This is a genomic window from Microbacterium trichothecenolyticum (assembly GCF_000956465.1).
GTDB classification, from domain to species: Bacteria; Actinomycetota; Actinomycetes; order Actinomycetales; family Microbacteriaceae; genus Microbacterium; species Microbacterium trichothecenolyticum.
The window spans coordinates 1-228,361 of sequence record NZ_JYJA01000035.1 but is presented as its reverse complement, the minus strand read 5'-3'; the positions used below and the strand labels follow the sequence as shown (position 1 = coordinate 228,361).

Genomic DNA, 228,361 nt, shown 5'->3' with positions numbered 1-228,361 from the left:
GCTCGTGAGTTCGCTATGAGCCAGGTCCTGCCCGTGGCCAACGAACTGGATCCGCAGCGGGGCATAATCCCTCTAGAGCTGCGCGCCGAGATGGCCGAGCTCGGGTTCTTCGGCATACTCATCCCCGAAGAGTACGGCGGTCTGGGACTCGGCGTGTTCGAATATGCGCTCATCACTGAAGAGTTGTCCCGTGCCTGGATGAGCGTCGCCAGCATCATTACACGATCGGGGGTGGCGGCCGGTCTTGACCCATCGCACCGCGATCGAATTCTCCCGCTCGCCGCTCGCGGCGAGTGGCTGGGCGCGTTCGCTATGTCGGAACCGGGCGCCGGCTCCGACATCGCGTCCATCCGCACCCGCGCTGACAAAGTGGACGGCGGATGGCGCATCACCGGGCAGAAGATGTGGTGCACGTTTGCGGACCAGGCCGACGGCATCGTCATCGTAGCGCGGACGACACCATTCGATCCAGCTCATCGGCACGAAGGCATCCGCAGGTTCATCCTGTACAAGGATCGTGACGCCTTCCCCGAAGGGGTCGAGGGAACACCCGTTCGGAAGATCGGCTACCACGGTTGGCACACGTATGAGTTGTCTTTCGACGGATGCTTTGTGCCAGACGACGGGCTCATCGGCTTCGAACCGGTGCCGGGGCAAGAGGATCGCGGGTTCAAGCGCGTCGCCGAAGGAATGCTCGTGCCGCGGATCCACACCGCTGCTCGTGCAATCGGTCTGGCGCGCGGCGCGCTCGAGGATTCCATCAAGTACGTACAGCAACGCGAGCAATTCGGTCACCCCATCGGTGATTTCCAGGCAACCCGGTTCCGGATAGCCACGATGGCCACCGCCGTCGATACTTGCCGCGCCCTGCTGTACGAAACCGCTGCAGACGCCGACGAGGGCGTGTTGTCCGAGACCAAAGCCGCAATGCTGAAGTACGCCGCGACGGAGATGGCAGAAACCGTCACCTCAGACGCGCTGCAAATTCACGGCGGTGCCGGATACACGACTGACTTCCCCATCGAGCGCTACTGGCGAGACGCCCGTCTGACGAAGATCTTCGAAGGCACGTCGGAGATCATGCTGCGACTGATCTCCGACCGACTGCTTCCGCCGACGCCTTTCCGCTGAAATGACGACAGACCGGGCCGGCATGGCCGCGACCACTGCCGCACATCGCACAGCGAACGGGGCGGCTACTGCGATGCCGCAAGAGACACTCAATGGTCATGAGGTGCGCTCGCAGCGCTCTACGCGAGCTCTCACCCGCGCGGCTGGCGAGCTTATCGCTGAGAACGGCTATCAGGCCATGACCCTCGCGATGGTCGGCGAGCGCGCGGGCTACAGCCGCAGCCTTGCAACGGCCCGCTTCGGCAGTAAGGCAAAGTTGCTCGAGGCACTGGTCGACGAGATCGCGGTTCGCTGGAGCCTCGAGAAGATCGAGCCGGAGGCAGAGGCGCTCCCAGGCATTCAGGGGTTGCACACGCTCCTGACCGGTATTCAGGACTCGTATCGCAAGACGCCACACTCGCTCCTCGTGCTCTACGCACTCCTGTTTGAGGCGCTCGGACCCGTGCCCGAGTTGAGGGAGCGTTTCGTGACATTTCACCGGCGGATGCGTGCGGGAATTGCAGCCACCATTCGCCGCGGCATACTCGATGGATCGATCAGATCCGACGTTGATGCCGACGAGCAGGCTACGGCGATCGTCGCACAGCTGCGGGGTGTCGCCTATCTGTGGAAGCTCGATCCTGAAACCACCGACCCCGCCCGCACCCTTTCACTCTTCCTCGATCAGTGCATGAGCCACCTCGCGGTCAATCCGCGCAAGGGACGTTTCCGGGAGGTCGGACGATGACGGGTCCATTGACAGGGCTGCGGGTAGTGGAGCTCGCGAGCATCGGGCCGGGTCCGCACGCCGCCATGATTCTCGCCGACCTCGGTGCGGATGTCGTCCGCGTGGAGCGCGCCGGCGCGCCCTTCGGACTCGGGCCGCAGGGACGCGATCAGCAGCTGCGCGGTCGTCGCACCGTCACCGCCGATATGAAGTCGGACGCCGACAGAGCGCGTGTGCTCGCACTCGTGGCGGGCGCCGACGTGTTCATCGAGGGCAACCGCCCTGGCGTCGCCGAACGCCTGGGTGTCGGACCCGACGTGTGCCTCGCGGTCAATCCGCGCGTCGTGTACGGGCGGATGACGGGCTGGGGCCAAGATGGTCCGCTCGCCGAAAAGGCCGGGCACGACATCAACTACATCGCGGTGTCGGGCATCCTCCACGCCGTCGGCCGCGCCGACGAGAAGCCGGTCGTGCCGCTGAATCTCATCGGCGACTACGGCGGCGGGTCGATGTTCCTGCTGGCGGGGATCCTCGCCGCGCTCTACGAGCGCGATCGCTCGGGCTTCGGGCAGGTCGTCGACGCGGCGATGGTCGACGGCGCGAGCATGCTCGCGCACATGCTGTGGTCGATGTACGGCGGCGGCGCGTGGCACGACGAGCGCGGAAGCAACATCCTGGACGGCGGCGCACCGTATTACGACACGTATGAGTGCGGCGACGGCCGCTACATGGCGGTGGGCGCGGTCGAGCCGCAGTTCTATCGGCGCATGCTCGAAGGTCTGGGTCTCGACTCCGCCGAGCTCCCGGCGCAACGCGACGTGGCCGGGTGGCCCGTCCTGCGCGCGGCGATCGATGCGGCCTTCCGCACGCGCACGCGCGCGCAGTGGACCGAGGTGTTCGACCAGATCGACGCGTGCGTGAGCCCGGTGCTGTCGTTCAAGGAGGCGCGTGATCATCCGCACCTGCTGGAGCGCGGCATCGTCAAGGAGCAGAACGGCATCGTCCAGCCGCAGCCTTCACCGCGGTTCTCCCGCACGCAGCTCGACGAACCGGCGGCCCCGCCCGCATTCGCGTCCGACCTCGACGCGCTCATCGCGGAGTGGAACGCGCCGCGAGGCTAACCGCCGACGAGGGTAATCGGATCCAGTGCGTCGCCGGGGGCGTACACGTCTCCGAGCCACGCCACCCCCGCCGCCGTCAGCCGAGGGCGGGGAATCGAGACGCCTTGGGTGTCTGCGGAGCTCGACGCGAAGCGGGCAACGGTGATACGCGGCGCCGCGCCCGCGCTGCGCGTAGTGACCGAGCCGCTGCCGTCGGCCGCCACACGCACCTCCGGGTCGCGCAGCACGACGCGTAAAATGCCACTGTGCCCGTGGAAGGATACGCTTCCGCGGTAGGCGAAGACGCGCTCGTTATCGTTCGACACCGAGGCGCCGGGATCGGCCGGTAGGACGAACGCGCCGTCATCGGTCGCCTCGGCGCCCTCTGACACGATCATGGCGCCGTCGGGCAGCGCGCGGATGTACTCCTGGAAGCTCCGACGCACGCGCCAGCGGAGCGTGCCGACGGCAACCTTGGGCGCGATCATGACGCCGGTGGTGCGTCGCCGTTGGCCGCGGCCTCGTCGATGAGAGCCTCCCGCAGGCGTCGTGATGGGTCACGGACGACCGCCGTGTCGACGTGCCCGCCGACGATGGAGCGCGCATCGACATAGTCCTTCATCGCGTTCACGCTGTCGACGGCGCACACGCGTCCCTCGCGCAGGTAGACGACCGAGAACGAGTCGTCGCGGGCACCCTCGCGCATGATCGCCTCGTCATGCCCAGTGAAGAGACCGACGGTCTTGATCTTCAGGTCGTACTGGTGTGACCAGAAGTAGGGCTGGAGCGAGTACTCGCGCTTGTCGCCGAGGATGTCGCCAGCCACCAGCTCCCCCTGCTCGACGGCGTTCTGAAGCGACTCGAGCCGAATGCGCTCGTCGCCGCCGACTGGGAAGAACGTGCAGTCACCGGCAGCGTAGACGTCCTGCAGGCTTGTGCGGGCGCGAACGTCTACCTCCACACCGTTGCTGCAGACGGCGCCGGCTGCGGCGAGCGCCTCGACGTTCGGACGCACACCCACCGCCATTAACACGATATCGGCAGGCAGCTCTCGGCCGTCGCTCAGCATGACGCTCGCCGCGCGCCCGTCGCGTTCGCCGATCGCCGTGACTCCGGCACCCAGCTCCACAACGACGCCCTGACGACGGTGCTCGGCGAGGATGCGATCCGCGACATCGGAGCCGGTCACGCGCGACAGGAGCCGCGGCTGCGCCTCGATGACCGTGACCTGCGCGCCCCGCCCCATACCGGCACTGGCTGCCTCGAGGCCGATGTAGCCGCCGCCGATCACCGCGACACGCGTGCCGGGGCCGACGGCGTCGCGGAAGCCCACGGCATCGTCCAACGAACGCAGGACGTGTACGCCGGGCAGGTCGGATCCGGGTACAGGAATCCGGAACGGTGCGGCGCCGGCGGCCCAGACGAGAGTGGAGTAACGGAACCGATTGCCCGACTGCGTCTCGACCAGGTGCTCGACAGGGTCGAGCGACAGGACGGTCTGATCGAGGAACAGCTTGGCGCTTGATTCCCGCCAGAAAGCGGCGGGGCGCAGAATCAGCTCCTCCATGCTCACCTCGCCCTTCAGGTAGCCCTTGGTCAACGGTGGGCGCTCGTACGGTGCAGACGACTCGGCCGAGAGTAGGGCGATCGTGCCGGTGAAGGATCGCGCAACCAGCGTGGCGGCCACCTGCACGCCCGCGTGCCCTGCTCCGATGATCAGGACGTCGAACTCGTGCTCAGTCATGCGGGGGCACCTCGACCTCAACCTCGGGCGTTGCGGCCGAGAGTTTCAACTGACAGCTGAGGCGGCTGGTCTCGCGCAGGTCGTCCGACAACTCGAGGAGGTCCTCCTCGTCGGCCGAGCGCTTCTTGAAGCCCGTCTGGTCCTCTACGTACACGTGGCACGTCGCGCACGACATGTCACCCCCACACTCGCCGACGATGCCGGGGATCCCCGCCTGAACGGCGACCAGCATCACGCTGGTCCCGTCGGGTGCGTCGATTGTGCGGCTGTCGGTGTCCGCGATGCGGAAGGTGACTTTGGGCATTCGGGAACTCCCTGGCGGGTCAGCGTGCCACAGCGTCGTAGTGGCTGGTTGTCGTCGATCATGTTGCTACGCCGGTCAGACGCGGTGATGGGTAGCAGCAAGCGGATGGGGCCCAGGTGAGCTCACCCGCCTTCTGCATTGTCCGTCTCGAATCATAGTTTGTCTACACGCAAATTTCTTTTCTCACTCGAGGGTCATGGAACCAGAACGATTCTGCCCCGTAATCCGCCCGCTTCGACTATGCGGTGGGCCTCGGGTGCTTCGGCCAGGCCGAACGTGTGGGCCACGTGCGGCGTCAATGTTCCGTCATCCACCATCGCGCTCAGTTCCTCCAGCCAGCCGACGCGGTCCAACGCATGGGAGACGATCACGAACACCGTCCGCACGCGCTCGTCGGGCTGGGCGCCGGGCCTGACTACCACGACGGTGCCGCCATCGGCGACGGCGGGAAGCACTCCGGCTCCCTGGACGGAGGCGTCGAGGAGCCCAGCGACCCCGCTGGGAGCGATGCGGCGGATCTCGGTGGCGACATCCGGCCCGCGTGGCACGATGTGATCCGCGCCCATCTCGCGCAGACGCTCCTCGTCGGCCGGAGAGCTGTCGGCGATGATACGCAGCCCGCGAGCCTTGGCGATCTGGATGGCATAGCTGCCAAGGGTTCCGGCAGCGCCGGTGACGGCGAGCGTCGCCCCCGCCGGCAGGTTTACGGCCTCAAGCGCGAGGAGGGCAGTCAGGCCGTTCATCGGAACGGTGGCGGCCTGAATCAGATCCACCCCCTTTGGCGCGCGGGCGACCTGATGGGCGGAAACCACCACGCGCTCGGCGTAGGCGCCGTGCTCGACGCTCGGCACGACCATGGCCATTACGGGGTCACCGGGGCGGAATGCGCTTACGCCCTCGCCGACTGCCTCCACGACGCCGGCGAGATCCATGCCGAGCCCGAAGGGCTCCGAGGGCTCGGACACGTGCCATCCCGGTGCGCCTTTCCGCCGCATCGTGTCGGTCGGATTCACGCCGCATCCGGCGACGCGGATAGCCACCTCGCCTGCGCCCGGCGCCCGCTCCGGCACCTCGTGCACCGTCAAAACCTCCGGCCCACCGAATCCGTTGGCCTTCACCTCGAGCATCGTGTTCCCTCCGATAATCTCCGGCCTCGTTGCCGGGAGAACGGCGCTGTCGCCGCGGGCAGTCTGACACGCTGTCCGGGCTGCCGACAAAATTTGTTCGTTGACAAACATAAAAAATCCGTCATGATTGCACTATGCAGGCTCAGCGACGAGAAGTTGCCGACGCGCCCGACCTAGACTCGTTCCCCCGCGTTGCACGGGGAAACAAGTACGAGGATTTCGCGATCGGGCAGACATGGCGTCACCATTGGGGACGCACCCTGACACAGGCCGACAATGTGGGCTATTGCGTGGCTACCTGCGCGTGGTTGCCGTTGCATCTGAACGTCGAGTACGCCCGCGCCCACGGGCACCCAGACACCCTCATAAACCCGATGCTCGTCCTCAGCACGACCATCGGGCTCTCGGTGGAGGATCTCAGCGAGAGCGGTGGGCCCTTCCTCGGCATCGACGACTGCACCTTCGGTGTGTCTGTCTACCCCGGGGACACCCTCACTGCGTGGTCGCGCGTCACCGACATGCGCACTTCGGACAGCAAACCAGGCGTTGGCATAGTCACCTGGCTAACAACCGGAGTCAACCAGCGAGGCGAACAGGTCATTCAGTTCGTCCGCACAAACATGATCGCCGCGCGAGGCGACTCGACACCGAAAGCAGAAGGAATCGCTCATGACTCAGAGCCGCTTGCGTCGAAGTGAACTGTCCACCCCCGGCCACAGTACGAAGATGATTGCCAAGGCCGCGGGCAGCGAGGCGGATCTGGTGTTCCTCGACCTCGAAGACTCAGTGGTCGCCGCCCAAAAGGTTGCCGCCCGCTCGAACATCATTGACGGTCTGAACGACCTTGACTGGGGTTCCAAGACCCGTGCGGTGCGTATCAATCCGGTCAGCACGCAGTGGTGCCATGGCGATGTTGTCGACATCGTCTCTGCGGCCGGCCACAACCTCGATGTCATCATCATCCCAAAGGTCCTCGCGCCTCGCGACGTTTGGTTCGTAGACGACCTACTGACGCAGCTCGAGACCTGGCACGGCCTCGAAGTCGGCGGAATCGGCATAGAGGTACTCATCGAAGAGACCGAGGCGCTCGCACGTGTTGAGGAGATCGCGGGCAGCTCCGACCGGCTTGAGGCGCTGATTCTTGGCGTCGGCGATCTGTCCGCGAGCCAGGGTATCCGGCTAGGGCACATTGGAGCGGCGGCCGAGGGTGACTACGGATACCCGGGCGACGTCTGGCACTACGCGCGCAATCGCGTCACCGTCGCAGCGCGCGCGCATGGCCTCGACGCGATCGATGGTCCTTTCGGCGCCATCACCAACCCCGATGGGTACCGGCGCGAGGCTTCGTGGGCGGCAACGCTGGGCGCCGCCGGAAAATGGGCAATTCACCCCAGCCAGATCTCCATCGCGAACGATGTGTTTGCGCCCACTACCGCCGAAATCGAGCGGGCGACGGCCGCCGTCGAAGCCGTCCGCGAGGCCGAGGCCGCCGGGTTGGGAGCGGCATCCTTTCAGGGCATGATGATCGATGCCGCCACGGCGCGTATCTTCGAGGCGGTGCTCGTCCGCGCCCGCCAGTGCGGCGTGCTGGCATGACGAGCGACCTCGCGCGGGGACCGCTCGCGGGTGTGCGGGTGCTGGATCTCACAGCGATGCTAGCCGGCCCTTTCACCACTATGCTCCTCGCCGACCTCGGAGCCGACGTCATCAAGATCGAGCCAACGGAGGGCGATCGAACACGTGCACTCGGACCGTTCCGTCCCGGCGACCCCGCCGAGGCACTGGGGGGCTACTTCCAGTCGGTCAATCGGGGCAAGGGCAGCATCGTGCTCGATCTGAAGGCCGCCGACGACGCCGCGCTGTTCCGGGAGCTCGTCGGCGAAGCAGACGTCGTTGTAGAGAACTTCTCGACCGGTGTGATGGAGCGCCTAGGACTGTCGTACGAGGTGCTCGCGGCGATCAACCCACGCCTGGTCTACGCGGCACTTCGTGGCTTCGGCGACGCCCGCTCGGGCGCCAGCCCGTACGAAACGTGGCCGGCGTTCGACATCGTTGCGCAGGCGATGGGCGGCTTCGCGGCGATCACCGGTCCGCTCGGCGGCCCGCCACTGAAGTCGGGGCCCGGTATAGGCGACATCTTTCCGGGTGCCCTGCTGGCACTCGGCGTCGTCGCCGCTGTGCGCCACGCCGAGCACACCGGTCAGGGTCAGTTCGTCGATGTCGCAATGTACGACGCGGTTCTCGCCTTGTGCGAACGCGTCGTGTACCAGCACTCGTATCTGGGAATCGACCCAGAGCCGATGGGCAACGGGCATCCACTCCTCGCCCCCTTCGACATCATGCAAACCTCGGATGGGTGGTTGGCCGTTGCTGCTCCGAGCGACAAGCACTGGCGCATCCTTACCGAGGCGATGGGCGTTCCCGAGCTGGCGGACGACCCGCGCTTCGTCAACAACGCTGCGCGCACCGTGAATGTCGTCGCCACGCGTCAGGTGCTCGGGGATTGGCTGGGAAGGCACGCAACCGCCGAGGTCGTCGCACTTCTGGGTGGCAAAGTACCGATCGGACCGGTGAATACCGCATCCGACATCTTCAAAGATGAACACGCTCGCGTCCGCGAGATGCTAGTCGACGTCGAACAGCCCGGCAGTGATCGCCCGGTCACGATCGCGGGAGTGCCGATCAAGTTCAGCCGGACTCCGTCGGCCACTCCGACGCGTGGGCCGCTGCTCGGCGAAGACGACCCGGCGCAGATCCTCGCGCGATGGCGAGGGCAATCGCTCGCACCAGCCGCGCAGGAAGCGAACAGAGACGGAAATGCAGATGACGCGTGAAAGCGAGTTCGACCACCTTGTGGACGACGCGGGCTGGTTCGAGGACTTCCAGCAGGGGCAACGGATGCGGCACTATCGCGCCGCGACCGTGGGCGAGCTCGAGGGGAGCGGACCCGCGAAGCAGGTGATGAACACCGCTCAGGCGCACTTCAACGACCACTACCTCGTCGGATCGCCGCTCGGGGACGGCCGTGTCGTCTTCGGGCTTGCCACCGCCTCGCTGGTGTACGGCCTGGTTTCGCAGGACACTGCCGAGCATGCCATCTCGGAGTTGGGATGGTCACGGCTTCGATTCCGTGCACCCGTGCATCACGGCGACACGATCGAGGCGTTCACAGAGGTGCTCGCTACCCGGCCGGCTGATGAAGATGAGGACGCGGGAATCGTCGAATTCCGACACTGGGGACGCAATCAGGCGGGCAAGATCGTGTTCGAGGGGGATCGCATCGCACTGGTGCGAAGGCGTCCAAGCCTCGCCTCGGGGAACGACGCGTGAGTGCCCCGGCGGGCTCGCCGACGATCACCCAGCAGGTAATCGATCGCGTGCGCGCGATCGACCACCTGGATGCCGACACCGTCGCCGCGGCCGCCCACTGCATCCTCGACACGCTTGGAGCCGCCATCGGCGGGTCTCGGGAGCCGGTGGTCATGCGCCTACGAGCGGCGAGCTTGAACGAGGGAGCCGTTCCCGTCGCCGGTGTGTGGGGAACGGGCGAGCGGGTCTCGCGCTCGCAGGCGGCGCTGATCAACGGGACCGCCGCGCACGCGCTCGACTTCGACGACGTGAGCGCCGCGATGGAAGGGCATCCCTCGGCGCCGATGCTGCCTGCGCTGCTCGCAGTGGCCGAAGGATCAGCGGTCACCGGGGCCGAAGTCATCCGCGCCTTCGTGGTGGGATTTGAGACCGAGGCTCTCATCGGGCGGCTGATGTCGCCATCCCACTACGCGCGTGGCTTCCACACCACGGCAACCGTCGGCGCTTTTGGTGCGGCCGCTGCCGGCGCGCAGCTACTTGCTCTTCCGGTCGACGCCTGGTGCCATGCTTTCGGCCTCGCAGGCGCACAGGCATCGGGCTTGAAATCCATGTTCGGCACTATGGCGAAGCCGCTCCAGGTGGGCGTTGCCGCCCAGAACGGCGTGCGTGCTGTGACGTGGGCTGCCGCGGGCGTCGAGGCCGACACCGACGTGCTCGGCTCGTTGCAAGGTTTCCGCGACACGCAGTCGGAGGAGTCCGGACGTCCGGCCGCCTGGGACCGCACCTCGCTCGCCGTCAACGACGTGCTATTCAAATACCATGCGGCGTGCTATCTCACCCACTCCGCGATAGAAGGAGTGCTCGCGCTCCGAGGGGAGGGGCTCGAGGTCGACGACGTGCAGTCGATCCGTCTCATCGTTCCGCCGGGTCATCTACGCGTGTGTAACATCGAGCACCCGAGGACTCCGCTGGAAGGAAAATTCAGCCTGCGTTTCGTGGCCGCCCTGGCACTGTCGTCGGGCGACCTCAGCGAAGCCGCGTTCACCGAGGAGCGACTGGGCGATCCCGCGCTGGCGGAGACGATGGATCGGGTGCGGGTCGAGCCGCGCTCCGACGAGGTGCGATCGGCCGTGGTGTCGGTAGAGCGTTGCGACGGGACCTGGCTCACCGTCGAGGTCGACGTAAACGCCCCCACTCCGCCCGATCGACTCGGGGAACGCTGGACGGCGCTCGTGCGGAAGTTCCGATCGTTAGCAGATCCGGTCGTCGGCGCCACTCGCGCGGAGGCGATCGTGGCTGCGGTCGAACACCTCGAGAGGGCGCCTAGTGCCTCTCCCCTTCTGCGCGCGCTCGGCATGCCTGCCCCTGCGGACATCAGGGTACCGCTGTCTGAAAAAAAAGATAGTTGACAATCTAGAGTTTGACTTGCAGGCTGTTCACAGGGCAATACCCCGACGTGGTCCCGTGATCCGCGCCGGAACGATCTCATCTCGTCCGAGTTCAATGAAGAGAAGCGGAATAGCATGCGCGCAGCTGTGATTCGAGGCGTCGGCCAGGCGTTCGACGTAACCGAGGTCGAGATCGCGCAGCCGATCGACCACGAGGTACTCGTCGACGTTCGCGCCTCGGGAGTCTGCCACAGCGACATCTATGTCCAGCAGACCGGCGGAATGAATTTCGACATGCCCATCCTGCTCGGCCACGAGATCGCCGGCGTCGTGGCCGCTGTCGGCCCGCTGGTCACGCGGCTCAAGGTCGGAGACCACGTCGTCGGTGCTGCCCTGCAGCCGTGCGGCGGATGCCGCGGCTGCCTGCAAGGCAAACTGTGGGCGTGCCGCAATCCTGGTGCGCTCGGACGCACCGACGAGCAGCCGGCCCGGATCCACGACGAGCTAGGATCGATCGGCCAGCTGCAAGGCCTGGGTGGGTTTGCCGAGCAGGCGCTCATCCACGAGAACCAGCTGGTCGCCATCGATAAAGCCATGCCGTTCGAACAGGCGTCGATCATCGGATGTGCCGTCGTTACTGGCGGCGGCGCGATCTTCAACGTCGCGAAGGTTCGGCCCGGTGAGACGGTCGCGGTCTTCGGCTGTGGAGGGGTGGGGCTGAATGCCCTCCAGTCAGCCTCCCTCGCCGGGGCTACCCGCATCATCGGGATCGATGTGCAAGACAGCAAGCTCGATCTCGCCAAGCACTTCGGTGCGTCGGACGTCATCAACTCCAGCGATACCGATGTCGTCCAGGCCGTTCGCGAGCTGACCGGCGGAGAAGGTGTCGACCATGCGTTCGTCATGGTCGGCGTCACCGCCGTCGCCGACGCCGCCGTCAACGTCCTCGGCTTCGACGGCACCGTGTACCTGGTCGGTGCGACCGCAGGCGGCGCCGAACTGCCGCTGCGCATCTCGCCGGCCGACACCGTGCTCCTCCCGCACCAGCAGGGCGTACGAGGGTCGTGGCTGGGTTCGTCGAACTTCTACCACGACATCCCGATGTACGTGGATCTCTACCGCCAGGGCCGCTACAACCTGGACGACCTGGTCTCGAAGACCATTCCTCTCGACGAGATCAACGAGGCATGCGAGGCGGTGGAGCGCGGCGAAGTCGCCCGTGCCGTCATCACCTTCCCTGCCACCGATCGCGCCTAAGCATCATCGAAGGACATCGCCATGAACGCCGCCTCCGCCCTCGAACTGCACCGCCGCGTCGCCGACGCCGTGCTCCCCGAACCGTCTTTGCATATCGCCGGCTCCACCGTGACCCGCACGCAGCGCGGCACCCTCGATCGAATCGACCCGACAACCGGCGCCCTGCTGGCGACTTTCCCGCTCGCCGGTCAGCAGGAAGTCGACGACGCCGTCGCGGCGGCACGCAAGGCGTTCCCTGCGTGGCGCCGCCTCTCCGCCGACCGTCGCCGTCGCATTCTCTGGGACGTCGCGCGTGCCATCGAGGCGCACGAGGAGGAACTGAACCAGATCGTAGCGCTCGAGACCGGCTTCCCGGTGGGCGGCGGCGGGATGTCGATGGCCATCGACTACTTCGAGTACTACGCGGGGTGGGTCGACAAGTTCGAGGGCGAACTCATCACCACCTACCCGACGCGCGCGCTGGACTACGTGAAGTTTGAACCGCACGGCATCGTCGGCGCCTTCGTGCCGTTCAACGGTCCGGTGCTCAACGCAGCGATGAAGTTGGCGCCCGCCTTCGCTGCGGGCAACTGCGTGATCTTGAAGTCGCCCGAAATGAGCCCCTTCGGAGTCATGCGACTGGCCGAGATCTGCCGCGAGGCGGGCCTGCCCGACGGCGTCCTTAGCGTCCTGTCCGGCGACAAGGAGACTGGCCAGGCGATCATCCGTCACGCGGACGTGTCGAAGGTCGTCTTCACTGGCGGCGGGACGGTGGCTCGGAGCATCATGGCAACCGCGGCCGAGTCGCTGACGCCCGTCACGCTCGAGCTCGGCGGCAAGTCGGCCAACGTCATCTTCGAAGATGCAGACCTCGACGCCGCAGCTCAGGTGGCCGCGTTCGTCAGCACGGTGGCGGTCGCCGGTCAGGGATGCCTGTTCCCGACCCGCCTCATGGTGCAGGAGTCGGTCTACGACGAGGTCATCGAGCGCGTGGCGGCGGTCAGCTCTGGGGCGAAGATTGGCGACCCGCTCGACCCGTCGGTGCAGATGGGTCCGGTGATCAGCGAAGGAGCCGCAGACCGGATCCTCTCCATGGTCGAGGCAGCGCGACAGCAGGTGCGCGTCGTGACCGGGGGGGAGCGACTCGCCGAAACTGGTCTGGGGGGCAACAGCTTCTTGCGCCCCACCGTCCTGGCGGATGTCGACAACTCCAGCCCGATCGCCCAGCAGGAGGTCTTCGGACCTGTTCTCGCGGTGATGCCCTTCACCGACGAGGCGCACGCCCTGGCGATGGCGAACGACAACGCCCTGGGTCTCGCCGCTTATGTCCACACTAACGACCTCACCCGCGCCCACCGCTTCGCCGACAGCCTGGAGGCCGGCTGGGTCGGCGTCAACGGATTCCCGGACCTGACGGCATCGGCGCCGTTCGGCGGCGTGAAGGGATCGGGGTTCGGACGCGAAGGCGGACGCGCCGGCATCGAGGAGTACGTCTACCGCAAGAACGTCCACATCCCGCTGCCCTGACCGAGGCGGTGTCCGCAGCCGCCTCACGGCGGACTCGAGGTTGCTCGAGTCCGCTCTACCTGCTCGATCAGATCACCCACCGGGCGTGACCCGCACGCCCGGCAGCCACAGAAAGATGGTATGCAATGACGCTTCACCGTTTGTCCCGTCGCGCCCGAAGGCTCACCGTGGCCGGCGCGTCCATCGCCGCGATCATGGTCCTCGCAACCGCGTGCAGCACCGGCACGAGCGACCCGGGCGCCGATGCCGGTGAGCCCTCGTCGGCGCAGTCGGAGTGCGCGAAGAATGCATCGGACTTCCTCGAGGAGCGCGGACTGCTGCCCGAGACTCTCTCGCCCGAGCTCACCCCGCTGAGCAAGCCCCCGACACCCGGCCTCACCATTACGCGCCTCTACCCGGGCGCGGTTCCTTCGTCGGGCGATGTCTCGCAGACCATCGTCGACGCCGCACCCCTGCTCGGGTGGACGGGTAAGAAGGTCTCGTTCGACGGCTCGGTAGAAGACGTCAACCGCAAGCTGCTCGAGGCCATCGACAACTCCGACATCGTCGAGCTCGACGGCTTCCCGCCCGAGGCGGTGCAGCCGGCGATCGACGCGGCGAAGGAGAAGGGCGTCCTGCTGATGCTCGGGGCCATCACCAACGAGCCAGAGTCATACCCCGGTTACGGCGCGACACCGAACGGTGGTGACCTGTTCGACCAGATGGGGGAACTGGCCGGCTACCAGTTCCTCGCGCAGACGAACTGCAAGGGTGGAGTCGCCGCGTTCGGTCTGCCCTTCGACGCGTTGCGCACCGTGTCCGACAGTATGGGCGCCATCATCGAGCAGGAGTGCGAGGAGTGCACCTTCTCGTACACCGATATCCAGACGAAGGATGTCGGATCGCCCGCGGCGACGACCGCTATCGTCTCCAAGCTCCAGTCGGACTCGTCGCTCAACTTCGCGTTCTTCGCGATCGGCGACCTGGCGGTCGGTAGCCAACAGGCGCTCACGCAGGCCGGTCTCGATGTGGAGGTCGGCGGCGCTCTGCCGTCCACGGCCAACCTCGCCGAGCTCGAAGCTGGCACGAACTCCTTCTGGGTCGGCGCAGCCAGCGAAGTGACGGGTCTGGCGCAGCTCGACACAGCGGCCCGCGTTCTCGACAGCGGTGAGCCGGTCGTCGGCAACCACGTTCCGTTGCCGATCTTTACGCAGGACAACCTCGCGTCCGTCGACCCGGTGCCGGTGTACCCCACCGACATCGTGGAGCAGTTCAAGAAGATCTGGGGCGTCGACTAACTCATCGTGGCCTTTCCCCGATGCGAGCACGAAGACAGGAATGATGAGCAAGTCGATCGAGTTCTGGACCAACTTCACCGCCATGGACCCGCGTGATGCGGCCAACCAGGCCCGCCAGTTCGAGCAGGACGGGTGGGACGGGGCGGTGATGGTCGACTCGCAGTGCATGTTCACCGACGTGTGGACGTACCTCGCGTTGTGCGCTCAGGCGACCGATCGGATCCAACTCGGTACCGGTGTGACGAACATGGTCACCCGCCATCCTTCGGTCACCGCTGCGGCCGCCGCGACGTTGCAATTGATCTCGGGGGGTCGCGCCTCGCTTGGGGTGGGTCGCGGCGACTCGTCACTTGCTTACGTTGGTGCATCGCCGCAGCGCGTGAACGAATTCGAGCACTTCCTCGAGGTCACCCAGACCTACCTGCGCGGTGACGCGGTCGACATGGCCGATGCGAGCGCCATGCTTGTGGGGGCCAAGGTCGGATTCGACAACCTCGCCATCGGCTCGGCGCCTGAGGGGAGCCGCGTCAAGTGGCTGCAGCAGTACGACATGGCCAAGGTGCCGATGGAGGTGTACGCCACTGGCCCGAAGGTCATCGCCGCGGCCGCCCGTCATGCGGACAACGTGATGATGATGATGACGGCCGCTCCGGCGCGCGTGGCCTGGGGTGTCGGGATCGTGCGAGACGCCGCCGCCGAGGCCGGACGCGACGGCATCGGCATCGGGTGCGCCATGATGGTCGTGCCGCACGATGACCTCCAGACCGCTCGTGACCTCGCGCGTCCGCAGGTCGCGAGTCAGGCCCGCTTCTCCGTCATGAACAAGCGGGTGATGGGCCCGGCTACGCCGAGCCAGACGGCGACCCTCTTGAATATCGCTGACGCCTACGACATGAACCGGCACGGCTCGGTTGAGGGCGCGGCGTCTGCTCACGCGGATGCTGCCGACGACGACTTCGTCGATCAGTTCGCCGTCGTGGGCTCGGTGGACAACTGCGTGGAGCGACTCATCGAAATCTCCGAGCTGGGGGTGGACCGGATGAGCCTCTGGCTGCCTTACGCCCGCGGCGAGGTCTCGGCGCGATCGTACGACCTGCTCATGACGGAGGTGTTGCCGCGCGTGCGGGCTGCCTGAGCCACGCCAGCCAGAACGCGCAGCGCGGGCGCGGCCTCCGAGGACACAAGCAAGCAGCGCGGCTACTCTGGTGCACGCAAAAGCGTCATTTAATCAGGGAAAAACGTTCTAGGCGGGCCGTGCCCCCTCGCCGGCTTCCGTATCATCGCCGGTGTAGATGGTTGAACAACAATCAATTCTGGAGCTTTAATGGACAAGGAATCCGTCACCTTCGATTTCAGTGGCCACGCGGTCATCGTCACCGGAGCGACGCAGGGAATCGGTCTGGGTATCGCCGAGGCATTTCTCGCCGCGGGCGCCGCGGTGTGCGCAATCTCGCGCACCGAGGCCGACGTGGCGCAATTCGTGAAGGAGCAGACGGATCGCGGCGGCCGGGTGATCGGAATCGCCGGGTCCGTCGCCGAGGCCGCGGTCCGCAAGGACGCGATCGCTCAGACTCTCGACCGCTTCGGGCGGCTCGACGTCCTCGTCAACAACGTGGGCAGGGGCGAACCGACGGGTTCGATCGTGGAGGTCGCCGAAGACGAGGTGGTAAGCACCACGTTCCTGAATCAGATTGTGCCGCTCCTGTTCGCGCGCGAGGTCTGGAGCGCCGTGATGGCGGAAGCAGGCGGGACGATCGTGAACATCTCCTCGTTCGCCGGGGAGCGGCCTCGTCCGCACGTGGGCACCTATGCGGTGACGAAGGCGGCTCTCAATCATCTGACGCGTCAACTGGCGCTAGAATTCGCTCCCACGGTACGGGTCAATGCGGTCTCTCCGGGCATGACCGAGACCGCGCAGTACTGGCGTACCAGCACAGAGGCAATGCGTAACGTCGGGCTGGGGCGCCCGCTCGCGCGCGTCGGTCAGCCGAGCGAGGTAGCCGCCGCCGTCCTTTTCCTCAGTTCCGCCGCCGCGGGGTTCACGACGGGGCAGATCCTCGCCGTCGACGGCGGTGCAAGCCTCACGAGCAATTAGCCCTCACAACCCTCAAGCAGTCGATGGCCGACGGACGGCCGCGTTCCGACGGCTCAATTATGGAAGGAGTGGATGATGGCGTCCTCTCGTGTTCGGTCCCTTTCTGTTCTGGCGATCGTGTCGGTGTCGCTGTTGGCCGCGTCGTGTGCCAGCCCGTCGACGGGAGAGGACGGCGGTGTGGAGTCCATGGAACTTACCGTCGCCGTGCCCGCCGCCCAGGGCGCAATCTCGATAGCTGCCACTGAGGCGATGGCGGCGTACGTAGAGGAGGCGACAGAAGGGAAGGTGACCTTCGAGTTCTTCTACTCGGACTCTCTGCTGCCGAACCAAGAGGCCCCTCAAGGCGTTGCCTCCGGAATCGCCGACGTCGGATTCATCGGTACGCCGACGCTCTTCGCCGGCGACCTGCCGGCATCCGTTTGGATGGGCGACGCCGCGTCCTACGGTGAGCTGACCGGCGTCGCCGGCTTCGTCCAGGATTCGTTGACATACGACGAGATGATGATGAACAACGACACGATCCGCGGCGAGGTCGAGGCCATGGGGCTGACGCCAATCGCTGCGATGTCGACGGGTCAGTGGGGGTACTGGTGCAAGCAGCCGGTGCCCGACCTCGCGGCGGCGCAGGGTCTGTCGGCCGTGGTGCCGGGTGAGCCGTACGCGAGCGAACTCAGCGCTCTCGGTTTCGAGCCCGGTCACATCCCCGCGATCGAGGTGTACGAGGCGATGGAACGCGGCGTCGTCGATTGCCACTCGAACCCGATATACATCTACGACATCTTCTCGATGTACGACGTCGCGCCGAACATATACGTCCCGCAGCTGAGCCCCGGCACCATGGGGCTGATCCCGGTCATCCGCACGGACCTCTGGGAATCGTTCTCGCCGGAGCTCAAGGAGATCTTCGCGGACTCGTCGCGGGCTGCACTCGCGGGGTACATCGAGGCCTATCTCGACGCCTGGAAGACGATCACCACCAAGGCGGCCGACAGCGGGGCGGCGATCCTGCAGACCGCACCCGAGGTGGACGAGATCCTCGCGGACGTGCAGGAGCAGCGTCGCGATGCGATGGGCGGTTCCGCTCCGGCATCCGTCGAGAACCCCGAGCAGTTCCTCACCGAGTACCGCGAGGTCGCACAGCGGTGGCAGGACGCCATGGAGGAAGCCGGAGTGGTCCCGCAGTCAGGCATGTCACCGGTCGACGAAGCGGCCTACTTCTCCGACGTCGATTGGCAGCAGCTCCTCGAACAGCTGCCCGCTCCGAAGTGACCAAGCGAACACGAGGGGAAGCCATGACTGAAACGGCTGCGCCGCGGCTTCGTATCGGCGATGTCACCGTCACCAAAGTCGTCGAGGCGGTGGTTCACCCCGAAGCCGAGAGTCTGCTGCCCGGGTCTTCGAACGACTACGTGCGGGCCAGCCGGGAATGGCTCGCCCCGCACTTCATCGATGCCACGGATCGCCTGGTGATCTCCATTCACTCCTTCCTCATCGAAGCCGACGGGCGGCGATTCGTCGTGGACACCGGGGTCGGCTGGGATCTGCCCGACGGTTTCAAGCACCTGGCAACGCCGGGTGAGAAGTACCTCCGGGATCTGGATTCCGCCGGGTTCGCGCCTAACAGCGTCGACTTCGTCATCTGCACTCACCTGCACGTCGATCACGTGGGATGGAACACCAGGCAACAGGGTGAGGAGTGGGTGCCGACCTTCCCCAACGCGCGATATGTGCTGGCCGATGACGCGGTGAGCGCGTGGCGCAGATCCGGTGGCTCCGGTGCGCACTCTCATGGGAACGATCGAACGGTCGAACCCCTGTTGGCTGCCGGGGTGGTCGACCGAATCACGCCCGATCATGTTCTTACGCCCAGTGTCCGGCTGGTCTCCACGCCGGGTCACACCCCCGGTCATATCTCGATCGAGATATCGTCGGGAGATCAGCGGGGCTTGATCACCGGCGACGCCTCGCATCATCCCGTCCAGTGGAGCCAGCCACACTGGGCGAGCAAAGCCGACCTCGACCCCGAGGAGTCCACCCGCACGCGACGGCGGTTGCTCGACGAACTGGTCGACACGGACACGCTGATCCTCGGTACGCACTACGGAGGCCCGGTCGCCGGCCGTCTCGTGACGACGCCCGCCGGCGTCCGCTTCGTTACCGCCGACTGACGAGCCGCCGCGACGCAGAGGAGATGAGGAGCATGACGACCGCTGCCAGAACGAACGATCGGCTTCAGTGGCTGAAGTGGATAGACCGCCTCAATCTGACGCTCGCGGTGGTCGGGGGCCTCGCGACTGTCGGCCTCATGATCAACGTCGCGGCCAGCGTCCTCACCCGGTTCGTGTTCGGTCATCCGCTGCCGGGGGCCCTCGCCCTCACTCAGTTCGCGTGGATGCCAACCCTGGTGTCGCTGGGCCTCGGGTACGCGCTTCTACGCGGCGAACACATCCGTGTGAACCTGCTGACGGCGCCGACCGGTCCGCGGGTGCAACGCATCATCGAAGCGGTCGGCATGGCCCTCACGCTGGGCACGACCGGCTTGTTCATCTGGTTCAGCACCGAAAAGGCCGCCATGGCGACGCAGCTCGACGAGACGGCCGTCGGGGCGGAGTGGGTGGCGGTCTGGCCGTATCGCTGGGTCCTCGTGGCAGGGCTGATCGGACTGCTCCTACAGTCGACCGCCCAATTCGTGCGCGCGATCGGAACGAAGGACTTCCGGCCGATCGACGACGACGAGGCGGAGCTGGCCCTCGAAGCGGAGGAGACGGTCTTCGACGAGCTCGGGACGCGCGCACCCGATGGTGTGGCGCCGGCGGGTGGGAAAGCGGGAATACAATGACGACGCAACTGAACGAACCCTCCCCGCCCGTCGTGAAGAACCGCACGGCGACGGCGAAGGATGTGGCGACAGCGCGACGCTTCACGATCGGCCTGATCCTCGTGGCCCTCGTCACGGTTGCGCTCGTGGGCTATGTCTTCGTCGTGCCCTCCAGCAAGCTCGTCGTCGGGTTCATCGTCATCGTGCTGATGATGGCGCTGATTCTCTTGAAGATCCCGGTCGGGATAGCGATGTCGGCCGCAGCGATGCTCGGGCTCTACATTCTGGTGGGTCCCAACGCGGTGGCTGGGAGTCTGAAGGAGGTCGTCTTCGGATCGTTCGCGTCGTGGTCGCTCAGCGTCATTCCGATGTTTGTGCTCATGGGCGTGGCGATGGGCAAGAGCGGTCTCATGGCCGGCGCCTACGGCTCAGCGCGGAAGTGGCTGAGCCGTCTGCCGGGTGGCCTGGCGGTGGCCACCAACTTCGCCGGCGCCGGCATGGCCGCCGCGAGCGGGAGCACGATTGGCATCACCTACGCCATCGGGCGAGTATCGATCCCGGAGATGATCCGAGCAGGGTACAAACCCAGTCTGGCTATGGGGGCGACCGGCATGGCGGGCACGCTCGGGCAGGTCATTCCGCCCAGCATCCTGCTGGTCATCTACGCGGGCATCGCCGGGACCCCAGTCGGTCCGCAGTTGCTGGCGGGCCTCGTTCCGGGTCTCGCGTTGGCGGTGCTGTTCGCGATCGTGATCGTCCTCTGGGCGACGATCAGCCCCAGCTCGGGGCCACGCGGCGGTCGATTCACGTGGAAGGCGCGGTTCGCCTCACTGATCCACCTGGTGCCGATGCTTGTCATCATCGCGGTCGTTCTGGGCGGCATTTACTCCGGGGTCTTCACCGCGACCGAGGCCGGCGCGTGGGGCGCTTTGGTCGCCTTGCTCCTCGGTCTCGGTCTTGTCATCGCGCGATCTCAGCAGGAGGTTCGCTCGGGGGAGTCGACCGTCGCGACCCGCAGGGTGGTCGGAACGTTCTTGTCGAGCACGTTGCTGGAGACGGTATCGGCCGTGGCCACCGTCATGTTGCTCCTTGTCGGCGTGAATCTCTTGACGCGTGTCATGGCGCTTAGCGGCTTGGCGCAATGGGTGGCCGACATCGTCGTCGCGCTCGGATTGAACAAGTTCACGTTCCTCCTGCTGCTCATACCGATCTACCTCATCCTCGGGTTCTTCCTGGACACCCTGGCGATGATGTTGCTGACGATCCCGGTCTTCATGGCGCCGCTGATCGCGCTCGACGTGGACCTGATCTGGTTCGGGGTGTTCCTGATCGTCCTGGCCGAGATCGACCTGGTGGCACCACCGTTGGGCATCCTTAACTTCGTGGTCCTGGCCATATCGAAAGGGAGCACGAAGGGGATGGGCCTGAACCTCAAGATCACGGACGTGTTTAAGGGAGTGTTGCCGTTCATCGCGGCTTGCATCGTGATGCTCGTCGTTCTGATCCTCTGGCCCGACCTCGCCCTCTGGCTACCCGGCATCTCCGTCGCCGAATAGGCTCGGACGCCGAAGCACGCGATCGGGCCGCCCGGTCCTCGAACCAGGCGGCCCCGGTACGGGTGCGTCGCGTTATGGGCGCCCGTCGTTCTTCGGCGCGATCGGGATCTCGATCACTTTGGGGATCTCGAAGCGTTCGATGAAGTCCGAGATCACGTTCGCGGCGCGGCGGTCGTCACCCGAGAGATATTTCACGTTCTCCTCGGTGAAGTCGCTCGCCGTGCTCACCGCCCAGATGAAGCGGCGTCCGGGCACGTCGGCCACGGCGAAGTCGATGCAAAAGCCGGCCGCTTGGCGTAGGGCGGCCACGGCGCGCCAGCACCGCAGGAACTCGCTCCATCTGCCATCTTTCACCTGATAGATCTTCAGCTCGACGGTGCGACCGACGGCGAGCTCGTCCAACGTCTTCACCTCGGCGGACATCAGGCGCCTTCCGTCGACGCGGCGTGGGCGTCGAATCGTGAGCCTGCCCACAGGACGTGGACGAGCGCGGGGTACTTGCCCAGGTAGAACCGCTGCGTTAAATCGAAGTCGGGCGCGTAGCGGTGTACCCAGATGAGACGGTTGTTCGCCACGTCCACCGCCGAGAAGAGGATCGAGAACCCCTCGGGGCGGTAGTGATCGAACACCTCCTGGAACGCGACGACGGCGTCGTCGATGCGTCCCGGCTTCACGTCGTAGATCATCACCTCCGTCGTCGAGCCGTCGTCGACGATTCCCAGCGCGGACAGGTCGATATCCGTCTCGACGCTCCGGCTCATAGCCGTACGTCGCCGTGGTGGGAGAGGTGCAGCGAGTGCAGACCGTTATTGTTGTAGTCGGCGATCCATTCGGGCTCTGCGGTCAGCGACAGCTGTGGGAAGGCCCGCAGGAAGCGCGGGAAGAAGTGCGACAGTTCCAAGCGCACGAGGTTGCGACCGAGGCACTTATGGATGCCGTGGCCGAGGCCCAGGTGGTCGATGCGCTCACGCCCGATGTCGAACCGGTCGGCGTCGCGCCACACCTTTTCATCCCGGTTACCCGAAGCCAGCATCAGCATGATCCAGTCGCCGGCCGCGAGGTCCTTGCCCCGGAACTCGAGATCACGGTTGACGACGCGGAGAATCAGGCGCGAGGGCGAACCCCATCGCAGCACCTCTTCGACAGCATCGGCGGCGATGGCCTCGTTATCCAGTAGCAGCATGCGCTGCGCGGGGTCCCGGATGAACTGCAGCACGCCGGTGCCCATTGCGGCGCGCGTGGGCGTGCCGCCGCCGGTGATGAGGGTGCTGAACCAACTCTGCATCTCGTGAAGGCTCAGAACATCGCCGTCGATCCGCAACGAACCGATCACCGTAGCCATGTCGTCCTGCGGCTGCTCGCGTCGCGCGAGGGCCAGGTTGGCGGCATAGGTGTCGATCTCGCTGGCGGCAGCCTTCCAAGTGGCGATCGGGTCGTTGTCCACCGTGTACGCCGGGTCGGAGCTGTGCGCGTAGCGCTGGATCGAGTTGTGCAGCGACGGCCAGTCCTCCTCGGGGACGCCCAGCATCCCGAAGATCACGCGCATCGGCAGCTGCGAGGCGACGTCCTGGACGAAGTCGAATTCGTCCTTCGCTGCCACTTCCGAGATCAGGTCGTCGATGACGCGGTCGATGTGTGCGGTCAACTTCGAGACCGCCGGTACCGAGAAGTGCTTGTTAATGGGGCGGCGATACAGCCCGTGGACGGGCGGGTCGAGATTGGGCACGCGCACGTCGTGTCCGCGCATCGACCGCTCCTCGGGTGTCAGGCGCCGCGCGTTACGCGGCGGAACCGTGCCCATCCGGCTGCTGAAGTCCTCGAAGCGGTCGAACACATCCTGGATGCCGGCGAAGTCCGAGATCGCCCAGTACGGGTGACCGTAGGCGCGGTCCTCTGTCCAGTGGACGGGGTCCTCGGTGCGCAACATGCGGTAAGTGGCGTGCCAGTCGCTCTTCGCGTACCAGGCGGGATCCATCAGCAGATCATCGATCGTGCCGAGTTCGGTAAGGGTCATGACGCTCCTCGCACCCGGGTCCGACTTTGGGCCCTGAGTTCTGTTCGATTCTGATTTCCGATTAAAAGATTGTCAACCGGCCAACAATGGCACCGGCTGACGCGGCAGCGGATCATTCGCGGTGTTCCGCCAGAACGTGCCGTGCGACAGCAGCGAGGTGTTCGCTCTCGTCGCCGAGAAGGAAACGGTCGACCTTGGCGCGCCGCCAGTACAGGTGAGCCTCGTGGTCCCAGGTGAAACCCATTCCGCCGAGGACGTGGATGTAGGTCTCGGTTGCGGCATCGAACGCCTCGGCGCAGTAGGCCTTGGCCGCGGAGGCGGCGACGGGGAAGCGCGTGGGGTCGTGGTCGGCCGCCCAGGCGGCCCACCAGACGAGCGAGCGCAGCTGGTCGACAGCGACCCACGAGTCGACGATCCGGTGCTTGATCGCCTGATAGGCGCCGATCGGACGGCCGAACGCCTCGCGGTTCTTAGCGTGGTCGATCGACATCTCGACCGCGCGACCGGCGGCACCCAGGCCCTCGGCGGCGAGGATCGTCGCCGCCACTAGGCGCGCCCGCTCCCAGCGTTCGGCCACGTCCGCCTCCAAGACCTCGGCGTCGCGAATGCGCACCCGGCCCAGCCCGCGGGTCGCGTCGATCGGATCGCCGACGACGACGTCACCTTCGCCGAACACCAGGTCGCCGTCTTCGAGAGCGAGGAAGTGGCTGGCAGAGACGGCGTCGATCGCCAGCGCCGAACCGTTTCCGGGTCCGTCAACGACTGCCAATGCGAGGCTCCCCGACGCGACGTCGGCGAGTTTGTCGGGGTGTCCCTCGAGGAGGACGGCAACCCGCGCTGCGCTCGCCAGCGACGGGCCGGCGAGCTGGTAGCCGGCCTGCTCGGCCACGAGCGCCAGGTTCAACAGCGATGAGCCGACGCCGCCGGCGTCCTCGGGGATGGTCAGGGCCGAGAAGCCGAACTCGGCGAGCGCGTCACGGCCCGGGCTCAACTCGCCCGACTGCTCGAGCAGGGCGCGTGCCGCCGCCGGCCCCGCGGCGGAGGCGAAGAACTGCCGAGCGTGCTGTGCGAACTCGCGCTGCTCGTCGTCGATGTCGAAATTCATTCGGGGTCCCTATTCTCAAGAGGTGGGCGCGGCCGGTGTCGCGGTGGCCGCGGCGGGAGCGCGGACCTTGTCGGGCGGGAGGCCCAGAACGCGCTCGGCGATGACGTTGCGGAGGATCTCGTCGGTGCCGCCGGCGATCGCGATGCCCGGCACAGATGCCTGCCCGGCCGCCCAGCGCCAGTCGCCGTCGTCGCCGGCGCGGGCGAAGACGGCGTCGTCGCCGAGGAGGCGCAGACCCAGATCGGCCGTGGCGTGGGCGACGCGTACCGCCGCCAGCTTGCCCGCGCTGGCCTCGGGGCCAGGACGACCGCCCGCTTCGAGACTCGTCTGCATGCGGTAGCCGGTGTAGCGGGTCGCGAGCGACTCGACCAGCACGCGGCCCAGCGCCTCGTACGCGAGCGGCGCTCGTGCGGCCGGTACCGACGGCAGGCGCTTCGCGGCGTGGGAGATCAGCGCATCGATGCGCACCCCCACCTCGCCGCCGCCGCCGCCGACCGCCATGCGCTCGTTCATGAGCGTCGTCAGAGCGACGCGCCAGCCGTCGCCGACTTCGCCCAGCCGCTCGGAGTCGTCGATCTCGACGTCGTCGAAGAAGACCTCGTTGAAGCTGGCGTGCCCGTTCATCTGACGCAGCGGCCGCACGGTGACGCCCGGAGCGGTCATGTCGATCACGAACATCGTAAGGCCCTTGTGGCGCGCCGCTTCCGGGTCGGTGCGTGCGAGGAGGATGCCGTAGCGCGAGTACTGCGCGAGCGTCGTCCAGACCTTCTGCCCCGAGACCTTCCAGGTGTCGCCGCTGCGCACCGCCTTTGTGCGGAGAGCGGCCAGATCGCTGCCGCCGCCCGGCTCGCTGAAGAGTTGGCACCAGATGTCGTCCGCGCGCAGCAGACGTCGGATGTAGCGGTCCTTCTGGTCCTCGCTGCCGTGCGCCAGCACGGTGGGACCGCACATGCCTAGGCCGACGTGCCCTACAGGCCCGGCGACGCGCGCGCGGTGAAGCTCCTCGTTGACGATGGCCTGCAGGGCGTTGCTTCCATCACCGCCGCCGTAGCGCGACGGCCAGGTGAGCCCGATGTAGCCGGCGTCGAACAGGATTGCCTGCGTGCGCCGCAGCGCATCGATGCGGTCGCTGCCCGGGGCCTCCAGGTACGCGCCGTCGCCGTGCTCGAGCTCGTCCTCGTGTTCCGCCAGGAACGCGCGCACTTCCTGACGGAGCCTGGTCTGTTGCGGGGTGTCGTCGAAATCCATGTTCACTCTTTCGCTTCGCTTCGCGTCAGCGGCGACGACGTCGTGACCCACACGCGAACAAGTGCCGGATCGGCACCGCCCGCACGCCACGTCGCGCCGACCGCAGCCAGTATCCCCGATTGCGGAACAGAATGAAAGAGGAAAATAGTTTGTTGACCAAAAAGGCTTTGTACGACATGCTGAAGCACATGAAGAGTACGACAACGGCGTCTCTGCGGTCCGAGGCCGCATCATGAAGCGTTACGGCCACTGGATCGACGGCCGAGAGTACGCTCCCGCATCCGATGCATACGTCGCCTCGCGGTCGCCGTGGGACGGCTCCATCGTGGCCGAGGTCGCCGACGGCGTCGCGTCGGACGTTGATGCAGGCGTCGCCGCGGCATCGGCGGCACTGGCCGGCTGGCGTGCGGCGAAGCCCTCCGTCCGAGGTCGCTTGATGGTGAAGATCGCCGACGAGATCCGCGCGGACATGGAGAGCCTCGCCGCACTCGAGGGCGCCGAGGCGGGCAAACCCGGTCCGCAGTCGCTGCGTGAGATCGAAGCCGCCGCCAGCTACTTCGACTTCTACGCCGGACTGGCCCAGATCCCCTCAGGCGAGGTGATCGACCTCGGCCCGGGCTTGCTCGGCTACACCCGACACGAGCCGTTCGGCGTCATCGGTATCATCACGCCCTGGAACGCGCCGCTCAACCAGGCGGCGCGCGCCATCGCCCCTGCCCTGCTCGCCGGCAACACGGTAGTCGTCAAGCCTTCCGAGTTCACATCCACCACGACGCTTGAACTCGCCCGTCTCTCCACGAAAGCGGGCCTGCCCGACGGCGTTCTCAACGTCATCACGGGTACGGGGCTGCGCACCGGGGCACCCCTCGTCGAGAACCACGCCGTCCGCAAGGTCGCCTTCACCGGGTCTGTGCGCGCGGGTCGCGAGATCGGCCGCATCGCGGCCGAACGCATCATCCCGCTGACGCTTGAGCTCGGCGGTAAGTCGGCGAACATCGTCTTCGCCGACGCCGACTTGCGCGCCGCCGCGGCAGGAGCCATCCGCGCCTTCACGGTGAATGCCGGGCAGGTCTGCAGCGCGGGAACACGCCTGCTGGTGGAGGAGTCGGTGCGCGAGGAGTTCCTGGCGATCATGCTCGAACTGCTGCGCGGCGTCGAGCCGGGGACGACCTACGGGCAGATGACGACCGAGGACCAGTTCACGAAGGTGCAGGAGTACTTCGACATCGCTCGTGCCGACGGCGCCACTCTGGCCGCCGGAGGAGAGATCGCGAACGACGGCTGGCTCGTCAAGCCGACCGTGTACACCGACGTGACGAACGACATGCGGATCGCCCGCGAAGAGGTGTTTGGTCCCGTCCTCGCGGTGCTTACTTTCTCGTCTGAGGCGGATGCGGTGTCGATCGCGAACGACTCCGAATTCGGTCTCGCCGCGGGCATCTGGACGCGTGACGTCGGCCGCGCGCACCGCGTGGCCGCGCAGCTGGAGGCTGGGCAGGTCTACATCAACGACTGGCTTACAGGCCTGATCGAGGGGCCGTTCGGCGGCTTCAAGAACAGCGGGTACGGGCGGGAGAAGGGCCTGGAAGCCCTGCATCACTACTCCCAATCGAAGTTCGTGGCGGTCAAGCTGTGAGCCGCGTTTTCCCGCCGCTGGCCGAGCGCTACCACGAGCTGCGTGAGAGCGCCCGCGTGGTGGCCGACGCGTGCGCGCCCTTCGCCGACCGCGCGGACGAAAGCGACTCCGTCGACCCCGACATCCGCCGCCTGCTGCGCGCCAGCGGTCTGACCGCCGTTCAGGTCGCCGGTGAATTCGGCGGGCTATATGATCAGCCCGACTCGCTGGCGGTCACGATCGTGCGCGAGCAGTTCGCGATGGTCTCCAGCCACCTCGACTCGCTCTTCGCCATGCAGGGCATCGGCAGCTTCGCGATCTCGGTCGGGGGCAGCGACGAGATCAAGCAGAGCTGGCTCCCGCGCGTGGCGGCGCTCGATGTCATCTCCGCTCTCGCGCTCACCGAACCCGACGTGGGCTCGGACCTGAAGGCGCTCACGACCACCATCACCGCGGACGGCGACCACCTCATCGTCGACGGCTGGAAAAGCTTCATCACGAACGCCGGCGACGCCGACTATTACTGCACCCTGGGCAAGGAGGTGGTCGACGGAACCGTCGGCTACTCTCTCGTGCTCGTTCCCGCCGACACCGAGGGCGTCCACACCAGCCGCCCCCACCAGGTGATCGCGCCGCACGTGCTCGGCGACGTGCACTTTGACCAGGTGCGGGTGCCGGCTTCGCATCGACTCGGCGCGCCGGGTAAGGGATTCTCGCTGGTCCTTGCGACGCTGGCCACCTTCCGCGTGTCGGTCGCGGGCGCCGCGATCGGTACGGCGCAGGCGGCTCTGGACGACGCTCTCGAGCACACGACGACGCGCACACAGTTTGGCGCACCCCTCGCCCGGCTTGGGCCGATCCCGCAACTGCTCGCCCTGTCGTGGACAGAGATCGAGGTGGCCCGCGCGTTCACATACCAGGCGGCGGAGGCGGCCGCCGCCGCGCCGCGCGAGAGCCTGCATCTGTCGTCAATGGCGAAAGTCGCCGCGACCGAGATGGCCGCACACGTGGTCGATCGCAGCGTGCAGGTCATGGGCCGGTTCGGCCTGATCCGCGGATCGCGCATCGAACGGCTCTATCGCGCCGCGCGACCGATGCGTGTGTACGAAGGCGCCACCGAGGTGCTGCTCGATTCCCTGTCGAAGCAGCTGATCAAGGAGCACCGCGCATGATCATCGACGCGCACTGCCACGTGTGGCCCGACGAGATCGCAGCCAAAGTGCTCGGCGCCCGTCCAGTCGGATTGAACTCGGTCCACGACGGCACCCTTGACGGACTCCGCAAGACCCTCGACGAGGCCGGCATCGACATGGCGCTGACCCTGGCGGTGGCGAACGTGGGCCGGACAGTGTGGCGCACCAACGAGTTCGTCGGCAAGGTCGACCGCACCCGGTTCATTCCGTTCGGCACGGTGCACCCCGAGCTGAGCATCGACGAGAATCTCCGCGCACTGCGCGACAACGGCATCGTCGGGGTGAAGCTGCATACTTTGTTCCAAAGCATCGATTTCGCCGAGTCGCAGACGCGCGACATCCTCGTCGCCCTCGCCGAGAACGACGTGCCGGTGATCTCTCACGTGGGCTCGGGCGGCGACGAAGAGCAGAACCGTCGAGGTGCACCCGCACACCTCCGCGCCCTGGTCGCCGACATCCCCGGGCTGCGGTTCATCGCCGCCCACTTCGGCGGCTACCACGTTCTCGACGAAGCCGAGAAGTGGGCCGTGGGCGCCGACATCCACCTCGAGACGTCGTGGCCCCCGTCGATGGGCGAACTCTCTCGCGAACGCATCGTCGGCATCGTCCGCCGCCACGGCACCGACCGCGTCGTGTACGGCTCGGACTGGCCGATGACAGACCCCGCCGCCGAGATCACCGCCATCAAGGCGCTCGGCCTCACCGCCGACGAAGAGCGCGGCATCCTCGGCGAGAACCTCGCCCGCCTGCTCCGCATCGACACCACCTCGAAGGGCTGACCCATGACAGACGAGACGACGGAGCAGCCGCTGCTCATCCACGACGAAGACGGCGTCCGCATCATGACGCTCAATCGTCCGCAGGCACGCAACGCCGTGAACCTCGAGCTCGCGACCGCGATCGACGCGGCGGTCACCGAACTCGACGAGCGCAACGACCTGCGCGTCGGAATCCTCTCCGCCAACGGCCCCACGTTCTCGGCCGGCATGGACCTCAAGGCCTTCCTCCGCGGAGAGCGCCCGCTCACCCCCGGCCGCGGTTTCGCGGGGCTTGTCGAGAAGCCGCCGCGCAAGCCCCTGATCGCGGCGATCGAGGGCCCCGCCGTGGCAGGCGGGTTCGAGATCGTCCTGGCGTGCGACCTCGTCGTCGCGACCGAGAAGACCTTCTTCGCTCTGCCGGAAGTCAAGCGCGGGCTCGTCGCAGCCGGCGGCGGACTGCTCCGGCTTCCCGGTCGCATCCCGTACCACGTCGCGATGGAGATCGCCCTCACCGGCGAGCCCATGACCGCGGCGACCGCGCGCGAGTACGGGCTCGTGAACCGCATGGCACCGGAGGGCGAGGCCCTCGCGGTCGCGAACGAACTCGCCCGCTCGATCGCGGCGAACGGACCCCTCGCACTGGCCGTCACCAAGCGGATCCTGCAGGAGAGCCCGGCCTGGCCGGCCGACGAGGCGTTCCAACTCCAGTCAGACCTGTGCGACCCGGTGCGGTCGTCGTCCGACGCCAAAGAGGGTGCACGGGCCTTCACCGAGAAGCGTCCGCCGGTGTGGACGGGCGCGTGAACACGAACGCGGGCGCGAAGACCGCGCGCGCGGCGAGAGGGGTGTCATGGATCTGAAACTCGAGGGACGGGGCGTCATCGTCACCGGTGCGAGCCGGGGGCTCGGCTGGTCGGCCGCGCGCGCGCTGGCCGACGAGGGCGCGAACGTCCTCGCGGTGGGGCGCAGCGAAGCGAGCCTGCAGGTGCTCGCCCGCGGAAGCTACGCCGGATCGATCCATCCGCAGGTATGCGACATGCGTGATCGGGCGCAGGTCGCGGCACTCGCTGAGATCGCCGTCGAGCGTCTCGGACGCCTCGACGTGGTCATCAACAACGCCGGCATCGCTCCGGCCGCGAACTTCCTCGAGATGGACATGGCTGTTCTCGATGAGACGATGGAGGTCAACGTCGCCTCCATCGCCGTCCTCTCGCAGGCGGCCGGTCGAACGTTCATCGCTCAGGGCGAGGGCGGGCGCATCGTGAACATCGTGTCGACGTCCGGCATCCTCGGCAAGGCGACCCTCGCGGCGTACTCCGCGTCGAAGGGTGCTGCCATCCAGCTCACCAAGGCGCTCGCCGCCGAATGGGCGCGCCACGACATCCAGGTCAACGCGATCGCCCCGGGCGCCTTCTCGACCGAGGCTCAGGCGTACGTCACCGGCAACGCCGACATCCTGGCCAAGCGGGTGCGCAAGATCCCGGCCCGCCGCATGGCCGAGCCCGACGAGATCGGGCCACTGGTGTGCTACCTGTCGTCGCCGCTCGCGAAGTTCGTAACCGGTGCCATCTACGTCATCGACGGTGGCGAGACCGCCAAACAGTAGGACGGTGCGGGAAAGTCCCCGCCCGACGCAGATCCGAGGCGACGACGGCCGCAGCCGCTCGTTGCGAAGCAAGAGGAGAAGAGCATGAGAGACGCGGTCATCGTAGACGCCGTGAGGACGCCGATCGGCAAGCGCGCGGGAGGCCTGTCGGAGGTGCACCCCGCCAACTTGTCGGCCGTGGTGCTGCGCGCACTCGTCGAGCGAACCGGACTAGACGCCGCCCGGGTCGACGACGTGATCTGGGGGTGCGTGAGCCAGGTTGCCGACCAGTCGGGCAACATCGCCCGCAACGCGGTGCTCGCCGCGGAATGGCCCGAGTCCGTTCCCGGTACGTCCGTCAACCGGGCGTGCGGATCCAGCCAGCAGGCGGTGAGCTTCGCCGCCGCCGGTGTAATAGCCGGGCACTACGACTTCGCGGTCGCCGGTGGTGTCGAGTCGATGAGCCGCGTGCCCATGGGCAGTTCCGCCAAGGGCGGCCAGCCGGTGCCGACCGAGGTGCTCGAGCGCTACGGCGTCGACGGCTTCAGCCAAGGCATCGGCGCGGAGATGATCGCCGAGCGTTGGGGCTTCTCGCGTACGCAGCTCGATGAGTACGCCCTGCGTTCGCACGCGCTGACGGCTGCGGCGCTGGATGCGGGTGCCTTCGCGTCGCAGATCATTCCCACGAACGGCGTCACCGCCGACGAGGGTCTGCGTCGAGGCGGCAGCCTCGAGAAGCTCGCCACGTTGGCGACGCCGTTCAAGGACGACGGCGTGATCAGTGCGGGCAACGCCTCGCAGATCTCTGACGGCGCCGGCGCGCTGCTGATCACCACCTCCGACCTCGCGCGCGAGCAGGGCCTAACACCCATCGCGCGCATCTACAGCTCCGCTGTCGCGGGCGATGACCCCGTCATCATGCTCACGGCACCGATCCGCGCCACGCAGCTCGTGCTCAAGAAGGCCGGGCTCTCGATCGAGGACATCGGCGCCTTCGAGGTCAACGAGGCCTTCGCGCCGGTTCCTCTGGCGTGGTTGCGCGAGACCGGGGCGAACCCCGACCTGATGAACCCGCTGGGCGGGGCCATCGCGGTGGGCCACCCCCTGGGCGGATCGGGCGCGATTCTCATGACGCGACTGGTCAACCACATGCGCGATAACGGCATCCGCTACGGCCTGCAGACCATGTGCGAAGCCGGCGGCCTCGCGAACGCGACGATTCTCGAATTGATCTAGGAGAAACCATGAAGGTACAGGGATCGCTCATTGCCATCACCGGCGGCGCATCGGGCCTCGGCCTCGCCACCGCCAATCGCCTGCACGGGCTGGGCGCGAAGGTTGCGCTCGTCGACCTGCCCACCTCCGACGGAGAGGCGATCGCCGCCTCGCTCGGCGAGGGCGCCGTGTTCACGCCCGGCGACGTCACCGACGAGCAGTCGTTCGGCTCGGCTCTCGACGCCGCCGAGGAGCTGGGCGAGCTACGCGGTGTGGTGCACTGCGCCGGCGCCGGACGCCGTCTCCGACTCCTCGACAAGGAGGGCAACCCGGGCTTGCAGGAGGACTTCGAGTTCGTCATCAAGCTGAACGTGGTCGGCACCTTCAACGCGCTGCGCCTGGGCGCCGCGCGCATCGCGAAGCACGACGTCATCGAGGGCGAGCGCGGCGCGATCGTGCTCACCGCGTCGGTCGCGGCCTATGAGGGACAGATCGGACAGATCCCCTACACTGCGTCAAAGGCCGCCGTGGTGGGAATGACCCTGACCGCCGCACGGGACCTGGCCAGCCGCGGCATCCGGGTGGCGACGATCGCCCCTGGGATCATCGACACGCCGCTGCTGGCTCGCCTGCGCGACGACGTGCGCGAAGGGCTCGCCGCCAGCGTTCCGAACCCGCCGCGCCTCGGTCAGCCCGACGAATATGCGCAGCTCGCGGTGCACATCCTCGAGAACGCCTACCTCAACGGCGAGACCATCCGTCTCGACGGCGCGCTGCGCATGGCCCCTCGGTAGCCTCGTGGCCGATCTCGAGTACACCGTGTCCGACGGAGTCGGCACGATCGTGCTGAACCGTCCGCACGCCAAGAACGCCTTCACGTTCGCGATGATCGATCAGTGGGCGGCCGCGCTGCGCTCCGCGCGCACGGATCCGACGGTGCGCGCGGTCGTGCTGACGGGTGCGGGCGACGCGTTCTGCGCGGGAGTCGATCTCTCGGTGCTCGAGGCGGTCGGCGAGGAGCCGCTCGCCATCAAGCGGATGCTGACGCACGGCGTCCACGAGGTCGCACGCGCGGCCGACGACCTGGACAAGCCGCTCATCGCCGCGATCAACGGCGTGGCGGTCGGAGCCGGGCTCGATATGGCCCTCATGTGCGACATCCGCCTGATGACGCGCTCTGCGCGCGTCTCGGAGGGTTACATCAAGCTCGGCCTCGTCCCTGGTGACGGCGGCTGCTATTACCTGCCGCGGATCGTCGGGATGCAGCGCGCGCTCGAGCTGCTGTGGACGGGCGACTTCGTCGACGCGGAGGAAGCCCTGCGGATCGGTCTCGTCAGCCACGTCTACGAGGACGACGACTTCGGGGACTCTCGCGATGCGTTCCTGGCAAAGCTGGTGCGCCAGCCTCCGATCAACGTGCAGATGATCAAGCGGGCCGCGTATCAGTCGGCGGACGCCGACCTGCGGACCTCGCTCGATCTGATCTCATCGCACATGGGCGTGGTATACGCCACGCATGACGCACGCGAGGCGCGGGACGCTCTACGCGAGCGGCGGCAGCCGAGTTTCGAGGGACGCTGATGGAGAACCAGATGGCACCTGATGACGCGATCCTCTTCTCGGTTGTCGACGGCATCGCCCGCATCACCCTGAATCGTCCCGAGCGCAAGAACGCGGTCGACGAGTCGATGTGGCGTACGCTCACGCAGCTCCTGACCGAGCTGCGCATGCGTTCCGACGTCCGTGTGCTGGTGATTTCGGGCAGCGGAGACGCGTTCTGCGCCGGGGCGGACGTCGCCAAGAGCACACAGGTGGAGCATCCGATCCGCCGCCTCTCGCGGATCGGCGATGTGGCGATGGCCCTCTTCGAGCTGCCGATGCCGGTCATCGCCCGCGTCGACGGCGTCGCGGCGGGCGCGGGGGCTAACGTGGCGCTCGCATGCGATCTGGTGATCGCCTCGTCTCGCGCCCGGTTCTCGCAGATTTTCGCCCTACGGGGGCTCTCGATCGACTTCGGCGGGTCGTGGCTGCTTCCCCATATCGTCGGGTTGCAGCAGGCCAAGCGTCTCGCATTGCTGGCCGAGGTCATCGATGTCGACGAGGCGTACCGCCTCGGTCTCGTCACGTGGGTCAAGCCGCAGGACGAGCTCGACGCATTCGTCGATGAGACGGCAGCCCGGCTGGCGGCATTGCCGCCCATTGCCCTAACGCAGACCAAACGGCTCTTGAACGAAGGTGCCGTCAACGCGCTGCGCGATGCCATCGCCAACGAGACAGCCGCACAGGCTGTCAACTTCGCGACCGAAGACGTTCCCGCCGCCTTCCGGGCGTTCCTGGGCAAGTCCGACCCCCCGGCCTACACCGGCCGGTGGGCCCTGAGTTGAAGTACGGAAAGGCGGATCGATGGACTTCCTGAGTCTGCAGCCCGTATCGCTGTCGGAGGAGCTCGTAAAGCTGCGCCGCGAGGTGCGCGCGTTCTTGGCGAGCGAGCTCGAGAGCGGGGCGTTTCGAGCGCACAGCGATCAATGGCTCGCCGGGTGGGACCCGGAGTTCAGCCGACGTCTGGCCGACCGCGGCTGGCTGGGGATGGCTCTGCCCACCGAGTTTGGCGGTTCGTCGGCGAGCCCCATGGCGCGGTTCGTCGTGGTCGAGGAACTACTCGCCGCAGGGGCGCCCGTCGCCGCCCACTGGATCGCCGATCGGCAGTCGGCCCCGACCATCCTGCGTTTCGGCACGCAGGAACAGAAGGAGGCGTTCCTCCCACGTATCGCACGCGGCGAGTGCTTCTTCGCGATCGGCATGAGCGAGCCCGACACAGGCTCAGACCTGGCGTCGGTGCGCACCCGCGCCACGCGCACGGACGGCGGATGGCTGCTCAACGGCAGCAAGGTGTGGACGAGCGGCGCACACCACGCGGACGCGATGATCGCGCTGGTCCGCACCGAGGCGCCCAGCGAACGCCGTCACGCCGGACTCACCCAGGTGATCGTGGAACTGCCCCATCCGAACGTCGCGATCCGTCCCATTCGGTTGCTCAACGGCGAACACCACTTCAACGAGGTGGTGTTCGAGAACGCGTTCGTGCCGGACTCGCGCGTGCTCGGCGAACCGGGCGCCGGATGGATGCAGGTGACCAGCGAGCTCGCCATCGAGCGCAGCGGGCCTGAGCGAATCCTCTCCACCTTCCCGCTGCTGACCGCTGCGTTGCGATGGGCGGTCGATACCCAGACCTCTCTGGATGAGGTGCAGCTCGGTCGACTGGTGGCGCGGCTGTGGGCGCTGCGCCGACTCTCTCTGGCCGTGGCGGGAAAAATCGACGCGGGCGACGACCCCGCGGTAGCGGCCGCCATGGTCAAAGATCTCGGCACCCGATTCGAGGGACTGCTCATCGACACCGTTCGCTCGCTTGTCGATATCGAGCCCGATCCTCAGTCGCCGGACGAGCTGTCGCGGATGCTGGCCGAAGCTGTTCTGCACAGCCCCGGGTTCACACTACGTGGGGGAACCAACGAGATCCTGCGCGGGATTGTGGCCAAGTCACTCGGAGGAGCGGTATGAACGAGGAAACCGAAGCTTTGGTCCAGGCGGTTGCGGATGCGTGCGAGCGCCACCCGTCGACAACCGACTCGAGTGGCGGCGCCCGCTTCAACGGGGAGCTGTGGAGCGCGCTCGAGCAGATGGGCGTAACGCTTCTATCCGTGGACGAGGGCTCAGGCGGGTCAGGCGGCGACGTACAGATGACCGCGTCCGTTCTTGCGGTACTCGGCGAGCACTCCGCCACGGTGCCGTATGCAGAGACGGCTCTACTGGCTGGGTGGATGCTGGCCGCTTGTGGTGCTCCGATCCCCGCAGGTCCTCTTGCGGCCGCCGTTGCTGGGGAGCGGTTCGTTCTTGAGCGCGACGGTGAGGGCTGGCGAATCGATGGCGAGCTTTCTCGCGTCCCTTGGGCACGCCACGCAGCCGCCCTAGTCGTCCTGGTCGGCGAACACGTCGTTGTCGTCGATCGCGCGATGCTCGATGTGAGTGCCGGCGCGAACCTCGCAGGTGAGCCGCGGGACGGCGTCCGCCTCCGGGGAGTGGTCGTCGTCGACGCTGTCCGCATCTTGCCGGAGGGAACCGAAGTGACACCGGAGGCTTTTCTCGCCCGATGTGCACTCGCGCGTGCTGCATCCATCTCCGGGGCCGCGCGTCGGGCGCTCACGTTGTCGATAAAGTATGCCGGGGAACGAGAGCAGTTCGGTCGTACGCTCAAGAACTTTCAGGCGGTCCAGCAGCACCTGGCGGAGACGGCCGGCGAGGTACTCGTGTGCACCGCCGCGGCCGAGTCGGCGGCGTTGCATATCGACCGTGATCCGAGAAACATCTGGCCGGTCGCCGCCGCCAGTGTGGCGGTGCGGAATGCGGCCGGTCTGATCGCCCGTCTCTCCCATCAGGTGCACGGAGCTATCGGTTTTACCGACGAGCACGACCTGCGACTCAGCACTACCCGACTCTGGGCCTGGCGTGACGAGGCGGGGAGCGAGCCATCATGGGCGCGCCGCGTCGGCGCCGAAGCGGTCCTTGCGGGCCCTGCCGACCTTTGGGAAAAGATTGTGGGTTGACAACCTAACTTTTGTCCCCGATCATGAGAGGGCGCTCCTCCGGGGGAACACACAGTGCCGAGTAGTTGGTTCTCGACCAAAGCAGTGCCGATCGCGACGGAGGGATCAGGATGAGCGATATGGGAGCGTCATCGACGCCTCGATTGGAACTTCGCCGGATATCAAAAACCTTCGGCCTGACGAAAGTGCTGAAGGACGTCTCCCTTGACATCTCGCCCGGCGAGGTGCATGCGCTCGTCGGCCAGAACGGGTCTGGAAAGTCAACGCTTATCAAGGTTCTGGCGGGCTTTCACCAGGCCGATCCCGGAGGGGAAGCGTTTGTCGACGGAAGTCCCATCGACTTCAGCAACCCTGACGCTGTCCATGCGGCGGGCGTGCGATTCGTCCACCAGGACCTCGGCTTGGTGCCGTCGATGTCAGTCGTCGACAATCTGGCGCTTGGCCACGGATACGTCACCGCGCTCGGCGGCCGTATCCGCTGGCGCGACCAAGCGGCTCGCGCTGAAGCGGCGCTGGACGCAATTGGATACGAGGTCAACGTGAATAGCCTCGTGGACAACCTTCAGCCCGTGGAGCGTACGGCGGTTGCCATCGCGCGGGCGCTTCAGAGCGCGGCGGGAGACATGTCAATCCTCGTCCTCGACGAGCCGACAGCGACGATGCCCAACGCGGAGGTGGAGCGCCTTTTCGAGATCATTCGGAACGTCCGAAATCAGGGTGTCGGTATCCTCTATGTTTCGCACCACCTTGAAGAGGTCTTCGAGCTTGCCGACCGCGTCACCGTGCTGGTCGATGGGACACTGGTGGCGACCGAAAAGGCCAGCAATCTGACTCAGCGCTCGCTGGTGGAACTCATGACGGGCGGCGTCGTCGATCGCGTTGTCGAGCGACGGGATCGCGCTCTCGGAGAGACGCTGTTGCGTCTTCGGGGTGTCGGCGGAGCGGAGCTCGCCGAGCTCGACCTGGACGTGAGAGCCGGCGAAGTGGTCGGAGTCGCTGGCATCACCGGTTCGGGGCGTGAGGAACTCTGCTCGCTCATCTTCGGGTCCCGTTCACGCACCGGGGACGTGACAATTGACGGCGCAGCGCTAGACAAGCTGCGCCCCGATCGCGCGAGGAGGATCGGACTCGCGCTCGTTCCTGCGAATCGGTTACGCGATGGCGTTGTCATCGGTCAGAACGTACGAGAGAACGCAAACCTGGCTTCGATGAAGCGTCTCGCTCCCGGCGGATGGGTTCGTCCGCGCGCGGATCGTCGCCAGGCCCTCCAGATAGTCCGCAAGATGTCGGTCAAGACACCGTCGATCGAGGCGTCGATCGAGGCTTTGTCCGGTGGAAATCAGCAGAAAGTGGTCATCGGCAAGTGGTTGCAGACGAGTCCGAGAGTACTGCTGCTCGACGAGCCCACACAGGGAATCGATATCGCCGCTAAAGCGGAGATTCACCACCTCGTCGACGAGGTCGCGGCCCAAGGCGTTGCGGTGCTCGTGTGCTCCTCAGATGAACCGGAGCTTGAGCGACTGTGCGACCGCGTGGTGATCCTGCGCCAGGGTCGCGTGGTCGGCGAGCTGCGCGGCGACGAAATCAGGACGAGTCGGATCGTCCACATGAGCTTGGGGCTGACGGCATGAGCATCATCGACGGGAAGAACACGCCTATGACTACTTCGTCAGGAGCCGAGAAAGCACCCATGACTGCTCCGCCTGCACCTGAGGAGGGCCGCTCCCGGAAGACGTCCTGGCTCGGCGTACTGCGCTTTGACAAATTCTCGGGCTTGTATCTCGCGGTCATCCTCATCATCATCTTTTCGCTCTGGATGCCTACAACGTTCGGCACACCCGCCAACGCGCGCGTGATCGCTGCGAGCGCAGCGATCACAGGGATAATCACGCTGGCCGTCGTGGTGTCGCTCGCGGCCGGCGTGTTCGATCTCTCGCTCGCGGCGAACATGTCGTTCTCCATTTGTCTGCTCGGCGCACTCATCGCCTACCTCCACGTGCCATGGGTGCTGGCGATCCTGATCACGCTGGTCGCCGGTGGTGCCGTCGGAGCCGTGAATGCGCTGGTGATCACCAAACTGGGGGTGGACGCCGTCATAGCCACCCTTGGAATGTCGTCGATCCTCGCGGCGCTGTCGTTCTGGGTGGCCGACGGCCAGACCATCCTGCTCACGGGTACGAACCCAGGGTTCACGGCGCTGGGTTCGGCCAGCCTCATGTCGATTCCGATCACCGTGTTCTACCTGCTGATCGTCACGCTGCTGCTGTGGTTCCTGCTCGAGCACACACCGTTCGGCCGTTACCTCTACGCGATCGGCTCGAACGCGCAGGCGACACGCCTCGCCGGCATCAAGGTGGTCCGCCTGCAGTGGGCGACGCTCATCTTGACGGGCTTCCTCGCGTCGCTCGCGGGCGTCGTGCTCACTCTGCAGTTGGGCGCTGCCTCATTCGGCGCGGGTCTTCCGTACCTGCTGCCAGCATTCGCCGCGGCCTTCCTCGGCTCGACGCAGGTGCTTCCCGGCCGCTTCAACGTGCTCGGCACGATCGTGGCACTCTACCTGCTGGCCATCGCGGTGAAAGGGCTGCAACTGCAGTATCCCGATCTGCCATGGATCAAGGACCTCGTCGAAGGCCTCGTCGTGATCGTCGCCGTCGCCATCACAACGCGCACGATCAAACGACCCAAACTCGCGTGAGGCCCCGCGCATGATGCGACCGCAACGACGCAGTCTCGGGATCGTCCTGACGGACGAAGAGCGCGACGACTTTCTCAGCGCTCAGCGCACCGCCCGGGTGGCGACGCTGGGCTCGACGGGTGCGCCGCATGTCATGCCGCTCTGGTTCGTCTGGCGCGACGGCGTGCTGTGGCTGAACTCGCTCGTGCGCAGCGCCCGGTGGGAGAACGTTAGGCGCGACCCGCGGGCATCCGCGGTCGTCGACTCCGGTGAGCACCTCGGCGAGCTGAAGGGCGTGGAGATCCAGGGGGAGCTGCGCGTGGTGGGCGAGGTTCCGCGCACGACCGCGGCGGATCCGACGCTCGAGCCCGTCGAGGCGGCGTTCGCGGCCAAGTATCGGGCGAACGGGGTGTTCGAGCCCGACGGGCGACACGCGTGGCTGGCGCTGCATCCGCATCGGATCATCACATGGGACATGGGCAAACGGGGAAAGGGTCGGGCGTCGCCGCAGCGTGCGGACTGACTCGGACGTGTTTCCCGGCGAGAAGTGGACGCTCGACTATAATCAGGCATGTGCAGACCATGCAGAAACCGAACGGACATCAGGTCAGGTCCGACAAGTCGACGAAAGCCTTGCTGCGAGCTGCTGGCGAGCTGATCGCCGAGGGCGGATACCAGAGCATGACCCTCGCCCAGGTCGGCGAGCGAGCCGGCTACAGTCGGAGCCTCGCGACCGCGCGGTTCGGCTCGAAGGGGAAGCTGCTCGAGGCGCTGGTCGACGAGATCGTGGTCCGGTGGTCGCTGGAACGCGTCGAGCCCGAATCCCGGGGGCTGGACGGTCTGTCGGCGCTCCGGGTGCTGTTGACCGCTATCACCCAGTCATACGAGCGCAACCCCCGCTCGCTGACCACTCTGTACGCGCTGATCTTCGAAGCCCTCGGCCCGATTCCCGAGCTGCACGAGCGCTTCGTTGTGTTCAACCGCCGTCTGCGTAACCGTATCGCCTCGACGATCGAGCAGGGCGTGCAGGACGGTTCCGTTGTGGCCGGGACCGATCCCGACCTGGTCGCAAACGAGATCGTGGCCCAGCTGCGGGGGGTCGGATACCTGTGGCAGCTCGACCCCGCGAGCATCGATGCGGCGTCGGTGCTCACACAGTTCACCGAACGCTGTATCCGCACGCTCAACGCAGCTTCTGCAGACTGATCCCGTTCAATCGGTCGGTGGCGCCCAGCGCCGCGTGGGCACCATACCGGCGGCGCGGCCTTTCGCGCTGACCACGAGCGCCATCTTGCGCGACGCCTCGTCGATCATCTCGTCGCCGAGCATCGCCGCACCGCGCGCGCCGCCGCTGGCGGAGGTGAACCACGCGTACGCTTCGATGATCTCCTCCGCGTGGTCGAAGTCGTCCTGGCGCGGGCTGAATGTGTCGTTCACGATTTCCACCTGGCTGGGGTGCAGCACCCACTTGCCGTCGAATCCGAGGGCCGCCGACCGCCCGCTCACGGTGCGCAGGCCGTCGAGGTCCTTGATGGCGAGGTAGGGCCCGTCGATTGCCTGCTTGCCGTGCGTGCGCGCGGTGATCAGGATGCTCATGAGGATGTGGTGGTACGCATCGCCGACGTCGTACCCGGGAGGCTGCTGGCCGACGACGAGCGACTTCATCTGCAGGGAAGCCATCAGATCGGCCGGTCCCAGGATAAGCGTCTGCACGCGCGGGCTCGCCGATGCGATCGCGTCGATATCGCGCAGGCCGCGCGCGCTCTCGATCTGCACCTCGATGCCGATGCGTCCGACCTCCAGCCCTGTGCTGCGCTCGACCTGGTCGAGGAGCAGGCTCAGGGCGGCGACCTGTTCGGCCGACTCGGCCTTGGGCAGCATCAGGCAGTCCAGGTTCGCGCCCGCGCCCTCCACAACGTCCACGACGTCTCGATAGGTCCAGTCGGTGTCCCAGCTGTTCACACGAACCACGCGGATCTTTTCGCCGAAACCACCCTCGTTCAATGCGGCAACCACTGCAGCGCGGCCTTCGGCCTTCGCCGACGGGGCGACAGCGTCCTCCAGGTCGAGGAAGAGCGCGTCCACGTCGAGCCCGCGCGCCTTCTCGATCATCCGCGGATTAGAGGCAGGGACGGCGAGGGTGGATCGGCGGGGGCGGTCAGCGGTGGTGGTCACGAGCATCCTGTCTGTTTGAACGGCAGCTTTGTCGTTGCACATAGTTTGTGAGCCAACAATATACGGCATGCTCGCGCGGAGCAGAGCTATTAGTCGTGGTCTGCGTTCCGGTGGGGGGTCGCATCGACGAGGAGTCGCTCGATCCGGATCGGTACGCCGTTGAGAATCGACATTCCGGCGAGTTGTTCGACGTCTTCGTGACTCACCAGATCGTTGCTGTTGCGGTTCTCGGCGAAGCTGCCCCTGTGCGAACCATCGTCGGGGTGTCCCCACCCGTTTGGGATGCTGACGACGCCCGGCCGCATGGCGTCGTCGAAAGCGATGGGCACGCTGATCGATCCTGAGGGGGAGACCACTAGCACGGTCTCGCCTTCGACGACCCCGTGCCGCTCCGCGTCCGTCGGGTGCAGGTGCGCCGCGAACCGGTAGGAGTCGGGGTAGATCAGGGTGGCCTGATGCATCCAGGTGTTTTGCGACCCGGGCTCGCGACGGCCGACCATACGCATCGGCCATTCGTCGTCGGGCTCCACGTACGCGAAGAGTCGATCGATCTCCGTCTGCAGGTGCGACGAGAACAGCCGGACCCGTCCGTCCGGGGTGGGCAGCCCCGCGGTCAGGCGTCCCTCCGGCAGGGTGTCACGCAGCGTGAGGCCGTTCGGATGATTCGTCACCAGGTCGTCGAAACGCAGGTCGGGGTGCGCGCCGGCACCGAAGAGCTTGTCGATGAGCTCGTGCGGTGTCGGGCGGGCGCCTCGGGCCTCGGCCTCGGCCTCAAGTTCCTTATCGGGGCACGAGCCGCCGAGTCCCATCCGGCGTGAGATGTCGTCGAACACCGACCACGCGTCGCGAGCCTCACCCTGCGGTTCGATCACCGCTCGAGTGGCGTAGGCGGTGGGTCGTAGCTGCGCGTTCGCCGTGTTCAGGGGGTAGTCGTCGCGCTCGAACATCGTAGTCGCGGGCAAGAGAACGTGGGCGTAACGGTTGGTTTCGTTGACATAGAGATCCATCGCCATGCTGAAATCGAGCTGCTCCAGCGCGTCTTCCAATCGGCGTCCGCCTCCGCCGCTGCTGAGAACCGAGTTGTTGGCGCGCATGATCACCGCACGGATCCTGTCCTCGCCCGGATGCGTGATGTCGGCCGCGAGTCCGGCGCTGGGCAGGCTGCCCGCGATTTCGGGACGCTTCTCGACACGGCTGCGGCGTGTACCGATGGGGGGTCCGGGCGTGGCGGGGGAGAGGTCGATCGCTGCCCATCCTGCGAGCACGCCACCCACACGGTCGATATTGCCCGTGAGGGCGAGCACCGAGTCCTGCAGGATGTTAGCGAGGGTGCCGAAGCGCTGCGCACACGCGCCGGTGCCGCCGTAGGTGGTGGCGGCGCCTGCGCGGAGGAAGGCATCCCCGACGTCTTGGATCGTTTCGACGGGCACTCCGCAGCGCGACGCGCACTCGGGGAGCGAGATACGCGCGACGAGAGCGGCGAACTCGTCCAGTTGCGATACCGCTGCACCCCGGCCCGACCGCTGCCGCAGGTCCGGACTCGCGCAGATGACCGCGCAGACGCCCAGCAGGAACCATGGGTCGGTACCGGGGCGGATGCTGACGTGCTCGTAGCGTTCGGCCGTCTTCGTGCGCCGCGGGTCGACCACGATCACGCGCCCGCCGCGAGCCACGATCGAGTCGAGCGCTTCGCGGGATTGCGGCTCGCTCAGCCGCGTGCTGCGGGCGACCAGCGGGTTGGCGCCGACCACCAGGGCAAGATCGGTCCGCCACAGATCTGGGCGGGGGAATCGCAGGACGTCGCCGTACAACGCTTCGTTCGCCGCGAGCCGTGAGGCGGCGTCCTCGGCGTTGACCGTGTAGGTGCGGGTGATGCCGAGCGCCGCGGCGAAGCCACCGCCCCAGAGCGACCCGGCCGACTCGAAGAATGCGGGGTTGCCGCGGAGGTTGGCGATCGCGATCGCCCCGTGACGGTCTCGCACATCCCGAAGCCGGGTCGCGCAGATGTCCAGCGCGTCGTCCCACGAGATGGGAGTGAATTCTCCCGGTCCGCCGGAGCGCAGCATCGGCACGGTCAAGCGCTGGGGGTCGTAGGTGAGCTCGAGCAGACCTTGCGGCTTGTTGCAGCAGAAGCCGCGGGAGTGGGCATGCTCGGCGTTGGGGCGCAAGCGCACAAGGCGGTCGCCATCGAGCTCGGCGATCAGACCGCAACCGGCCTCGCAGATCCGGCAGAACGTCGAGACCGACGTGGTAGCCTCGCGCAGTCGCGGGTTCTTTGCCCGGGGGAGAGTCTTCGGTGGCGCGGCAGTCACGTCTCATGACCTCGCGTCCGCGACCGGGGGTTCTGGATGTCGCGCGGCGAGGTGGAGCATCTCGTGGACGTGCACGATCTTCTGTCGGGGCCGCGACGGCCGCGCGTCACGGCCGGCGGCCCGTTCGGCCTGGTCTATGTGTCGCCATTGGTCGAGGGTCACGTGGGAAGGTTTGCGTGCGCGTAGCAGCGCGTCCGCAACACCGGGCTCGAGGCTTCGCAGATCGGCGGCTTGCAGATCCTCGATGAGGTGCGTGACCGTCTCGCGGGAGCACACCCGGTTCGTGCCGATGACGCCGGACGGGCCGCGTTTGGCCCAACCGACGCAGTACAGGCCGGGCACCGGCTCGTTCGTCCCTGCCCGCAGCACCCGGCCGCCGTCGTTCGCGATCGCGCTGCGTGCTCCGTCGTAAGGCAGCTCGGCTGTAGGTGCCACGCGATACCCCACCGCGCGCAGCACCAGGTCGCCGTGCACTGAGGCGCGCATGGTGGAGTCATCATCGCTCGTCCGGCGTAACTCAACGCCCGTTACGACATCATTGCCGAGCAACCTCTCCGGGGTCCATCCGAAGCGGAAGGTCACCCGACGCACACCGGGCGTGACCGGTGTCGGTTCGGACGCCACGCTTTGGAAGAGCTCGATCTTCTGGCGCACCGTCTCGCTGTAGGCGTGGGCCTGAGTCGACGCGACCTCTGCAGGGACGGTGCGCACTTCGACACCGGGGAGGCGGCGCAACTCGATCAGCTCCGGGAGTGTGCAGGCCGACTCGGCGGGCCCACGGCGCGCCACGATCTGCACCTCGCGGATCGCGCTGCTGCCCAGCGCCGCGATCGCGTGGTCGGCCATGTCGGTGGCGGCGTACGCGTCGGGCGGCCGGGCGAGCGCCCGCGCGACGTCGAGAGCGACATTGCCGTTTCCGAGTATGACGGCGGATTCCCCACCGAGGTCGAACGCGCGATCCGCGAAGTCAGGGTGCCCGTTGTACCACGCGACGAACTCCCTGGCCGAGAACGAGCCGGCGAGATCCTCGCCCTCGATTCCGAGTCGGCGGTCGTCGGCGGCACCGCCGGCGTAAATCACGGCGTGGTGGGTCGCGCGTAATTCGGAGACGGTGACGTCGGTGCCGACCTCGACGTTGAACCAGCACGTGACGGCGGGATGCTCGAGCACAGCCTGGAAATGCTCGCTGATGAGTTTCGTGTCGGGGTGATCAGGGGCGACCCCGAAACGCGCGAGACCGAACGGGGTCGGCAAGCGGTCGATAACGGTCACCTCGATGCCCGGCACCGCGCAGAGTTCTTCTACGGCGTAGCACCCCGAGGGTCCGGCGCCGATCACGGCGACACGCGCCGGGAGCGCGGAAGCAGCGCGACGCGCTTGGATGTCGAGGAAGCGCGGAGTCAGCGGATGGGCTTCGAAGTATCTGCGGTTGACGTCGGCGAAGGGCTCTAGTGCCTCAGGCAGGTCGGGTTCGTCGTGGATCGCGGAGACGGGGCAGGCGTACATGCATGCCGCGCAGCCGATGCAGGCGGAGGGATCGATGAAGAGCTGCGGAGTCGTGAGGAAGGTGGGGTCGGAGGGCAGGGGTCGGATGCAGTCGACAGGGCACGCCGGGACGCACGACGCGTCACTGCAGCAGCCCCCTGCGATGACGAATACCACGAAGCACCTCTCCCGCGCGGGACAGCTTCGCCCCGTCTCTCCTACACTTTCACGAACTTGATGGTTGTCAAGTAAGTTTGTTCGAGCGGTAGCTAGATTGGCGCAACGAGCAAGGGAGCCGGGTTGAATCTTCGGGCTTGTGTGGTTGGAACTGGCACGAGCGAGACGATCGGTAAAGATCCCGGTCGCAGTCCGCTCCGGCTGCAGTTCGAGTCCTTCACCGCCGCATTGGACGACGCCGGTCTAGACAAGTCGGCGATCGACGGCATGGTGACGGCGTGGGGTGCGCCCCGCGGGGTGGACTACGACGAGTTCACCGTGGCGGCCGGGCTCGAGATCGACTGGGTCGCGCAGCTGTGGACGCACGGCCGCTGGGCGGCCTCCACGCTGCAGCAAGCCGCCATGGCGGTTACCATGGGTCTTGCCACCACCGTCGTCGTGATTAACTCCCATGTAGCCGGACTCGGATACGCGCGCCACCTGGCGCCGATGAGGAACCCGCTCGGGGGAGTGGACGAGTCACTGCGCGACGGGGGCGGCCCGTACGCCAACTGGACACTGCACGGTTCCAGCGGTGCCGCTGCCGGTGCCGCGCTGGCGCTGCAGCAGTACATGGACCGTTATGGTGCCACGTCGGAGGACCTGTCGGTCATCCCGATCACGCAGCGCGCCTTCGCGCAGGACAACCCCCTCGCGTTGCTTCACGGCACGCCGTTGAGCATCACGGACTACTTCTCTCAGCCCGAGCTGATCGGGCGGCTGCGTGCGGCGGACATCTGCGAGATGGTGGACGGCTCGACGTGTCTCATCGTCACTACCCCGGAGCGGGCCGCCGATCTCGGCCGACCCGTGGTGAACATCGCCGGTATGCAGGGCATCGCGTCGGGGCGTGACAACTACAACTTCTTTTCCCGCCCGGGGATGGGTTCGGGCATCAGCGACTCCTACGACTACGTCGCGCCGTCGAGCTTCCGTGTGTTCGATATGGCGGGCCGCAGTCGCGACGACGTCGACGGGTTCTACACGTACGACCCGTTCTCGGCGCAGGTCTGGATGGCGCTCGAGCGGTGGGGCTATGTCGCCGCTGGCGAAGCCGCCGCCTACTGCAGTGAGAATGGGATCGGCCTGAATTCGCCGCTGCCGATGAACACCTCGGGTGGCAGCCTCGCCGAGGGCCACCTGTACGGCTTTGGGCACATGCTGGAGATGGTCCGGCAGCTGCGCGGTGAGGCCGGGGCGCGTCAGATCCCCGGCGCGCGGACGCTGCACTGGGGCACGCCGTGGGGCGATGCCCTGCTAATGACGAACGACAGGAGCGCGTGAGGTGAGCGATACGTACCCGAGAGTGCTCCTGCACGTGGACGCACCGGCCGGACCGGCACCGCAAGTGCATCCCGACACGGCCGGCTTTTGGGAGTCGCTGCGGGACGGACAGCTCTCCCTGCAGCGATGCCGCAGGTGCGGGGTGCTCCGCTTCCCGCTCTCGCCGCACTGCCACGAATGCCTGAGCGGCGAGTACGACTGGGAGCCGATTGCACCCGAGGGCACGGTGGCTGTCGCCGTCCGGGCGCACGAGGCGGTGTCGAAGCTGCCCGCGAGCGGCGTAAGCCTGATGCAGCCGTGGCGAGGTATGACCCCGTACGTCACCGGTGCGGTCGACATGGATGCCGGTATTCGCCTACCCGGGCGCATCCTCTGCACGTGCGGTGACGCTCTCGCGCCGGGGACGCCCGTGACCGCCGTCCTTCTGGACGCGGAGGACAACGCGACGATCTACGGATTCGCACACGAGTGCGTGCTCTGAAGGAGCCCAGCATCGCCGTGGTTGTTCTCGCGGGCGGGCGCTCGTCCCGCGGGGCGGCATGGCCGAGGCGAGCATCGTTATGGTCGACAGCACGCTCGTGGAGCGGACGGTGGCCGCTGCGGAAGCCGCGGTGCCGGACGCGCGGACAGTCGTGGTAAGTCCGCGCTCAGCTGTCGAACCGATGTTGGCGAGGCGACAGCGCTCTTCGTCCGTGAGCGACATCCGCTCGATGGTCGAGGAGCGGCCGTCCGGCCGGCTTGACGGCACTGACCGACCGAACGAGAAGACGAGACGACGACGCCGATCGCCGACGGATGGGTCGCTGCGGTGCCCGGCGGGCCGCCTGCAGCTCCTGCTCGCCCTATATCGCGCGGAGGCGCTGGGTTACGGCATCCGACGGACGACAGGTCGTCTTGCGGAATCTGACAGAGACGCCATCTCGGAGCCGTATCAAGAAGTTCTGGGGTTGTTGGTTGGCCGATTATGATGTCGTCAGAATCGGAAACCTAGACATCGGAGTCTCTATGAGCGGTCTCAGCTCGATTTCGTCCCATTCCGGCCTCTACGTCGCGGGGGAGTGGGCGGAGGATCCCGGCCGTGAGTGGCTGCAGGTACTGAATCCCAGTAACGAAGAGGTCGTCGGTCGGATTCCGCTTGCGACAAGAAGAGACGTGGATCGGGCGGTGGATGCCGCCGTGGAGGTGCACGAGAGCGGTTCGTGGCGGGCGGTAGACCTCGCCGAGCGTGTGAAGCTGCTCGAGGCGATCGCCCAAGGTATCGAACGCCGCGCCGCCGATTTCGACCGCACCTACGTCCTCGATCAGGGCGGACTCGCCTCGTTCGCCGGCGCGATCACCGCGATGGGCGCGAATGTCTTCCGGGCCACGGCCGTCTTTGCGGAGCAGATCGACCTCGGTCCCACCCTTCGTGAGACGCTCGGTGAGGCGGTGTATCTGAGCCGCGAGCCGGTGGGCCCGGTCGCGGCGATCGTGCCGTGGAACTCGCCGCTGAATCTCGCCGCCGTCAAGATCGCGTCAGCATTGCTCGCCGGGTGCCCGATCGTCGTCAAGGTCGACCCGGTCGCTCCGCTCGCGCTGTTCCTGCTCGCCGAAGTGATCGAGGAGGTAGGGGTGCCCGCGGGTGTCGTCTCGTTTCTTCCCGGCGGTCGCGAGGTGGGCGAGCAGCTGGTGTCGCACCCCGGCATTCGTGCCATCACCTTCACGGGCAGCACCAGGGCGGGCCAGCAGGTCATGATCGCGGCGGCACAGCGGATGACCCGTGTGATGCTCGAACTCGGCGGGAAGAGCGCCGCGATCGCGCTGGAGGACGCCGACCCCGCCCAGTTCGCGCCCTTGATCGCGTTCGGATCCGTGCTGCAAGCCGGACAAGTCTGCACGACGCAGAGTCGCATCCTCGTCCCCGCATCGAGGAAGGACGAGTGGATTCCCGCCCTCACCGAGGCTTTCCGCGCGCTGGTCGTGGGTGACCCGGCCGACTCCGCCACGACGGTGGGACCCCTCGCGACGCAGGCGCAGCTCGATCGCGTGGAGGCCTTCGTTGCCCGGGCGCGCGAAGATGGCGCCACGGTGCTCACTGGCGGGGCCAAGCCCAAGGGCAGCGCCTTCGACCGCGGCTACTGGTACCAGCCCACCCTCATCACCGACACGAACCCGGAGATGCAGATCACGTGCGAAGAGGTGTTCGGCCCCGTGATCACCGTGCAGCCCTACGACGACCTGGACGACGCCATCGCCATCGCCAACAGCACCGAGTTCGGCCTAAACAACGGCATCTACACCCCGGATACCGACAAGGCCATCGCCGTCGCCCCGCGGCTGACCAGCGGAGTAGTCTCCGTGAACACATTCGGTCCCAGCGCGCTCGCCCCCTACGGCGGCATGAAGATGTCGGGGATGGGACGCGAGGGAGGCCTGGAAGGGGTGTTGGAGTTCACGGAGATCAAGCAGATCAACGTGGCCCACATGAGCTGATCCCGCCCAGGCGTCATCCGTTTCTCATTGCGCGCGGACTGGACCAGCCGGCCTACGGCGCGGAGTGTGGTGGGGATGCCTGAGCCGCCGACGTCTAGTGCTCTTCTACCCCGAAATACTCGTGCCTACCCCATCGTCGTCCCACTCTTCGCGCGCACGCCGCCGATATAGCGATTGTCCTCGACACCGTAGTGTTATATTGTTAGCCAACAAATAATTCTGTCGGCGTCGCCGCCGACCCGACGTTCGGGATCTGAGCATAGATTTCCGCGCGGCCGGGCCCGCGCATCGGCGTCCGTCGTCGTCCGCCGTTCGAGTCAGGGGCAGCATGAAGATCGTCGTTCTCGTCAAAGAGGTCCCAGACACCTACGGCGATCGAAAGTTGAGCCTGGAGACTGGCCTGGCCGACCGGGATGCCAATGACCGCGTGTTGGACGAGGTAGGGGAGCGAGCCCTCGAGGCGGCGCTGTCCTACGCCGAGCGCAACTCCAACGCAGAGGTGGTGCTGTTGTCCATGGCCCCCGCAGAGGCGCAGGCGAGCATTCGCAAGGGTCTCGCGATGGGCGCAGGGTCGGCCGTCCAGATCGCCGACCCGGCATTGCGGGGAGCCGATCTATGCCTCACCGCCGAGGTGCTGGCCGCGGCGGCACGGCATATCGGGTTCGATCTCATCATCAGCGGGAACCAGTCGACAGACGGATCCGGCGGCGTCATCGGCGCGATGGTCGCCGAATTGCTCGACGCACCCGCAGCGCTGAACCTGATCTCGCTCGAGATCGGGGCCGACGGCGTGCGGGGCGTGCGGTCAACGGATACCGGGACGGTCGAGATATCCGCGCCCCTTCCGGCTGTGGTCTCGATCACCGAAGCGCTGCCCGAGGCGCGCTTCCCCAACTTCAAGGGCATCATGGCCGCGAAGAAGAAGCCCTTCGAAACGCTCGCCCTGTCAGACCTCGGCATTGATGCTCTTGACCCCGCAGCCGCACGATCGATCATGATCGGGCTGCACGAGAAACCGCCGCGCGACGCGGGCGTGAAGATCTTCGACGAAGGCGACGCGGGTCAACGGCTCGCAGATTTCCTCGCCGACAACCGGCTGGCGTGAGGAGACGTTCATGACCGCTCAACAGATTCTCGTCCTGCTCGACGCAACGCCGTCGGGTGAACTCGCAACCTCCGCCGCGGGGCTGCTCGGTGCCGCCGCGGGTGTTGGTACGCCCGTTGCGCTTGTCGTCGGCGCAGACTCGGCCGCGCAACGCGCGGGCGAGTTGGGTGCCGCAACCGTGCTGACGGCGGCCGGCGACGCGGTGGATGCGCTCGTCGCAGCCGTGGACAAGATCCAGCCCGACGCGGTCATCGTGTCGCACTCGGTCGAGGGCCGAGAGTTCGCTGCGCGCTTCGCCACCCGGACGCGCTCCGCCCTGGCGGTCGACGTCGTCGCGATCTCGCGCGACGACGAGGGCATCGTGGCTCACCACTCCGTGTACGGTGGCTCGTATCTGGTTCAAGCGGCCGCGACGTTCGGCGCTCCGGTGATCACGGTGCGCCAGGGTGCTGTCGATGTGCGCGCAGAAGCGGTGGCCACGCCGGTCGTCGAGGCGCTCGCCGTTGAGCCGTCGCGCCGTGCGGCCGCTACGTTTGGCGAGGTTGAAGCGGCGGTCGCGTCCTCGACACGGCCGGAGTTGCGGGGCGCGTCCAAGGTCGTCTCGGGCGGCCGGGGTCTCGGCTCAGGCGAGAAGTTCGCCCTCGTCGAGGAGCTAGCAGACGCACTCGGTGCCGCCGTGGGTGCGTCGCGCGCCGCGGTGGACGCCGGTTACGTGCCTCAGAGTTACCAGGTGGGTCAAACAGGCGTGTCAGTGTCGCCGCAGCTATACGTCGCCCTCGGCATATCCGGCGCGATTCAGCATAAGGCCGGGATGCAGACCGCCAAGACGATCGTAGCCATCAATAAGGACGCCGATGCGCCGATTTTCGAGATCGCCGACTTCGGAGTGGTGGGAGACATCTTCACGGTCGTGCCGCAGTTGATCGCGGCACTCGAGGCGAAGAAGGCGTGACTGATGAGTTCGTCGGTGTCGTCCGTGCGCCGGGGTCTGCCGCGCGTGAGCGGCGGCGAGCCGTGGCCGCCAGTGGACGCGGTTCCCATGGTCGCGTCGGCCGCCGGAAAACGCACGACGTTCGAACATCCGAGTTCCGCTCCTTTGACGGGATCGGGTTCCACGGGTGCGGAATCCCCAACTCGGGTTTCGGTTGTCCCGTCTGCGACCGCAGCGGCTTCTTCTCAGCCGGCGCCTGTCCCGCCAGAAGCCGTTAGGCGCGGCCTGCCGCGCATGGCTGGGGGCGACCCCTGGCCACCGCTGTCGGCGGCGCCGCTCGACGGCGGCATCGATCACCGGTTGCCCGCGCAGCCAGCGACCGCCGGGCCTACAGAGGAGGCCCCGGGCGCACGTGAACCAGTGGCCGGCGCTCATCACCTGCGTCGCGGGCTTCCGCGGGTCGCCGGTGGTGACGCATGGCCGCCCCTACCACTCGTACCCTCGTCACCCGAGCTGCCCACCTTCCTGGCGTGCGCGGTCCCGTCCCGACGTCCGTGCGCCCAGACGTCGGCGGCGAGCCCGGCGGTGGCAACGCGGACGGCGACGGGCGTGCCCGCCGACCAGCCGCTTCCTTACATGCAGACAGTGTGGCCGGGAGCCGCAGCACGGGCTCGGGCGGGCATCCGTACTGCAGGTGGGTCGACCGAAACTCAAACACCATCGTACGAGGCGAAACGAATCGGTCCGTACACGGCTTTTCAGTGGGTCGGTATCTCGATTGTGGGCGCAGGCGGGTTGCTTTTCGCCGGAGGTATGGCGGTCCTCCTGGTGCGTTGGATCCTGTCCACGTCATGGGGCGCGGAGTTCCTCGCCGCATACCCCGGCGAGTATCACCTTCCCACGGGCGCGCCGGTCGGGTTCCCGGCGTGGCTGGGATGGCAGCACTTCTTCAATGCTTTCCTCATCGTGCTGATTATCAGGAGCGGCTTGCAGGTGCGCCGTCAGACGAAGCCCCCGGCGATGTGGTCACCGCGATGGAACAGATCGCGCCGGATCAGCATCAACCTCTGGTTCCACCAGTCGCTCGACATTCTGTGGCTCGTTAACGGCGCCATCTTTGTGGTTCTGCTCTTCATCACTGGGCAGTGGATGCGGATCGTGCCGACGTCTTGGGAGGTGTTCCCGAATGCTCTCAGCGCAGCCTTGCAATATGTCTCGTTGGATTGGCCTACCGAGAACGGATGGGTCAACTACAACAGCCTGCAGCAGCTCGCGTACTTCGTCACCGTGTTCGTTGCAGCCCCACTGGCAGCGGCGACGGGGGTGCGGATGAGCGGAGTGTGGCCGAGGAACGCGCGGCGACTGAACGACACCTACCGTGTCGAGTGGGCGCGGGCGCTGCATTTCCCGGTGATGATCTACTTCGTCAGCTTCATCGTCTTCCATGTCACACTCGTGTTTGCCACGGGCGCCTTGCGCAACCTTAACCACATGTATGCAGGACAGGGATCCGAGGACCCGACAGCATATGCCGACAACTGGGTCGGATTCTGGATCTTCTTCGTGTCGGTGATGATCATGATCGCGGCGTGGGTTGCAGCACGACCGCTTGTTCTTGCGCCGATCGCCCGCATTTTCGGCTCGGTGTCCCGTGGCTGACGCCGATCCGTGGACGATGCAGGTCAACCGAGTTTTGGCGCGCAATCCGGGCCCGATGACGCTCGAAGGCACCAACACGCTGGTCGTGCGCAATCCCGACCACCACGGTGTGCTCGTCATCGATCCGGGACCGTTGGATGTTCTTCATCTCGAACGGCTGACCCGACTTGGGCGTGTGGAGCTCATTCTGCTCACCCATCACCATGGTGATCACACCCAATCGGCGCACCGCCTGGCGGCGATGTCGTCGGCGCCGATTCGAGCCGCCGACGAGCGCCTATGCCTGCGAGCGGGGCCGCTGGTCGATGGCGAGGAGATCGTCGCAGGGGGGGTGCGCCTGAACGTGATCGAGACCGCCGGGCACACGGCTGACTCGTTGTGCTTCTACCTTCCCGACGACCGTCCGATTGATGTACCTCGGAAAACCGGATCGATGATCACGGGAGACACGATTCTTGGTCGTGGCACCCCGGTCATCTCCGAAGGTGCTTCGGCGTTGCGTGACTACCTCTCGTCTCTGCATCGGTTGGCCGACTACGGTGACGCCGTCGTGATACCAGGGCACGGCCCTCGGCTCGACAACCTCAGGGCGGTGTCGGAGCTGTACCTCAACCACCGCCTCGGCAGGCTGCGGGATGTGGAGCGTGTCGCGAAGGAACTGCGCGATGCGGGAGACCTTGTGACCGCCTCTAACGTCGCTTCCCGCGTGTACGCGCATGTCGATGAAGAGACGAAGTGGGCCGCGGAGGCCAGCGCTGCGACCCAGCTCGCCTTTCTCGCAGCGGAGACTTCAGAGCCTGAGCGCGGGACCTCCGCCTCGTCGGCCGTGCATCGTTTCGATGAAGGCTTCGCACGCCGCGAAGGCCCCGGGCGTTGACATCCACCGACGCGATCAACTTCAGCCCAATGGTCAAATTAGGAGGCAGATGATGTTCAGGCTTGAGATCCTCCGGACATTCGTTGCGGTGGTCCGAGAGGGTTCCATCATCGCGGCATCCCGTCGCTGCGGATACAGCGCTGCCGCGGTCTCCCGTCAGATGACGGCGCTTCAAGGAAGACTCGGGATCACCCTGTTCCAGCCAGACGGAAGAGGAATCCGATGCACCGCAGAAGCTCGCGAGCTTGCGGAAGCCGCTCAACGGCTACTCGACGAAAGTAGCCGCTTCCACGACTTGGCGTGGCGCCTTAGCGCAACGAGTCTGCTTGAGGATGCATCATCTCGTCTCACGACAGGACAGCGAACCTCGTGAAGCCTTCGCACCCTGGCCCCCGCAGCGCACAAGTGCTCGGGCTCACGGCCTCTCGATCGCCCAACACGGTGTCGCGGCTGAGGCTCCGCCGGGGAGCTTCGCTGGGCGACTCCTGAGCACCACCATCCCGAGAAGCGGTTCTGAGACTTGACCCAATGTCAAGAACGGCCAGTTTTGGCCGGACGTCTTCTCATAAGAACCGGCCCCGATAGGGAATCGTTCAATTCGGGTCTGACAGCGGACGGAAGTAGCGGCTCATGGAAACCTCCAATTCGAGGACCGCGCCCGAGCAAGGGCGCGAAGCCCGTCATACGACGGGTGCAGCGCGGTTGGCGTATTTCGTATCCGACAGCACGGGCATCACTGCTGAGACGCTGGGCAGCGCATTGCTGGCGAACTTCCCGGGGTGGACCTTCGAGCGTCACACAATCCCGTTCATCGACACCACTCGGGCAGCTCGAGAATTGGTTGGCGACATGCGGGCAGCATCGCGCAGCCGTCATGCCCCTATCGTCTTCGCGACTGTGAAGTCATCCGAGATTCTGCGCGAGCTGGAGGTGTCCGGCGCATTCGTCGTCGACCTACTGCGCGGTCACCTCCGCGAGCTGGAGGTCGCCCTCGGCACCACGGCTTCCGAACAGCTGGGCCAGTATCACGGAGTGGGCGACATCGAGCGGTACTTCGCCCGCATGCGCGCAGTGGAGTACGCGATCGAGCACGACGACGGTCAAAGCGTGCGTTCATTGGACAGCGCCGATGTAATCATCATCGCGCCGTCACGTTGCGGGAAGACGCCGGCGACGATGTACCTGGCGCTTCAGTACGGGCTGCTGGTCGCGAACTACCCGCTGACAGATGACGATTTCCCCGGCGATGGACTTCCCCAGGTAGTCGCGAGCCACGCAGCCAGGTGCTTCGGTTTGACGACGACGCCGCTGCGACTGAGTCAGGTGCGGCACGAGCGACGCCCCAACTCCACCTACTCATCACTGGCTCAGTGCACCCTGGAGCTTCGCCGTTCCGAGGACCTCTATCGGCGAAACCGGGTGCCGTTCCTGAACTCCTCAACGAAATCTGTCGAGGAGATGTCCGCGGTCATCATGCAGTCGATGCGACTTCGAACGTGATCTTTCCACGGTCACCTCTCTTGCACACCGCTCACAGATCGGAATAGCTCATGACGAATGTTCTTTGGTTCCAAGAGGTCGGCATGGCCGACATCGCGAAGGTCGGCGGCAAGAACGCGTCACTTGGCGAGATGGTCTCCAATCTCTCGGATGCCGGCGTGCGCGTTCCGGGTGGCTTTGCGACCACGGCAGACGCGTATCGGAACTTCCTCACCACCGAAGGGCTCGATGCCCGTATCCGCGCCACGCTGGAGGCTCTGGATGTGACCGACGTCACGGAGTTGGCACGGGTAGGTGCCAACGTTCGCGAGTGGATCGAGCAGCAGCCGTTTCCGGCGCAGCTCGAGTCCGACATCCGTGCCGCATATATGTCGCTCATGGCGCGGGATCCTCAACCGGAGACGGTGTCGTGGGCCGTGAGGTCTAGTGCCACGGCGGAGGACTTGCCCGACGCTTCTTTTGCGGGTCAGCAGGAAACGTTCCTGAATATCAGCGGCATCGAGAACATACTCGCCGCGATCCGCAGCGTATTCGCTTCGCTCTACAACGACCGCGCGATTGCCTACCGGGTACATCACGGTTTTGATCACTACGACATCGCTCTCTCGGCGGGGGTGCAGCGGATGGTGCGGTCGGACGTTGGGGCCTCGGGGGTTCTGTTTACAGTCGATACGGAGTCCGGATTTGACCGGGCGGTGTTCATCACCAGCTCCTACGGGCTCGGCGAGGCGGTAGTGCAGGGCGCGGTCAACCCGGATGAGTTCTACGCGTATAAGCCTGGACTTCGCACTGGACGGCCCGCGATTCTCAAACGATCGGTGGGGGAGAAGGCCGTCAAGATGGTCTACGCCGAGAGCACCCACACCGGCGCCAGCACGGTGTTCACGGACGTGCCGCTCGCGGAGCGGATCCAGTTCAGCATCACCGATGCGGAGGTCGAGGAGCTCGGCCGACAGGCGTTGGTCATCGAGGACCACTACGGTCGGCCGATGGATATCGAGTGGGGCAAGGACGGCATGGATGGACAGCTGTATATCCTGCAGGCGCGCCCGGAGACCGTCGTGTCGCGCGCCGAGGGCAACGTCACTCGCCGATTCGTGCTCAAGGAACCTGGCACGGCCATCACGGTCGGTCGCGCCATCGGCCAGAAGATCGGCGCGGGTCCGGTGAGAGTGCTGACCTCGCTCTCCCAGATGGAGGCGTTTCAGTCGGGAGACGTACTGGTCGCTGACATGACTGATCCCGATTGGGAACCAATCATGAAGCTTGCGTCCGCGATCGTCACAAATCGGGGTGGACGAACCTGCCATGCGGCGATCATCGCCCGCGAGCTCGGTATCCCAGCTGTCGTCGGCACGAGGAACGCGAGCGTTCTCCTCCGCGACGGGCAGGAGGTCACGGTCTCCTGCGCCGAGGGGGACAACGGCCTTGTGTACGACGGGATCCTCGCTTTCGACGAGGTAGTCACTCATACGGATCGGATGCCACCCATTCCCGCCAAAATCATGCTCAACGTCGGAACCCCAGACCAGGCTTTCGCCTTCTCCAAGCTCCCTAACAGTGGCGTGGGGCTGGCGCGCTTGGAGTTCGTCATCAATCGCCAGATCGGCATCCATCCCCGCGCTCTGCTGGATCACGACGGCCGGATGGGCCCGCTGCAGAACGAGATCGCCGAGCGCATCGCTGCTTACGAATCCCCGCGGGATTACTTTGTGAAGAGGGTTGCGGAAGGAGTTTCCATGATCGCCGCGGCGTTCGCGCCGGAGCCGGTCATTGTGCGGCTGTCGGACTTCAAATCCAACGAGTATGCCAATCTCATCGGTGGCGAGGAGTACGAGCCGCACGAGGAGAACCCGATGCTCGGCTACCGGGGTGCATCGCGGTATATCTCGGAGGAATTCCGAGCATGCTTCGACATGGAATGCGAAGCGCTCCGACTGGTGCGCGAAATGGGGCTGACCAACGTTCAGATCATGGTCCCGTTCGTCAGAACCCTGGGCGAGGCGCAGCGAGTCATCGAATTGCTCGAGGAAAACGGACTCCGTCGCGGTGACGATGGCCTGAAGATCATCATGATGTGCGAGCTGCCATCCAATGCGATGCTCGCCGATGAATTCCTGCAGTACTTCGACGGCTTCTCGATCGGCTCCAACGATATGACTCAGCTCACCCTTGGGCTCGACCGCGATTCGGGCCTGGTGGCTGCCGCATTCGACGAGCGCGATCCCGCGGTGTTGCGCATGCTGTCGATGGCGATCGCGGCGTGCCGCCGCGCTGGCAAGTATGTCGGCATCTGCGGGCAGGGCCCCAGCGACTACCCCGACCTCGCGCAATGGCTTGTCGACGAGGGTATCGAATCAATGTCGCTCAACCCCGACACCGTCGTCGAAACCTGGCTGCGCATCGCGAGTGATGGGTCGCCGGCCCCGGTCGGAAGTGTTACACCCGACCGCGGATTCGTTCGCGATGAGGGTGAGGCCGATCCTCGGGTGGGGAAGGCCCGCTGATGCGCCGCACAATGCTGAAATCGAAGATCCACCGCGCAACCGTCACGGGCAGCGATTTGAACTACGTCGGATCCATCACGATCGATCCGGAGCTTCTGAAGGCGGCCGACATTTGCGCCCATGAGCAGGTGCACGTGCTGGACATCGACAATGGTGCGAGGTTCGTCACCTACGCGCTGGCAGGCGCCCCTGGAACCGGCGCCATACAGGTCAATGGGGCCGCGGCACGGCTGGTGCATCTGGGCGACACCATCATCGTCGTGTCCTACGGCGATTATGACCGCGAGGAGCTGGGCGACTACGAGCCGATTGTTGTTCACGTCAGCCGGGACAACGCGATCGTGAGTGTCGACGAGGCCGTGTCCATCCTTCGAACTGCGGAAAGCACTCGATGAGGGGCCCGTACAACTCAATCGGGCGCGCGTCGCGCTATTGACCCACATAAATGCGCCACGCGCGCGCTTCCGGCATCTGACGGAGCGCGACGACTGCTATTTGGTACAGCCGCCGCCGCTGTCACCGCTCTCGGCCAGAAGGGTTGATGACCACCGACGCACCCAGCGACGCACGTAGACGGGGGAACTCGGCCACCGGAGCCTTGCGGTCGGGGCGTCGATCCCCGAGCAACCCGCGATGCTTGCTCTGCCGGCGCTAGATCGGGGATGAACGAATCCGGTACTTAAGTCAAAATTTGTTGGTCAACCGACTAAGCTTGCCGAAGCTCCGAATGTCACGCATGGGCGCCCATCCTGAAGAATACAAAGGAACGCATGAATCGCATTGGTATCGTCGCCGAGGCGCCCGGAGAGACCCGGGTGGCCGCGACTCCGACCACCGTCCCGAAACTCATCGCGCTGGGCTACGACGTCGTCGTCGAAGCCGGAGCAGGTGCCGGCTCGTCGTTCTCGGACGCGGCCTTCGCGCAGGCGGGCGCGACCATCGTCGACGGCGCCACGGCGTGGGCGTCTCCGATCGTGCTCAAGGTCAACGCGCCGACGCCGGCCGAGATCGACCGGCTCGCCGACGGCGCGACGATCGTCGCGACGCTGAGTCCGGCGCTTCGACCCGACGTGGTCGAGGCGCTCGCGACGAGGGGGATCACGGCGATCGCACTGGACGCGGTGCCGCGCATCTCGCGCGCCCAGTCGATGGACGTGCTGAGCTCGATGGCCAACATCGCCGGCTACCGCGCGGTGGTCGAGGCGGCGCACGAGTTCGGGCGCTTCTTCACCGGCCAGGTGACGGCGGCCGGCAAGGTGCCGCCGGCGAAGGTGCTGGTCGCCGGCGCAGGCGTCGCGGGCCTTGCGGCGATCGGCGCGGCGTCGAGCCTCGGCGCGATCGTGCGGGCCACCGACCCGCGGCCGGAGGTCGCGGACCAGGTGGCATCGATCGGCGGCGAGTACCTCGAGGTCGTCGTCCCCGAGGAGGCGAAGCAGGTCTCGTCGGATGGCTACGCGAAGGCGACGAGCGAGGCCTACGACCGGCGCGCGGCCGAGATCTACTCGGAGCAGGCGGCCGACGTCGACATCATCATCACGACGGCGCTCATCCCTGGGCGCCTGGCCCCCCGCCTGATCACGGCGGCGGACGTGGCCTCGATGCGTCCGGGCAGCGTCATCGTCGACATGGCCGCGGGTCAGGGCGGCAACGTCGAGGGCTCGGTCGCGGGCGAGAGGATCGTGACCGACAACGGCGTCACGATCCTCGGCTACACGGATCTGCCGGGGCGACTGCCGCAGCAGGCGTCGCAGCTGTTCGCCACGAACCTCGTCAACCTGCTGAAGCTCCTCACCCCTGGCAAGGACGGCGAGCTCACCCTCGACTTCGACGACGTCGTGCAGCGCACGGTCACCGTGGTGCAGGACGGTGCGGTCACCTGGCCCCCGCCGCCGGTGCAGGTGTCGGCGGCACCTGCGCCGACGAAGGGGACGGATGCTGCACCCGCAGGCGCTGCGGCCGGCACTGCCGCGAAGAGGCCGATGTCGACCGCCGCACGCACCGGCCTCATCGCCGGGGGCATCGCGGCGCTGTTCGCGATCTGCGCGTTCGCGCCACCGCCCTTGCCGCAGCACTTCCTGGTGCTGACGCTGGCGATCGTTGTCGGGTTCTACGTGATCGGGCACGTCGCGCACGCGCTGCACACGCCGCTGATGAGCGTGACGAACGCGATCTCGGGCATCATCGTGGTCGGTGCGATGGTGCAGATCACGGTGCCCGACCTGACGGTGCAGATCCTCGCGGCCGTGGCCGTGCTGCTCGCGTCCATCAACATCTTCGGCGGTTTCGCCGTGACGCGGCGCATGCTCGCGATGTTCCAGAAGGGTGAGACCCGATGATCGCGGTCGCCGGTCAGGTCGCGGGCGCCGCCTACATCGTCGCGGCGCTGCTGTTCATCCTCAGCCTCGCGGGGCTCAGCAAGCACGAGTCCAGCCGTCGCGGTGTCGGGTTCGGCATCGTCGGCATGGCGATCGCGCTGGTGGCCACGGTGGTCCTGGTGGCGGCGGGCGCGTGGGGGCAGCCGTCGGGCGCGCTGGGGCTGACTCTCCTCGTCGTCGCCGTGCTAGTCGGCGCCGCGATCGGGCTGTGGCGGGCGCGGATCGTCCAGATGACCGGGATGCCGGAGCTCATCGCGCTGCTGCACTCGTTCGTGGGTCTGGCTGCGGTGCTGGTCGGCTGGAACGGAGCGCTGTACGACACCGGGCTCACCGGGGCGCTGGCGGACATCCACCACGCCGAGGTGTTCATAGGGGTCTTCATCGGCGGGGTCACGTTCACCGGGTCGATCGTCGCGTTCCTCAAGTTGTCGGCACGGATCTCGTCCAAGCCGCTCATGCTGCCCGGCAAGAACGCTCTGAACATCGGCGCGCTGGTCGCGTTCCTCGCGCTCACGGTCTGGTACGTGATCACCCCGGAGCTGTGGCTGCTGATTGCGGTGACGCTGCTCGCGTTGGCCCTCGGCTGGCACCTGGTCGCCTCGATCGGCGGCGGTGACATGCCCGTCGTGGTGTCGATGCTGAACAGCTACTCGGGCTGGGCGGCGGCCGCGGCGGGCTTCCTGCTGAACAACGACCTGCTCATCGTCACCGGCGCCCTGGTCGGCTCGTCGGGTGCGTATCTGAGCTACATCATGTGCAAGGCGATGAACCGGTCGTTCCTGTCGGTGATCGCCGGCGGCTTCGGCATCGAGGCGCCGCGCGCGAGCGACGAGGAGTACGGCGAGCATCGCGAGATCGGCGCCGAGAGCGCCGCCGACATGCTCGCCGGCGCCTCGACCGTCGTCGTCACGCCCGGCTACGGCATGGCCGTCGCGCAGGCGCAGCATGGCGTCGCGGACCTCGTGCAGAAGCTGCGCGAGCGCGGCACCGACGTGCGCTTCGGCATCCACCCCGTCGCGGGACGCCTTCCCGGTCACATGAACGTGCTCCTCGCCGAGGCGAAGGTGCCCTACGACATCGTGCTCGAGATGGACGAGATCAACGACGACCTGTCGGGCGTCGACGTCGTGCTGGTCATCGGCGCCAACGACACCGTCAACCCCGCCGCCGCGGAGGACCCGGGCAGCCCGATCGCCGGAATGCCGGTCCTCCGGGTGTGGGAGGCCGACAACGTGATCGTCTTCAAACGCTCCATGGCGTCCGGATATGCGGGCGTGCAGAATCCGCTCTTCTACCGCGACAACACCCAGATGCTCTTCGGAGACGCGAAAGAGAAAGTCGACGAGATCCTCTTCCAGCTCTCACGGGTATGAATTGGCTGATGCCATCTGTGTATCGCCCTAAAGTATGCAGTAGGGGTCAGCGTGAGCGTGGCGATCATTGCGATGTAGCTCGCGAATGCCGGCGCCCGTTGGTCAGCTGGGCGTCAACGAGGTACTGGCTCGAACGCCACTCGATCGGCGACCCGGCGGACGACGGATTCCCTCGACGAGTGAAACGCAGGTCCCTCGGACGTAAACCCCTGCTCCGGGATCCTCGGGATCCGGCTCACCGCTAATGGGAGAGTAACACTCGACATCACTCACCGTCGTCACCACTACTCCACTTCCCACGATCCGGATTAGAACGCGGCGTGCTCGCGCAACCACTCGATCAGCAGGCGCGCGAGCGCGTACCGTTTGGTGATGAAACCCGACCCGGTGTCCCAGACCACCTCATCGAGGTGCTCGGCGCCGGCGGCGCGGAGCCACCCTACCAACGGCCGGTGATGCTCTTCGACTTCGTACTGGGCGCTGACGATGAGGATGTGGTTCGGTGCGAGACGATCGGCGATGTTGTTGACGAAAAGGCGCTCCGCGACATCGGGGAGTTTGGCGATACCCGCGTCGGCGAACCACGGGCGGCCGACCATCTCGTACGACGCCCGGGTCGCCTCCACCGTGAGGTTGTGCGCCATGTTCTGGGGGCGTACGGCGACGACGTGGTGGACGTGGTCGGATTCGGCGCATGCGGCGAGGCTGACGTTCCCGCCGCCGCCGCTCAGGCCGAACAGCGCGATGCGGTTGGGGTCCAGCCGGCGGCGGAACTGTCCGATAGGCGAGTTGGGGTCGTAGTCGTTCGAGCGAACCCAGTCGATGAGCGCGTGCACGTCGTCGACAGCGTCGAACATCGTGTAGGTGCGCTGGGTTCGGTCCCACATCCCGATGGGCACGAAGGAGATGGCGTTGATTCCACTGTGCAGGAGCGGGATCACCACGCTTTCCAGGCTGTCTCCGCCCCAGGTTTGCGGGGGGATGATGACCGTCCCTTTGCGCTCGGCGCCCTGCGCGACCCAGATGTGCCCGAAGACAGGTTCGTGACCGTTCATGAACTTGAACGAGACGTGGTTGGGAGGAAACTCCCGATCCCACGTCGCCGGGACCTCACCCACGCCTTCGCCGGCTTCGGCCGAGGGTCGATCGTCACCGGTTCCACGTCGAACCGCAACTCATCCTTCGAGAGCGACCGCAGAGGGCCGGCCTCTGCAGCAATCCGCTCGGGAATGCGCGTATCCATCCGGTGATCGACCGCCGCGGCGTAACGCTTGTTCGTCCGCACGGCGACCTCCTCCCGAAGGAGACACGCTATCCAATATCGAACTTATGTTCTATTCTCGGATGCCATGAGCCCCACCGCTACCGCCGCAGACGTCACGCTTTGGCTAGTCGACGAAACGCCGGTGCGCATGTTCTACGCGGGGCAAAGGTGGACGGTCACGGACGCCCGCACGCGGCGGCGAGACTCAGTGTGGTCCGGCCAGGGAGAGACGACAGACCTCTGTATCCGATAGCGACTCGCTCGCCGAAGGCGATCGTTTTCGGCTGCACCCGCGGCGCGGCGCGTCGGGGAAGGCCGCCACTAAGGTCGTCCGATTCTCGGCTTTGATGTTCGTAGTCGCTGAGTGTCATGAGCCGCGCGCAGCGGCGGATTCAGGCGCTGGCGACCACGTCCTTTGTGCCGTGGAGAACCACGGTGTCTTCGAGGGGGACACGTGGGGTGTTGAGGCTTCTGAGCGGAGATTCGTTGTCGGGGAGCCCGAATGAGATGGCGAAGAGCATCCTGAGTTCGGGGTCGATTCCGAGGGCAGAGCGGACGGTGTCGGCGTAGCTGCCGATCATGGTTTGCGGGATGCCGCTGTAGCCGCGGGCTGTGAGGGAGAGGAGGAAGTTCTGGGCGTACATGCCGATGTCGCTGGCTGCTCTGACGCCGTCTCCGATCATGGGCATGAACAGGAGAGCGGCGTGCGGTGCTCCGTAGAACCGGAGATTGTCGAGGAGGACTCGCTTCCGGCCGTCGTGGTCGGAGCAGTCGACTCCTTGTCTTCCGTCGTGCAGGGCGGCGAATTGCTGCGCGCGGTGTTGGTGGATGCCGTTGCCGTAGTCGGTTGTGAAGTCGGGGCTGTCGTGGCCAGCGTTGAACGCGGCGACGAGCTGATCTGCTGGGTCCGCGAGGGATGCCCCGGAGACGATGTGGGTCACCCAGGGCTGGTGTTGCTGTTGGAGGGGGCTGATCGGGCGTCTTCGAGGATCTCTCGAATCTCGTTCCCAGGGATCTGCTCGGGCAAATACTGTCGGGCCGAGTTCCGCGACCTGAGCAGCGAGGGGAAGTCAGTCATTAGGGCCTACTTCGTGTCGAGGTTGGGGCGGAGGCGCTGTTGATTCCGGCGTTCGAGCACCGGCGCACCGGGTTACGCGTCGCCGTCGGTGCGCCTGCCATGCTCTAGATGTGGAGCCGAGGGCTTTTCCCAACCCGCGCGCAGCAACGGACGTAGTGCGCTGGTCGATGCCTCGTCGGCAAGTGCGGCTCCGCCGACCCATACGGAGGCGAGCACTCCCAGAAAGAGTTCGCGCGCGCCGACCCAGGAATGAGCTCTGCCGTCGCGCTGGGCCGCTGCCAGGAATTGTCCGGTCGTGTCCACGAGCGTCTCGCACGTGATCGCGAGGGGAGAGGTGTCTTTCGAGAGCGCCACGCGAAGAGGGTCGGGCAGTCCGTCGAACACGGTGACGTAATCGCTGAGTGCGTCCAACCAGGCTTGCAGTGCGGCGGCGCTGTCGCGTTCGCTGCGCTCGATGACGTCGCGGCGCGCGAACAGTTCATCCCACCGGGCCTCTAGGAGGGCCGCAAGAAGGTCTTCGCGGGTCGGGAAGTGGCGGTACAGGGTGCCTGGCCCGAAGCCCGCGCGTTTTGCGATGTCATGCATAGGCCCGTCGACGCCTTGCTCGGCGAAGAACTCTGTCGCCACGTCGAGGATGTGGCTGCGGTTGCGCTCCTTGTCCGACCGGGTCTTGCGGTTGTTGACAGCTGAATTGCTCATCACGCTCCACTCCTCTTTGACAAACGGACACTGCGTCCTTATCTTAGTCGAAGACAAGCGGAGGATGTGTCCGCATGACGCTTTCTGGTGACGTGAGGATGACCGATGAGCAGCAATACGTTCGTGCTTGGCGCTGTGCTCGGAGCGATGCACGGCAATCACCCCGGTGCGTGGCGGATGCCCTCGGCAGATACTGGTGCCTACACAGACACGACGTCGATGGTGCGCGCAGCTCAGGCAGCGGAGCGCGGCGGGTTGGACTACATCTTCCTGCCGGACCGTGTCTTCATTTGGGGGGACCTGGAATCCGGGCCTCCCATCGTGACGATGGAGCCGACGCTGACCCTGGCCGCGATCGCCCCATCCACCCGCCGTATCGGTCTGGTCACCACGATCTCGACGTCTTTTGCCGCGCCGTACACGATCGCCCGTCAGGTGCGAGCGCTCGACGTGATGAGTCACGGCCGCGCGGGCTGGCAAGCTATCCCCAGCTACGAGCCGGAGGCGTTCGCGAACTACGGGCTCCCTGTCCCGGCGCGCGAGGAGAAGTACGAGCGGTTCAACGAATCCGTTCAGATCACTCAGGCGTTGTGGGGGAGTTGGGGTCGGGAAGCAGGGACCCCCGACAAGACCACGGGACGGTTCGCCGACACGTCGCACATCCGCCCCGCTAATCTGCAGGGCCGTCATGTCGCCTCGCGGGGTCCACTGCAGATTCCTCCGTCGGCGCAGGGCCAGCCGGTGGTCTTCATGCCCTTCGCCAGTGGGCTCGGTGTGCAAGCCGCTGCCAGGTACGCCAACGGCATCATCGCTCACGCCCCCACGATGGAGCAGTCCAAGTCGTACCGGGAAATGATGCGGTCGATGACGGTGGAAGCCGGTAGGGACGCCGACGAAGTGAAGTTCCTCTCCTTCTTCGCACTCACCGTTGGGGCCACCCTTGAAGAGGCCGTCCGGCGTCGCATGGTGCTGGAAGAAGCCGCGGGGATCGAGGGGCGGCTGGCTCAGCTCTCGGCCGTCCTCGGGGTGCGCTTGGACCCCGCCGATCGCGACAAGCGACTCACCACTACGCAGACATTGCAGCTGCGTCCCCACCCCGGGGTCGCGCAGGCCGCGTACGCCATCGAGCTCGCCCAGCAGGGACGCACCCCGCTGGAGATCCTCGGCCATGGGGTGCTCGACATGGCGCCGTCCATGGTCGGAACGGCAGAACAGATCGCCGACACACTCCAGGAATGGGTGCAGGCCGGCGCTGCGGATGGTTTCACCGTCACGATCGACGACCTGCACGATGGGATGGACGCCTTCGTCGATCAGGTCGTACCCGTCCTGCGGCGGCGCGGTCTGCGCCCCGATGACTACACCGGCACAACCCTGCGCGACCACCTCGGTCTCCCTGAGCAGCTTGGTGTCGACCCGCGGCTCGCTGCAGATCGTTGACGAGGCGGCCTACCCAACAACCTTCACTGACACCTCGAGGAGAACCAGCGTGTCCATGGAACTTCCCCCCGTCGTCGAGCACCCGCGATTGACCGTCGTCGGCACCGGCTACCTCGGCGCGACCCACGCCGTATGCATGGCCATCCTCGGCTACGAGGTCCTCGGCCTCGACGTCGACGAAAAAAAGGTCCGCCAGTTGAACTCGGGCGTGGTGCCGTTTTTTGAGCCCGGCCTGCCCGAGAAGCTGCAGGAGGCGCTCGGCAGCGGCCGCCTGCGGTTCACGACTGACTACGACGATGCTGCCGCGTTCGGTGACGTGCACTTCATCTGCGTGGGAACCCCGCAGACGTCTGGTTCGGCAGCGGCCGACATGACCTACGTCGACTCCGCCTTCTCCGAGCTCGCACGGCGCATCACGAGCCGCTCACTCCTGGTCGGCAAGTCCACGGTGCCCACCGGCACCGCAGCCCGCTTGACCGAGACGGTGCGCAGCCTCTCACCTGCCGGCGCGGCCCTTGAGGTGGCATGGAACCCGGAATTCCTGCGCGAAGGGTTCGCGGTGAAGGACACCCTGCACCCCGACCGCCTCGTTTTCGGGGTTGAGTCCGACTGGGCACAGGCACAACTCGAAGCCGCATTCGCACCGATCATCGCCGAGGGAACTCCCGTCGTTGTGAGTGATCTTGCGACGTCGGAACTGGTTAAGGTTGCCGCGAACTCCTTCCTTGCAACCAAGATTTCCTTCATCAACGCGATGGCGGAAGTGTGCGAAGCGACCGGCGCCGACGTCAGCCTGCTCGCCCAGGCCCTCTCGCTCGACTCTCGCATCGGCGGGCGCTTCCTTAACCCCGGTCTGGGCTTCGGCGGCGGCTGCCTCCCGAAAGACATCCGCGCGTTCACCCATCGCGCCGACGAGCTCGGCGTCGGCCAGGCGACCGCGTTCCTCCGCGAGGTCGACGGCATCAACGACCGTCGTCGCACCCGCGCCGTCGACGTCCTGCGCGAGCTTGTCGGCGGTGACCTGCGCGGAGCGCGGATTGCGTGCCTCGGCGCCGCATTCAAGCCCAACTCCGACGACGTGCGCGACGCCCCTGCGCTGCACGTCGCGCAACTGCTGCACGACGAGGGAGCCCGGGTCGCCGTCTACGACCCGGAAGCCATGCCCAACGCGCGACGGAAGTATCCCGAACTGTCCTACGCCGACAGCGCGGAAGAGGCCGTCGAACGAGCGGACGCCGTGGCACTACTCACGGAATGGCAAGAATTCCGCGATGCCGACCCCGCCGCACTCGGCGCGCTCGTCACCCACCGGCGACTCCTCGACGCGCGCCATGCCCTCGACGCAGACACGTACCGAGCCGCGGGCTGGGAAGTTCGCGCGCTTGGACGCCCGAAACAATCACGGCCCCTGACGCTCGTCTCCCGCACGCCCGATGGGAGGGACTAAACCATGTCGAACAACTCCGTTCCAGGCGATTCCCAGGCCGCTCCCGCGACGAAGGTTGAGGGTCCGGCTCCGACGGTCGATCCAGACGACATGCGTCGTACACTTGCCGGCTTCGCTACAGGGCTCGCGGTGGTCGCCGCCGAGAATGAAGGTGCGGTCGTCGGTATGCCAGTGAACTCGCTGGTGTCGGTTTCGCTCGACCCACCTCTTGTCTCCTTGTCATTTGCTCACACGTCGTCCACGTGGCCCCTCCTCAAGAGGGCGCAACGCTGGGGGATCAGTGTGCTCAGCGAAGACGCGGTGTCAGTGTCTCGGGATCTGCGGCGGCCAACGACCGAGCGATTCTCGGGGCTAGATGTCGACGTCGTCGACGGTGCGGTCTTCCTGCGAGGGGCCCTCGCCAAGATCGGTGTCACGCTGCAATCGGAGATCCAAGCCGGAGACCACACCCTCGTCCTCCTCAACGTGATATCAGTCGAGCGCGACGAGTCCAGCACGCCCCTCGTCTTCTACAACAGCAAGATCCGCACGCTCGCGGCGTGACGGCCGATCGCTCTACTCATCCAACTTCCCGACGATCCGTCGCTCGCTAGCAACCAGCAATAGATGAGGCGCTTCCCACCGAAAGCGATCCCCGTGCGTGCCATGCGCGATAGACGCGGCTCGCGTGCGGTCCGAGGATGAGGCTGCCGTGCGTTCGCTGGCTCAGGCCCAGCCAGGCTTGACCAGGTCGAGCATGTTGGCGTCAGCGATCCCGCGCCGTGAAGGCGTCCCTCAAGGAGAAGCGGATCACCAGGAGGGCGCCGACCAGAGGCGCGCGGAGCTCGCCCGGGAGCACCGCGTCAGCTGACCGGGCACCGCCCCCGCGCACCCTGCACCCGGGCCGGCGCCGGTGAGGTGCACTACAAGAACTGCGACGCCGTCCGCGCGGCAGGTGCGACGCCGGTCTACGCCGGACAGCCTGGGTACGGCAAGCACCTCGACCGGGACAACGGTATCGGCTGCTACAAGTGAGCGCCCCGCCACCTGGCGGGGGCAGGCTGTCAGATCGGCCACGGATGGCGGGGATGCCGCAGTCCGGCTGACGTGAAGACTGGTGGTGCATCACCCGAGAACAAAGGAGTTCCGATGACTGACACACTCACCCGACCCCCGTTCGACCCCGAACTGGACGCCGCGCTCACCCTCATGGGAGGGTTCCCGGCAGTCACGGCGGAGATGATTCCCGCCATGCGCAGCCAGCCCATGGGTCCGGGACAGGACCCACAAGAGCTCCTGCGAGAGCGGGGGTTCGTGTCCCGTGACGTCACGATCGCCGGTTACAAGGGTGATGACATTGTCGTGTCCGTCATTCAGAAGGGCGACCGCACGGGCACCGGCCCGGGGATCTATCACACCCACGGTGGGGGAATGATCATCGGCGACCGCTGGGGTGGAGTGTCCACGGTCCTCGATGCTGCCGAACGCACCAACGGCGTCATCGTCACCGTCGAGTACCGCCTCGCGCCGGAGTACCCAGACCCGTACCTGGTAGAGGACTGCTACGCAGGCCTGGTGTGGACGGGGGAGCATCTCGAGGAGCTGGGCATCGACCCGACCCGGCTGATCATCGCCGGTGCGAGTGCTGGCGGTGGTCTGGCGGCAGGCACCGCGCTGCTCGCCCGTGACCGGCAGGGACCAGCGCTGGCCGCCCAGCTGCTGATGTGTCCGATGATCGACGACCGGGACGCTACGACTTCTGCGCGCCAGATCGACGGGGTCGGCGTGTGGGACCGCCCCACCAACGTCGTCGGTTGGACCGCGCTGCTCGGCGACCGCCGTGGCACCGACGACGTTTCCATCTACGCCGCCCCGTCCCGAGCGACCGACCTCTCGGGCTTGCCCCCGGCCTACATCGACTGCGGCAGCGCAGAGGTGTTCCGGGACGAGGACGTCGCCTACGCGACCCGGTTGTGGGAGGCGGGAGTGCAGGCTGAGCTGCACGTATGGGCTGGCGGCTTCCACGGGTTCGAGGCATTCGCCCCGCACGCCGCCGTCTCGCAGGCCGCTGTCGCAGCTCGGGATAGCTGGCTGAGCCGAGTGCTCGGCGCCTGACCTGCGTCGACGTGGCCGGGGGTCTGACTCCTGGCCACGTTAGGGTGGGAACCCCGTGCGATGGAGCCCTGATGCAAGACCTGCTGGGACGTCTGACTGCCCTTGACCCTGACGCCAGCGAGACGCTAAAAGTCGTCTCCTACTTCGACGCGCTGATCACTCGACTGGTCGGCGCTGAAAGCATGCTGCGCGGTGCTGCGCTGCTCGCTGGCGCTACCGTGGGGTACCGCGACGGCAGCCACCTCACTCGCCTGAGTGCAGAGGGCAGGCGGCTCCCCCCGGCCGCACCCGACGGCTGGCCGCGACACCAAGCGGGGACGGACGCCGAGGTGTGGCTGGAACGGCAGGGGAACCAGCACGCCAACGACGCCATGATCCTCGAGCGGCTCGCGCTGGCCCTCGGAATCATCCGAGCTCGTCGAACCATTGGGGCCGAGAGTGCCGTGGAGCTGGTGATCAGCTCGTACACGGAGCCCGATGAGCGGGTGGCCGCGCTGGCTCGCCTGCGGATCGAGCCGGGTACGCTGCGTGTCATCGCGTCCCCGCCGGACCCCGCCCCGGAGCCATCCCACCCCTCGGCGGTCGTCACGACCAGGTACGGACTCACCCGGGCAACGATCGTCGACAGTATTATCGACCCCCAAGCCGCGTGGAGCGAACCGCCCCGGCTCGGAATCGGCCTCGCTGTGCTCAGCGACCGTCTGCCGGCGTCGTGGTCGTCAGCGCTGATCGCCGCCCGCCTGAGCACTCCCGCCGAGCCCATGCTAGACGCGGCAGATCTCGGCGCAGCACTCGCTATCGCCGAGAGTGCCGAAACGGCACCCCTGCACCCGGATGCTGCCGCACTCATGCGGCTGGACCCGAGCAGCCTGGAGCTCCTGGATGTTCTGAGCGCCGAGCGAAGTGTTCGCGGCGCGGCCATCCGGCTTGGAAGACATCACTCCAGCGTTCAGGAGCGGGTCGGCACGCTTGCGTGCCAAATCGGTTACGACCCACGTTCCGCCCGTGGTCATACCCGCTACGCCATCGCCCGCATGCTGATGACAGTGGCACCCCAGCCCGCACCATCTCCCGCACGCGTGCGAGACAACGAGCTCGATGACCTCAGCGGGCACACCCCGACGAACCCTTGACAGTGTCGTTTCGCCTCCGAAACGATACTGCCAGCCCCCGCGGCCAAGGCACTCTCCTGCGCGGACTCCGGCGAAGCAGGCTACCTAATCGTCGGTGAGGACGGCGCCGAACTTCGGGTCCACCTCGGCGTAGCATCCGCGGCAGCCGACGTACCAGTACTCGGACTCTTCGTCGTACAGGCCCTTGCCGGACGCGTGGCAACACGGGATCAGCAGGAACAGGAACTCCGGCTCGCCCGGCGCGGTCCGGTCGCCGGCGACGACGAACAAGCATCTCTCTGGCATCACCGCCGTGCAGACCCTGTCGCGCCTGAATCGCACCTACTTGTCGGCCGGCAAAGACACCACCTGCGTGCTCGACTTCGTCAGCGACCCGAATCCCCCGACCTCGCCGCCGCCGTCACGGATGTCGTCCTCGGCAATCAGGACAGTAAAACAGCATCGTCGACCTCAACTTCTCAAAGCACGACCCACAGGTCGACCTCGCCAAGCGCCTCGGCGAACTGGTCTGCGAGAACCAAAGATCCTCTTGCGTGCATGCCCGATTCGGGACGCTTGTCGCGCGGCACTGTGTTCGACGAGGCGCAGTGGTTCCGCGAGAACTCTGTGCACGGCTCCCCGTCTTGTGTCGACACCCCTGAAGGTGTAGGACAACTGCGGCGTGGCAGAACAAGGCCGGGAAACGGCTGATTCAGAGCGCAACGTAAGCCGACTCTGAGCGCTTCCACGTACTCTTCAGCCGTTCGCTGGTACACGACGAGCTGTGGCTGGGCATCGCGCATGTGATGCTGGCCGCTGGCCACCGCAGCGACTACGGGGACCGCTGCGAGGAGGTGAATCCGTTCGCAGCTCGGGTAGTTAGCTTCGACGTTGGCCAAGGCGCGGCGCCACGCGGAGGCAGGTCGCGGGTTCACGTCCTGTACCTCGTACACCAGCTTTCCCAGGGGTTGCGTCCGTCAGAGTGGTGTATCGGTAGCTCGGTGAGCGTGTCGCTGTGAATGGCGACGGTCACCGCGTGATCCTTCGAGGAAACTCCTACATCCCACTCGAAAGGAACCACGACGATGACCGTCGTACCCAGTATCGACCCTGCCCGCTTCCTGGAAGAGCAGCTCTCGCAGGCGTCCCCGGATCTGCTGCGGCAGATGCTGTCCACCTTCATCAACACCCTGCTCTCGGCCGACGCGGACCAGGTCTGCGGCGCCTCTTACGGCACGGTGTCCGAGGAGCGCACGAACCGTCGCAACGGCTACCGGCACCGCGACTTCGAGACCCGCGCCGGCACGATCGACGTTGCGATCCCGAAGCTGCGGCAGGGCTCGTACTTCCCGGAATGGCTGCTGGAGCGCCGTCGTCGGGCCGAGGCCGCGCTGACCACCGTGGTCGCGACCAGCTACCTCCTCGGCGTTTCGACGAGGCGGATGGAGGACCTGGTGCACACGCTCGGGATCACCGGGCTGTCCAAGTCGCAGGTGTCGGAAATGGCGAAGGATCTCGACGCGCAGGTCGAGCAGTTCCGCAGCCGGCCCCTCGATGCCGGCCCGTACTCTTTCGTCGCCGCGGACGCCCTCACCATGAAGGTCCGCGAGGGCGGCCGGGTGGTCAAGGTCGCCGTGCTGGTAGCGACCGGGGTGAACGCGGAGGGCTACCGGGAGATCCTCGGCCTGCAGGTCAACAGCACAGAGGACGGCGCCGGCTGGCTGACGTTCTTCCGCGACCTGGTCGCCCGGGGCCTTTCGGGGGTGAAGCTGGTCACCAGCGACGCCCACGCGGGCCTGGTCGCCGCGGCCGGCGCAACGCTGGGCGGGTCGTGGCAGAGATGCCGCACCCATTACGCGGCGAACCTGATGGCCACCACCCCGAAGAGCTCGTGGCCGTGGGTGAAGACGCTGCTGCAGACCGTGTTCGACCAGCCCGACAAGGAGTCTGTGCACGCCCAGTTCGACCGCGTCCTCGACGCGCTCGAGCACAAACTGCCCCGCAGCTTCGCGCACCTCGAGGCGGCAACCGGGAGATCCGCCGCCGCACCGACGTCGTCGGGATCTTCCCGAACCGGGACAGCATCATCCGCCTGGTCGGCGCGGTCCTCGCCGAGCAGCACGACGAGTGGGCCGAGCAGCGCCGCTACCTCGGCCTCGACGCCCTCACCAGGGCACGCCGCGTCGGCGAACCCACCCCCGAACCCGAGGAGGTCCCCGAACCCGACTACCGCGCCCTCACCGCATAACAACACGAGGGATCACACGCGAACGGATACACCACTCAAAAGGACTTGACCTTTCCCAGGACTCCCTTCAGCAACCAGAGGGAAGTCATGCTGCTCCATTTTCCCGTGAGCGAACGAATGTGTGCACCTGGGTCAGCGGTGCCAGCGATTCAGCGAGCCAAGCGAGTGATGCTGGTTGGCTACGGATCAGGGGTTCGCGGCGTGGGCGATGGGCGGTGCTGGCTGGCGATCGGTCGTGCCCACACGGTGCCCACGGACGGCGCGGATCAGGACAGATCGAGGTCGATCCGGGACGAACGCGCAACCTGCCAAGACCGGGGAAAGACGGGAAAATCGTTCCGGGCGGATCGAGACAGAACGAGGGAGATCTTCCCGGACGGGATTCAAATCTCTCCGTCTCTGACAGCCGGCGCCCGGTTGCCAAACCCTACCCATTCGGCCAGACTCTCCACGGCTCTCCGGCCCTCGTCGGTCAATACGTGGCGGTACGGGTCCGAAGCTTCAGTGCTGCCATGACCGCTCACGCCCGAGAAAGCCGCCCACGGGATCCCAGCATGCTCGGAGAGCGTGACGTACGAGTGGCGGAACCAATGCGTGGTCGCATCCGGCCGGTCAACGCCGGCGGCGGTCAAGGCGGCGCGCAGGTCCCCGTTGTCGTCGGCGTTCGTCTTCGGAGAGCCGTTTGACCGTGGCCAGACCAGTCCGTGGGGATTCGGTCCTTCCTGCGTCCGGTAAAGCGTGCGCAACTGTTCGATGGTGCCGCTTGTCAGTGGAATCTCCCTGGCTCGGGAATTCTTCGGGCGCACCAGCACGTGTCGGTCTTCCAGCGGCACCCATTCCAGATCCGGAGCAAGCTCGATCCGACGCTCGGGACAGTTGCCGGCGCGCTTCTTGCCGCAACTGCCGCCGCAACCGTGCGCGAATGTGGCGTCCGTGAGTGACCACGAGAGGCTGGCGACGCCGGCGTCGAAGTCGATTTCTTCCCAGCGCAGTGCGCGAGCCTCGCCGCTGCGCAAGCCGGTCAATAGCGCGAGCGTCCACCGCGGATCCCCGGCTGCCAGCAGCGCCCGCGCTTCCTCGCGCGTCAGGGATGCGCGCGACGTACCGCCGCGCCCGCGGCGCGGGGGTGTGATGGCGGCGACGTTCTCCGAGATGAGCCGCTCGGCGCGTGCATGCTCGAGCAGGCTCACCAGGGTCCGATGAGCGCTGGCGACGGTACTGTCGCCGACGCCGCGTCTGCGAATCGCGGCGTGCATGCGGCGCACGTCCGCAGGAGTGAGGTCGGCGGCGATGCGATTGCCGAGGATCGGGACGATGTGCGCGCGGACGTTCGATCGATACCCGGTGATCGTCTTCGGCTTGGTGCGGCCCGCAGCATCCTCGAGCCAGGCGGCCGCCAGCTCGCTCACCCGAGTGGATCGATCGAGGATCACGCCAATAGAGTCGCGTTCGCGCAGCATTTGGTTGAGCTTCTTGACCGCGCCATCCTTGGTCTTCGACATCCGAGCCTTTTGGAGCCGATTTCCGGTCTCCGTGTCGTACCCGGCGTCGATCACGGCGCGCCACATCTTGCGGCTCTCCACCCAGTACAGGGCGCCCTGGCCGTGCTCACGCGACTTCGGCATGCCGGCATCGTAACAAACTATGTGTACACATTGGTGTACACATAGCCATAGCGTGCTGTGACGCGATGTTGTCACAAGTGTCCCGGAAAGACGCGGAAAAGCGCGTGGCTGGAGGGGAGCTGAAGGGGCGAACTCCAATTGGGAAGCAGAAGTTCTGCCATTGAACTACAGCCCCGAGGCCTTGCAAACACTGGGAAGTCGGCTTCCCGACAAGGCACGGTGTACACATGTGCGTCACGTGTGAGACGTTGAGAGCATCGTCTGCTCCAGCAGACAATCTACACGAGTCGTGCTCGACCACAGATCGTAGTGCGGGTCTAACGGGATGTGCTCGGCTCACAATCGCCCGCAGGCCGGGCAGATCTTCGGGAAGAACTGTCTCAAGGCCCGGAATGCACTCGACAAAGCCACAGAGACCCGTCTGCGGCTCTGCCTCAGACGGGCCCCTGCCCAGGGAGCCGGGAGAGCTACTTCTGGATGAACGCGAGGATGTCGGCGTTGATGACGTCCGCGTGGATCGTGAGCATCCCGTGCGGGTAGCCCTCGTAGATCTTCAGCTCCGAGTTGCTGAGCAGCTCGTGCTGCTTGATGGCTGCAGCCTTGTAGGGCACGACCTGGTCGTCGTCGCCCTGGAGAACCAGCACCGGAACGGAGATCGCCTTGAGGTCCTCGGTCTGGTCGGTCTCCGAGAACGCCTTGATGCCCTCGTAGTGGGCGAGCGCGCTTCCGGTCATGCCCTGGCGCCACCAGTTCGCGATGACGGCCTCGGAGACGGTCGCGCCCTCACGATTGAATCCGTAGAACGGGCCGGACGCGACGGCCTGGAAGAACTCGGCACGGTTGGCGGCGAGTGCGCTGCGGAATCCGTCGAAGACGGAGATCGGGGTGCCGTCGGGGTTCGCTTCGGTCTGCACCATCAGCGGCGGCACGGACGAGACGAGCACGGCCTTGGCGACGCGGCCCTGGGGCTCGCCGTACGTGGCGACGTAGCGGGCGACCTGACCGCCGCCGGTCGAGTGTCCGATGTGGATGGCGTTGCGCAGATCGAGGTGCTCGACGACCGCGTTCGCGTCGCTCGCGTAGTGATCCATGTCGTGGCCGACGCTGGTCTGCGAGGAGCGGCCGTGGCCGCGGCGGTCGCTGGCGATGACGCGGTATCCCTTGTCGAGGAAGTAGAGCAGCTGCGCGTCCCAGTCGTCGGCGGACAGCGGCCAGCCGTGGTGGAAGTAGATCGGCTGGGCGTCACGGGGACCCCAGTCCTTGAAGTAGATCTCGGTGCCGTCGTCCGTCGTCACAAAGGGCATGACTGATCTCCAGGGTTCGTGGTTGGGGCAGCGTCCAGCTGCAGATGAGTGCTCTACCTCTTTGTGGAGCGGTAGGCACGTTCACGATAAGCCGGAGCGACCTCTTGCCTTCTCCTACATCTGTCCAGACTCTTGCCACCCGAGTCGCATGCGTTGGGCAGGCCCAACCGAGAGGCGCACCGGTTGCCGGAGCGGCCTCAAGCTGCCTTCGATCTGAACGCGGCCGACTCGAATATCCCCTGGTCTCGGCTAGGGGGTGGGCGCATTCTGGGCCGGGTCGACCGCACCCCGAACAGTGGCTGCGGCAACGAACAGCACGATGAGTGCCATGACCGCGGCCACGATGGAGGACCCATCCCACAGCGCGTCCAGCGCGAAGCCGATACCGCCACCGCCGGCGAACGCGACGAGCACAAGGAAATAGGCGGCGGCCGGCCGGATGTGCGGCTGCCCGTCATCGTCGATGCCGCTGCCCACCGCTCGCCCTGTGAGGCTGGCTGCCATCTGGAGCACGAACGTCACAGCGACGTTGCCGTAGAGCATCCCGGTTTCACGGTGGAACGCGTTGCCCTGTACGCCCGCGATGAAGCTGATGGCCCACGCGATCCACCACGGATTCGCGCCCGGCGACCAGTTCACGGCGGCGAGGACTGCAAGGACCCCCACCTCGAAGATCAGCACCTCAGCTGAGTAGGGTCGCTGTTCCCTCCCTCGCCACAGCACGTAGAGGCTGCAGAGGAAGGCGCCGAGCGCGAAAGCGAGCACGGAGGCCGCTGCGGACCACGCCCGGGGGTGGTCGGAGTCGGCGAGGAAGTAGCCGATGGACACGAGGTTCCCGGACTGCACCGTAGAGAAGGTGCCCACCGCCCCGAGCGTCCACGCGTTCAGCAGGCCGGCGACCAGGGCAAGCGAGATCGCGGCCGGCGCAGTTTCGAGGAGCGGGAACCGGCGGTGGGTGGTGGGTGTCGACATCAGACCTCTCAGTTCGGGGCGTGGTCCATGGAAGTCGCCGCTTCCGGCTCCGGGCTTAGACGTGAGTCGAATCCCTTCGGTCGCTGGTCGAAGTACGCAGGCTCATGTCTGAACGAGACTCCGAGGGACAGTCCCGACCGACGAAGGAGAACCCCATGGACTCGGACGACACCGCCGCGCCGCACCACGAGACGCCGACGTTCGGCAACCCCGATCTGCCGCAGGAGGGGGAGGTGAACACCCTCACCCGCCCGCAGAGCACGACGATGACGGGGCCGCAGAACGTGGTCATCGAGTCGCAGTTCCCGAACCAGATTCATGCGCCAGCGACGGACATCTCGACGCAACCGTTCTTTTGGTCGTCGTTCAACATCTCCCCGAGGCGCGTCCAGCGGGGCGGGTGGGCGCGGGAGTTGACGAAGCAGGACTTCCACATCTCGGATGAGATCGCGGGCGTCAACATGTACCTCGAGCCCGGTGGCATCCGTGAGTTGCACTGGCACCAGACTGCGGAGTGGGCGGTCATGGCGCGCGGCAAGGTTCGCGTCACGACGCTCAGCCGGTCGGGCCTCCCGGCGGTCGAGGACGTCGAGGAAGGCGACCTCTGGTTCTTCCCGGCTGGCACTCCGCACTCGTTGCAGGGTCTTGGCCCTGACGGCGGTGAGTTCGTCCTCGCGTTCGACGACGGTGACCAGTCGGAGTCCAACACGCTGCTGCTCACCGATTGGTTCGCGCACACGCCGCCCGAGGTCCTCGCGAAGAACTTCGGCGTCGCGCAGGAAGTCTTCGGGGACATCCCGCTGCACAATCTCTGGATCTTCCCCGGCGACGAGCCGCCTGCCCTCGAGATGGATCAGTCAGCGGCCGGTGTCGAGTGGGGTATGGAACCGGTCATCTTCCGTTTGTCGCGGTCCAAGCCGCTCTACCAGAACAGCGGCGGCAGCATTCAGATCGCGGACTCCACGAACTACGCGTACTCGAACACCGTCGCGGCTGCGCTTGTGACGGTCGAGCCCGGGTCGATGCGGGAGCTGCACTGGCACCCGAACGCGGACGAGTGGCAGTACTACCTGCGCGGCTCGGCCCGGATGACCGTGTTCAACACGGGTCCGCATGCGAACACGACCGACTTCCGCGCCGGTGATGTCGGCGTCGTCCGGAAGAACTTCGGGCACTACATCGAGAACACCGGCGATGACGTGCTGCAGTTCCTCGAGGTGTTCCGCACCGACAGGTATGAGGAGATCTCGCTCGCGAACTGGCTGTCCCACGTGCCGCCGCAGCTCGTGTCAGCGCACCTCGACATCGACCCGACCGTGCTTGCCACCTTCCCGCGTGGCGCGCAGGGAATCACTCCGCTGCGCTGACGGTCCGCCAAGGAGAGCGGCGTGGGTTTCGGGTACCCACGTCGCTCTCCGTTTCGTTATGCGGGTTGCTGAGGTCATCCTCTGGCACGGAGGCGAGCTCGTCTGTACAGGGACGCGACAAGCAGCACACCTGAGGCGACTGCCGCTCCGACAAGCGTGTCGACGAGGCGGCTTCCTGTTGACGCGGCGAGCTGCCCCGGCACGCCTCCGGCGACCAAGAGCAGCGCCATGGGGGTGACGAGCATCAGAGCCAGCATGAGATTTCGCCGCAAGAAGAGCACGAACCCGAAGACCAGCACACCGACGACCGCGATAAGGAAAAGGCCCTCCGGCGTCCACACGAGGAAGGCGAGCGCTCCACCCACCCCCACGGTCGTTCCGACGACACGTTGTGTCAGGCGGACGGTTCCGGCGTAGAGGTCGGAGTCCTTCTGGAGGATTCCGATAGCGGCGAGGAGAACCCACGCCACGTGATGAAGACCGAGGGAGTAGCCGACTGCCATGGAGATGACGACGGCGAAGGAGAGGCGCGACAGGATGCGCTGTGACTCCGGCGTCATCGCGAACGACCACGCCACGTTGTGAGGCCTCACGGCATCGCGGTGGCGCCCCGCTGTCGTGAGGAGCGGAGCGACGACCACGGCGTAGCCGCATGCCGCGCCCAGAGCCACCATCCCGACGATGACCCCGGGCGCCAGCCCCATTCCTCCGTGTTGCGGGGAGGCTGCGAGCTGGGCTGCGGCGCCGGCGCTCAGAACGGGGAAGATCGCACCCGGCGGCCCGACCCCCGTGGACAGGCTCAGCCACGAGCAGATCAGCGCCACAGCGCACACGGCGACAAGGCTGGCAACGAGGTTGGTTCCAGCCACCAGGCCCACGCCCACGGACGCCAGGAATGCGGCGGCGACAATGGGGAGCTTCACGGCACGTTCCCGGCGGCTGCGGTCGGAGAGGTAAAGGACGACGAGCGCTCCGAATGTTGCGAGGAGCCCCAGCTGCAGTTGCCCAGCGAACAGGAACGCGCTGGGGAGCAGCGTCATCGCAATCGCTGCCTCAGTGGCTGCTACCCACGAGCCGGGCGATGGATGGAACGCCACAGCATCGACGAGAGTCCCGTGCAGCGAATGACGCCTGGTTGATGCGGGTCGCGCGTCTCCGGACGTCATCGGCGTCGCGAGCTCGCGCTCTGCGCGGGCACGGCCCGGACGAAGACGCCGACGGCTGCCACCAGGACGATGACCGATGCGTAGCTGACGACAGCTGTGTTCAGCCCCAGGGGGGCAATAGGGAACCCGGCAGCGATGGCGGGTACTCCGAAGGCGAGATGGTTCACGACGTAGATCGCGGAGAAGACCTCGGCGCGCTCGTGAGCGCGTGCGTGTGGGATGACCAGCCCGACGGCTCCGGCGAAGTAGATGAACAGCACGCCTGTCGCAGCGACCAGACCATTGGTCGCCCCCGCACGATGCAGGGGATGAGCCTTGCCGGCACCGGTGTCGTTGGCGATGGCGGCTCTCCTTCCGATGGCGACCGAACAGGTGGAATCGTTGCGACGGTGGTCATGGGCCCGGGATGCGCCCCCAGGTGAGCTCGCTGTGGAACGTTCGGCCGTCCGCGCCCGTGCGTGGGGATGCGCTGAGGATGAGCTGGTCCTTCTCCACCAGCACCTGGCGAATCTGGTCTCCCGTTTGCCAGTTGGTGAACAGCGCCACGTCGACGTGGTGGATGACGGTGTCGCTGTCTGGCTGGACGGTGAAGGGTCCGGCGTAGGCGATGAAGGGACGCGCCATCCTTACCAGTTCGCCGTCACTGGCCGCCAGCGCATCCGAACTCGAACTCGCTGGCCGATCCATGCTGCCGAGTACCGCCGAGACGATTCCGTTGGGACTGTAGGACAGGTACCCGTCCGCGTTCGGCCCGAACTCCGGGCGTCGCTCGCCGTCCTCGAACACCTCGATGACGCTGACAAGCCGCCACGCGCCGACAAGGTCTGCCATTGAAAGGGTCACCTCTTCTTCTCCTGTCGTCCATGGGGGGTGACGGGGTTCGGTAGTTGGATGAGGTGCTGAACGTCGACGGTCTGGGCGAGCGCGTCTGCTCCGTGCAGGACCTCTTGGTCATACGGGGTGAGGCGGGTGCGGTGCTGCTGCAGGTGCTCCTGCCAGCTGCCAACGGCGAAGACTTCGACGAGTACCTGCTCGTGTTCCCTGTCTTCGTAGAGGCCCCATGTGCGTGCGCCGGTCCGCCGTCGGCTGCGTTCGACGAGGGAGGCGTGCGCGATGAATGCCGCGCGGTCCTTCTCATTCACGGTCCACCGCACTGTCACCAGGGTTGCGCCGTCTCCGTCGATGTGCGCGTCCGCGTCCGCCGTCTTCAGCGGCAGTGCGACTGACGCGCGCCGCATGTCCGTGGTGTCGACGAGCGGCCAGATGAGGTGGGTGGTCGCGGCGACAACGGTGACAGCGCCGGCGATGGCGCAGGTGACTACCGCACCCATCCATCCGGCGACCACACCGCTCACAAGACCACCCGCGGCCATCGAGCCGTAGAGCACCATCTGATAGATCGACAGTCCGCGTGAGCGGACCCACACCGGCAAGAACGTCTGCACCGTCCCGTTGAGAGTCGCCACGACCCCGATCCATGAAGCGCCGGCAACGGCGAGGAGAGGAAGCGTGAGGAGGATACTTGGCGATGCGGCAACCCCGACGGTGGCCAGTCCGAATAGCGCCGAACAGGAGAAGACCGTTCGATTCACGCCCACGCGATGGAACCACGACACCAGGAAGGCGGCGGCAATGGAACCGGCGCCAAGGCCCGCCAGAAGGAGCCCGTAGCCGACCGAGTCGAGGGCAAGACGGTCCGTGGCGATGAGTGGGAGGAGCGCGTAGAGCACGCTGCCCGGGACGACGAACAATCCCAACCGGACGTAGATCCGTTTGACGACAGCTGAGTTCGATACGTATCTGATGCCGGCACGAGCAGCGTCGGTGAAGTGCTCGGGCTCGTGTGGGCTGGGAACGTACTTGCGCCAGAAGATGAGGACGAGAAGGAACGCCGCGTAGGAAGCGACGTTGACCGCGAAGACGAAGCCCACCCCGTACGCGGACAGCAGGACGCCCGCAATCGCAGGTCCGATGGCGCGGGCGGTGTTGATGGATATCGCGCTCAGCGACGCTGCCATCGGAATCATCGGCCGCGGCACGATCTCCGTGGCAAGTGCTTGATAGGCGGGCAGCTGCACGGCCGTCGCAGCGCCGAGGAGAAACGTTATGCCCAGCAGCAGGTAGGAAGTGAGTTGGCCGCTGATGGTGAGCCATACGAGCGCGCCGCTGATGACGACTTGGAGTGCCTGCATCCAGATCAGCAGCCATCGCCGGTTGAGGAGTTCGCCGAGAACACCGGCAGGGATGCCAAAGAGGAGAACCGGTGCGGCGGACGCGGTCTGGATGAGCGCGATGAGAAGTGGTGAGGTGTGCTGCTCGACGAGGAACCATTGGGCCCCGACTGTCTGCATCCACGTGCCGATGTTGCTGACCAGTGCGGTGAGCCAGAGCGCTCGGTAGATGGGGACGGTGAGCGGGGCCCACACGTGCACCGGCGCGCCGTCGGTGAGAGGCCCGGAGTCAGCACCCGCCGGCTGCCTACCGTCCACCTTCGCCGGCGTCATTCGCGGTTGGCGTCGGTTTCGAGGACGACGGTGCCGATGACGTCACCGGACTCGAGTCGTCTGTGCGCGGCCGCGGCTTGAGCCAGCGGGAAGACCGAGTCGACGACCGCACGGATTCGTCCCGCCTCGATGAGGGGGAACACATCCCGAACGACTCCTGCCGTGATCCGGGACTTCTGGTCTGCGGGTCGAGCGCGCAGGAGAGTAGCCGACAGGCTTGCTCGCCGTGACATCAGTTCCCACAGGTCCAAGCGTGTGGATGATGCGGAGCCGCCGATGGTGACCAGATGGCCGTCGGGAGCAAGACATTCAATATTCCGCGCAAGGTATGGAGCTCCGATGATGTCGAGGACGGCGTCCACACCCCGCCCGTCGGTGTGGGCGAGGGTCTGCCTCACGAAGTCCTGGGTGCGGTAGTTGATGGCGACGTCGGCGCCGAGGTTGAGGATCGCGTCTGTCTTGACGGTCGATCCACCGGTGCTGAGCACCCGCGTGCCAATGGCCTTTGCCCACTGCACCGCGAACGAGCCGATGCCGCCGGCTCCGCCGTGGATGAGCACGCTCTGCCCTTCGCGGAGCCCGACAATCATGGAGAGGTTCGAGTAGACCGTGCACGCGACCTCGGGCAGCGCCGCCGCTTCGACCATGGTGAGGCCATGGGGCACGGGCATCACCTGCACGGCGGGGACGACGACCTCCTCCGAGTAGCCGCCGCCGGTGAGCAGGGCGCAGACCCGGTCGCCGATTTGCCATGCATCGACGCCGCCGCCGACGGCAGAGATGACTCCGGCGCATTCCAGCCCCAGACCCGGCGGGGCGCCCGGGGGCACGGGATACTGACCTCGCCGCTCGAGTAAGTCGGCATTGTTGACGCCGGCCGCGTGGACGGTGATACGGATTTCACCCGGCCCCGGCTCAGTGCGCGGGACAGGGATCAGACGCAGGACGTCGGGTGGTCCGGGGTGCGTGAAGCGGACGGCTGATGTCATGACTTCCTTCTGGTCTTCGGTGACGAACGACCGGGGGTGGCAGAATGCTCACCCCCGGCCTTTCGTGTTCAGTGCTCGTCGTAGTGGTCGTCGTGCGCGGCGTGCCGGTGACCGTCGTGGACGTAGTCCACGTGGTCGTCATGCGCGACGGCTTCGTGACCGCACGCCTCCCCGTGCTCGTGGTCTGAGACGGCGTGATGCGCGACATGCGTATCCGTGGTCATGTTCACGATCCCGTTCAGGAGGCCGCGGACCGCGGGTGGGCGTTCGCGTAGGCAACGATGCTGGCGGCGTAGTGCGGCGTCTCGATCTCGCAGTGCTGACCGGATGCCTTCTGGCGGGCGGCGGCGGCCTCTTCGTATGTCTGACCCTTGTCCGCGATGAACTTGAGGAAGTCCTCGGTCGGGTGCGACGTGACCGTGTTGACGTAGCGCAGCTGGTCGCCCTCGAGCTGTTCAATGCCGAGCTCCCAGATCACCTGCGTGGTCGTCCAGCCGGCCGGGGAGAGCACGTCGGAGATGGAGACCATCTTGCAGTAGTGCGGGCTGGCGACCTCGTAGCGGTACTGCTGGATGACCAGGCCGGAGCCGATCATCTCGATGTTGATGGACATCGGGGTGCCGTCGTCGTCCACCGTGTAGCCGGCGGCCTTGTGGTCACCGGGCGCACAGCGCTGGTATTCGTGGGTCGGGAGGTTCTTCAGCCACGCCTCGATGTCGATGTCGTCGAAGTTGGCGGTGACGTCTGCGGTGATGACCGCGTGCGAGAGCACCAGGTCGGAGCGGACAGTTGCGCTCATGGGCGGATCCTTTCGATTGGCCGGATGTCAGCGACACAGAGTCAAGCGCTCTGGCGCTTCTCGCGCCTCGACAAATGACGAAGGTTGGCGGTGAGACGGGGCAAGCCGGGGCCAGCCGGCCGTACCGGAACGCGGTGTACGTTCATGAGGTGCTTGTTGAGGGCGAGCAGGCGCGTCGGATGGGCCTCGACGCGCTGGCCGGAACTGTGGCCGGTCGGTTCCGCACGCCGCTTCGTGGTCGTGCCCCGGAGATAGAGACGGTGGCGCGCGCCTTCACATCCGTCGAAGCTGGCCAGACGGAGCTGACGGCACTAGTCGGTGACCCAGGCATCGGGAAGACGCGCCTTGTCCAGCACGCCCTTCGCATGGCCGAGGAACGTGGCTGGTCCACACTCGTCGTCGCGCCCGGACCCGACTCCGCTACAGCCCCGTTGGGTGCGCTTCTGGAAGCAGCCCAGAGCACCACTGCGCGGCTGGTCACCGACAAGGAGGTCTCCGGCCTCCTGCACGGGCCGGCACCTCAGTACTGGCTCACCCGGTTGCTGGCAGACCGACTGGAGTCCCTCGCCGCTGAGGATCGACTGCTGGTCATCGTCGACGATCTGCAGTGGCTCGACGCGGGTTCACTCGGCGTGATCACCGCTCTCCTCAGAGACCTCCAGGGCATCCCGGTGTACTGGATGTTCGCGAGCCGCACGGGGAACTACGGTCCTAGCCACGCGCGATTCATGGCAGTCGTCGCCTCGGTCGGAACAGTCATCGACATCCTCCCCATCGACGCGCAGGCTGTCAGCGCGGTCGCCCGCGACCGACTCGGCGCGGCTCCTGGACCGTCGCTCGCGCATGCGATGGAACGCGCTGGTGGCTACCCGCTGATCCTGCTCGAGCTGCTGCAGGGTATGGAGGAGGAAGGTCTGCTCCGCGTCAACCGCGGCGTCATCGACCTGGAACGGGACGTCGTTCCGGCCCGTTTCGGGACGTCAGCACGGGAGCGGCTCAGCCGAGTGAGTAAGGACGCACTGCAGGTGGCTCAGGTCGGCAGCCTCTACGGTCGCGAGTTCCCGGTCGCCGGGGTGTTTGGAGTCCTTGGCCGCACGGCCGCTGAAGGGGCGCCGGCGGTCCAGGAGCTCATAGACCTCGGATTCATCATCGACACCGGAACGTCTCTCTGTTTCCGGCATGACACGGTGCACTCCGCGGCGCAAGACAGCTTGCCACCCAGTCTCCGACGTGTGATGGCCAGGGAGGTGCTGAGCCGTCGTCTTCAGGCAGGTGAACGCCCTGCTGCTCTCGCACGGACCATAGCGAGCGTCGCCGACTCGGAGGATGAAGATTCCATCGAACTGCTCGTCGTCGCAGCCATCCAACTTGCTGAGACGGATGCGCAGGGGGCGTCCGAGCTCGCCGTTCTTGCCTCACGCCTCGCAGGCGGTCAGCCTTGGCACACGGAGAGAGTCGCGGCGCTCGTTCCGATTCTCCTCACCGGCGCGCCGGTGCATGAGGCGATGGAGATCAGTCGCGCGCTGATGCCGGCTCTTTCCGCTGAGTCGCGGGCTCGGGTGGGGCTAGCGGTCGCCCGTCGACTTACCGAGTACGACTTCGACGCCGCCATTGCCGAGGCCACTGAGGCGCTGTCGATCCCCGGCGTCTCAGATGCCACCCGTGTACAGCTTCTCGCTGTCCGCGCTCTCAACCACGCCAACATCGCCGACTCGACAGGTCTGCGCACGCAGCTCGATCTCGCACGAGCTGCCGCGGACGACGAACGAGACGGCATCGCTTTGGCAACGCTGGATGCGAGCGAGTCGGTGCTCTTCTTCTATCAGGGGCAGTTCGAGGCCGCCGAACGTCTGCAGAGGCGCGCGGAGCAGCGCATCGCTGACTCTGGCGCCAGCCCGAATCTGTGGCTACCCGAAGGACTGTGGCTGGCGTTCATGCGGAACACTCTTGGGGACGGTGAGGGGTCTCTGCGCCTTGTCGAGGCCGGTCTGGCTGAAGCACGCTCAGGACGGCACGTGACCGCTGAGGCGTACTGGCTGATGGTGAGAGTTCGGGCGCTTTACGACCTCGGGCGGCTCGAGGATGCCCGAGTGCTTGCGGAGGCAGTGCTCGATCTTGCCGCGCAGCTGGGTCTCGGTGACTTTGCCAACGCGACCGCCGGCATTGTTCTCCATAGGGTCGGTATGCACACCGGTGACATCCACCTTCGAGAACAGACTCGTCCGCTTGTGGATGAACTGGCCGGCGGAACCACCCTCACGCGAACGGGGCGGTGGAGTCTGGCGCTCGAGTCTCTCGACGGCGGACGCCCGGAGGACGCCCACGCGTTCTCGAACCTGGCATGGTCGTCCATCGAAGAGCCGATCCCGTCCATGACCACACCGAGTGATTTCGGCGATCACATCACGCTCGCCATCATCTGCCGTGCAGTGGACGACGAACCTTCGCTGGCAAGGATCGCGGACGTGACAGCCATGCGTGCGGCACGCCATCCTGCCAACCATCTCGTTCAGGCGGTGTCCGCCGCCACACGTGGTATCCGCGACGGCAGCAGCGCCGACCTCTACGAAGCCGTCGAACATCTGCGTCAGGTCGAGCGGCCGTTGGTGCTGGCTCGGGTGCTCGAATCGGTCGGCCAACTTGACGTCGGTCAGGAAGGTCCGCTGAGGGAAGCGCTCGCCATCTACGACGATCTGGGCGCAGCACGAGATGCTGACCGTGTGCGCCACACCTTGCGGCAGCGCGGGGTAAGAACCCGGTTGGTCGCGTCTGACCAGAACGACACGAGGAGCGGTCTGACGCCACGGGAGTTCCAAGTCGCCGAGCGGATTGCCGCCGGCCGCACCACTCAGCAGATTGCGGACGATCTCCTTCTGTCACCCCACACGGTCGTCGCACATATCCGCCACATCTTCACCAAGTGGCGCGTGAACACTCGGCGCGAGGTGAAAGAACAGATGCTCGCAGCACGACCGCGACCGGAGCAGTCCTCTTAGACACGGTGCACCGATTCTTCGGAACATGCGATGTCCCGCCGAGGAGCGGGGGATGTGGAGGCGCGGGCGGCTCTCCTACCGTTGTCGAAGTTGACGAGACGAGGAGTCGAGGATGGTGATGTACAGCGCCACGCTGGGAGACTTTCTACGAGCGCGACGCGATACCTGCCAGCCGGAGGACGTGGGCCTGATTCGTGAAGCGGGCAGACGCGTCCCTGGGCTTCGTCGAGATGAGGTTGCGCGGCTCGCTGGGATGAGCAGCGAGTATTACATGAGGCTCGAGCAAGGACGCGTCGGCAGTCCGTCCCGCCAGGTGCTGGATGCGATAGCGCGCGCTCTGCAGCTCAGCGTGTTGTCAACCGATTACCTCTATCGTCTCGCCGGAATCGGCGCCCCTCGGGTGTCGACTCACGCACCGCATGCGCGCGAGGCGCTCGACAGGGTGCTACGGCGCTGGCGTTTCACACCGGCGTACATCATGGATTGCAACTTCGACATCGTGGCCGCGAATGACCTCATGGTCGCAGTGTCGCAGGGTGATATCAGAGCCGGCGTGAACGCGGTTCAATTGACTTTCTCAGACGACCGGCGCCGGACGCTGGATGACTGGGAGCGGACCGCGAGGGAGACTGTCGCAGCCTTCCGTTATCGGACGGACGAGAGGTCTTCCCGGCACCGCGAGGTCCTCCAATCCGTTGCAGCCGACCGCGACTTCGCCCGCCTGTGGAAGCTGCACGAAGTGAACGTCCCCCTGAACTACGAGGTACGCGCGACGGTGGAGGGACTCGGTGAACTGTGCGTCGACATCCAGAACTTCACCCTCCCCGACTTCAACGGCCACACCGTCACCGTGTACACGGCCGAGGAAGGGTCGTTCACGGACTCCGTCATCCGGAACCTCGCGCTGTCTCTCGGTGTCGCCGCGTAGAACGGATCCTGTTCGCGGTGCCCTTCGACGAATGTCGGAACGGTCACGACAAACGCACAAGCTGCAGCGCGCGCCCGAACGGTTAATGACGAACGACCCGAACTGGAAGCTCCCGGCCGTACCGACGTTCCTCCTCAGCAGCTCAGACTTCGACGACCACGGACTGTTGCCTGAGTGGGCGCGCGGCTCCGCAGCCGGCATCGACTGGCAGGCCGCCGACTGACCTTATTCGAGGGAGGGAGCGTTATCACCGCTCCCTCCCTCGACGCTCAGTCTTCTTCCTGCGACAGCAGCCGCGATTCCCAGTCGACGGGGACGCGTCCCTCCGGTCCGGGTGCGCTCTGCGTGGCCGGATGCTGCGTCGGCGGGAACAGAAGTGGCCCGGAGAGGTCGACCTCCTCGAGATAGTCCCACCACCAGTCCTCGCCCGGTTCAAAGCTCTGAACGAAACGGTGTCCGGTGTCGCGGAAGTGGCGGGCGGCGTGCTTGTTCAACGACGAATCGCAACAGCCCACATGCCCGCACGCAGCGCACCGTCGCAGGTGTAGCCACCACGAACCCTGGTCGAGGCATTCGCGGCAACCGTTCCCGGTCGGCGGCACATTCTGGTCGATCTGGTCGTCCATCCGGCAACGGTAAGCACGGCATGCATCGGGAGAATCAGACAGGCGTCGCAAACGTCGTGGGTCACGATGAGCTCTGCCTGGTGACGTCAGGGACAGCCTGTGGGTAGTCCCATCATGCCCACGCGCACTCCTGAGCCGCGGACGTACCGTTCCTTTATCGCGCACCGTCGAGGAACAGGAGAGCACCATGGAAGGCCAGCGAATCGTCGAGCACCTCGCACATGAGCTCGCTCGTTCTGTGGTCGTCGTGGACCGGGAAGGCGCCGTCGTCGGCGTTAGCTACCGCGCGGACGACTACGAGCTTCTCCAGCGCGGGTCCGTGTCCAGCCCGACCGACATCGTTCAAGACTGGTTTCGGGAGACAGCGCGCGGCGCTCAGCACCGGGGACGGGGGGCCTCCGGTGCTGAAGCCGACGCCTCATGGATCACCGTGCCGCTGCTCGTAGACGGTGACGTCACAGGATGGGCTCTCATCGCAGCGCGAGACCAAGAGCTTCGCTCGACGGAGCTGGCGGTCGTAGACATCGCGGCCGAGCTGCTCTGGACGGCTCACTCCCGGCCCACACTCGGCGGGGAAGGGCGGCGGACCGTTCTCCGCAACCTCCTGGACGCGGACCCTGGGATCAGAAGGGCAAGCCTTCGCCGCGCGTCGAAGCAACGGTGGGTGGATCGCCACGACAAGTCCGATGTGCACGCGCTGGTCTACGACGACGAGGTCGGCCCGCTGGAACGGCTGCGACTGACGCATGCCCTCTGCAGAAACCTTCCCGGCCGAGCCGAGGTGCTGAGGGAACGCGACGACGCCGTGTTCATCATCACCAGCCGAGTCAAAGTGGGCTCTGACATCGACGCCCTCATCCGCGCGTGGGCCCTCAGTCAGCAGGTTGCCTTGAAAACCGTCGGCACTGCAGCGCTTCGCCCCGAAGACGAAGATCTTGCCCGATCCGCGCACGCAGCGCTGACGGCAGCCGAACTCAGCCAGTCGATCCCGGAGCTCGCCGATGTCACCAGTGGCGACGGGCTGGGTGGGTGGGCGCTGCTGCAGGCAGTGAAAGGCCATCGTGGGCTCCTCGCGGTGGCGTCACCTGCGGCGGAGCTCCTCTGCGCGCTCGGGGACACGAACCGCGAGACGGTGGAGGCGTACCTCGACGCCGCCGGCCACGTACGTGCTGCGTGCGAACAGCTGCACATCCACCGCACGACCCTGTACTACCGCCTCGACAACCTCCCCGACCTTGTGAAGGCCGCTCTCGCGGACGGGATGCAGCGGAGCACTCTGCACCTGGCTCTCAAGCTCGACCGACTGTGGGCGGCCGCCGGGGTCTGAGGTCATCCCTGTGAAAGGTATCCATGTACGAGGGTGACGGCCGTTGTCTTGTCCTCTCCAGGCGTGGATCTGGTGCCAGGCGGCGATTCGGAAGCCGTCGACGCGGAAGCTCGCGAAGCTCATCACCGACTGCGGTTCTTTCGACGGGAGGGCGAGGAGCATGGCGAGTTCTGCGAGAACGACGCCAGTCGAGATTGCGCGACCGTAGGTAGCCCTGTCAGAGCCAGTGTGCGAAGCGTTCTTGGTTCGTACACTCGGCAGGTGGAGATTGCATGAGCAAGACCAGACGCGTGCCCATCGCCCCCCAGAGTGTCGATGCTCCGCTGACAGGGTCGGCGGTGTTCCTCGTCGTCACCGTCAGCGACAGCACCGATGCGTACGCCTCGGTCCGCTCAGCGCTGTCAGACCTCTCCGGACTGCTGAAGACCGTCGGATTCCGTGACCTCGATGCGGCGCTCGCCTGCACCGTCGGTATCGGGGCGCGGGTGTGGGCAGAGCTCACCGGCCGCCCCCTCCCGGCCGAGCTGCACACGTTTGCGCCGGTGCGCGGTGCTGTGCACGAGGCGCCCTCCACCCCTGGCGACCTGCTCTTCCACATCCGCTCGAACCGCCGAGACCTCTGCTTCGAGTTCGAGCGTCTCCTGCTCGAAGAGCTCGGTTCAGCGGTGACCGTGGTGGATGAGACCGAGGGCTTCCGGTACTTCGATGTCCGGGACCTCCTCGGATTCGTGGACGGCACCGCGAACCCGGTCGGTCCCGACCTTCCCGATTCGACGCTCATCGGGGAGGAAGACCCGGCGGGGATCGGCGGCAGCTACGTCGTGGTGCAGAAGTACACGCACCCGCTGGACAAGTGGAATGCACTGACGACCGAGCAGCAGGAGGCCATCATCGGCCGCCGAAAGTCCGATGGCGTCGAACTCGACGATGCGGAGTCAGGTCAGAAGGCACACAAGACGCTGGCGACCATCGTCGACGACGAGGGCGTCGAGCACGACATCCTCCGCGACAACATGCCGTTCGGTAGCCCGGCAACCGAGATGGGCACCTACTTCATCGGCTACTCACGTCGCCTCTCCGTCATCGAGAAAATGCTCGAGCGGATGTTCATCGGCGACCCACCAGGACTGCACGACCGGTTGCTGGACTTCTCCACGCCCATCACCGGCTCCGCGTTCTTCGTACCGCCGGCCGACGTGCTCGAAGAGCTGGAGGACGTGACCTCCACGCCCTGAGATTCGTCAACTGTCGGAGCCGCCCGCGCCGCCCCAACGTAGCGTGGACGTATGTCGCAGAACGTCGCCGACCTCTTCATCTCCACCCTCGTCCGAGCCGGGGTCACTCGTGTATGGGGCCTTCCCGGGGACTCGCTGAATGGCTTCACGGATGCGCTGAGGCGTTCCGGGGAACTGGAGTGGATGCACGTCCGCCACGAGGAGGCTGCTGCGTTCGCCGCCGCCGGTGAAGCGCACGTCACCGGTGAGCTCGCGGTCGTCGCAGGCAGCTGCGGACCCGGCAACCTGCACTTCATCAACGGGCTGTTCGACGCGCAGCGAAGCCGAGTGCCGGTGTTGGCCATCGCCTCCCACATCCCGAGTCCGGAGATCGGCAGCTCCTACTTCCAGGAGACCCACCCGCAGGAGCTTTTCCGCGAGTGCAGCGACTACGTCGAACTGGTCAGCGATCCCGCACAGCTCCCGTGGGTCCTCGAGACCGCGATGCGCACCGCAGTTGAGAAGAGGGGCGTGGCAGTCGTCGTCGTCCCGGGCGACATCTTCCACCGCGATGCGCCCATCCGCCGTCCCTCCGCACCGATTCGTGCCACGACGCCCCGCATCCTGCCTGGCGAGGAGGAGCTCGCACGGGCCGCGGAGACGCTGAACACCGTGAAGAACGTCACGATCCTCGCCGGCGCCGGTGTGGAAGGCTCGCACGCCGAGGTGCTCGCGCTGGCGGGGAAGGTGAAGGCTCCGATCGTTCACGCGTTCCGCGGCAAGGAGCACATCGAGTACGACAACCCGTTCGACGTCGGAATGACCGGGCTGCTCGGCTTCGCCTCCGGGTACCGCGCGATGGAGCGGTGCGATGTCCTTCTCATTCTCGGGTCGGACTTCCCGTACCGCGAGTTCTACCCGGAGAAGGCGACCATCATCCAGGTCGACATCCGCGGAGAACAGCTCGGGCGTCGGACGCCCGTCGATGTCGGACTCGTCGGTGACGTCGGGGAGACCGCACGCGCTCTCGTTCCGCTGATTCGCGACGGCCGCTCCGACGACCACCTGAACGACAGCCTCAAGCACTACCGCTCCACGCGGAAGGAGCTCGACGAGCTGGCGAACGACGACGGCAAGGAACCCATCCACCCGCAGTACCTCGCCAAGCTGATCGACGACCTCGCCGACGAGGATGCCATCTTCACCGCCGACGTCGGCTCACCGGTCATGTGGGCCGCCCGCTACCTCAAGATGACACCCGAGCGCCGACTCATCGGATCGTTCAGCCACGGCTCGATGGCGAACGCCGTACCGCAGGCCCTCGGCGCCCGCGCCGCCGCGCCTCACCGTCAGGTGGTCGCCCTGGCCGGCGACGGCGGGCTTTCGATGCTCATGGGAGAGCTGATCTCCATCCGGCAGAACGACCTGGCCGTCAAGATCGTCGTCTTCAACAACTCCTCCCTGAACTTCGTGGAGTTGGAGATGAAGGCCGCAGGCACCGTGAACTTCGGCACGGACCTGGCACAGACCGACTTCGCCGCCATAGCCCAGGCATCGGGCATCGCCGGGTACCGAGTTGAGAAGGCGAGCGAGCTGGCTCAGACGCTGGAGCGCGCGTTCGACGAGCCTGGCTCCGCGCTCATCGACGTCGTCGTCGCTCGACAGGAGCTCAGCATCCCGCCGTCCATCACCGCGGCGCAGGCGAAGGGATTCGCGCTCTATGCGCTTCGAACGGTGTTCTCCGGCCGCGGCGACGAGCTACTCGATCTGGCGGACACGAACGTGTGGCGGCGCCTCTTCCACTGAGCCGGTGGCGCCTGGAGTTCGAATTGCGGCGGTGTCCAACTGGTTCCCGGCGCTCGTGCGCCTGTTACGGCGCCCGGCCAGCATAACAGCACGGTCCGGATAGGCTGGCTCCGTGCTGCTGAGTGACCGCGACATCCGGCTCGAGATCGACGCGGGGCGCCTCGCGCTCGACCCGTGGGACCCCGCGATGGTGCAGCCCTCGAGTGTCGATGTGAGGCTCGACCGGTACTTCCGGCTGTTCGACAACCACAAGTACCCGTTCATCGATCCGGCCGAGGACCAGCCCGAGCTGACGCGCCTCATCGAGGTCGACCCCGAGGAGCCGTTCATCCTCCACCCGGGCGAGTTCGCGCTCGGTTCGACCTTCGAGCAGATCACTCTCCCCGACGACATCGCGGCTCGCCTCGAAGGCAAGTCGTCGCTCGGCCGCCTGGGCCTGCTGACCCACTCGACCGCGGGCTTCATCGACCCCGGATTCTCGGGCCACGTCACGCTCGAGCTCTCCAACGTCGCGACGCTGCCCATCAAGCTCTGGCCGGGCATGAAGATCGGACAGGTCTGCTACTTCCGCCTCACCTCGCCCGCCGAGAGCCCTTACGGCTCAGGGCCGTACGGCAACAGGTATCAGGGGCAGCGCGGGCCCACCGCATCCCGTTCCTTCCAGAACTTCCACCGCAGCGACGTGGGCGCGACGGATGCCGGGAGCCGCGGCGCCTGAAACCCTCAGGGTGCCGGCTCGACGATCTCCGGCTCGCGCGCGTAGACGTGCACCTGCTCGCCATCGAGCACGAACTGCAGCGCCGTGCCTTCGGCGAAGCGTTCGCGCAGCTCCGACGGTGCCTGTCTTCCGACCACCAACGCCGCCTGCGCGGGGAACGAGCCCGCGCCGCACGAACCGCCGAGATAGGACGGGTTGTCGCCCACTCCGCTGAAGACGATCAGGCAGGGCACCTCCCCCTGGGTGCCGTCGCCCGTCACCTGAGGCTGCGACAGCACCGACAGGCCGTAGAACGACTCGAAGGCGAGCGAGTCCTCCGTCGGGCCGCCCCAGACCTCCTCGGGCCAATCGGCGTCGGGATCCACGCCGAGCACGCCGACCCGGCCCGCCTCCATGCTCTGCACGAGCACCGTGAGCCCGGCGCCGACGAGCACCGCGGCGACGACAGAGGCTGCCCACAGGACGGGGATGCGCCGCCACCACGGGCGGACGGCCGCCGCCTCAGGGGTCTTCGTGGCGTCGGGATCGACGACGTCGTCACCGGCGTCGCTTGCCGAGTCGGCAGCCGGGCCCACGCGCCAGGAGACTCCCGCCGACGCGCCAGCGGCGACATGAGCGGGCGTGGGGACCGCTGCGCCCGCGCGGTCGTCCGCGCTCGGAGCGTTCGCGGGGGAGGGGGAGCCGTGCTCGTCGCGATCCGGGGCGATCGGGTCCGCCGAGGCCGCGACATCCGTCTCCTCCGATGCGGGCGGGGCGAGCCCCGGCCGTTCCGCGCCCTCCTCGTCGCCCTCGAACGCAGACCTGCGCGGGGCTCCGCCATTGGTCGAGAGACGCGCGCTCGCCGCGATGCTCGCGGCGCTCGCGGCGGCGGCCTGCTCCTCCAGCTCGCTCAGCCTGGCCAGAGCCGCCGGGTCGTCGTGGATGTCGGCGTCGCGTCCGTACGCGCGCTCGCGGAGCTCGGCGAGCTCGTCACGCGAGGAGTCGGTCGGCGTTGACATCGAGGCCATCCTTCCCCATCGCGCCCGGCCCGCTAGCTTCCGACGACGAGGGCGAGCGACGTGTCGCCGCAGGCGAGCACCGACGTGCCGCCGGGCAGGCGGACGGGAACCGGCGACAGCGCCCGCACGGCGGCGGTGAGGTCGTCATCGCGCAGCATCGAGCCCGGCTCGCGGCGCGCGTCGGTCGAGGTCACGACCCGACCCGAGGCGTTGACGAGGGTCGCAGGCGTCTCGCCCGCGCGCAGCACAGGAAGGAGCACGCGTTCGAGCCGGTCGACCAGGGCATCCGCGCCGACGACGCCGATCATCGCACCGTCGCGCACCACGGGCGTGGTGATCGTGACGGTGTAGTCGTCGGTGCACACGTAGTCGACGTACGGGCCGGTGAGGTGCCGGGTGCCGGTCGCCTGCGGAACACGCCACCACTCCAGTGCGGTGTAGTCGCGGAACTGCTCGTGGGTCGGGTCGTCGATCGTGGCCAGCCGGCGCACCCCGTGGGTCGAGCCGGTGGTTCCGAGCCACCAGGCGAGGTGCCATTCGGCGTCCGTCAGCGCGCCCGGCGCCGCCACGAAACCCGCGCCGGTGAGCAGCGTCTCTCCCGAGACGGCCGGCACCGCGAATGCCTCGACGAGCGGATCGATCGCCTGCGTCGTCAGCGCGGGGGCGGGCGCGAGCTGCTCCTCGAGCAGATCGCGCCATCCGTCGATCATGGCGAAGATGCCGTCGATGGTCGCGGCGACGCTGATCGCCACATCGGCCGGAGACCTCGTCGCGATGGTGGTCATGGGACGTCCTTCGGGTCGGATGCCGCGTCCTCGGTGCGCGCGTCGATGCGCGCTCGCTCGTCGATGAGCCATTCGAAGGCGCTGTTGATATGTGTGATCGTCTCCGCGCGGGCCTCGTCGGGTGCGACGTCGCGGATGGCGTCGATGACCCGCAAACGGGCGATGGCGCTGCGGTCACGGTACTCCTGCTCCCGCAGGCACATCCAGAGGAGGGAGCCCGCCTCTCCCTGCAGGCGCATCTCCTCGTGCACGAGGCGCGGCGACTGGCTCACCGCCGCGACCTCGAGCTGGAACCGGCTCACGGCTCGCCGCGCGCCGCCGGCCGTCGTGAGATCAGCGGCGTCGGCGATCCGCTCGAGCGTCTCGACATCGTCGTCGCTCGCGCGGCCTGCGGCGGTCTCGGCCGCCGTGCCGGCTATCGCCGAGGTGTGCAGGGCGAAGTCGCGCAGCTCGATTCGACTGAGCTCGCGCAGCCGCCTCTCCAGGAGACGGGTCGCGGCGTCGCGGTCGAATGTGACGAAGCTGCCGCCGTCGCGGCCGCGCCGCGTCTTGACGAGCCCTTTGTCGCGCAGCACCTCCAGCGCCTCGCGCGCGGTGACGAGGGCCACCCCGAGGCTGCGTGACAGGTCGGCTTCTGTGGGCAGCCGTTCGCCGTCGTGGAGGACGCCGGTCACGATCGCATCGGTGAGCCGCTTCTCGACGAGCTCGGCCCTGCCGGTGCCGTCGAGGGGGGCGAAGACGACGGCGCGGGCGGCGTCGACTCTTCCCGTCGCGTGCGGCATCAGGCTCCCGTGTGGACGGCGGAAGAACTCGTCCTCCGCAACTGTGACCCGACCGTAACACGGCCACTCCTCTTTTGACATATGGATCCATATGATTTAGTTGCATCGACATCGAGGGAGACGTCCATGACCGCGCAGCAGCCCGCCATCCGGCTGACCGGCCTCACGAAGGAGTTCGGGGCCGTCACCGCCGTCGACCACGTCGACCTCGAGATCGCCGCCGGCGAGTTCTTCTCGATGCTGGGGCCCTCGGGATCGGGCAAGACCACCGTGCTGCGGCTGATCGCCGGCTTCGAGCAGCCGACCGACGGCACGATCCAGCTGTTCGGACAGGACGTCACGAAGAAGGCGCCCTTCGACCGCGACGTGAACACCGTCTTCCAGGACTACGCGCTGTTCCCGCACATGACGGTTCTCGACAACGTCGCCTACGGGCTCCGCGTCCGGGGGATGGGGCGTGCGAAGCGCCGCGACCTGGCGATGACGGCGCTCGCCGCGGTGCGCCTCGACCAGCTGGCCGCGCGCAAGCCGTCGCAGCTCTCGGGCGGTCAGCGCCAGCGGGTCGCGCTCGCCCGCGCCACCGTCGTGCAGCCGAAGGTGCTGCTGCTCGACGAACCGCTCGGCGCGCTCGACCTCAAGCTCCGCGAGCAGATGCAGGTCGAGCTCAAGCAGATCCAGCGCGACCTCGGCATCACCTTCATCTTCGTCACGCACGATCAGGAGGAGGCGCTGACGCTCTCCGACCGGATCGCGGTCTTCCACGACGGCAGGATCATCCAGCTCGGCACTCCGCAGGATCTGTACGAGCGTCCGGCGTCGCGCTTCGTGGCGGACTTCGTGGGCACATCCAACCTGTTCGACCACGAGCGGTCCGCGGCCCTCATCGGGCGAGAGGGCGAGCATTCCATCCGCCCCGAGAAGCTCACGCTGGCTTCGTCGGCCGCCTCGGCGCCGGGAGAGCACTCGGCCGAGGGGACCGTGGTCGAGTCGATCTACGTGGGAAGCGGCATCCGTCGCGTCATCGACCTGGATGCCGGCATGCGGGTGACCGTGCTCGAACGCAACGACCGCACCCGCCTGGCGGACGACGATCGCGGAAACCGTGTGCACGTCACGTGGCACGACGAGGACGTCGTCTCCCTGATCCCGCCGGGCACGTGAGACCCGGCCCCGAGACCTGGGCGCCCGAGCCCCGGAACACAGCAGCACAGCACCCGAGAGGAAACACCATGATGCGCACATCACGCGGAGCGCGGTTCGCCGCGACCGCCCTGGCGGTCGGGTCGATCGCCGTCCTGGCCGGCTGCGGCACGTCCAGCGGCAGCAGCTCGCCGACGGAAGCCGTCGACGAGCTCGGAGACTACGAAGACGAAGTCTCGATCATCGCGTGGGCCGGCTATGTCGAGGACGGCAGCAACGACCCCGACTACGACTGGGTCTCGGGGTTCGAGGAGAAGACCGGCTGTCAGGTCACGTCCAAGACGTTCAACACCTCGGACGAGGCCGTCACCCTGATGAAGACCGGCGACTACGACGTCGTCTCGGCCTCGGGCGACGCCTCGCTCCGCCTCGTCGCGGCGGGTGACGTGCAGCCGGTGAACGTGGACCTCATCCCGAGCTACGAGGGCATCTACGACTTCCTCAAGGACCAGCCGTGGAACACCGTCGACGGCGAGCACTACGGCGTGCCCCACGGCTACGGCGCCAACCTGCTCCTGTACAACACGGATGTCGTGACGCCGGCGCCCACCTCGTGGGACGTCGTCTTCGACGACGCGGCGGACTACTCGGGCAAGATCACGGCGTACGACAACCCGATCTACATCGCGGACGCCGCCGTCTACCTGATGGCCCACCAGCCCGACCTGGGGATCGAGAATCCCTACGCGCTGGACGAGACGCAGTTCCAGGCGGCCGTCGACCTGCTCAAGGAGCAGCGCCAGCATGTCGGCGAGTACTGGTCCGACTACCTGAAGGAGATCCAGGCGTTCGAGACCGGCGACTCCGTCGCGGGCACGACGTGGCAGGTCATCCAGAACGTCCTCGCCGGCGAGGGCGCGACCACCGACGTCGTGCTGCCCGACGAGGGGGCCACCGGCTGGTCGGACACGTGGATGATCTCCTCCACGACGAAGCACCCGAACTGCTCGTACGCGTGGCTCGACTGGATCGCGAGCCCGGAGGTCAACGGCGTGGCCACCTCGTACTTCGGCGAGGCGCCGTCGAACGACGCGGCCTGCGACTATCGCGAGGACTGCGAGGCGTACCACGCTGGTGACGCCGACTACGCATCGCAGATCTGGTACTGGACGACCCCGATCGCCGAGTGCCTCGACGGTCGCACCGACGTCGAGTGCATGGATTACTCGGCCTGGACCGAGGCCTGGTCCGAGATCAAGGGCTGATCCCTTCGCAGCACGCCGGGGGTGGACGGATGCCGCCGCCCCCGGCATCGACCGACCCCGAACCCGGAGGCACTCGATGACCGACACCGCGACTGCTCCGCCGCCGGCCCGCACGGTGCCGGCGCCCCGCGTGACGCCCGCGCGACGCTCTTCGGCGTGGCTGAGCGCGCATCCGCGGTTCCGGCTGGCGTTCCTCCTGACGGCACCGCTGTTCTGGCTGGTCGTCGTGTACATCGTGGCGCTCGCCCTGCTGCTGGTGACGGCGTTCTGGCAGGTGGACTCCTTCACCGGCGAGATCATCACGGAGTGGACGCTCGACAACATCGTCACCGTCGTCACCGGCTCGCTCTACCAGACGGTGACCCTGCGCACGGTGGGCATCGCGCTGCTGGTGACCGTGATCGACGTCGTGGTCGCGCTCCCGATCGCGTTCTACATGGCGAAGGTCGCGTCGCCGCGCGCGCAGCGGCTGCTCGTGATCGCGGTGCTGATGCCGCTGTGGGCGAGCTATCTCGTCAAGGCGTACGCCTGGCGAGCCGTGCTGTCGCAGGAGGGGATCCTGGAGTGGATCCTCGCCCCGTTCGGCCTGCACACTCCGGGGTATGGGCTCACCGCGACGGTCATCACGCTGTCGTACCTGTGGCTGCCGTACGTGATCCTGCCCATCTACGCAGGGCTGGAGCGCGTACCGGACTCGCTGCTCGAGGCATCCGCTGATCTCGGGGGCAAGTCCTGGCGCACGCTGGTCTCCGTCGTTCTGCCGCTGGCGTTCCCCGCGATCATCGCGGGCACGATCTTCGCCTTCTCGCTGTCGCTCGGCGACTACATCACCGTCAACATCGTGGGCGGCACCAACCAGATGCTCGGCAACCTCGTCTACACGAACGTCGGGGCGGCGAACAACCTGCCGCTCGCGGCGGCGATCGCGCTCATCCCGATCGTGATCATCTTCGGCTACCTCGCCCTGGTGCGCCGCACCGGCGCCCTGAACAACCTCTAGGAACCCGGCGATGCGACTCTCGCGACTCTCCCGCACGGTACTCGGCGTCGTCACTGTGCTGATCCTGCTGGTCGTCTATCTGCCGCTGTTCGTGGTCCTCGTCAACTCGTTCTCGACGTCGACATCGCTCAGCTGGCCACCACCCGGCTTCACGCTGGAGTGGTGGGGCAAGGCGTTCCAGAGCACGGGCGCACTCGAAGCGGTGGGCACGAGTGTGGTGATCGCGCTGGTCGCGACGGCGATCTCGCTCGTGCTCGGCACCCTCATCTCGCTCGCGCTGCAGCGGTTCGAGTTCTTCGGCCGTGACGCGATCTCGCTGCTGATCATCCTTCCGATCGCGCTGCCCGGCATCATCACGGGCATCGCGCTGAACAACTTCTTCCGCACCATCGTGGGGGTGCCGCTGTCGATCTGGACGGTGGTGATCGCGCACGCGACCTTCTGCATCGTGACCGTCTTCAACAACGTCATCGCGCGCCTCCGCCGCACCGGGACGAATCTCGAGGAGGCGTCGGCCGACCTCGGGGCCGGCATCTGGACGACGTTCCGCCTCGTGACCTTCCCGCAGCTGCGTTCGGCGCTTCTCGCCGGGGCGCTGCTCGCGTTCGCGCTGAGCTTCGACGAGATCATCGTCACGACGTTCACCGCGGGGTCCGGAGTGACCACGCTGCCGATCTACATCCTCAACAACATGTTCCGCCCGAACCAGGCGCCGGTCGTCTCGGTCATCGCCGTGGTCCTGGTGATCGTGTCGATCGTGCCCATCTACCTCGCGCAGCGGCTGTCGGGCTCGGAGCAGACCCGGCGCTGACCCTCGGGCGGGAAGATGTGCGGCGGGCGATCCCCAGATCGCCCGCCGCCAAGGTGAGCCCGCGTCCCCACGCGTAGTCCCACCCACGGCGACGGCCCGTGTCCCCACACAGGTTGCCGTGCCGATGGTTACTGCAATCTGCAGTATATGGTCGTTCCTGCGTCCGCGGGGCGACCTTCTGTTCCGCGACGCGACCCGACTGCCTACGGGAAGGAGCTCTGTCGTGCCCGAACGCGAACCCTCGATCACGGGATACCTCACGCTGGGTCTGCTGGCCGGGAGCGATTGGTCGGCGTACCAGCTCGCCGAGCAGCTCGGGCGTGGCGTCTCGGAGCTCTGGCCGTCCGCCGACCGCGGCCGGTACGCCGTGCTCAACCGCCTCCATGCCGACGGGTTCGTGGCGACCCGGCAGGAGCACACCGGCAAGCGCGCCCGCACGATCTACTCCATCACGCCGCAAGGGCGTGAGGCGCTCGCAGCGTGGCTGCGCACCCCGGTGCGTCCGCCGACCGTGGAGTTCGAGGGCATGGTGCGGGTGCTGCTCTCCGACCAGGGCTCCCTCGACGACCTCCGCGCGACCCTCGCCCGCACCCGGGAGCAGGCCCTGGAGTACCGCGAGATGTTCGCGCGCTACGCCTCCTTCATCAGCGAGACCGGCGGCACGTTCCCCGAGCGCAGGCATCTGTTCGCGCTCGCCAACACGTTCATGATCGGCCACTACGACCACGTCGTCTCGTGGACCGAGTGGGCCGAGCAGCAGATCGCCGACTGGCCCGACACGGTCGCGCCCGCCCGCACCCACGGCGGACAGGTGCGCGACATGCTGGCGCCGGGCCGTGAGGCGCTCGCCGGCGACCAGCGCACCGACTGGTGACGCGCCGCTCCTACGGTCGCTGCGCGTAGACGATCACGCGGTCGCCCTCGCGGACGAACTGCAGCGTGGTGCCCTCGGCGAACTCCTCGAGCAGGGCCGGCGGCGCCTGCGCCGTGACGGCGATCGTCGTCGACGAGGGGGCCGAACCGGTGGCGCACGATCCGGCCGAGAGGCCGAAGTTGACCGAGTCCGAGTCGTACACCCACAGGCACGTGCTGTTGGTGCCGTTGCCGAAGTCGCGGGCAGAGGCGATCGCGGTGAGGCCGAGGTACTCATCGAACGTCACGCCGTCCGGCGGCCGCGCGCCCCACATCTGCTCCGGCCAGAGCCCATCGGCGTCCTCGCCGAGGACAGCGACCTGCTCTCGACCCGACGGCAGCTGCACAGACGCCACCACAGCGCCGAGAAGCACCGCGAGCAGCAGCGATCCGCCCCACAGGAGCGGGCGGTGTCGCTCCCACCACGGGACCGTCACGACCGACACCGCGTCCGTCGGTTCGTCCTGCCCGGTCGTCGCAGGCGCGACCACGGTGACCAGAGGGATGTCAGCCTCTGTCGCACCGGCGGCTCGCGCTTCGAGCTCGCGCAGCCGGCTCAGCGCCTGCGGATCGTCGTCGATGTCGGCATCGGGTCCGTAGGCGCGCAGCCGCAGCGCCTGCAGCTCGCCCGCGGCGGCGTCGGTCAGGTCGTCGGACATCGGCGACATCATCGTCGATCGCGGCGTCCGGAAGCCGAACGGACGGGTGTCCGATCGGTGAACACCCTGCGGCGCCCCTCGGAAGTGCGCGCCGGCTCAGTGAGCGGTGCTCACCCCGACGAGATCGTGAACGAGCACGGCCGCCGCCCGGGCACCCTGGCCCGCGGCGACGATGAGCTGCTGCGGACCCGGGGAGGCGGCATCCCCCGCCGCATACAGCCCGGGCACCGACGTGCGTCCGGAGCGATCGGTCACCAGGTTGCCGGACCCGTCGCGCTCGAGGTCGATTCCTCCCACGAAGTCGAGCGCCGGGTGCCACTGCGGGCGAACGAACCCGCCGTCGATCTCGACGCGCGCGCCGTCGGCGAGGCGTACGGCCGTCACCGTGCCGCGGTCGCCTTCGAGGTCGTCGATCACCCGTCGTTCGACGACGATCCCGGATGCTGCGAGCTCGGCCTCTTCGACCGTGTCCACGGCATCGGTGCCATTGGTGAAGACCGTGAGCCGGTCGGTCCAGCGGGCGATGAGCCGGGCCCGCGCGGCGAGGTCGCGGGTCTCGCCGATGAGGGCGAGCGGCCGGTCCTGGAGTTCCCATGCGTCGCATGCGGCGCAGCTGAAGAGGGTCATTCCGTAGAAGGCGCGCAGGCTGGGAATGGCCGGGAGCGTCTCGCGCAGCCCTGTCGCGACGAGCACGGAGCGCGCGGCGACCGCGGGCGGGATACCGGCGCCCCTGCCCTGGAGCGCCGCGAGGAAGCGGAGTCCCTCGCCGCAGTCCCGCTCCTGCAGCGCGGTCACGACGGTGCGGTCGAACACCTGCACATCGGGGTAGGCGGCGAGCTCGGCGCGTGCGAGCTTGCGCAGCTCGAGCGGCGGAACCCCGTCGCGCGTGAGGAAGCCGTGCGAACGCAGGGTCGCGGCGTTGCGCGGACGACCGGCGTCGACGAGGACGACGGACGCGCGGGCGCGTCCGAGGTTGAGCGCGGCCGACAGCCCGGCGGGGCCGCCGCCGACGATGACGACGTCGACCTCGGTCGAGGGCGCGGCGGGGCGGGCGTCGCGGTCGGGGCGAGCGCTTTCAGTCATGGCCGTCTCCTTGGGGAGGAAGCGCCGCGATGACGGGGTGGTCCTTCGCGATGACGCCGGTCTTGGCCGCACCGCCGGGCGACCCGATGTCGTCGAAGAACTCGACGTTCGCGGTGTAGTAGTCCTGCCATTCCTCCGGCAGGTCGTCCTCGTAGTAGATCGCCTCGACCGGGCACACCGGCTCGCAGGCGCCGCAGTCCACGCACTCGTCGGGGTGGATGTACAGCGACCGCTCACCCTCGTAGATGCAGTCCACCGGGCACTCGTCGATGCAGGCGCGGTCCTTCACATCGACGCACGGCAGGGCGATCACGTAGGTCACGGGACGAGCGCTCCTCGCGAGATCGCGACCTGCTCGTCGCGGGGCACGACCTTGACACGCTCGCGCGTGTGAAGGTGGTTCGCACCCAGCTCGCGCTCGTGCGCGTCGAGGGCCAGCCAGCCGTCCCATGTCGTGTAGGCGACCTCGCGCTCCTCGAGCACGTCGAGCACGTCTGCGTCCACGGTCGGGGCCGACAGGCGTCCATCCCGGACGTCCGAGACGAGGTGCGCGATGGTCTCCATCGCGTCGGACTTCGTGTGGCCGATGAGGCCGACGGGCCCGCGCTTGATCCAGCCCGTGGCGTAGAGCCCGGCGATCACGGGAGCCTCCGTGTCACCCGTCACCGCAGCATCCTTCACGCGTCCCTCGACGTTCGAGACGACGCCGGCCTTCTCGTCGAACGGCGCGTCGATGACCGGAGTGCCGTAGTACCCGACGGCCCGGTAGACCTGCTGCACCGCGATCTCGCGGAACTCGCCGGTACCGCGCACCGCGCTGCCCTCGCCGGTGGGCTCGGTGCGCTCGAAGCGGACGGCTTCGACCCTGCCGTGGCCGAGCACCTCGACGGGCGAGTGGTAGAAGTGCAGGTGCAGGCGGCGGCTGGCCCCGGTCGACTCGCGTGTGCGCCAGCTCTGCAGGATGCGGAGCATGACCTTCAGCTGGTTGTTCGCCGGCACGATGCCCTCGAGGTGGGCGAAGTCCTCGTCGTGCACCACGATGTCGACGTTCGGCACCTCGCCGAGCTCGCGCAGCTCGATGGGCGTGAACTTGATGTCGGCGGGGCCGCGGCGGCCGAACACGTGCACGTCGGTGACGGCCGAGGCTTCGAGTCCGGCGAGCACGTTGTCGGCGATCTCGGTCGAGCGGAGGTCCACGGCGTGCTTGGCGAGCATACGGGCGACGTCGAGTGCGACGTTGCCGTTGCCGATGACCGCGACCTCGCGCTGGTCGAGCGTCCACTCGGTGGGCACGTCCGGGTGGCCGTCGAACCACGCCACGAAGTCGGCCGCGCCGTAGGAGCCCTCGAGATCGATGCCGGGGATGTCGAGCGCGGCGTCGCGGATCGCGCCGGTGGCGAGGATCACGGCGTCGTAGCGCTCCTGCAGCTCGTCGATCGAGATGTCACGGCCGACCTCGACGTTGCCGATGAAGCGCGTGGTGCCGGCATCCAGCATCTCGTGCAGCGAGTTGACGATGCCCTTGATTCGGGGGTGGTCGGGCGCGACGCCGTAGCGGATCAGTCCGTAGGGTGCCGGGAGCGACTCGAACAGGTCGATGGCGACGGTTCCGCCCGCCTCGACGACCGAGTTGGTGAGGATGTTGCCCGCGTAGATGCCGGCGGGACCGGCGCCGACGATCGCGACGCGGAGGTTCTGGAGGCTCGAGGAAGTCACTGCGTGGGGGCCTTTCGGAGGCGCTCGGGTGCGAGCGGGTCGTACTGGGAGAGATCGAGGGTCGCGAGCTCGGCGGGCGCGTAGGGGCTGAGCCGGACGACGTCGCCGACGACCACGACGGCGGGCGAACGGATGCCTCGTTCCGCGGCCTGGTGCGCGATGGTCGCGAGCGTGCCCACGGTGACCCGCTGGCGTGGCCCGTAGCCGTCCTCCACGACGGCGACGGGGCAGTCCGCACCGCGGTGACCGCGGGCCAGTGTGATCGCGGAGTTCGCCAGTGTGCCGATGCCCATGAGCAGCACGACCGTGTGGTCGCGGCCGCCGCCGAGGGCTTGGATCTGGTCGTGGGCGGTGGCGACGGTGAAGGCCGTCGCGACGCCGCGATGGGTCAGGGGGATGCCGGCGATCGCGGGCACCGAGATGGCGCTGGTGATGCCGGGCACCACCTCGACGGGCACGCCGGCCTCCTGGCAGGCGTGGAGCTCCTCGCCGCCGCGGCCGAAGACGTACGGGTCGCCGCCCTTGAGGCGGACGACGGTCTTGCCCTCCTGGCCGAGGTGCACGAGCAGCGCGTTGATGGCGTCCTGCGGCACGGCGTGGTGGCCGGGGCGCTTGCCCACGTCGACCACCTCGGCGCGCAGCTCGATCCCGTCGGCCTCCAGACCGTCGAGCACCGCGCGCGCGCCGAGCCGATCGGCGACGATGACGTCCGCCGCCTCGAGGGCGCGGAGGCCCTTCACGGTGAGCAGGCCCGCATCGCCCGGTCCGGCTCCGACGAGCCAGACCTTGCCGACCGCGGTCATCGCGAACCTCCCGAGATGAGCAGGCCCCGGCGCTTCAGCATCCGTCGCTCCAGCGGTCCGAAGAAGACGAGCTCGATGAGGATGCCGATGGCGAGGATGAGGATGATCGTCGCCAGCACGCCGGCGAGGTCCGCCAGCTCGCGCGACTGCTGCAGCATCGAGCCGAGGCCGAAGCCGATCGAGCCGCCGGTCGCGATGATCTCCGCTGCCATGAGCGAGCGCCACGAGAAGGCCCAGCCCTGCTTCAGGCCCGCGAGGTATCCCGGCAGTGCGGCGGGGAGGATCACCGACGTGGCCAGCTGCCACCGTGAGGCGCCCAGTACCGTGCCGACGCGGCGGAGCTGCGGCGGCACTTGGTCGATGCCGGCGATGAGGCCGTTGACGATCGACGGGATGGCGCCCATGAGGATGACGAAGTAGACGGTGGCGTCCGACAGGCCGAACCAGATGATGGCGGCAGGCACCCACGCGACGGACGGGAGGACCTGCAGACCCGAGATGATCGGCCCCACGGCGCGCCGGATCGGGCGCACCTCTGCCAGCAGCAGGCCGAGGGGCGTTCCGACGACGATCGCGATGAGAAAGCCGACGACGCCGCGCTCGAGGCTCGTCGCGACGGCCTCCTGCAGGCGGCCGGTCTCCCACGCGAGGCCGAGCGCGTTCCAGACATCGGCGGGGCTGGGCACCTTGTCGGGCCGAGGCTCAGCGATCACGACGTACAGCTGCCACGCCACGATCAGGAGGATCACGAAGACCACGGGAGGCACGACGCTCTGGGCGAAGCGGCGCCAGCGGCTGGGACCGCGCTCGGCGTCGGTCTGCAGCCGGTCGAGCCCCGTCGAGAGGCTGCGGAGGTCGTCGGGCAGCACCGATTTCGCGTCGATCGTGTCGCGAGCGATGGTCGCGGTGGTGTCATGCGGCATTTCGGCGGATCTCCTTGCGCAGCTGCTCGGTGATCTCCACCGAGAGGGCGGCGACCTCGGGGGACTCGATACGACGGCCCGTGGTCTTCGCGATCTGCCACTGCTGCACGATGCGACCCGGGCGACTGCCCATCAGCACCACGCGCTGACCGAGGCGGGCGGCCTCGCGGACGTTGTGGGTCACGAACACGATGGTGCGTCCGGTGGCACGCCACACGCGCTCGAGCTCCTCGTGGAGGAGGTCGCGGGTGATGGCGTCGAGCGCTGCGAACGGCTCGTCCATCAGGAGGACGGGCCTGTCCTGAGCGAGCGCGCGGGCGAGGGCGACGCGCTGCCGCATGCCGCCCGAGAGTTCGTGAGGACGCTTCTCCGCGGCATCCGCCAGATTCACGGCATCCAGCAGTGACAGCGCTTTCTCGCGACGCTCCCCCCGCGGGACGCCGCGCAGACGCAGGGCGAGCTCGACGTTGCGGCGGGCCGTGAGCCACGGCATGAGTGCCGACTCCTGGAACATCACCGCCGAGCCCTCGTCGGGAGTCTCGATGCGGCCCGCGGTGGGCCGGTCGAGGCCCGCGATGAGGTTGAGCAGAGTCGACTTGCCACATCCCGACGCGCCCAGGAGGCACACGAATTCGCCCGGCGCGATGTCGAGCGACACGTCCTCGAGCACGACCGGCCCGGCGCCGAAGCGCTTGGAGACGCCGTCGACGCGCACCGCGGGTGGGGGTGCGGGCGCCGCGACGGGCACCGGCGTCACGCTGTCGAAGCTCGGCGCGAGCGGCTTGGTCGTGCCCGCCGGAGCGGGCGCGCCCGCCTCCGGGCCCGCGTGTGCGGACCCGGAGGCGGAGGCGGGAGCGGTGCTCATGTTCAGTCCTCGCCGAGTCCTGCTGCCGAGATGGGCTCTTCGCCCTCGGCTTCGAGCTGCTTGTTGAGCAGGCGAAGATCGAACAGGCCCTCGATCGAGCCGTCCTTCTGGGTGCCTGCCTGGATGCCGTTGTCGACGAGCGTCTCGAACGTGTCGGCGTGCGGGTCGACCGAGAACGTCACGTGCTCGAGCGCGCGCTGGATGACGGCGTCCGCGAGCGGCTTGCCGGTCTCCTTCTCGATCGCGTCGTTGATCACGGCCGGTGCCTCGTCGGCGTTGTCGGCGATCCACTGCACGGCGGCCTCGTGGCCCTTCAGCAGGTCGGCGACGACATCCGGGTGCTCGTCGAGGAACTCCTTGCGCACCAGCAGCACGGTGGTGGGGAACTCGCCGTCCTCCCAGAGGTCGGCCTCGTCCTGCAGCACGTGGGCGCCCGCGTCGATGACCAGCCGCGACACCCACGGCTCGGGCAGCCAGGCGCCGTCGAGCTGACCGTCCTGGAACAGCGTCAGCGTCTGTGCGTTCTCGGTCGGCGTGATCTGCACGTCGCCGCCACCCGACGTGTCGGTCTCGAAGCCCTGGTCCGCCAGCCACACCCGGGCCGCGACGTCCTGCGTGTTGCCCAGCTGCGGCGTCGCGATCGTGGTGCCCTCCAGGTCGGCGGGGTCGTCGATGCCGTCACGCACCACCAGCGCCGCACCGCCGGTGGCGGCACCGGCGATGATGCGCGCGGACTGCCCGCCGGACTGGATGAAGGTGTTGATCGACGGGTTCGGGCCGATGTAGGTCGCGTCGATCGCGCCGGCGGTGAGCGCCTCGATGGCGGCGGGGCCGGCGTTGAAGACCTGCGTCGTGATGGTGACGTCGTCGCCGACGGCGTCCTGGAAGAGGCCCTCCTCCAGCCCCACGAGCGCGGGCGCGTGCGTCACGTTGGCGAAGTAGCCCAGCCGCAGCTCGTCGACCGAGGGCCCGGCGTCACCGGCCGAGGTCTCGCTCGGCGACGCCGCGGCGGAGGCGCAGCCGGCCATCATCGCCGCCACGAGTCCCAGGGTTGTGAGTGCTGTCGCAGTGCGGATTTTGTTCACGGTGTCGCCTCCTTAGATTCGGTGTTGCTCAGTGGTGGGGTTGTGCGCGCCGGATCAGTCGCGCACGATGCCGGCGGCGAGCGTTGCGCCGTCGGACGGATGGATCACGAGGAACGAGCCCCCGTGGCGGCTGGCGGCGTACGGCTCGAGCGGCAGGTCGGCCGCCAGCCGCAGCCGCACGCGGCCGATGTCATTGGTCTCGAGCGTCTGCGCCGGCTCGTGCGTGAGCGCGTCGAGGTCGTAGCGCGACTCGATCTGCGCGACGATGGCCTGCACGGTCGCGGTGCCGTGCTTGACGAGGACACGGATGCCGGGGGTCAGCGCCCGCGCGTCGAGCTGGAACAGTTCGGCATCGAACTCGCGGCGACCCGTCGGAAGCGTGCCGGCGGCGACGACGAGCGCGCCCCGCGCGGTGTCGATGTCGCGGTCGAACTCGAGCGAGACGGACTGCGGAGCCGTGGCCTCCTCGACCTCGGCGCCCGCGGCACGGATGCCGGTGACCGTGGTCGCCGAGCCGCCGGGGAAGATCTCGACGCGGTCGCCCACGCGCACGATGCCGCTCGAGATACGGCCTGCGACGGCGCGGTAGTCGCGCAGGCGCTCCGCCTCGGCGGGGTCGATGCCCGGGGCGAGGCCGCCCTGCGGGCGCAGCACGAGCTGGACCGGCAGACGCAGCGGCTCGAGCTCGCGCTCGGCGTCATCGGCGGCGGGAAGCGTCTCGAGCAGCTCGAGCAGCGCCGGGCCCTCGTACCAGGGCGTGCGCTCGGAGCGGTCGACGATGTTGTCGCCCTCGAGGGCCGACACCGGGATGACGTGCAGGTCCTCGATGCCGAGCTCGGTCGCCACGGCCTCGGCCTGGGCGGCGACCTCGGTGAACGTCTCCTGCGAGAAGCCGACCAGGTCGATCTTGTTGACGGCCACGATCACGTGAGGCACCCGCAGCAGCGCCACCACGGCGAGGTGCCGCTTCGTCTGCTCGAGCACGCCCTTGCGTCCGTCGACGAGCACGATCACGGCGTCGGCCGTCGTCGCGCCGGTGACCATGTTGCGGGTGTACTGCACGTGCCCGGGGCAGTCGGCGAGGATGAACGATCGGGTGCCCGTGGAGAAGTAGCGGTACGCGACGTCGATCGTGATTCCCTGCTCGCGCTCGGCGCGCAGGCCGTCGGTGAGCAGGGCGAAGTCGAAAGCGCCATGCGCGAAGCCGCGGTCGGCCGACGTGCGGGCGACCTGCTCCAGCTGGTCGGCGAGGATCGCCTTCGAGTCGTGCAGCAGGCGGCCGACGAGCGTCGACTTGCCGTCGTCGACCGAGCCCGCCGTGGCGAATCGGAACAGCGTGGGCTGGGCGGTGAGAGTCGCGGTCATCAGAAGTACCCGTCCTTCTTGCGGTCCTCCATGGCCGCCTCGCTGAGACGGTCGTCGGCGCGCGTCGCACCGCGTTCGGTGATGGTGGAGACGGCGACCTCGGCGACGATCGCGGCGAGGTCCGCGGCATCCGATTCCACTGCTCCGGTGCAGCTCATGTCGCCGACCGTGCGGTAGCGCACCGTACGGCGTTCGACCGTCTCGCTCGCGCGCGGCGGCGAGAACGGGCCGACGGGTCGCCACATGCCGTCGCGGGCGTACACGTCGCGCTCGTGCGCGAAGTACAGCGGCGGCAGCGCGATGCCCTCGCGCTCGATGTAGCGCCAGACGTCCAGCTCGGTCCAGTTCGAGATCGGGAACGCGCGCACGTGCTGGCCGGGGGTGTGGCGGCCGTTGTACAGGCTCCAGAGCTCGGGGCGCTGGTTGCGCGGGTCCCACTGGCCGAACTCGTCGCGCAGCGAGATGATGCGCTCCTTGGCTCGCGCCTTGTCCTCGTCGCGACGCGCTCCGCCGAAGACGGCGTCGTGGCGGCCGGCGGCGATCGCGTCCAGCAGCGGCAGCGTCTGCAGCGGGTTGCGGGTGCCGTCGGCACGTTCCTGCAGGCGGCCGTCGTCGATGTAGTCCTGCACCTTCGCGACTTCGAGACGGATGCCGAGTCGCTCGACGGTCTCGTCGCGGAAGGCGATGACCTCGGGGAAGTTGTGGCCGGTGTCGACGTGCAGCACCGGGAACGGCACCTTGCCGGGCGCGAACGCCTTGGTGGCGAGGTGGAGCACGACGACGGAGTCCTTGCCGCCGGAGAACAGCAGCACGGGACGCTCGAACTCGGCGACGACCTCGCGGATGACGTGGATGGCCTCGGCCTCGAGCAGGTCGAGGGTGCTCAGCGTGGTGGGGGCGGCGATCGTTCCGGTCATTCGTGGAGCCCGCATTCGGTCTTCGAGAGTCCGGCCCAGCGGCCGGACCGGGGGTCTTCGCCGGGCGCGACCGGCTTCGTGCACGGCTCGCAGCCGATCGAGGGGTAGCCGAACCCGACGAGCAGGTTCACCGGCGCCTTGTGCGCGGCCGCGTAGGCGAGGACGTCGTCGAAGCTCCACGCCGCGACCGGGTTCACCTTGACGAGCCCGTTGCGCTCGTCCCACGTCACCAGGGGCGTGTTCGTCCGGGTGGGCGCCTCGTCGCGGCGCACGCCGGTGAACCACACCTCGTAACCGCCCAGCGCGTCCTGCAGGGGTGCGACCTTGCGGCGCGCGCAGCACAGGCCGGGGTCGCGCTCGAACAGCTTCGCGCCGAACTCGGCGTCCTGCTCGGCGACGGTCTGGTCGGGGGTGATGTCGATGATCCGCACGTCGAGCGCGCGCTGCACCTCATCGCGCGTCGCGTACGTCTCCGTGAAGTGGTAGCCGGTGTCGAGGAAGAGCACGTCGACGCCGGGCAGCTGCTCCGCCACGAGGTGGGGGAGGGCGGCGTCGGCCATCGAGCAGGCGACGGCGGCAGCATCCGTCCCGAAATTGCGCGCGACCCACGCGACCACTTCGGCAGCGGATGCCTCGTGATCGGTGAGGCTGCCCAGTTCGAGGTTGCCCTGCTCGGCGAGGGCCTTCAGCTCTTCGCGAGTGCGCTTCACCGCGACGCGGGGCGCGAGGGAGACGGTCACTGGAGGGCCTCCTCGTCGGCGCGGTGCGCCCATTGGGCGAACGTCTCGTCGGCCTCGGCGTCGCGCTCGGCGAGGAACCGCTTGACGACGCGCTCGGTGTAGTCGGCGATGCCGTCGGCGGCGACCTTCAGCCCGCGCACGGTGCGGCCGAGGCCGGCGTCGTCGCGGTCGGCGTTGACGAGCCCGCCGCCCAGGTGCACCTGATAGCCGGGCACCTGCTCGCCGTCGATCGTGACGAGCTGGCCCTTGAGGCCGATGTCGGCGGTCTGGATGCGCGCACAGGAGTTGGGGCAGCCGTTGACGTGGAGGGAGATCGGATGCGGCAGCTCGAACTGCTCGAGACGCTTCTCGAGATCGAGCACCGCGGCCGTCGCGTACGCCTTGGTCTCGACGATCGCGAGCTTGCAGAACTCGATGCCGGTGCAGGCGATCGTGCCGCGGCGGATGAGGCTCGGGCGGGCCGACAGGCCGAGCTCGTCGAGGCCCGCGATGAACGGCTCGACGTTCTCCTCGGGGATGTCGAGGAACACGAGCTTCTGGTGGGGCGTCGTGCGCAGGCGCGTCGAGCCGTGCGCCTCGAGGAGGTCGGCGAGCTTCGCCAGGGTTGGGCCCGAGACGCGGCCGACGATCGGCGTCGCGCCGATGTAGGAGAGGCCGTCCTTCTGCTTGTGCACGCCGACGTGGTCGCCCTGCGTCAGCGGCTTGGGAGCGGCCGGGCCGTCGGGCAGCGAGTAGCCGAGGTACTCGTCCTGCAGCACCTGCCGGAACTTCTCGGCGCCCCACTCGGCGAGCAGGAACTTCAGGCGCGCCTTGTTGCGCAGACGCCGGTAGCCGTAGTCGCGGAAGATCTGCGCGACGCCGTGCCAGGCCTCCGCCACCCGTTCCGGCGAGACGAAGACGCCCAGGCGCTCCGCGAGGCGCGGGGTGGTCGAGAGACCGCCGCCGACCCAGAGGTCGTAGCCGATGCCCAGCTCCGGGTGCTCGACGGCGACGAAGGCGACGTCGTTGATCTCATGCACGACGTCCTGGCTCGGGTGGCCGGTGATCGCCGACTTGAACTTGCGCGGCAGGTTCGCGAGCGACTCGTCGCCGATGAAGCGCGACGTGATCTCGTCGATCTGCGGCGTCGGGTCGATGAGCTCGTCGGCCGAGATGCCGGCGACGGGCGAGCCCAGGATGACGCGGGGCACGTCGCCGCACGCCTCGGTGGTGCCGAGGCCGACCGCCTCGAGCCGGCGCCAGATCTCGGGCACGTCCTCGACGCGGACCCAGTGCAGCTGCACGTTCTGGCGGTCGGTGAGGTCGGCGGTGCCGCGGGCGAAGTCGATGGAGATGCCGGCGATGACGCGCAGCTGCTCGGTGGTGAGCTGGCCGCCGTCGATGCGCACGCGCATCATGAAGTACTCGTCCTCGAGCTCTTCGGGGGAGAGCGTCGCGGTGCGGCCGCCGTCGATGCCGGGCTTGCGCTGCGTGTAGAGGCCCCACACCCGGAAGCGGCCGTGAAGGTCGGTCGGGTCGATCGATGCGAACCCGCCCTTCGAGTAGATGTTCTCGATGCGGTCGCGCACGCTCAGGCCGTTGTCGACCTGCTTCCACTCCTCGTTGCCGTTGAGCGGGGCGGTGCCGTCGACCTTCCACTGGCCGTTCGGCTTCGACGACGGGCGCGGCGGGCGCACGGCCGCGCGCGGGCGGTCGTCGGCTGCGCGCGCTTCGGTGTCGCTGATGGTCACGGGGGCCTCCGGGGTGAATCCCGGGGCGTCCCCCGGGCGGGACCCTATCGAGTCCATTGCCTGAGGCTAGAAGCGGGGGCCTGTCAGACCTATCCGAACGTCAAGTGACGTTAACCGACGTAACGGTGCGTCACACAGTTGCGGCTGCGGGCCTTTGTGGACTCGGTCCGACTACTTCGCGGCTTCGTTGTAGCGATCGATCACGATGTCGACGAGGGAGGCCGGGGGCTCGTCATCGCCGAGAAGCGGCGACGCGACCCGGGCGCCGGGTGCCAGCCGCACGGCGAGGTCGTGGAAGTAGCCCGGCGCGAGGAGGTAGTCGGCCACGACCACGCGGTCGTCGCCCGTCTTGGCTTCCGCGACGGCGACGTCGACGCGAGGGTCGGCGGCGGCGAGGAAGCCGACCGTGACCTCGCGGTCGAGCCGGGCGCTCAGCATCCGTCCGATCTCTCGGCAGTCCTCGTTCGCACGGTCATCGGTCGAGCCGGCCACCGCGAGCACGACGGCGTCGTCGGGGCCGACGGGGCCCAGGCGTGCGAGGAGCGCGTCGACGAGGCGCGGGTCGGGGCCGAGCGCCGGAGCGATGACGACGCCGTCGCGCCCCGCGGACTGCTCGATGAGGTCGACCCGCACGTGGTAGCCCGCCGAAAGGAGCAGCGGCACGATCACGACGGGGGTGCCCTCCGGGATCGCGTCGAGGGATGCCGCGACATCGGGCTGCTGCACGTCCACATGCCCGAGCCGCACCGTCACGTCGGGCAGCCGCCGCGCGACCGCGTCGACCAGCGCCGCGACCGCCGCCTGACCCGCCGGCGACGACGTGCCGTGCGAGATGGCGAGGAGTGCGGGGGCGGTGCTCACGGGCCCATTGTGCCCCGCGCGTGTGACGCGCGTGTGACGGCGTCTCCTCCCCCCGCCCCCCGCCCCCCGGTGCGATGTCCGGACTTCGCAGGATCTCAGGCTGGGTCGCCCGCGAAATCCGGACCGCGGGACACACGCCGAAGGGTGGGCCCTGCGCGAGCGGGGACCACCCTTCGGAGGGACGGATGCTGCGGCTCAGGCCGCGCCGGTCTCCCGGCCGCGGGCGAACCCGGCGTCGAAGCCGCGTTCGTACGCCTGCTGGGTGCGCCGTCCGCCGCGCCCGTGGTTGCCGTGGTGGCCGTGGCCATGACCGCCGTGGCCGTGGCTCTCGTGGTCGTGGTGGCTGTGGCCGGCATGCGGGTGGTGGCCGTGGCAGCCCTCATCGCCGTAGCCGCGCATGGGCTCGTCGAAGCGCTCGGCGGGGTGGCCGGGGCGCCCGGGAGCGAATCCGCGATGGCGGTTGCGGCCGTAGCCGTCGTGGACGTCGGGATCGAACGGACGCGGCCGCCCGCCGAATCCAGGGCCGAAGCCTCCGAAGCCCGGGCCGAAGCCGCTGAAGCCCGGACCGAAGCCCGGACGGAAGCCGGGGCCGAACCCGGGGCGTCCGAAACCGCCGAAACCGCGATCGCGGCCGGTGGCGTTCTCGTCCCACCCGAGCTCACGGGCGATGGCCTCGAGTGAGGCGGTCAGGGCCGCGTAGGCCTCGTCGTCGCCGACGGCGGCGACCACACGGGCGCGGAGGCTGTCGACGATCGCGCCGATGCGCTCCTTCTCGGAGCGGCCGAGCTCGGTCAGGACCCACGTTCCGTCGCCCTGCTCCTCGGCCCAGCCGCGCTCCTCGAGGTCGCGCAGGCGCTTGCCCTTGCGGGCGAGACGCTCGCGGAACTCGGGGGCGTCGATGTCGCCGGACAGCACGTTGAGCGCCATCCAGTCCCGCCGCGTGATGCCCTCGGCCTCGAGCGCCGTCGCGAACTCGCGTGTCAGCAGGCCGTCGACCGCACGCAGCCAATAGCCGAGCGGACGCGTGCCGGCGGGGATGTCGTTCTCTTCGTTGTCATTGATGTCGTTCATGGGGGAAGTCCTTTCGGGGGCGGCTCGAAGGGCCGCCGAGTGATACATGTCGAAGTGCATGTACATGCAGTGTGACATGCATTCCAGATCCATGTCAAGTCGCATGTAAATTGGATGCATGCCGTCCACTCCCGACGACCCGTCCGACGCGATCGCCGCCGCCCTCGCCCGCCTCCGCGGACGACGAGGCCCCCGTCCGCCGTGGATGGAGGGCGTCGGTCCGCACTCCACGGGCCCGCACGCGCACGGGCCCGCCGGACCGCACGGGCACAGCGGCGATGGCGGGGAGCACGTCCACGCCGACGGCACGATGCACGGCTCCGGCGGTCGCGGTCCGTGGGGTCGCGGGGGACCGGGCCCCGGCTTCGGCGCACCGCCGTGGGCCGGAGGAGGCGGCCGCTTCGGCGGCCCCGCGCGCATGAGGCTGCTCGAGGCGCTGGCCGCAGCATCCCATCCGCTCTCGGTCGGGGAGATCGCCGACGCGGTGGGCGTCGATCAGCCCCGGGCGTCGCGGCTCGTGCAGCAGTCCGTCGAGCTCGACCTGGTGCGGCGCGAGGCGGACCCCGACGACGCCCGCCGCACGCGGGTCGCGCTGACGGATGCCGGAACCCGTCTGGTGCGCGGATTCCGCGGTGAGCGGCGCGAGGCGATCGACTCGGCGCTCGCCGCCTTCACCGACGAGGAGCGCGCGGAGCTCGCCCGCCTGCTGACGAAGCTCGCCGACTCCTGGCCCGGCGCCTGACCGCCGGACTCACCCCACGACGGCTGCACTTTCCTGCGAGTGCTGCGTCGCACGACGCCGCACTCGCAGGAAACTGCAGCACAAGACGTAGGAGCGTCCCCGGCTCGCTCGACGACCCGATTCCGAACGGGTCAGAAGCTGGTGACGAGGTCGCCGAGCACTGCCTCGAGCTTCGACGGGTCGGTCGCGTCGTAGTAGTGGGCGCCGGTCGCGCTCGAGATGGACTGCAGCGTCGCCACGTCGGCGTCGGCGCCGTAGGCCAGCGTGAAGATGAGCACCGGCGTGGCGTGGTGCATGTCCTTCAGGTTCGCGAGCATCTGGTCGGCGCCGATCGTCGGCGCGTTCGGGGCATCGTTCTCGCCGTCCGAGAGCAGCACGATGGCGTTGATGTGGTCGCTCGACCACGACGCCGCCTGCTGCGCCGCGAAGGTGTCGACGGCCTGATAGAGCGGAGTGTCGCCCATCGAGGTGAGGCCGCCCAGCGCGCCGAGGAAGCCGTCGCGCGACGAGCCGATGTCGGCGACCGGAGACACGAGCCCGGGCACCACGGCCCCGTCGGGCGCCTGGGCGAACGCCGCGAGCCCGACGTCGTCACCGCTCGTGAAGTGGCCGAGGGCCGCCTCGATCGCCTTGCGGGCCTGGGAGAGCTTGGTGTCGCTCGCAGAGATGGGCTCGTCCATCGATCCCGACACGTCGAGCAGGAAGAGCACGTTCGCGCGCTTGCGGACCTCGGGGAAGGCCGCCTGGACGGCGGTGACGACGTCGGCGCTGGGGAAGGTGAGGGTGCCGCCCTGGTCGCCGTCGAGCTGCCCGACCTGCTGGACGCCCTCGTCGAGGTCGCGGTTGAGGTCACGGTAGCCCGCGGCGCGGACGGCCGCCTGACCCTGCGCGGTGTGCGTGAAGCGGATGAAGTCCGCCGCCGCCTCCGACTCGACGGGATCGATCCACTCACCCGTGAGGCGCATGACCGGGTTGTCGGCCGAGTAGTAGCCGTCGGCCGGGTAGATCGGCACGAGCTGCTCCGACGGGGGGTCGGCCTGCGTGCGCGTGATGCCGTCGCGGCTCGTGATGCCGCGGTTGTAGTCCCACACCGACTTCTCGTCGACGATGACCGCCGAGAGGAAGTCGGCAGTGGAACCGGATGCCTCGGCCTGGCGTGCGTGCCAGAGGAAGTGCTCGGGCGTGGCCATGTAGTGGCTCGTCGCCAGCTCGTTCTCATGCACCTCCGCCTGCACGGCGGGGTCCTGGACCTGGGCGACGGTGAAGTCCCTCATCGATCCGGCGGCGGTGCCGTACGACGCGAACATCGCGGCCTCACCGCTCGTGGCGACGAGCGGGCTCGTCTTGCCCAGCTTGAACGCGCCCCACTCGGGGTGGCCGAGGCCGCCCCAGAGGTCGGGGTCGCCCGCCGACGTGAAGATCTCGGCCCAGGTCGGGGCCTCAGCATCCCATCCGATCGCGGAAGCGAGGTTCTCGGGCATGGCGAGCACGATGTCGGAGACCGCGACACTCGTGCCTTCGGCGCGGAGGTTGGTGGCGCCGTCTGCCTGCGCGACGTCGACCCAGGTCGACGAGTCGGGCAGCCACACAGTGGGCTTGTGGTCGTCGGCGAGGTTCGGGAAGCCGGTCGCGACCACGGCGGCGGCCACACCCGACTTCTCGCGGCTGGTCGTCACCGTCACGCACGAGCCGGCGACATTGCGCGGCTGGCTGTTGTACGCGGCCGCGAGTCCTTCGACCATCTCGGCGTTCTCGAACGACGACAGCACACTCACCGTCGCGCACGGCTCCGCGCCGGCGGTGGCGGCCGGCTCGTCCTCGGGGAAGATGATCGGCTCGGCGACCGCGGGCGCCTCGGGAGCCGGGCCCGCGGCCGGCTGTTCGGCGCCGGCGAGGTTGGAGACGATCGCGTACGACACCGTGCCGATCGAGCCGAGGAGCGCCACGATGCCGACGATGGTCGTCGCGATGATCGCCTGGCGGCGGCGCTTGCGGCGGCGCTCGCGGCGCTCGTCGATCGCGGAAGGCTTCGCGGGCTGCGACGACGCGGCCCGGGTCGAGAAGGTGGGAGAAGGGGTCGGCGAGACAGCCGAGGGCGTGTGTGTTGTCTTCGGGTCGGAGGTCTGGCCCCTGCGGGGGCCAGGGACGTCCTCGTCGCCGCGCGTTCCATCGCGCATGGGGGCATCCTCAAAGCGGGTGCGGCCGTGAAGCCGGGCGGGGGGTCACCGGCCGGGTAGTCCGGTCAGGGCACAGCCTAGCCCGAGTGCACGTGCGAGACGAGCGGGAGAAGACCGTGAGATCACCGTGAAGCGGTGTTCAGCATGCCGATCAGAACTGCTGTCCACCAGGCAGTTTGCGATACGACGGCACTCCAGACGCACCACAACTTCAACCGGGCCGGCAGCGACGAGAAGCGCACCGTACCAGGCAGCCGGTCGAGTTCGTCGGTCAGCCTCGTCATGGCGACGCCGTTCATCGCGGCCACCAGCACGGCGATCATCTTGATCGCGGTGAGCGGCTGGGAGAGATCGGGCTGGAGGAAGGCGCCGGTCGCGAGCAGGCCCGCGATGCCCAGCCAGGCGAGGGCGGTCACCGGGGGCTCGGTGCGGCGCATGTCGTCGAGCGAGGTGCGGCGCAGCATCCAGAGCAGTCCGCTCATCTCGAGCAGCACCGCGGCCCCGAGTCCCACGATCACCGATGCCAGGTGGCCGAACAGCGCAGGCGCGTGCAGCCACTCATGCGGAACGACCGACGTGCCGATCCACAGCGACAGCAGCCACCCGATCAGCACCCACCAGTAGCCGACCGCGCGGCGGTGGCGCGCGGCGCGCAGGCGCTCGGCGCGCTCAGCGCGCAGGCGCAGGATCGGCGGGGTCGTCACGGTGCCTCTCGGGTTGGGCGAGGTGAGGCACGCGTGCGCGACGACCCCCCGTGCGCATGCTGCCCGAAAGCGAGGGTATCCGATGCGATGGCTGTCGCGACCGTCGGAACCGATCCGCGGCGGTCAGCGGCCGATGTCTTTGGGTCGCAGCTTCACGGGGAGCAGGAGCAGGAGCCCGACGAGCAGCACGATCACGATGCCGAGGATGCCGTAGTGCGTCGCGCCGAACGCCGCGATGAACGTCGCCCACAGCAGCGGCGAAAGGAAGCTCATCACTCGGCCGGTGGTCGCGTAGAGGCCGAAGACCTCGCCCTGCATCCCGGTGGGCGTGACACGTGCGAGCAGCGACCGGCTCGACGCCTGCGCCGGACCGACGGCGGCCGACAGGATGATGCCGCCCACCCAGAACACCGGCTTGCCGCCCTCGCGGAGGAAGAAGACGAAGAGGGCGCTGACGATGAGGATCGTGAGAGCGGTGATGATGACCGCGCGCGCGCCGAAGCGGTCGTCGAGGCGGCCCGCGATGATCGTCGAGACGCCCGCGACGAGGTTGAGGGCGATGCCGAACGCGATCACCTCGGTCGCGCTGAACCCGAACGACACCGCGGCCAGCACGCCGCCGAACGCGAAGACGCCGGCGAGGCCGTCGCGGTAGACCGCGCTCGCGATGAGGAACCAGAAGGTCGGCCGGTGCTCGCGGAAGAGCGCGACGATGTCGTGCACGAGCACGACGTAGCCCTCGAAGAAGCCGACCTTCCGACGGCCGGGGTCGGCCGGCGACTCGGGCACGAGGAAGACGAACGGCAGGGCGAACAGCACGGTCCACACCGCCGCGCCGACCGCGATGAGGCGATAGGCGAGGCCGTCCGACACGTCGAGGCCGAACCAGTCGAAGGTGTTGAGCACGACGACGAGCGCGAGCGCGAGGATGCCGCCGATGTAGCCCATGCCCCAGCCGAGCCCGCTGACGCGGCCGATCGTCTTCGGCGTCGAGACCTGCACGAGCATCGCGTTGTAGTTGACGCCCGCGATCTCGGACGAGACCGACCCGAGGGCGACGAGGATCGCCCCGAGCCAGAAGAACTGCGGCTCGGAGTACACGAAGAAGAGTGCGAACTGCAGGAGCGCCAGCACCGCGGTCGCCCCGACCACCCACCGCTTCTTGGTGCCTGCGGCGTCTGCGCGCTGGCCCAGCACGGGAGCGAGCAGGAGGATCAGGATGCCGGCGGCGAAGGTCACCCAGCCGTACCACTCCGACAGATCGGCGAGGGCGCCGCAGTACGCCGTGCCCGCGTCGGCGGCGCTCGAGCACGCCATGTCGCCGTTCGCGTTCTGCTCGGCGACGTCGGCCGGCAGGAAGGCGTCGGACACGAGGTACAGCGACACGAAGACGAAGGTCAGGATGACGGAGTTGAAGGGCTGCGTCGCCCAGTCCCACAGCGCCCACGCGAACACGCGCCGCCGCGGCACCGGCGTGTCGTCGAGGCCGTCGGTGTTGAGGGCCGCCGTCGACAGCACGTGATCGGCGGGAGCGCCCGGCGTCGGCGCGGCGGGCGGCGAAGGTGTGCTGGACTCATCGGCCCCGGGCTCAGGAGAGCTCATGTCGGTCACGTTAAGGCCCTTCGGTGAACTGATGCGCAATCAACGTAGCGCTCCGGGGGCGCGGGGTGCTTTGCTTCGTTCATGACAGGGGAAAACGTGCCGGAGGCGAAGTTCAACGGCCGTCTCGCGATCCTCCTCGCGATGGCGATGTTCGTCCTCGTCGTCGACACGTCGATCATGAACGTCTCGATCTCCGCGGTGGTGACCGAGCTCGGCACGACCGCCAGCGGCGTGCAGGGCGCGATCGCTCTGGAGGCCCTGGTCTCGGCGGCCTTCATCCTCATCGGCGGCAAGACCGGCGACCTCATCGGGCGCAAGCTCGCCTACATCCTGGGCCTTCTCGGCTACGCCGTCGGCGCGGTCGCGATGACCTTCGCACAGAGTCTGACCGCCGTCATCATCTTCTGGGCGGTGATCGGCGGGATCGGGGCATCCCTCCTCCTCCCGTCCATGCAGTCGCTCATCCACGGCAACTTCTCCGGTGGCCATCAGAAGCGCGTGTACGCGCTGGTCGGCGCGTCGGCCGCGATCGCCGCGGCGGTCGGGCCGCTGCTCGGCGGGTTCATCACGACGTTCTGGTCGTACCGCGTGGCCTTCGCGCTCGAGGCGGTCATCATCGCGATCGTCTTGCTGGGCGCGGGTCTGGTCAAGGACGTCAAGTACACCGGCGACCGGTCGATCGACCTCGTCGGCGCGGGCCTGTCGGTCATCGGCATGGGTGGCGTCGTGCTCGGCATCCTGGTGTGGCAGGAGGGCGGCGGGTACGTCGGGCTCATCATCGGCCTCGGCGCCGTGGCGCTCGGCGGCTTGGCATGGTGGCTCAACACGCGCAAGAAGCGCGGCAAGCCGGTCCTGCTCGACCCGGCGCTGTTCTCGTCGAAGCCGTTCCGCACCGGGGTGAGCGGGCAGCTGCTGCAGCAGATCGCGCTGGGCGGCACGATGATCGTGCTTCCCCTCTATCTGCAGATGGTGCTCGAGTACAACGCGCTGCAGGCGGGCCTGTCGATCGCGCCGCTCTCGCTCAGCATGTTCGTGGTCGCGATCTGGGCCGGCCGCCGGGCGAAGGGGCGCCCCGCCAACCTCATCCTGCTCGGGTTCTCGCTCGCCGCCGTCGGACTGATCGTCATCGTGCCGCTCGTGCCCATCGCCGAGAGCGGCTGGTACCTCGCGATCCCGCTCGTCGTCGCGGGGGCGGGACTCGGCCTGCTCGTCTCGCAGCTGAACAACTACACGCTGTCGCCGATCTCCGACGAGCGCGTCAGCGAGGCCGCGGGCGTCAACTCGGCCGCGGGCTCCTTCGGCCTGTCGTTCGGCCTCGCGTTCGCCGGCGCCATCATGCTCGCCACCCTGGCGGCGTCGTTCACCACGCTCGCCTACTCGAGCACCGTGCTGAGCTCCGAGCAGCAGCAGCAGGTCGCCACGGTGCTCGAGGAGGACGCGGAGCTCATGTCGAACACCGGTCTCGAGCAGCTCCTCGCCGACGAGCCGCCGGAGGCATCGGCCGAAGTGGTCCGCATCAACACCGAAGCGCGTCATATCGCGCTCCAGGTGGCCCTGCTCATCCCGATCCTCGCGACCGTGCTGGGCGTGCTCAACGGACTCCGCATGCGGCGCCTGCCCGATCCGAAGCCGAACGAGGCTGCGGAAGGGATCCTGGGCGGGTGAGCCGGCGCACGGACCGCGCGCGGGCGCAGCTCGAGCAGGTCGAAGGCGGCGAGCAGGCGATCGTCGCCTACTTCAAGGAGCGCGTGTATGCGACGTTCACCGGTCTCGCGATCGTGCTCGTCGTCGCCTCGAGCGAGCATGCGGAGGCCGACCACGCCTTCTGGGCGCTGATCCTCGGCGTCGTCGGCATCACGGCGGCGGGGTTCGTCTCCGACGTCATCTCGCACCTGTCGGTGCACCGCACGTTCCCGGGCCGCGTCGACCTCATCATCTCCACGCGGATCGCCGGCGGTGCGCTCGGCACCCTCTTGACCCCCGGCATCCTCCTCCTTCTCGCGTGGCTCGAGGTGATGCCGCTCGACGCGGCGCTGCAGGCCAGCGCCATCGTCTACATCGCGACGCTCGCCGTCATCGGCTGGTTCGCGGTGCGCCGCTCCGACCTCGCGTGGTGGAAGCAGGTGATCGCACTCGCACTCCTCGTCGCACTCGGACTGCTGGTGGTGGGGCTGCAGACCCTCGCCCACTCGATCTGAAGGTAAGTTGAGCCGTCGCGTATCAACTTTGATTTGACGGATGCTGCACCCCGGGCGTATGGTTGAGCCATCGCGACTCAACCTCATGGCGAGCCGCGTGAAGACTTCCCTGTAACCCCGGGTGGCAGCATCCGTCTGCGCCCCCATGAAGGAGAGATACACATGGCACGTGCTGTTGGAATCGACCTCGGTACGACCAACTCGGTCGTGAGCGTCCTCGAGGGCGGCGAGCCCAAGGTCATCGCGAACGCCGAGGGCTTCCGCACGACCCCGTCGGTCGTCGCGTACACCAAGGACGGCGAGGTGCTCGTCGGCGAGACCGCGAAGCGCCAGGCCGTCACGAACGTCGACCGCACCGTCTCGTCGGTCAAGCGTCACATGGGCACCGACTGGGGCTTCGACGTCGACGGCAAGCGCTGGACGCCGCAGGAGATCTCCGCGCGCATCCTCCAGAAGCTCAAGCGCGACGCCGAGCAGTACCTGGGCGACACCGTCACCGACGCCGTCATCACGGTCCCTGCGTACTTCAACGACGCCGAGCGCCAGGCCACCAAGGAGGCCGGCGAGATCTCGGGCCTCAACGTCCTGCGCATCATCAACGAGCCGACCGCGGCCGCCCTGGCCTACGGCCTAGACAAGGGCAAGGAGGACGAGCTCATCCTCGTCTTCGACCTCGGCGGCGGCACGTTCGACGTCTCGCTCCTCGAGGTGGGCAAGGACGACGACTTCTCGACCATCCAGGTGCGCGCGACCGCCGGCGACAACCGTCTCGGCGGCGACGACTGGGACCAGCGTCTCGTCGACTACCTCATCAAGCAGTTCAAGGACACGACGGGCGTCGACGTCTCGGGCGACAAGATCGCGCTGCAGCGCCTCAAGGAGGCCGCCGAGCAGGCGAAGAAGGAGCTCTCCTCGTCGACGAGCACCTCGGTCAACCTGCCGTACTTGTCGCTGACCGACTCGGGCCCCGTGTCGCTGTCGGAGACGATCACCCGCGCGAAGTTCGAGGACCTCACCAAGGACCTGCTGGACCGCACCAAGAAGCCCTTCGAGGACGTCATCCGCGAGGCCGGCATCAAGGTCGGCGACATCGACCACGTCGTGCTCGTCGGCGGCTCGACCCGCATGCCCGCGGTGTCCGAGCTCGTGATGAAGGAAGCCGGCAAGGAGCCCAACAAGGGCGTGAACCCGGACGAGGTCGTCGCCGTCGGCGCCGCCCTTCAGGCCGGTGTCCTCAAGGGTGAGCGCAAGGACGTCCTCCTCATCGACGTCACCCCCCTGAGCCTCGGCATCGAGACCAAGGGCGGGATCATGACGAAGCTCATCGAGCGCAACACCGCCATCCCGACGAAGCGTTCGGAGACCTTCACGACCGCCGACGACAACCAGCCGTCGGTCGCGATCCAGGTCTTCCAGGGCGAGCGCGAGTTCACCCGCGACAACAAGCCGCTGGGCACGTTCGAGCTGACCGGCATCGCGCCGGCTCCGCGCGGCATCCCGCAGATCGAGGTCACCTTCGACATCGATGCGAACGGCATCGTGCACGTGTCCGCCAAGGACAAGGGCACCGGCAAGGAGCAGTCGATGACGATCACCGGCGGCTCGTCGCTGCCGAAGGACGACATCGAGCGCATGGTGCGCGAGGCCGAGGAGCACGCCGCCGACGACAAGAAGCGTCGTGAGGCCGCCGAGGTGCGCAACCAGGCCGAGACCCTGTCGTACTCGATCGAGAAGCTCATCAAGGAGAACGAGGACAAGCTCCCCGCCGAGGTGAAGACCGAGGTGCAGGGCGACGTCGACGCTCTCAAGACCGCGCTCGCGGGCGAGGACGACGACGCCGTGAAGGCCGCGTTCGACAAGCTGAACCAGAGCCAGGGCAAGCTCGGCGAGGCCATCTACGCCTCGAGCCAGGCTTCGCAGTCCGCTCCGGATGCTGCGTCCGGCGACGCCGGTGACGGCCAGGCTCCGACCGACTCCGACGAGGACGTCGTCGACGCAGAGGTCGTCGACGAAGAAGACGAGAAGAAGTAACCATGGCGAACAAGGACCACAACCCGGAACCGGTCGAAGAACCGGGCGACGGCGACGAGGTCCGGCCTGAGGGTGTGGGGTCGGAGGCGAACGCCTCCGGCCCCGCGCCGCAGGACGGGGAGGATGACGAGCTCACGGTCGACGACATCCTCGGCGCCGCGCAGAACGCCGACGCCGCGGCCGAGGACGCCGTGCTCGCCGACCTCGAGTCGCAGCTGCTGAACGACCTCAAACGCCTGCAGGCCGAATACGCCAACTACCGCCGCCGCACCGAGGAGCAGCGAGAGGTCGAGATCGAGCGCGCCCAGGGCGCGGTCGCGAAGGGCATCCTGCCGGTGCTCGACGACCTCGACCGCGCCGAGAAGCACGGCGACCTGGAGCAGGGATCCGCCTTCGCGGCGATCGCCGACAAGCTCCGCGGCGTCGCCGAGCGCATCGGGCTCACCACGTACGGTGCCGCCGGCGAGGCGTTCGATCCGCAGCACCACGAGGCGATCTTCCAGGTGCCGACGCCGGGCGCGACCGAGACCACGATCGTCGAGGTCGTCGAGATCGGCTACCGCCTCGGCGCGGTGGAGCTGCGTCCGGCGAAGGTCGTCGTCGCGGTTCCCGCCGACTAGCCCGAAGGAGGCTGCATGGCCAGTCAGGACTGGTTCGACAAGGACTTCTACTCGGTGCTGGGCGTCTCGAAGGACGTCAGTGAGGCGGACCTCAAGAAGACGTATCGCAAGCTCGCGCGCACCTACCATCCGGATTCCAACCAGGGCGACGCGGCCGCCGAGGCGAAGTTCAAGGAGGTCAGCGAGGCGTACTCGGTGCTCTCCGACCCGGAGCAGCGCAAGGAGTACGACCAGATCCGCGCGATGGGCTCGGGTGCTCGATTCACCTCGGGTGGCCCGGGCGGCGCCGGCGGCTTCGAGGACGTCTTCTCGATGTTCAACCAGGGCCGCGGCGCGCGCTACCAGAGCGCCGAGGACCTCGACGACATCTTCGCGATGTTCAACCAGCAGCAGCGCGGCACAGGCTTCGGCTCCGGGCGTTTCGGGCAGCCGAGCGGCGGCTACCGCGGTTTCGGCGGCCCGACGCGCGGCGCCGACGTCACGGCGCGCACGACGATCGACTTCGTCACGGCGACCAGGGGCGAGACCATCACGCTGCAGGGCGAGGACGGCAAGCCGTTCAAGGTGAAGATCCCCGCCGGCGTCTCGGACGGGCAGAAGATCCGGCTGCGCGGCCGCGGGCGTCACTCGCCCGACGGCGGCGAGAACGGCGACATCGTCGTGCAGGTCACCGTGCGTCCGCACCCGGTGTTCACGCGCGACGGGCTGAACCTGCGCGTCACCGTGCCGGTGACGTTCACCGAGGCCGCGCTCGGCGCCACCATCGAGGTGCCGACGCTCGGCGGCGATCCGGTGCGACTGCGCGTGGCGCCGGGCACGCCGTCCGGCCGCGTGCTGCGCGTCAAGGGGCGCGGTGTCGAGACGGCCAAGGGCACAGGCGACCTCCTCGCCGAGGTGCAGGTGGCCGTGCCGTCGCATCTCGACGAGGCTGCGCGCGAAGCGCTCGAGCGCTTCCAGAGCCTCGAGTCGAAGGAGAACCCGCGCGCCGACCTGATGGCCAAGGCGCAGGGCTGAGATGCTTGCCGAGAACAGGAGATCTGGCGAGACCAGGACGATTCCGCGCGAAGCGTCCTGTGCTGGCGAGATCTCCTGTTCTGGTGAGCGATGAGGAGGTGACGAGAATGTCCGAGGACGACATCGATGAGGATGCCCCGATCTTCGCGATCGCCGTCGCCGCCGAGCTGTCGGGCATGCACCCGCAGACGCTGCGCCAGTACGACCGGCTCGGGCTGGTCGTGCCCGCCCGCACGCAGGGCGGATCGCGGCGCTACTCGCTGCGCCACGTGGAGCAGCTCCGCGAGGTCGCCCGCATGTCGTCGGACGGCATCGGCCTCCCGGCGATCGTGCGCATCCTCGAGCTCGAGAATCGGGTGCAGGAGCTTCACGGCCGCGTCCGCGACCTCGAGGACCGTATGCGCGCAGAGCTCGAGAAGCGGCCGGGCGCCCGCGTCTTCGCGGCCGGCTCGACCGGCTCCGTCGTGACGCTGCGCCATGGCACTCGCGTCCGCCGCGCGACCGAGGTCGTCGTGTGGCGGCCGCGCGCGTCGCTCGCGCAGCAGAGCGAACCTCCCGACGAGAGCCCGGCGGGCTGATTCACCGAACAGGGAGGGGACGGATGCCGTCCCCTCCCTCTTCGCGTTCGTTCGCGGCGGTGCGTCAGGTGCGTCGCGCGCGTCGGGCGGCCAGAAGCACGCCGAGGGCGATCAGGCCGACGGCTCCGAGCGGGACGAGGGGCGAGAGCCCGCCGCCGCCGGTCGCCGGAAGCGGACGCGTCGTCGCGGTATTGGTCAGCGTCAGCTCCGCCGTCTGCGGGGTGCGCACACCCGACATCGGCAGCGTGACCTTGCCGTCCTCGTCGGGGACGAGGGCCTCGCCGTCGACCGTCCACGTCGGCGTCCCCCAGTCCACGCCAGGGATCGACGGCAGATCCGCCTCGCGTGCTTCGATGATGGTGCCCACCGGGAAGTACGGCGATGTGATCGTGACGTTCGGCTCGAGCTCGATGCGGGGCTGGGCGACACCGGTCAGCCACCAGTCGGCCGGGAACGTGGTCCCCGCCGGCAGCGACGACGCTCCGCTGCCCGCGACGACCTTCGTGACGGCCCAGCGCGTCATGGCCACGACGGAGTTCGTCACCTCGAGTACCGGAGGGGTCTGTTCCGGCCCGATCTCGACGAAGTTCGACGGGCTCCACGTGGTCTCGCCCCACTCGTAGCCCGGTGGCAGCGCCGACGCGTCGGGCTCCTCTTCGAGGAGATTGACGATCGTGCCGATCGGGAAGGAGATCGGGTCGCCCTGATCGTCGACGGGACCCGTCGGCGTGCCGTCTGCGGGCAGCTCGAACCGGCCCACCAGCACATCTCGGCTCGGCAGATGCGCCACGTAGTCGATCGTGAACGAGTCGACGAGCAGGTCGCCCGGATCGATGCCGTCCATGTTCTTCTGCACGAGGAAGGTTCCTTCGATGAGCGACGCGTCGTTGGTGAGTGTCGCGTGCACCACGGCCTGGTCGTCGACGCCGATCGTGAGCCGGTCGAGGTCGAACGCGGCGCCGAGCCAGGAGAGGTGCCGGATGGTCGGCGCGGCCTGCTCCTCATACGTCACGACAGTGCCGTAGGGGAACAGCAGCGGCTCGCCCGCGTCGTCGACAGGGCCGACGGGGTCGCCGTTGCCGGGGACCCGCAGCACTCCCTGCTGGATCACGTCCTCGGGCTCCGTCGTCGGGAAGTACGCCGTCCAGGCGACGCTGAACTCCAGACCCGGGGGCACCTGGTCGGGCGGGACACCGTCGAACTCCTTCGAGATCGTGAAGGTGCCTTCCTTGAGCGCGTTCGTCACCTCGATCTCGACGTCGGCGTCCGAGTCGGCGGGCAGCGGGATGTCCACGATGTCGCCGAAGCCGTCCGGCTCGTAGGGAGTCGTCACGCCGTCGATCGTGACGTTGAAGACGGGCGGCGCCCAGTCGCCGACGTTCGCCACGGTAGCGCCCTCGAACGTCGGCGGAAGCTCGGCCAGCTCCAGTGTCTCAGCGCCCGTTTCGAGATCCTCGATCAGCTGGGGCTCGCCGACCGGCAGGGGAAGTGTCGCCCGCTCAGGGGCGGGGTTCGTGTTGTAGGTGACCTCGTAGCCGAACCGCGGGTCCGCGGCCGAGCCGGTCGCGGACTTCACGATCGTGATCGTCCGGCCGTCGTCGGTCGGGGTGACGATGTTCGTGAGCTCGACGGCCCTGGTCGTGTCGGCCTCGGTGATCACGAACGAGCGCCCGGGGTTCCACCCGATGCCGCTCCAGTCGTACCCCGGCGGCGGATCGATTCCGTCGAGGTTCTCGGTGAGGATGATGCGGGTGCCCACCGGGAAGGGGATCGGAGCGCCGTTCCCATCGACCGGAACGACGGGCGTGCCGGTGAAGGGCACGTTCATGGTGCCGGTGCCGATCTGCTCGCCGCCGTATCGCGCGATCCACGTGACGGGCACCGTCCCCTCGAGCGCCGGAGGTTCGCCCGACGGATCGTCGATCGACTTCGAGACGCTGAAGGTGCCTGTCGATCGGGTCGCCGTGTTCGTGACGACCACCTGGGCGGTGCCCGTCCCGATGATGAGGGGGTCGGGTGCGATCGTGGCATCCCCCCATTCCCACCCCGGCACCGTCTCGGGCGCGATCTCCTCGAAGTTCACCTGGGTGCCCTCCGGGAATCGCTCGCCGGCGGCGACCGGAGTGCCGTCGGCCGGCACCTCGAGCGTGCCGACGGTGACGTTGCCGTCCGGGTCGACAGCGCGGTAGTTGACGGTGAACGTGGTGCCTTCCGGGAGGTCGCCGGACTCGATGCCGTCGAGTTCCTTGCGCACGGTGAACGTGCCGCTCGCGTCGTTGCACGAGATCTCGCCCGAGAAGAGGAACGAATGGACCTCGCCGCCCTGGATGGTGACGTTCTGGCCGATCACCTGGCCGTCCAGCGGCGCGGCGTTCACGGTGACCGACGCGTTCGGCGCGTAGATCGAGCCGTCGATGCGGGCCTGACCGGCTGTCACGGTGACGTCGCCGGAAATCTGCGAGAGGTCCCACACGATGTACGGCGAGTGCACGCCCTGCGGATCGGCGCGCGCTCCGATCACCTCGGTCGTCCCCGCGGGCACCCGGATCACGAGCGGGTTCGACACTCCCGGCGTCGGTCCGGGGGAGAACTGGATGAGAGACGCGCCCTCGATGGCGGAGTAGTCCACGACGTTCGGCTGGTCGGGGCTCAGCTCCTCGAGCACGACGCGGTCGCCCGCGTCTTCGGCCACCCCGACCGGATACCCGACGCCGGTTCCAGGGTCGGCGATGCCGTCGAAGCAGCTCGACGCCTCCTCCCACGACGCGTCGCGGTTCGCCTCGACGTAGTCGGCGACCGCGGTGTCGGAGATGTTCGCCGTGTAGATGCTCCCGTTGCCGGCCGCACCCGCCGGGGGCGCTGCGCTCGTCGGATACGTCTGGTGGGTGGCGTCGATGAGGGGAGTCTGGTCGGCGTTGGACCGGTTCTGGTTGAGCCGGAGCCAGTCTGCCCGTGCAAAGGCCTCCCAGCCGCCGTCGCGGTCGACCATCTTGAGGTCGCCCCACAACGTCGGGTCGGTCGTGCCGGCGCTCGTGATGGCCAGGATGCCGGTGCTCGCGGTGCTGTATTCACCGACGAGGAACCGGGTGGGGTCGCCGTCGACGGTCGGGAGGTCGTAATTCCCGGTGCCGGCCACGACGTGCACGATCGTGTACTGCCCGCTGCTGCCCTGCACCGTCGCGGTCCCGCCCACCGCGATGCTGCCCTCGGTCTCCTGGTTCTGCAGGAGGGCGTTCTGGCGCGCATAGACGGTGAAGCCGCCCGCGATCGCGAACGGGTTGACGGACTCGGGATAGGCGGCTGAGGCGGTCTGCGGTTCGATCGCTCCCACGACGACTGCGCCGGTGGCGGCGAGCAGTGTCGCGGTGATCCCGGCGACGACGCGTCGCAGGCGTGGGCGATCGAATCGTGGCATGCGCGAGGCCCCTCTCCCCCCGGGGCGCGAGGAGGCGCGCCGCTCGGTAGTCGTACCCTATCGGTCCCGATCAACCGGACAATCAACAGCTCGCCCCCTGCCGGCATAGCGCGCATGATGGAGGGCATGGCGACACTCGACGACGTCCGCGCCGTCGCGCTCGGCTTTCCGGGTGTGATCGAGCGCGTCGACGGCCATCGCGGCGGGGCGAGCTGGCGCACGCCGGCGGGGGCGTTCGTGTGGCAGCGCGGCCCGAGCGGCCGCGACCTCGATCAGCTGGCGGCGCTCGGGCGCGGGTGGCCCCCGGGCGACGTCGTGGGCGTGCGCACCGACGGGGCGCAGGTCAAAGAGGCCCTTCTCGAGACCTACCCCGACGCGTTCTTCACGATCCCGCATTTCGACGGCTACCCGGCCGTGCTCGTGCGTCTCGAGGGCATCGATCTCGAGCAGCTGCGCGAGGTCATCACCGACGCCTGGCTGCTCAAGGTCACGAAGCGGGTCGCGGCCGAATGGCTCGCGACTCACCCGCCGTCAACCGGATAGCGGTCAGAGCACTCCCGCGTCGTATCTCGTCTCGCCGGCCATGACAGTGCGCACGACCTGGGCGGTCAGCAGCGATTCGGGACCGTCCGCGAACGGGTCGGCGTCGATGATCGCGAAGTCGGCGGCGAGCCCCGCCTCGAGCCGCCCGCGCGTCGCGCCATCGCCCACGGAGGCGGCAGCATCCCTCGTCGCGTGTCCGAGCGCCTGGGCGAGCGGCAGCGCGAACTGCGGGTGCCGCGGGGCGAACGAGTCGTCGAGGGCGGAGCGGCGAGTCGCCGCGATGTACATGTTGGGAAGGGCCTCGTGGGGCGCCGTGGGCGCATCGGTCGAGAAGGCGAGCAGGGCGCCGGCGTCGACGTACTCGGGCCACGCGAACGCTCGGTCGACGCGCTCGTCGCCGAGCATCGCGGCCCAGTTGTCGAAGATGGCGGGGTCGGCGTGCACGGGCTGCATGGATGCCGTCACCCCGAGTCGCGCCATGCGCTCGGCTGTGCCGGGCGACGCGTACTCGAGGTGCTCGATGCGGTGACGACGCGGGCGGTCGCCGTTCGCCTCGGCGGCGTGCTCGAGCGCGTCGAGGGCGATGCCGCTGGCGAGATCGCCGATCGCGTGCAGCGCGACCTGCAGCCCCGCCGCGTCGGCGGCGGCGACGACCGGCGTGATGTCGGCGAGCGACCAGATGGGTTCAGCGTTCGAGCCGTTGGAATACGGATGCCGCATCGCGGCCGTGCACGCATCGATCACGCCGTCGATCACGAGCTTGATGCCGACGATCCGCAGCCAGGGCGAGCGCACCGTCTCGGCCAGTTCGACGGCCCGGGCGACCTGGCCGAGGTTCGCCGCCTCGTCGCCGGTGTTCTCGACGAACCAGTGGGCGGCGACGCGCACCGGCAGGTGCCCGCCGCGCCGTTCGGCTGCCCGCTGGAACGCCGCGAGCCCGAGGTCGTCGAACGCCATGTCGACCGCTCCGGTGACGCCGGTGGCGGCATAGGCCGCGAGCGTGCGCTCGACCGCGGCGTCGCGGGCGGCGTCATCGGTCTCCGCCGCCAGGAACGCCCACACGTGCGTCTGCGCGGCCGTCTCGTACAGCATGCCGTCGGGCTCGCCGTCGGCGTCGCGGCCGATGCGCCCGCCCAGGGGGTCGGGGGTGTCGCGGGTGATCCCGAGCTCGGCGAGGGCCGCCGAGTTCGCCCAGCACGAGTGGTAGTCGTTGGCGTCGAGGTAGACAGGCACGTCCGCGACCGCGGCGTCGATCATGGCGGCCGTGGGCCTGCCTCCGGGAACCGAGTCGAACAGCCATCCGCGGCCCAGCACGCGTGCGGCGTCGGGCTGCGCCGCCCGTGCGGCACGGAGGCGCTCCTGGATGTCGGCGAGCGTGCGGGCGTCGGTGAGCCCGACGCGCCCCAGGGCCTCGCCCATCATCACGAGGTGCGTGTGAGCGTCGGTGAACCCGGGGAGCAGCAGCCGGCCGCCGAGGTCGACGATGGCGGGATCCGCGCCCGCCGCGGCGCGCGCGCCCTCCGCGTCGCCTGCGAACAAGACCCCGTCCGCGGCGACGACGAGCGCCTCCGCCCAGGGCTCCGCGCCCGCGGTGAAGATGCGTCCTCCGGTGTAGATGGTGGCGGTCATGCGTGGAGCTCCTCGGTCTCCGCCGCAGCGGTCTCGACAGCGGCCCCGGCCGCGGCATCCGATTCCACCCTTGTCGAGATCGTCGCGACGATCGCCGCCGGAATCGCGAGCACGAAGCTCGCCACGCCCAGCACGACGGTGAACCCCTGGTAGCCGAACGCCTCGACGAGCGCCGCGCCGATCACCGGCGTGAGCGCCGACCCGACGAGGTAGACCGCGAGCAGGGGGCCCGACCAGCGGCCGTCCGCGTCGAGGGCGGCCGAGGTGGAGACGAAGTACATGAAGGCGATCGCGTAGATGGTGTTCCAGACGATGAAGAGCGTGATGAACGCCGTCTGGTCGCCTGCGAAGCCGAGCGCGATCTTCAGGGCGCCGCCGGCGACGAGCAGCACCACGAGGGGGACCGCGCGGCCGAGCCGGTTGCCGACGATCATGAGCAGCACGGAGCCCACGAGCCCGCCGGCGGTCGCGCCGCTCAGCGCGAGACCCAAGCCTTCCGGTGTGAGTCCCGCCTGCTCGCCGCCCATGACGCCGGCCATGGCCCACAGGGAGTCCTCGCTCGCCGCCCAGAGCGCGAAGGTGACCAGCAGCGCGAAGCCGGCGATCGTCACGGTGCGCGAGGCGGTGCGCGCGCGAGGGCTGCGTACGGCGCCCGTCTCGGGAACCGTCACCGGCATGGCTTCCGGCACCGCGGCGCCTGCCTGCGGGTCGACGACGGGCGCCACCGGAAGCCAGCCGACCGCGACCAGGCCGATGAGGCAGAACAGTGCGAGCGCGCCGAACACGTCGATCGGAGCGAGGCCGATGACCGGGATCACCGCGAGCACGATGGTGATGACACCGCGGTTCGCGAGGCCGTTGAACCCCGCCACACGGTCCGGGTTGCGGAACGCGGCGAGTGCGGCGCCCGCGGCGGCGACAGCGCAGCCGGCGCCGACGCCGCCGACGAGGAGTCCGGTGATCGCGACGCCCGCCGACGGGGCGAGCGCCGCCGCGGCGAACCCTGCGAGCCCGGCCGCGAGCCCGATGCGCGCGACCATGCGTCGGCGCGCCCCGGCGCACAGCGGCGCGGTCGCGAGGCCGGTGATCGCCGTCGCGAGCAGCGTGGCGGTGACGATCCAGCTCGCGGTGAGCACGTCGACGGCGAACCCGGTCTGCAGGGCGGTGATCATGTAGGGCGAGAGGTTGACGCCGAGGTAGCCGGCGATGCCGATGGCGAAGGTCGCGGCTGCGGTCGGGAACCGCAGGGGCACGCGGGCGGTGAGGTCGTTCATACGGGATCCTTCTGTCGTTTCCTGCACGACGGTGTGCGACACCCGGCCAGCCTGGCCGGTAAACGAACGGTATTCGTTTATTGTTGCACGGGTGTGACGGATCCGGGAAGCCCCGATTACGGCAGACCGCCGAAGCTAGGCTGACCGCGAGGGAGGGAGACGGATGCCGCGTCCTCGCGTGAACCTGCTGTCGGTCGATCTCATCGCCGATGCCGCGATCGAGCTCGCCGACTCCGGCGACACGTTCGGCGTGAACGCCCTCGCCCGCAAGCTCGGGGTCACGCCGTCGTCGCTGTACAACCACGTCGACGGCAAGGACGCCATCATCGAGCTCATGCGCTCGCGGCTCGGCGCGCGGTACTTCCCCGAGCCGGTCACGGGGGACTGGGACGAGATCGTCACAGGAACGGTGCGGGGCCTGCGTCGCCTGTACGCCGATCACCCGCTCATCGTGCCGCTCATCGTCGGCAAGACGATCACCGATCCCGGTGTCATCGGCAGCTACGACAGGCTCGCCACCGCCCTCGTCGATGCGGGCGTGCCCGACGACGAGGTGCTCGCGATCGTGGCCATCGTCGACGCCTACGCGATCGGCTTCGGTCTCGACCTCGCCTCCCCCGACGAGATCTGGCAGCCGACCGTGCCCACGGCGACGCTCGGACGACTGATCACCGATGCCGCGCACGGCGCCGAGCGCAGCGATGCCGCCTTCGAGATCGGTCTGGAGATGCTGGTCGCGTCGCTGCGCCTGCGGCTGCAGAACCGCCGCTGAGCCTCAGTTCGCCGCGTCGACCTTGCGGTGCTTGCGGAACAGCTCCCAGTCGGCCCGCGAGAGGTCGGCGTACGCGTACGCCCACTCCAGGATCGCCTCGCCCGCCACGCGGCCTCCGCCGACGTAGCCCGCGACGGCGGCGGAGGTGGGGGACTGGCCGTGCGCCCGGGCGAGCGTCGCCGCGCACGCATCGGCATACCAGAGGAACGCCGAGTCGTCGAGCTCGTCCATGTCGAATCCGCCCTTCTTGTCGCGGAACTGACGGACATAGAAGTCGCGCTGCGCGCCGTATGTCGTGCGGCGGACGAAGCCGAGGAAGGGGTCCGACACCGACTGCAGGATGCGCTGCATGCCGACCACGCGGCCGCCGTCGCCGTACTGGTCGATGAACCGCGTCACGACGTCCGGCTGCTCGGCCTTCCCGTACTGGATCAGCACGCTCTCGCCCGCCTCCTTGCCCTGCAGGAGCAGCACACCGTCGTCACCGTCCTGCATCGAGATCACGAAGCACCGCGTGCCGACGCTTCCCACCCCCACGACGCGCAGGGCGATGTCCGACATGCGGTACTTCTGCAACAGCGCGCGGATGTCGATGTTGGCCGACTGCACGTACTGGTCGAACACGCTGAGGACCCGCTCCTCCGACTGGGCGTCGATGTGGGTCATCGTCGGCGGCGCTTCGACGAAGACGACCCTGCCCTCCGCGTCGACCTGTGTCATCTTCTTCGCCGCGCGGGCGCCGGTGCGCTTCTCGGCTTCCTTGATCGCGGAGTCGATGGCGGCGCGGGTGTCGTCGTCCACGGCCCGCTCGGCGGCCATGGCGTCGAAGCGGTCGTAGTAACGCTTCAGCGGGCTGCGCTTGGCGCCCGTGCCGATCGCACGCGCATAGACGCGCACCGCGTCCAGCGATGCCTCACGCACCACGGACTCGGCGCGCCCGGTCGACTGCCCGGCGATGACGATGCTGGTGACCAGGCGCTTCACGTCCCACTCCCACGGTGCCCAGGCGGACTCGTCGAAGTCGTTGAGGTCGAACACGAGGGTGCGCTGCGGCGACGCGTACAGGCCGAAGTTCGACACGTGCGCATCGCCGCACGACCCGACGCTCACGCCGCTCGACGGTGAACGCGCCAGGTCGGCGGCCATGAGGGCGGCCGTCCCGCGGTAGAAGGCGAAGGCGCTCGCCGCCATGCGCTCGGTGCGCACCGGCACGAGCTCGGGGACCCGGTCCGCGTCCTGCGCGTCGAGGATCCCCATCGGGTCGCGGTCGTTCGTCGGCAGCTCGGCGAGGGACTCCCGCGGAGTGTGCTCGCGGGCGGCGCGGCCATCGGCGATGTGGTCGGCGTACGACGGCAGAGGGGCCCACGTGCGGCCGATGGGCGAGTCGTCGATCGTAGACATGGGCCCAGTGTGGCACTGAGCGGCACCGGCCCGTAAGAGCGGTACCCTGACGCCGTGACCCGCGCCGCACAGCCCGCTCCACCGCCTGCGATCACGCCGAGCCTGCGCGTGCTGCTGGTGCTCGCAGCCAGCGTGGTGGTGCTCGCGGGCGTGTACTTCGCGCGGAGCCTGATCGGCCCGCTGGCGCTCGCCATCGTCCTCGTCGTGATCTGCGAGCCCATCCGGCGCCCGCTCGAACGGCGCGGCTGGCCGCGCTGGGCGGGCACGACCGCCGTGATCCTGCTCGCGTACCTGGTGCTCGCCGTCATGGGCGTGCTGCTGTGGGTCGCCGGTGTGCAGTTCGCGGGCCTCGTGTCGGACTACCTCGACCAGCTGCGTGGCAGCCTCGACGAGTTCCTCGCATGGCTCCGGTCGGCGGGGCTGGATCAGCAGGCGACGGATGCTGCGGCCTCGGTGCTCGACCCCAAGGCGCTGCTGGGTCTCGTGGGGAGCATCGGCGGCACGGTGATCGGGGTGGTCACGGCCCTGTTCTTCGTCGTGTCGTACATCATCTTCACCGCGGCCGACGCCGCGCGGTACCGCGACGCGGAGCGGGTCTTCGGCGCCGGCCGCCGCCCGGTCCTCGCCCGGATCGGACGCCTCAACACCGGGGTCCGCCGGTACTACGTCGTCAATGCGTCGTTCGGCGCGATCGTCGCGATCATCGACGGCCTCGCGCTGTGGGCCCTCGGCGTTCCCGCGCCGATCGTGTGGGCGGTGCTCGCGTTCGTGACGAACTTCATCCCCAACATCGGGTTCGTGCTCGGCCTCATCCCGCCGGCCGTGCTCGCGTTCGTCGTCGGCGGATGGCCGATGTTCCTCGCGGTCATCGCGATCTACTGCGTCGTCAACGTCGTGCTCCAGGTGCTCGTGCAGCCGAAGTTCGTGAGCGACGCGGTCGACCTCAGTCTCACGCTGAGCTTCTTCTCGGTCGTGTTCTGGACCTTCGTGATCGGCCCGCTCGGTGCGATCCTCTCGATCCCGCTGACGTTGTTCGTGCGGACGCTGGTGCTCGAGGGCGACCCAGGCTCACTATGGCTTCGGTGGCTGTCGGGAGACCGCACGGCCACCCCGGCGTCCGCCGCCCGCGAATCACTCACCGACGCCTGACCGACCTCTCGCCCGCACCCCTCGAGTCCTCCCGGAGCCTTCGATGACCCAGACCTCGCTCGACCGGCCCACCCCCGCCCAGCCCGCCTCGCCTCGCCGGAGCGCGGGAGTCTTCGACGCGTCGAGCGAGCGATCGCTCGAGTCGCTCGCCCTCGGCGTGGGTGCGATCTCGTTCGTCCTCGTCGCCCTCGTCTCCCTGATCGCGTTCCAGTTCCAGGCGGCGCCGATCTCCGGTCCCGGCTCGGTCGGCCAGTTCGCCGCGATCGCCTCGGGTGTCGTCGCCTTCCTGTCCGTGATCGCGGGCCGGTTCGTCGTGCACCGCCATGACGGCGGCTACCGCCTGCGCGTGCTGGACTACGTCGACATCGCGGCACTCGCCTTCGCGCACGGCGTGATCGCGCTGCTCGGGTGGACGCTGCTCGCCGTGATCCTCGAGCAAGCCTTCATCGGCGCGACGGTCTTCGCTCTGCCGGTGCTGCTCCTCGCGGGTGCCACCGCCGCGATGAGCGGCTACATCGCGTTCTACTCGGCCACGCACATGGACCTGCAGCTGCTCGCGGTCGTGCTCGCCGTGTTCCTGGTGTTCGGCGTCCTCGCCAGCATGCTAACCGCGAGCGACCCCAACTGGTGGAAGGACAACCTGAGCGCCCTCGGCATGTCGTCGAATGTCTCGGCCTTCGCGTTCAACATCACGATCATCGTCGCCGGCTTCCTCGTGACGACCCTGGCTCGCTACTCGACGCGCGGCATCCCGACGGCGAACTCGAAGGGCATCGGGCGCGTGCGCGTGACCCTCATCGTGCTCGGCGTGTTCCTCGGCATGGTCGGCGTGTTCCCGGTCGACAGGTTCTTCGCGCTGCACACCGGCGTCGCGTCGGGCATGGTCGCCGCGTTCGGCGTGCTCGTCATCGCGCTTCCGAAGTGGATCACCGGCATCTCGCGGGCCTTCGTCGTGCTCGGCTGGCTCTTCCTCGCCGTCACCCTGCTGCTCGCCGTCTTCTTCTTCATCGGCTACTACACGCTGACCGCGGTCGAACTCGTGGCGGGCATCCTCGTGTTCACGTGGATCGTGCTGTTCATCCGCAACGCGGCGGCGCTGCAGCAGGACTCGCGGCAGCCGGCCTCAGCGCACTGAGGCCGGCTGCCCCCACGGGAGGCGGGCGGGCGGGCGCTCGCGCGCGAGGTCGTCGGGCGTGATGAGCATCTCGCGCGCCCGCGTCACGACCAGCCATGCAGGCAGCACGATGATGCAGAGCATCGGCAGCACCGTGATGTCGTCCACGAGCGCGACGGCGACGAAGAGGGCGACCCAACCGTCGCGCGCGATCGCCAGCACGACACCGAGGATGCCGCAGGCGACGGCGAGCGAGAGCGGAAGGCCGGGCAGGAGCGCCCCGCCCAGCAGGCCCGCCGCCACGCCGAGGAAGACCGCGGGGAAGATGCGGCCGCCCCGGAACCCCGCCGAGGCCGCCACGACGAGCGCCGCGAGCTTGACGAGCAGGATGACGCTGAGCTGCCCTGGCGGGTAGGCGCTGGGGTCGGCGAGCAGTTGTGCGCTCTGGTCCAGGCCTTTGAACAAGGTGATCGGACCACCGATCGCGCCGAGGGCTCCCAGCAGGATCCCCCCGAGCGCCGTGAACAGCAGCGGGTGCCGCAGCGCGTGAAAGGCGCGGTGCACGAGCGGGAACAGATAGATGCCGACGAGACCGAACGCGGCCGCGGCGCACGCGACCAGCGCGCCCTGCAGCAGGTCGAACGGCTGCGGCGCACCGTACTGATCGAACGGCGACTGAGCTCCGAAGCCGCCGCCGAGCAGGTAGGTCGTGACCGAGCCCGCCCCGGCGGCGACGAGCGGGAGGAAGAGCTTGTCCCACAGGGAGCCGCCCATCTTGAACTCGCCGACCATTCCGGTGAAGACGAGCGCCGCCGCGACGGGTGTACCGAAAAGCGCACCGATCGTCGCCGAGATGGCCAGCGCCCCGATGAGGGCGGGAGGCACCGCTTTCGAGATCCGGGCCACGATGGCGACGGCGAGCGACACGTTGATGGCGACGATCGGGTTCTCCGGCCCGAGGCTCACGCCACCCGCGAGGCTCAGCATGACCACCACGGCCAGGCCGGGAAGCACGGACAGCGGCAGAGGGGTGGCCGCGAGCTCGGTGGTGGCCGAGTCCGGACCGGCGTGCCCGGGCACGAGCCACACCACGAGCCCGACCGCGATTCCCGTGAAGGTGAGGACGGCGAAGATCCACCACGGCGAATCGGAAGCGATCCCCAGCGACTTCGGCAGGCTCGTCCAGAGACCGTCTTCGAGCTGGCCGGCGATCTGGTTGAGGCCCCAGAGGCTGACGGCCGAGAGCACGCCGATGAGGATCGCCGGGATCGACAGCAGCATCAGCCGGCGGACGGTGAGCTGCGGTCCCGGCGGCGTGGCCGGTGCGGGCGAGGGGGCGGAGGGGCCGGGCATGGGCACACGATATCGGCAGGGGGTCACCACCGCGAGGATCGCGCGCGACACGATCCCGCACCGTGGGGCGCGTCCACGCGCACCGCGGAGCGGCATGCGCCATGATTCGGCTGTGGACGAGCACACCTGGCACAAGCGGACCCAGACTCCGCTGATCATCGCGAGTCTCGCGTACCTCGTGGCCTATTCGTGGCGCGTGATCGGGGACCTGCAAGGAGCCGCCTGGACCATCGCCACAGTCGTGGTGCTCGTCACCTGGGCGATGTTCATCGCCGACTACCTCGTGCGTCTCAGCCTTGCCGACAACAAGCGGCTGTGGTTCCGCAGGCATCTGCCCGCCCTGGCGTTCGCTCTGGTTCCGGTGCTGCGGCTCGTCCGCCTGCTGCGGTTCCTGACGCACATCCCGGGGATGAAGACGACGGCCGGCGGAGTGCTGCGCACGCAGATCCTCGTCTACGGCGTGGGCGCATCGCTGATCTTGATCTACATCGCGTCACTTGCCGTGCTCGAGGCCGAGCGCCACGCGCCCGGCGCCAACATCACGACGTTCGACATCGCGATCTGGTGGTCGTGCGTGACCGTCACGACGACCGGCTATGGCGACTACACGCCCGTCACCGGTTCCGGCCGATGGGTCGGCGTCGGGCTCATGTTCGGCGGGGTCGCGCTGGCCGGGGTGATCACGGCGACGCTTGCATCGTGGGTGCTCGAGCGTGCGGCCCGCGACCACGACGACGAGGAGCCCGCGACGCGCGCGCAGCTGCGCGCGCTGATCGAGAGGATCGACGCGCTCGCCCTGCCCGCCGGCCCCGTCGGCGGTGCACCTGGCGCCCCGCCTGGGGACGACGTGTCGAGCGACATCGGTGGCCAGGATCCTCTCGCGCGGTCTGACGCGGACGAATCGCCCGGCTCGCCGGGGGCCCCGCGGTCGGAGCGGCACGCGGGGGGTCTCGGCGACGGCGGCGACGACCGCCCCGGCGGCTGAATCGGGGCATTCCGGCGGGGTGCAGCATCCGTCCCGTCACATGCAAGAAGGCCGCGTCCCCGAGCGGGGAGCGCGGCCTTCTCGACGGTGTGCGTCAGGAGAGCAGCTTGGCCTTCGCGGCCGAGAACTCCTCGTCCGACAGGATGCCCTGAGCGTGCAGCTGCGCCAGCTGCGTGATCTTGGCCATCAGGTCGTCCTCAGCGGGCGCAGCCGCCGGCGCGGGCGCCTGCGCGTTGGCGACGGCCTGCGCCGCCGCCTGGTCCATGGCCGCCTGCTGTGCCTGGGCCTCGTAGGCCTGTTGCTGCGACTGGTCGTAGTACTTCTGCTGCTGGTGGCGCGCGACGCTGCCCGAGACGGCCGTCGCCGTGCCGGCGACGACAGCGGTGCGGGCGGCCATGCCGATCAGGCCGGGACGGCCCATTCTTCCGAGTGGCATGTGTCTCTCCTCCTTCAGTCCGCGTTCTCGGCGAGGAACGCGTTGACGATCGGTGCCGGGATGCCTTCGCGGGCGATGACGGCGCCGCCGGCGTCGTAGAGCGCGGCGGCGAACGACTTCGCCCACAGGAGCTCGACGACGAGGATCGCGGCCGAAGAACCCGGCTCGAGGTTCTCGGCGAGGTACAGGATGTCGTCCTGGCTCGCGAGTCCGGCGAGGTCGAGGGCGGGAGCGCCGTCGTCGATCGTGTCGGAGAGCTCGAGCACCTCGATCTCGCCCTCGGGCGAGCGGCGCGCGAACACGAGGTCGAGCACGTTCACCGTACCGGCGGCGACGAGGTCGTCGATCGCCTGGAGCACTGCGGGACCGGGCCGGTCGCCCTCGAACCCGATCGCGTAGAACTCGATCGGGCCGTAGTCGAAGGTCGTCATGTCTTCTCCTGTTCCGGTGCCGGCTTAGGCTGCCAGCGCCTTGGCCTTGAGCGCGTCGAATTCGGCCTGCGAGATCGCGCCAGAGTCGAGCAGCGACTTGGCCTTCGCGATGTCATCGGTCGCGCTGGAGCCGCCGGAGCCTGCCGTCTGGCGGATGTAGGCGTCCTGTGCGGCGCGAAGCTCCTGCGCCTGGGCGATGGAGCGCTTCTGCATGCCGCTGCCGCGCGCGATCAGGTAGACCAGCGCGGTGAGGAACGGGACGAAGATCAGGAACAGGATCCAGATGGCCTTCAGCCAGCCGTTGAGCGAGTCGTCGCGGAACAGGTCGCCGATGATCGAGAACAGCACCATCAGGTACGCGACGAAGACGAAGATCCAGAAGAACCAGAGGATGAAGTCCCAGATACCGCCACCCATGTCACACCAGCTTCCTCGACGGGACGAGCCGTCGGAATCGATTGTCGAAGGGATCGATTACATCGTGGTCATCCCCTGGCAGAACCGTACTACCTAAACGCGGCAGACGAGCAAGGAAAATCCGTGCCGCGTGGGACTGTTCCCGCGGCGTTCACAGGCCCCATCATTGGGGCATGACCGACCCCGTCGAATCTGCCTCGTCGTCCGTGTCCGCCGACGAGGTCGTCGCGGTGGAGCAGGAGCGCCCCCGTCGCTTCGCCAAGGTGCTGACCGGCCTCGACCATCCGCTCGCAACGGGGTTCCTTGTCACCATCGGCGTGCTCGGCGCGCTGGTGCTCGGCTCGGCGATCGGGTCGATCTCGACGATCCTGGTCTACATCATCCTGGCGATGTTCCTCGCGGTCGGGCTGGACCCGATCGTGCGCATGCTGGAGCGCCACAAGGTCAAGCGCGGCGCCGGCATCGCGATCGTCTTCGGCGGCTTCGCGCTGGTGATGGTGGCGTTCTTCGTCTTCGTGCTGCCGCCGGTCATCGCCCAGATCGTGCAGCTGGTGCAGGCGATCCCCGAGCTCGTCGAGAACATCCCGCAATCCGAGTGGTTCGCGCGGCTCGCCCCCGACGCTCAGGTCGCGGTGCTCGGCGCCCTCGAGCAGATCGCCGAGTGGATCTCGGCGCCGTCGACCCTCGCGGCCCTCGGCGGCGGTGTGCTGGCGGTCGGCGTCGGGTTCGTCGCGGCGATCTCGGCGAGCTTCGTCGTCATCGCGCTGACGCTGTACTTCCTCGCGTCGCTGACCGCCGCCAAGCGCGCCTTCTACGACCTCGCTCCGGCGCACAGCCGCGTGCGCCTCGCCGACCTGACCGAGCGGATCACGGACTCCGTCGGCAGCGCCCTCATCGGGTCGGTCATCCTCTCGTCGATCAACGCGGCCGTGGTCTTCGTCCTGCACGTCGTGATCCAGCTGCCGTTCCCTGCGCTCATGGCCGTCATCGCATTCGTGGTGACGCTGATCCCGCTGTTCGGCTCGGTGATCTTCTGGATCTTCGCGTCGATCATCGCGCTGTTCACGAGCCCGACGCAGGCGCTGATCTTCTTCATCGCGTACCTCGTCTACATCCAGATCGAGTCCTACGTCGTGAGCCCGCGCGTGATGAACAAGGCGATCGAGATCCCCGCCGCCCTCGTCCTCATCGGCGCCCTCGCCGGCGGCGCGCTCGCCGGCATCGTCGGCGTCCTGGTGGCCCTGCCCGTGATGGCATCGATCCTGCTGATCATCCGCGAGGTCGTGGTGCCACGGCAGAACCTCAAGGTCTAGCGGGTCCTCTGCGGATGGGGGACGGATGCCTCGGGCCGAGGCATCCGTCTTCACATCTCGTGTGCGCCGCGCATCCTGTGTGGCGCGCAGCCCTTCCCCCTCCTCAATTGAGGAGCGCTGCCGAGTCGAGGACCGCACAGGGACGGATGCTCCGCATCTCGGCGCATCCTCGTTCGAGGAAGCGGATTTGAGTCCCCGGCCCGCGGTGCGACGTTCCGCCGCTCCCCGGCCCGCGGTGCGACGTTCCGCCGCTCCGGCGGCCGCGCGCGATCGTCCTCAATCGAGGAGCGACGCCGAGTGGAGGATCGTCGGCCCCGGAAGACTCCGCATCTGGGTGCAGCTCCTCAACTGAGGAGCTCGCTCGTCAGTGCGCCGGGGCACGGCCCTGCTGACGGCGCCGAGCCGCGGTGGGATCCCGGCCTCAGCGAGCGAGGTGCAGTCCCTGGGCGACGGCGTTCATCACGAGCTGCTGGACAGAGGGCCAGTCATCCATGACCTGGGTGTAGCCGACGCGGATCACGTGGTAGCCGCGGAGCATGAGCTCGGCATCATGTCGGTTGTCGGACTCGCGCTGGGGGCCGACATGGTGGCCACCGTCGATCTGCAGAACAAGCCGGTCGCCGATGAGGAAGTCGACACGATGGCCGTGAAGCCAGATCTGGTGGAGGATCCGCAGCCGGAGCCAGCGCAGCCGTCGCGGCACGATGGTCTCGAGCCCCGAGTCGGCGAAGGGCGTCGCCTCGGAGAGGATGTCGCGGGCACGGCCAGGCAGTCTGAGGCGCGCGAGCACGTCGCGGTCGACCAGGCCCTTGTTGAGCGCAGACTCCCACACGGCAAGAGCGTGTTCGAAGGGTTGACACTGCGCGACCGCCACGAGGGTGTTCTCGATCCCGTCTTCGAGCACATGCGGCGTGCGAGCGACGACGGGTACGAACCAGTGGGTGATCGCTTTCGGACGTCCTGTGCTCTGCTCCAGTTCCGGCCGCACGCCTCCAGAGCTCGGCGGAGCGCAGACGTGCGGCCGTGCAGTGTCGCCGTGCACCCACAATCCGAGCCGTTGAGCCCGCGTGATGCACCCCAGAACGACTCCTGCGCGTGCGGCGGCGACCAGCTGCGGATCCGCGCCTGGCAGCGCCAGCCAGATCGGCGGATTCGCGAGAGAGACCCTTCTGCGACCGCATCGGCCAGATCTCTTTTGTTGGTGTCCCTGCCGAGGAGGGCTGACTGGCGGGCGATCCCGTTCTGCGCCTGCAGCCGCTGCATCCACGCCGGCTCCGAAGTCCCTGTCCTCATCGATTCAGGGTGGATGCCTCGCGCCGTGGACTCACCGCGCCGACGGCGATCCGGTGAGAACCGCCGCTATGTGCGCCCTGGGGAGGAGGTGAAATCGAGCGGTGACTGACGCCCACGCCTGCTCCTCAACTGAGGATTTCTGCCGAGATGAGGACGGGATCGGCGAGAGTCGACCTCATCTCGGCCATGGTCCTCAAATGAGGAGAAGGTGACGCCGCCGGCGTACACACGAGAAGGGACGGATGCCTCGGGCCGAGGCATCCGTCCCCGGAAACCTCAGTTGAGGGCAGAGGTGAGGCGCATCAGGCCGTCGAGGAACGTGGCCTTGGCGGGCTCGCGGCGCCACTCCTCGAGGGTGAGCTCGCGGCCGGCGTCGCGGTAGGCCTGCTCGACCTCGCGCATGCCGGCGACGAAGGACTCGCCGCGGACCATGAGGGAGACCTCGCTGTTGAGGCTGAACGAGCGGATGTCCATGTTGCTCGAGCCGATGACGGCGATGTCGTCGTCGATCGAGAAGTGCTTCGAGTGCAGGATGAACGGCTCCGGGTACAGGAAGATCCGCACGCCCGCCTCGAGGAGCACCTGGTAGTACGACCGCTGCGCGTGCCACACCATGAACTGGTCGCCGATCTCGGACACGAACAGCTGCACCTCGAGGCCGCGCTGACAGGCGCTCGTGATGGCGTAGACCATCGCCTCGTCGGGCACGAAGTACGGGCTCGTCAAGATGACCTTCTCGGTCGCGCCGTAGATGAGCGACAGGAACAGCCGCAGGTTGTTCTCGGTGTCGTAGCCCGGTCCGCTCGGGATGACCTGGCACTGCAGCGCATCGGGCGCCGTGGACACCGGCAGCTGCGCCGCCGGCACGTGGGCCGTCTGCGACAGATCCTCGCCGGTCTCGATGAGCCAGTCCGACAGGAAGACGGTGTTGACGGATGCCACGACCGGGCCGGTCAGCCGTGTCATGAGCTCCTGCCACTTGAGGCCGCGCTTGATGTTCTTGGGCGAGTCGTAATGCCGTGCGATGAGGTTCTGCGAGCCCATGAACGCGACGCGTCCGTCGACCACGACGATCTTGCGGTGGTTGCGCAGGTCGGGGCGCTGGTACTTGCCCTTGAAGGGTTCGACCGGGAGCATCCACGCCCATTTCACGCCGATGCGGTCGAGCTCGGCCAGCATCTTGTCGCTGTCGGCCACCTTCTTGGTCGCCACGTAGTCGGCCAGCAGGCGCACGGTGACGCCGCGGGCGACAGCACGCTCCATCGCCGCGAAGAATCCGCGGGTGGTGTCGTCCCATCCGACGATGAAGAACTCGATGTGCACGAAGTCCTTCGCCGTGTCGACCTCGGCGGCCATCGTGTCGATCGACTCCTGGTAGTGCGGCAGGAGCGTCGCCTCGTTGCCCGACGAGGCGGGAAGCGCCGTCAAGTTCTGGTTCTGCTGCACCACGCGCTGGAACCACCGCGGCCACGAGGCATCCGTCTCGTCCAGCGCGCCTGCGGCCACCCGGCTGCGGATGATCTCGTCGATGTGCGCCTGTTCGGCACGTCTCTTCTGCGGTAGCCGGTAGTTGCCGATGACGAGATAGAGCACCACCCCGACGCCGGGGAGGACGACGATGAGCAGGATCCACGCCATCGCCGCCGTGGGCTTTCGCCCGCGCGGGATGACGATGAGCGCGGTGACGACGATCGCGGCGTGCACCAGCACGGCGAGCGACCAGGACAGGTTGGCGAAGAAGAGAGACCCCACGAGAGCAGTGTGGCACCGCCGGACGCGGCAGCGCGTCGTTCGAAGCGCGTGATTCCGCGGCGCGTCGCGGATGTCGCGTCTCGCGCTTCGCCTCGCGCCTCTCGGGTGCGCGGTGTGCGCTGACGTCCTGAAACGCGGAGGTGGACGGATGCCTCATGGTTTCACCGTGGTGAGCGTGCGCGACGACTGGTCCGAGGTCTTCCCGCCGGCGGAGTGAGGGTCAGCGGGCCGGCGTGCGGGCCGCGCTCGGCGCGTTTCGTCTCGCTCAACGAGCGGGGAGTGGAGACTGGGTCAGCGGGCCGGCGTGCGGGCCGCGTTCGGCGCGTTTCGTCTCGCTTCGCTCGCTCGACGAGCGGGGAGCGGGGACTGGGTCAGGCGTCGGAGGCGCAGCGGAAGCCGATGTGCGACATGCCGGTGTCCTCGGCCTGAGGGGAGCGCGCGGCGGGTCGGAAACGCAGGCAGTAGTCGGGCGAGCACAGGTGCGAGCCGCCTTTGAGCACGCGGCGCGGGATCGACGGGAAGCCGTCCTGCGCGCTCGCCGCGGCGAGCAGGTTCGCGCGCCTGCCGGCGTCGACCGGCTTGTCCGACAGGCGCAGGTGGCGAGGCGTGTAGTAGTCGGTCGTCCACTCCCACACGTTGCCGGTCATGTCGTAGAGCCCGTAGCCGTTGGGCTCGTACGAGCCGACGGGTGCGGCATCCCCGACGCCCTGGTTGTCGTAGGGGAAGCGGCCGAGCCACGAGTTCGCCTGCGCGACGCCGCCCGGGTAGGGCTCGTCGCCCCACGCGAACCGCGCGCCCTCGAGCCCGCCGCGCGCGGCGTACTCGTGCTCGGCCTCGGTGGGCAGGCGCAGCCCGGCCCATTCGGCATACGCGGTCGCATCCTCGAAGGCGACGTGGACGACCGGATGCTGCAGCCGCTCGTCGATCGAAGACTCGGGTCCGAACGGCCGGCGCCAGAACGCGCCCGGCTGCCAGCGCCACCAGTTGCGCCAGTCACGGAGGTCGACGGGGCCCGGAGTCGGAGTGAACACCATCGCGCCCGGGACGAGGTCGGCGGGATCCGCGCCCTCGAACGCGGCCGGGTCGAGCTCGCGCTCGGCGACCGTCACGTAGCCGGTGTCGTCGACGAACACGGCGTACTGCGCGTTGGTGACGGCGTACCTGTCGATGCGGAACGGTCCGATCCTGCGCTCGTGCACGGGCTGCTCGTCGGGGTAGAACTCGTCCGACCCCATGCGGAACACGCCGCCGTCGAGGAGCACTTGGTCGTGGGTCGCCGCCGTCACCGCTCCACCGTAGCCCGGCGCGGAGTCAGAACGACCCGATGCCCTTGCCGATGAGCGAGACGCCGATGACCAGCAGCAGCACCGCCATGATGACCGCGTTCTCCTTGCCGAGCCATACGCGCAGCGCGTCGAGCGGCCCGCGGAGCCTCTCGGCGGCGATGAGGTAGCCGACCACCGGAACGAGGACGGTGGATGCTGCGATCAGCGTGAACACCGCGATCACGAGCACGATCGACCCGACCTCGAGCCCCGCCGACCCGATGTCGACGCCGGCCGCGGCGGCCATCAGGAGGTTCTTCGGGTTGATCGCCGAGAGGAGGAAGCCGAGGCCCAACGCGACGGGAAGGCTGACCTTGTCGATCGCCTGCATCCAGGTCGGCATCTGGGGCTCCTCGCCCGCCTTGGGCCGGCCACGCCACTGGCGGAGCGAGAGCAGGAGCAGCCCCGCGCCGAGGAGCAGCTGGATGACGCCCTGGATCGGCTTCGAGGCATCCGCGTCCTGCGCGGGGAGGATCGACGAGAGCAGCGTGAACACCGTCACCGCGACCACGATGCCCAGCACCCAGCCGAGCAGGAAGCCGACGCTCGTGACCCGCGCCTTCGGCGACAGCAGCATGAGGATCGCCGCGATGATCGGGATCGGGCTGATCGCCACACCGAGGGCGAGGGGAAGGATCTCTCCGATGACGGCGCCCATGGGCGTCCTCCTGGGGTCGTCGAACGATATCGGCGTGGCTACCGTATCGGGCGTTCGCCGTCAGGCGCCGTTGATCCGGTCGCGCCACTCCAGGAGCGCCTTCACCGGCGCGAGGTCGTAGTCGGGTCCGTCGATCGCCGGGACGATCAGCCGGAAGCCGAGGTCGTACAGGCGGGACGCGGCATCCGCGTCCTCGAGCAGCGGGCCGAATCCGCGCACGGTGTAGCCGGTCGACAGCTCGATGCCGGCGGGGTCGCGGCCTTCCCGCTCGCACCAGTCGTGGAGCACGCCGATCTTGCGGGGGAGGTCGTCGAGTTTCGTGAAGGTGTGCCAGATGTCGGCGTGCCGAGCCACGAGTCGCAGCGTCTTGCGCTCGCCTTGACCGCCGATGAGGATCGGGATCCGCCGTGTGGGCGGAGGGTTCAGGCGCTCCCAGCGGGCGCGCACGCGCGGGAGGTCCTCGGCGAGGTCGTCGAGCCGCGAGCCGACGGTGCCGAACTCGTAGCCGTACGCGTCGTAGTCGGGCTGCGCCCACCCCGAGCCGGTGCCGAAGATGAGCCGCCCCGTCCCGGTGGCGCGGGCGCTGATGTGGTCGACGGTGCGCGCCATGTCGGCCTGCAGATCGGGGTTGCGGTACGAGCTGCAGTTGACGAGCGGGCCGAACTCGACGCGCTCGGTCTGCTCGGCCATCGCGGCGAGCACAGTCCACGCCTCGAAATGGGCGGCGTCGAACGGCTCGGTGAGCGCGAAGAAGTGGTCCCAGTTGAAGACGACGTCGACGCCGAGCTCCTCCGCGCGCAGCACGGCATCACGATAGGCGGTGTACGACCCGTGCTGCGGCGCGAGCTGCACGCCGATCCGCAACGGACGATGGTCTGCGGGATGCCTCGACGAAGTCACGTCGAAGAGCCTCTCAGTTCTTCGGCTCGATGCGGAGCACCTCGGGCGACTCGCCGACCGTCAGGTCGTCCACGACACGGAGCGTGCGCGCGAGGTCGTCGACGCTGCCGATCACGGTGCCGAAGCGCTCGCGATCGGAGCAGACGGCGGTGACGGTGACGAAGTGCGTGCCGGTGTCCCACGTGTAGGTGGCGAACGGAGGGGTGCGCTGATCGGAGGGGAGCGCCATCTCGAGCTTCTCGCCGACGCCGAGGTACGGATTGCGGAAGCTCTCGGTGTCGTCGTACTCCATCGGCATCATGGCGCGAGCGGCACGGAGGTCGTTCGTGGCCTGCTGCACCTGCGCCATCACGACGACGAGCTCGGCATCGGCCTTCCAGACCCACACCAGCACGCGTCCCGCGGCCTTGCGCATGAGGAACGGTGCGGCCTGGCTCATCGCCCAGGCGGCGAAGCCGTTCCCGGAGCGCGGCTGCCCGCTCGCGGCGCCCGACGACTCGATCGGCGTCGCGCCCGCAGGGCCGATCATCAAGCCGCCCGCCTGATTCAGCAGCATCCGTATCGCGGTCTTGCGGTGACGGCGCCCGCGGAAGCCGAGCGATTCGGTCACGGGCACCCAGAGGTTCGGGTCGGCGTCGGCCTGCAGGCGGGGCATGCGACCAGGGTACGTGCCTCCACTGGCGCGTTCCTGGGGAGCCCCCGGAAAGCCCTCGGGTAGGGTGGAGGGCGCGTGGCGCCAGCCGCTGCCGCGCGTCCCCCGCCGCACAGACAGGCCCCCAACCCGTGACCGATCCTGCGACGCCCGACGACACCCCCGCCGACGCCGCGAGTCCTCGCGCACTGACGATCCTCTACGGCGCCGACACGTTCCTCCCGCACGTGAACGGCGCCGCCCGCTTCGCGGAGCGCCTCGCCGCCGGCATGGTCGCGCGCGGCCACGAGGTGCACGTGATGGCACCGAGCAAGACGCACCGCGAGCACGGCACCTTCACCGAGGTGATCGAGGGGCAGCCGATGACGATGCACCGGCTGCCGTCGTGGCGCTGGTACCCGCACGACTGGCTCACCTTCGTCATGCCGTTCATGTCGAAGCACTATGCGCGCCGCGTCCTCGACGAGGTCAAGCCCGACGTGGTGCACATCCAGTCGCACATCGTGATCGGCCGTGGCCTCACGCGGGAGGCGCGCAAGCGCGGCATCCCGGTCGTCGCGACCAACCACGTCATGGCGGAGAACGTGCTCGACTTCACCGTGCTGCCGCCGTCGTGGACGCAGTACGCGGTCAAGCTCGCGTGGGAGGACGCCGAGCGTACGTTCAAGATGACGCGCGCGGTCACGACCCCGACGCGCAAGGCCGCCGAGTTCCTCGAGCGCACGATCGACATCGACGGCGTCATCCCGGTCAGCTGCGGCATCGACGCGTCGAATTACACGGCCGACCTCACGCCCCGTGGCGCGCACCGTCTGGTGTTCGTGGGGCGCCTCACGACCGAGAAGCAGATCGACGTCGTGCTGCGCGCCATCGCGAAGCTCGACCCGGCGCTCGACGTGCGCTTCGACATCGTGGGCTCGGGCGATCAGCGCCGCAACCTCGAGCAGCTCGTCACCGAGCTGGGGCTCGGCGACCGCGTCTTCTTCCACGGCCACACGACGGACGAGGAGCTGCGGGCTCTGCTCACCGACGCGAGCCTCTTCGTGATCGCCTCGATCGCCGAGCTGCAGTCGATCGCGACCATGGAGGCGATGGCGTCGGGACTGCCGATCGTCGCCGCCGACGCGGTCGCGCTTCCCCACCTCGTCCACGACGGCGAGAACGGGTATCTGTTCCGCCCCGGAGACGTCGACGACCTCGCCGCCAAGCTCACGACGGTGCTGACGCAGTCGCCCGAGGAGCGCATGCGCATGCAGCGGTGCTCGCTCGAAGGCGTCAAGGTGCACGACATGAAGCGCACGCTCGACACCTTCGAGGCCCTGTACCGCGACGAGCCGCTGCCAGAGTAGGCCGCCGTGCACGTCGTGATGTTCGGCGACCAGCACGCCGAGTCGCTCGGCGGGGCGCAGGTCTCGATGCGCCTGCAGCGCCGCTTCCTCGAGAAGGCCGGGCACACCGTGACGATCGTCGCGCCGGCGATGCACGGCCCACGGGCGCGCGCGGCGGCAGGCGACTCCGCGTACGTGGACCTGCCGTCGATCCCCATCACGGTGGACCGCGAATACTCCATGACGTGGCCGGGCCGGAGCACCGATCGGTGGTTGGATGCTGCGATGGCGGGTCGTCCTCCGGTCGACGTCGTGCACATCCAGGCGGACTTCTGGGGTGCGTTCATCGGCGTGCGCTACGCGCAGCGACACGGCATCCCGATCGTCCACACGATGCACAACCGGCTCGACGTGGGCATCGAGGCGACCACGCCGTTCCCGAAGACCGTGCTGCGGGTGCTGAACGCGTGGCAGCGCCGGGCGCTCGGGCGCCGCGTCGGGGCGCCGGAGCCGGGACACGACGGCTGGGCGTACCTGCGGCGGTTCGGCGCCTGCGCCGCCGCGATCACCGCGCCGTCGGCGCACTTCGCGCACCGGCTCGAGGCGAACGGGGTGCTGCCCGCTTCCGGCGCGCCGGCGGTCGACGTGATCTGGAACGGCATCGACGACGACGTCCTCGACGACGTCCTCGCGACGACCCCGACCGAGCGGGCTCCCGGGCCGGCGCGGTTCGTGTGGCTGGGGCGCATGAGTCCCGAGAAGCGTCTGATGCCCTTCCTGGAGGCGCTCGCCGCGTCGGGCGTCGAGGCCGAGGTCGAGATCATCGGCGGCGGCGGTCAGCTGCGCGCCGCCCGACGCCTCGTCGAAAAGCTCCGGCCCCCTGCGACCGTGACCTTCGCGGGACGGATGCCGTACGCCCAGACCCTCAGGCGCATCGCGGCCGCCGACGCCGTCGTGCAGACCTCGATCGGCTTCGAGACGCAGGGCATGACGATCTTCGAGGCGGCCTCGCTCGGCACGCCGTCGGTGGTCAGCGACCCCGACCTCGCGGCCGAACTCGGCGGGGGCTCCTGGGCGGTCGGCGATGGCACGACCGCGGACCCGTCGGTCGCTGCGCTGGCGGACGCGCTGCGGGAGGCAGCATCCGAGATCTCCGCCGGAACGCCGCGCGTGCCCGACCCGACCATCCGCGAGCGGTTCCGGCAGTCGTCGCGCACCGCGGCGATGGTCGACGTCTACGTCCGCGCCACCGCCTGATCGCGGCTCGGATCTCTCGCTCCTCATATGAGGACGAGAGCCGGGATGAGGAGCGAATCGCGGGATCCGCCCCTCATCCCGGCTCTCATCCTCAGTTGAGGAGGGGTCGGGGTGGCCGGCGCCGCATCAGGGGAGGCGGGTGCGGTCGGTGGGGAGGCGACGGTAACCGTCGTTGCGAAGGGCGGCGATCGTCGATGCGAAGGCCACCGCGGACAGGGCTGCGAGAAGAATCACCATGAACATGGCAGAAACGCTACGCTTGCGTCAGTCCTGCCACGAGTGGCAGAATTGACACACATCGCACGAAAACTGCCAGTCGCGGAGGTTCGCATGAAAACGGTGGCCTGCATCGTCACGGACGGCTTCGCGCCGTTCGAGTTCGGAGTCGCGTGCGAGGCGTTCGGCCTCGACCGGTCCGACGACGGCATCCCGAACTTCGACTTCCGCGTGGTCACGCCCGACCCGGGAGTCGTGCAGTCCAAGATGGGCTTCTCGATCAACGTCGACGCCGACCTCTCGTTCGCATACGAGGCCGACCTCGTGGTGGTGTCGCCGGTTCCCCACCAGTACTGGGGCAGCGTCGACGACCGTGTGCTCGATGTCATCCGCGCCGCGGTCGCCCGCGACGCGTGGGTGCTGAGCGTGTGCAGCGGGTCGTTCGTCGTCGCGGCCTCCGGCGTGCTCGACGGCCGCCGTGCGACGACGCACTGGATGTACGCGCAGAAGATGAAGGAGATGTACCCGTCCATCGACGTCGACCCCGACGTGCTCTACGTGCAGGACGGCCGCATCATCACGAGCGCCGGCACCGCCGCGGGTCTCGACGCCTGCCTGCACCTGCTGCGTCAGGAGCTCGGCGCGGAGCTCACCAACATCATCGCCCGCCGCATGGTCGTTCCGCCGCAGCGCGACGGCGGTCAGGCGCAGTTCATCGCGAACCCGCTTCCGGCCACGACGTCGCTGTCGCTCGCGCCCGTCACCGACTGGATGCTCGACAACCTGCGCCTCGACCTCACGGTCGACCAGCTCGCGTCGAAGGCGCACATGTCGCCGCGCACGTTCGCCCGTCGGTTCAAGGCCGACTACGGCGCGACGCCGGCCGCGTGGCTCGCCCGCCAGCGGATCATCCACGCCCAGCGCCTGCTCGAGAAGACCGACCTCGGTCTCGACCGCATCGCTTACGAGAGCGGGTTCGGGTCGGCCGCCGTGCTACGCCAGAACTTCGCGCGTGTGCTCGGCACGACGCCGACCGGGTACCGCTCGCGCTTCACCTGCCACCTCGATGAGATGAGGGTCCCCACGCCCACCCCACACGCCGCTGACGCGTCGTTCGGAGCCTCCGGGCGCGGGGGCCCAGCCTCGGCCTCCGCCGAAGCGGGGGACGAGGCATCCGTTCTCGTGTCCGTGGCGTAGGGCGTTCTCACGCCCTACGACGGGGTCAGGCCTTCTTGGCGTCGATCTCGCGGCCGTGCACGGTGAGCGCGTAGATCACGAGGATGTCGACGGCGAGCAGTGCCAGCGACAGCCACGGCTGCACCGAGATGAGCGTGATCTGGCCGATCGCGTTGATCGCGACGAGCACGATCGCGGTGACGCGCGCCCAGGTCGCGCCCAGCAGCAGGAAGATGCCGACGAGGATGAGCAGCGCGCCGGCGATCAGGTGCCACCAGCCCCAGCCCTGGACGTCGATCGAGAAGAGCGCTTCCTGCCCGAGGAAGTAGGCCGTGTCAGGGCCGATGAGCGCCTGCAGGCCGTGGAAGGCGTCGATCGTGCCGCCGACGATGAGCACGACGGCGGCGAAGACGCCCCATCCGGCCCAACCGGAGGTGTTGACATCAGAGTTGGTCATGGCGAGGTCCCTTCATGTCGGCCGGGGAGGCCGTTCAGCGTCGGGCGTCGCGGCGCCCGTGCGGTGTTGGTGCCGCTAGGCGTCAGACTAGCCATCCTGGGAGAATCCTGGGAAGAGTCCTCTTCATGCAGGTCGCGCGAATGACGCGCGATGTCCGTGCGCGTCGAAAGGTTCCCGCCGCGTGCGGGGAGGCCTTCGCTAGCGTGTGACCCGTGGGGTTCGATCCGAGATCGTGGTTCTCCCGTAAGACGCTGCGCAAGGACGCCGTCGCGGGTGTGATCCTCGGCGTCGAGGCGGTGCCCGACGGCCTCGCCGCGGGGCTGCTGGCCGGGGTGAACCCGCTCGCCGGCCTCTACGGGTACCTCTTCGGCATGGTGGGTGCGGCCGTGCTCACGAGCAGCGCGTTCATGGCCGTGCAGGCGACCAGCGCGATGGCGCTCGTCGTCTCGGATGCAGGGCTCGAGACCCTCCCCGATCCGGATCGCGGGCTCTTCACCCTCGCGATCCTGACCGGCATCATCATGGTGATCGCGGGCCTCCTGCGCGGCGGGCGGCTGATCAGCTTCGTGCCGACGCCGGTCATGACCGGTTTCGTCACGGCGATCGGCGTCAACATCATCCTCGGCCAGCTGTCGAACTTCACCGGCTACCAGGCGCAGGGCGCCAACCGGCTGCTCAAGACGATCGACGTGCTCGTGCATGTCGGGCAGTGGAACATCCCGTCCCTTGTCGTCGGCGCGATCGCGATCCTCATCATCGTGGTGCTCCTGCCGACCCGGGTCGGCAGCATGGGGCTCGTCATCGCCGTGGTGGTGGGCTCGCTGTGCGCGGTGCTGCTGAATGTGTGGGTGCCGGACTCCGTCGTGCTGCTGCGCGACATCGTCGACGTGCCGCGCGGGCTGCCTGCGCCGGTGCTGCCGAGCATCGCCGATGCCCCGACCCTGCTCATTCCGGCGCTGTCGCTCACCTTCATCGGCCTCGTGCAGGGGGCAGCCGTCTCCGCCGGCATCCCGACCGCCGACGGCAGGCGTGCCGACGCGAACCGCGACTTCATGGGGCAAGGACTCGGCAACGTCGTCTCGGGGCTGTTCCAGGGCATGCCGGTCGGCGGGTCGATGTCCGGCTCGTCGCTCATCGTGCAGGCGGGTGCGAAGACGCGGATGTCGTTGTTCATCGCGGGGGCCGTGATGGCCGTCGTGATCTTCGCCCTGGCCGACGTCGTCGCGTTCGTGGCGATGCCGGCACTCGCGGGGCTGCTCATCGTCGTGGGCTGGCGCGCGATCAAGCCGAGCCGCATCTACTCGGTGATCAAGTCGGGCCCGCTGCCGACGACGATCATGGCGGTGACGTTCGGACTGACGCTGATCATCCCGTTGCAGTTCGCCGTGCTCGTCGGTGTGGGGCTCGGTGTCATCCTGTACGTCGCCGAGCAGTCGAACAGCGTGCGGGTGAGGGCCGTCGTGATCGCCCACGATGGTCGCATGCGCGAGACCGATCCCCCCGCAGTCGTTCCACCGGGCGAGGTGCTGGTGCTGCAGCCCTACGGGAGCCTGTTCTTCGCCAGCGCGCCGGTGTTCGAGCGCCAGCTGCCCGACGTCAGGCGCGAATCGAGCGGATCGGTGGTCATCGTGCGTCTGCGCGGCACCGACGAGATCGGCCTCTCGCACGTCGAAGTGCTGCGGCGGTTCGCGGCCGGGCTGCGAGATGCCGACTCGACACTCAAGGTGGTGGCCACGGAGGACCGCGTCATCTCGCAGCTCGATGCCGGTGGACTCACCGCCGACATCGGCGCCGACAACGTCTACCGCGGCACCGAATGGGTGGGCGAAGGGCTGCGCCGCGCCTACGCCGACGCCCGGGCAGAGATCGAGGACTAGCGTCGCATTGCTCGGGGAGCGCCCCGCTGGTAAACTTGAGCCATGACGACTCAACTTTGACCAAGAGTTGGGTCCCCAGATTTCAGGAGACATATGAACGCCACGCAACAGCCCGGGCAGGAGGACGCGCAGAGCGCCCTCGAGCAGTTCGGCATCAACCTCACAGACCGTGCCCGACAGGGCAAGCTCGACCCCGTCATCGGGCGGGACAGCGAGATCCGGCGGGTCAGCCAGGTGCTGACACGCCGCACGAAGAACAACCCCGTCCTCATCGGCGAGCCCGGCGTCGGAAAGACCGCCGTCGTCGAGGGCCTCGCCCAGCGCATCGTCGCGGGCGACGTCGCCGAGTCGCTCAAGAACAAGGAGCTCGTCACCCTCGACATCTCCGCCCTCGTCGCCGGCGCGATGTACCGCGGCCAGTTCGAGGAGCGCCTGAAGAGCGTGCTCAAGGAGATCACCGAGTCCGACGGCCGCATCATCACGTTCATCGACGAGCTGCACGTGCTCATGGGCGCGGGCGGCGGCGAGGGGTCGGTCGCAGCATCCAACATGCTCAAGCCGATGCTCGCGCGCGGCGAGTTGCGCCTCATCGGCGCGACCACGCTGAACGAATACCGCGAGTTCATCGAGAAGGATGCTGCGCTCGAGCGTCGCTTCCAGCAGGTCTATGTCGGCGAGCCCAGTGTCGAAGACACTGTCGCGATCCTGCGCGGACTCAAGGGCCGCTACGAGGCCCACCACGGCGTCACCATCAACGACGGAGCCCTGGTGGCCGCGGCATCCCTGTCCAATCGGTACATCCCCAGCCGCCAGCTTCCCGACAAGGCCATCGACCTGATCGACGAGGCGATGAGCCGGCTGAAGATGGAGATCGACTCGAGCCCGCTCGAGATCGACCAGCTGCGGCGCCAGATCGACCGCATGCGGCTCGAGGAGCTCGCCCTGAAGAAGGAGAAGGACTCCGCGTCGAAGGAGCGTCTCGCCACGCTTCGCGAGCACATGGCCACCGCCGAAGCGGACCTGTCGGTGCTCGAGCAGCGCTGGCAGCGCGAGCGCGCGGGTCTCAATCGCGTCGGCGAGCTCAAGAAGCAGCTCGATCAGGCGATCATCGACCGCGATCGCGCGCTGCGCGAGGCCGACTACACGCGGGCGTCGAAGCTCGAGTACGAGACCATCAAGCGCCTCGAGGTCGAGATCGCGCAGGCCGAGCAGGCGGAGGCGGCGTCGACCGAGGAGCGCATGGTCAACGAGCAGGTGACCGACGAGGACATCGCGGCCGTCATCGCGGCGTGGACCGGCATCCCCGTCGGCCGGCTGCTCCAGGGGGAGTCCGAGAGGCTGCTGCACCTCGAGTCCGAGCTCGGCAGGCGCCTGATCGGGCAGAAGGATGCCGTGAAGGCGGTGTCGGATGCCGTGCGACGCTCCCGCGCGGGCATCAGCGACCCCGGTCGCCCGACCGGCTCGTTCCTGTTCCTCGGTCCGACCGGCGTCGGCAAGACCGAGCTCGCCAAGGCGCTCGCGGAGTTCCTCTTCGACGACGAGCACGCGATGGTGCGCATCGACATGTCGGAGTACGGCGAGAAGCACTCGGTCTCGCGCCTCGTCGGCGCCCCTCCCGGCTACATCGGGTACGAGCAGGGTGGCCAGCTCACCGAGGCCGTGCGTCGGCGCCCTTACTCGGTGGTGCTGCTCGACGAGGTCGAGAAGGCCCACCCCGAGGTGTTCGACGTGCTGCTGCAGGTCATGGACGACGGCCGGCTCACCGACGGCCAGGGTCGCACGGTCGACTTCACGAACGTGATCCTCATCCTGACGTCGAACATCGGCTCGCCCATCCTCATCGACCCGGTGCTCTCGGCCGACGAGAAGCGCGACGCCGTCATGGCGATCGTGCGGCAGGCGTTCAAGCCCGAGTTCCTGAACCGGCTCGACGACATCGTGATGTTCGCCGCGCTCAGCCAGGACGACCTGGCGCAGATCGTCGAGCTCGCCGTGTTCGCGTTGCAGCGTCGCCTCAAGGACCGCCGCCTCGCCCTCGCCGTGACGCCCGATGCGCGTGCCTGGCTCGCCGAGCGCGGCTACGACCCGGTGTTCGGTGCGCGGCCACTGCGTCGCCTCATCCAGTCCGAGATCCAGGACCGCCTCGCGATGGCCCTGCTCTCGGGCGGTGTGCGCGACGGCGACGTGGTGCGGGTGGATGTCGCCGCCGACGGCTCGTCGCTCGTGCTGACGAGCGACGGCCCCGTCGCGGCCGAGCCCCCGACGGAAGACGACGACGTGATCGAGGCCGAGCTGCTCGACGACTGATGGTGGGAGGTCGCCCCCGGCCTCCGCGTCTCAGCGTGCCCCAAACCCGGCAAGACAGAGGGAACACGGATGCCTCGACCCGCAGCAGCGGGTCGAGGCATCCGTTTCCCGTACCAGTGGATCAGTCGTTCACGAGCACCGAGTCGGCGGCGGGGCGGCGCACGCGCGGGGCGTTCTCGCGGGCCTGCAGCTCTTCCGACGCCAGCCGGATGTCGCCGAGCTCGCCGACCGCCATGACGGTGACGGGAGTGAAGTCGGAGCTGAGGCCGAAGCCGGCGGTGATGGCATCGCGGTCGAAGCCGCCCATCTGGTGAGTCGACAGGCCGTCGGCGTGGGCCTGCACGGTGAAGTGCGCCGCGACCTGGCCGGTGTCGTACTGAGCCCAGCGCATCGGCTCGCCGTCGCGCGTGGTCTCGGCGACGAACACGACGAGCGCGGCGGCGTCGCCCGCCCACGCGCTGTTGAAGCCGGCGAGCGAGCCGAGAACGGTGGCGTGCGCGGCCGAGCCTCGACGGGCGACGATGACGCGCCAGGCCTGTGTGTTGGCGGCCGTCGGCGTCCAGCGGGCGGCCTCGAGCGCGCTCGCGAGGGCGGCCTCGTCGATGACCGACTCGCGGTCGAAGATGCGGGTGCTCCAGCGCTCGGCGAGCACGTCGATGATCGGCGCGTCGGTCTCGGCGGTGCGGGCGGTGAGAGTGGACATGGGCTGCTCCTCTGGGGTCGAGCGATCTCTTCCGGGACCCCGTCGGCCCAGATCCATGCAACGACATAGACCTGGGAACATTCCCTCCATGTCCTCCCGCGTCGTCGACCGGGTCGTGAGAGCATCGACGCGTGCGCACCGTCCGTGCTCTGTGGGGTTCTTCGCATCCGGGGCCGACGCTCGTCGTGACTGCGCTCGCCCTCGCCCTGGGCATCGCGACGGGGCTCGAGGCCTGGCGCCTGGCGCTGCTGACGACGTCGGTCTTCGCGGGGCAGCTGTCGGTCGGCATCTCGAACGACGCCCTCGACGCTGAGCGGGATCGCGCCGTGGGGCGCACCGACAAGCCGATCGCCCGCGGAGACGTCTCGGCGCAGGCCGCGTGGGGCGCCGCGCTCGGACTGCTGGCGTCGGCTCTGGTTCTCTCCGCGCCGTTGGGCTGGCGGATGCTGGCCGCCCACGCTCTGGCGCTCGGTTCGGCCTGGGCCTACAACGCGGGCCTGAAATCGACCCCGTGGTCGATCGTGCCGTTCCTCGTGAGCTTCGGGATCTTCCCGTCGCTCGCGACGCTGTCGGCGCCCGACCCCTCGTTCGCGGCGCCGTGGGCGTGGATCGCCGGCGCCGCGCTCGGCGCCGCCGTGCACCTCACGAACGTGCTGCCCGACCTCGCCGACGATGCGCGCACCGGCGTGCGCGGTCTTCCGCACCGGCTCGGACCGCGGCTGGCGGCGATCGTCGCCGCGCTCGCCGTCGTGGGCGGTGCGGTCGCGGTGCTGCTCGGGGCCGCCGGCGGTGACCTCGGGGCCGTGTCGCCGGTGTCGTGGGTCTTCTTCGCGGCCGTCGTCGCCGTGGCGGCAGTGACCGCGTGGCGCGCGATCTCGAGGCCGCCGACGCGCGCGCTGTTCCGCCTCGTGATGCTGGCGGCGCTGCTCCTCGCAGCCCAGCTCGTCGCCTCGGGCAGCGCCTTCGTCGCGTGACGCGGGGCCCGGCGTCGAGGCATCCGCTCGCTGGGTCAGGGGTGGCACCATCCCCTCCCGGCCGGGTTTGGGGCGCGATGCCTCCATTGGGGCGGTGTTTATGCGCCCCGACGGACATTGTGCGCCCCAAACCCACAACCGGACCCCGGCTGACCTCGGGCCGGCGGCACGTCAGGCGTCGACGTCGAAGCCCATCGAGTAGGCACGCGCGAACAGTCGGGCGGACGGGCCGGCGAGCATCGCGCGCACCGCCGCGCGCCTCAGCGCGTCGCCGCGACCGCTGGGCCGGCCGAGCGCCGTGTTCACGCTCGCCAGCGACGCGGCCCGTCGCGCCGACTGGACCCGACGGGCTTCCCACCGCAGCAACCCGACGTCGGGGGCGCGGCCGGTGCGCACCCAGGAGGCCAGGAGCGGCGCCAGCGTCACCGCGTCGAGCAGGCCGAGGTTCATGCCCTGCCCGCCGATCGGGCTGACCTCGTGGGCGGTGTCTCCGATCGCGAACACGCGGCCGTGGCGCAGCCGGGGCGCGACGACTCGGCGCACGCCGAACGACGTCGCCGCCGTCACCCCATCGGCCGCCGCAGCCTCCCCTCGACGGGCGAGCGCGTCGCGCAGCCGCCGAGTGCGCGCCTCGGGCTCGTCGTCTGCGCCCGGCGGGTCCCACGCGACGAACCGGCGGCGGCCGCCGGGCAGCGGGAACGACTCGAGCACGCCGTCAGGATCGAGGTGGATCACGGCGAGCTCGCCGTCAGCGGCGCCGTCGGCGGCGGCATCCGTCATCAGGTATCGGTCGCGGTAGTCCCGCGCCGGCACGGCGCCGGGCCGGTAGACGAGGTCGCGCGCGGCGCCTCCGCCTGCGACGACCACGATGCGGCTCTCGGACTCGATCGGGCGGCCGAGGAGGCCTGCGCGCACCACCACGGCGTCGCGATGCGGGATCACCGCGAGCACGTACGCCCCGCGCAGCGGCTTGGGGGCCGCGGCGCCGAGCACGGACTCGGTGGCCGCCTGCGGCAGTGTCGCCACGAAGGGGAAGCGCGCCGAGAGGACGTCGAAGTGCACCGTCCCGAGCAGGCGGCCGCGTGAACGTGCCTCGCCGCGTCTCACCCGCACCGCCTCGGCGAGGAGGTGGTCCGTGAGGCCCGACGCCTCGAGAGCCGCCAGGACGGGGGAGTGGATGCCGATGGCCCGGGTGCCGTCGCCGACAGCGGGTCGCCGTTCGAGGAGCTCGACGTCGACTCCGCGACGGGCGAGCTCGCCGGCGAGCAGCATCCCGACGGGCCCGGCGCCGACGACGGTGACGTCACGCACGGCCGCGCCCGACGGCGACGAGGCGGAAGGGCACCGGCATCTGCACCGTCCAGGCGCCCCGGCTGCTGTCCTCGAGCGCGGCCGCGAGCTCGGCGCGCGTGTAGCTGCGGCGGATCGAGCGAAGGCCGTCGGTGCGAAGGAAGGTGCCGCGCTCAAACGGCGTGATCCCCACGGCGTAGAGCCCGTACGCCAGCCGCGAGCGGGCGATGTCGCTGTGCAGCACGATGCCGCGGGAGAGCGTGAGCGATTCCTCGGCGAACGCGGGGAGATCGTCGCCGAGGTGGTGGAGGACGTGATTCGACAGCACCGCGTCGTACGTGCGGCCCTCCGCGACCAGGGTGGCGGCATCCGATCTCCGGAAGCTCGCCGTGGCGATCGGCCCGCGTGCCGTGGCGACCTCGTGCGCGCGCGGGTCGGGGTCGATGCCTGTCCAGGTCACCTCGAGCCCGTCATGCCGGGCGGCCGCGGCGAGGCGCGCGACGAGGTCTCCGCCGCCCGATCCGATGTCGAGGACGTGCGCCGGCCGGCCGAGGGCTCTCAGGTGCGGGCGCAGCCGGGTGCGGTACACGACGCCCCAGCCCGACACGAGGCGGTTGACCGTGCCGAAGCGCCGCAGCGTGGCGCGCAGGGCATCCGGATCGCAGTCGGGGTCGTCCATGAGCTCGGCGAGCCGGTCGTCGCGGACGGCGAGGGTCATGCCGGCGCCGCCGTCACGCGGAGGCCGCCAGGGCGAGGCCGACGTCCTCCGCGCCCGTGACCGCCGGACGGCGCCGGGTCATCAGCGCCGACTCGACGGTGAGCCCCGGGCCGAAGGCCAGTCCGGCGACGCGCGCGCCATCGCGGACGTCGTCGTCGCGCAGGAGCGCGGCGAGGATGAACAGGATCGTCGCGCTGGACATGTTGCCGAAGTCCCGCAGCACTGCGCGCGAGACCGCGAGGGCATGGGCTGGGAGGTCGAGCCCGGTCTCGACGCGATCGAGCACGCTGCGGCCGCCGGGGTGCACCGCCCACACCTCGGGGGGCGCGTCGTCGCCCAGGAATCTGCCCACCGCGCCCTGGATCTCGCGGCCGATGATGCGCGGCACCTCGGCAGAGAGGATCATCTCGAACCCGTTGTCGCCGATCGTCCAGACCATGTCGGTCTCGCCCTCGTCGGTGAGGGCTGTGCCGAACCTGTCGAGCTCGAGGCCGCCGGGGTTTCCCGCGGCCGGATCGGCGGTGACGATCGCCGCCGCCGCGCCATCGGCGAAGACGGATGCTGCGACGATCTGCTGCGGATCGTTCGAGGGCCGCAGGTGGAGCGTGCACAGCTCGGTCGCGGCGACCAGCACGACCGCGTCCGGCTTGCTCCCCGCCAGGGCCGACGCCACGCGCAGTGCGGGCAGCGCCGCGGCGCATCCGATGAACCCGAGGTGACAGCGCTCGACTGTCGGCCGCAGCCCGAGTTCGCGGACGAGGTGATAGTCCGGGCCGGGCGCGAAGAGCCCCGTGCACGAGACGGTGACGACGTGGGTCACCGCGGAAGGATCGATCCCGCCGTCGGCCAGCGCGGTGCGGGCGGCGGCGGCGGTGAGCTTCGGCGCCGACGCGATGAAGCGCTGGTTGCGCGCGCCGGTGGTGGGGGACAGGAGTCGGCCCTCGACGTCGACGAACGCGGCAGGGTCAGCGGCGCCGGTCGCCGGGCCGGACGCGAACTCGGCGAGGACCGTATGCCGCTGTTCGATCGCCGACGCGTCGAAGACCGCCTGGATGCGGCGCCGCGCGAGCCGGTCGGCGCCCTCCTGCGCCGCGAAGATGTCGCGCGCGACCGCCTGCGCGATGCGGGTGGGCGGAACAGCTGTGCCGATCGAGACGATGCGGGCCGTCATGGTGCAACCTAAGCATGCTCGAACCCCGAAGGGCACGACCTTGCCGGAATCCCGCAGGTCGGGTACCGCAGGGCGGAGGGGGACGGATGCCTCGGCCCGCACCCTGCGCGGCGGGCCGAGGCATCCTGGTCTGTCAGCCGGCGGGCTCGTGGTCAGTGTGCTCGGCGTGCGCGTCGGGGAGTTCCCGCATGCGCCAGAACGGGCCGATGACGACGAACAGGCACGCGAGAAGCTCGCCGGTCGCGGCGATCCACAGTGTCGGAACGGTGCCGATCCACGTTCCCAGCGCGCCGGCGATGAGTGCCCCGATCGGCATGACGCCCCACACGACGAAGCGGATCGATGCGTTCATCCGGCCGAGGAGACGCGGCGGCGTGATGCGCTGGCGGAACGTCACCTGCGTGATGTTGTACAGCAGGATCGTGAAGCTCATGATGAACCCCTGCACCACCAGCAGCGGGAAGGCGAGCGCCGGCACGAGGGAGATCACCGGGAGGAAGAAGGGCGCGACGCTGAACGCGATCGCGCTGATCGGGATCGCACGGGCCTCGCCGAGCCACGCGATGATCCGCGGCGTCACCATGGCGCCGACGAGGCCGCCGACCGCCGACAGCGAGAACACGATGCCGAACAGCTGAGGACTCAGGCCCAGCTCGCGCAGCACGAAGATCGGCACCAGCGTCTGCGCGATCGTCCCGAAGAAGTTCGCCGTCCCCGTCGTGCCGACGATGCGGCGCAGCAGCGGATTCCCGAACACCCAGCGCAGGCCCTCACCGATCTCCTGAACCAGGGGCTTGTGATCCTCCCTGGCGCGAGGCTTCTCGTGGTCACGTGTGAAGAGCAGCGCGACGAAGGAGGCGACGTACGTGCCGACTGTCGCGAAGATCGCGAACGGCGCCGTGAGCACTCCGATGAGCCAGCCGCCGATGCCGGGGCCCGCGATATTGGCGAGCTCGTAGGTCGACTGCAGCTTGCCGTTCGCCTCGCCGATCTGGTCGGTGCGCACGAGCGAGGGGATGATGCTCTGGTACGAGACGTCGAAGAACACGGTCGCCACGCCCATGATCAACGCGACGACGATCATGTGCCAGATCTCCAGCACACCGAGCAGGGCGAGGACGGGGAGCGTCGCGAGCGCCACTGCCCGGACCGCGTCCGCCCAGATCATGACGCGGCGCTTGCGCATCCGGTCGATCCACGCCCCGGCGGGAAGGCCGACGACGAGGAAGGCCGCGACCTGCGCCGCATTGAGCAGTCCGACCTCCCACTCGGTCGCGTTCAGCATCAGCACCGCCAGCACCGGGATGGCGAGCTCGGTGATCTGCGCGCCGAACTGGCTGAGCGCCTGCCCCGACCACAGCGTCAGGAAGTTGCGGTCGCGCCACAGCGAACCCTTCGGTGCCGGTGGAGATGAGTCCGGGGCGGCTGCAGCATCCTGATCCGCTTCCACCGCTTCGCCCGCGTCGGCGCGCGAGGTGAGCGTGGAGGACTCGGCCCGGGCCTCCGCGAGGGCGGCGTCGTCGACGACCTCGGCCTCGCGGACCTCGTCTGATTGGGACATGCCAATCAGTCTGCGTCACTGATTGAGGTGTGTCAATCGGTCTTGTACGCTGACGTCGTGGCGGACCAGGAAGAGCGGATCGAACTGCGCGAGGGAGACCCCGAGGCGGAGGCCCGGATGCGCGCGCTCAGTTCGCCGCTCCGATTGCGCGTGCTGCGCCTGTGCGCGTTCGAATCGCGCACCAACAAGGAGCTCGCCGGCCTGCTGGGCGTGAACCCCGGCACGATGCTCCACCACGTGCGCACGCTGGTCCAGACCGGCTATCTCGCCGCGCAGGCCGAGCGCACCGGCGCGCAGGGCGCCCGTGAGGTGCCGTACAAGGCGACGGGGCTGTCGTGGCGCACGTCGATGCCGGGCGGCTCGCCGATCCTGGTCGAGACGTTCCTCCAGCAGATCGAAGGGCTCGACCCCGACGACCTGGACGTCACCTGGCTCGGTCTCAAGCTCAACGACGAGCACAAGGAGGAGTTCCAGCGCCGCCTGTACGAACTGGTCAACGAGTTCAAGGAGCGCGATCCCGACGCTGACGGCGACACCTACTCGTTCTTCAGCACCCTCCACCCCGACGACAACCCGCCCTCCCCGGCCTGACGCCCGTTCTTGCGGTGCGCAGAAGGGTGCGCGAACTTCTCTTCATGACGGATGCCTCGGGGCGCAGCATCGTCATAGCGTCGGAGCATGACCACCGCGACGGCCGACCTCTACGACGAACGCGGCGACGAGCTGGACTCGCTCGCGCTGCAGCTGCACGACATCGGCGGGCGCGTCGCGTTCGACGGGCCGATTCGAACCGTGCGGTGCCACCGCGACAACGCGCTCGTGAAGGCGGTGCTCGCGACCCCGGGCGTCGGCGCCGTGCTCGTCATCGACGGGGGCGGATCGCTCGAGTCCGCGCTGGTGGGCGACCTCATCGCGGCCTCCGCCGTCGAGAACGGCTGGGCGGGGATCATCGTGCACGGCGCGATCCGCGACCGGGTGGCGATCGGCGAGCTCGACCTCGGCGTCAAGGCGCTCGGCTCCAACCCGCGCAAGAGCGCGAAGACGGGCGTCGGCGAGGTCGACGTGCCGGTGGTCATCGCGGGCGTCGCCTTCGTCCCGCACAAGCATGTGTGGGCCGACGCCGACGGGGTGCTGGTCGAGCGGTGACGGCCTCGCGCGCGGGGGTGATGCGCGGGGCGCTGGGCGCTCGTATGGTGGAGGCCTGATGTCCTCCACCGACGGGACGCCCGCCCGCTACCTCGCCCGGGCCATCGAGATCGCGACCGAGAACGTCCGCAATGCGGGCGGTCCGTTCGGGGCGGTCGTGGTGTCGGCGGACGGGCAGGTCTTCGAGGGGGTGAACCGCGTCACCGCCGACCTCGACCCGTCGGCGCACGCCGAGGTCGTCGCCATCCGGCGGGCATGCCAGGGATTGGGGACGTTCGACCTCACCGGAGCGACGCTCTACACGAGCTGCGAGCCGTGCCCGATGTGCCTGGGCACCGCGCTCTGGGCTCGCGTGGACCGGGTGTACTTCGCTGCCGACCGCGAGGACGCCGCGGCGGCGGGCTTCGACGACGCGGTCTTCTACCGCTACTTCGACGGCCACCCCGAGCATCGCGACATCATGCCCGTGGAGTCGATCGACCTCACCCCCGAGCATCGCATCGCGCCGTTCACCGAGTGGGGCCGGACCTCGACCCGCATCGAGTACTGACGAAACGCCTCGAACGGCCCGCTCACTCAGGGACTCGAAGCGACGGGGGCGGCCTGCTCGATCAGCTGCAGCAGCTGGGCGGAGACGCTCACCGCGATCGTGGCGGGCTGCTTGCCGGGGATCTCGGGCAGACCGATCGGCGTCGTCACCCTGGCCAGGGACGCCTGGTCGTGGCCGGCCTCCTGGAGGCGTGCCCGGAAGCGGGCCCACTTGGAGCGCGAGCCGATGAGGCCGATCGAGGCGATGCCCTCGATGCGCAGCGCCTGGTCGACGATCGCGAGGTCTTCGGCGTGGTCGTGGGTCATGACGAGCACGTGCGTCCCGGCCGGCACCGACGCCAGCACGGCCTCCGGCACCGGCGCATGGTGCACATGCACCCCCGCGACCGCGTCGGCGAGCGGCCCCGGGGCGCCGCCGATCCCCAGGCGCGTCGGGCCGAGCATCGCCTCCCTGGAGTCGACGAGGTGCAGGTCGATGTGCTGGCGCGCGAGGATCCGCGCCACCTCGAGTCCCACGTGTCCCATCCCGAACACCGCGACCGACGGCACGACCCGCACCGGCTCCAGCATGAGCGTGACCTCTCCTCCGCAGCACTGCACGCCGTACTCCGTGGTCTCCTTGTCGCTCAGGGTGAGCGTCAGCAGCTCCGGCTCGGCGGTTCCGGAGGCGAGCATCGCACGGGCGCGGGCGAGGGCGGTGGCCTCGAGGTTGCCGCCTCCGATCGTCTCGAAGACCCCGCCCGGCGAGACGACCATCTTCGCGCCGCCGTTGCGCGGGGCGTGGCCGCGCACCATCGCCAGCGTCACGATCACTGCGGGCGTGCGGGCGTCGCGCAGGGTCCGCACCGCGTCGAGCCAGTCCACGGCCGGCCTCAGCGGCCCGCCGTGAGGAGGTCGGGCTCCGCAGGCCCCGGGTCCGCCGCCCGGCGGACGCCGGCGGCGAGTGGCGGGGCGGCGGGGACCGTGCCGTCGCGGGAAACGGACGCCGCCTCCGCACCTGCTGCGCCGCGCGCGGCCTCGATCGCCCAGAACACCGCCTCGGGGGTGGCGGGCGAGCCGAGCTCGACGCTGCGCCCGGCCGGGCCGAACGCCCCGACCGCCTGCCGCAGCGCCTCGCGCACGCTGAAGGCGAGGAGCAGCGGAGGTTCACCCACGGCCTTGGAGCCGTATACGGCGCCGTCCTCGCGGGCGTCCTCGAAGAGCGCGACGTGGAACTCCTCGGGCATCTCGGAGAAGCTCGGCAGCTTGTACGTGCTGGCCGACGGGGTCTGCAGGCGGCCGCGCGTCGGTCCGTCGCCGGTGTCCCAGCGAAGCTCCTCGAGGGTCAGCCATCCGGTGCCCTGCACGAAGCCGCCCTCGATCTGGCCGATGTCGAGGAGCGGCGAGAGCGAGTCGCCGGCGTCGTGCACGATGTCGACGCGGCGGAGGCGGTACGCGCCGGTTAAGCCGTCCACTTCGACCTCCGCGGCGGCGCAGCCGTAGGCGAAGTACTTGAACGGCGACCCCTGCTGGCGGTCGGCGTCCCAGTGCAGCCCCTCGGTGCGGTAGTAGCCCGCGGCGAACAGCTGCACGCGCTGCAGGTAGGCCTCGGCGACCACGTCGGCGAACGGCATCCGTTCCCCTCCGCCCAGTGCGGTGACGCAGCCGTCGGAGAACCGCACATCACGCGCATCGACGCCGAGGAGGCGTCCTGCCACGGCGGCCAGCCGGCCGCGGATCTCCTCGCACGCGAGCTTGACGGCGCCGCCATTGAGGTCGGCGCTGGACGACGCGGCGGTCGCCGACGTGTTGGGCACCTTGTCGGTACGCGTCGGAGCGACCCGAACAGCCTCGAGCGGCACCCCGAGCGCCGTTGCGGCCACCTGCAGCATCTTCGTGTGCAGGCCCTGACCCATCTCGGTGCCGCCGTGGTTGATCAGCACCGAGCCGTCCTTGTAGACGAGCACGAGCGCGCCGGCCTGGTTGAACGACGTGAAGGTGAACGAGATGCCGAACTTCACCGGAGTCATCGCGAGCCCGCGTTTGCGGTCGGCGTGCGCCTCGTTGAACCGCGAGATCTCGTGGAGGCGGGCGTCGAGGTCGGCCTCGCTGCGGAGGCGCTCCCATATCGCCGTGAGCCGCCCGGCGTCCTTCACCAGCTGCCCGTAGTGCGTCGACTGACCCGGTCGGTAGAAGTTCTTCTTCCGCAGCTCGAGGGGATCGACCCCGAGCACGGGCGCCGCGCGGCCCAGGATGTCTTCGATGAGGAACACGCCCTGCGGCCCGCCGAAGCCGCGGAACGCCGTGTTCGACTGCTTGTGCGTCTGCGCGACGCGGCCGTGCACGCGCACGTTGGGGATCCAGTAGGCGTTGTCGACATGGCAGAGCGCGCGGCCGAGCACCGGCTCCGAGAGATCGAGGCTCCAGCCGCCGTCGGCGGTGAGGGTCGCGTCGAGCGCCTGCAGGAACCCGTCTGCATCGAAGCCCACCCGCCACGCGAGGTGGAACGGGTGGCGCTTGCCCGACATCGTGATGTCCTGGGTGCGGGTGAGCCGCAGGCGCACGGGGCGTCCGGTGAGCTTCGCCCCGAGCGCCGCGATCGCCGCGAACCCGTGCGGCTGCATCTCCTTGCCGCCGAACCCGCCCCCCATGCGCAGGCACTCGACGGTGACCTCGCTCGACGGGACACCCAGCACGTGCGCCACGATCTCCTGCGTCTCGGACGGATGCTGCGTCGAGCACTCCACGAAGTAGCGTCCGTCGGGATCGCGCACCGCGTAGGAGGCATGCGTCTCGAGCGAGAAGTGCTCCTGGCCGCCGACCGCGCTCTCGCCTTCGAAGACGAATGCCGAGGATGCGAGAGCGGATGCCGCGTCCCCGCGTGCGATCGTGCGTGGCACGCCCTGGAACGACCCCGCGTCGATCGCCTCCTGCACCGTGATCAGCGACGGCAGCGGCTCGTACGACACCGTGACGGCGGCCGCGCCCTGGCGCGCAGCATCCGTCGTCTCTCCCAACACCCACACCAGCGCATGGCCGAAGAACATCGCCTCGGTCGGGAAGAGGGGCTCGTCGTGCTTGACTCCCGCGTCGTTGATGCCCGGCACATCGTCGGCGGTCAGCACCCGGACGACCCCGGCCACATCGTAGGCGGGTGCCACGTCGACGCTGACGCGGGCATGCGCGACGGTCGACTGCACCGGCCATGCGGTCAGCACGCCGTGGGATCGGGCCGCGACGTCGTCGGTGTAGACGGCCGCGCCCGTCACGTGCAGGGCCGCGCTCTCGTGCACCGCAGGGCGCCCGACGACCGGGTTCTCGGGGCGATCGGCGAGCGAGCTCATGCCGTCGCCTCCTCGTCGTCGGCCGACGCCGCGAAGAGCGCCGGCAGCGCCGTGCCGAGCATGCGTGCGCGGTACGCGGCGCTCGCGCGGTGGTCGTCGAGCGGCGTCCCCTCACGCTGCAGGACGACGGATGCCGCCGCCACCGTCGCGGCGTTCCACGGGCGTCCCTCGAGGGCCTGCTCGGTCGCGTACGCGCGGAGGGGCGTCGCGGCGACGCCGCCGAGGCCGATACGCGCTCTTGTGACGGAGCCGCCGTCGAGCTCGAGGGCGAAGGCGACCGCCACCGACGAGATGTCGTCGAACCGCCGCTTCGCGACCTTGTGGAACGCGGTCGGACCCGCCGACGGCAGCGGGACCCGCACCATCCGGATGAGCTCGTCCCGGCGCCTGACCGAGGTGCGATACCCCGTGAAGTAGTCGGCGAGGTCGACCTCGCGCTCGCCGCCGGCCGAGACGAGCACGACACTCGCCCCGAGCGCGAGCAGCGCCGGAGCCGCGTCGCCGATGGGCGAGGCGGTGCCGAGGTTGCCGCCGAGCGTCGCGCGGTTGCGGATCAGGCGCGACGCGAACTGGGGGAGCAGCTGCGCGAGCAGCGGTACCCGCTCGCCCACGCTCTGCTCGATCTCCGACAGCGGCACCGCTGCGCCGATCCCGACCGCGTCGCCGGTGAACTCGAGACCCCGAAGCTCGGGCAGGCGGTCGATCGCGACGACCAGAGGGGCGCGCGCGCCGCGCAGGTTCACATCGACCCCCCAGTCCGTGCTGCCGGCCACGGCGAGCGCCTCCGGTTCGTCGCGCAGCAGCTGCAGGGCCTCGCCCAGCGTCTCGGGTCGCACGAAGCGCCCGTCGGCTGCTCGCACCGCGGTGGCGACCGCCGTCGGCGCCGGCTCGGTCAGCCGCTCACGGAGCGGATCGTCGGGCCGAGGCATCCCGAGCCCGAACGCCGCGTCGCGGATGGGCCGGTAGCCCGTGCAGCGGCACAGGTTGCCGCTCAGCGCATGCAGGTCGAATCCGTTCGCCCCGTGCTCGCCGTCGGCCGTGCCCGCCCCGCGGTCGGACCGGTAGAACTCGGCGGCCATCGCACACGCGAACCCGGGCGTGCAGTAGCCGCATTGCGAGCCGCCCGCGGCAGCGAGTCGCTGCTGCACCGGATGCAGGTGGTCGGGTGAACCCAGGCCCTCGGAGGTCACCACCTCCTGCCCGTCGAGCGCATGGACGGGCACCAGGCAGGCATTGACCGGGGTCCACACGGCGGTGCCCTCGGGCCCCGCCGTGGCGACCAGCACGGCGCAGGCGCCGCACTCGCCCTCGGCGCAGCCCTCCTTCGCGCCGGTCAGTCCGAGGCTGCGCAGCCAGTCGAGCGCGGTGGCGTGCGCGACCGCGCCCACGAGCGGGACGACCCGCCCGTTGACGGTCACAGCGCTGTCACGGTTCGTGCGGATGCCGGGAGTCTACGCCGCGCCCGCGGCGCAGCGAAGGTGCGCCGCGACCCCTCTGGACATGCCCTGCGGGCAAGAGGATCGTTGGCGGCGGCACAACCACTGGGAGGCTGTCATGTTCACACCCGATCGGCCGTTCTCTAGCTTCGCCGTACCCGACATCGGCGCAGCCGCGGCCTTCTACCGCGACACCCTGGGGCTCGACGTCACCGTCTACGAAGAGATGGGCGGAGGCTTCACGATCGCACTCCCCGGCGAGGGCAGCATCTTCGTCTACCCGAAGGAGGATCACGAGCCGGCCGTGTTCACGATCCTCAATTTCAGCGTCGCCGACGTCGATGCCGCCGTCGACGACCTGAACAAGCGCGGCGTCGTCACGAAGATCTACACCGACCCCGACTACGGCACCGACGAGAAGGGCATCTCACGGGGCTTCGAGGGCGGCCCCGACATCGCATGGTTCAAAGACCCCGCGGGCAACGTCATCTCGGTCGGCCGCATGGAGCCGCAGATGATGGGCAAGCAATAGGCGCCACCGGTCAGGGCAGCACCGGCCAGCCGGCGGGGCCGGGCGACCCCGCCGGATACTCGTCGAGCGGCACGTCGCCGGCGCGCCAGGCCGCCAGCACGGGGTCGACGATGCGCCACGACTCCTCGGCCGCGTCGCCGCGCACCGCGAGGGTCGCGTCGGCGTCGAGGATGCCCGACAGCACCTCGCCATAGGCCTTGAGCGCGCCCTCGCCGAGGTCGGCTTCGAGCAGCGCCCGCTCGAGTTCGAACGGGTCGTCGCCGCCGTTGACGTTGAGTTCGAGCTCCATCCGGTCGGGGCCGAGGGAGAAGCGCAGCACGGAGCCGGGCGCCGCCCCGGTGAGGCCCTCGGGGACGTGGTTCACGGGACGGAAGGTCACCACGACCTCGCCGTCCTTGCCGGCGAGCGCCTTGCCCGACCGCAGGGTGAACGGCACGCCTTTCCACCGCTCGTTGCGCACCTCGCACGTGACCTCGGCGAGCGTCTCCGTGCCGAGCGACGGATCGACGCCGGGCTCGTCCGTGTACGCCGGAAGCTCTCTGTTCCCCGCCCGTCCGGCCGTGTACCGCGCCCGCCGCGAGGCCTTCGCCGGATCGTCGCCCCACACGCGGGTCGCGCGCAGCACCGCGGCCGTCGCATCGCGGAAGTCCCGCTCGTGCAGCGTCGCCGGCGGCTCCATCGCGAGCACCGCCATCACCTGCAGCAGGTGGCTCTGGATCATGTCGACGAGCGCGCCCGCCCGGTCGTAGTAGCCGGCGCGGCCCTCGAGGCCGAGCGTCTCGTCGTAGCGGATGACCACCGATGCGACGTCCTGCGCGCGCCACACCGGCGCGAAGACGCGGTTCGCGAAGCGCACGCCCAGGAGGTTCAGCGTCGTCGACCGGCCCAGGAAGTGGTCGATGCGGAACACCTGCTCCTCGGGCACGAGACGGGCGAGCGTCGAGTTCAGCGCGTGGGCGCTCGCCTGGTCGACGCCGAACGGCTTCTCGAGCGCGAGCACCGTGCCCTCGGGGATGTCGACGCCGACGAGCGCCTCGCACGCGGCCTTCGCGACCGCGGGCGGCACGGCGAAGTACAGGGCGATCCGTCCGTCATGGTCGGCGAGCAGCCGCTCGAGGTCCTTCGCATCGGTGATGTCGGCACGCGCGTACGTCGTGTCGGCGACAGCGTCGAATGCGTCGGCGAACCCGGCCGACTCGAAGGACGCGCGCACCGTCTGCCGCCAGCGCTCGTCGTCCCAGTCATCGATGCCGGCGCCGCGCAGGCGCACCGAGCGCTGCGGCTCCCGAGCGAGCAGCTGGCCGAGCGCGGGCAGCAGCAGCCGCGAGGTGAGGTCGCCCGAGGCGCCCAGGATGAGCAAGGTGGTCTGCGCCGACATGCGCCTCACGCTACCCACGCACCCTCGCTGTGGGCAGGGGCTTGCGCCCGTGCGCGTTGCGCGACCGCCCGCATCGTGTGCTCGCACCCAGGACACGCGTTGTGCGCGCGCAGACCCTATGCGCTCGGCCGGAGCACACGAAGAGTGCAGAGGACAGAGGGATGCTGCGGCCCGGCGCAGTGCGCCGGGCCGCAGCATCCCTCATCCGATGTGACCCGGGTCAGCCGGCGAGGGCCTCCGAGAGCTTCACCCGGCCGCCCATGCGCAGCAGCGAGTTCTCGTAGATGCGGGCGGCGATGAGGATCGCCGCGACGCACGTCGCCATGAGGATCACGATCGACAGCAGCGGCTCCCACCACTGCGCCTGCCCGAGGAAGATGCGCATCGGCATTCCGACCGGCGCCGAGAACGGCACGTACGACATGATCGCGAGCACCAGCGGGTTGTCGTTGAAGAAGATGACGAGGAAGTACGGCGCCATCACGAGCATCGTCAGCGGCATCGTGGTCGAGCCGATGTCCTCCTGGCGCGACACCATCGAGGCGGCCGCCGCGAACAGCGACGCCAGCAGGATGAAGCCGAAGAGGAAGAAGATCGCGAACCAGGCGATCGGGGCGCCGAGGCCCTGCAGCAGCGCTGTCTGGTCGGTCACCGTGAGGCCGATGATCGCGATCGCGGCGAGGATGAGGATCTGGCCCATCGCGAGCACCGTGTTGCCGATGACCTTGCCGGCCAGCAGCGACCGCACCGGGATCGCCGAGATGAGCAGCTCGACCACGCGGGTCTGCTTCTCCTCGACGACGCTCTGCGCGATCGTGCCGCCGAACAGCGACGCGGCGAGCAGGAACACGATGCCGAAGCCGATCGCGGCGATGTAGCCGAGTGCCGCGTTCCCCTCCTCGGGAGCGAGCAGCTCGACCGGCGGCACCTGCGCGAGCTGCAGCATCAGCGACGTGGGAGCGGACGACTCCGCGACGATCGCGAACCCGAGCGGCGACGACGAGTCGCCCACGACGGCGGCGTCGACCTCGCCGTCCTTCACGAGCGCTTCGGCGGCGGCACGGTCTGCGACGTCCGTGACGTCGAGGCCCTCGGCCTGGGCGACGTACTGCTGCGCGTCGGCGGTCACCGCGACGGGCGTGCCGCTGTTGTTCGCCGCCTGGAAGCCGCCCCAGATGACGATGGCCAGCGCGCCGATGAACAGGATGGCCGTCGAGATGACGAACGCCTTGCTGCGCAGCTTCGAGCCGATCTCACGCTCGGCGACGAGCCAGATCGCCTGGCCTGCGCCCAGCGTGCTCCCGCCGCGGCGAGTGTCGGTGGTGCTCACTGGATGACCTCCTTGAAGATCTGGGCGAGGGACGGATGCTGCGGCGCGAAGCTCGCGACATCCCCGTTCGCGACGGCCCGGCGCAGCACCCGCTGCGCGGTCTCGTCGCTGTCGGCGTCGAACACGGCGTAGCCGCCGTCGAAGTCGAGCACCTCGACGCCGGGCTCGCTGCGCAGCCACCCGGCGTCGCCGGCCGAGACGAGCTCGAAGCGGCGGGTCGAGTGCTGCGCGCGGAGGGCGTCACGGGCGCCGGCCGCGCGGATCGTGCCGCCGGCGATGATCACGAGGTCGTCGCACAGGCGCTCGACGACGTCCAGCTGGTGCGACGAGAACAGCACGGCGGCGCCGGCCGCGGCGCGCTCCTGCAGCACCTCCGCCACGACGTCGACCGCGAGCGGGTCGAGACCGGAGAACGGCTCGTCGAGGATCAGCACCTGCGGGTCGTGCACGAGCGCGGCGGCGATCTGCGCGCGCTGCTGGTTGCCGAGCGAGAGCGTCTCGACGTTGTCGTTCAGGCGCTCGCCGAGCCCGAGCTGCTCGAGCAGCGCGCGAGCGCGGGTCGAGGCATCCGTCTTCGAGAACCCGTGCAGGCGCGCGAGGTACGTGATGTGCTCGTGCACCTTCATCTTCGGGTAGAGCCCGCGTTCCTCGGGCATGTAGCCGAAGCGGCGGCGGTCGGTGGCCGTCACCTCGGCGCCGTCGAGGGTGACGGTGCCGGCATCCCCGGCGAGCACCCCCAGCACGATCCGCATGGTGGTGGTCTTGCCCGCGCCGTTCCCGCCGACGAAGCCGGTCAGCCGGCCGGGCCGCACGTCGAACGACACGTCGTCGAGCACGCGGCGCCCTCCGTAGCTCTTGCCGATACCGCGAAGCTGCAGCATCCCTGTCTCCTCTCGATCCCCCTGCAACAGACGCTACGGACGGGAGGGCTGGGCGTCCTCCCCCGTGGGGCGGATTCGAGCTTCCTCCGCCGCGCGGGGGAGGGGGTGGATGAGAGATCTTTCATGCACCGGAATAGAAGGGGCGTGCATGTGCTTGCATGGATGTGGAACGTCCACGGTGGTCCCCACCGGGGACGCCTTTGTTTTTCAAGGAGAACCCACATGTCCGAGCGGACCATCGGCTACATCGTCGGCAGCATCTCGTCGACCTCTATCAACCGTCGTCTCGCGAAGGCGCTCGAGCGTCTCGCCCCGGAGGGCACCACGCTCGTCGAGATCCCGATCAAGGACCTCCCCTTCTACTCTCCCGACTTCGACGCCGACTTCCCCCAGGTCGCCCGCGACTTCAAGCAGGCCATCGCCGACGTCGACGGCGTCATCATCATCACGCCGGAGTACAGCCGCTCGATCCCCGGCGTGCTGAAGAACGCCCTCGACTGGTCGGCCCGCCCGTGGGGCCAGGGCTCGTTCGACGGCAAGCCCACCGCCGTCATCGGCACCTCGGGCGGCGGCATCGCCACCGCGGCCGCGCAGCAGCACCTCAAGGCGATCCTGAGCCACTACAACGCTCCGACGCTCGGCCAGCCCGAGGGCTACGTGCAGACCACGCCCGGGCTCTTCACCGAGGCCGGCGAGGTCACCAACGAGCAGACCGCCGACTTCCTCGTCGGCTACCTCCAGGCCTTCGGCGCCCTGGTCGACCGCTACGCCGCGGTCCCCGTCGCCGCCTGATCCCCCCGGTCGGCCTCACCCCGGGCCGATGACCCGTTCCAGCACCCCGGATGCCCCGGCCTGGCGCCCCTCGCGGCGCCGGTCCGGGGCATCCGTCATTCCCGCCGCCCCTCCGTCGCCGGCCGCCCCGTGCTCGTCGACCGGGCGCCCCGCGCTCGTCGACCGGGCGCCCCGCAGTTCCGCAGTCACATTTGGCGACATCCCGACCCCAAGGGGCCACCAATTCTGACTGCGGAGCAGAGGTGGCACAGGTCAGGCGAGGCCGTGGCGGTGGGCGTAGACGACGGCGGCGACGCGGTCGCGGGCGCCGAGCTTCTGCAGCACGTTCGAGACGTGCGTCTTCACGGTGGCCTCGCCGATGTAGAGCCGCTGGGCGATCTCGGCGTTGCTGAGCGCCTGCGCCACGAGCTGCAGCACCTCCGCCTCGCGGTCGGTGAGCTCGACCGCGGGCGCCTCGACAGGCTCCGCAAGCGCCCGGCCCGGCGCCCGCCGCACGACCGGTTCCTGAGCTGCCGCCCCCTCGTAGGTCTGTCGAAGGGCGAACGGCTCCGCGCCCGCGCGCTGGGTGAAGCGGGCGATCACGCGGCGCGTCACCTCAGGGGCCAGCAGGGCGTCGCCGGCGGCCGCCACCCGCACGGCCGAGATGAGCTCCTCGGGGCCGGCGTTCTTCAGCAGGAACCCGCTCGCGCCGGCGGCGAGCGCGTCGAACAGGTAGTCGTCGCGGTCGAAGGTCGTCACCACGACCACCGCCGCCTCCGGCGACGAGTCGCCGACGATGCGCCGGGTCGCCTCGAGGCCGTCCATGTCGGGCATCTGCACGTCCATGCAGATCACGTCGGGACGCAGATCGGATGCTGCCGCCACCGCCTCCACGCCGGTCGACGCCTCACCCACCACGGTGATGTCACCCGCCGATTCGAGGATCATCCGGAAGCCGGCGCGCATCACGGCGTGGTCGTCCACGAGCAGCACGCGGATCACGCGCCGACCGCCCCGGCCGGCACTGCCAGGGGCACGCGCAGGCGCACGAGGAACCCGCCGCGGGCGCGTGGCGCTGCCTCGAGCTCCCCGCCCGAGGAGGCCGCCCGCTCGCGCATGCCGACGAGGCCGAGGCCCGGCCGCATCGATGCGGCGACGGCGCGGCCGGTGTTCACGACCTCGAGCTCGACGGCGTCGAGGGCGTAGCGCAGACGGACGTCGGCGGCAGCATCCGGTCCGCCGTGGCGTCGTGCGTTCGTGAGCGCCTCCTGGGCGACGCGGAACACGTTCACCTGCACGAGCTCGGGCAGGTCGACCGGGTCGCCGACGATCGTGAGCGTCGTGGGCAGGCCGTTGTCGTTGGCGTGGGCGACGAGTTCGCTGAGAGCCGAGAGGTGCACCGTGGATGCGCCATCGGCGTCGCCGCCCGAAGTGCGGAGGGTCTCGAGCAGCTGGCGCAGCTCGACGAGCGCGGAGCGGGCGGACGCCTCGACTCCGAGCAGCGCGGTGCGCGCAGCATCCGGATCCTGGTCCAGCACGGCGCGCGCGGCACCAGCCTGGACGCCCATCGCCGAGACGTGGTGCGCCACGACGTCGTGCAGCTCCCGGGCGATGCGCACACGGTCGAGCGCCACGGCCTGGGCGGCGGTGACCTCGCGCTCGCGCTCGAGCTCCCGCGTGCGCTCCTCGAGCACCGCGCGCGCCATCGCCGCGGCGTAGGCGCGATCGCCCATGTAGTACGCGCCGCCGAAGAATCCGGCGTTGATGAGCAGCTGGATGAGCATCATCGCCGCGAACGGCGAGAACAGCCCCGCCCTCGACAGGCTCTCGTCGGACGGATCGATCGCCGCCTGGAACATCGTGATGAGCAGCCACACGAACATCGCCACGATCACGCCGACGCGCACCCACATCGCGCGGCGGCGGTCGTCGACCCAGGCGCCGACGGTGTACATCGCGATGAACATGGCGATGTTCGAGACATAGAGGTCGGGGATGCGGAAGGTCACGCCCACGAAGAACACCACGGCGATCGCGACGACGACCAGCTCGGGGAAGCGCCGCCGCACCGCCAGCGGGGCGGTGAGCCCGAGGCTGTACAGCAGTGCCCACTGCATGCCGGCGGTGGCGTCGGCGCCGTAGATCCCGGCGACCGAGCCGAGCGCAGTGCTGATCACGGCGGCGACGAAGAGGGCACCCGCGAGCCAGACGTCGTTGCGCAGCTCGCCCGCGGTCGGCGCCGGGCGCCGCACCGGGTGTGCGGAAGGCAGGTCGGACATCCCTCCACGCTACGGGGGCGCCGGTCCCGCGGCATCCCCCGCGAGACGGAGAACCGGGCCCCCGCGCACCCTCCAGACGCCGTCGGCGCGTCGCCCGGAGCTTCGGGGCGCGCAAGCCCGCTGTGTCCCGGGGCCCGTGCCGAGTAAGTTAGCGAGCGTTCACCTCGCGTCGACAGGGGACCTCGTGCACGACCGCAACGCGGGGCTCGACCCCGAGACCCAGTTCGTCGAGATCTATCGCAACCTCGGCACCTACGACTTCGCGTGGGACCTGAACCAGTCGCTGAGCTTCGCGCTGTTCCGCACCTACGCGGTGCCGACGATCGGGCGCCTGCTCGACGAGACGGGCGAGTTCGAGCGCGCGACGCAGAAGCGGTACGACGACACCTCGCTGCTGCTCGAGGTGCCGCTTCTCGAGGGATTCGACACTCCTCGCGGTCGCGCGGCGATCCGGCGCATCAACCAGATGCACCGCATGTACGACATCTCGAACGACGACATGCGGTACGTGCTGTCGACGTTCGTCGTCGTGCCGGTGCGCTGGCTGCACGCATTCGGGTGGCGCCCACTCACCCCCGACGAGCGGCTCGCGTCGGTGCGGTACTACCAGAGCCTCGGCCGCCACATGGGCATCACGGACATCCCCAGGACCTACTCGGAGTTCGCCACGGTGATGGACGAGTACGAGCGCGCGCACTTCGCGTACGACGCGGCGTCGGCGCGTGTCGCAGATCGCACCCTGGCGCTGCTGGTCTCGTTCTACCCGCGGCTCTTCGCCCCTGTCGTGGAGGTCTTCAGCCGGGCGCTCATGGATCCGCCCTTGCTGCGGGCCTTCGGCTACCGCGAGCCGGGGCGGATCGCGCGTCGCCTCGCCGCGGGCGCGCTCCGCCTGCGAGCCCGGGCGGTCGCGGTGCTGCCGAAGCGCCGCACCCCGCTCCACGTGATCGATCTGCCCCGCATCCGCAGCTATCTGAACGGCTTCGACATCGAGCAGATGGGGACGTTCGCGCCCGGCTGTCCCGTGCCGCACGGGAAGCCGTGAGGCGCAGCATCCGGGTTTACTTGCTATTGACAAGCGCGCTTGCTTTTTGCAACTATTCTCGTGTCGGCGGTCCGGTCGACGCCCACGGTCACAAGGAGCAAGGCAATGACGCACATCTTCGTCAACATCCCGACGAACGACCTCGAGCGCTCGAAGGCGTACTACACAGCCCTCGGCTGCGCACTGAACCCGCTCTTCACCGACGAGAACGCCGCGTGCATCGTGTGGAGCGACCAGATCTTCTTCATGGTCCTCACGAAGGAGTACTTCGCGACGTTCACCGACAAGGAGTTCGCCGACCCGAAGACGCACGCCCAGGTGCTGCTGTCGATCAGCCGCGAGACCCGCGAGGACGTCGACCGGATCGTCGAGGCGGGCGTCGCCGCCGGCGGCACCGCACCCGGCGAGCCGCAGGACTTCGGCTTCATGTACGCGCGCGACCTCATCGACCCGGACGGCAACGGCGTCCAGTTCATGTGGATGGACCCCGAGGCGGCCGCCAAGGGCCCCGAGGCCTATATGGCGGAGCAGGCGCAGGCGTAGATGGCGTCCCGCAGCTACGGGCAGTACTGCGGGGTCACGACGGCCGTCGAGCTGATCGGCGAGCGGTGGGCGCTGCTCATCATCCGCGATCTGCTCGTCGGCCCCCGCCGCTACACCGACCTCAAGCAGGGGCTGCCCAAGATCCCGACCAACATCCTTTCCACGCGGCTCAAGGAGCTGCAGGAGGGCGGTGTCGTGCGCCGCGTCCCGCTGCTGCACTGCGGGCTCGTGTACGAGCTGACACCGTACGGGCGCGAGCTCGAGCCGATCGTGCTCGCCCTCGGCCGGTGGGGTTTCCAGGAGATGGGCGACCCGCAGCCCGAGGACGTCGTGACGGCGGACTCGCTCACGATGGCGCTGCGAACGGCATTCCAGACGGATGCTGCGGCCACCCTGCCGCCCGCCGACTACGAGCTGCACGTGGCCGACGTCGCGCTGCGCGTGCAGGTCGACGCGTCCGGCCTCCGCATCGCGCAGCTCCAGCCGGCCGGCCGGCCGATCGACCCGCGGCTCGGCACGCAGGCTTCGACCTCGGGTGAGCCCGATCTCGTGTTCGCGGCGGGCCCCGGCATCCGTCGCCTCATCTCGGGCGAACTGACGCCGGCCGCTGCGATCGACCAGGAGGTGCTGGCGATCGTCTCCGGCGACGGAACCCTGCTCGAACGCTTCGCCCGGACATTCCACATCCCCATCGACCCCGGGGTCGTGCTCGTCGCCTGAGCCTGCTCCGCCAATGGAAGGAGGCGGCCATGACCGGTCGCATCTACATCGACCTGTTCACCACCCTCGACGGCGTCGCGCAGGCGCCGGGCGGGCCGGAGGAGGACCCCTCGAACGGCTTCCCCTACGGCGGCTGGCAGGCCCCGTTCCCCGACGAGACCATCGGCGCCTCGATCGGGAAGGGGATCGCCGAGCTCGACGCGCTGCTGCTCGGGCGGCGGACCTACGACATCTTCGCCGGCTACTGGCCGCACCAGTCCGGCAAGATCGCCGACGCCCTGAACAGCGCACCGAAGTACGTCGCCTCGCGGGGTCTGCCCACCCTCGAGTGGGAGGGGTCGTCGCAGCTCGGCATGGATCTCAAGAGAGAGGTCGAGGCGCTGCGCGAGAAGCACGAGAGCATCCACGTCATCGGCAGCGTCGACTTCGTGCAGACCCTCCTGAAGGAGCAGCTGTTCGACGTGCTGACGCTGTGGGTGTACCCGGTCGTGCTCGGGCAGGGCAAGAAGGTGTTCCCCGAAGGCGCGCATCCCGCCAACGTCCGGCTGCTCGAGCCGGCGGTGACGGGCCCTCTGGGCGTGCTGCAGCTGCGGTACGGGCCGGCGCCGGGCGAGCCGCAGACCGGCGAGATGGGCCCCGAGGACTGAGAGCGCGTCGAGTGCTCCAGGCGCAGGTGCCGGAGCGCCCTCCGCTCAACGAGCGGGAATCCCTGTCGAGCGAGCGGGACGAGACGCCCAGGACGCGGTCGCGAACCCCGGGTCAGCGCGTCGCGCGGATCGTGACCGTCGCGAGGCGGCCCTCGCGGCCGGAGGCCGGATCCACGTAGCGGAGGCCGATCACGTGCTCGCCAGGCGCCAGGTCGTGCACCACACGGAGGAGCGGTGTGCCCGTGAGGACGTGGAGGTTGCCCGTCCAGGCGCCGTCGACCGAGACCTCGACGGTCTGGGCGCGCCGGCCGTCGAGCAGCAGGTAGAGGTCGTCGGCGCGGCCGTCGAAATCCGCGTCCTGCAGCGGCGCGTCGAGGGATCCGTTCGAGGCGGTCACCGTGGGCACCGGGAGCGTGAACGGGCCGATCGCGGGGCTCGGGGCCGAAGGCTCAGCGCCCGGCGCCGTCTGGACCGCGCGCACCGTCAGGCCGACGTGCAGCAGGTCGCCGGGGACCACCGCCGAGAACCGCCCGTCGGTGCCGACGGTGGTCGTCGCGAGGGTCGCGCCCGTCTCGTCGATCAGCGCGACGGAGGAACCCGGTGTGCCTGAGCCGGCGATCGCCGTCGGAACCGGCGCATCGAGGTCGCGGGCCGCGTCGAGCGCCGGGGAAGCGCTGACGACGGGATCCGGGTCGGGGATCGGGGTCGGAGCGGGAGCCGGCGCCGGCTGCGGTGCAGGCGACGGGCTCGTGGCCACGGGCGCGGTCGGCTGCGGCGCCGGTGCGGGCTGCGCTCGCGGCCCCGGTGCGGGCTCCGGAACCGTCTCGAATGCCCCGTCCTCCGGCACGACAGCGGGTTCGGCCGGTTCGGCCACGACATCCTCCGGCGCGGTCACCGGGTCGGCGGCAGCATCCGTCCTCCCGTCCGTCTCGACGGCAGACGCGGGTTCGTTCCCTGGCGCGCTCCACGACGGCGCGAGTGCGATCGCGACCGCCGCGGCGGCGGCCACGGCCACCACGCCCACGCCGATCGCGATCCCCGTGAGGGGAAGGGCGGCAGTGCCGGCGCCCCCCGCGCCGGCACTCCCGCCAGAGGCGCCCCAGACGCCTGTTTCCCCAGAGCCGGACGCCCCGCCACCCCCGGTGGGCGTTCCGGCGATCACCGCTGCCACGGCCGGAGTGGCATCGGCGGTATAGGCGAGGGCACCAGCCCCGCCGAGGACGAGAGGCAGCAGCACCATGCGGAGCTTCTGCGAGACATGCTCGATGTCGGCCGCGACGATGCGGCAGGCCCGGCAGGTGCGCAGGTGGGCGTCGAGGCGCCGGCGATCCGTGCGCGTGACTGCCTTGCGCTCGCTCGCGACCAGCAGCTCGCACACCCAGCGGCACTCCGCGGGCCGTGCGGGGTCGCTGATGTGGGCCTGCAGCCAGGCCTGCTTGAAGCCTTCCCGCGCACGATACGCGAGGGCCGACACCGCGTTGGCGCTCAAGCCGAGCAGCGGCGCGACCTCGCGCGGCTTCATGCCCTCGACCTCGAGGTACCAGAGAAGCGTCCGCCACCGGGCAGGAAGCTCCCGGAACGCCTGCGCGAGCACGGAGCGGTCGGCCACGAGCTCGGCGAACTCCGCGGCCGAGTCCGCGGACCGCTCGTCGAGATCGTCCAAGGGCGTCTCGGCGGTGCGGCGCCCCCATGACGCGGCGACGTTGCGGATGGTGGCGAACAGGTATGGCCGGAAGCCGTCCTGGGGGCCTCCGCCTCTGCGGATCGTGGAGAGGATCGAGGTGAACGCTTCCGACACCAGATCGTCGGCGTCGACGTTCGGGCTCACCGCCCGCGCCGCGCTGCGCGCGCTCGCGACGTGACGCTCCCAGAGCGCGGCGTAGGCCGCGTCGTCGCCGGCGCGCGCCGCCGCGACGAGGTCCTCGTCGGAGCGCTCGGCAAGCGGGCCGTCGATGACGGCGCTCGGGTGGGTGGACACTTGTCTCCTCGCCGGGGGGCTTCGGATATCAGCCGGCCGCGGAGCGGTGACGGCGTGATGACGCGCTCCGGTCAGCTCCTCGAGAGGGGCGTCCGGCATCGCGCGGAACGGGGGAACAACAGGCAAGACGACGCCGATGCGAGATCATGACGCGCGGCGCGAAGATTTCTCGCGGAGATCCTCTGGAGATCACGGATGCAACGGGTGGCGGCCGGCCCACGCGCCCAGAGGCTCCGCGCGACGCGCCGGCGGTGCGGGCAGAGGGCGTGGGGAACGGTTCTCAGAAGATCATCGGGCGATCGTCGTCGTCGGGGCCTTCGAGGTCGAGGTCGACGACGACCGGCACGTGGTCGCTCGGCGCCTCGCCCTTGCGCTCGTTGCGGTGGATCGTCGCACCCGTGACCGCGTCGGCGATCGCGTGCGAGCCGAGGATGAAGTCGATGCGCATGCCCTCGTTGCGAGGGAAGCGCAGCTGCTTGTAGTCCCAGTAGGTGTACCCGGTCGCCACGAGCGGGCGCACGACGTCCTGAAGGCCCGCCGCCTCGAGGGCGGCGAACGCCTCGCGCTCGGGCGGCGACACGTGGGTCGCGAAGCCCTGCACCACTGAGGGGTCGCCGTTGTCGGCATCGGTAGGGGCGATGTTGAAGTCGCCGACCAGTGCGAGGGCGAGGTCGGGGTTCACGGTCAGCGACTCCGCCGCGTACTGCTCGAGCGCCGACAGCCAGTCGAGCTTGTAGTAGTAGTGCGGGTCGCCCAGCGACCGCCCGTTGGGCACGTACAGGCTCCACACCTCGACGCCGCCGATGGTCGCGCCCATCGCCCGCGCCTCCTGCGGGGCGTCGGGGCCGTTGTGCCCCTTCTCGAAGCCGGGCATGCCGGGGAAGGCGGTGCGCACGTTCGTGAGCGGCTCACGGCTGGCGATGGCGACACCGTTCCACTGCGAGAACCCGTACGCCTCGACGTGGTAGCCGGCCTCTTCGAAGCGGTCGAACGGGAACTGCTCGGTCTTGCACTTGATCTCCTGCATGGCGAGCACGTCGATGTGCTCGCGCACCGCGAAGTCGACGATGCGGTCGACCCGCGCGCGGATCGAGTTGACGTTCCAGGTGGCCAGGCGCATGGGATCAAGCCTAGGCGGGGCGGCGGACGTCGAACGGCGCGGCGGGATCGCGCCACCCCTGGCGTATCAGCGCTCCGAGGAGGATTCTCCTTTCTGTCAGCGGCCGCGTCCGCGGTCGGGAAAGTGAGACCCCACCATGGACCACGACTGCGGCTGCGGCCACGCGGCCTCCGCGGCGCACGACGACATCCCACTCGAGTTCGACGCCGACGGCGAGCTCGTCACCGGGCCGATCATCCGGCCGGAGCTGCCGACCCGGCCGTGCCCCCTCGGCACGCTCGACGGCTCGTGGCTGCTCGAGCTCCAGCGGCGCACCGTTTTCGCCCCCGAGGTGCGCGGAGCGCTGCGCATCGAGGTCGGCGCGTCCTCGCTGCGCATCTCGGGCGACATGTACTCGCGGCGAGTCTTCCCGCCCGTGCTCGGCGAGGTGCAGCGCCCCGTCCCCATCCCGGATCCCGGGCCGGCCGCGGGCGCCGATGCCGCGCGCGATGTCGGCTCCGCGGACGAGATGGCGGTCTCGGACGTGCTGCCCGTGACTCGGCGCTCGTACCCGGCGTTCCCCAAGGCGGAGTACTCCTGGTACTTCCGCTCCAACGGCGCCACCTACGTCGACGGCACCCTCACCGTGCAGATCGTGCGCCACCTCTGGAACCGCACGACGCAGGAGTTCGTCTCCACCGACACCGGCACGCTCACCCTCCGCTGCCGGCGCCCGCTCGTGCTGGCGCCGGCGTCCGCGCTGGTGGTGCCCTCGCAGCGCATGACGGGGACGCTCTCGATCGGCGGCACCGTCAGCGACGTCACGGCGAGCAAGACGTCGCCGATGTACCGCGGGTGCCGCATCGAGGTGGATGCCATGGTCAACCGCGTGTTCCCGGCTTCCGCCACCATCGGTTCGGGGGCCGCGGCCAACGTGCGCTCGGTCTATGCGTCGGCCGGCTGGGACGTCACCGTCGTCACCGACGAGATCGACGTGCCGGACGACGCCGATCTCACGAACGCCGAGCTCGCGACCCTCATGTCGGGGCACCGCCAGACGGTGGCCGGTGAGCAGTGGCGGCTGTGGCTGTTCGTGGGCTCATCGCAGGGCGGCCTGTTCGGGATCATGTTCGACGACGACACCGTGCCACGCGAGGGCGCCGGGGGGTTCGCCGACGTGGTGCTCGGCAACGACTCGTTCATCGCCGCGGCGGCGCGCAACCGCCCGCTCGACGAGGTGCCGGCGGCGTTCCTGCGCACGCTGGTGCACGAGGCGGGGCACGCGTTCAACCTGTGGCACCCCAAGCACGACGTGCACAACCCGGGCATCGGCATCGAGATCATGAACCAGACGGGCGACGTCATGGGCTTCGCCACGGTCGCGAACCCTTACCCGGGCAACGCGGCGTTCGTGTTCTCGGAACACGACCGCACGTCGCTCATCCACTCGCCCGACCCGCAGGTGCGGCCAGGGTGGAAGAACTTCGGCTGGGGGCACGGCAATCTCTCGGCGGGGCTGCCGGCACCCGTCGACGTCGCAGGTCTCGCAGGAGACACGGGCGACGAGGCGCTGGAGCTGACGGTCACGATGCCCGCGCAGGCGTTCGTCGGCGAATACGTCACCGCCGAGGTCGCACTGACGAACGTGTCGGACCAGCCGCGCACGGTCACGACGCTGATCAACCTGTCGGAGGGCGACCTCGTGTTCCTCCACACGTCGCCCGACCACTCGCTCGAGCACCTCGTCGACGTCGCGATCGGGTGCGGTCCGCGGCCCACGACGGTGCTGCAGCCGGGGGAGTCGATCCGAGGCCACGTCCAGGTGTTCTTCACGAACCAGGGCGTGACCTTCACCGAGCCGGGACGCCACACGGTGGCCGCGCAGCTCGAGGTGGATCCGGTCACGACCGTGCGGTCGGCGCCGGTGACGATCGACGTGCGAGGACCCGGCTCGGAAGCAGAGGTCGACATCAGCGCGAAGACGCTCACGCCGGGTGTCGGGCGCGCGATCGCCCTGGGCGACTTCGCGACGGATGCCGCGGCCCGAAGTGTGCTGACGGACTTGGCCGAGCAGCACAGCGACACCGACACGGGCGCCGCCGGGGCGCTGGTGCTCGCGAACTCGCTGGCGCGTTCGTTCACCGACGTCCGCGCCCGCGGCGTGCGGGACGCGGCACCGGATGAAGCGGCGCACTTCCTCGAGCTGGCATTGGCCGGCCGGTCGGCCGAACGCGTCGCCGCTCTCGCTGTGACGGTTGCGAGCCCGACAGAGAAGAACGCGCCGGTCGTCGCCGACACGGTGGCGGCGCTCAAGGCGCGCACGAAGGGCGGTGCCCGTTCGGCCGCCGGGAAGGATGTCGCAGCGGCGGAGCAGATCGCCGAGGACTTCGTCTCGCCGCAGGGGCGCTGACCCGGTGACAACGGCGCTGCGCGGAGGAAGGATCGACGTGTGAGGTCCGATGCGCATGGCGGCGGGCTGGAGCTTCGGCTCCGGCTCCCCGCCGCGTCCGTTCCCCTCGATCGCGTCGCCTTCGCCGAGGTGGAGGTCGCGGCGGTCGGCGGTGCGGCGACCGTGAGCGCCCGGCTCAACCTCATCGAGGGCGACCTCGAGGTGGAGGTGACGGGGCCCGACAGTCGCGTCGCCCGTGCCACCTGGCCGTGGCCTGCCGACTCGGCGCCGCGCTCGATCGAGCTCGCCGCGGGGGAGCGCCTCGTCGCGGCGGTGCCGCTGGTGTCGCAGGGCAGCGAGCCGCTCTTCCCCGTTGCCGGTCGCTACGAGGTGGTGGCGCGCTTCGCCGTACGACCGGGCGAGACGATCACCTCGAACACGGGGGTGCTCGTGCGCACCGCGGGAGAGGACGCCGCGCTCGCCGCGGACCTCCGGGATCGCGATGTGGTGCAGAGCCTCCTGGGCGCGGGCGTCATCGGCGCCGCCGAGCCGGCGCTGGAGCGACTCGCCGAGTCGCAGGACCCCGGCACCGCCGCTGCCGCTCGTCTGGCGCTCTCGCGCACGGACGCCTGGGAGGGACCCGACGCCGACCCCGCGGTATCGCGAGCCGTGGCGGCGCTGCTGCCCCCGGGCGCCACCGGGCAAGACGAACGACGCGAGGCTGTCGCGTCCCGCGCGGCCCCGCGCGACGCCGCGATGCTCAGCGGGCGACCGGTCAAGGACGGAACCGACCCGGCTGTGGAAGACTGAGGCGCCATCAGCCATGAGCGGCGCCGGGGCGGAGCATCCGTAAAATCGAGGGCATGACCGCCGCCTCCACGCCGCAGCTCGAAGCCGACCGCCAGTATCTGATCGCGCTGATCCAGGACGAGGCGGTGTTCCACGGGGACTTCACCCTCTCGAGCGGCAAGAAGGCCACGTACTACGTCGACATGCGCAAGCTGACGCTCGACCACCGCGCTGCCCCGTCGATCGGCCGCATCATGCTCGATCTCATCCGCGACGTGGACGGCATCGTCGCCGTCGGCGGCCTGACCCTGGGCGCCGACCCGATCGCGAACGCGGTGATGCACGAGTCCGCGCGCACCCACAAGCCGCTCGACGCGTTCGTCGTGCGCAAGGAGCCGAAGGACCATGGCCGCGGACGCCAGGTGGAGGGGGCGGATGTCGCGGGCAAGCGCGTCGTCGTGCTCGAAGACACCTCGACCACTGGGCAGTCGGCGCTGAAGGCGGTCGAGGCGCTCCGCCGCGAGGGCGCCGAGCCCGTCGCCGTGGCCGTCATCGTCGACCGCAAGACCGGGGCGCAGGCGGCCGTCGAGGCCGAGGGCCTGCAGTGGCTCGCTGCCATCGACCTCGACGACCTGGGTCTCGACCCGCAGTAATCTCCAGGGGTGGCGTGTCACACGCCGGCGACGGCCGGTGTCTCCATGTCGAAGGACCGAATCGACACGGAGGTAGACATGAGCAGCGACACCCGCATCCCCACCGCAGAGGTCACCGGCGTCTCCGGCGCGCTGATCAAAGCGGTCGCGAAGAAGATGGTCGGACGCGTGCCCGACTCGCTCGGCGTGCTCTGGCACCACCGCGGCGTGATGAAGGACTCGATGGGCATCGGCCAGAAGGTCGACGGCTGGCACGAGCTCGACCCGAGTCTCGCGACCTTTGCCGCGATGGCGTCGGCCGCGACCATCGGCTGCAGCTTCTGCCTCGACTTCAACTACTTCATGTCGCGTGACCGCGACGTGGACGCGGCGAAGGTGCGCGATGTGCCGCGGTGGCGGGAGTCCACCCTGTTCACGCCGCTCGAACGCCGGGTGATGGAGTACGCCGAGGCGGCGAGCCAGACGCCGCCCGCGGTGACCGACGAGCTGTCGGATGCGCTGCTCGAGGATCTCGGCCCCGCCGGGCTCGTCGAGTTGGCCGCACGGGTGGCGTTCATGAACATGTCGGCGCGGATGAACATCGCGCTCGGCATCCGTTCCGAGCACTTCGCGGATGCCTGCGGTCTCCCTCCGCTCGCCGCACGGCCCGCCGTCGGCGCTACCGCGTAGGCTCCCGGCCATGAGCACCGCCGTCGTCGACGACCCGTTCGTCACGCACCGGAGCCTGCTGTTCACCGTCGCGTACGAGATGCTCGGCTCGGCCGCCGACGCCGAGGACGTGCTGCAGGAGTCGTGGCTGCGGTGGGCGGCCGTCGACCACCGAACCGTTCAGGAACCGCGCGCCTACCTCGTGCGCATCGTGACGCGGCAGGCGCTGAACCACCTGCGCACGGTGTCGCGGCGCCGCGAGGACTACGTCGGCGAGTGGCTCCCCGAGCCGCTGCTCACGAGCCCCGACGTGGCCGACGACGTCGAGCTCGCCGAGAACCTCTCGATCGCGATGCTCACGGTCCTCGAGACGCTCGGTCCGGCCGAGCGGGCGGTGTTCGTGCTGCGCGAGGTGTTCGACGTGCCGTACGACGAGATCGCGGATGCCGTCGGCAAGACTCCTGCGGCCGTGCGGCAGATCGCGCACCGCGCGAAGGACCACGTCGCCGCGCGCCGCCCTCGCGTGACGGTCGGCCCCGCCGAGCACGAGGAGGTCGTGGAACGCCTCGTCGTCGCGCTCAACAGCGGCGACCTGCAGGGACTCATGGACGTGCTGGCCCCCGACGTCGTGTCGGTCGCCGACGGCGGCGGCAAGGTCCGCGGTGCGGCCCGCCGGCCGATCGTCGGCGCGGATCGGCTCGCGCGCTACCTCGTCGGCGGGATGGCGAAGGTCGAGGGCATTCTGGTGGCGTCGTCGACCTGGGTCAACGGGCAGCCCGGGGTGCGCATGGAGCTCGACGGCGTGCTCGTCGGCGTCGTCAGCCTGACCGTCGTGCAGGGGCGCATCACGCAGGTGTACTCGATCGCCAACCCCGAGAAGCTCGGACATGTCGATGCCGAGGCCGTGGTCGCCCGCTGAGCCGCCGGTACCGCTGCGTCATGCGTCGGTCCTCTCCGGAACCTCGGCGGTCCCCGCTGAGAGCTGCTGTGTGCGTCCGCGCGCCGCCAGCCGTCCGAGCCTGTCCGCCATGGCAGCACGTGCCGTCGCGGTGGCGGCATCGAACGAGGTCAGCTCGGGCACCGAGGTGGCGAAGTAGCCGACCTCATCCGTCGCGGTCCGCAGCGCCGTCGCGCGGGCGTCCAACGCATCCCACGCGGCCGCCGCGCTCGTCCCGTCGGCGAGGTGGAGGTGCGCCATCCCGGTCCAGTACGTCGACTCGTCCGCCGCGCGAGGCGCCACCGCCAGCGGCGACGGTGCGACGGCCGCGCGCCAGGCCTCGGCCGCACCTGTCGCGTTTCCGGTGGCCGCGCGCGCGGCGCCGAGCAGCACCCACCGCTGCACGGGGCGCTCGGCCGGGTGGCGTCCCTCGCCGAGGCTGCTCGGCGGGACGAAGCCGGCCTCGAGGAGCGCCGCGGCCTCCGCCGGCGCCGACTCGCGCAGCAGCCGTTCGGCCAGTGCGCACGACGCCCGGTCGAACGCCGCGATCACGAGACCCTCGCCGCCCTCGAACGGACGGAAGCGGCGGGTCGTGAGCAGGATCCACGCCTCGTCGGTGCGCCCGACGTCGAGGAGCAGGTTCGCGTGGCGCACCGCCAGGTCGTCGCGGGCGTCGAGCAGGACGGCGTGGGTCTCGAGCAGAGAGAGCCGGGTTGCCGCATCCGTCCCCCTCCGCACCGCGAGCACATCGCGCTCGAGAAGCAGCCGCGCGTCCGGGCGCAGTGACAGGGCGTGGGTGAGTGCCGCGTCGGCCGCGGCGTCGTCGCCCTCGACCGCCACGAGGGCGATCGCAAGATTGCGCCACCCCACCGGGTCTGTCGAGCCGCCCTCGGTCGCGGATCGCAGGTGGGCGAGCGCGTCGGCGTGACGGCCGGCGTCGAGCAGCCACATGCCGAGGAGCCCCGCGGCGACGACGTCGTCCGGGTCGGCGGCGACCGCGGCGACGAGCGCGTCGAAGTGGTCGAGGCCGGCCGGGAAGGAGAGCGCCGCCGAGGCGCCGCGCGCCAGGGCGCGCTCGCCGGCCGCATCACCGGCGCGTCCCGATCGTTCGAGCCAGTGCGCGCGCAGGTAGTGGCGGAGCGGACCTGCGAGACCCGCAGAAGGCGTGCGCTCGACGGCGGCCGCGGTGACCGCGAGCGCCTCGTCGACCGCGCCTGCTCGCGCGAACTCGGCACCGACGTCGAGCGCCGTGCGGGCGTCGCGGTCGATCGATTCGCCCGCCAGCGCACCGGTCGCCGGGTCGAGCGGGTCGGCCGCGAGAAGTTCGGCGACGCGGGCGACGGATGCTGCGACCTCACCGCGGCGGACGAGAGCCAGGGCTTCGATCCGCCCCGCCTCGGGGATCGGCGCAGCCGAGCGGGCGAGGTCGAGCGCGACCACCGCCGACCCCGCGCGCAGGGCGATTCGTGCCCGAGCGAGCATCGCTGCCGGCGCGAACGCCGCGCTCCATGCCGCCTTCGCCAGGCAGCGGTCAGCCGCGTGGTCGTCGCCGAGCCGTTCGTGAACGAGGCCGAGCAGGTACGCGGCTTCACCGTCACGCGGGTTGAGATTGTGTCGGGTGAGCCGCGCGGTCGCCGCCCCGAGCAGATCGCGCGCCGCGTCATACTCGCCGCGCGCGAGGTGCCAAGAGCCGAGCGCGGTCGCCGCGCGGGAATCGGCCGGATCACGTCGCAGCGCCTCGTGGAGGTACGGCACCGCCGAGCGGGTGGGGTGGCGGTACTGCAGCAGGTGCACGGCTGTCGCGAACAGATCGTCGTTGGACGCGATGTCTTCGGGAAGTGGCGGCGCGGTTGCGACCCATGGCTCGCCCGCGTTCGCGGCTCGCGCCCGCCAGACGACGAGGGTCTCGCCCGCGTGGAGTACGCGGACCTCGAGACCCGCGGAACCGGCCGTGACCCCCGCGATCGCGGCGAACGGAGCGTCGGGCCCGAGGTCGGCGTCCCAGCGGGCGAGCAGGCCGCCGTCGCGACGGACCTCGATCACGGCCGCCGGCAACGCACGCGTGGCGATCGTCGTGATGCGGGTGCCGTCGCCTTCGGCGCGCACGCCTATGGCAGCATCCGTCGTCGCCTGCCGCACGGCTCCCGTGCCATGGACCGGATACCAGTACTGGCGGAACCGTTTGGTCTCGCCGGGGAGCATCCAGCTGAAGTCGGGCTGATTGTCGGTGTAGACGCCGGCCATGAGCTCGACGTACGGGCCGTCGTCGTCGGTCAGCTGGTCGTCCCATGCGCGCCCGATCGCTCCGTCGCCCCACGTCCACTGCTTCTTGCCGGGGGAGATCGCGCGGTCTGCCCAGTGGACGAACCCGGCATCGGCCGTGTGGTCGTAGCCGCCGAAGAACGAGTCGTCGGTGTCTGTGATCATGTACGACGTCGGCACCGGGATGTTGCTGTACACGTCGATCCGGTCGGCGTCCGGCCGCTCCGCTGCGAGCGCCGGGTAGTCGACGCCGTAGTACGGACGGTCGGCGCGCGGGAACGCGGTGATCGCCCGGCGCGCGTGGTCGGCGACGAACGCGACGTCGTCGGGGAAGAACGACTGGTATCCCTCGTGCGCACGCGCCGCCACGTTGGCCCACCACAGGAACGTCTGCGGGACGTCGGTGCGGTTGTGCAGCGCCGCCTCCAGCTCGATCAGCGACGATCCCGGCCGCAGCCGCACCCCGTGCACTCCGCGCATGCGCTGCAACGGGTCGAGGTCGCTGTGCCACACCACGACGGCGCCGTCGGCCTCCCGCTCGATGCGGGCGTCCACCGGAAGGAAGGTCGCGGGCCGGTGGTGCTGCGGCCAGTTGAACTCGACGCCGCCCGAGATCCATGGACCGGCGAGTCCCACGAGCGCGGGCTTGATGACGTTGTTGCGGTAGAAGAAGTCGTAGCCCGCGACCTTGTCGTAGCCGATGTGGATGCGACCGCCGATCTCGGGCAGCAGCGCGAGGCGCACGTAGGCGTTCTCGAGATGGATGGCCTGCCACTGCCGCGGCGCCTTCTCGTGCGCGACGCTGTCGATCATCGGGAGCGGGTACACCTTGCCGCTGGATCCCTGGTACACGCGGCGATCGAGGAACAGCGGGTACGGATCCGGCTCGCCCGGCTCGTACGTGTCGATCCAGAGGGGCTCACTCCAGCATGCGACTCCGCCCGCCGCGAGGATCGCGGCCTGATCGGCGGGAGCGGCGGGGAGCTCGATGCGGCTCGGAGCCTCGGTGTCGTCGGTCACCGGGCAAAGCTACGTCGGCGCGCGTCCGCCGACCATGGCGGATCGTGGAATCGACCTGGACGATCCGACGATGGTTCGTGGCAGGATTCCGTCATGGAGCGTGCGGAGGGATTCGATCGGGAGCGACTCAGCATCGCTCCACGCCCCCTCGTCGACGCTGCGCTCGCACGACCGGTCACGCGGCGGATGCTGGTGACGGATGCCGGGTACTTCCCTCGTGCGCGACACCATGGGCGGCATCGTCCCCGCGGAGCGGCGGAGACGATCGCGATCGTGTGCGTCGCCGGGGCGGGATGGGTCGAGGCGGAGGGTGTCCGCACGCGTGTGGGGAGCTCGACGGCGGTCGTCATCCCCGGCGGTCTGGCTCACTCCTACGGCGCCGATGCAACCGATCCCTGGACGATCTGGTGGTGCCACGTGCGCGGGGCAGACGTGCTCGAGCTCACCGAGGCGGCCGGCATTCGTCCCGACCGCCTGACACTGTCACTGCGTGAGGTCGATCGCGTCACCGCCCTGCTCGACGAGATCTCGGTGTCACTCGCGCTCCAGCCGACGCCGGCGCGGCTGATCGCGACGTCGGGAATGGCCTGGCGGCTGTTCACCCAGCTCGCCGTCGATCGGGCGCTGCCGAGCGAGGGCGCGCCCGTCGAGCGCGCGATGCGCTATCTCGCTGAGCGTGTCGACGGGCGCGTGCAGGTCGCCGAGCTCGCCGCGATGGTGGGTGTGTCGCCGTCGCACCTCGCCGCGCTGTTCCGCCAGGCCACCGGTGGCGGTGTGCACGCGCACCACCAGGCGCTGAAGATGGCGCGGGCCCGGGCGCTGCTCGACACGACCGATCTCCCGGTCGCCGAGGTCGGGCGCCGGATCGGGCTCGACGACCCGTTCTACTTCTCGCGGCAGTTCCGTCGTTCGCACGGCATGAGTCCGCGTGCCTACCGCGAGCTGCGCAAAGGCTGACGGGCGTCGAGGCCGGGTCGGCAGCAGGGGAGGCGTCGGGTTCAGTCGCGCTTGCCGCGGCCCCGCCACCACTGCCAGATGATGACGGTGAGCGTGCCGAGCGTGATGATCGCGGCTGTCAGCAGGAGCAGCGTCTGCTCGGTCTCGGAGATCACGGGCGCTTCCCTTCGGCGGCATCGGCCACGAGCTTCGCAACGCGCGCGGCGCGGGTCTCGGGGCGCCGCGCCATGTCGACGTTGGAGATGCCCAGCTTGCGGCTCGACGGCGGGAACGCGTCCCAGGCGGCGCGCGCAGCGGGCTCTGCGTCGAGCGCCGCGGCGAGGTCGTCGGGTTCGCGCAGCGCCTCGGCGTTGTCGAGCACCGTCCACGCGCCGTTCGCCTTGGCGACCTCGATCGCCCGATAGCCGGCCTCGGTGATCAGACCGGCCTCTTCGAGCTGGATGAGCCGCGCCTTGTTCGTCGCCGCCCAGCCACTCGTCGCCCGCCGCGGCGCGAACCACAGGCCGCCGCGCTCGTCGTCGAACGATCGCACCGGGCCGTCGATCCACCCGAAGCAGAGAGCCTGCAGAATCGCGTCCTCGTACCCGATCACCTCGAGGTCCGAGCCCGGTCGCGCACGCACGAGCCACGCCCCCTTGGAGGTGCGATGGTTGGCGTCGAGCCACGCGCGCCAGGCCGCGGCATCCGTCACTTCCACCATCTCGCCGTCGTCGAGCGCACCCATGTCGCGACCCTACCGGGAGCCGGTGACGTCGCGCGCGGCGACCTCGCGCACGGTGTCGGCGAGCAGGCGCACGGCCTCGTCGACGAGGGGATCGGCGAGGTCGCCGTAGCCGAGCACGAGGCGTTCGGGTGCCGGTGCGTCGGGTGAGACGCGGTAGCGGCGGATGTCGGTGAGACCGAGGTCGCGGGGCTCCGCTGCGCGCACGACCTCGGCCGCGCGCACCCCGGGTGGCAGGTCGAGCACGGCGTGAAGCCCCGCCGCGATGCCCGACACGCGGCACTCGGGCATCGTGCGTTCCAGCGCCGCGAGCAGCGCCTCGCGCCGGCGCCGGTAGCGGGTGCGAGCGCCGCGCAGGTGCCGGTCGAGACCGCCGGAGGTGAGGAAGCGGGCGAGCGCGAGCTGGTCGAACGTCGACGGAACTGCTGATCCCGCGTTGCGCACGACGTCGCGCAGCCATGACGGCAGCACGAGCCAGCCGAGGGCGAGCGCGGGCGTCGCGGTCTTGCTGAGGCTTCCGGCGAGGACGACGCGGTCGGGCGCCATCGCCTGCAGCGCGCCGATCGGGCGCCGGTCGTAGCGGAACTCGGCGTCGTAGTCGTCCTCGATCACGACCCCGTCGCGGGTGCGCGCCCAGGCGAGGAGTCCCTCACGGCGCTCGGCCGACAGCGGCACCCCCGTGGGGAACTGGTGCGCGGGTGTCACGAGAGCGGCGCGCGCGCCGGTGCGGACGGATGCCTCGACCAGCGCCGCGACGTCGACCCCGTCTCCGTCGACGGGAACGGGCACCGACGTGAGCCCCTCCGCCGCGGCGACCTGGCGCATCCGCTGCCACGACGGATCCTCGACGAGGAGCGCGGTGTGCCCCAGTGTGCGCAGTGCCCGGGCGACGCGGCGCATGCCGTCGGCGGCGCCGTGCGTGACGAGGAGGGCGTCCGCGTCGGCCCGCGCGAAGCGCGACCGCGACAGGTAGGCGGCGAGCGCCGCGCGCGCAGCCGGCACGTCGCCGTCGAGCCGGAAGAGCTCGGCGTCAGGGGCCTCGTTCAGCGCCTCGGTCATCGCGCGCAGCCACAGTGCGCGCGGCGCGTTCCGCAGGTCGGGCACACCCGGGGCGAGATCGTACCGGGGCCGGCGCACCGGCTCGACGGGCTCCGGCGCGGGTCGCGAAGCAGTGGCGGGCACGGTCCCCACGCCCTCGCCACGCGGCGTCGGCGCGTCGCGCGGAGCCTCGGGGCGCGTCGGCCCGGCGGCGACCCGCGTCGCCGAGCCGGCTCGCGCATCGAGGATGCCCTCGGCCGTGAGCCGCCCGTACACCTCCGTGACGACCCATCGCGAGACGCCGAGCGACGACGCGAGCAGGCGACTCGGGGCAAGCGCGGCACCGGAGGCCAGGCGGCCCGTGGACACAGCATCCCTCACCGCCTGCTCCAGCCGCACGTGACGCGGGCCGTCGTACGCGGCGAGGTCGAGCAGCGTCTCCCACGCGACCGAATTGGTCTGGGTTTCTGCCATGGAATCGGATCGTACTCCCAGACCGCCCGCGATCCACGATGGAACCGGGAACCACGAACCACGAAAGGGCACCCCATGCGGTACCGCACCATCTCCAACGGCACGACCTCGTTCGAGGTCTCGACCCTCTGCCTCGGCACCATGTTCTTCGGCACGCGCACCGACGCCGCGACGTCGCTCGAGATCCTCGACCGCTTCGCCGGCGCCGGCGGCACCTTCGTCGACACCGCCAACAACTACAACGCGTGGGTCGGCGGGCACGGGCGCGACAGCGAGGACGTGCTCGGCGCGTGGATCCGCCGCCGCGGCGGCCTCGGCGACGTACGCCTGGCGACCAAGCTCGGCGCTGCGAAGAAGGACCCGGCGCTGCCGCTGCAGAACGTCGAGCCGACGAACTTCCAGGGGCTGTCGGCCGAGGTCGTCGCCCGCGAGGCCCGCCTCAGCCTGCGGCACCTCGGCGTCGATCGCATCGATGTGCTGTACGGGCACGTCGACGACCGCGAGACGCCGATCGCCGAGACCGTCGCCGCGTTCGGGCAGCTGCAGCGCGAGGGGCTCGTCGGCATCTCGGGCATCTCGAACGTCGCGCTGTGGCGGCTGATCGAGGCGCGCGACGAGGCGCTGCGCCAGGGCGTCGACCCGTACGGCGTCGTGCAGCAGGGGTACAGCTACGTCTACCCGAGCCCGGGCTTCGGACGCACGAACGACGTGTCGATCGAGCTCCTGGACTACGTCGCCGCCGCGGGCACAGGCGGCCGGCCGCCGCTCGCCATCACGGCGTACTCACCGCTGCATCAGGGCGCGTTCGCCCGCGACGACAAGCCGATGTGGGCGCCCATGCGGCACGCGTCGAACCGGGAACGCGTGCGCACGCTCCACGACGTCGCCGCCGAGATCGGGGCGACGCCGAACCAGGTTGCGCTGTCGTGGCTGCTGGGCGGGGATGTGCCGGTGATCCCCGTGGTGGGCATCTCGAGTGTCGCCCAGCTCGAAGAGGCGCTCACCGCGTCCGAGCTCGACCTCGACGCGGACGTGCGCGCGCGCCTGGACGCCGCCGACCTCGACGTCCGCGCGTCGGTAGCGGCCTGACGAGGTGCGGCGGGCGCTGCGGAAGCCCGCCGCACTTCAGCGGGCGCAGGCCCGGGGCCGCAGCATCCGTCCCTCGCCGCATGTTCGACAGGTCAACCGGGGCTCGACAGGACGTTCATGCCTGAACTCTCCTGCGGAAGCCCGGTTGACCTGTCGCAGCGGGACGGATGCTGCGGCTGTGAGCGCGGAGGTCGCGTGTGGGATCGGTGCCGGGCCCGAGGCATCCGTGTCCCCCTCCTTCAACAGGTCAACCGGGCCTTTGCAGGAGGAATGCGCCGCGTTTCTCCGGTGGAACGCCGGTTGACCTGTCGCAGCGGGACGCGAGGGCGGAGAAGGGCGACGGATGCTGCGGGCGTGGCGCCATGCGGGAGCTCGTGGCTACAGCAGCTCGGGGTCCTCCGACTCGACGGGCTCGTGGTCGAGGAGGTCGGCGACCGAGTCCAGCACCTCGTCGGGGCGGAACGGGTAACGGGCGATCTCTGCGGCGTCGCTGATGCCTGTCAGCACGAGCACGGTGTGCAGGCCTGCCTCGATGCCGGCGACGACGTCGGTGTCCATGCGGTCGCCGATCATGCCGGTGTTCTCGGAGTGCGCGCCGATGCGGTTCAGAGCCGAGCGGAACATCATCGGGTTCGGCTTGCCGACGACGTACGGCTCCATGCCCGTCGCCTTGGTGATGAGCGCCGAGATCGCACCCGTCGCCGGCAGCACGCCCTCGGTCGAAGGGCCGGTGGCGTCGGGGTTGGTCGCGATGAAGCGGGCGCCGGCGTTGATGAAGCGGATCGCCTTCGTGATCGCCTCGAACGAGTAGTTGCGGGTCTCGCCGACGACGACGTAGTCGGGATCGGTCTCGGTCATGATGAAGCCGGCCTCGTGAAGGGCCGTCGTCAGGCCCGCCTCGCCGATGACGAACGCCGAGCCGCCGGGCATCTGCGACCTGAGGAAATCGGCGGTGGCGAGGGCCGAGGTCCAGATCGACTCCTCCGGCACGATGAGGCCTGAGGCCCGCAGCCGGGCCGAGAGATCTCGCGGCGTGAAGATCGAGTTGTTGGTGAGCACCAGGAACGGCACACCCTGATCGGTCCACTGCTGCAGCAGATCAGATGACCCGGGAATGGGGGTGTTCTCGTGGACCAGCACGCCGTCCATGTCGGTGAGCCAGCATTCGATGTCGGACCGCGTGCGCATGCGTCAAGACTAGGTGGCGGGCAGGCGTAGGGTCGTTCCCGTGACGTGGGACCCCCGGACCCTCCCAGACCTCTCCGGACGCGTGTATCTCGTGACCGGATCCAACGCCGGCCTCGGCTACTTCGCCTCCGAGCAGCTCGTGCGCGCAGGCGCTCACGTGCTGATGTCGGCGCGCCATCCGAACCGGCTCTCGGCCGCGCGCGCGGCGATCCGTCGCCGGCTGCCGGAGGCCGCGCCCGATGCGACCGAGCCGCTCATCCTCGACACCTCGAACCTCGCATCGGTGCGCTCCGCCGCCGCGAGCGTGCGGGGCAAGGGCGCCCTCGACGGCGTGCTGCTCAACGCCGGGATCGTCCACGCGCCGAAGTCCCGCGAGACCACGATCGACGGGCACGAGGTCGTGTTCGCGACCAACGCCCTCGGCCACTATGCGCTGGCCGGAGAGCTCCTGCCGGCCCTCGCCGAGGCTTCCGGGCGCATGGTGTGGGTGGGCAGCATGTCGACCTCCCTCACACCGTACGACCCCGTCGACCCGCAGCTCGTCGACGGATACTCGGCCTGGCGCGCATACGTGCAGTCCAAGGTCGCGACGACGGCGCTCGGCTTCGAGGCCGACCGGCGCCTCCGCGCGGCCGGCATCCCGGTCGCGAGCGTCGTCGCCCACCCGGGCTACTCGACGGGCGGCCGCACGGCCGGGATCGTGGGCGTCAACGAGCCGTCGCGCGCCAAGCGCTTCCGCGACAACCTGCAGGCGGCGATGGCGCAGTCGAAGGAGCACGGCGCCTGGCCGCTCGTGCGGGCGCTCACGGATCCCGACGTCGAGGGCGGCGAGTTCTGGGGCCCGCGCACCGGCTCGCGCGGCGAGCCCCGCAAGCAGACCGCCTCGAAGATCACTCGCGACCCGGTCGTGGCCGCGCGCCTCTGGGACGTCGCCGAGACCGCGACGGGCGTGCGCTGGCCGTTCGAGGTAGCGGCGCGCCGCTGACCCGTCGCGCACAGCATCGGAGGTTCTGGGCGGCACGCCGGCGCGCAGCATCCCGTCCCCGGCGTGTCGTCGTGAATCTCCGATTCTGTGTCGGGACACGCATGCCGCGACCCGGCTGCGGCTCGGGTCAGATGCTGAGCCAGACGGCGTCGGCCGCGGCGTCGGGAAGCGACACCGACGCGGTCCCGATGCGGAGGGCCGCAGCATCCGTCACCGTCACGGTCGTGCCGACGGCCACGCCGGCCGACTCGACGGCCCTGAGCAGTTCCGGGTCGCGGTCGCTCACGCGCAGCACCCGCCCGACGTGCCCCGCGGGCGCCTGGGCGAGCAGCACGAAGGGTTCGCGGTGGACGTGGCCCGCAGCATCCGGGATCGCGTCGCCGTGCGGGTCGAAGCGCGGCCTGCCGAGCCGCTCGTCGATGCCCTCCAGCAGCCGGTCGCTGATCGCGTGCTCGAGCACCTCGGCCTCGTCGTGCACCTCGTCCCACGCGTACCCGAACTCGCTCACGAGCCACGTCTCGATCAGGCGGTGGCGGCGGATGATCGCCGCCGCGCGACGCTCTCCCTCCTCGGAGAGCGCGATCGGCCCGTACGGGCGATGAGTGACGAGACCCTGGGCGGCGAGCTTCTGCACCATCTCCGTGACGCTCGACGGCGCGAGGCCGAGCTCGGCGGCCAGCTGCGACGGCGTGATGCGGTCGTCCTGCCACTCGGTGTGGTGGTAGATCGTCTTCAGGTAGTCGTCGATCGCAGGGGAGGCCACCGTTTCAGGGTACCGGGCGGCCTTTCACGCCCCTGTCAGCACCAGGTACAGCAGCACGCCGTTGAGGGCGATGAGGAACACGGATGCCGCGATCCCCGCGATCGTCGTCCACACGCGGTTGCGGTACCCGCCCAGCACCTCGCGGTTCGCGGTGAGGGCGACCAGGGGGATGAGCGCGAACGGGATGCCGAACGACAGCACGACCTGGCTGAGCACGAGCGCGACCGTCGGGTCGAAGCCGACCGCGAGGATCACCAGCGCCGGGATCAGCGTGACGAGCCGGCGGGCGATCAGCGGCACGCGGATGTGCAGCAGGCCGTGCATGATCTCGGCGCCGGCGTACGCGCCGACCGAGGTGCTGGCGAGACCGCTCGCGAGGAGGCCGACGGCGAACAGGGTCGCCACCAGGGGGCCGAGCCCTGCGTACAGGGCGGCGTAGGCGCCCTCGAGGGAGTCGGTGCCGGGCACGCCCGCCAGATTCGCCGCCGCGAGCAGCAGGATGCACAGGTTCACGGTGCCCGCGATCAGCATCGCGATGGTGACATCCCATTTGGTCGCGCGCAGGAGGCGACGGGTGGGGATGCCGCGCAGCTCGGCCAGCGTCGGGTCTGCCGGGGCCCCGATCGGGGCCCCGGCAGCGCGGGAGCCGCGCGGCATCAGTCGGTCGCCGCCGAGCGCCGCGCCGGCCGTCGCCGGCGCCGGCGCGAAGCGGTCGCGCGCCAGGGCGCTGTGCGCGTAGATGGCGTGCGGCATGATCGTGGCGCCGAGGATCGAGGCCGCCAGCAGCACCGAGTCGGTGCCCTCGAAGCGCGGCACCAGGCTCGCCACCACGCTCGGGCCGTCGGGCGGGGCGACGAACACGCCGAACGAGAACCCGATCGCGATGATGGCGAGCAGGCCGATCACGACGAACTCGAACGTGCGCGGACCTCGCCGCGACTGGATGAGCAGGAGCGCGATCGACACCGCGCCGGTGATCGCGCCGCCCCAGAGCAGCGGGATGCCGAAGAGGAGGTTGAGCGCGACGGCGCCGCCGATCACCTCCGCGATGTCGGTCGCCATCGCGACGAGCTCGGCCTGCAGCCAGTAGGCACGGCGCCCCCAGCGGTTGCCGATGCGGTGGCCGAGGGTCTCGGGGAGACTGCGGCCGGTGACGATGCCGAGCTTGGCCGACAGGTACTGGATGAGCCAGGCCATCACGTTGCCGAGCACGACGACCCAGACCAGCAGGTACCCGTACCGGGCGCCGGCCGTCATGTTGCTCGCGACATTGCCGGGGTCGAGGTACGCGACCCCCGCCACGAGCGCCGGGCCGATCAGCCACGCGAGGCGCGGCATCGACAGGCGCCGGCTCAGGATCGGCGTCGACGTGCTGACATCCTCGGCAGTTTTCGGCATACCGAAAACGTACCCTTTTTTCGGCGAACCGAAAAGCCGCCAACGCGCCCACGTCGGCGATGACATGTCAACCCCCGCGCAGGCGATGACGATCGGGGATAAGCCTGATTCGAATCGTGGGGAGAGCAGGTGATGGAGATGGCCTCGAAGCTGGTCGCAGCGATCCATGAGCTGCTGCGGGGCATGCGCCCGCGCAGGACGCCACGGCCGGCCCGTCGGACGTGGCGCGCGTCGCTCGCCGAGACACGGCGCGGCCGGTGGCACGAGACGCCGAACCCCTGACGCCCGATCCGCGGATCCGGAATTCGGACATTCGCCGCGTTTCCGGTTCGCAGCCGCCGTCGAGTCCGGAGAGCGGCCGGACGTCCGAAATCCGGATCGACGCTGTGCGCGCCGCGGGCGGATAGCCTGGGCCGGTGAATCCGCCCGACCCGAGCGCCACCGAGCCCGCCGAGCCCGCCGAGCCGACGCTGCCGGTCGGCGTCGGGCCGTGGCCGGGTGGTCCAGGCGCGTGGCCCGACGATCCGCGCTACGACCGCGAGCTGCTCGCGAACGGCGACGCCCGCAACGTCGTCGACCCCTACCGGTACTGGACGATGGACGCCATCGTCGCCGACCTCGACACCCGCCGCCACGCGTTCCATGTCGCGATCGAGAACTGGCAGCACGACATTAACATCGGCTCGATCGTGCGCAGCGCCAACGCGTTCCTCGCCTCCGAGGTGCACATCATCGGCAAGCGCCGCTGGAACCGCCGCGGCGCCATGGTGACCGACCGCTACCAGCACGTGCGCCATCACGAGACCGTCGAAGCCTTCACCGCGTGGGCGGATGCCGCGTCCCTGCCCGTGATCGCGATCGACAACGTCGAGGGGTCGCTGCCGCTGCCGGCCGCCGACCTGCCCGAGGCGTGCGTGCTGCTGTTCGGCCAGGAAGGACCCGGGCTGTCGCCCGAGGCGCTGGCGGCTGCATCCGGAACCGTCCAGATCGAGCAGTACGGCTCGACCCGCTCGATCAACGCGAGCGCCGCCGCGGCGGTCGTGATGTACGAGTGGTGCCGCCGCTGGGCGTGAGCCCCGAGGTCAGGCGGGAGCCGTCGTCAGTCCGGGCGCGGGCTGAGACGCGCTCGTCGCGACGCGCCGACGCGGCGTGAACGCGAAGCGGGTGAGGTCCGCCACGACGCCCGCTGCCCGCGAACGCGATGGCATGAAGCGCAGGAAGAACCCGAGCCGCAGGATCCACGCGACCGTCCCGGTGAACGGCACCCCATACAGCTCCGAGACGCCGCGACCGAAGCCGAACGAGGCCGCGCGCCCGAGCCCGCGGTAGGCGAAGCGCCCCGCCGGCCGTCCGCGCAGCCGCCGTGCGATCGCGCGGCCGATGTGGTCGCCGCCCTTCATCGCCCACAGAGCGTTGGCGGGCACGGGCTCGCCCGTGACGGGATGCGCGACCCGCGCGCCGTCGCCGGCCGCCCACACGCCGTACCGGACCGCGAGCGTCGGCTGCGTGCGCAGGCGACCGCGTTCGTCGCGCCAGGGGTCGAGCCCGGGGATGCGCACGGGACGCTGGCCGGTCGTGGCGACGACCGTCGCCGTCGCGAGCGACGAGCCGTCGGAGAACCGCGCCGCGGTCGCCGTGACCTCGGTGAGCCGAACGCCCGTCACCACCCGCACCCCGAGTCGTTCGAGTTCCTGCGCGGCGCGTGCCGCCAGTCGTGGCTGATCCGACCATTCGCCGACGAGGCGATCGCCGGAGTGCACGAGGGTGACGGGATGTCCGCGGTCGGCGATGGCCGCCGCCAGCTCGACGCCCGCGATCCCGCCGCCGGCGACGACGACCGGCGATGCGGGGACACCCGCGAGGTGGTCCGCGAGTTCGGCGATCTCGTCCGGGCCGCGCAGGGCGTAGCCGTGCTCGGCGAGCCCGGGTACCTCGGCGACCGGCTCTCTCGCTCCGGTGCCGACGACGAGGTGGTCGTAGACCACGGTCTCGACGTCAGCGTCGTCGGGGCGTCGGTACGACACCGACCGGCGCGCGGCGTCGATGTGCACCGCGCGGCCCTCGATGATGTGCGCGAGCGGCATCGCCTCGGCCAGAGGCGTGGCCACGCGGTCGCGGCCGATCATCCCTGCCAGCAGTTCGCCGGTGAAGCCGTGGAAGCGGTGCGCGGTGTCGGCCGAGATGACCACGATCTCGAGGTCGCCTCGCCGCAGTCGCCGCCCGGCACGGCGCGCGAGGGTCGCGTAGGCGTGGAGGGTGACGTAGCCCCCGCCCAGCAGCACCACGCGGGTCATGCGATCACCGTCGCGCGCCGCTCGAGCACGACCGGTGCGCCGAAGCTCGTCGGCGCGGCTGCGTGGAAGCCCAGGTGTGCGAGTTCGACGGCCAGATCGCGGATGTGGTCGATCTGGTCGAGCGTGGGGTTGCCGATCGAGAAGTGGCCGCGGTGGCCGGTGAGAGCGAGGATCGCCGTCTCGGCGAAGCAGGCGTACGAGCGGCCGTCGGGCAGGCCGATCTCACCACCAGAGAGCCGGAGGCTGGGGATCGAGACGATCCCGCCGTCGACGACGAGCACGTCGGGCCGCGCGGTGGCGAGGGCGGGCGAGGTGTTGCGGGGCTGGGTCGCGTCGAGCACGACCGCCCCGGGTGCGAGGTGGTCCGGTCCGAGAATCGTGTCGGCCGACGCGGTGAGCAACACGACCAGGTCGGCGTCGCGCACCGCATCGATCGAGAGCGCGACCGTCACGTCGACGTCGCCGGCGACCGACGCCGCGAGCGCCTCCAGGCGCGGTGCGGTGCGGGCGATCAGCGTCAGGCGTGCCTCCGCGGGGTCGCGGGCGAGCAGCTTCGTGACCGCGGTGCCCACGCTGCCGCTGGCGCCCACGATCGCGATGTGCGCACGTGTGGCGCGCGCCGAGACGTGGGGGAGCAGCATCCGGATCTGGTCCTCGACGATCGCCGCCGTGAACGCGTTGCCGTTCGTCACCCCGATGTCGGAGCGTCCGCGCAGGGTGGCTCCGCCGGCCGTCACCGTCGCCGTGAGTGCGCCGAGCCCCACGACGTCCGCGCCGAGTGCGGCGGCACGGTCGACCGCGCGGCTCACGCGCCGCCGGCCGCCCTCGATGTCGGACAGCAGGTGGCGTGCGCCGAAGGGCACCAGAACGATGTGGCCGACGCGCTCACCGCCGATCTGCACGCCGGCCATCGTGACCGGCGGCAGCGGCAGACGCCGCAGTGCGGCGTCGTAGACGGACTCGGGCACCAGCCCCAGCGGCCGCCACGCGCGCGCGAGGTCTTCGCGCAGGCGCGCACGGGGGTGGACGGTGAATCCGAATGTTCCGGTGCCGGACACGGGAGGCTCCTTCCGGCGGCCGCGGATGGACGCCATGTGACTCAGGAGCGGCCGGCGGCGGGCGTGATACCTCGGTGCGCGGAACCCGTCGTCACGCCTCGACGGACAGCCAGGCCGAGCCGCGCACGCGCCAGCCGAGGGTGGCGAGCCGGGCGAGCATGTAGACGCCGAAGAACGCGACGGCGAGCCACGCGAGCCCGGCCGCCCCGACGGGATGCAGCCACGCGACCAGCGCGAGCGCGGGGACGAAGGGCACGAGGTTCAGCACCCCGACGATCGCGAGGTACTTCGCGTCGCCGGCGCCGATGAGCACGCCGTCGAGCACGAACACCACGCCGCACACCGGCTGTGCGATCGCGAGCACGATGAGCGCGGGCTGGACGAGGGTGGCGATGCCAGCGTCGCCGGTGAAGGCCAGCCCGATGACGCCCGAGAGCGCCCCGATGATCGCGCCGGTGATGACGCCGAACCAGGCGCCCCACGCGACGGTGCGGCCGAGCACGCGGCGTACGAGAGGCGTGTCCTCGGCACCGAGGCCCTTGCCGATGAGCGCCTGCGCGGCGATCGCGAGCGCATCGAGCGCGAAGGCGGCCGTCGAGAAGATCGTGAAGGCGACCTGCCAGCCGGCGAGCTCCACCGTGCCGAGCCCGGTCGCGACGGCCACCGTCGCCAGCAGCGCGAACCGCAGCGACACTGTGCGCAGGAACAGCCAGCCCCCGGATCGCGCCGAGCCCCGCACGCCCTCGCGCTGGGGGCGGATGGATGCCTCGTGCCTCCGCGCGAGCCGTCCGACGACGACCGCGTACGCGGCGACCATGCCCCACTGCGCGACGACGGTGCCGATCGCGGAACCCGCGATGCCCCACCCGAAGCCGTAGATGAAGAGCCCGTTGAGCAGGGCGTTGGCGGCGAAGCCGAGTCCGGCGATCCACAGCGGCGTCACGGTGTCCTGCATTCCGCGCAGGAGGCCGGTCGCGGCGAAGACCACGAGCATCGCGGGAAGGCCCCACATCGAGATGCCGAGGTAGATCTCGGCCTGCTGGGCGACCTCCGGCGTCGCGCCGAACAGGCCGACGAGCAGTGGTGTCGCGACGTAGCCGACGAGCGCGAGCACCGCCCCGAGGCCGAGCGCGAGCCAGATGCCGTCGATGCCGACCGACACCGCACGAGACGGGTCGCCCGCGCCGAACCGGCGCGCGACGGCGGGCGTCGTCGAGTAGGCCAGGAACACCATGAGCCCGACGATCGTCTGCAGCACGGCCGACGCGATGCCGAGCCCGGCGAGCGGCTCGACGCCGAGATGGCCGACGAGCGCCGAGTCGACGATGAGGAACAGCGGCTCGGCGATCAGGGCGCCGAGCGCCGGCACCGCGAGCCGCAGGATGTCGCGGTTCAGGGTGTCGGTCGTCACCCTGCGAGCCTATGAGGCGCCGCCGACGCCGGGGCGCAGCATCCGTCAATCCTCAATTGAGGACGAGAGCCGGGATGCGGGCCGATCCTCGCCGTTGCATCCGCAACTCGGCAACAGCCCTCAACTGAGGAGCGAGCAGGCTTCATCACAATGTCGTCACGAGCGGCGATCCGGCCGCTCCCGAGAGTTGTCCAGGCTTCGGGCGACTACCCTGGAACGCATGACCGATGCCCCCCGCTCCGGTCTCGCGCTCGAGGAACTCAGCGCCGAGATCCGCCCCCAGGACGATCTGTTCCGCCACGTCAACGGCAGCTGGCTCGAGCGGACCGAGATCCCGGAGGACAAGGCGCGGTGGGGCTCGTTCCACCTCATCGCGGAGCAGGCCGAGAAGGACGTGCACGCGATCGTCGAGGAGTCGCAGCAGGCCGAGCCCGGCACCGAGGCGCGCAAGATCGGCGACCTCTACACGAGCTTCATGGACACCGAGCGCATCGAGGCGAAGGGCGCGACCCCTCTCGCCGAGTCGCTGGAGCGGGTCGAGGCGGTCGCCGACATCCCCGGGTTCCTCCGCACGATCGGCGAGTTCGAGCGCGACGGCATCGCCGCCCTCATCCACCTCTACTTCGAGCCCGACCCGGGCAATCCCGAGCGCTACGTGCCGTTCTTCATCCAGGGCGGCCTGTCGCTGCCGGATGAGAGCTACTACCGCCTCGACAACTTCCAGGAGACGCGCATCGCGTTCCGCACCCACGTGCAGCGCATCCTCGAGCTCGCGGGCGTGGCCGATGCCGAGGCATCCGCAGATCGCATCGTCGCGATAGAGACGGAGCTCGCCACCCACCACTGGGACAACGTCTCGAGCCGCGACGCGGTGAAGACCTACAACCTCAAGACGTGGGACGAGGTCCAGGAGCTCGTCGGCGTCGATCTGACCCCGTGGCGCGAGGGCGCGGCCCCCGGCCATGCCGACGCGTTCGCCGAGATCAACGTCTACCAGCCGAGCTTCTTCGAGGGCCTCGGCGTCCTGCTCGTGGAGGACCGCCTCGAGGACTGGAAGGCGTGGCTGCGGTTCGCGGTCGTGCACTCGGCCGCCCCGTTCCTGTCGGAGGAGTTCGTCGCCGAGAACTTCGGGTTCTACGGCACGCAGCTCACCGGCGTCCCGGTGAACCGCGAGCGCTGGAAGCGCGGCGTCAGCCTCAGCGAGGCCGCCATGGGCGAGGCCATCGGCCGCGTCTACGTCGAGCGTCACTTCCCGCCCGCCGCCAAGGAGGCGATGGACGAGCTGGTCGCCAACCTCATCGAGGCCTACCGGCAGTCGATCGCGGAGCTCGAGTGGATGAGCCCCGAGACCCGGGAGCGGGCGCTCGCGAAGCTCGACGCGTTCACCCCGAAGATCGGGTACCCGGTGAAGTGGAAGGACTACTCCACCCTCGAGATCGCGAGCGATGACCTCATCGGCAACGTCCGCCGTGCCCACGTGTGGGAGCACGACCGCCAGCTCGCCAAGGTCGGCCAGCCCATCGACCGCGACGAGTGGTTCATGACGCCGCAGACCGTCAACGCGTACTACAACCCGCTGATGAACGAGATCGTGTTCCCGGCGGCGATCCTGCAGTACCCGTTCTTCGACGTCGAGCGCGACGCAGCCGCCAACTACGGCGGCATCGGCGCGGTCATCGGCCACGAGATCGGCCACGGCTTCGACGACCAGGGCAGCCGCTTCGACGGCGACGGGTCGCTGCGCGACTGGTGGACCGACGACGACCGCGCCGCGTTCGAGGAGCGCACCAAGAACCTCATCGCCCAGTACGACGCCCTCGTGCCGCGGGGGCTCGCCGACGAGCACCACGTCAACGGCGCGCTCACCATCGGCGAGAACATCGGCGACCTGGGCGGACTCGGCATCGCGATCAAGGCCTACGCCCTGTCGCTGGGCGATGCCGAAGCCCCGGAGCTCGACGGCTTCACGGGTATCCAGCGACTGCTGCTGAGCTGGGGACAGGTCTGGCAGCAGAAGGGACGGGATGCTGAGACCATCCGTCTGCTCACGATCGACCCGCACTCGCCCAACGAGTTCCGGTGCAACCAGATCGTGCGCAACATCGACGCGTTCTACGATGCGTTCGGTGTGACCGAGTCGGATGCTCTCTGGCTCGACGAAGATCAGCGCGTCACCATCTGGTGACGGCCGGGCCGCGTGCGGCCCGATCGCCCCGCAACAACGTCAAGGGGAGGGAAACTCCGTGGGCATGGAGCCCAGAAAGGATGCCGAGTCGCTGCGGGGGGCGCGACGGAGCACCGGTCGGCGGCTGCCGAAGAGGGCAGCGGCCGGTCGTCGATCGTTCACGTCGACGCTGAAGGCGCTCGACGATCTCGCCGCATCCGGGGCCAAGATCTCGGTGCGCATCACCGACCTCGACCGCGGCACGTCCGTCCTGTCGGGCGACGACTTCGTGACCCTGCCCGTCGCCGGGCTCGGCGTCGTGCCGCTGCTCATCGAGGTCGCGGCCGCGTTCGAGTCGGGGCGCCTCGAGCCGCTCGAGATCATCGACCGCGCGCACATCGAGCCTGTCGGGGTCGGGGGTGTGTGGCAGCATCTCAAGGCGCCCGCCCTTCCTCTCATCGACCTCGCGGTGCTCACCGCATCGACGGGCGACGCGCTTGCGGCGAATGCGCTGCTGAAGCGGGTCGGCCTGCCGGCGGTGCGCGCTCGCATCGAGGATCTCGGGCTCGCCCGATCGGCACTGCTCGACCGCTTCCGCGACGAGCGCGGCCCCGACGACGCACCGCACTTCGCTCTCGGCTCCGCGCGCGAGCTCGCCGAGGTGTTCGCGGCGCTGGTGAACTCGCAGGTCGTCTCGCCGAGCGTGAGCGCCCAGGTGGCGGAGTGGCTGAGCCTCAACCACGACCTGTCGCTCGTCGCATCCGCCACCGGACTCGACCCGTTCTCGCACGAGAACGACGAGCACGGGCTGCTCTTCATCAACAAGACCGGCCGGGATGCCGGCATCCGTGTCGAAGCGGGTGTGCTGGCGGGCCCGCGCGCCGGCGTGTCGTACGCGCTCATCGTGTGCTTCGACGACCTGTCGATCTCGCACCGCCTGCGCGCGCACGAGGCGTTCCGCATCCTCGGCACCGACCTCATGGAGTACGTGTTCTAGACCGGCGTGTCTCGCCGTCGGTGTCCGTCCGCCGAGTGTCGTCTCACGCGGTGCGGTGCGGTCGCGCGGCGGAGGGGGATGACGCCGGGTGACGAGCGAGTACCTATGCCGGGAGGGATCGGCTACGCTCGCGAGGGTGTCAACACCGCCGTTCCGCGCCGACATCGTCGGCAGCTTCCTCCGTCCCGCTGAGCTCGCCGAGGCCCGTCGCCGGTTCGCGTCCGGCCAGATCGACGCCGACGCGCTGCGCGTCGCGGAAGAGACGGCGATCGCCGAGCTCGTCGTGCGTGAGTCCGACGCCGGTCTGAAGCTCGCGACGGACGGCGAGTTCCGCCGCTCGTGGTGGCACTTCGACTTCTTCGGGCTGCTCGACGGTGTGGAGATCGTCGAGCTCGACCACGGCATCCAGTTCCAGGGCGTGCAGACGAAGCCGCGCGGCATCGAGATCTCGGGCAGGATCGGCTTCAGCGACACGCACCCGTTCCTCGACCACTTCCGCTCTCTCAAGAGCCTGCTCGAGCGCACCACCGGCGCGGTGCCGAAGTTCAGCATCCCGGCGCCCACCGTGCTCGACTTCCGTCTTGAGCCCGGTCACCTCTCCGGGTCGGGGTACGACGGCCGCGACGACATCGTCGACGACCTCGTCCAGGCGTACCGCGACGCGGTCGCCGCGTTCTACGACGCCGGTGCCCGCTACCTCCAGTTCGACGACACCGCGTGGGCGTACCTGTGCTCCGAGGTCGAGCTCGAGAAGGCGCGCGAGCGCGGCATCGAGACCGACGGCATCGCCGAGCGTTACGCGGGCATCCTGAATCGCATCCTCGACGGCAAGCCGGACGACCTGGTCGTCACGACGCACGTCTGCCGCGGCAACTTCCGCTCGACGTGGATCTCGTCGGGCGGGTACGAGCCGGTCGCCGAGCAGCTCCTCGGCAACACCGCGTACGACGGCTACTTCCTCGAGTACGACAGCGAGCGCGCCGGCGGCTTCGAGCCGCTGCGGTTCCTTCCGGAGGGCGACAAGAAGGTCGTGCTCGGGCTCATCACGTCCAAGAGCGGCGAGCTGGAGAACGTCGATGCGGTGAAGCACCGCATCGACGAGGCGGCCGTGTTCGCCCCGCTCGAGCAGCTCGCCCTGAGCCCGCAGTGCGGGTTCGCCTCGACCGAGGAGGGCAACGTCCTCACCGAGGACGAGCAGTGGGCCAAGGTGCGCGAGGTCGTCGACATCGCCGCCGACGTCTGGCGCTGATCCGGCCCGTCCCGGCCCGGCCCCGCCTCTGTGGGAGGTTCGGGGCGTAATCCGTCCGTTGGGGCGCAGGTACTCCGCCCCAACGGAGAATCTGCGCCCCAAACCCGGGAAGAACCTCTCGCGACGGTGCGACGGTGGGCTCAGTGCCCGGGTGTCTCGACCACGGGGGTCCCGTGGGTGTGGAAGGTCTCGATCGTCTTCATGCCCCAGGCCTGGCCCTTTCGGCGCTCGGCCTCGGTCCACTCCACGACGGGCTGATCGGGGTCCAGCAGCAGGCGGGCGCCCGCGTTGGCGAACTCGATGCGGTTGCCGCCGGGCTCCCAGACGTAGAGGAAGAACGTCTGGTTGATCGCGTGCTTGTGAGGCCCTGACTCGATGTGGATGCCGTTCTCGAGGAAGATGTCGGCGGCCTTGAGGATGTCTTCCCGCGTGTCGGGTGCGAACGCGATGTGGTGGAGGCGGTTGCCGTGCTTGGTCCAGTCGTCGGAGTAGACGACGTCGTACGATTTCAGTGAGAAGTGGAACCACCACGCCGCGAAGCGGCCGGTGTCGAGCCGGATGCGCTCGGACTCGCGCATGCCGAGGGCGTCCCGCAGGAACGCGCCGTTCGCCTCGACGTCCTTCGCGAGGTAGTTGATGTGGTCGAGTCGGCGGGCGTTGACGCCGCGGCCCGGGAACCGCGAGGCCTGGTTCTTCAGCGCCGGACGGTCGTCGTCGCCCGCCTCGTACCGCTCGGCCTCGTAGAAGATCCCCATCGCGTGACCGTCGGGGTCGGTGAACTCGTACGTCGGCCCGCAGCCCACGTCGCCGTCGGTCCACCCGACGCCGAGCCCGGCCGCCTCGATCGCGGCGACGCGCCGCTCCAGCGCCTGCGGCGACGACGCGCGGAACGACGTGTGACCCACGCCCGCGGCATCCGATGCCGTCAGCTTGATCGTGTACAGCTGATACTCGTCCCACGTGCGCAGGTAGACGGCGTCGCCCTCCTCGGCGACGACCCGCATCGCCAGCAGGTCTTCGAAGAACCAGCGGCTCTCGGCGGGGGTGGGCGTCAGCAGCTCGACGTGGGCGAGGTGGGCGACGTCGAACGACGTGTCGGCGGTCATGGGGCGTCCTCTCTGACGGGAATCACCGGCGCGGTCTCGGAAAGACCGTGCCGTCGAAGAGCTTGCGGGCCGTGCGCAGCGAGAAGGAGGTCGCACGCCAGGTGCCGGCGTCGTCCTGCGTGATGCGCACGCGCGACGGGAAGGTGCCGCTCGGGTGCTCGATGGCGGTCTCCTCCTCGCCGAGGGGGCCCGCGATATCGTGCCCCACAGCGCCGGGGATCCGGAGGGCCGCGGCGACGGATGCTGCCATCAGCACGCCGATCGCCGTGTGCACGCGCGCCGGGATGAAGGCGCGGGTCGAGATCGCTCCGCCCGCCCGCGGCGGTGAGAGCAGGATCACCTTCGGCACCGTCTGCGCCGCGACGTCGCCGAGGCCCATGAGCGGACCCGCGACGAGCCGCAGGTGCTCGATGCGACCCTCGAGGTCGGCATCGGCCTCGAGGGTCGCGGGCGACTCGGAGCCGTCGAGGCCGAGGTCGTCGGCGCGCAGGAGCACGACCGGCATGCCGTTGTCGATGAGGGTCGCCGTGACGCCGTCCAGCTCGTCGGCGGGGTTGCCGGTGGGGAGGAGGGGCTTGTCGTCGCCGCCCCCGACTTCGAGCTCGATGGCGGATGCCGTGCCCGGGACGCCGTCGATGGCGGCGTCGCCGTCGTAGTCGGGGCGACCGTCGGCCGTGGTGAAGACGGCGGTCGCGGTGTCCCCGGTGTTGAGGAGCCGGATGCGCACGGTCGTGCGCGCGCCCGTCGCCGCGACGAGGCCGCGCTCCACGGCGAAGGGGCCGATGCCGGCGAGCAGGTTGCCGCAGGTCTGCGCGTCGGCCACCGTCGCCGTGTCGACGCCGACCTGCAAAAACAGGTAGTCGACGTCGACGTCCTCGGCGCTCGACGGCGACACGACCGCGACCTTGCTGGTGAGCGGGTGCGCGCCGCCGATGCCGTCGATCTGGCGGGGGTCGGGCGAGCCCATGATCCGCAGCAGCAGGTCGTCGCGCTCGGCCGGGTCGGACGGCAGGTCCGCCGCGAGGAAGTACGCGCCCTTCGACGTGCCCCCTCGCATCAGCATGCAGCGGACGCCGTCGCGCACGAGGTCAGGCGCGCTCATGGTCGCGCGCCTCGTATTCGGCCTGCGTGACGTACTCGATGCCGAGCTCGGCGAGGAGGGGACGCAGTCCCTTGCGGTCGAGGCTGAGCTCGCCGCCGCGGTACGCGGAACGGTCGGCCTCCTCCTTCGCGATGCGCGCGTCGGCGGCGGCGAGGGCGTGGTCCGCGTCCCGCCGGGGGACGCACAGCACGCCGTCGTCGTCCGCGACGATCACGTCGCCGGGGCGAACTGTCACACCCGCGACCACCACCGGCACGTTCACCGAGCCGGGCGTCGCCTTCACGGTCCCCTGCGCGAACACGGCCGCGGACCACACCGGGAAGCCCATCTCGCGCAGTTCCGCGACATCCCTGACTCCCGTCGTCGTGACCAGTCCACGCACCCCGCGCGCCTGCAGGGCCGTGGCGAACAGCTCGCCGAACGCGCCGTCCAGCGACGGCGACGTCGTGGTCACCACGAGCACGTCGCCTTCGGTGCACTGCTCGACGGCCGCGTGGATCATGAGGTTGTCGCCGGGGTGGCTCAGCACCGTGACGGCGGTTCCGGCGATGCGCACGTCGTCCTGGATAGGACGGATGCCGGGACCCGCGAGTCCCGTGCGGCCCATCGCCTCGTGCACCGTCGCGACGCCGTGGGATCCGAGCGCGCGGGCGGTCGCAGCATCCGTCCTCGCGATGTCGGTGACGATGACGGGCTTCATCACGGACGCACCCCGCTCACGACAGCACCGAGGTGACCTGCGGGAAGTGACGCATGTAGGCCTCGCCCATGGTCTCGTGGTGAAGGCCCAGGTTCGGGCCCGCGTTGCGCTTGAGCTGCACGCCGCGGCGGACCGCGAGGTCGGTGTAGTACGACCACATGTGCTTCTGGGCGGGCAGGCACTCCATCGCGGCGCGCTTGCGTCCGAACGCCTCGGTGATGTCGAGGAGCACGTCGGGCGTGAAGTCGCACTGCTCGGGCTGGTGCGGCTCGAAGAAGAAGACCGGAGGGGCGCCGATGATGTCGGCCTTTCCGGGGTAGCTGCCGTCGGAGTTCGCGACGCCGATCGCCTGCGCGAGCACGCGGGCCTCGAGCGCCATGCGCGCCGCCGCCGGGTGGTCGCCGTTGTAGGGGTCGCGCAGGGTGTGCGTGAGCACGACGGTGGGCTGCACCCGCCGGTACAGGTCCACGAGCCGCGAGACGGCGTCCCGCGACTCGACCAGCGGGTAGTCACCGAGGTCGAGGAACTCGATCTCTGCTCCGAGTGCGGATGCTGCGGCCTCGGCCTCGTCGCGCCGGATGCGCTTGATCTCATCCAGCGACTTGCCGTCGAGCCACTGACTGGCCGACTCGCCGCGCTCGCCGTACGACAGGCACGCGACCACTGCTCGCTCCCCTCGGAGGGCTGCGGCGGCGATCGCGCCGCCCGCCCGCCACACGAAGTCGCCGGCGTGGGCGCTGACGACGAGGAGCGTGTCGGCGGCGGTGTCTGTCATGGGGCCAGCGAACCATACCCGTGGCGAAATGGTCAACAAATTGTCTACAATCGTGGCGACCAAATACCTCTGGACGTAGGTATAGCCCCGACGTAGCATCGCGGTCAGGTCACCGGCACGAACCACTGGACGAGGAAGTCGAGACAGGCATGGCGAGCAACCTTCAACAACTGCTGGATGAATACACCGCCGAGCGGGGGAGCGTCGTCGACCTGCTCCGCAACTCTCAGCTGGGCACGTACATCTACCCGGTGGTGCCGGCCGAGTTCACCAACTGGCGGCGCGAGCAGAAGGCGTGGCGCGAGACCGCCGTGCTCTACGACCAGACCCACCACATGGTGAACTTCTTCATGACCGGTCCCGACGCGCTCACGCTGCTCTCCGACACCGGCGTCAACTCCTTCTCGAACTTCCCGGTGAACACGGCGAAGCAGTTCGTGCCGACCTCGTCGACCGGCGGCGTCGTCGGCGATGGCATCCTGTTCCACCTCTCGGAGCACGAGTATGTCTACGTCGGCCGAGCGCCCGGCGCCAACTGGCTGCAGTTCCACGCCGAGACCGGGGACTACGACGTCGAGACGCGCTACGACGACCGTTCGCCGTCGCGCCCCTACGGCGAGGCCGTCACACGCGAGTTCTACCGCTTCCAGATCCAGGGCCCGAACGCGTGGCCCATCATCGAGAAGCTCGCCGGGCACGAGGTCGAGCAGGTGCGGTTCTTCCACATGGGCGAGCTCGAGATCGCGGGGCAGCAGGTGCGCACGCTCCGCCACGGTATGGCGGGAGCCCCGGGCCTCGAAATCTGGGGACCATACTCAGAGCACGGTCGCATCCGCGACGCCGTGCTCGAGGCGGGCCGCGAGTTCGGCCTCGAGCCGTGCGGCTCGCGCGCGTACTCGTCGAACACGCTCGAGTCCGGCTGGATCCCCTCGCCGCTGCCGGCGATCTACACCGGCGGAGACATCGAGCGCCGCTACCGCGAGTGGCTGCCCGCGAGCAGCTACGAGGCCATCAACGCCCTCGCAGGGTCGTTCGTGTCGCAGAACATCGAGGACTACTACCTCAATCCCTGGGACCTCGGCTACGGCTCGTTCGTGAAGTTCGACCACGACTTCATCGGCCGCGACGCGCTGGAGCGGGTCGACCCCGAGACGCAGCGCAAGAAGGTCACCCTCGCGTGGAACGACGAGGACCTGAGCAAGCTGCTCACGAGCGTGATCGACCGAGAGGGTCCCGGGTACCAGTTCTTCGATCTGCCGAACGCGAACTACGGCTCGTCGAACTACGACGCCGTGATCGACGCCGACGGCGACACGGTCGGCCTGTCCCTGTTCACCGGCGTCACCGCGAACGAGAAGCGGGGCCTGTCGCTTGCGACCGTCGACCGCGATGTGCCGATCGGCGCGGAGGTGCGTGTGGTGTGGGGCGAGCCCGACGGCGGTTCGCGCAAGACCACCGTCGAGCCGCACGAGCAGCTCGCCGTGCGCGCCGTCGTGAGCCCGGTGCCGTACGCCGTGACCGCCCGCCAGGAGTATCACGGCGGGTGGCGCACCGCGGCAGTGGTCTAGCCCGCGACCGGGTGCGGAGGCATCCGTCGCCGAAAGGGAAGGAGGTGCCGACGTGGCACGCGGCTCGGACGGCGAGTCGGTCCTGCACAAGCACCTGCGGGTGCTGCAGGCCTTCGACGTTCTTCGTCCCCTACTGACGCTCACCGAGATCGTCGACGCGACCGGGCTGGCCGTGTCGACCACCCATCGCCTGGTCGCCGAGCTCGAGCGCGAGGGTCTGCTCGAGCGGATGCCGGACCGTTCGTACCGGCTCGGCCTCCGGCTGTGGGAGTTCGCCTCGCGCACGCCCGGCGCCCTCGGTCTGCGGGAGCTGGCGCGGCCGTGGCTCGAAGCCGTGCACTCCCGCGTGCGCCAGCACACTCAGCTCGGCGTGCTCAGCGGACGCGATGTGCTCTTCATCGAGCGGCTCTCGACCCGCGATGCCGTCGTCAACGCCACGGTGATCGGCGGCCGCGTGCCGCTGCCGGTGAGCTCGAGCGGGCTCGTCCTGCTCGCGCATTCGTCTCCCGGCGTCGTGGAGGACGTCATCGCGGCCGGATGGCCGGCGTACACTCCGGCGACGATCCGCGACGCCGAAGCGCTGCGGGCGAGGCTTCGGAGGGTCCGCGCCGACGGGTTCGCGGTCACCGAGGGGCACATCCACCGGGAGTCGCGCGGGATCGCGGTGCCGGTGATGGATCACCACGGCGTGGTCCACGCCGCACTGGGCGTCGTGGTGGCGAGCGACGGCACCCCGCCTCAGCCGGCGATCGAGCTGCTGACCGTGGCGGCCGCGGGTATCGCCCGCGCTCTCACCGAGGCCGGTGGCGCGCCGGGCGGCCACGGCATGCGAACCATGGCGAGCACGTCGCGGCGGTCCCTCGACTACTTCTCGTCGCTCGACGCGCACACCATGCCGTCGGCATCCGTGGGCTGACCCCGCACGCCGAAGGCCCCGGGATCGGTGGATTCCGGGGCCCTCGCCTGTCATCTCGGCCGGCGCATCACTGCGTCACCCAGGCGTACGAGCTCGCGTCATCGAGAGAGCCGGTGCCGGTAACTCCGGCCGGGCCGGGCGCGGCCGGACTTGCGGGGTCGCCGGGTTTCAGCCGTGGTCGCGCTCGGCGACCAGCCGCTCGAACCACGCCAGCGTGGCGCGCGTCATGTCGGCGGGCTGCCCCGACGACTCCAGCGCAGCGAGGGCCGCGCGCACCTCGTGCTCGCGGCGCACGGCGTGCGTCGTCGAGCCGTCGACGAGGCGATCGATGAGCGCGGCCCCGTCAGGCCCGAGCTCCTGCGCCATCTGCACGCGGAGCCAGTCCTCGGCTCCTGCGGCGCGGGCGGCGCCGAGTCCCTCGAGCACCAGTGCCGCGAGGCCCTTCATGAACACGCTCCGCAGCAGCCGCAGGCGGGCAGCTTCGCCCGCCTCACCGTCGACGACCTCGACGGGCACCCCGAAGGGGGTGATGCGCTCGGCGAACCCATGGGCGCCGGAGCCGCTCGCGAGCAGCGGCGTGCGGTGACCCGCGCGCATCACCGGCGCGAGCACGGCGACGTCGGCCATGGCGAGACCCCGATCGGCGGCCAGGCGCGCGATGCGCTGCTTGAGCTCTGGCGCGGCGGTGTTGAGGTCGGCGTAGACGGCGCCGTCTACGACGTGCGGAAGAGCATCGCGGGCGACGGATGCCGCGGCATGGCCGGTGACCAGGCTCAGCGCCACGTCCGCCCCGGCGAGGGTGTCGGCCAGGGTCGCGAACTGCGGCACGTCGGGATCGCCGAGATCGTGCGCGGGGTCGAAACCGCGCACGTGGGCGCCGGCGTGGGCCAGGCCGCGCGCGTACCTGCGGCCGGCTTCGCCGAGACCCAGGATCGCGATCGTCGTCATGGCGGCCACCCTAGAGCAGGGCCGCGGGGCCGGGGGCGGGGAGCGCGCCCGCGTCGTGAGGGTCGTTGTCGAGGCTCTCGAGGAACTCGAGGGAGCGGCGCGACCCGCTCACGAGCGACCGGATGCCGTGCGTGCGCTCGTCCACGTCGGGCCGGTAGGCGACCGCGAGATCGCGTGCGATGCCGGTGGCGGCCCGGTGCAGCAGCTCGGCGTAGGCGTGCGTCGATGCGCCGTCGTTCGGCACCACGACGCCGATCGCGGCGTACACGCCCCCGCCGGGCCCCGTCACCGGCACGGCGATGCCGCGGGACTCGGGATGGATGTGCCCCTCGGTCACCGCGTACCCCTCCTCGCGCACGCGACGCAGCTGCGCCCGCAGCTCGACGCCGGCGTGGATGGTGCGGTCGGTGTAGCTGCGGAGGCCCCGCGCGATCACGTCCGCGACGAGGGAGGCGTCGGCGTGCGCCAACAGCACGAGCCCGCTCGAGGACGCGTGCAGCGGGATGCGGCCGCCGATGAGCGTCGCGTTGACGACGGCATCGCGGGTCGACATCCGGTCGATGAAGAGCACGTCGCGTCCGCTCAGCACCCCCAGCTGAGCGTGCTGCCGCACCCGCTCGTGCACCGCGCCCAGCCACGGTCGCGCGATCTCGCGGAGGCCGACCGCGCCCGGCGTGCGGCTGGCGAACTCCCACAGCCGCACCCCGAGCCGATACGTGCGATCGGGCAGACGCTCCAGCAGCCCCTCCCGCTCCAGCTCGGCGATGAGCCGGTGCGCGCTCGACGGCGGGATGCCCGCCGCCTCGGCGATCTCCGTCAGGGTGAGGAACGGATGCCACGCGTCGAAGCTCTCGAGCACGCGCAGGTGCCGGTGCAGCACCGACTCGCCCGCAGATCCTCGTGCCACGGCATCCTCCTCGATGACGCCCGCAATGCCCGCCGGCTCAGGCGTTCGCGCGATATACCGTCCGGGCGTAGTCGTGGTAGGGCGCAGGGGCGACCGTCGCGCGGATGCGCACCTGGCGGTGGTCGGCGTCGACACCGTCCTTGCGCGAGATCGGGTCCTCGCCCCACACCACCTCGACCTCGTCGCCGTCGCTGAGGCCGGCGTCCAGGGTCGCGAGGGACATGTAGAGCTGGTCGTACGCCACATACCCGGCATCCGTCGAGATCCCCACGCGCTCGCCGTCCTTCAGGATCTCGTCCATCTGGTACAGCCCGTACCGCGCCTTCGGGAAGTCGAGGTACTTCGCGGGAGTGCCGGGCTCGAGCTGCGAGCGCACGACCGCGGCGACGTCGTCGGCGTTCCAGATCAGCGTGACCTTGCGGCGCCGCTGGTTCTCGGCGTGCTTCTCGAGCGCCTCGCGTCCGTGGAAGTCGTGGTCGAAGCGCACCGAGCGGCCGAGGCCGATGTCGAACGGCGTCATGTAGAAGTCGTGGATGTCGGTCGAGTACAGCGAGCCGCCCACCGAGCCGATGCGGGCCGCCGGCAGCCACTCGCGATACTCGGCGAAGTCGTCGTCGAAGACGGCCGGGAACGGCGTCGGAACCCAGCCCGACTCGAGCGGCGACGACGAGTACGCCTTCGCTCCGACGCGACGGATGCCATGCTCGGCGCCCGCCTCCATGAGGGCGTCGAGGACGATCTCGTGGTCTTCCCAGGGACCGTAGAACTCGAAGCCGGGCTGACCGGCCATGCCGTGGCGCAGCGCCTTGACGGGCCGGCCCGCGATGGTGACGTCGCCGATGTGGAAGAACTTGATCTCGGGCGCCGGCCCGCCGAACACCTTCTCCATCACGAGGTCGGCGTGCGGTCCCTGCAGCTCGTAGCGGTAGAACGTCGGCGGACCTTGGCGCATGTGCGAGTTCGCCTCGAGGCGATACCGCACGTCCTTGCCGAGCGCCTGCGCCTTCTCGATGTTGAAGCGCACCCAGTCGATGAGGATGTGGTGCCCGATGAGCACCAGGCCCTCGGGCCCCTCGGCGTTGTAGAACAGGATGCCGTCGCCGATGAGATAGCCGTCCTGGTTCACCGAGATCAGCTGCTTCGCGACGCCCGGGCGGAACGTCGCGAACGTGTTCGGCGAGATGGAGCTCAGCAGGGCGATCAGGTCGGCGCCGTCGAGGAACAGCTGCGTCATGTGGTGCGACTGGTCCATGAGCGCCACCGACGTGTTCCATGCCCGCTGCTCGTCGCGCCAGTTCGTGAACTCCGGCGCGACCGGGAACGTGAACGCCGGCCAGTTCTGGTTGCGCAGCAGCTCCACAGGGCTGCCGGCGCGATCGATCGCCTGGGCGAGTGACTCTGGCGTCGAGTCGGTCGTGGTCATCGTCGACCCTCCTTCGTTGATGGGGAAGCTGCGGTCAGCGTAGGAGCGACTCCGCCCAGGTTCGTCGAGAAGTTCCGTTGAGCGGAAACGGATGCCGCAGCCGACCGCCCTGCGCGCCAGCATCGGAGTCGCAAGATCACGGTCGCGGAACTTCACACCAAAATCGTTGACAATCTCGCCGTGGATCCGTAGCTTCCCAACCAGGGGAGGACTCGAGTCCCCGACCGACCACGACGACGCGACGATGCGAAAGGTGGAGCCATGGGCGCTCGGCTCGCAGTCCGCGACGTCAGCCTTCAGTTCGGCGGCGTCGAGGTGCTCGAAGACGTGACCTTCACGGTCGAAGCCGGGCAGATCTTCGGTCTCGTCGGGCCCAACGGCGCCGGCAAGACATCGCTGTTCAACTGCGTGAGCGGGCACTACCGGCCGAGCGCCGGCTCGATCACGATCGACGACGACGAGGTGCTCGGCTCGCCGCCCGCCACGCTCGCCCGGCACGGCCTCGCGCGCACCTTCCAGCATCCGGCGCTGCAGCTGCGCGAGACGGTGCTCGAGAACGTGCTGCTCGGCGCCCACAGCCGGCTTCCCGGCGGCGCGGTGGAGTGGTCGCTGCGCCTGCCGCGCACGGTGCGGTCCGAGAAGGCGCTGCGCCGGGAGGCGCTCGACCTCCTCGAGAGCCATGGTCTGGGGTGGGCCGCGAAGACCCGGGCCGACGAGCTCTCCCACGGGCTGCACAAGGGTGTCGAGCTCTGCCGCGCGCTCCTCATGAAGCCGCGGCTGCTCCTCCTCGACGAGCCGGCCGCCGGCCTGCCGCACTCCGAGGTCGAGCAGCTGATCGAGACCGTGCGGCGCGTCCGCGACGACGACATCACGGTCGTGATCGTCGAGCACAACATGGGGCTCATCTCCGCCCTCACCGACCGCGTCGTCGTGCTCGACCACGGGCGAAAGCTCATGGAGGGCTCGGCCGCCGAGGCCCAGTCCGATTCGCGGGTCATCGAGGCCTACCTCGGGAAGGACGCGGTCGATGACGCTGCTTGAACTCGCCGACGTCCGAGCGTTCTACGGGCGCGTCCAGGTGCTCGAGGGCGTGTCGCTCACCGTCCCCGAGGGCGGCGCCGTCGGCATCCTCGGAGCCAACGGCGCCGGCAAGACGACGACGCTCCGCGCGGTGTCGGGTACCGTGCGCTCGACGGGCACCATCCGCTTCGACGGCAAGGACCTCCGAGGCCTCCGCCCCGACCAGGTCGCCGCGCTGGGCATCGCACACGTGCCCGAGGGGCGAGGCACGCTCTCCGACCTCACGGTGCGCGAGAACCTTCGTGTCGGCGCATACCGCCGCAAGGACGCCAAGGCGATCCGCGCCGACGTCGACTACTGCCTCGAGCTCTTCCCGCAGCTCGCGGACCGCATCCGCTCCAACGGGTCCGCGCTGTCGGGAGGAGAGCAGCAGATGCTCGCCATCGCGCGGGCGATCATGGCCCGGCCGCGGCTGCTGCTCCTGGACGAGGCATCCCTCGGTCTCGCTCCCAGCACCGCCAAGGCCGTCTACCAGGCGATCGGGCGGCTGCGCACGGAGTCGGGCATCGCGATGGTCGTGGTGGAGCAGAACGCCAACCTCGCCTTCACCCTCGTCGACAGCGCGACCGTGCTCGAGACGGGGCGCAACGTCCTGACCGGCTCGACCGCGGAGCTCAAGGGCATGGACGAGATCCGCCGCGCGTACCTGGGAGGCTGAGGGTGGGCACGTTCATCCAGCTCGTGATCGACGGACTGTCGACGGGGTCGATCTATGCGGCGCTCGCGCTCGCGATCGTGCTGGTCAACCAGGCCACGGGCCTCATCAACTTCGCGCAGGGCGGCATGGCCGTGCTGTCGGCCTACATCGCATGGGCGCTCAACGGGTTCGGCATCCCGCTCGTGCTGGCGATCCTCATCGCGATCGTCGCGTCGTTCTTCCTCGGTGCACTCATCGAGCGGTACCTCATCCGCCGCTTCGAGCGCGGCGACCCCGACACCGCGGTCGTCGTCACCATCGGCCTGCTCACCCTCATCACGGGCGTGTGCGCGTGGATCTGGACGTACAACAACCGGCTCTTCCCCTCCCTCTTCCCGCTCGAGACGATCAAGGTCGCCGGCGCCGTCATCAGTGTGCGCTCGCTCGGGACGATCCTCGTGATCGTCGCGATCATGATCCTCATGCAGGCGCTGTTCCTCGGCACCAAGCTCGGCCTGGCGCTGCGGGCGGTCGCGATCAATCCGGCCTCCTCGGCGTTCTCGGGCATCAACGTCGGCCGCAGCCTGATGGTCGGCTGGGGGCTCGCCGCCGTGCTGGGCGCCGTCGCCGGCGTCCTCGTCGCCCCGCAGCTGACGCTGACCCCGGGGATGATGGACTCCGCGCTCGTCTATGCGCTCGCGGCCTGCATCCTCGGCGGCCTGACGAGCCCCATCGGCGTCGTCGTCGCGGCGTGGCTGATCGGCGTGCTCGAGAACCTCGCGGCCGTCTACATCCCCTTCATCGGACACGACCTCAAGATCGCGGTGCCGTTCATCCTCATCTTCGTCGTGCTCATCGTGCGGCCACAGGGCCTGTTCGGCCGGAAAGCGGTGGTGCGCGTCTGATGGCTTCGACCACGGAGTTCTGGAGTCGCCCCTGGGTGAGGTGGGCGTGGATCGGCCTCGTCGTCGTGCTGCTCGCAGTCGGGCCGCTCATCCTGCCCGAGTTCGCCAACCAGACGATCGCGCGCATCGGCGTCTTCGCCGTCGCGGTGCTCGGACTGAACGTGGTGATGGGCTACACCGGCCAGGTCTCGCTGGGTCAGATCTTCTTCGTCGGTGCGGGCGCCTACGCCACCGCCTTCGGCGTCAACGCGGGCTGGAACATCGCGCTCGTCTTCCTGTTCGCGGGCGTCCTGCCGGCGGTGCTCGGGCTTCTCGTCGCGCTCGCCGCGGCGCGCCTGGGCGGGCTCGCGATCGCGATGGTGACGATCGCGCTCCCCCTGGTGGGCCTCCCGCTCGCCAAGAGGCTGTCGGACTTCACCGGGGGATCGCAGGGCACCTCCGCGCGCTTCTCGGACGCCCCCGAGTGGACAGGCCTGTACGACGACCAGTGGCAGCTGTACATCGTGATCCTCATCGGCGGCATCACATTCCTGCTCACCCGCAACCTCGTGCGCGGCAAATACGGCCGTGCGTTCGCGATCGTGAAGGGCAACGAGGCGGTCGCGGCGTCCATGGGTGTCTCGCCGTACCGCTACAAGGTGCTGGCGTTCACGATCGCCTCGCTCATCGGCGGCGTCAGCGGATTCCTCTACATGGTCGTGATCCAGTACACGTCGCCCGAGACGCTGCACTTCGGTCACTCGATCGAACTGCTCGCGTCGATGGTCATCGGAGGCGCCGGCAGCATCATCGGCTCGCTCCTCGGCGGCGTCTGGTACGTGGTGCTTCCGCAGATCACCAACCTCATCGACCCGAACATCACGGCGATGCTGCAGGGCGCCATCCTCCTCGTCGTGCTCTTCGTCCTCCCTGGCGGCCTCGTCTCGCTGCCGCGGCTGTGGCGGCGCCCCGACCGCGGCTCGGGCTCGCCACGAGGGGCCGCGCCGAACGTGGACGCGAAGCGGACGGATGCCGCGGCATCCGTCGCCGGCACCTCGGCGGTCGCGGACGCCCTCGGCGGCCCGCCGACGCCCCCATCGACCCCACCACCGTCAACGACACAGTCATAACCCACACAGAGAGGCAGGACCATGAGCACGAACCGCAGGAGGATGCGTGTCGCCTCGGTCGTCGCCGGGATCGGCATCGTCGCCGTCCTCGCCGCCGGCTGCTCGCGCGGCGGCGGAACGCCGAACAGCACCGAAGACGGCGCGGCCGAGGCGAGTCCCGGCATCACCGACAGCTCGATCACGCTCGGCATCACGACGCCGCTGTCGGGACCCACGGCGGGCCCCGGCACGTGCACCGTCGCGGGCATCACCGCCTACTTCGGCGCCAAGAACGCCGACGGGGGGGTGGAGTTCGGCGACGGCAAGACCCGCAAGGTCGAGATCGAAGCGCTCGACGACGAGTACGACCCGCAGAAGGCGAAGGCCAACTACGACCAGCTCAAGAGCAGCGTGTTCGCGATGACTGCCGGCCTCGGCACCCCCACCAACCGCGCGTGGCGCGAAGCGGCGATCGCCGACGAGGTGCCGCAGGCGCTGATCATGACGGGCGATCCGATCTTCAGCGACGCGGAGGAGAGCCCCTGGCAGCTCGGCTTCGTGCCGACCTACCTGAACGAGGGTCAGGCCTTCGGTGAGCTGCTGGCCGGATCGGGTGAAGACCACAAGGTGGCGATCCTGTCGCAGAACGACGACTACGGCGAAGGCTACGTCGAGGGCTTCAAGTCGGGCATCGAGGGCGCCGACAACATCGAGGTCGTGAAGGAGCTCACATATGAGGCCACCGACACATCGGTCGACGCGCAGTTGACCGAACTCGCGGGCTCGGGCGCCGACGTGTTCTTCAACGCGATGTCGATCACCCCGCTGGTGATCTCGTCGCTGCAGAAGACGCAGGAACTCGGCTGGCTGCCCTCGTGGTTCCTGCCGTCGAACACCTCGAGCCCGAGCGCGATCCTCGAGCCGGGTGGCGCGGCCGCGTTCCCCGGTGTCTACACCGTCGCCTTCGCGCAGTCGGCGGCGGCACCCACCTTCGCCGACAGCGAAGAGGGCGCCGCATTCCTGTCGGAGCTCAAGGAGTTCGGGAACTACCCCGACCCGCCGGCGTTCCCGCACTGCGTCTGGTCGTACCAGGTCGGCGCGACGCTGGAGCAGGTCTTCGCGAAGATGACCGAGCCGACGCGCGCCGACTTCATGGAACAGCTTCGCACGATCTCGGGCTACACCGCACCGCTCATGCTCGAGGGCTCGACGGTCGACACGACCGTCGACGGCCAGCCGGCCGTCTCGACCGTGCAGGTGCAGAAGTACAACGGCAAGGGCTACGCCCCGGCCGAATCCTGGGACGAATGACCTGAGCGGGGCGAGGGGGCGGGCGGAGGCATCCGTCCGCCCCTTCGCCGTTGCCGAGAAACCGCGATCGCACCGCGGAACCATCCCCGCGGTGGTGGTTCAGCGCGTTCGTGGTCTCTCGCGTGCGACGGAGCGAGGACGGTGCCTCACTCCATGCCGTGCAGCACCTCGACGATGCCCGACAGGTGGGCGCGGGTGGCGGCTTCGGCGGCGTCGGGGTCCTTCGAGAGGATCGCGTCGATGATCGCGATGTGCTCGGGGGCGGACGTCGCGGCGCGGCCGGGGTGGAAGGCGAGACGGAACTGGTGACGGGCCGACTGAGCGCGCAGGCGCTCGAGCAGCTGGGTCGCGGTGCCGTGGCGGCTGAGGTCTCGGATGCGGCGGTCGAGCTCCTGGTTGAGGCGCGAGTACGCCATCAGGTCGCCGGATCCGATCGCGGCCTCGATGTCGGCGCGCAGCGCCCGCAGCTGGTCGGCGTCGGCGGGGGTGAGGTTCTCGGCCGCCTTGCGGGCGCACAGCGTCTCGAGGCCGATGCGCACCTCGACGATCTCGATCGCCTCGTCGACGGTGATGGCCCGCACGCGCGCACCGCGGTTGGGGAGGCGCTCGACGAGGCCTTCGCCGGCGAGGTTCAGCAGAGCCGTGCGCACGGAGGCCCGCGAAGCGCCGTAGCGCTCGCTGAGATCGGCCTCGATGAGGCGCTGATGCGGCGCGAACTGCGCGTCGAGGATCGCCTCGCGGATCACCTGCGTCAGGTCGGGACGCTCGATCGTCTCGTCGTCGCTCAGCACTGCAGCATCCGTCATCTCGGCCAACCTCCTTCGGCGCCTTCATCCGTGCACTGACACTATCTCGCGTGGCGCCGATCGACGCGAAGAATCTCATACGAAATCCGCGCGAAAATCGTCGACAATCTTGATTCAGGCGCATGGGAGAGGCACGCTGGGAGAGGTGTCGATCCGCGCCGACCCGAGGCGGATCCACGTTGGACAACACGGAGAGGTGGACGTTCCATGGGCGAGACGGCGATGGGGACTGCGGTCCGGACAGGCCTGTTCATCGGAGGTGAGGAGCGCTTCACCGACGACGTGCTGACGATCCCCGACCCCGGCAAGCCGGGCGCGGTCGTGGGTGAGGCCGCGGCCGCGACGGAATCGGATGTGAAGGATGCCGTCGCCGCGGCGAAGAAGGCCTTCCCGGCGTGGGCGGCGCTCACACCGCAGGAGCGCGCCGCCCAGATGGCCGCCGCGATCGCGGGCATCGCCGACGACCGCGACGAGGACGCCGCGATCCTGTCGCAGGAGAACGGCAAGATCCGCATGGAGGCCTGGATCGACGGCCTCGTGTTCGAGATCCGCTGGAACCTCGCGCTCATGCTCGCCGACGAGGTCGACGCCTCCAAGACGCTGCCTCCGATCCCCGGGGCGATCCCGGTCTCGACCGACGTGACGTACCAGCCCCTCGGGGTCGTCACGGTGATCGTGCCGTTCAACTGGCCGATCGCGATCCTCGGCGCCGCCCTGCCGCACGCCCTGCTGGCGGGCAACACCGCGATCGTGAAGCCGCCGCCCTCGGCGCCGCTCGCGACGACCCGTGTCGTGCAGCGCGTGGCGGAGAAGCTGCCGCCCGGCGTGCTCAACGTCGTGACCGGACGCGACCAGGACATGGCCGGCCTCATCCAGAACCCCGACATCGCGAAGGTGTGCTTCACGGGCAGCGTCAACGGCGGCAAGCGGATCATGGAGATGGCGTCGAAGACCCTCACCCGGGTCACGCTCGAGCTCGGCGGCAACGACGCGGCGGTGTTCCTCGACGACGCGATCCTCGACGATGCCCACCTCGACCGGCTGTACGCGGCGATCTACGACACCACCGGTCAGATCTGCATGAACGCCAAGCGCGTGTTCGTGCACCGCTCGCGGGTCGACGAGCTCGTGGCGGGACTCACGGCCCGGCTCGAGGCGGCACGGCTGGGCTACGGGCTCGACGAGGGCACCACGATGGGCCCCCTGCACCAGCCGGCCCAGAAGGCGTTCGTCGACGAGATCATCCAGGAGGCGAAGGATGCCGGCGCCGACGTCCGCGAATTCGGCGAGCTTCCCGGCGGCGACCTGGCCGGCGGCAACTTCGTTCGGCCCGCGATCGTGGTCGACCCTGGTCTCGACCTGCGCGTGGTCACTCAGGAGCAGTTCGGTCCGGTCATCCCGGTGATCCCGTTCGACGACGAGGCCGAGGCCGTGCGCCTCGCCAATGACACGTGGGGCGGCCTGTGCGGCTCGGTGTGGACGGCCTCGCCCGAGGCCGCGCAGCGGGTCGGCTCGCAGCTGGAGTGCGGCTACGTCTGGGTCAACGACCACGGCGCGACGCGCCTCGACCTGCGCGCCCCGTTCGGCGGGATGAAGCAGTCCGGGTTCGGTCGCGAGCAGGGGATCGAGGGCGTCCGCGCCTTCCAGGACACCCGCTCGATCGCGACCCTCGACCCGGAGGCGCTGGCCTCGATGGCCCACTGACCTGATTCGGGTTCGGCTCTGAGCCGTCTTCCGGGTGCGGGGAGCGATTCGTCCCGTTGGGGTGCGCAATCCGCGCCCCAACGGACGGGATGCGCCCCAGGCCCGGGACGGGGCCCCGTGGACGCCGGTCGGGTCCGCGACCGGATCAGGACCCGGTCGCTGAGTTCGTCGCGGCGCCGTCGAGGCGGTCGACGAGCTCCAGGCCGCGGCGGGCCCAGGCGATCTCGCCCTGTGCGCGCTCGACGAGGCCTTCGTAGGCGAAGCGCTTGTAGGCGATGGTGCGCTCGCGGTCTGCATCCGCCGTGACTGCGAGGCGCCGGACGAGCATGGGGTTGGCGACCGCGTCGATGCGCTCGAGCTCGCCCTCCCACTGCGCCAGCTCGCCCTGCCACTGGGCGATGTGCCGCTCGAGGAACGCGCGCGATTCCTCCGGCGTCGCGGTCTCGAGATAGGCCGCGCGCAGGTGCGCGGGGTCGCGCACCCTCTGGTAGTCGAGGGGGGAGGCCATCCAGGCGAGGAAAGCCCGGTCGCCGGCATCCGTCACGTGGTACATGCGGCGCGTGCCGCGCTCGCCGCGGGTCTGCTCCTCGCCCTCGATCAGGCCGAGCTCCTCCATCTTGCGCAGCTCAGGGTAGATCTGGGAGTCGGGCGCGTGCCACACGTGACCGACCGACTGGTGGAACTGCTTCTGCAGGTCGTAGCCCGACAGGGGGCCGACGCGCAGGATCGCCAGCAGCGCGTAGCGCAGACTCATCGCATTCTCTCCCTTGTCGCCCTTCTCGCCCTTCTCGCCCGAGGGTAGCGGCCCATCCCCGCGAGAATTCATCTGACGGCCGAGACCATGGGTGAAAACCGCTGTCTCGGCCGTCAGATGGATTCTCGCGGGCGGGGCCGGCGGCGCGG

208 protein-coding genes and 2 pseudogenes (1 of these 210 cut by a window edge) are annotated in these 228,361 nt (G+C 69.1%); 113 read left to right on the top strand and 97 right to left on the bottom strand.

Annotated elements, in window-relative coordinates:
• The 3 genes in view from RS82_RS11675 to RS82_RS11665 are tightly spaced (at most 22 nt apart) and all read left to right on the top strand, a layout consistent with a single transcriptional unit that may run on beyond the window.
• A protein-coding gene (locus RS82_RS11675; protein WP_045299558.1) for an acyl-CoA dehydrogenase family protein crosses the window boundary here: on the top strand, nt 1-1,131 show its 3' portion. Its footprint begins 84 nt before the window's first position; 1,131 of the gene's 1,215 nt are visible here — the last part of the coding sequence; its start codon lies off the left edge, out of view; it ends in the stop codon at nt 1,129-1,131.
• A gap of 22 nt (nt 1,132-1,153) precedes the next feature.
• Entirely contained in the window at nt 1,154-1,858 is a 705-nt protein-coding gene (locus tag RS82_RS11670; RefSeq protein WP_169748696.1) for a TetR/AcrR family transcriptional regulator, read from the top strand.
• Entirely contained in the window at nt 1,855-2,958 is a 1,104-nt protein-coding gene (locus tag RS82_RS11665; RefSeq protein WP_045299555.1) for a CaiB/BaiF CoA transferase family protein, read from the top strand. Before RS82_RS11670 ends, RS82_RS11665 begins: the two co-directional genes overlap by 4 nt.
• Here RS82_RS11665 and RS82_RS11660 read toward each other — a convergent pair.
• From RS82_RS11660 to RS82_RS11645, 4 genes are all read right to left on the bottom strand, one after another.
• The gene (locus RS82_RS11660) at nt 2,955-3,425 is read right to left on the bottom strand and encodes an HtaA domain-containing protein (RefSeq protein WP_045299553.1); all 471 of its coding nucleotides are present in this window, start codon (nt 3,423-3,425) and stop codon (nt 2,955-2,957) included. The two genes, RS82_RS11665 and RS82_RS11660, sit on opposite strands and share 4 nt — an antisense overlap.
• A complete protein-coding gene (locus tag RS82_RS11655) occupies nt 3,422-4,681 on the bottom strand; it encodes an NAD(P)/FAD-dependent oxidoreductase (protein WP_045299551.1) in 1,260 nt (419 codons plus the stop codon). The genes RS82_RS11660 and RS82_RS11655 overlap by 4 nt, the downstream gene beginning before the upstream one ends.
• Nucleotides 4,674-4,985, bottom strand: a complete 312-nt coding sequence (locus RS82_RS11650; RefSeq protein WP_045299549.1) for a 2Fe-2S iron-sulfur cluster-binding protein — start codon at nt 4,983-4,985, stop codon at nt 4,674-4,676. The genes RS82_RS11655 and RS82_RS11650 overlap by 8 nt, the downstream gene beginning before the upstream one ends.
• A gap of 194 nt (nt 4,986-5,179) precedes the next feature.
• Nucleotides 5,180-6,112, bottom strand: a complete 933-nt coding sequence (locus tag RS82_RS11645; protein ID WP_045299547.1) for a quinone oxidoreductase family protein — start codon at nt 6,110-6,112, stop codon at nt 5,180-5,182.
• Between the two features lie 134 nt (nt 6,113-6,246).
• Between RS82_RS11645 and RS82_RS11640 the strand changes: the two genes are divergently transcribed.
• The 14 genes from RS82_RS11640 (at nt 6,247) to RS82_RS11575 (ending at nt 21,318) form a co-directional block, all read left to right on the top strand.
• A complete protein-coding gene (locus RS82_RS11640; protein WP_045299546.1) occupies nt 6,247-6,810 on the top strand; it encodes a MaoC family dehydratase in 564 nt (187 codons plus the stop codon).
• Nucleotides 6,782-7,708: an HpcH/HpaI aldolase/citrate lyase family protein gene (locus RS82_RS11635; protein ID WP_045299545.1), complete on the top strand. Its 927-nt coding sequence runs from the start codon at nt 6,782-6,784 to the stop codon at nt 7,706-7,708. Before RS82_RS11640 ends, RS82_RS11635 begins: the two co-directional genes overlap by 29 nt.
• Entirely contained in the window at nt 7,705-8,946 is a 1,242-nt protein-coding gene (locus RS82_RS11630; RefSeq protein WP_045299544.1) for a CaiB/BaiF CoA transferase family protein, read from the top strand. Before RS82_RS11635 ends, RS82_RS11630 begins: the two co-directional genes overlap by 4 nt.
• A complete protein-coding gene (locus RS82_RS11625; protein ID WP_342666937.1) occupies nt 8,831-9,442 on the top strand; it encodes a MaoC family dehydratase in 612 nt (203 codons plus the stop codon). The genes RS82_RS11630 and RS82_RS11625 overlap by 116 nt, the downstream gene beginning before the upstream one ends.
• Nucleotides 9,439-10,830, top strand: a complete 1,392-nt coding sequence (locus RS82_RS11620; RefSeq protein WP_052676802.1) for an MmgE/PrpD family protein — start codon at nt 9,439-9,441, stop codon at nt 10,828-10,830. Before RS82_RS11625 ends, RS82_RS11620 begins: the two co-directional genes overlap by 4 nt.
• Before the next feature lie 114 nt (nt 10,831-10,944).
• Nucleotides 10,945-12,066: a Zn-dependent alcohol dehydrogenase gene (locus RS82_RS11615; RefSeq protein ID WP_045299542.1), complete on the top strand. Its 1,122-nt coding sequence runs from the start codon at nt 10,945-10,947 to the stop codon at nt 12,064-12,066.
• A gap of 21 nt (nt 12,067-12,087) precedes the next feature.
• The gene (locus RS82_RS11610) at nt 12,088-13,572 is read left to right on the top strand and encodes an aldehyde dehydrogenase family protein (protein WP_052676801.1); all 1,485 of its coding nucleotides are present in this window, start codon (nt 12,088-12,090) and stop codon (nt 13,570-13,572) included.
• Between the two features lie 167 nt (nt 13,573-13,739).
• Complete coding sequence (locus tag RS82_RS11605; protein WP_045299540.1) at nt 13,740-14,849, top strand: type 1 periplasmic-binding domain-containing protein; 1,110 nt, start codon at nt 13,740-13,742, stop codon at nt 14,847-14,849.
• Between the two features lie 40 nt (nt 14,850-14,889).
• Nucleotides 14,890-15,984, top strand: coding sequence for an LLM class flavin-dependent oxidoreductase (locus tag RS82_RS11600; RefSeq protein ID WP_045299538.1), 1,095 nt, complete (start codon nt 14,890-14,892; stop codon nt 15,982-15,984).
• A gap of 189 nt (nt 15,985-16,173) precedes the next feature.
• Nucleotides 16,174-16,944 carry a glucose 1-dehydrogenase gene (locus tag RS82_RS11595; RefSeq protein ID WP_045299536.1) on the top strand — a complete coding sequence of 257 codons (771 nt, stop codon included), beginning with the start codon at nt 16,174-16,176 and terminating at the stop codon, nt 16,942-16,944.
• 285 nt (nt 16,945-17,229) lie between these two features.
• Nucleotides 17,230-18,213 carry a type 2 periplasmic-binding domain-containing protein gene (locus tag RS82_RS11590; RefSeq protein ID WP_169748694.1) on the top strand — a complete coding sequence of 328 codons (984 nt, stop codon included), beginning with the start codon at nt 17,230-17,232 and terminating at the stop codon, nt 18,211-18,213.
• A 23-nt stretch (nt 18,214-18,236) separates the two neighbouring features.
• Nucleotides 18,237-19,112, top strand: a complete 876-nt coding sequence (locus RS82_RS11585) for an MBL fold metallo-hydrolase (protein ID WP_045299532.1) — start codon at nt 18,237-18,239, stop codon at nt 19,110-19,112.
• 32 nt (nt 19,113-19,144) lie between these two features.
• Complete coding sequence (locus tag RS82_RS11580; RefSeq protein ID WP_045299530.1) at nt 19,145-19,783, top strand: TRAP transporter small permease subunit; 639 nt, start codon at nt 19,145-19,147, stop codon at nt 19,781-19,783.
• Nucleotides 19,780-21,318, top strand: a complete 1,539-nt coding sequence (locus tag RS82_RS11575) for a TRAP transporter large permease (RefSeq protein ID WP_084695600.1) — start codon at nt 19,780-19,782, stop codon at nt 21,316-21,318. Before RS82_RS11580 ends, RS82_RS11575 begins: the two co-directional genes overlap by 4 nt.
• 72 nt (nt 21,319-21,390) lie before the next feature.
• On the opposite strand, the gene RS82_RS11570 is transcribed toward RS82_RS11575, so the two are convergent.
• The 5 genes from RS82_RS11570 to RS82_RS11550 all read right to left on the bottom strand — a co-directional run bounded on the left by RS82_RS11570 (nt 21,391) and on the right by RS82_RS11550 (nt 25,685).
• Nucleotides 21,391-21,741: a hypothetical protein gene (locus tag RS82_RS11570; RefSeq protein WP_045299528.1), complete on the bottom strand. Its 351-nt coding sequence runs from the start codon at nt 21,739-21,741 to the stop codon at nt 21,391-21,393.
• Complete coding sequence (locus RS82_RS11565; RefSeq protein WP_045299526.1) at nt 21,741-22,079, bottom strand: hypothetical protein; 339 nt, start codon at nt 22,077-22,079, stop codon at nt 21,741-21,743. The genes RS82_RS11570 and RS82_RS11565 overlap by 1 nt, the downstream gene beginning before the upstream one ends.
• Nucleotides 22,076-23,293, bottom strand: a complete 1,218-nt coding sequence (locus tag RS82_RS11560) for a cytochrome P450 (protein ID WP_169748693.1) — start codon at nt 23,291-23,293, stop codon at nt 22,076-22,078. Before RS82_RS11560 ends, RS82_RS11565 begins: the two co-directional genes overlap by 4 nt.
• Nucleotides 23,294-23,444: 151 nt before the next feature.
• A complete protein-coding gene (locus RS82_RS11555) occupies nt 23,445-24,437 on the bottom strand; it encodes an acyl-CoA dehydrogenase family protein (protein WP_045299523.1) in 993 nt (330 codons plus the stop codon).
• A gap of 15 nt (nt 24,438-24,452) precedes the next feature.
• A complete protein-coding gene (locus RS82_RS11550; RefSeq protein WP_045299646.1) occupies nt 24,453-25,685 on the bottom strand; it encodes an acyl-CoA dehydrogenase family protein in 1,233 nt (410 codons plus the stop codon).
• 232 nt (nt 25,686-25,917) lie between these two features.
• Here RS82_RS11550 and RS82_RS11545 point away from each other — a divergent pair, with 232 nt between their 5' ends.
• From RS82_RS11545 to RS82_RS20725, 15 genes are all read left to right on the top strand, one after another.
• Nucleotides 25,918-27,321, top strand: a complete 1,404-nt coding sequence (locus RS82_RS11545; RefSeq protein ID WP_045299521.1) for an aldehyde dehydrogenase family protein — start codon at nt 25,918-25,920, stop codon at nt 27,319-27,321.
• Nucleotides 27,318-28,472: an acyl-CoA dehydrogenase family protein gene (locus RS82_RS11540; RefSeq protein ID WP_084695599.1), complete on the top strand. Its 1,155-nt coding sequence runs from the start codon at nt 27,318-27,320 to the stop codon at nt 28,470-28,472. Before RS82_RS11545 ends, RS82_RS11540 begins: the two co-directional genes overlap by 4 nt.
• The gene (locus tag RS82_RS11535; protein WP_045299519.1) at nt 28,469-29,272 is read left to right on the top strand and encodes an amidohydrolase family protein; all 804 of its coding nucleotides are present in this window, start codon (nt 28,469-28,471) and stop codon (nt 29,270-29,272) included. Before RS82_RS11540 ends, RS82_RS11535 begins: the two co-directional genes overlap by 4 nt.
• Nucleotides 29,273-29,275: 3 nt before the next feature.
• A complete protein-coding gene (locus RS82_RS11530; RefSeq protein ID WP_045299517.1) occupies nt 29,276-30,055 on the top strand; it encodes a crotonase/enoyl-CoA hydratase family protein in 780 nt (259 codons plus the stop codon).
• A 46-nt stretch (nt 30,056-30,101) separates the two neighbouring features.
• A complete protein-coding gene (locus tag RS82_RS11525) occupies nt 30,102-30,857 on the top strand; it encodes an SDR family NAD(P)-dependent oxidoreductase (RefSeq protein ID WP_045299515.1) in 756 nt (251 codons plus the stop codon).
• Between the two features lie 84 nt (nt 30,858-30,941).
• On the top strand, nt 30,942-32,072 hold the full coding sequence (locus tag RS82_RS11520; protein ID WP_045299513.1) for a thiolase family protein: 1,131 nt from the start codon (nt 30,942-30,944) through the stop codon (nt 32,070-32,072).
• Between the two features lie 8 nt (nt 32,073-32,080).
• Nucleotides 32,081-32,845 (top strand): SDR family NAD(P)-dependent oxidoreductase, encoded by a 765-nt coding sequence (locus RS82_RS11515; protein WP_045299511.1) that lies wholly within the window; start codon nt 32,081-32,083, stop codon nt 32,843-32,845.
• Between the two features lie 4 nt (nt 32,846-32,849).
• The gene (locus tag RS82_RS11510) at nt 32,850-33,632 is read left to right on the top strand and encodes an enoyl-CoA hydratase/isomerase family protein (RefSeq protein WP_045299509.1); all 783 of its coding nucleotides are present in this window, start codon (nt 32,850-32,852) and stop codon (nt 33,630-33,632) included.
• On the top strand, nt 33,632-34,435 hold the full coding sequence (locus RS82_RS11505) for an enoyl-CoA hydratase/isomerase family protein (protein ID WP_211255921.1): 804 nt from the start codon (nt 33,632-33,634) through the stop codon (nt 34,433-34,435). Before RS82_RS11510 ends, RS82_RS11505 begins: the two co-directional genes overlap by 1 nt.
• 19 nt (nt 34,436-34,454) lie before the next feature.
• Nucleotides 34,455-35,609, top strand: a complete 1,155-nt coding sequence (locus RS82_RS11500) for an acyl-CoA dehydrogenase family protein (protein WP_045299506.1) — start codon at nt 34,455-34,457, stop codon at nt 35,607-35,609.
• Nucleotides 35,606-36,652, top strand: coding sequence for an acyl-CoA dehydrogenase family protein (locus RS82_RS11495; RefSeq protein ID WP_052676799.1), 1,047 nt, complete (start codon nt 35,606-35,608; stop codon nt 36,650-36,652). The genes RS82_RS11500 and RS82_RS11495 overlap by 4 nt, the downstream gene beginning before the upstream one ends.
• Nucleotides 36,653-36,762: 110 nt before the next feature.
• Nucleotides 36,763-38,283 carry a sugar ABC transporter ATP-binding protein gene (locus RS82_RS11490; RefSeq protein WP_045299504.1) on the top strand — a complete coding sequence of 507 codons (1,521 nt, stop codon included), beginning with the start codon at nt 36,763-36,765 and terminating at the stop codon, nt 38,281-38,283.
• Nucleotides 38,280-39,347 carry an ABC transporter permease gene (locus RS82_RS11485; protein WP_084695597.1) on the top strand — a complete coding sequence of 356 codons (1,068 nt, stop codon included), beginning with the start codon at nt 38,280-38,282 and terminating at the stop codon, nt 39,345-39,347. Before RS82_RS11490 ends, RS82_RS11485 begins: the two co-directional genes overlap by 4 nt.
• A 10-nt stretch (nt 39,348-39,357) precedes the next feature.
• On the top strand, nt 39,358-39,849 hold the full coding sequence (locus tag RS82_RS11480) for a pyridoxamine 5'-phosphate oxidase family protein (protein WP_045299500.1): 492 nt from the start codon (nt 39,358-39,360) through the stop codon (nt 39,847-39,849).
• A gap of 59 nt (nt 39,850-39,908) precedes the next feature.
• Complete coding sequence (locus tag RS82_RS20725; protein WP_245619595.1) at nt 39,909-40,532, top strand: TetR/AcrR family transcriptional regulator; 624 nt, start codon at nt 39,909-39,911, stop codon at nt 40,530-40,532.
• Nucleotides 40,533-40,538: 6 nt separating this feature from the next.
• On the opposite strand, the gene RS82_RS11470 is transcribed toward RS82_RS20725, so the two are convergent.
• The 3 genes from RS82_RS11470 to RS82_RS11455 all read right to left on the bottom strand — a co-directional run bounded on the left by RS82_RS11470 (nt 40,539) and on the right by RS82_RS11455 (nt 45,475).
• Nucleotides 40,539-41,507, bottom strand: coding sequence for an HpcH/HpaI aldolase/citrate lyase family protein (locus RS82_RS11470; protein WP_045299498.1), 969 nt, complete (start codon nt 41,505-41,507; stop codon nt 40,539-40,541).
• A gap of 83 nt (nt 41,508-41,590) precedes the next feature.
• Nucleotides 41,591-43,813 (bottom strand): molybdopterin-containing oxidoreductase family protein, encoded by a 2,223-nt coding sequence (locus RS82_RS11465; protein WP_084695595.1) that lies wholly within the window; start codon nt 43,811-43,813, stop codon nt 41,591-41,593.
• Nucleotides 43,814-43,816: 3 nt separating this feature from the next.
• The gene (locus RS82_RS11455; RefSeq protein WP_045299493.1) at nt 43,817-45,475 is read right to left on the bottom strand and encodes an FAD-dependent oxidoreductase; all 1,659 of its coding nucleotides are present in this window, start codon (nt 45,473-45,475) and stop codon (nt 43,817-43,819) included.
• 141 nt (nt 45,476-45,616) lie between these two features.
• On the opposite strand from RS82_RS11455, the gene RS82_RS11450 reads away from it, so the two are divergent.
• The 13 genes from RS82_RS11450 to pntB all read left to right on the top strand — a co-directional run bounded on the left by RS82_RS11450 (nt 45,617) and on the right by pntB (nt 61,597).
• Nucleotides 45,617-46,798, top strand: coding sequence for a thiolase C-terminal domain-containing protein (locus RS82_RS11450; RefSeq protein WP_052676794.1), 1,182 nt, complete (start codon nt 45,617-45,619; stop codon nt 46,796-46,798).
• 1 nt (nt 46,799) lies between these two features.
• On the top strand, nt 46,800-47,279 hold the full coding sequence (locus RS82_RS11445) for a Zn-ribbon domain-containing OB-fold protein (RefSeq protein WP_045299484.1): 480 nt from the start codon (nt 46,800-46,802) through the stop codon (nt 47,277-47,279).
• A 257-nt stretch (nt 47,280-47,536) separates the two neighbouring features.
• Nucleotides 47,537-49,270: an aldehyde dehydrogenase family protein gene (locus RS82_RS11440; RefSeq protein WP_211255919.1), complete on the top strand. Its 1,734-nt coding sequence runs from the start codon at nt 47,537-47,539 to the stop codon at nt 49,268-49,270.
• Between the two features lie 328 nt (nt 49,271-49,598).
• The gene (locus tag RS82_RS11435; protein ID WP_045299479.1) at nt 49,599-50,375 is read left to right on the top strand and encodes an electron transfer flavoprotein subunit beta/FixA family protein; all 777 of its coding nucleotides are present in this window, start codon (nt 49,599-49,601) and stop codon (nt 50,373-50,375) included.
• Between the two features lie 10 nt (nt 50,376-50,385).
• Nucleotides 50,386-51,327 carry an electron transfer flavoprotein subunit alpha/FixB family protein gene (locus tag RS82_RS11430; protein ID WP_045299477.1) on the top strand — a complete coding sequence of 314 codons (942 nt, stop codon included), beginning with the start codon at nt 50,386-50,388 and terminating at the stop codon, nt 51,325-51,327.
• 588 nt (nt 51,328-51,915) lie between these two features.
• Nucleotides 51,916-52,965, top strand: a complete 1,050-nt coding sequence (locus RS82_RS21830; protein WP_245619589.1) for a cytochrome b/b6 domain-containing protein — start codon at nt 51,916-51,918, stop codon at nt 52,963-52,965.
• Nucleotides 52,958-53,842: an MBL fold metallo-hydrolase gene (locus RS82_RS11420; RefSeq protein WP_245619588.1), complete on the top strand. Its 885-nt coding sequence runs from the start codon at nt 52,958-52,960 to the stop codon at nt 53,840-53,842. The genes RS82_RS21830 and RS82_RS11420 overlap by 8 nt, the downstream gene beginning before the upstream one ends.
• A complete protein-coding gene (locus tag RS82_RS22050; protein ID WP_425411885.1) occupies nt 53,805-54,215 on the top strand; it encodes a helix-turn-helix domain-containing protein in 411 nt (136 codons plus the stop codon). The genes RS82_RS11420 and RS82_RS22050 overlap by 38 nt, the downstream gene beginning before the upstream one ends.
• Before the next feature lie 257 nt (nt 54,216-54,472).
• A complete protein-coding gene (locus RS82_RS11415) occupies nt 54,473-55,342 on the top strand; it encodes a pyruvate, water dikinase regulatory protein (protein WP_084695593.1) in 870 nt (289 codons plus the stop codon).
• A 50-nt stretch (nt 55,343-55,392) separates the two neighbouring features.
• A complete protein-coding gene (ppsA, locus tag RS82_RS11410) occupies nt 55,393-57,849 on the top strand; it encodes a phosphoenolpyruvate synthase (protein ID WP_084695592.1) in 2,457 nt (818 codons plus the stop codon).
• Nucleotides 57,850-57,860: 11 nt separating this feature from the next.
• The gene (panD, locus tag RS82_RS11405; RefSeq protein WP_245619587.1) at nt 57,861-58,244 is read left to right on the top strand and encodes an aspartate 1-decarboxylase; all 384 of its coding nucleotides are present in this window, start codon (nt 57,861-57,863) and stop codon (nt 58,242-58,244) included.
• Nucleotides 58,245-58,619: 375 nt separating this feature from the next.
• Nucleotides 58,620-60,185 (top strand): Re/Si-specific NAD(P)(+) transhydrogenase subunit alpha, encoded by a 1,566-nt coding sequence (locus tag RS82_RS11400; RefSeq protein ID WP_045299470.1) that lies wholly within the window; start codon nt 58,620-58,622, stop codon nt 60,183-60,185.
• The gene (pntB, locus tag RS82_RS11395; RefSeq protein ID WP_045299468.1) at nt 60,182-61,597 is read left to right on the top strand and encodes a Re/Si-specific NAD(P)(+) transhydrogenase subunit beta; all 1,416 of its coding nucleotides are present in this window, start codon (nt 60,182-60,184) and stop codon (nt 61,595-61,597) included. The genes RS82_RS11400 and pntB overlap by 4 nt, the downstream gene beginning before the upstream one ends.
• 308 nt (nt 61,598-61,905) lie before the next feature.
• Here pntB and RS82_RS11390 read toward each other — a convergent pair whose 3' ends face one another.
• The 3 genes and pseudogenes from RS82_RS11390 to RS82_RS11380 all read right to left on the bottom strand — a co-directional run bounded on the left by RS82_RS11390 (nt 61,906) and on the right by RS82_RS11380 (nt 64,638).
• Complete coding sequence (locus tag RS82_RS11390; protein WP_157005533.1) at nt 61,906-62,652, bottom strand: alpha/beta hydrolase family protein; 747 nt, start codon at nt 62,650-62,652, stop codon at nt 61,906-61,908.
• A gap of 601 nt (nt 62,653-63,253) precedes the next feature.
• Nucleotides 63,254-63,939 (bottom strand): annotated as a pseudogene (locus RS82_RS11385) (nitroreductase).
• Nucleotides 63,940-64,011: 72 nt separating this feature from the next.
• Entirely contained in the window at nt 64,012-64,638 is a 627-nt protein-coding gene (locus RS82_RS11380) for a TetR/AcrR family transcriptional regulator (protein WP_045299466.1), read from the bottom strand.
• Between the two features lie 105 nt (nt 64,639-64,743).
• Between RS82_RS11380 and RS82_RS11375 the strand changes: the two genes are divergently transcribed.
• The 6 genes from RS82_RS11375 (at nt 64,744) to RS82_RS11355 (ending at nt 70,752) form a co-directional block, all read left to right on the top strand.
• On the top strand, nt 64,744-66,078 hold the full coding sequence (locus tag RS82_RS11375; protein WP_045299464.1) for an NtaA/DmoA family FMN-dependent monooxygenase: 1,335 nt from the start codon (nt 64,744-64,746) through the stop codon (nt 66,076-66,078).
• Between the two features lie 55 nt (nt 66,079-66,133).
• Nucleotides 66,134-67,525, top strand: a complete 1,392-nt coding sequence (locus RS82_RS11370; RefSeq protein ID WP_045299462.1) for a UDP-glucose dehydrogenase family protein — start codon at nt 66,134-66,136, stop codon at nt 67,523-67,525.
• Nucleotides 67,526-67,528: 3 nt separating this feature from the next.
• Complete coding sequence (locus RS82_RS21060) at nt 67,529-68,068, top strand: flavin reductase family protein (protein ID WP_084695591.1); 540 nt, start codon at nt 67,529-67,531, stop codon at nt 68,066-68,068.
• Nucleotides 68,069-68,422: 354 nt separating this feature from the next.
• On the top strand, nt 68,423-68,539 hold the full coding sequence (locus RS82_RS21055) for an excalibur calcium-binding domain-containing protein (RefSeq protein ID WP_245619586.1): 117 nt from the start codon (nt 68,423-68,425) through the stop codon (nt 68,537-68,539).
• Nucleotides 68,540-68,653: 114 nt separating this feature from the next.
• Nucleotides 68,654-69,619 carry an alpha/beta hydrolase gene (locus tag RS82_RS11360; protein WP_045299458.1) on the top strand — a complete coding sequence of 322 codons (966 nt, stop codon included), beginning with the start codon at nt 68,654-68,656 and terminating at the stop codon, nt 69,617-69,619.
• A gap of 71 nt (nt 69,620-69,690) precedes the next feature.
• Nucleotides 69,691-70,752 (top strand): hypothetical protein, encoded by a 1,062-nt coding sequence (locus RS82_RS11355; RefSeq protein ID WP_211255916.1) that lies wholly within the window; start codon nt 69,691-69,693, stop codon nt 70,750-70,752.
• Nucleotides 70,753-70,836: 84 nt separating this feature from the next.
• Here the strand turns inward: RS82_RS11355 and RS82_RS11350 are convergent, their stop codons facing one another.
• On the bottom strand, nt 70,837-71,037 hold the full coding sequence (locus RS82_RS11350; protein WP_157005531.1) for a hypothetical protein: 201 nt from the start codon (nt 71,035-71,037) through the stop codon (nt 70,837-70,839).
• 173 nt (nt 71,038-71,210) lie between these two features.
• Nucleotides 71,211-71,666 carry a hypothetical protein gene (locus RS82_RS22045; protein WP_425411886.1) on the bottom strand — a complete coding sequence of 152 codons (456 nt, stop codon included), beginning with the start codon at nt 71,664-71,666 and terminating at the stop codon, nt 71,211-71,213.
• A 150-nt stretch (nt 71,667-71,816) separates the two neighbouring features.
• Here RS82_RS22045 and RS82_RS11345 point away from each other — a divergent pair.
• A pseudogene (locus RS82_RS11345) lies at nt 71,817-72,979 on the top strand (IS256 family transposase).
• A gap of 383 nt (nt 72,980-73,362) precedes the next feature.
• Here RS82_RS11345 and RS82_RS20715 read toward each other — a convergent pair.
• The 3 genes from RS82_RS20715 to RS82_RS11330 all read right to left on the bottom strand — a co-directional run bounded on the left by RS82_RS20715 (nt 73,363) and on the right by RS82_RS11330 (nt 76,880).
• Complete coding sequence (locus RS82_RS20715) at nt 73,363-74,604, bottom strand: tyrosine-type recombinase/integrase (RefSeq protein ID WP_052676791.1); 1,242 nt, start codon at nt 74,602-74,604, stop codon at nt 73,363-73,365.
• 467 nt (nt 74,605-75,071) lie between these two features.
• The gene (locus RS82_RS11335) at nt 75,072-75,908 is read right to left on the bottom strand and encodes an alpha/beta fold hydrolase (protein WP_045299454.1); all 837 of its coding nucleotides are present in this window, start codon (nt 75,906-75,908) and stop codon (nt 75,072-75,074) included.
• Nucleotides 75,909-76,157: 249 nt separating this feature from the next.
• Nucleotides 76,158-76,880: a YoaK family protein gene (locus tag RS82_RS11330; protein ID WP_045299452.1), complete on the bottom strand. Its 723-nt coding sequence runs from the start codon at nt 76,878-76,880 to the stop codon at nt 76,158-76,160.
• A gap of 155 nt (nt 76,881-77,035) precedes the next feature.
• Here RS82_RS11330 and RS82_RS11325 point away from each other — a divergent pair, with 155 nt between their 5' ends.
• Nucleotides 77,036-78,247, top strand: coding sequence for a cupin domain-containing protein (locus tag RS82_RS11325; protein ID WP_045299449.1), 1,212 nt, complete (start codon nt 77,036-77,038; stop codon nt 78,245-78,247).
• A gap of 74 nt (nt 78,248-78,321) precedes the next feature.
• Here the strand turns inward: RS82_RS11325 and RS82_RS11320 are convergent, their stop codons facing one another.
• From RS82_RS11320 to RS82_RS11295, 7 genes are all read right to left on the bottom strand, one after another.
• Nucleotides 78,322-79,287 (bottom strand): FUSC family protein, encoded by a 966-nt coding sequence (locus RS82_RS11320; protein WP_045299447.1) that lies wholly within the window; start codon nt 79,285-79,287, stop codon nt 78,322-78,324.
• Between the two features lie 122 nt (nt 79,288-79,409).
• A complete protein-coding gene (locus RS82_RS11315) occupies nt 79,410-79,673 on the bottom strand; it encodes a hypothetical protein (protein WP_045299446.1) in 264 nt (87 codons plus the stop codon).
• Between the two features lie 133 nt (nt 79,674-79,806).
• Nucleotides 79,807-80,244 (bottom strand): lipocalin-like domain-containing protein, encoded by a 438-nt coding sequence (locus RS82_RS11310; RefSeq protein ID WP_045299628.1) that lies wholly within the window; start codon nt 80,242-80,244, stop codon nt 79,807-79,809.
• 8 nt (nt 80,245-80,252) lie between these two features.
• Nucleotides 80,253-81,917, bottom strand: a complete 1,665-nt coding sequence (locus tag RS82_RS11305) for an MFS transporter (RefSeq protein WP_052676789.1) — start codon at nt 81,915-81,917, stop codon at nt 80,253-80,255.
• The gene (locus tag RS82_RS11300; RefSeq protein WP_045299444.1) at nt 81,914-82,906 is read right to left on the bottom strand and encodes an NAD(P)H-quinone oxidoreductase; all 993 of its coding nucleotides are present in this window, start codon (nt 82,904-82,906) and stop codon (nt 81,914-81,916) included. Before RS82_RS11300 ends, RS82_RS11305 begins: the two co-directional genes overlap by 4 nt.
• Nucleotides 82,907-82,974: 68 nt before the next feature.
• Nucleotides 82,975-83,130 carry a zinc transporter permease gene (locus tag RS82_RS21050; RefSeq protein WP_084695588.1) on the bottom strand — a complete coding sequence of 52 codons (156 nt, stop codon included), beginning with the start codon at nt 83,128-83,130 and terminating at the stop codon, nt 82,975-82,977.
• Between the two features lie 14 nt (nt 83,131-83,144).
• On the bottom strand, nt 83,145-83,705 hold the full coding sequence (locus RS82_RS11295) for a hypothetical protein (RefSeq protein ID WP_045299442.1): 561 nt from the start codon (nt 83,703-83,705) through the stop codon (nt 83,145-83,147).
• A 74-nt stretch (nt 83,706-83,779) separates the two neighbouring features.
• On the opposite strand from RS82_RS11295, the gene RS82_RS11290 reads away from it, so the two are divergent.
• From RS82_RS11290 to RS82_RS21365, 3 genes are all read left to right on the top strand, one after another.
• Nucleotides 83,780-86,701: an AAA family ATPase gene (locus tag RS82_RS11290; RefSeq protein WP_045299440.1), complete on the top strand. Its 2,922-nt coding sequence runs from the start codon at nt 83,780-83,782 to the stop codon at nt 86,699-86,701.
• A 112-nt stretch (nt 86,702-86,813) separates the two neighbouring features.
• Complete coding sequence (locus RS82_RS11285) at nt 86,814-87,629, top strand: helix-turn-helix domain-containing protein (RefSeq protein ID WP_052676788.1); 816 nt, start codon at nt 86,814-86,816, stop codon at nt 87,627-87,629.
• 85 nt (nt 87,630-87,714) lie between these two features.
• The gene (locus RS82_RS21365; RefSeq protein ID WP_157005527.1) at nt 87,715-87,852 is read left to right on the top strand and encodes a hypothetical protein; all 138 of its coding nucleotides are present in this window, start codon (nt 87,715-87,717) and stop codon (nt 87,850-87,852) included.
• A 46-nt stretch (nt 87,853-87,898) separates the two neighbouring features.
• Here the strand turns inward: RS82_RS21365 and RS82_RS11280 are convergent, their stop codons facing one another.
• Nucleotides 87,899-88,255, bottom strand: a complete 357-nt coding sequence (locus RS82_RS11280; protein WP_045299438.1) for a UBP-type zinc finger domain-containing protein — start codon at nt 88,253-88,255, stop codon at nt 87,899-87,901.
• Nucleotides 88,256-88,442: 187 nt separating this feature from the next.
• Between RS82_RS11280 and RS82_RS11275 the strand changes: the two genes are divergently transcribed.
• The 4 genes from RS82_RS11275 to dcd all read left to right on the top strand — a co-directional run bounded on the left by RS82_RS11275 (nt 88,443) and on the right by dcd (nt 93,320).
• Nucleotides 88,443-89,582, top strand: coding sequence for a PucR family transcriptional regulator (locus RS82_RS11275; protein ID WP_045299433.1), 1,140 nt, complete (start codon nt 88,443-88,445; stop codon nt 89,580-89,582).
• A 272-nt stretch (nt 89,583-89,854) separates the two neighbouring features.
• Entirely contained in the window at nt 89,855-90,817 is a 963-nt protein-coding gene (locus tag RS82_RS11270) for a Dyp-type peroxidase (protein WP_045299431.1), read from the top strand.
• A 51-nt stretch (nt 90,818-90,868) separates the two neighbouring features.
• On the top strand, nt 90,869-92,602 hold the full coding sequence (gene poxB / locus RS82_RS11265; RefSeq protein ID WP_045299429.1) for a ubiquinone-dependent pyruvate dehydrogenase: 1,734 nt from the start codon (nt 90,869-90,871) through the stop codon (nt 92,600-92,602).
• Between the two features lie 112 nt (nt 92,603-92,714).
• Nucleotides 92,715-93,320 carry a dCTP deaminase gene (gene dcd, locus RS82_RS11260; RefSeq protein WP_045299427.1) on the top strand — a complete coding sequence of 202 codons (606 nt, stop codon included), beginning with the start codon at nt 92,715-92,717 and terminating at the stop codon, nt 93,318-93,320.
• A gap of 5 nt (nt 93,321-93,325) precedes the next feature.
• Here dcd and RS82_RS21825 read toward each other — a convergent pair whose 3' ends face one another.
• The 3 genes from RS82_RS21825 to RS82_RS11245 are packed head-to-tail and all read right to left on the bottom strand — an operon-like array spanning nt 93,326 to nt 95,885.
• Nucleotides 93,326-94,318 (bottom strand): hypothetical protein, encoded by a 993-nt coding sequence (locus RS82_RS21825; protein WP_052676787.1) that lies wholly within the window; start codon nt 94,316-94,318, stop codon nt 93,326-93,328.
• Nucleotides 94,319-94,350: 32 nt separating this feature from the next.
• Entirely contained in the window at nt 94,351-95,103 is a 753-nt protein-coding gene (locus RS82_RS11250; protein WP_045299425.1) for a cache domain-containing protein, read from the bottom strand.
• Nucleotides 95,100-95,885 (bottom strand): FadR/GntR family transcriptional regulator, encoded by a 786-nt coding sequence (locus RS82_RS11245; RefSeq protein WP_045299423.1) that lies wholly within the window; start codon nt 95,883-95,885, stop codon nt 95,100-95,102. Before RS82_RS11245 ends, RS82_RS11250 begins: the two co-directional genes overlap by 4 nt.
• A gap of 126 nt (nt 95,886-96,011) precedes the next feature.
• On the opposite strand from RS82_RS11245, the gene RS82_RS11240 reads away from it, so the two are divergent.
• From RS82_RS11240 to RS82_RS11220, 5 genes are all read left to right on the top strand, one after another.
• On the top strand, nt 96,012-97,046 hold the full coding sequence (locus RS82_RS11240) for an ABC transporter ATP-binding protein (protein WP_045299422.1): 1,035 nt from the start codon (nt 96,012-96,014) through the stop codon (nt 97,044-97,046).
• A 68-nt stretch (nt 97,047-97,114) separates the two neighbouring features.
• Entirely contained in the window at nt 97,115-98,290 is a 1,176-nt protein-coding gene (locus tag RS82_RS11235) for an ABC transporter substrate-binding protein (protein WP_211255915.1), read from the top strand.
• 76 nt (nt 98,291-98,366) lie between these two features.
• On the top strand, nt 98,367-99,290 hold the full coding sequence (locus RS82_RS11230) for an ABC transporter permease (protein ID WP_084695587.1): 924 nt from the start codon (nt 98,367-98,369) through the stop codon (nt 99,288-99,290).
• A 10-nt stretch (nt 99,291-99,300) separates the two neighbouring features.
• Entirely contained in the window at nt 99,301-100,101 is an 801-nt protein-coding gene (locus tag RS82_RS11225) for an ABC transporter permease (RefSeq protein ID WP_045299421.1), read from the top strand.
• A 223-nt stretch (nt 100,102-100,324) separates the two neighbouring features.
• The gene (locus RS82_RS11220) at nt 100,325-100,975 is read left to right on the top strand and encodes a PadR family transcriptional regulator (protein WP_045299420.1); all 651 of its coding nucleotides are present in this window, start codon (nt 100,325-100,327) and stop codon (nt 100,973-100,975) included.
• 10 nt (nt 100,976-100,985) lie between these two features.
• On the opposite strand, the gene RS82_RS11215 is transcribed toward RS82_RS11220, so the two are convergent.
• From RS82_RS11215 to RS82_RS20705, 14 genes are all read right to left on the bottom strand, one after another.
• The gene (locus tag RS82_RS11215) at nt 100,986-101,672 is read right to left on the bottom strand and encodes a hypothetical protein (RefSeq protein ID WP_045299419.1); all 687 of its coding nucleotides are present in this window, start codon (nt 101,670-101,672) and stop codon (nt 100,986-100,988) included.
• 96 nt (nt 101,673-101,768) lie between these two features.
• Entirely contained in the window at nt 101,769-102,755 is a 987-nt protein-coding gene (locus tag RS82_RS11210) for an NAD(P)/FAD-dependent oxidoreductase (RefSeq protein ID WP_045299418.1), read from the bottom strand.
• On the bottom strand, nt 102,748-103,077 hold the full coding sequence (gene fdxA, locus RS82_RS11205) for a ferredoxin (protein WP_045299416.1): 330 nt from the start codon (nt 103,075-103,077) through the stop codon (nt 102,748-102,750). Before fdxA ends, RS82_RS11210 begins: the two co-directional genes overlap by 8 nt.
• Nucleotides 103,074-104,471 carry an FAD-dependent oxidoreductase gene (locus tag RS82_RS11200; protein WP_045299414.1) on the bottom strand — a complete coding sequence of 466 codons (1,398 nt, stop codon included), beginning with the start codon at nt 104,469-104,471 and terminating at the stop codon, nt 103,074-103,076. The genes fdxA and RS82_RS11200 overlap by 4 nt, the downstream gene beginning before the upstream one ends.
• The gene (gene cobA / locus RS82_RS11195) at nt 104,468-105,274 is read right to left on the bottom strand and encodes a uroporphyrinogen-III C-methyltransferase (protein WP_045299412.1); all 807 of its coding nucleotides are present in this window, start codon (nt 105,272-105,274) and stop codon (nt 104,468-104,470) included. The genes RS82_RS11200 and cobA overlap by 4 nt, the downstream gene beginning before the upstream one ends.
• Nucleotides 105,271-106,197: an ABC transporter permease gene (locus tag RS82_RS11190; protein WP_045299410.1), complete on the bottom strand. Its 927-nt coding sequence runs from the start codon at nt 106,195-106,197 to the stop codon at nt 105,271-105,273. Before RS82_RS11190 ends, cobA begins: the two co-directional genes overlap by 4 nt.
• Entirely contained in the window at nt 106,187-107,062 is an 876-nt protein-coding gene (locus tag RS82_RS11185) for an ABC transporter ATP-binding protein (protein WP_084695586.1), read from the bottom strand. Before RS82_RS11185 ends, RS82_RS11190 begins: the two co-directional genes overlap by 11 nt.
• Nucleotides 107,063-107,064: 2 nt before the next feature.
• Nucleotides 107,065-108,147 (bottom strand): ABC transporter substrate-binding protein, encoded by a 1,083-nt coding sequence (locus RS82_RS11180; protein ID WP_045299408.1) that lies wholly within the window; start codon nt 108,145-108,147, stop codon nt 107,065-107,067.
• Between the two features lie 54 nt (nt 108,148-108,201).
• A complete protein-coding gene (locus tag RS82_RS11175; protein ID WP_045299406.1) occupies nt 108,202-109,512 on the bottom strand; it encodes a sulfate adenylyltransferase subunit 1 in 1,311 nt (436 codons plus the stop codon).
• Nucleotides 109,512-110,429 carry a sulfate adenylyltransferase subunit CysD gene (cysD, locus tag RS82_RS11170; RefSeq protein ID WP_245619585.1) on the bottom strand — a complete coding sequence of 306 codons (918 nt, stop codon included), beginning with the start codon at nt 110,427-110,429 and terminating at the stop codon, nt 109,512-109,514. Before cysD ends, RS82_RS11175 begins: the two co-directional genes overlap by 1 nt.
• The gene (locus RS82_RS11165) at nt 110,426-111,169 is read right to left on the bottom strand and encodes a phosphoadenylyl-sulfate reductase (RefSeq protein ID WP_045299402.1); all 744 of its coding nucleotides are present in this window, start codon (nt 111,167-111,169) and stop codon (nt 110,426-110,428) included. The genes cysD and RS82_RS11165 overlap by 4 nt, the downstream gene beginning before the upstream one ends.
• The gene (locus RS82_RS11160) at nt 111,166-112,893 is read right to left on the bottom strand and encodes a nitrite/sulfite reductase (RefSeq protein WP_045299616.1); all 1,728 of its coding nucleotides are present in this window, start codon (nt 112,891-112,893) and stop codon (nt 111,166-111,168) included. Before RS82_RS11160 ends, RS82_RS11165 begins: the two co-directional genes overlap by 4 nt.
• A gap of 177 nt (nt 112,894-113,070) precedes the next feature.
• Nucleotides 113,071-113,760, bottom strand: coding sequence for a sirohydrochlorin chelatase (locus RS82_RS11155; protein WP_045299400.1), 690 nt, complete (start codon nt 113,758-113,760; stop codon nt 113,071-113,073).
• 195 nt (nt 113,761-113,955) lie between these two features.
• Complete coding sequence (locus RS82_RS20705; protein WP_052676786.1) at nt 113,956-114,831, bottom strand: MarR family winged helix-turn-helix transcriptional regulator; 876 nt, start codon at nt 114,829-114,831, stop codon at nt 113,956-113,958.
• Between the two features lie 118 nt (nt 114,832-114,949).
• On the opposite strand from RS82_RS20705, the gene RS82_RS21820 reads away from it, so the two are divergent.
• Nucleotides 114,950-115,573, top strand: a complete 624-nt coding sequence (locus RS82_RS21820) for a MarR family winged helix-turn-helix transcriptional regulator (protein ID WP_045299398.1) — start codon at nt 114,950-114,952, stop codon at nt 115,571-115,573.
• Between the two features lie 131 nt (nt 115,574-115,704).
• Here RS82_RS21820 and RS82_RS11140 read toward each other — a convergent pair whose 3' ends face one another.
• From RS82_RS11140 to RS82_RS11130, 3 genes are all read right to left on the bottom strand, one after another.
• A complete protein-coding gene (locus tag RS82_RS11140) occupies nt 115,705-117,750 on the bottom strand; it encodes a vWA domain-containing protein (RefSeq protein ID WP_045299396.1) in 2,046 nt (681 codons plus the stop codon).
• A 122-nt stretch (nt 117,751-117,872) separates the two neighbouring features.
• Entirely contained in the window at nt 117,873-118,454 is a 582-nt protein-coding gene (locus RS82_RS11135; protein WP_045299394.1) for a hypothetical protein, read from the bottom strand.
• A 123-nt stretch (nt 118,455-118,577) separates the two neighbouring features.
• Nucleotides 118,578-120,056, bottom strand: a complete 1,479-nt coding sequence (locus RS82_RS11130) for an MFS transporter (RefSeq protein WP_084695610.1) — start codon at nt 120,054-120,056, stop codon at nt 118,578-118,580.
• Between the two features lie 81 nt (nt 120,057-120,137).
• Between RS82_RS11130 and RS82_RS11125 the strand changes: the two genes are divergently transcribed.
• The 6 genes from RS82_RS11125 to RS82_RS11100 all read left to right on the top strand — a co-directional run bounded on the left by RS82_RS11125 (nt 120,138) and on the right by RS82_RS11100 (nt 126,497).
• A complete protein-coding gene (locus RS82_RS11125; protein ID WP_045299390.1) occupies nt 120,138-121,721 on the top strand; it encodes an MFS transporter in 1,584 nt (527 codons plus the stop codon).
• Nucleotides 121,718-122,254: a hypothetical protein gene (locus RS82_RS11120; RefSeq protein ID WP_045299388.1), complete on the top strand. Its 537-nt coding sequence runs from the start codon at nt 121,718-121,720 to the stop codon at nt 122,252-122,254. Before RS82_RS11125 ends, RS82_RS11120 begins: the two co-directional genes overlap by 4 nt.
• Nucleotides 122,255-122,416: 162 nt before the next feature.
• Nucleotides 122,417-124,285, top strand: coding sequence for a molecular chaperone DnaK (gene dnaK, locus RS82_RS11115; protein WP_045299385.1), 1,869 nt, complete (start codon nt 122,417-122,419; stop codon nt 124,283-124,285).
• A 2-nt stretch (nt 124,286-124,287) separates the two neighbouring features.
• Nucleotides 124,288-124,905 carry a nucleotide exchange factor GrpE gene (locus RS82_RS11110; protein ID WP_045299383.1) on the top strand — a complete coding sequence of 206 codons (618 nt, stop codon included), beginning with the start codon at nt 124,288-124,290 and terminating at the stop codon, nt 124,903-124,905.
• Between the two features lie 15 nt (nt 124,906-124,920).
• Nucleotides 124,921-125,919 (top strand): DnaJ C-terminal domain-containing protein, encoded by a 999-nt coding sequence (locus RS82_RS11105; protein WP_045299381.1) that lies wholly within the window; start codon nt 124,921-124,923, stop codon nt 125,917-125,919.
• Between the two features lie 107 nt (nt 125,920-126,026).
• Complete coding sequence (locus tag RS82_RS11100; protein ID WP_045299379.1) at nt 126,027-126,497, top strand: heat shock protein transcriptional repressor HspR; 471 nt, start codon at nt 126,027-126,029, stop codon at nt 126,495-126,497.
• 64 nt (nt 126,498-126,561) lie between these two features.
• Here the strand turns inward: RS82_RS11100 and RS82_RS11095 are convergent, their stop codons facing one another.
• On the bottom strand, nt 126,562-129,912 hold the full coding sequence (locus RS82_RS11095; RefSeq protein WP_045299378.1) for a collagen-binding domain-containing protein: 3,351 nt from the start codon (nt 129,910-129,912) through the stop codon (nt 126,562-126,564).
• 126 nt (nt 129,913-130,038) lie between these two features.
• Between RS82_RS11095 and RS82_RS11090 the strand changes: the two genes are divergently transcribed.
• The gene (locus tag RS82_RS11090) at nt 130,039-130,455 is read left to right on the top strand and encodes an MmcQ/YjbR family DNA-binding protein (RefSeq protein ID WP_045299376.1); all 417 of its coding nucleotides are present in this window, start codon (nt 130,039-130,041) and stop codon (nt 130,453-130,455) included.
• A 3-nt stretch (nt 130,456-130,458) separates the two neighbouring features.
• Here RS82_RS11090 and RS82_RS11085 read toward each other — a convergent pair whose 3' ends face one another.
• Nucleotides 130,459-132,084: an amidohydrolase gene (locus tag RS82_RS11085; RefSeq protein ID WP_045299375.1), complete on the bottom strand. Its 1,626-nt coding sequence runs from the start codon at nt 132,082-132,084 to the stop codon at nt 130,459-130,461.
• Nucleotides 132,081-133,358 carry an MFS transporter gene (locus RS82_RS11080; RefSeq protein ID WP_045299373.1) on the bottom strand — a complete coding sequence of 426 codons (1,278 nt, stop codon included), beginning with the start codon at nt 133,356-133,358 and terminating at the stop codon, nt 132,081-132,083. The genes RS82_RS11085 and RS82_RS11080 overlap by 4 nt, the downstream gene beginning before the upstream one ends.
• A gap of 163 nt (nt 133,359-133,521) precedes the next feature.
• On the opposite strand from RS82_RS11080, the gene RS82_RS11075 reads away from it, so the two are divergent.
• Nucleotides 133,522-134,130: a TetR/AcrR family transcriptional regulator gene (locus RS82_RS11075; RefSeq protein WP_045299372.1), complete on the top strand. Its 609-nt coding sequence runs from the start codon at nt 133,522-133,524 to the stop codon at nt 134,128-134,130.
• A gap of 3 nt (nt 134,131-134,133) precedes the next feature.
• Here the strand turns inward: RS82_RS11075 and RS82_RS11070 are convergent, their stop codons facing one another.
• A complete protein-coding gene (locus RS82_RS11070) occupies nt 134,134-135,531 on the bottom strand; it encodes a DUF2252 domain-containing protein (protein WP_045299368.1) in 1,398 nt (465 codons plus the stop codon).
• Nucleotides 135,532-135,585: 54 nt separating this feature from the next.
• Between RS82_RS11070 and RS82_RS11065 the strand changes: the two genes are divergently transcribed.
• Both RS82_RS11065 and RS82_RS11060 read left to right on the top strand, forming a co-directional pair.
• Nucleotides 135,586-136,680 carry an AI-2E family transporter gene (locus RS82_RS11065; protein WP_045299366.1) on the top strand — a complete coding sequence of 365 codons (1,095 nt, stop codon included), beginning with the start codon at nt 135,586-135,588 and terminating at the stop codon, nt 136,678-136,680.
• A 43-nt stretch (nt 136,681-136,723) separates the two neighbouring features.
• Nucleotides 136,724-137,815 carry a DUF998 domain-containing protein gene (locus tag RS82_RS11060; RefSeq protein ID WP_045299364.1) on the top strand — a complete coding sequence of 364 codons (1,092 nt, stop codon included), beginning with the start codon at nt 136,724-136,726 and terminating at the stop codon, nt 137,813-137,815.
• Here RS82_RS11060 and RS82_RS11055 read toward each other — a convergent pair.
• Complete coding sequence (locus RS82_RS11055; protein ID WP_045299362.1) at nt 137,804-139,147, bottom strand: ion channel protein; 1,344 nt, start codon at nt 139,145-139,147, stop codon at nt 137,804-137,806. The two genes, RS82_RS11060 and RS82_RS11055, sit on opposite strands and share 12 nt — an antisense overlap.
• A gap of 112 nt (nt 139,148-139,259) precedes the next feature.
• Here RS82_RS11055 and RS82_RS11050 point away from each other — a divergent pair, with 112 nt between their 5' ends.
• Nucleotides 139,260-140,132 carry a potassium channel family protein gene (locus RS82_RS11050; protein ID WP_045299360.1) on the top strand — a complete coding sequence of 291 codons (873 nt, stop codon included), beginning with the start codon at nt 139,260-139,262 and terminating at the stop codon, nt 140,130-140,132.
• 94 nt (nt 140,133-140,226) lie between these two features.
• Here the strand turns inward: RS82_RS11050 and RS82_RS11045 are convergent, their stop codons facing one another.
• Genes RS82_RS11045 through RS82_RS11035 form a run of 3 tightly spaced genes read right to left on the bottom strand, consistent with a single transcriptional unit; the run spans nt 140,227 to nt 141,416 of the window.
• On the bottom strand, nt 140,227-140,553 hold the full coding sequence (locus tag RS82_RS11045; protein ID WP_045299358.1) for an SHOCT domain-containing protein: 327 nt from the start codon (nt 140,551-140,553) through the stop codon (nt 140,227-140,229).
• Between the two features lie 29 nt (nt 140,554-140,582).
• A complete protein-coding gene (locus tag RS82_RS11040; protein WP_045299356.1) occupies nt 140,583-140,999 on the bottom strand; it encodes a DUF6325 family protein in 417 nt (138 codons plus the stop codon).
• A 24-nt stretch (nt 141,000-141,023) separates the two neighbouring features.
• On the bottom strand, nt 141,024-141,416 hold the full coding sequence (locus tag RS82_RS11035) for an SHOCT domain-containing protein (protein WP_045299354.1): 393 nt from the start codon (nt 141,414-141,416) through the stop codon (nt 141,024-141,026).
• 173 nt (nt 141,417-141,589) lie between these two features.
• Here RS82_RS11035 and RS82_RS11030 point away from each other — a divergent pair, with 173 nt between their 5' ends.
• Nucleotides 141,590-142,729, top strand: a complete 1,140-nt coding sequence (locus RS82_RS11030) for an AI-2E family transporter (protein ID WP_084695584.1) — start codon at nt 141,590-141,592, stop codon at nt 142,727-142,729.
• A 421-nt stretch (nt 142,730-143,150) separates the two neighbouring features.
• Here the strand turns inward: RS82_RS11030 and RS82_RS11025 are convergent, their stop codons facing one another.
• The 6 genes from RS82_RS11025 to RS82_RS11000 all read right to left on the bottom strand — a co-directional run bounded on the left by RS82_RS11025 (nt 143,151) and on the right by RS82_RS11000 (nt 149,312).
• Nucleotides 143,151-143,561, bottom strand: coding sequence for an endonuclease domain-containing protein (locus RS82_RS11025; RefSeq protein ID WP_245619584.1), 411 nt, complete (start codon nt 143,559-143,561; stop codon nt 143,151-143,153).
• A 737-nt stretch (nt 143,562-144,298) separates the two neighbouring features.
• Complete coding sequence (gene cls / locus RS82_RS11020) at nt 144,299-145,774, bottom strand: cardiolipin synthase (RefSeq protein ID WP_045299352.1); 1,476 nt, start codon at nt 145,772-145,774, stop codon at nt 144,299-144,301.
• A 371-nt stretch (nt 145,775-146,145) separates the two neighbouring features.
• Nucleotides 146,146-147,060, bottom strand: coding sequence for a formylglycine-generating enzyme family protein (locus RS82_RS11015; RefSeq protein WP_084695582.1), 915 nt, complete (start codon nt 147,058-147,060; stop codon nt 146,146-146,148).
• Nucleotides 147,061-147,085: 25 nt separating this feature from the next.
• Nucleotides 147,086-147,757, bottom strand: a complete 672-nt coding sequence (locus RS82_RS11010; protein ID WP_045299350.1) for a GAP family protein — start codon at nt 147,755-147,757, stop codon at nt 147,086-147,088.
• Between the two features lie 60 nt (nt 147,758-147,817).
• A complete protein-coding gene (locus tag RS82_RS11005) occupies nt 147,818-148,657 on the bottom strand; it encodes an LLM class F420-dependent oxidoreductase (RefSeq protein ID WP_045299348.1) in 840 nt (279 codons plus the stop codon).
• Nucleotides 148,658-148,670: 13 nt separating this feature from the next.
• Nucleotides 148,671-149,312, bottom strand: coding sequence for a hypothetical protein (locus tag RS82_RS11000; protein WP_045299346.1), 642 nt, complete (start codon nt 149,310-149,312; stop codon nt 148,671-148,673).
• Nucleotides 149,313-149,440: 128 nt separating this feature from the next.
• Here RS82_RS11000 and RS82_RS10995 point away from each other — a divergent pair, with 128 nt between their 5' ends.
• The 3 genes from RS82_RS10995 to RS82_RS10985 all read left to right on the top strand — a co-directional run bounded on the left by RS82_RS10995 (nt 149,441) and on the right by RS82_RS10985 (nt 153,307).
• On the top strand, nt 149,441-150,658 hold the full coding sequence (locus RS82_RS10995) for a glycosyltransferase (RefSeq protein WP_045299344.1): 1,218 nt from the start codon (nt 149,441-149,443) through the stop codon (nt 150,656-150,658).
• 6 nt (nt 150,659-150,664) lie between these two features.
• Nucleotides 150,665-151,894: a glycosyltransferase family 4 protein gene (locus RS82_RS10990; RefSeq protein WP_045299343.1), complete on the top strand. Its 1,230-nt coding sequence runs from the start codon at nt 150,665-150,667 to the stop codon at nt 151,892-151,894.
• Between the two features lie 330 nt (nt 151,895-152,224).
• The gene (locus RS82_RS10985) at nt 152,225-153,307 is read left to right on the top strand and encodes a GlxA family transcriptional regulator (protein ID WP_245619583.1); all 1,083 of its coding nucleotides are present in this window, start codon (nt 152,225-152,227) and stop codon (nt 153,305-153,307) included.
• Between the two features lie 25 nt (nt 153,308-153,332).
• Here the strand turns inward: RS82_RS10985 and RS82_RS10980 are convergent, their stop codons facing one another.
• The gene (locus RS82_RS10980) at nt 153,333-153,743 is read right to left on the bottom strand and encodes a DUF7144 family membrane protein (protein WP_045299341.1); all 411 of its coding nucleotides are present in this window, start codon (nt 153,741-153,743) and stop codon (nt 153,333-153,335) included.
• 212 nt (nt 153,744-153,955) lie between these two features.
• On the opposite strand from RS82_RS10980, the gene RS82_RS10975 reads away from it, so the two are divergent.
• Both RS82_RS10975 and RS82_RS10970 read left to right on the top strand, forming a co-directional pair.
• Nucleotides 153,956-155,620, top strand: coding sequence for a SulP family inorganic anion transporter (locus RS82_RS10975; RefSeq protein ID WP_045299339.1), 1,665 nt, complete (start codon nt 153,956-153,958; stop codon nt 155,618-155,620).
• A gap of 93 nt (nt 155,621-155,713) precedes the next feature.
• Nucleotides 155,714-157,927: an ATP-dependent Clp protease ATP-binding subunit gene (locus RS82_RS10970; RefSeq protein ID WP_084695581.1), complete on the top strand. Its 2,214-nt coding sequence runs from the start codon at nt 155,714-155,716 to the stop codon at nt 157,925-157,927.
• Nucleotides 157,928-158,048: 121 nt separating this feature from the next.
• Here RS82_RS10970 and RS82_RS10965 read toward each other — a convergent pair whose 3' ends face one another.
• Nucleotides 158,049-158,630, bottom strand: a complete 582-nt coding sequence (locus RS82_RS10965; protein ID WP_045299337.1) for a nitroreductase family protein — start codon at nt 158,628-158,630, stop codon at nt 158,049-158,051.
• A gap of 131 nt (nt 158,631-158,761) precedes the next feature.
• On the opposite strand from RS82_RS10965, the gene RS82_RS10960 reads away from it, so the two are divergent.
• Complete coding sequence (locus RS82_RS10960; RefSeq protein WP_045299335.1) at nt 158,762-159,604, top strand: UbiA family prenyltransferase; 843 nt, start codon at nt 158,762-158,764, stop codon at nt 159,602-159,604.
• A gap of 171 nt (nt 159,605-159,775) precedes the next feature.
• On the opposite strand, the gene RS82_RS10955 is transcribed toward RS82_RS10960, so the two are convergent.
• From RS82_RS10955 to RS82_RS10940, 4 genes are all read right to left on the bottom strand, one after another.
• Nucleotides 159,776-160,915, bottom strand: a complete 1,140-nt coding sequence (locus RS82_RS10955; protein WP_084695580.1) for an FAD-dependent oxidoreductase — start codon at nt 160,913-160,915, stop codon at nt 159,776-159,778.
• On the bottom strand, nt 160,908-161,612 hold the full coding sequence (locus RS82_RS10950) for a methyltransferase domain-containing protein (protein WP_045299333.1): 705 nt from the start codon (nt 161,610-161,612) through the stop codon (nt 160,908-160,910). The genes RS82_RS10955 and RS82_RS10950 overlap by 8 nt, the downstream gene beginning before the upstream one ends.
• 13 nt (nt 161,613-161,625) lie before the next feature.
• Complete coding sequence (locus RS82_RS10945) at nt 161,626-162,783, bottom strand: type III polyketide synthase (protein ID WP_045299331.1); 1,158 nt, start codon at nt 162,781-162,783, stop codon at nt 161,626-161,628.
• Between the two features lie 133 nt (nt 162,784-162,916).
• Complete coding sequence (locus RS82_RS10940) at nt 162,917-164,344, bottom strand: MFS transporter (protein ID WP_052676784.1); 1,428 nt, start codon at nt 164,342-164,344, stop codon at nt 162,917-162,919.
• A gap of 57 nt (nt 164,345-164,401) precedes the next feature.
• Here RS82_RS10940 and RS82_RS10935 point away from each other — a divergent pair, with 57 nt between their 5' ends.
• The 3 genes from RS82_RS10935 to RS82_RS10925 all read left to right on the top strand — a co-directional run bounded on the left by RS82_RS10935 (nt 164,402) and on the right by RS82_RS10925 (nt 166,040).
• Nucleotides 164,402-164,935 (top strand): winged helix-turn-helix domain-containing protein, encoded by a 534-nt coding sequence (locus RS82_RS10935; protein ID WP_157005521.1) that lies wholly within the window; start codon nt 164,402-164,404, stop codon nt 164,933-164,935.
• 87 nt (nt 164,936-165,022) lie between these two features.
• Nucleotides 165,023-165,490 (top strand): ribonuclease E activity regulator RraA, encoded by a 468-nt coding sequence (rraA, locus tag RS82_RS10930; protein ID WP_045299329.1) that lies wholly within the window; start codon nt 165,023-165,025, stop codon nt 165,488-165,490.
• A gap of 58 nt (nt 165,491-165,548) precedes the next feature.
• Nucleotides 165,549-166,040 (top strand): nucleoside deaminase, encoded by a 492-nt coding sequence (locus RS82_RS10925; RefSeq protein WP_045299327.1) that lies wholly within the window; start codon nt 165,549-165,551, stop codon nt 166,038-166,040.
• 26 nt (nt 166,041-166,066) lie between these two features.
• On the opposite strand, the gene xdhC is transcribed toward RS82_RS10925, so the two are convergent.
• The 3 genes from xdhC to RS82_RS10910 are packed head-to-tail and all read right to left on the bottom strand — an operon-like array spanning nt 166,067 to nt 170,780.
• On the bottom strand, nt 166,067-166,903 hold the full coding sequence (gene xdhC, locus RS82_RS10920) for a xanthine dehydrogenase accessory protein XdhC (protein ID WP_045299325.1): 837 nt from the start codon (nt 166,901-166,903) through the stop codon (nt 166,067-166,069).
• Nucleotides 166,904-166,911: 8 nt separating this feature from the next.
• The gene (gene xdhB, locus RS82_RS10915; protein ID WP_084695579.1) at nt 166,912-169,362 is read right to left on the bottom strand and encodes a xanthine dehydrogenase molybdopterin binding subunit; all 2,451 of its coding nucleotides are present in this window, start codon (nt 169,360-169,362) and stop codon (nt 166,912-166,914) included.
• Nucleotides 169,359-170,780 (bottom strand): xanthine dehydrogenase small subunit, encoded by a 1,422-nt coding sequence (locus RS82_RS10910; protein WP_084695578.1) that lies wholly within the window; start codon nt 170,778-170,780, stop codon nt 169,359-169,361. The genes xdhB and RS82_RS10910 overlap by 4 nt, the downstream gene beginning before the upstream one ends.
• A 136-nt stretch (nt 170,781-170,916) precedes the next feature.
• On the opposite strand from RS82_RS10910, the gene RS82_RS10905 reads away from it, so the two are divergent.
• Entirely contained in the window at nt 170,917-171,330 is a 414-nt protein-coding gene (locus RS82_RS10905) for a VOC family protein (RefSeq protein WP_045299321.1), read from the top strand.
• 10 nt (nt 171,331-171,340) lie between these two features.
• Here the strand turns inward: RS82_RS10905 and RS82_RS10900 are convergent, their stop codons facing one another.
• The 3 genes from RS82_RS10900 to RS82_RS10890 all read right to left on the bottom strand — a co-directional run bounded on the left by RS82_RS10900 (nt 171,341) and on the right by RS82_RS10890 (nt 174,919).
• Nucleotides 171,341-172,708, bottom strand: a complete 1,368-nt coding sequence (locus RS82_RS10900; protein ID WP_045299319.1) for a glucose-6-phosphate dehydrogenase — start codon at nt 172,706-172,708, stop codon at nt 171,341-171,343.
• Between the two features lie 220 nt (nt 172,709-172,928).
• The gene (locus tag RS82_RS10895; RefSeq protein WP_045299309.1) at nt 172,929-174,038 is read right to left on the bottom strand and encodes an ABC transporter permease; all 1,110 of its coding nucleotides are present in this window, start codon (nt 174,036-174,038) and stop codon (nt 172,929-172,931) included.
• Nucleotides 174,035-174,919, bottom strand: a complete 885-nt coding sequence (locus RS82_RS10890; protein WP_045299307.1) for an ABC transporter ATP-binding protein — start codon at nt 174,917-174,919, stop codon at nt 174,035-174,037. The genes RS82_RS10895 and RS82_RS10890 overlap by 4 nt, the downstream gene beginning before the upstream one ends.
• A gap of 222 nt (nt 174,920-175,141) precedes the next feature.
• Here RS82_RS10890 and RS82_RS10885 point away from each other — a divergent pair, with 222 nt between their 5' ends.
• Nucleotides 175,142-175,711, top strand: a complete 570-nt coding sequence (locus RS82_RS10885) for an NADPH-dependent FMN reductase (protein ID WP_045299305.1) — start codon at nt 175,142-175,144, stop codon at nt 175,709-175,711.
• Nucleotides 175,712-175,726: 15 nt separating this feature from the next.
• Here RS82_RS10885 and RS82_RS21355 read toward each other — a convergent pair whose 3' ends face one another.
• From RS82_RS21355 to RS82_RS10875, 3 genes are all read right to left on the bottom strand, one after another.
• The gene (locus RS82_RS21355; protein WP_157005519.1) at nt 175,727-175,900 is read right to left on the bottom strand and encodes a hypothetical protein; all 174 of its coding nucleotides are present in this window, start codon (nt 175,898-175,900) and stop codon (nt 175,727-175,729) included.
• A 63-nt stretch (nt 175,901-175,963) separates the two neighbouring features.
• The gene (locus RS82_RS10880; RefSeq protein WP_045299303.1) at nt 175,964-176,692 is read right to left on the bottom strand and encodes a response regulator; all 729 of its coding nucleotides are present in this window, start codon (nt 176,690-176,692) and stop codon (nt 175,964-175,966) included.
• The gene (locus RS82_RS10875; RefSeq protein WP_052676783.1) at nt 176,689-177,969 is read right to left on the bottom strand and encodes a sensor histidine kinase; all 1,281 of its coding nucleotides are present in this window, start codon (nt 177,967-177,969) and stop codon (nt 176,689-176,691) included. Before RS82_RS10875 ends, RS82_RS10880 begins: the two co-directional genes overlap by 4 nt.
• A 184-nt stretch (nt 177,970-178,153) precedes the next feature.
• Here RS82_RS10875 and RS82_RS10870 point away from each other — a divergent pair, with 184 nt between their 5' ends.
• The 4 genes from RS82_RS10870 (at nt 178,154) to RS82_RS10855 (ending at nt 180,921) form a co-directional block, all read left to right on the top strand.
• The gene (locus tag RS82_RS10870; protein ID WP_084695577.1) at nt 178,154-179,011 is read left to right on the top strand and encodes an oxygenase MpaB family protein; all 858 of its coding nucleotides are present in this window, start codon (nt 178,154-178,156) and stop codon (nt 179,009-179,011) included.
• Nucleotides 179,012-179,116: 105 nt separating this feature from the next.
• On the top strand, nt 179,117-179,554 hold the full coding sequence (locus RS82_RS10865) for a VOC family protein (RefSeq protein WP_045299301.1): 438 nt from the start codon (nt 179,117-179,119) through the stop codon (nt 179,552-179,554).
• On the top strand, nt 179,555-180,274 hold the full coding sequence (locus RS82_RS10860) for a winged helix-turn-helix transcriptional regulator (protein ID WP_045299300.1): 720 nt from the start codon (nt 179,555-179,557) through the stop codon (nt 180,272-180,274).
• A gap of 29 nt (nt 180,275-180,303) precedes the next feature.
• Nucleotides 180,304-180,921 (top strand): dihydrofolate reductase family protein, encoded by a 618-nt coding sequence (locus tag RS82_RS10855; protein ID WP_045299299.1) that lies wholly within the window; start codon nt 180,304-180,306, stop codon nt 180,919-180,921.
• 112 nt (nt 180,922-181,033) lie between these two features.
• Here RS82_RS10855 and RS82_RS10850 read toward each other — a convergent pair whose 3' ends face one another.
• Both RS82_RS10850 and RS82_RS10845 read right to left on the bottom strand, forming a co-directional pair.
• Nucleotides 181,034-182,899: a sigma-70 family RNA polymerase sigma factor gene (locus tag RS82_RS10850; protein WP_052676782.1), complete on the bottom strand. Its 1,866-nt coding sequence runs from the start codon at nt 182,897-182,899 to the stop codon at nt 181,034-181,036.
• A 280-nt stretch (nt 182,900-183,179) separates the two neighbouring features.
• On the bottom strand, nt 183,180-184,019 hold the full coding sequence (locus tag RS82_RS10845; protein WP_045299298.1) for an exodeoxyribonuclease III: 840 nt from the start codon (nt 184,017-184,019) through the stop codon (nt 183,180-183,182).
• 136 nt (nt 184,020-184,155) lie between these two features.
• Here RS82_RS10845 and RS82_RS10840 point away from each other — a divergent pair, with 136 nt between their 5' ends.
• The 5 genes from RS82_RS10840 (at nt 184,156) to RS82_RS10820 (ending at nt 189,396) form a co-directional block, all read left to right on the top strand.
• A complete protein-coding gene (locus RS82_RS10840) occupies nt 184,156-186,408 on the top strand; it encodes a hypothetical protein (protein WP_045299296.1) in 2,253 nt (750 codons plus the stop codon).
• Nucleotides 186,409-186,447: 39 nt separating this feature from the next.
• On the top strand, nt 186,448-187,197 hold the full coding sequence (locus RS82_RS10835) for a hypothetical protein (protein WP_045299295.1): 750 nt from the start codon (nt 186,448-186,450) through the stop codon (nt 187,195-187,197).
• Between the two features lie 53 nt (nt 187,198-187,250).
• Nucleotides 187,251-187,829, top strand: a complete 579-nt coding sequence (pyrE, locus tag RS82_RS10830) for an orotate phosphoribosyltransferase (RefSeq protein ID WP_045299293.1) — start codon at nt 187,251-187,253, stop codon at nt 187,827-187,829.
• 78 nt (nt 187,830-187,907) lie between these two features.
• Nucleotides 187,908-188,498: a carboxymuconolactone decarboxylase family protein gene (locus tag RS82_RS10825; RefSeq protein ID WP_045299291.1), complete on the top strand. Its 591-nt coding sequence runs from the start codon at nt 187,908-187,910 to the stop codon at nt 188,496-188,498.
• 10 nt (nt 188,499-188,508) lie between these two features.
• Complete coding sequence (locus tag RS82_RS10820) at nt 188,509-189,396, top strand: RNA polymerase sigma-70 factor (protein WP_045299289.1); 888 nt, start codon at nt 188,509-188,511, stop codon at nt 189,394-189,396.
• Nucleotides 189,397-189,414: 18 nt separating this feature from the next.
• Here RS82_RS10820 and RS82_RS10815 read toward each other — a convergent pair whose 3' ends face one another.
• Complete coding sequence (locus RS82_RS10815; RefSeq protein ID WP_045299287.1) at nt 189,415-192,696, bottom strand: DUF5107 domain-containing protein; 3,282 nt, start codon at nt 192,694-192,696, stop codon at nt 189,415-189,417.
• Nucleotides 192,697-192,789: 93 nt separating this feature from the next.
• On the opposite strand from RS82_RS10815, the gene RS82_RS10810 reads away from it, so the two are divergent.
• The gene (locus RS82_RS10810; protein ID WP_045299285.1) at nt 192,790-193,653 is read left to right on the top strand and encodes a helix-turn-helix domain-containing protein; all 864 of its coding nucleotides are present in this window, start codon (nt 192,790-192,792) and stop codon (nt 193,651-193,653) included.
• A gap of 151 nt (nt 193,654-193,804) precedes the next feature.
• Here the strand turns inward: RS82_RS10810 and RS82_RS10805 are convergent, their stop codons facing one another.
• A complete protein-coding gene (locus RS82_RS10805) occupies nt 193,805-194,377 on the bottom strand; it encodes a YdeI/OmpD-associated family protein (RefSeq protein ID WP_045299283.1) in 573 nt (190 codons plus the stop codon).
• A 9-nt stretch (nt 194,378-194,386) separates the two neighbouring features.
• The gene (gene pdxR, locus RS82_RS10800; protein ID WP_045299281.1) at nt 194,387-195,886 is read right to left on the bottom strand and encodes a MocR-like pyridoxine biosynthesis transcription factor PdxR; all 1,500 of its coding nucleotides are present in this window, start codon (nt 195,884-195,886) and stop codon (nt 194,387-194,389) included.
• Nucleotides 195,887-195,961: 75 nt separating this feature from the next.
• Here pdxR and RS82_RS10795 point away from each other — a divergent pair, with 75 nt between their 5' ends.
• A complete protein-coding gene (locus RS82_RS10795) occupies nt 195,962-196,975 on the top strand; it encodes an aldo/keto reductase (RefSeq protein ID WP_045299279.1) in 1,014 nt (337 codons plus the stop codon).
• 378 nt (nt 196,976-197,353) lie between these two features.
• On the opposite strand, the gene RS82_RS10790 is transcribed toward RS82_RS10795, so the two are convergent.
• The gene (locus RS82_RS10790; RefSeq protein WP_045299277.1) at nt 197,354-198,163 is read right to left on the bottom strand and encodes an HAD-IIA family hydrolase; all 810 of its coding nucleotides are present in this window, start codon (nt 198,161-198,163) and stop codon (nt 197,354-197,356) included.
• Between the two features lie 40 nt (nt 198,164-198,203).
• Here RS82_RS10790 and RS82_RS10785 point away from each other — a divergent pair, with 40 nt between their 5' ends.
• The gene (locus RS82_RS10785) at nt 198,204-199,148 is read left to right on the top strand and encodes an SDR family NAD(P)-dependent oxidoreductase (RefSeq protein WP_045299275.1); all 945 of its coding nucleotides are present in this window, start codon (nt 198,204-198,206) and stop codon (nt 199,146-199,148) included.
• Between the two features lie 127 nt (nt 199,149-199,275).
• Here RS82_RS10785 and RS82_RS10780 read toward each other — a convergent pair whose 3' ends face one another.
• Both RS82_RS10780 and RS82_RS10775 read right to left on the bottom strand, forming a co-directional pair.
• Nucleotides 199,276-199,911 (bottom strand): metal-dependent transcriptional regulator, encoded by a 636-nt coding sequence (locus RS82_RS10780; protein ID WP_045299273.1) that lies wholly within the window; start codon nt 199,909-199,911, stop codon nt 199,276-199,278.
• A gap of 24 nt (nt 199,912-199,935) precedes the next feature.
• A complete protein-coding gene (locus RS82_RS10775) occupies nt 199,936-201,249 on the bottom strand; it encodes an Nramp family divalent metal transporter (protein WP_045299594.1) in 1,314 nt (437 codons plus the stop codon).
• Nucleotides 201,250-201,725: 476 nt separating this feature from the next.
• Between RS82_RS10775 and RS82_RS10770 the strand changes: the two genes are divergently transcribed.
• The gene (locus RS82_RS10770) at nt 201,726-202,382 is read left to right on the top strand and encodes a TrmH family RNA methyltransferase (RefSeq protein WP_045299271.1); all 657 of its coding nucleotides are present in this window, start codon (nt 201,726-201,728) and stop codon (nt 202,380-202,382) included.
• 9 nt (nt 202,383-202,391) lie between these two features.
• Here the strand turns inward: RS82_RS10770 and RS82_RS10765 are convergent, their stop codons facing one another.
• The 3 genes from RS82_RS10765 to RS82_RS10755 form a co-directional block, all read right to left on the bottom strand.
• Nucleotides 202,392-203,603, bottom strand: coding sequence for an NAD(P)/FAD-dependent oxidoreductase (locus RS82_RS10765; protein WP_045299269.1), 1,212 nt, complete (start codon nt 203,601-203,603; stop codon nt 202,392-202,394).
• Nucleotides 203,600-204,661 carry a semialdehyde dehydrogenase gene (locus tag RS82_RS10760; RefSeq protein WP_245619582.1) on the bottom strand — a complete coding sequence of 354 codons (1,062 nt, stop codon included), beginning with the start codon at nt 204,659-204,661 and terminating at the stop codon, nt 203,600-203,602. The genes RS82_RS10765 and RS82_RS10760 overlap by 4 nt, the downstream gene beginning before the upstream one ends.
• 91 nt (nt 204,662-204,752) lie before the next feature.
• A complete protein-coding gene (locus RS82_RS10755; RefSeq protein WP_045299266.1) occupies nt 204,753-206,072 on the bottom strand; it encodes an MATE family efflux transporter in 1,320 nt (439 codons plus the stop codon).
• 220 nt (nt 206,073-206,292) lie between these two features.
• Here RS82_RS10755 and RS82_RS10750 point away from each other — a divergent pair, with 220 nt between their 5' ends.
• The 3 genes from RS82_RS10750 (at nt 206,293) to RS82_RS10740 (ending at nt 210,482) form a co-directional block, all read left to right on the top strand.
• Complete coding sequence (locus RS82_RS10750) at nt 206,293-208,257, top strand: M13 family metallopeptidase (protein WP_045299265.1); 1,965 nt, start codon at nt 206,293-206,295, stop codon at nt 208,255-208,257.
• A 64-nt stretch (nt 208,258-208,321) separates the two neighbouring features.
• Nucleotides 208,322-209,233 carry a serine hydrolase gene (locus tag RS82_RS10745; protein WP_045299264.1) on the top strand — a complete coding sequence of 304 codons (912 nt, stop codon included), beginning with the start codon at nt 208,322-208,324 and terminating at the stop codon, nt 209,231-209,233.
• A 136-nt stretch (nt 209,234-209,369) separates the two neighbouring features.
• Nucleotides 209,370-210,482, top strand: coding sequence for a 5-methyltetrahydropteroyltriglutamate--homocysteine S-methyltransferase (locus tag RS82_RS10740; RefSeq protein WP_045299263.1), 1,113 nt, complete (start codon nt 209,370-209,372; stop codon nt 210,480-210,482).
• A 140-nt stretch (nt 210,483-210,622) separates the two neighbouring features.
• Here RS82_RS10740 and RS82_RS10735 read toward each other — a convergent pair whose 3' ends face one another.
• Genes RS82_RS10735 through RS82_RS10720 form a run of 4 tightly spaced genes read right to left on the bottom strand, consistent with a single transcriptional unit; the run spans nt 210,623 to nt 214,165 of the window.
• Nucleotides 210,623-211,588, bottom strand: a complete 966-nt coding sequence (locus RS82_RS10735) for a VOC family protein (RefSeq protein ID WP_045299261.1) — start codon at nt 211,586-211,588, stop codon at nt 210,623-210,625.
• Nucleotides 211,589-211,610: 22 nt separating this feature from the next.
• Nucleotides 211,611-212,690, bottom strand: coding sequence for a 4-oxalomesaconate tautomerase (locus tag RS82_RS10730; protein ID WP_045299259.1), 1,080 nt, complete (start codon nt 212,688-212,690; stop codon nt 211,611-211,613).
• The gene (locus RS82_RS10725) at nt 212,677-213,390 is read right to left on the bottom strand and encodes a 4-carboxy-4-hydroxy-2-oxoadipate aldolase/oxaloacetate decarboxylase (RefSeq protein WP_045299257.1); all 714 of its coding nucleotides are present in this window, start codon (nt 213,388-213,390) and stop codon (nt 212,677-212,679) included. Before RS82_RS10725 ends, RS82_RS10730 begins: the two co-directional genes overlap by 14 nt.
• A gap of 16 nt (nt 213,391-213,406) precedes the next feature.
• The gene (locus tag RS82_RS10720; RefSeq protein ID WP_045299255.1) at nt 213,407-214,165 is read right to left on the bottom strand and encodes a PIG-L deacetylase family protein; all 759 of its coding nucleotides are present in this window, start codon (nt 214,163-214,165) and stop codon (nt 213,407-213,409) included.
• A gap of 149 nt (nt 214,166-214,314) precedes the next feature.
• Between RS82_RS10720 and ligM the strand changes: the two genes are divergently transcribed.
• Nucleotides 214,315-215,733: a vanillate/3-O-methylgallate O-demethylase gene (ligM, locus tag RS82_RS10715; protein WP_045299252.1), complete on the top strand. Its 1,419-nt coding sequence runs from the start codon at nt 214,315-214,317 to the stop codon at nt 215,731-215,733.
• A 52-nt stretch (nt 215,734-215,785) separates the two neighbouring features.
• Nucleotides 215,786-216,649, top strand: coding sequence for an IclR family transcriptional regulator (locus RS82_RS10710; RefSeq protein WP_084695574.1), 864 nt, complete (start codon nt 215,786-215,788; stop codon nt 216,647-216,649).
• Between the two features lie 168 nt (nt 216,650-216,817).
• Here RS82_RS10710 and RS82_RS10705 read toward each other — a convergent pair whose 3' ends face one another.
• Genes RS82_RS10705 through RS82_RS10695 form a run of 3 tightly spaced genes read right to left on the bottom strand, consistent with a single transcriptional unit; the run spans nt 216,818 to nt 219,927 of the window.
• The gene (locus tag RS82_RS10705; protein ID WP_045299592.1) at nt 216,818-217,597 is read right to left on the bottom strand and encodes a DUF1932 domain-containing protein; all 780 of its coding nucleotides are present in this window, start codon (nt 217,595-217,597) and stop codon (nt 216,818-216,820) included.
• Between the two features lie 10 nt (nt 217,598-217,607).
• A complete protein-coding gene (locus RS82_RS10700; protein WP_084695573.1) occupies nt 217,608-218,504 on the bottom strand; it encodes an IclR family transcriptional regulator in 897 nt (298 codons plus the stop codon).
• Between the two features lie 37 nt (nt 218,505-218,541).
• Nucleotides 218,542-219,927: an aminomethyltransferase family protein gene (locus tag RS82_RS10695; protein WP_045299250.1), complete on the bottom strand. Its 1,386-nt coding sequence runs from the start codon at nt 219,925-219,927 to the stop codon at nt 218,542-218,544.
• Nucleotides 219,928-220,188: 261 nt separating this feature from the next.
• On the opposite strand from RS82_RS10695, the gene RS82_RS10690 reads away from it, so the two are divergent.
• From RS82_RS10690 to RS82_RS10670, 5 genes are read left to right on the top strand one after another with little or no spacing between them, the layout of a single operon-like run.
• The gene (locus RS82_RS10690) at nt 220,189-220,968 is read left to right on the top strand and encodes an ABC transporter ATP-binding protein (RefSeq protein ID WP_045299248.1); all 780 of its coding nucleotides are present in this window, start codon (nt 220,189-220,191) and stop codon (nt 220,966-220,968) included.
• Nucleotides 220,955-221,665, top strand: a complete 711-nt coding sequence (locus RS82_RS10685; RefSeq protein ID WP_045299246.1) for an ABC transporter ATP-binding protein — start codon at nt 220,955-220,957, stop codon at nt 221,663-221,665. Before RS82_RS10690 ends, RS82_RS10685 begins: the two co-directional genes overlap by 14 nt.
• Nucleotides 221,666-221,667: 2 nt before the next feature.
• Nucleotides 221,668-222,549 carry a branched-chain amino acid ABC transporter permease gene (locus RS82_RS10680; RefSeq protein ID WP_045299244.1) on the top strand — a complete coding sequence of 294 codons (882 nt, stop codon included), beginning with the start codon at nt 221,668-221,670 and terminating at the stop codon, nt 222,547-222,549.
• Nucleotides 222,549-223,658 (top strand): branched-chain amino acid ABC transporter permease, encoded by a 1,110-nt coding sequence (locus RS82_RS10675; protein ID WP_084695572.1) that lies wholly within the window; start codon nt 222,549-222,551, stop codon nt 223,656-223,658. The genes RS82_RS10680 and RS82_RS10675 overlap by 1 nt, the downstream gene beginning before the upstream one ends.
• Before the next feature lie 21 nt (nt 223,659-223,679).
• Entirely contained in the window at nt 223,680-224,948 is a 1,269-nt protein-coding gene (locus tag RS82_RS10670; RefSeq protein WP_045299242.1) for an ABC transporter substrate-binding protein, read from the top strand.
• Nucleotides 224,949-225,094: 146 nt separating this feature from the next.
• Here RS82_RS10670 and RS82_RS10665 read toward each other — a convergent pair whose 3' ends face one another.
• The gene (locus tag RS82_RS10665; RefSeq protein WP_045299240.1) at nt 225,095-225,754 is read right to left on the bottom strand and encodes a GntR family transcriptional regulator; all 660 of its coding nucleotides are present in this window, start codon (nt 225,752-225,754) and stop codon (nt 225,095-225,097) included.
• Between the two features lie 207 nt (nt 225,755-225,961).
• On the opposite strand from RS82_RS10665, the gene RS82_RS10660 reads away from it, so the two are divergent.
• On the top strand, nt 225,962-227,458 hold the full coding sequence (locus tag RS82_RS10660; protein WP_045299238.1) for an aldehyde dehydrogenase family protein: 1,497 nt from the start codon (nt 225,962-225,964) through the stop codon (nt 227,456-227,458).
• 145 nt (nt 227,459-227,603) lie between these two features.
• Here RS82_RS10660 and RS82_RS10655 read toward each other — a convergent pair whose 3' ends face one another.
• Nucleotides 227,604-228,212 carry a PadR family transcriptional regulator gene (locus tag RS82_RS10655; protein WP_045299236.1) on the bottom strand — a complete coding sequence of 203 codons (609 nt, stop codon included), beginning with the start codon at nt 228,210-228,212 and terminating at the stop codon, nt 227,604-227,606.
• Between the last annotated feature and the right edge of the window lie 149 nt (nt 228,213-228,361).

Bases quoted from the DNA above. Each gene is read 5' to 3' on its own strand.
- RS82_RS11670 (WP_169748696.1), top strand. From the start codon at position 1,154: ATGGCCGCGACCACTGCCGCACATCGCACAGCGAACGGGGCGGCTACT.
- RS82_RS11665 (WP_045299555.1), top strand. From the start codon at position 1,855: ATGACGGGTCCATTGACAGGGCTGCGGGTAGTGGAGCTCGCGAGCATC.
- RS82_RS11660 (WP_045299553.1), bottom strand. From the start codon at position 3,425: ATGATCGCGCCCAAGGTTGCCGTCGGCACGCTCCGCTGGCGCGTGCGT.
- RS82_RS11655 (WP_045299551.1), bottom strand. From the start codon at position 4,681: ATGACTGAGCACGAGTTCGACGTCCTGATCATCGGAGCAGGGCACGCG.
- RS82_RS11650 (WP_045299549.1), bottom strand. From the start codon at position 4,985: ATGCCCAAAGTCACCTTCCGCATCGCGGACACCGACAGCCGCACAATC.
- RS82_RS11645 (WP_045299547.1), bottom strand. From the start codon at position 6,112: ATGCTCGAGGTGAAGGCCAACGGATTCGGTGGGCCGGAGGTTTTGACG.
- RS82_RS11640 (WP_045299546.1), top strand. From the start codon at position 6,247: ATGCAGGCTCAGCGACGAGAAGTTGCCGACGCGCCCGACCTAGACTCG.
- RS82_RS11635 (WP_045299545.1), top strand. From the start codon at position 6,782: ATGACTCAGAGCCGCTTGCGTCGAAGTGAACTGTCCACCCCCGGCCAC.
- RS82_RS11630 (WP_045299544.1), top strand. From the start codon at position 7,705: ATGACGAGCGACCTCGCGCGGGGACCGCTCGCGGGTGTGCGGGTGCTG.
- RS82_RS11615 (WP_045299542.1), top strand. From the start codon at position 10,945: ATGCGCGCAGCTGTGATTCGAGGCGTCGGCCAGGCGTTCGACGTAACC.
- RS82_RS11610 (WP_052676801.1), top strand. From the start codon at position 12,088: ATGAACGCCGCCTCCGCCCTCGAACTGCACCGCCGCGTCGCCGACGCC.
- RS82_RS11600 (WP_045299538.1), top strand. From the start codon at position 14,890: ATGATGAGCAAGTCGATCGAGTTCTGGACCAACTTCACCGCCATGGAC.
- RS82_RS11595 (WP_045299536.1), top strand. From the start codon at position 16,174: ATGGACAAGGAATCCGTCACCTTCGATTTCAGTGGCCACGCGGTCATC.
- RS82_RS11585 (WP_045299532.1), top strand. From the start codon at position 18,237: ATGACTGAAACGGCTGCGCCGCGGCTTCGTATCGGCGATGTCACCGTC.
- RS82_RS11580 (WP_045299530.1), top strand. From the start codon at position 19,145: ATGACGACCGCTGCCAGAACGAACGATCGGCTTCAGTGGCTGAAGTGG.
- RS82_RS11575 (WP_084695600.1), top strand. From the start codon at position 19,780: ATGACGACGCAACTGAACGAACCCTCCCCGCCCGTCGTGAAGAACCGC.
- RS82_RS11570 (WP_045299528.1), bottom strand. From the start codon at position 21,741: ATGTCCGCCGAGGTGAAGACGTTGGACGAGCTCGCCGTCGGTCGCACC.
- RS82_RS11565 (WP_045299526.1), bottom strand. From the start codon at position 22,079: ATGAGCCGGAGCGTCGAGACGGATATCGACCTGTCCGCGCTGGGAATC.
- RS82_RS11560 (WP_169748693.1), bottom strand. From the start codon at position 23,293: ATGGATCCCGCCTGGTACGCGAAGAGCGACTGGCACGCCACTTACCGC.
- RS82_RS11555 (WP_045299523.1), bottom strand. From the start codon at position 24,437: ATGAATTTCGACATCGACGACGAGCAGCGCGAGTTCGCACAGCACGCT.
- RS82_RS11550 (WP_045299646.1), bottom strand. From the start codon at position 25,685: ATGGATTTCGACGACACCCCGCAACAGACCAGGCTCCGTCAGGAAGTG.
- RS82_RS11545 (WP_045299521.1), top strand. From the start codon at position 25,918: ATGAAGCGTTACGGCCACTGGATCGACGGCCGAGAGTACGCTCCCGCA.
- RS82_RS11535 (WP_045299519.1), top strand. From the start codon at position 28,469: ATGATCATCGACGCGCACTGCCACGTGTGGCCCGACGAGATCGCAGCC.
- RS82_RS11530 (WP_045299517.1), top strand. From the start codon at position 29,276: ATGACAGACGAGACGACGGAGCAGCCGCTGCTCATCCACGACGAAGAC.
- RS82_RS11525 (WP_045299515.1), top strand. From the start codon at position 30,102: ATGGATCTGAAACTCGAGGGACGGGGCGTCATCGTCACCGGTGCGAGC.
- RS82_RS11520 (WP_045299513.1), top strand. From the start codon at position 30,942: ATGAGAGACGCGGTCATCGTAGACGCCGTGAGGACGCCGATCGGCAAG.
- RS82_RS11515 (WP_045299511.1), top strand. From the start codon at position 32,081: ATGAAGGTACAGGGATCGCTCATTGCCATCACCGGCGGCGCATCGGGC.
- RS82_RS11505 (WP_211255921.1), top strand. From the start codon at position 33,632: ATGGAGAACCAGATGGCACCTGATGACGCGATCCTCTTCTCGGTTGTC.
- RS82_RS11500 (WP_045299506.1), top strand. From the start codon at position 34,455: ATGGACTTCCTGAGTCTGCAGCCCGTATCGCTGTCGGAGGAGCTCGTA.
- RS82_RS11495 (WP_052676799.1), top strand. From the start codon at position 35,606: ATGAACGAGGAAACCGAAGCTTTGGTCCAGGCGGTTGCGGATGCGTGC.
- RS82_RS11490 (WP_045299504.1), top strand. From the start codon at position 36,763: ATGAGCGATATGGGAGCGTCATCGACGCCTCGATTGGAACTTCGCCGG.
- RS82_RS11485 (WP_084695597.1), top strand. From the start codon at position 38,280: ATGAGCATCATCGACGGGAAGAACACGCCTATGACTACTTCGTCAGGA.
- RS82_RS11480 (WP_045299500.1), top strand. From the start codon at position 39,358: ATGATGCGACCGCAACGACGCAGTCTCGGGATCGTCCTGACGGACGAA.
- RS82_RS20725 (WP_245619595.1), top strand. From the start codon at position 39,909: ATGCAGAAACCGAACGGACATCAGGTCAGGTCCGACAAGTCGACGAAA.
- RS82_RS11470 (WP_045299498.1), bottom strand. From the start codon at position 41,507: ATGCTCGTGACCACCACCGCTGACCGCCCCCGCCGATCCACCCTCGCC.
- RS82_RS11435 (WP_045299479.1), top strand. From the start codon at position 49,599: ATGAAGATCGTCGTTCTCGTCAAAGAGGTCCCAGACACCTACGGCGAT.
- RS82_RS11430 (WP_045299477.1), top strand. From the start codon at position 50,386: ATGACCGCTCAACAGATTCTCGTCCTGCTCGACGCAACGCCGTCGGGT.
- RS82_RS22050 (WP_425411885.1), top strand. From the start codon at position 53,805: ATGAAGGCTTCGCACGCCGCGAAGGCCCCGGGCGTTGACATCCACCGA.
- RS82_RS11415 (WP_084695593.1), top strand. From the start codon at position 54,473: ATGGAAACCTCCAATTCGAGGACCGCGCCCGAGCAAGGGCGCGAAGCC.
- ppsA (WP_084695592.1), top strand. From the start codon at position 55,393: ATGACGAATGTTCTTTGGTTCCAAGAGGTCGGCATGGCCGACATCGCG.
- panD (WP_245619587.1), top strand. From the start codon at position 57,861: ATGCTGAAATCGAAGATCCACCGCGCAACCGTCACGGGCAGCGATTTG.
- RS82_RS11400 (WP_045299470.1), top strand. From the start codon at position 58,620: ATGAATCGCATTGGTATCGTCGCCGAGGCGCCCGGAGAGACCCGGGTG.
- pntB (WP_045299468.1), top strand. From the start codon at position 60,182: ATGATCGCGGTCGCCGGTCAGGTCGCGGGCGCCGCCTACATCGTCGCG.
- RS82_RS11390 (WP_157005533.1), bottom strand. From the start codon at position 62,652: ATGAACGGTCACGAACCTGTCTTCGGGCACATCTGGGTCGCGCAGGGC.
- RS82_RS11380 (WP_045299466.1), bottom strand. From the start codon at position 64,638: ATGAGCAATTCAGCTGTCAACAACCGCAAGACCCGGTCGGACAAGGAG.
- RS82_RS11375 (WP_045299464.1), top strand. From the start codon at position 64,744: ATGAGCAGCAATACGTTCGTGCTTGGCGCTGTGCTCGGAGCGATGCAC.
- RS82_RS11370 (WP_045299462.1), top strand. From the start codon at position 66,134: ATGGAACTTCCCCCCGTCGTCGAGCACCCGCGATTGACCGTCGTCGGC.
- RS82_RS21060 (WP_084695591.1), top strand. From the start codon at position 67,529: ATGTCGAACAACTCCGTTCCAGGCGATTCCCAGGCCGCTCCCGCGACG.
- RS82_RS11360 (WP_045299458.1), top strand. From the start codon at position 68,654: ATGACTGACACACTCACCCGACCCCCGTTCGACCCCGAACTGGACGCC.
- RS82_RS11355 (WP_211255916.1), top strand. From the start codon at position 69,691: ATGCAAGACCTGCTGGGACGTCTGACTGCCCTTGACCCTGACGCCAGC.
- RS82_RS11350 (WP_157005531.1), bottom strand. From the start codon at position 71,037: ATGCCAGAGAGATGCTTGTTCGTCGTCGCCGGCGACCGGACCGCGCCG.
- RS82_RS20715 (WP_052676791.1), bottom strand. From the start codon at position 74,604: ATGCCGAAGTCGCGTGAGCACGGCCAGGGCGCCCTGTACTGGGTGGAG.
- RS82_RS11335 (WP_045299454.1), bottom strand. From the start codon at position 75,908: ATGCCCTTTGTGACGACGGACGACGGCACCGAGATCTACTTCAAGGAC.
- RS82_RS11330 (WP_045299452.1), bottom strand. From the start codon at position 76,880: ATGTCGACACCCACCACCCACCGCCGGTTCCCGCTCCTCGAAACTGCG.
- RS82_RS11325 (WP_045299449.1), top strand. From the start codon at position 77,036: ATGGACTCGGACGACACCGCCGCGCCGCACCACGAGACGCCGACGTTC.
- RS82_RS11320 (WP_045299447.1), bottom strand. From the start codon at position 79,287: ATGACGCTGCTCCCCAGCGCGTTCCTGTTCGCTGGGCAACTGCAGCTG.
- RS82_RS11310 (WP_045299628.1), bottom strand. From the start codon at position 80,244: ATGGCAGACCTTGTCGGCGCGTGGCGGCTTGTCAGCGTCATCGAGGTG.
- RS82_RS11305 (WP_052676789.1), bottom strand. From the start codon at position 81,917: ATGACGCCGGCGAAGGTGGACGGTAGGCAGCCGGCGGGTGCTGACTCC.
- RS82_RS11300 (WP_045299444.1), bottom strand. From the start codon at position 82,906: ATGACATCAGCCGTCCGCTTCACGCACCCCGGACCACCCGACGTCCTG.
- RS82_RS21050 (WP_084695588.1), bottom strand. From the start codon at position 83,130: ATGACCACGGATACGCATGTCGCGCATCACGCCGTCTCAGACCACGAG.
- RS82_RS11295 (WP_045299442.1), bottom strand. From the start codon at position 83,705: ATGAGCGCAACTGTCCGCTCCGACCTGGTGCTCTCGCACGCGGTCATC.
- RS82_RS11290 (WP_045299440.1), top strand. From the start codon at position 83,780: ATGACGAAGGTTGGCGGTGAGACGGGGCAAGCCGGGGCCAGCCGGCCG.
- RS82_RS11285 (WP_052676788.1), top strand. From the start codon at position 86,814: ATGGTGATGTACAGCGCCACGCTGGGAGACTTTCTACGAGCGCGACGC.
- RS82_RS21365 (WP_157005527.1), top strand. From the start codon at position 87,715: ATGACGAACGACCCGAACTGGAAGCTCCCGGCCGTACCGACGTTCCTC.
- RS82_RS11280 (WP_045299438.1), bottom strand. From the start codon at position 88,255: ATGGACGACCAGATCGACCAGAATGTGCCGCCGACCGGGAACGGTTGC.
- RS82_RS11275 (WP_045299433.1), top strand. From the start codon at position 88,443: ATGGAAGGCCAGCGAATCGTCGAGCACCTCGCACATGAGCTCGCTCGT.
- RS82_RS11270 (WP_045299431.1), top strand. From the start codon at position 89,855: ATGAGCAAGACCAGACGCGTGCCCATCGCCCCCCAGAGTGTCGATGCT.
- poxB (WP_045299429.1), top strand. From the start codon at position 90,869: ATGTCGCAGAACGTCGCCGACCTCTTCATCTCCACCCTCGTCCGAGCC.
- RS82_RS21825 (WP_052676787.1), bottom strand. From the start codon at position 94,318: ATGTCAACGCCGACCGACTCCTCGCGTGACGAGCTCGCCGAGCTCCGC.
- RS82_RS11250 (WP_045299425.1), bottom strand. From the start codon at position 95,103: ATGACCACCATCGCGACGAGGTCTCCGGCCGATGTGGCGATCAGCGTC.
- RS82_RS11245 (WP_045299423.1), bottom strand. From the start codon at position 95,885: ATGCCGCACGCGACGGGAAGAGTCGACGCCGCCCGCGCCGTCGTCTTC.
- RS82_RS11240 (WP_045299422.1), top strand. From the start codon at position 96,012: ATGACCGCGCAGCAGCCCGCCATCCGGCTGACCGGCCTCACGAAGGAG.
- RS82_RS11235 (WP_211255915.1), top strand. From the start codon at position 97,115: ATGATGCGCACATCACGCGGAGCGCGGTTCGCCGCGACCGCCCTGGCG.
- RS82_RS11230 (WP_084695587.1), top strand. From the start codon at position 98,367: ATGACCGACACCGCGACTGCTCCGCCGCCGGCCCGCACGGTGCCGGCG.
- RS82_RS11225 (WP_045299421.1), top strand. From the start codon at position 99,301: ATGCGACTCTCGCGACTCTCCCGCACGGTACTCGGCGTCGTCACTGTG.
- RS82_RS11215 (WP_045299419.1), bottom strand. From the start codon at position 101,672: ATGTCCGACGACCTGACCGACGCCGCCGCGGGCGAGCTGCAGGCGCTG.
- RS82_RS11210 (WP_045299418.1), bottom strand. From the start codon at position 102,755: ATGACTGAAAGCGCTCGCCCCGACCGCGACGCCCGCCCCGCCGCGCCC.
- cobA (WP_045299412.1), bottom strand. From the start codon at position 105,274: ATGACCGCGGTCGGCAAGGTCTGGCTCGTCGGAGCCGGACCGGGCGAT.
- RS82_RS11190 (WP_045299410.1), bottom strand. From the start codon at position 106,197: ATGCCGCATGACACCACCGCGACCATCGCTCGCGACACGATCGACGCG.
- RS82_RS11185 (WP_084695586.1), bottom strand. From the start codon at position 107,062: ATGAGCACCGCTCCCGCCTCCGCCTCCGGGTCCGCACACGCGGGCCCG.
- RS82_RS11175 (WP_045299406.1), bottom strand. From the start codon at position 109,512: ATGACCGCGACTCTCACCGCCCAGCCCACGCTGTTCCGATTCGCCACG.
- cysD (WP_245619585.1), bottom strand. From the start codon at position 110,429: ATGACCGGAACGATCGCCGCCCCCACCACGCTGAGCACCCTCGACCTG.
- RS82_RS20705 (WP_052676786.1), bottom strand. From the start codon at position 114,831: ATGAACGACATCAATGACAACGAAGAGAACGACATCCCCGCCGGCACG.
- RS82_RS21820 (WP_045299398.1), top strand. From the start codon at position 114,950: ATGCCGTCCACTCCCGACGACCCGTCCGACGCGATCGCCGCCGCCCTC.
- RS82_RS11140 (WP_045299396.1), bottom strand. From the start codon at position 117,750: ATGCGCGATGGAACGCGCGGCGACGAGGACGTCCCTGGCCCCCGCAGG.
- RS82_RS11130 (WP_084695610.1), bottom strand. From the start codon at position 120,056: ATGAGCTCTCCTGAGCCCGGGGCCGATGAGTCCAGCACACCTTCGCCG.
- RS82_RS11125 (WP_045299390.1), top strand. From the start codon at position 120,138: ATGACAGGGGAAAACGTGCCGGAGGCGAAGTTCAACGGCCGTCTCGCG.
- dnaK (WP_045299385.1), top strand. From the start codon at position 122,417: ATGGCACGTGCTGTTGGAATCGACCTCGGTACGACCAACTCGGTCGTG.
- RS82_RS11110 (WP_045299383.1), top strand. From the start codon at position 124,288: ATGGCGAACAAGGACCACAACCCGGAACCGGTCGAAGAACCGGGCGAC.
- RS82_RS11105 (WP_045299381.1), top strand. From the start codon at position 124,921: ATGGCCAGTCAGGACTGGTTCGACAAGGACTTCTACTCGGTGCTGGGC.
- RS82_RS11100 (WP_045299379.1), top strand. From the start codon at position 126,027: ATGTCCGAGGACGACATCGATGAGGATGCCCCGATCTTCGCGATCGCC.
- RS82_RS11095 (WP_045299378.1), bottom strand. From the start codon at position 129,912: ATGCCACGATTCGATCGCCCACGCCTGCGACGCGTCGTCGCCGGGATC.
- RS82_RS11090 (WP_045299376.1), top strand. From the start codon at position 130,039: ATGGCGACACTCGACGACGTCCGCGCCGTCGCGCTCGGCTTTCCGGGT.
- RS82_RS11085 (WP_045299375.1), bottom strand. From the start codon at position 132,084: ATGACCGCCACCATCTACACCGGAGGACGCATCTTCACCGCGGGCGCG.
- RS82_RS11080 (WP_045299373.1), bottom strand. From the start codon at position 133,358: ATGAACGACCTCACCGCCCGCGTGCCCCTGCGGTTCCCGACCGCAGCC.
- RS82_RS11075 (WP_045299372.1), top strand. From the start codon at position 133,522: ATGCCGCGTCCTCGCGTGAACCTGCTGTCGGTCGATCTCATCGCCGAT.
- RS82_RS11070 (WP_045299368.1), bottom strand. From the start codon at position 135,531: ATGTCTACGATCGACGACTCGCCCATCGGCCGCACGTGGGCCCCTCTG.
- RS82_RS11060 (WP_045299364.1), top strand. From the start codon at position 136,724: ATGACCCAGACCTCGCTCGACCGGCCCACCCCCGCCCAGCCCGCCTCG.
- RS82_RS11055 (WP_045299362.1), bottom strand. From the start codon at position 139,147: ATGCCCGGCCCCTCCGCCCCCTCGCCCGCACCGGCCACGCCGCCGGGA.
- RS82_RS11045 (WP_045299358.1), bottom strand. From the start codon at position 140,553: ATGGGCCGTCCCGGCCTGATCGGCATGGCCGCCCGCACCGCTGTCGTC.
- RS82_RS11040 (WP_045299356.1), bottom strand. From the start codon at position 140,999: ATGACGACCTTCGACTACGGCCCGATCGAGTTCTACGCGATCGGGTTC.
- RS82_RS11035 (WP_045299354.1), bottom strand. From the start codon at position 141,416: ATGGGTGGCGGTATCTGGGACTTCATCCTCTGGTTCTTCTGGATCTTC.
- RS82_RS11030 (WP_084695584.1), top strand. From the start codon at position 141,590: ATGACCGACCCCGTCGAATCTGCCTCGTCGTCCGTGTCCGCCGACGAG.
- RS82_RS11010 (WP_045299350.1), bottom strand. From the start codon at position 147,757: ATGGGCGCCGTCATCGGAGAGATCCTTCCCCTCGCCCTCGGTGTGGCG.
- RS82_RS11000 (WP_045299346.1), bottom strand. From the start codon at position 149,312: ATGCCCCGCCTGCAGGCCGACGCCGACCCGAACCTCTGGGTGCCCGTG.
- RS82_RS10985 (WP_245619583.1), top strand. From the start codon at position 152,225: ATGAAAACGGTGGCCTGCATCGTCACGGACGGCTTCGCGCCGTTCGAG.
- RS82_RS10980 (WP_045299341.1), bottom strand. From the start codon at position 153,743: ATGACCAACTCTGATGTCAACACCTCCGGTTGGGCCGGATGGGGCGTC.
- RS82_RS10970 (WP_084695581.1), top strand. From the start codon at position 155,714: ATGAACGCCACGCAACAGCCCGGGCAGGAGGACGCGCAGAGCGCCCTC.
- RS82_RS10965 (WP_045299337.1), bottom strand. From the start codon at position 158,630: ATGTCCACTCTCACCGCCCGCACCGCCGAGACCGACGCGCCGATCATC.
- RS82_RS10950 (WP_045299333.1), bottom strand. From the start codon at position 161,612: ATGACCCTCGCCGTCCGCGACGACCGGCTCGCCGAGCTCATGGACGAC.
- RS82_RS10945 (WP_045299331.1), bottom strand. From the start codon at position 162,783: ATGACGGCCCGCATCGTCTCGATCGGCACAGCTGTTCCGCCCACCCGC.
- RS82_RS10940 (WP_052676784.1), bottom strand. From the start codon at position 164,344: ATGTCCCAATCAGACGAGGTCCGCGAGGCCGAGGTCGTCGACGACGCC.
- rraA (WP_045299329.1), top strand. From the start codon at position 165,023: ATGACCACCGCGACGGCCGACCTCTACGACGAACGCGGCGACGAGCTG.
- RS82_RS10925 (WP_045299327.1), top strand. From the start codon at position 165,549: ATGTCCTCCACCGACGGGACGCCCGCCCGCTACCTCGCCCGGGCCATC.
- xdhB (WP_084695579.1), bottom strand. From the start codon at position 169,362: ATGAGCTCGCTCGCCGATCGCCCCGAGAACCCGGTCGTCGGGCGCCCT.
- RS82_RS10905 (WP_045299321.1), top strand. From the start codon at position 170,917: ATGTTCACACCCGATCGGCCGTTCTCTAGCTTCGCCGTACCCGACATC.
- RS82_RS10900 (WP_045299319.1), bottom strand. From the start codon at position 172,708: ATGTCGGCGCAGACCACCTTGCTCATCCTGGGCGCCTCGGGCGACCTC.
- RS82_RS10890 (WP_045299307.1), bottom strand. From the start codon at position 174,919: ATGCTGCAGCTTCGCGGTATCGGCAAGAGCTACGGAGGGCGCCGCGTG.
- RS82_RS10885 (WP_045299305.1), top strand. From the start codon at position 175,142: ATGTCCGAGCGGACCATCGGCTACATCGTCGGCAGCATCTCGTCGACC.
- RS82_RS10875 (WP_052676783.1), bottom strand. From the start codon at position 177,969: ATGTCCGACCTGCCTTCCGCACACCCGGTGCGGCGCCCGGCGCCGACC.
- RS82_RS10865 (WP_045299301.1), top strand. From the start codon at position 179,117: ATGACGCACATCTTCGTCAACATCCCGACGAACGACCTCGAGCGCTCG.
- RS82_RS10860 (WP_045299300.1), top strand. From the start codon at position 179,555: ATGGCGTCCCGCAGCTACGGGCAGTACTGCGGGGTCACGACGGCCGTC.
- RS82_RS10855 (WP_045299299.1), top strand. From the start codon at position 180,304: ATGACCGGTCGCATCTACATCGACCTGTTCACCACCCTCGACGGCGTC.
- RS82_RS10845 (WP_045299298.1), bottom strand. From the start codon at position 184,019: ATGCGCCTGGCCACCTGGAACGTCAACTCGATCCGCGCGCGGGTCGAC.
- RS82_RS10840 (WP_045299296.1), top strand. From the start codon at position 184,156: ATGGACCACGACTGCGGCTGCGGCCACGCGGCCTCCGCGGCGCACGAC.
- pyrE (WP_045299293.1), top strand. From the start codon at position 187,251: ATGACCGCCGCCTCCACGCCGCAGCTCGAAGCCGACCGCCAGTATCTG.
- RS82_RS10825 (WP_045299291.1), top strand. From the start codon at position 187,908: ATGAGCAGCGACACCCGCATCCCCACCGCAGAGGTCACCGGCGTCTCC.
- RS82_RS10820 (WP_045299289.1), top strand. From the start codon at position 188,509: ATGAGCACCGCCGTCGTCGACGACCCGTTCGTCACGCACCGGAGCCTG.
- RS82_RS10810 (WP_045299285.1), top strand. From the start codon at position 192,790: ATGGAGCGTGCGGAGGGATTCGATCGGGAGCGACTCAGCATCGCTCCA.
- RS82_RS10805 (WP_045299283.1), bottom strand. From the start codon at position 194,377: ATGGGTGCGCTCGACGACGGCGAGATGGTGGAAGTGACGGATGCCGCG.
- pdxR (WP_045299281.1), bottom strand. From the start codon at position 195,886: ATGGCAGAAACCCAGACCAATTCGGTCGCGTGGGAGACGCTGCTCGAC.
- RS82_RS10795 (WP_045299279.1), top strand. From the start codon at position 195,962: ATGCGGTACCGCACCATCTCCAACGGCACGACCTCGTTCGAGGTCTCG.
- RS82_RS10790 (WP_045299277.1), bottom strand. From the start codon at position 198,163: ATGCGCACGCGGTCCGACATCGAATGCTGGCTCACCGACATGGACGGC.
- RS82_RS10775 (WP_045299594.1), bottom strand. From the start codon at position 201,249: ATGCCGCGCCTCGCGTGGCTGATCGGCCCGGCGCTCGTGGCGGGGGTC.
- RS82_RS10765 (WP_045299269.1), bottom strand. From the start codon at position 203,603: ATGACCCGCGTGGTGCTGCTGGGCGGGGGCTACGTCACCCTCCACGCC.
- RS82_RS10750 (WP_045299265.1), top strand. From the start codon at position 206,293: ATGACCGATGCCCCCCGCTCCGGTCTCGCGCTCGAGGAACTCAGCGCC.
- RS82_RS10745 (WP_045299264.1), top strand. From the start codon at position 208,322: ATGGAGCCCAGAAAGGATGCCGAGTCGCTGCGGGGGGCGCGACGGAGC.
- RS82_RS10735 (WP_045299261.1), bottom strand. From the start codon at position 211,588: ATGACCGCCGACACGTCGTTCGACGTCGCCCACCTCGCCCACGTCGAG.
- RS82_RS10730 (WP_045299259.1), bottom strand. From the start codon at position 212,690: ATGAGCGCGCCTGACCTCGTGCGCGACGGCGTCCGCTGCATGCTGATG.
- RS82_RS10725 (WP_045299257.1), bottom strand. From the start codon at position 213,390: ATGAAGCCCGTCATCGTCACCGACATCGCGAGGACGGATGCTGCGACC.
- RS82_RS10720 (WP_045299255.1), bottom strand. From the start codon at position 214,165: ATGACAGACACCGCCGCCGACACGCTCCTCGTCGTCAGCGCCCACGCC.
- ligM (WP_045299252.1), top strand. From the start codon at position 214,315: ATGGCGAGCAACCTTCAACAACTGCTGGATGAATACACCGCCGAGCGG.
- RS82_RS10705 (WP_045299592.1), bottom strand. From the start codon at position 217,597: ATGACGACGATCGCGATCCTGGGTCTCGGCGAAGCCGGCCGCAGGTAC.
- RS82_RS10695 (WP_045299250.1), bottom strand. From the start codon at position 219,927: ATGACCACGACCGACTCGACGCCAGAGTCACTCGCCCAGGCGATCGAT.
- RS82_RS10690 (WP_045299248.1), top strand. From the start codon at position 220,189: ATGGGCGCTCGGCTCGCAGTCCGCGACGTCAGCCTTCAGTTCGGCGGC.
- RS82_RS10685 (WP_045299246.1), top strand. From the start codon at position 220,955: ATGACGCTGCTTGAACTCGCCGACGTCCGAGCGTTCTACGGGCGCGTC.
- RS82_RS10675 (WP_084695572.1), top strand. From the start codon at position 222,549: ATGGCTTCGACCACGGAGTTCTGGAGTCGCCCCTGGGTGAGGTGGGCG.
- RS82_RS10670 (WP_045299242.1), top strand. From the start codon at position 223,680: ATGAGCACGAACCGCAGGAGGATGCGTGTCGCCTCGGTCGTCGCCGGG.
- RS82_RS10665 (WP_045299240.1), bottom strand. From the start codon at position 225,754: ATGACGGATGCTGCAGTGCTGAGCGACGACGAGACGATCGAGCGTCCC.
- RS82_RS10660 (WP_045299238.1), top strand. From the start codon at position 225,962: ATGGGCGAGACGGCGATGGGGACTGCGGTCCGGACAGGCCTGTTCATC.
- RS82_RS10655 (WP_045299236.1), bottom strand. From the start codon at position 228,212: ATGAGTCTGCGCTACGCGCTGCTGGCGATCCTGCGCGTCGGCCCCCTG.